Genomic DNA, 179,495 nt, shown 5'->3' on the forward strand with positions numbered 1-179,495 from the left:
GGCCTCCGTACGTGGCCGAGTCCCGCCGTGACGCCAAGCGGGCCAGCAAGGCGCTCTCCGAGGCTGTGGGGCTGCCCGTTCCGGTGACGCCGGTGCTGACCTTCGTCGGTTCGGGCGTGATCAGCGTCTACGGCCTTCCGAAGGACTGTCTGATGGCCACCCACCGGGAACTGGACCGGCTGCTCGTGGCCGGCGGCAGCCGGATCAGCCCCGCCACCGCCGAGAAGCTTTCCCGGGTCGCACAGCACCCGGGCACCTGGCTGAACGGCACATACCGTCCAACCGCCGACTACCGGTGGTACGACGAGGGCCGAACGGCCGCTGACAAGCCGGCCCACCGCCGGTAACGTCACCGGCGACGCCACGCGGCTCCGGTCCCCCCGTTCACCTCACCGGTCTCCGCGCCGTCACCGGTCGCCTCGGTTCACGCTGCGCGCCCGGTGACCCGGTGCGCTCGGTGATTCCGTCGGCGACCCGCTAGCGTGGACAGTCGATCGGTGCACATAGGAGGCGCGGTGGCCCACGTCGAACTTTCGCTCTCGGAAGCGTTCGTGCCGGCGGCGCGGGCCTCGACAGAGCCGGAGTCCGACAACGTCGGCCAATGGTCGTCGACAGTCTCCCGGGCCGACGAGCCGTGCCTGCTGATCGACGCCGACACCCGGGTGGTGGCGATCTCCACGGCCGGTTGCGAGCTGCTCTGTCTCGGTGAGCCGGCCGGGCTGATCGGGCGACCGTTGCTCGATGGCGGGCTGCGCCTGCTCGACTTCACCGCCAACCGGGGCGAGCTGACCGAAGCCGAGATCGACAAGATTCCGCCCCTGCTTGCGCTCTCCTCCGGCCGACTCGCCCGTGGGCTACTCAGGGTGCAGGCCGCCTCGGCGAACAGCTCCGACGCGACAGTTGACGCGATCTCCACCCCGGTGCTCACCGACGGCACCGTCGCCGGCTCACTCACCTTCTTCTCCGAGGTCTGACCAGCGGCGCAGTGTGTCCTTCGCCGCACGCGGCGTTGCCCGGGTGGGTCCACACGAAGGCCGTAGGGTGCCCTCATGCTCGATATCGCTCTACTGCCGGGGGAATACGCTGTGTGCCGGCTGGCCGCCGGCACCACAGTGCCGTACGCGCTGTCGAGCGGGTTGCGCGGCGCGGACGTGGTGACGGTGAGCTGGACCTCCGACGGGATCTCCGTGATCTGCCCGACCGAGCGTGCGCCGGCGCAGGCCGTGGTGGAGACGACCTGGCGCTGCCTACGGGTCACCGCCCCGGCGGCGCTGGCCGGCACCGGCAGCCTGGCCGCGCTGGTCGACCCGCTCGCCGAGGCACGGGTCAGTGCCGTCACGTTCTCCACGTTCGACACCGACTATCTGCTGGTGCCGACCGTCCGGCTGACCGAGGGCACGGCCGCGCTCCAACGCGCCGGGCATCGCGTCACCGGCTGACCTTCACCCGACCGGCCGCTCACCCTACGATGGGCTCGGCCACCCCGGCCGCGACGAATTCTCCGATGTCCCGAGGATCGGCCCGTGCCGTTCACCCCACCCCCGCCCGCGTCCCCCTCACCGCGGTCGACGATCCACCCTCCACTGGCGGCGCCTGGCCGGGCAGCCGATCGCGCTCCAGCGCGGGGCCTCGCCCGAGTCCTGCCGATGGCGCTCGCCGTCGCGGCGCTGGCCGGCTGTGGCGCCCCACCCGGGCTGGGGGAGCCGACCAGCGTTCCCACCCACACCGCGGCCCCGACACCGTCCGGCCCGAGCACCGCACCGGCCACCCCGCCCACCACCGCGCCGTCTCCCGGTACGGTCACGCCCACCCCGGACGCCGGGTTGGTCGCGACGGCCTGCCGCAACGGGCCGACCGGCCAGCGGGTGCTGCAACTGTTGCGCGGCAGGGCCGGAGTGCTGCCGGCGAATGTTCGGGTCCAGGTCCGCACCGGGCCGCTCTGCGCCGGTGACTGGCAGTTCACAGTGCTGACGGTGACCGGGCACGAGGAACTCCAGGTGGTCACCCGGGGCGAGCCCGGTGCCCCGGCGCTGGTCACCGCCGGCACGGACGTCTGCACCATCGAGGTACGCGCCACCAGCCCGGCCGGGATTCGCGCCCTCGCCTGCGACGCCGGCCCGGCCAACGGGCCGGGTGCGTAGGCTGATCGGCATGCCGGGAACACCGCCGACGCGTTTCGTCTTCCTCGGGCCGGAGGGCACCTTCGCCGAGCAGGCCCTGCGCTCCATACCCGCTGCCGAGCGCGGCACCCGAACGCCCGCCCGCAGCGTCGGAGAAGCGCTGGACGGCGTCCGCGCCGGCGACGCCGACGCCGCGCTGGTGCCACTGGAGAACTCGATCGGCGGCGCGGTGGGCGTCACGCTGGACGAGATGGCCGAGGGCGAGCCGCTGGTGATCACCCGGGAGGTGATCCTGTCGGTGCAGTTCGTGCTCGCCGCACGGCCCGACACCCCGCTGACCTCGATCCGCACCGTGGCGGCCCATCCACAGGCGTCCACCCAGTGCCGGGGCTGGTTGCGCAACCACCTACCCGACGCCGTGGTGGTCGACGTGCTCTCCAACGGCGCGGCCGCCGCCGGTGCCGGCACGGGCGAGTACGACGCGGCGATCTGCGCACCGATCGGAGCCTCCCGGCACCGACTCACCATCCTCGCCGACAAGATCGCCGACCATCCCGACGCGGTGACCCGGTTCGCGCTGGTGTCTCGCCCCGGGCCGCCACCGCCGCCGACCGGTGACGACCTCACCTCGCTCGCGGTCTACATCGCCCACGACCGGGTCGGCGCGCTGTTGTCCGTGCTGATGGAGTTGGCCGTCCGTGGGGTCAACCTGACCCGGATCGAATCCCGGCCGACCGGCGAGGCGTTGGGCCGCTACGTCTTCTTCCTGGACTGCACGGGCCACGTGGCCGACGTACGCCTGGGTGAGGCGTTGCAGGGGCTCCGCAGGGTCTGTGCCGACGTCCGCTTCCTGGGCTCCTACCCCCGGCACCGGTGGGCCGAGGCGGGCGAACGCCCGGTGTCCGCGCCAGCGGGCCTCTCCGACGTCGACTACGCGGACGCGGCGGCCTGGCTGACCCGCCTGCGTACCGGTGAGTTGACCTGACCGGCGCGGAGCGCCCCCACGTGAGAGAGGGCGCCCGCGCGGCCGGCTCGACAGATCAGGTGCGCCCAGCGCCGCTTCCGGTCAGCTCAGCAGGCCGCCGAGCAGACCGCCCTCCTGCTGCTGCTGGCCACTGCCCATGATCGGCGGCTCCTCGGACGGCTGCACCACCACGAAGCCCTGACCGGCGAAGCTCATGGTGAACGACTCACCGGTGCGGCGGCCGAGCAGAGTGCCGAGGCCCATCTGCTCGGCCCGGTGGTAGCCGGTCTGGAGGTTGGCCGACCAGCAGACCGCGGCCTGGGGGTCGACGTACGTCGGGGCGTCCACGTTCAGCACTACCGGGGTGCCCTTGGTGGTGATGGCGATCCGCCCGTGGCCGCTGAACACACAGTTGAAGAGGCCGGACGAGGACGCCATCCCGGCGCCGCCGACCATCCTGATGTCGTACTGGAGGGTGGAGTCGAAGGCGAGCACGCTGCTGCCGTTGATGGAGAGGGCGTCGCCCGGCTCCAGGTCGATGATGTGCACGTCCTTGGCCAGCTCGGCGAGGAAGACGTCACCCTGCCCGGTGACCTTCATCAGCGGGACGCCCTCGCCGGTGAGCTTCTGCTTGAGGAACTTGCCGAGCCCGCCTGAACCCAACGCCTGGAACTGCACATTCCCCTGGTAGGCGACCATCGACCCGACCCGGGCCATCGCCTCGCCGTTGAGCTCGATCTTCAACATCTTGGAGTTCTGCAACCGCATGCCGGGCTGCGCGGACTCCTTCTCCAGATTCTCCGCGGAGAACAGCTCGCTGCGCATGAAAGGGCCTCCTGAATAGGGTCGCGTTCGCTGTACCGACCGTAGGCGACCTCGGCAAGCACCGACCATCGGACGGGCGGCGCGGCGCGGGTGGGTGAGCGCGGGGCTCAGCCCCAGCCCAGCGCGTGCAGGCGCGCGTCGTCGATGCCGAAGTGGTGGGCGATCTCGTGCACCACTGTCACCGCCACCTCGTCGATGACGTCCTCGTCGTTGTCGCAGATCCGCAGGATCGGATGGCGGTAGATGAAGATCCGGTCGGGCAGCACGCCGGCATAGTCCCAACCGCGCTCGGTGAGCGCATACCCCTCGTAGAGGCCGAGCAGGTCGACCTCGCCCGGTGGCGGGTCGTCCTCGACCAGGATCACCACGTTGTTCATCAGGCCGAGTAGTTCTTCGGGCACCTCGTCGAGGGCTTCGCCGACCAACTCCTCGAAGCGCTCACGGCTCATCTCCACCGGCACCTCGCCCATTGTGCCCGACGCGGGGGCACGCGGCCCGGTCCTGCTGGACGCCGGTGACCGTCATCCGCACATGCACGGAAGAAGCGACCACCCGGGACCGGGCGGAGGCTCCTTCCGTGGACGTACGGTGTGGGCCGGCTGGCTCAGGCAGCCAGGCGAGCGTTGAGGGTGATCTCGGCGCCCGGCGAGAGCAGGCGGGAGATCGGGCAGTTGGCCTTGGCGGCCTCGGCGAGCTTCTGGAACTCCGCGTCGTCGATCCCCGGGACCTGGCCGACCGTCTCGAGGTCGATCCGGGTCACGGTCATGCCGGCGTCGGTCTTGTCCAGGTGCACCTTGGCGGTGGTCTCGACCGAGGTGGCCGTCGAGCCCGCGTCGGCAAGCGCCTTGGAGAACGCCATCGAGAAGCAGCCGGCGTGCGCGGCGGCGATCAGCTCCTCGGGGTTGGTGCCCTCACCCTCCTCGAAGCGCGACTTGAAGGAGTAGTTGCCGGACAGGCCGCCCTTACCGGTGCGGATGGTGCCCGCGCCCTCGGTGAGATTGCCCTGCCATTGTGCTGAAGCGGTACGGATAGGCATGGGGCAAACGCTAGCGGAAAGGCGACCGCGGAGCGACAGACCGGCGCGCTCGCCAGCCCTGCGATCCCTGTCACCACCAGCTTGCTGTGCCATGATGCGACCCAGGTCCGTGACCGGCGGAAGGGTGGCCGATGTCCGAGGAGCTTCCAATCCCGCGGCAGGGCGACCGATCCGAGGCCCCGGCGGTGATCGAGTGGGGTGGCGACGAGCCGGCCCCGCGACGCCGCTTCGCGTGGTCCCTGGCCGACTTCGCGCAGGATCCTCGGCTGCCCGTCCTGCTCGCCGGTCTGGGCGCGGTGGCCGCGATCGCCTCGCTGGTCGGTGAGTGGCTGGTGATGAACCTGCCGAACGGCGGGCCCGACGGAAACGCGACGATCAAGGTGCCCGCCGGGCTGTCCGAGGTCGGTGGGTTCGGGGTCGGCTACCTGGTCGGGCTCCTCGCCCTCGTCTGCACCGTGGCGCTGACGTTGCGCGGCACGGCGGCCGTGCGGCCGAACGCCCGGCTGGCCGGTCTCACACTGGCCGGTGCCCTGCTGGCGCTGCTGGCTGCTGCCACGGCCAGCCTCGACAACCCCGGCCAGCGAAACTTCTTCTACTCGCCCCAGGACGGCTTCGAGGTCGAGTACGGCCGTGGGCTGGTGATGGCGTTCGTGGCCTGTGTGCTGTTCGCGGCCGCCCTGCGGCTGACCCCCGCCGCACCTCCCGGCGCGTTCGCCGGGCCGCCGGACGACGACCAACCCGCCGACGCGCCAGCACCACGACCCCGGCGCCGCCGCCGAGACCCCGACCCGATCGAGGACGGCCTCCCCGCCCCAGCCGACCTGACCGTTACCCCCGCCGCCCCCTTCGCCCGCCCCGACCCCCAGCCCTAACCCCACCCCACCCCACCCCACCCCACCCCACCCCCGCGCCGATCTTGCATTTTCTGTCCCGGCATAGGGCCCATAAGTACGCGAAACGGCAACCGAAAGTGCAAGATCGCGCGGTGAGGTGTGGGCGGCGCGCGCGGGACACCTCACCGGCGCTGAGGGTTGGCGTCCGATTCGCCTGGAAGCCATGGATGCGACCCGTTCCGCGAGGTACGGTTGCTGCCCGCCGTCACTCCGGGACTCGGTTTCCCTGACCCTGGCGGTGCGACGGCGGTGGGCGAAGGAGGAACGATGACCCGCCCAGGACTGCCCAAGTTGATCGCGACCGACCTCGACGGAACGCTGGTACGCAGCGACAACACCGTCTCCGCGTACACCCACGGGGTGCTCGACCGGGTGCGCGCCGCCGGAATTCCGGTGGTCGGCGCGACCGGACGCGGCCCTCGGTTGACCGAGTTGACCCGCAACGACATCCGGGCCGCCGACTTCCTGGTGATGGCCGGCGGCGGACGGGTGGTCGACCAGAGCGACCCGAGCGGCCCGGTGGTGCTCCGCGACGAGCGGCTGCCCGCCGAGGTGCTGGCCCGGCTCCTCGCCGACCTGGAGGCGGAGGTCGGCCCGCTGACCGTGATGGTCGAGGCGTCCGACGAGCACGACGCCCCGCTGTGGGGCGACTACCACGAGAGCTGGCCCTTCCAGGACCGCTTCGAGGCGCGCACCCGCGACGAGTGCCTCGCCTGCGACGTGATCAAGGCGTTCGCCCGGACCGCCGACCATCACGTGGACGAACTGCTGGCGGTGGCCCGCCGGATCGTCTCGCCGCAGGTCGCCACGCTCACCCAGGCCGGGCTCGGCTTCATCGAGATCTGCCCGCCGGGCGTGGACAAGGCGACCGGGTTGACCGTCGTGGCGCAGACCCTCGGGGTCGACCCGGCGGACGTGCTGGTCTTCGGTGACATGCCCAACGACCTGCCGATGTTCGAATGGGCCGGTTGGTCGCGGGTGGCAGTGGCCAACGCGCACCCCGCGCTGCGCGCCGCCGCCGACGAGGTGACATTGCGCAACGACGACGACGGGGTGGCGGTGTATCTGGACCGGCTACTGTCCCGGTAATGGGAGACACACCCCGCCTCATCGCCACCGACATCGACGGCACGCTGATCCGCGACGACCACACCGTCAGCCCACGCACCGCCGACCTGCTCGCGCGGATCGCCGCGCGTGGCACGCCGGTCGTCCTGGTCACCGGCCGTCCGGTCCGCTGGCTCAAGATGGTGTACGACCAGCTCGCCCGACCGCTGCCGGCGGTCTGCGCCAACGGCGCCGTCGTCTACGACCCGTTCGAGGACGCTGTGGTGCGGGCTGACCCGCTCGCCCCGCACCACCTGGCCGAGGTGGCCCGGAGGCTACGGGCCGAGGTGCCCGGGATCAGCTTCGCCGTGGAGATCCTGGACAGCCGGGAGATGCGGCACGAGGCGCACTACCCGCTGCGCTGGGACGCCGACGCCAACGGCATCCGGCCGATCGAGACGCCGGAGGAGTTGCTCTCGGTCCCGGCGGTGAAGCTCCTCGCCCGAGCCGGCGAGCAGGACCCGGACGCCTTCGCCGAGCTGATCGGCACGGCGGTGGCGGGGTTGGCCGAGGCCACGCACTCGTCGTCCTCAGGGCTGGTGGAGATCTCGGCGGCCGGGGTGACCAAGGCGGCGGGACTGGCCTGGTACTGCGACCAGCTCGGAGTGGCCGCGGCGGACGTGCTGGCCTTCGGCGACATGCCCAACGACGTGCCGATGTTGACCTGGGCCGGGCGTGGTGTGGCGGTGGCCAACGCGCACCGCGCCGTCCTGGCGGTCGCCGACGACGTGACGACGGCGAACACCGAGGACGGCGTGGCGGCGTACCTGGAGAAGATCTTCGGGGTGGACTGAGGTCAGAGGTACTGACCGGTGTTGTGGCCCTCGCCGCCGCCCGGCTGGCCGATGCCCGGCATCCCGGGGACCACCCCACCGGGGCCGCTGGGCAGCGCCTGCCGGCCGCCGCGCATCTGCTCCAGCTGCACCCGGGCGGCCATCTGCTGGGCCACCAGGGCCGCCTGGATGCCGTGGAACAGGCCCTCCAGCCAGCCGACGAGCTGGGCGTGCGCGATCCGCAGCTCGCCCTCGCTGGGGGCCTTGTCCTCGGCGAAGGGCAGCGAGATGCGCTCGAGCTCGTCGCGCAGCTCGGGGGCGAGGCCCTCCTTGAGCTCTACGATCGACCGCTCGTGGATCTCCCGCATCCGGTTGCGGCTGGCGTCGTCGAGAGGTGCGGCCTTCACCTCCTCCAGCAACTGCTTGATCATGCTGCCGATCCGCATCACCTTGGCCGGCTGTTCGACCAGGCGGGTCGGGTCCTCGCCCTGGCCCTCGTCGGTCTGCATCGTGCCGATCGGCCGGCCGTCCGGGCCAACCACCACCACGGTGCCGGAGTGGCCGGAGTCGTCGGGGCCGGGCTCGTCGTTCTGTCCAGCGGAGCGCGCTTCGGTCATGGGGTCCATCTTTACCCAGCGGGCGCGAACCATGCCGGCCGGGACCGACTACCGGGGCCGAACCACCCGGGCGGGGCGCGCTACCGTCGCGCCATGCCTGTCGACCCGCGCGCCGTGTTGACCCGGCCCGCACCGGAGCCCGACCGGACAGTGGCGTACGGAGACCACCCGGATCAGGTGGCCGATCTGCGCCTCCCGGCGGGAACCGGGCCGGCCCGGCCGCTGGTCGTCGTCCTGCACGGCGGCTTCTGGCGGGCCGAGTACGACCGACGGCACACCGGCCCGCTGGCCGCGGCCCTCGCCGCTGACGGCTACCCGGTGGCGCAGCTGGAATACCGCCGTTCCGGGCAGCCCGGAGGTGGCTGGCCGGGCACCCTGACCGACGTACTGACCGGGGTGGCCGAGCTGCCGGTGCTGGCGGCCGAGGCGCTGCCCGGCCGGGTGAGCCTGGCCCCGCCGGTCCTGGTCGGGCATTCCGCCGGCGGCCACCTGGCGCTGTACGTGGCGGCCACCGCCCCGGCAACGGTCGGCGGGGTGCTCGCCCTGGCCCCGGTGGCCGATCTGGGCGAGGCGTACCGGCGGGATCTGGACTCGGGCGCTGTCGCCGCGCTGCTCGGCGGCGGCCCGGCGCAGTTCCCGGACCGGTACGCGAGAGCGGATCCACGGATGTTGGTACCGATACGAACACGCACGGTAGTTGTTCATGGCTCTGACGATCGCCAGGTTCCGGTGGAGATGAGCCGGGATTTCGTGGCGGAGGCGCGTGTCACAGGTTCCGATATTTCCCTTGTTGAACTGCCCGGATGCGAGCATTTCGGGCTGATCGACCCGGAGGCTGTCGTCTGGCCTCAGGTCCTCGCCGTGTTGCGGTCCCTGCACGATGATCACTAGCCATTGACGCAGCGTCGCGGAGCAGGTAGAACGCCGGTGGGGCGGTGTTCGGCCCTGTACGCATCCTTGGAAGGAACTCGGTGTCGCAGATGAATCGCAGGCGGGCGCTCCAACTGTTGGCCGCGCTCGGTACCACCGGGTTCGTCGCCGCGTGTGGCTCAGACGGTGATGCCGATCCGACCGCCGACCGGGGCCCGATCAAGATCGGTTTGATCACGCCGCAGGCCGGTGGTTTCAAGAGCATCGGCGACGACATCACCAATGGCTTCCAGCTCTTCCTCGACCTGCACGACCAGCGGCTGGGCGGCCACCCGGTGGAGCTGCTGACCGCCGACGAGGGCGACACCGCGAAGACCGGCAAGGCTGCCGTCGAGGGCCTGCTCAAGCAGGGCGTGCTGGCACTCACCGGCGTGGTCAACTCGGCGGTGATGGTCGGCATCCGGGACACCGTGGAGCAGGCCCGGGTCCCGCTGATCGGCTCCAACGCCTCACCGAGCAGCCTGCAGAGCGTCTTCTACATCTGGCGGACCTCGTACGTCCTCGACGAGGCCGGCCGGGCGCTGGGCCGCTACCTGCGCGACCAGCTGCCGGCGAACGGCCGCGTCGCGATCATCATGCCGGAGAACGTCGGCAGCCCGGACGTGGTCCGCGGCTTCCGGCAGGAGTTCGGCGCGAACGACCGGCGGATCGGCGACCCGGTGACCTACACCAACGCCACCTCCAACCCCAGCAAGACGACGTACGCCTCGGACATCACCAGGGCGCTGGCCAAGAAGCCCACGGCGGTCTTCTGCTTCTTCGCCGGGGCGGCAGCCGTGGAGTTCATCAAGCAGCTGCGCGAGAAGTTCGCCGGGCCGATCTACGCACCGGGCTTCCTCACCGAGGGCACAGTGCTGGAGAACCTGAAGGACAACGCGCTGGGCATCCAGACCGCGTTGAACTACTCGGCCGACCTGAACAACACGTCGAACCGGGTCTTCGCCTCGGCGTACCGCAAGAAGTACCAGGTCACCCCCACCACGTACGCGATGGCGTCGTACGACGCGGCGCAGGTGCTCGACCAGGCCATCCAGCTGACCGGTGGGAAGCCCACGCCGCAGCAGGTCAACCTGGCCCTGGGCAAGATCGGCCAGATCGACAGCCCGCGCGGCATCTGGCAGTTCAACCAGCCGCGTACCCCGCAGCAGAAGTGGTACCTGCGCGAGGTGCAGCGCGACGGTCAGGTCATGTCGAACGTGCTGATCAACGAGCTGGCCACGCTGGGCTGAACGCCCACCCGGAACACGATTCGGGGCCGGTCTCCCAGTGGGAGGCCGGCCCCGAGACGTTCGCGGGTCAGTGCCGCAGCTCGGCGATGCAGCACTTCACGCTGCCGCCGCCCTTCTTCAGCTCGGCCAGCTCGACCGGGACCGGGGTGTACCCGGCCGCCTTGAGCTTGCCGGCCAGGCGGGTGGCCTCGCTGTTGAGCACCACGTTCGCGCCGTCGCTGACCAGGTTGAGCCCGAAGGCCATCGCGTCCTCGTCGTCGGCGATGACCGCGTCCGGGAAGAGCTGGGTGAGCACCCGCTGGCTGGCCGCGGAGAACGCGCCCGGGAAGTAGACGATGTTCGCGTCGTCGATGGCCGCGAGCGCCACGTCCAGGTGGTAGAAGCGGGGGTCGATCAGGCGCAGCGACACCACCGGACGACCCAGCGCCTCCTGCGCCTCCGCGTGCGCGGGGATCTCGGTACGGAAGCCGTGCCCGGCCAGGATGAGCCCGCCATGCGCCTCCGGCACGTACGCGAAGTCGCCCTCACCCTCGTTGGTCTCGCCGGGTGCGATGAACCGCCAGCCCTGCGCCTCGTAGAAGGCGTGGTGGGCGGCGGCCTCGGCGGCCCGCTGTTCGTGCTTGAACCGTGCGCCGTAGACGCTGCCGTCCACCACGAAGCCGCCGTTGGCGGCGTAGACCATGTCGGGCAGGCCCTGCTCGGCGGTGAGCAGGTGCACGTCGTGGCCGAGGCCGACAAGCGTCTCGCGCAGCCGGTCCCACTGCTTGACGGCCAGGTCCCGGTCGACCGGGGTGGTCACGTCCATCCACGGGTTGATCGCGTACTCGACCGCGAAGTACTCCGGCGAGCACATGAGATATGTCCGCTTTCGCGGGAAACGCTGCTGGTTCACGGTCACCAAGAGTAGGTACCGTGGAACTTTGAAAACAGCCACAAGCGTTGCTTCTCAGAGGCGGAACGTTGCAGATAGACGCGGTAGACCAGCGGATCATTGCGTTACTCGTCGCGGACGCCCGTGCGTCGTACGCCGACATCGGCGCCCGGGTGTCACTCTCCGCCCCAGCGGTCAAACGTCGCGTCGACCGACTGCGCGCCACCGGTGTGATCAGGGGATTCACGGCCGTCGTTGATCCGGCGGCCGTCGGCTGGACCACGGAGGCCTTCGTCGAGTTGTTCTGCGCCGGCCGGACCACCCCCGCGCAGATCGGCGTGGCCGCCCGCCGACACCCCGAGGTGGTCGGCGCGTACACCGTCTCCGGGGAGGCGGACGCGCTCGTGCACCTGCGCGCCGCCGACATCGGCCACCTGGAGGCGGCACTGGAGCGGCTGCGTGCCGAGTCCTTCGTGACCTCCACCCGCAGCACCATCGTGCTCTCCCGGCTGGTCGAATCGCCCGGCGTCGGCCCGTCCGCCGGTACCTCTTGACCTCAACCCAGGTTGAGGAGATGGACTGGCTCCGAGTGGGCGAGGCAGCCCATCGAGGCCGAGGGGGCTGTCATGCGGGCGATCTGGTTACGTGAGTTCGGTGGGCCCGAGGTGCTGGTGCCCGGTCCCGCGCCCGACCCGGTCCCCGGTCCCGACCAGGTGCTGATCGACGTCGCCCACGCGAACATCACCTTCATCGAGACGCAGCTGCGCGCCGGTCACCCCGGCCCGTTCCGCCTCACCCCACCGCTGATCCCCGGCAACGGCGTCGGCGGGGTGATCACGGCGGTCGGGCCGGACGTCGACCCGGCGCTGACCGGGCAGTGGGTGGTCAGCGCCACCGGAGGTTCCGGCGGTTACGCCGAACGCGCGGCAGTTGACGCGTCGGCGACGATCGCGGTGCCGGCCGGGTTGGCTTTGGACGAGGCGGTGGCACTGCTGGCCGACGGGCGGACCGCCACCATGCTGATCGAGGCGGTCGGCGTCCGCCCGGGTGACCGGGTGCTGGTGGAGGCCGCGGCCGGCGGCGTCGGCAGCCTGCTGGTGCAGCTCGCGGTCCGGGCCGGTGCCCGGGTGATCGGCGCGGCCGGTGGGCGACGCAAGGTGGACCTGCTACCCGGCCTGGGCGCCGAGCTGGCCGTCGACTACCTGCTGCCCGAGTGGCCCGAGCAGGTCCGCGCTGCGGTGGGCGCTGTCGACGTGGTGCTCGACGGGGTCGGTGGTTCGGTGGCCCGGGCCGCCTTCGACCTGCTCGCTCCCGGCGGCCGGATGGTCAGCTTCGGGCTGGCGAGCGGGGAGTGGTCACCGGTGTCGGCGGAGGCCGCCACGGCACGGCAGGTCACACTGGTCCGCCCGGACGTACCACCGGCCCGGCTGCGGGCGTACACCGAACAGGCCCTGGCGGACGCGGCGGCCGGCCGCCTGCGACCGCTCATCGGCCAGCGTTTCCCACTGGAACGTGCCGCCGACGCGCACGCCGCCATCGAGGCGCGCGCGACGGTCGGCAAGACCCTGCTGGACGTGGCCTGATCGGGCTCAGAGATACATGCCGGTGCGGTGCTCCGACTCGTCGCGCCGGACCGGCTTGTCACCCTCACCGAAGAACCGCTTGCCGCCGAACTCGCCGTGCAGACGGTCGTCCAACTCGTCGGCGAGACCGGTCATCACCTGCACGGCCAGCATCAGATGGGTCGCCTGGAAGTTGCGGCCGAACACCGGGATGGACGCCCACACCGTGTCGTCGGCGCAGTAGAGGCGACCGATCGGCATCCGGTTGGTCAGTTCGGAGAGCTTGACGTAGAGCCGCTCGGTCGGCTCCACCTCGGTGAGCACCGGGGAGAAGACATCCACCAGGGGCGGATTGTCCCGCACCCGCACGAAGACCATCGCCGAGCCGGCGCGGATGGTGATGTCGCCGTCCGAATCGATCTGCAACCGGTCGGTGTCCGACTTCAACATGGTGGAGACCACTGTGCGGACCCGATCGGCCAGGTCGAGCACGTCGTCTCGCTCGACCTGCGAGGCGGCCGCCTCGGCCAACGCCTCCTCCAGGTCCGCCTCGACGTCGGCGTCCGGACCGAACTCACTGCGGGCGGTGCCCAGCGGGTCCACTGCCAACGGCTCGCCCTCGGCATCGTGCACCAAATAGACCAGGAAGGCCGGGTGCGGAGCACCGTAGACGTCCCGCAGCGTGCGGGAGAGCAGCGTGGCGACCTGCGTCGACTCGGCCGTCGTGGCATTCAGCCCGAAGGAACCGCCGGAGCCGGCGACCACCCCGGGCGGGGACCAACCGAGCGCGACCATGTCCGCCACCGCGCCGCGGTCCAGTCGGTAGCCCGCCGGCAGAGCGGCGTTGCCGACCGCGCGGGCGGACAACACCAGGTCCGCGTCCACGTCGACGCTTATCGAATAGACGGCGTCCCCGGTGCCGGAGGCGGTGGGATCCAGTGTCACGTCGAGGTGCGCGCCGACGGGAAGTTCCCGCAGCCGTACGGCGAGCGCACGGGCGAACTCCCGCCACGCCTCGGTCACCTTCGCCCGCAGGTCGGTGGTGCTGGGCTCGTCGAGCAGGATCGATTCCGCCGGCTCACTCGAAGCGCCGGGCAGCTCACCGTGCGGCGCCGAGGGGTGGTCAGCCGTCATGATCGCCTCCGTCCGTCACGATCACCCTACCCACGCCGCCTGTTGGTCCAATCAGCCCGGACCGGGATCGGACAGCGGCGGTCAGGGGGCCGTCGGGTGCGTGGGGTCGGCGCCCAGCTCGACCGGCCAGGCGCCCGCCAGCGCGCTGAGCCGGGCCGCGGCGTCCGCCGGGTCCGCGCCCCGGCCAACCGCCAACCCGAAGAGGTACGCGGTGACCGGCGCACCCGGACGCAGCACCTGGTGGGCGACGTCCCGGGCCAGATCCAGCACCGCCGGCACCGGCACCGCAGCCGGAGGCAGATCCAACTCGGCGCAGACCGCCGTGACCCAGTCGTCCATCACCGTCATCGCGCCCACTCCTCCGCCCGGCGTACGTCCTCGTCAGTGTCGCAGTCGAACCACGGTGGCGGGCCCTCGCCGGACCAGGCCACCTCCCGCACGACGAGACCGGCCAGCAACGCCCGGACCGGAGCTCCGGACAGACTGCCGCCCCGCTCGACCGTCAGCCGGTCCACGGCCGCCCGCAGCGCGCCGACCCGCCAGACACCACAGAGCGACTGCCGCCGCCCGTCCCCGTCCACGAAGCACGCCCCGTCCGGCCCTCGCTCGCCGTCGAGGCCACCGCGGGCCGGCGTCGGAGCGAGGCCACTGCCGGCCGGCGTCGGAGCGAGGGCAGTGCCGGCCGGTGGCGTCGGAGCGAGGCCGCCGCGGACCGGCGGCGGCGGCGGAGCGAAGCCGCTGTGGGCCGTCGGTGCGGAAGCAGAGCCACTGCGGGCCGGCGTCACCGGAGCTGAGCCCCTGTGGGCAGGCAGCGGCGGAGCAGAGGGGCCGCCCGCCGGTTCTGGGTCGGGGGTCTCCCGGTCGAGGTGCTTCAGCAGTTCACCGATCGCGGCCCGGGTGAGCAGCGGCAGGTCGGCGGCGAGCAGCGCGACCACTGTGACGTCGGGATCCAGCAGCGCCAGGCCGGCCGCCGCCGCCGCGACCGGACCCCCGCCGGGCGGGTCCTCCCGAACGACCAGCACACCCGCCGGTACGGCGTCGGCCGCACCGACCAGCACCTGCGGCGTCGCGTCGCTGACGGCGGCCAGCACCCGGTCGCGCATCGGCCGGCCACCGACCGGAAGCGCGGGCTTGTCGAGCCCGCCCATCCGTCGGGCGGCCCCACCCGCGAGCACCACTGCGGCGTACGTCCCCACCCGGCCACCGTAGCCGTGCCGACGCCCGCTCAGGCCGACGCCCGCTCAGGCCCGATCGCAAGGCCCCCACCCGACTCCTCCGACGTGCTGGCCCGACCCCTCGCCCCGGTGATCATGAAGTTATCGCTCGACACGCCGACGACACGCGCGGACAACTTCATGATCAACGCGCCGGGCTCGGTGGGGCCTGCGGTCGGTGACGGGCGGTGGTCGTGCGGGTGGGCCGGCGGGGGGTGGAGGATGGCGGGATGGGACGGGCAACTGATCGACGCGGCATACTCCGGATCGACCTGGACGCGGCCACCGCCGGGCGCGGATCGGTTCGCCGGCCGGACACGCTCGCCGTGGAGGAGCCGCTGGAGATCCGGGTTGGCGCGGCCGGTCCCGGCAAACGTCGGCCGCTCGCCGTCACCATGCGTACTCCCGGCGACGATCTGGACCTGGCCATCGGATTCCTGCTGACGGAGGGGCTGATCCGGTCGACCGATGACGTGTTGACAGCGCAACTCTGCGCCGGCGCGGAGACGCCGAACACGTACAACGTGGTGGACGTGGTGCTCGCCCCCGGCGTACCGGAGCCGACCACCGACCCGTCCCGGAACTTCTACACGACCAGCTCCTGCGGTGTCTGCGGCAAGGCCAGCATCGACGCGGTACGCACCCGGTCGCTCTTCCCGGTCGCGGCGGACCCGCTGAGCGTGCCGGCCACGCTGCTCGCCGAGCTGCCCGACCGGTTGCGCGCCGCCCAGCGCGGCTTCGATCGGACCGGCGGGCTGCACGCGGCGGGCCTGTTCACCCCCGACGGTGAGCTGGTGGTGCTCCGGGAGGACGTGGGCCGACACAACGCCGTGGACAAGGTGATCGGCTGGGCCGTGCGGGAACGCCGGCTGCCGCTCACCGGGCACCTGCTGCTCGTCTCCGGACGGGCCAGCTTCGAGCTGACCCAGAAGGCGTGGATGGCGGGGTTGCCGCTGCTGGCCGCGGTGTCCGCCCCGAGCACCCTCGCCGCGGACCTGGCCGACGAGGCGGGGATGACACTCGTCGGCTTCCTCCGCGGACGGACCATGAACGTCTACACCGGGCCACACCGGATCAGTGTGGAGCAACCAGCCTGACCCGAGCGGCCCGTCATTTGCCGATCCGGTCGATCAGGTCGAACAGGGCCAGCCGGGCGGCGGCGTCACGGGCGATCAGGAAACCGGCGATGCCGAGGATCCAGCCCAGCGCGCTGCCCGCCTTGGTGACGATCCAGGTGTTCAGGCGGGCCAGCACCGGCTCGACCAGTCGCGGGCGGGCCACCCTGGCACCCAGCAACAACACCGCCGGCAGCACCATGACCAGGCAGTACCCGGTGAGCAGCGCCACCACGCTCGCCGCTCCCACCCCCGAGGTGGCCAACAGACCCACCGCACCGAGGTACGGAAGCATTGTCGCCACCTCGGCAAGCGCCGCGAGCAGCGCGAGCCCGACCAACCAGCGGGCCGAGGAGTCTCCGGCGGTGGCCCGGTCCCGCCAGCGCAGGACACCCCCGGTACGGGGACGCCGCTTGCCGTCGTAGCGGAAGCTGAGTGCCAGCATTCCCACGCCCAGGACGAGTTGTGCCCAGAGGACACCCCGGTTGTCCAGGGCGCCGCCCAGCGCGTCGCCCAGCCTGCTGCCTCCCCAGACCAGCAGCAGCCCAACCGCGAGGTAGAACACCGCGATGGTGGCGAGGTAGCCCAGGATCCGCCGGACGTTGACCGGTCCGGGGGCGAGCAGCAACCAGACCGGGATGAAGAGGGTGCCGATGCTGGTGCTGTCGATCAACGCCAGCCCGGCCAGCGACAGCAGCAACTCGGGGGTCATGTCGTACCAACGCGGAGAAGGGCCACGAGATCATTCTCCGGCGGCGGTGAGCCTGCCGCGTCGGCCGTGGACAGGAGCAACGCGTACATCCTTCGACGGAGGGCGTCGCCGGAGGACCAGTCACGCCAGGTCGAGGATGCTCCAGTTGGTGGGGAGCACCTTCGCCGCCACAGTGGGTCGCACTGTCGCGTAGTGCGCCTCGTGGGTGAGTGCCGCACGGGCGGCCTGACCGAACGAGATGTCTCCGGCCGTGGCGCGGGCCAGCGTGCCGGTGTGGCGCACGTCCTCGGCGTCGAGTGGCAGCAGTCGGATCATCGGGGCAGTCATCATCAGGGCCAGTAGGGCGGCATCGATCTCGTCGGCCACGCTCGTGAAGGCGACAGCCAGGCAGGTCGCGGGGATGGCCACCTGCCGACCCTCGTCGGCGACCTCCAGCATCAACTCCCCCACCGAGACGTTGCCCTCGATGTAGGCCGTCAACGCCGACGCGTCGAACACGACAGCGATCTGATCGCTCATCCGGCGCCTCCCAACATCCGGCGCCCCTCGGCCAGAGCGTCCGCCGGGATGGGCGTCGCCAGGCGCTCCCGCCATCGCGCCCTGCCCGCCTCGGTCACCTCGATGCCGGCGCGCCGGAGCACCTCGTCGAGGTGCGTGCCCTCCATCTGGGCCCGCACCGCCGCGGTGATGGCGGCCGAGACGTTGGGCTGCTGGTCGAGCCACTCGGCGACGTCGTCGGGGAGGCTCACGGAGCGCTTCACTGTCACGTCCGTCAGCCTACAATTCCGGTAGCACCCACGGTATTACCACGCAGGCGCGGGGCCGGTCAGTGGCGGCCACGTCGGCTCCGCTTGCGGGGCCGGATGACGCCGGGCATCCCGACCGACGGCCAGCCGTCCAACTCGGCCGGGGGCACGCCCCGCCGGAGCAGGTCGTCCAGCACCAGGGCGAGCGAGTAGTCGGGGTGCAGGCTCAGCGTGCGTTCGAGCGCGACCGCCGCCAACGCGCCCTGTCCGGCGCGCCACGCGGCGAACGCCAGCAGCGCACCCGGCGCGGCGGCCACCTCCGGCTCGGCGCGGCGCAGCACGTCGGTCCAGAGGGCGATGTCCCGGTCCCGGCCGTCGGTGCGTTCCCACGCGTGATCGCGGACCGGCAGGTGGGTCATCAGCAGGCTCAACCAGGCCGCCTCGTCGTCGTCGAGCCGCTCACCACGCCGCTGCCGGCGCTGGGCCTCGCGAACCGCCGCCACCCCGGCGGCGCGCAGCGCCCGCGCCCCGAGCAGGTCGCTCTCGGGTGCCTGCTCGATCAGCTCGGCCAGTCTCAGCTCGGCGCGGGCGGTGGCCGCTCGGGCCGCCTCCCGGGCCGGGCCGTCCACCGGTGCCACCTGCGCCACCAGGGCGGCCCGGTCGGGGAGTGCGACCTGACCGGCGAAGACCGCCGAGGCGGTCAGACGGTTGACGGTCGGGTCGTAGCGGCGACCCTCGGGCGGGCAGCAGTCGGGCTCGGTGCAGAGGTAGGACCACCAACGGCCATCGGTCACCCGCAGCGCGTCGAGCACGTGCAGCCCGAAGTCGTTCAGCGCGTCGCGCACCGCGTCCACGGCCGGGGTGACCAGCTCCGGTCGCCCGTAACCCACGACGGTGGCGGCTTCGGCGCCCTGCCGGCGGATCACACCAGCCAGGTGCACGGCCAGCCCGCCGGGCTCGGTCGGGTCGGGCAGATCCGCGCGGGCGGCGAAGACGATCTGCCGACCGACCAGCGCCACGGCGACCACGCTGTCGGTGGGATGAAAGCCGAGCAGGTACGGCACAGCGGCGATCAGGTCCGCAGGTGAGCGGACGGCGAGCTGAGGGCGTTCGGTCGAGGTCATGTCGGAAGCCTGCGGCGGGCGTGCCGGGCCCGGCCACCCCTGTGGACGACACGCGACTTATCCACAGTTACTGACTGTGTTTTCCCTGCTCACGCCACACCTACAGGTGCGGAAAGAGCGCCGATGTCGTCGGGCGACACCTGGCTGTCGTAAGGAGCGGTTACCGTGCGCTGATGGACCTGGCGTACCTGCGCGCGCATCCGGCACACCTCCCGACCTTCCGGACCCATCAGCGGCTCCGGGAGACGCCGGTCGCCGGTGGAAACATCTGCGCGGCCGCCCGGCTCACTCTCGACGACGGCCACTCCGTCTTCGCCAAGTCCTGGCCCGACGACGCCGACCGACCGCCGCCGGAGGGCTTCTTCGCCGCCGAAGCCGCCGGTCTGCGCTGGCTGCGGGAGGCGGGCGCGGTCGGCGTACCCGAGGTGATCGTGGTGTTGCCGGAGCTGCTGGCGCTCGACTGGGTGGAGCCCGGCGAACCGACGCCGGAGGCCGCGGAGCGCTTCGGCCGGGAGTTGGCCGGGCTGCACCGGGCTGGCGCAACCACCTTCGGTGCCACCTGGCCCGGGTTCATCGGCTCGCTCCCACAGGACAACACCCCCACGGCCGGGCGCTGGTCGACCTGGTTCGCCGAGCGACGCCTCGCCCCCTACCTGCGACGCTCGGTCGACGGTGGCGCGCTGACCAGCGCCGATGCCGCTCTGGTCGAGCAGGTGATCAGTCGCCTCGACGGGCTCGGCGGCGACGAGCCGCCCGCGCGCATCCACGGCGACCTGTGGCCGGGCAACGTGCTGTGGGGGGCCGACGACCGGGCCTGGCTCGTCGACCCGGCAGCCCACGGTGGGCACCGGGAGACGGATCTCGCCCAGCTCGCCCTCTTCGGCGGCATCCCCCACCTGGATCGGGTGCTGACCGCCTACCAGGAGAGTTGGCCACTACCGGATGGTTGGCGTGACCGCGTACCAGTGCATCAACTGCATCTCCTGCTGGTGCACACAGCACTCTTCGGCGTCAGCTTCCGAGATGTGGTCGTCCAGACCGCCCGTGGCGTCCTGAGCCGCGCCGAGCGCGCTACGGTCGACAGGTGAGCGCCGCCCCGGGGACCGACGGCGTCCTCGTCGACCGGTACGGCCGTGTCGCCCGGGACCTGCGCGTGTCCCTCACCGACAAGTGCAACCTGCGCTGCACCTACTGCATGCCGGCGGAAGGTCTCCCCTGGCTGGCCGGCCCCGAGTTGCTGAGCGACGAGGAGATCGTCCGGTTGGTCCGGGTGGCTGTCGAGCTGCTCGGTGTGACCGAGGTGCGGTTCACCGGCGGTGAGCCGCTGATCCGACCCGGGCTGGTCGACATCGTGACGGCGGTCGCCGCTCTCGAGCCCCGCCCCCGGGTCTCGCTGACCACCAACGGCATCGGCCTGGACCGACTGGCCCCGGCGTTGCGGGCCGCCGGCCTGGACCGGGTGAACGTCTCACTGGACACCCTGGACCCGGACCGGTTCACCACGCTCACCCGCCGCCCCCGTCTCGACGCGGTGCTGGCCGGGCTCGCGGGAGCGGCGGCTGCCGGCCTCAGCCCGGTGAAGATCAACTCGGTGTTGATGCGTGGTGTCAACGAGGACGAGGCACCGGCGCTGCTCCGCTTCGCCCTCGACCACGACTACCAGCTACGGATCATCGAGCAGATGCCGTTGGACGCCCAGCACGGTTGGGCCCGCGACACCATGGTGACCGCCGAGGAGATCCTGGCGTCGCTGCGTACCGTCTTCGATCTGAGCCCCGACCCGGCCGAGCGCGGCGCGGCACCGGCGGAGACCTGGCTGGTCGACGGAGGCCCCGCCCGGGTCGGTGTGATCGCCAGCGTCACCCGCCCCTTCTGCGGGGACTGCGACCGCACCCGGTTGACCGCCGACGGCCAGGTCCGCGCCTGCCTCTTCGCCACCGAGGAGTCGGATCTGCGCGCCGCGCTGCGCACCGGCGCGGACGACGACGAGTTGGCCCGACGCTGGCGTACCGCGATGTGGGGCAAGCGCGCCGGGCACGGCATCGACGACCCCACCTTCCTCCAGCCGACCCGCCCGATGTCCGCGATCGGAGGCTGAGCGTGGAGGGGACCCCGCTGACCATCCGCTACTTCGCGGGCGCCCGCGCCGCCGCCGGCCGCGCCGAGGAGGCCATCCCCGCCGGGCGGTCACTCGACGACCTCACGGCCGAGCTGACCCAGCGCCACGGCGACCGGCTCGCCGGGGTGCTGCGGGTGGCGAGTTTCCTCGTGAACGGCGTCACCTGTCATGATCGTCGGGCACCCCTGCCGGCCGGGGCCACGATCGATGTCCTGCCCCCGTTCGCGGGCGGCTGAGGGAGGCGCTCGCAATGATTGCGGTTCTGGGGTTCGTGGCTGTCCTGGCGCTGGTCACCGGTCTCATCCACCTCTACCTGTGGAAGCGGCTCGTTCGGGACACCACCACGCCGGGCCGTTGGCGACGGGTCGGCGGGATCGCCGCCCTGGTGCTGGCCCTGCTCGTGCCGGTCACCCTCGCCGGAACGCAGGCCGGGCTCTACTGGCTCGCCTGGCCGGGCTACCTGTGGCTTGCGCTGATGTTCTATTTGCTGGTCGTCCTGGTCGTGCTGGAAGTCCCGATGCTGGTCGCCCGGCTGGTGCTGCGTCGCCGGGTGGTCGCCGCGGAGCCCACCACCGCCGCGCCCGAGCCGGTGCTGGTCGGTGCCGCCGGCCCGACCGAGCCGCCGGCCGCCGGTGCCGTAGCGGCACCGGACCACGACCCCTCCCGTCGGTTGCTGCTGGCCCGTGGGGCGGCCATCTTCGCCGGCCTCACCGCCACCGGCGTCACCGGGTACGGCATCCGCACGGCGCTGGGCCCGCCCCACCTCGACCGGGTGCGGATCCCGCTGGCCAAACTCCCCCGCAGCATGGACGGCCTGCGCATCGCCACCGTCTCCGACATCCACCTCGGCCCGCTGCGCGGGCGGGCTCACACCGAGCGGATCGTCGCCGCGATCAACCGGCTCGACGCGGACATCGTCGCGGTCGTCGGTGACCTGGTCGACGGCTCCGTGGCCGAACTCGGCTCGGCCGCCGCGCCACTGCGTGACCTGCGCTCCCGCTACGGCAGCTTCTTCGTCACCGGCAACCACGAGTACTACTCCGGCGTGGAGGAGTGGGTTCAGGAGGTCGACCGGCTCGGTCTGCGGGTGCTGCAGAACCGGCGGCAGGAGATCCAGGCCCGGGGCGGTGTGCTCGACCTGGCTGGCGTGAACGACCTCACCGGGGCAGGCACCGGTCTCGCCGCCGGGCCGGACTTCGCCGCCGCCCTCGGTGACCGCGACCCGAGCCGTCCCGTGGTCCTGCTCGCGCACCAGCCGTTGGCTGCCAAGGAGGCGGCCCGCTACGGCGTCGACCTGCAACTGTCCGGGCACACCCACGGTGGGCAGATGGTGCCGTTCAACCTGGCCGTCAAGCTGGAGCAGCCGGTGGTCAGCGGGCTCGGCGAGGTCGACGGCACCAAGGTCTACGTGACAAATGGCGCCGGTTTCTGGGGGCCGCCGGTCCGGGTCGGCGCGGAGCCGCAGATCAGCCTGGTGGAGCTGCGCTCGGCATAGCGGAGGTCACGTACGCGCGTGGCGGCGGGTGGCCGGCGCGGCGGGCGTGACAGGATGCGGCGTGCCCCCGTTCAGCGCCGTACCCCCCGGTGGCCTACCGCCATTCGTCGCGGACCTGCACATCCACTCGAAGTACTCGCGCGCGTGCAGCCGTGACCTCACCCTGCCGAACCTCGCGTGGTGGGCCCGGCGTAAGGGCATCGGCTTGCTCGGCACCGGCGACTTCACCCACCCCGCCTGGTACGACCACCTGCGGGAGACGCTGCGCCCGGCCGAACCGGGGCTCTACCGGCTCGACCCGGAGGCGGAACGCGACATCGCCCGTCGGCTGCCACCCCGGCTCGCGCACACGACGGAGGCGGACCCGGTCCGTTTCATGCTGAGCGTGGAGATCTCCACCATCTACAAGCGGGACGACCGGACCCGCAAGGTGCACCACCTGGTCTACCTGCCGGATCTGGACGCGGTGGCCCGGTTCAACACCGCGCTGGGCCGGATCGGCAACCTCGGCTCCGACGGCCGACCGATCCTCGGACTGGACTCCCGCGACCTGCTGGAGATCACGCTGGAGGCCAGCCCGGACGGCTACCTGGTGCCGGCACACATCTGGACTCCCTGGTTCTCCGCGCTGGGCTCGAAGTCCGGCTTCGACGCGATAGCGGACTGCTACGCCGACCTGGCCGAGCACATCTTCGCCGTGGAGACCGGGCTCTCCTCCGACCCCGCCATGAACTGGCGGGTCGGCAGCCTGGACGGCTACCAACTGGTGTCCAACTCGGACGCGCACTCGCCACCGGCGCTCGGCCGGGAGGCGACAGTGCTGACCGCCGAACGGGACTACTTCGCCGTTCGGGAAGCGCTGCGTACCGGTGACGGCCTGGCCGGCACCATCGAGTTCTTCCCGGAGGAGGGCAAGTACCACGCGGACGGGCACCGGCTGTGTGGGGTCAACTGGTCTCCGGAGCGCACCCGGGCGGCCGGCGGGCGCTGCCCCGAGTGCGGCAAACCCCTCACCGTGGGTGTCCTCAGCCGGATCGAGGAGTTGGCCGACCGCCCGGACGGTCACCGGCCGGCGCACGCCCGGGACGTCACCCACCTGGTACCGCTGGCCGAGATCCTCGGCGAGATCAACAAGGTGGGTGCCCGGTCGAAGAAGGTCGAGGGGCGGCTCAACGAGCTGCTGGCCGCACTCGGCCCCGAGCTGGAGATCCTGACCACGACCCCGCTGACCGACATCGCGCAGGCCGGTGGTGAGCTGCTCGCCGAGGGCATCGGACGGCTTCGGCGCGGCGACGTCCGCCGGGTGCCCGGTTACGACGGCGAGTACGGCGTGATCACGCTCTTCGACAGGGCCGAGCTGGGCGCGCAGGAGACGCTGTTCGACGTACCGGTGCCGGCGCAGCGACGACCCGCGGAGCCGGCTCCCCGGGTCCCGGCCAAGCGCCCGGCGGCGGCCAAGGCGGAGCCGAAGCGGAAGCCGGTCCCGGCGCCCGCGCCGCCGATCGCGTCGCCGCCGTCTCCGCACGAGCCGTTCGAGCCGATGCTCTCCGGCATGGAGGAGGTCGGCACCGGCCTGCTGGACCGACTGGACGCCATGCAGCGGGTGGCGGCCTCCGCGCCAGGCGGTCCGTTGCTCATCGTGGCCGGTCCGGGCACCGGCAAGACCAGGACGCTCACCCACCGGATCGCGTACCTCTGCGCGGAGCTGAACGTCTTTCCCGAGCACTGCCTCGCGATCACGTTCACCCGTCGGGCAGCCGAGGAGCTGCGGCACCGCCTCGACGGCCTGCTCGGTCCGGTCGCCGAGGACGTCACGGTGGGCACGTTTCACGCCTTGGGGTTGACCATCCTGCGGGAGAACGCCGGCGCGGCGGGTCTGCCGGCCGACTTCCGGATCGCCGACGACGCCGAACGGGCGGCGGCACGCACCGAGGCCGGCGACGACAGCGCCGCGTACGTGTCGCTGCTGCGCAAGCAGGACCTGGTCGACCTGGACGAACTGGTGACCCTGCCGGTGGAGCTACTGCGGGCCGACCGGAAGCTTGCCGATCGGTACCGGGACCGCTGGCGGTGGATCTTCGTCGACGAGTACCAGGACGTCGACGAAGTGCAGTACGAGCTGCTGCGGCTGCTCAGCCCCGCCGACGGCAACCTCTGCGCTATCGGCGACCCGGACCAGGCCATCTACTCGTTCCGGGGTGCCGACGTCGGCTACTTCCTGCGCTTCTCCGAGGACTTCACCGACGCCCGACTGGTCCGGCTCAACCGCAACTACCGCTCGTCGGCCCCGATCCTGGCCGCCGCCGTGCAGGCCATCGCCCCGTCCTCGCTGGTCCGGGGCCGGCGACTGGACCCGGCCCGGCTCGACCCGGAGGCTCCGCTGGTCGGGCGCTACCCGGCGGCGTCCGTGGCGGAGGAGGCCGACTTCGTGGTGCGTACCGTCGACGATCTGGTCGGTGGCTTGTCGCACCGTTCGTTGGACTCGGGCCGCATCGACGGCCGGTCCACGTCGCTGTCGTTCTCCGACATCGCCGTGCTGTACCGCACCGACGCGCAGGCCGCCCCGATCGTGGACGCCCTGACCCGGGCGAACATCCCCGTGCAGAAGCGTTCCCACGATCGGCTGCGGGATCGGCCCGGGGTGGCCGCCATCGCCCGCGAGCTACGGCACGCCGACGGTCTGGCCGGCTCACTTGCCGCCCGGGTGCGGCTGGCCGGTCAGGTGGTGGCCGAGCGGTTCGCCGTGCCCACCCTGGACGGCGCCAGCAACGCGGTCCGTCCCGAGGACGTCCGCTCGGCCGTGGACCTGCTGACCCCGCTGGCCCGACGCTGCGGTGACGACCTGGAGGCCTTCCTGTCGCAGTTGGCCACCGGAGCTGAAGTGGACGCGCTCGACCCGCGCGCCGAGGCGGTCACGCTGCTCACCCTGCACGCCGCGAAGGGCCTGGAGTTCCCGGTGGTCTTCCTGGTCGGTGTCGAGGACGGGCTGTTGCCGTTGCGCTGGCCGGGCTCGACGCCGGACGAGGACGCCGTGGCCGAGGAGCGCCGACTCTTCTTCGTCGGCCTGACCCGGGCTCAGGACCGGCTGTACGTCAGTCACGCCGCCCGCCGCACCCGGCACGGCACCGAGCGCGACTGCACACCTTCGCCGTTCCTCAACACCATCGACCCCGGCCTCTTCGAACGCTTCGGCGAAGCCGAGCCTCGCCGCCCCAAGGACCGCCAGCTCCGCCTGATCTAACCCGGTCCCCACGCCCCACGCCCCGCGCCCCGCGCCCCTCCACCCCGTCGATCTTGCACTTTCGGTCGTCGTTGTGCGTGGAATGCACCTTATGTCGGCGCAGAAACTGCAAGATCGACGAAGCCGGGGGCGGGGGCCGGGGGGCGGGGCCGGGGGCGGGGCAGGGCGGGGCGGGGCGCTTTAGGTGAGGAGGGGGGCTAGCCAGGTGCCTACCAGCAGGGCCGGGCCGAGGGGTAGCAGGGTGTTCCGGTGCACCTTTCGGGCGGCGAGCAGGCCGAGCACCAGACCGCCGTGCAGCACGTGCGGCAGGAGCAGCCCGGTCAGGAGGACCTCCCACCCCAACCAGCCGAGCGGCAGGCCGAGGACGGCGGCGAGTTTCACGTCCCCGAAACCCAGTCGTGAGCCGGGCAGCAAGGCCAGCAGCACGTGCGCCGCGCCACCGATTGTCGCACCTCCCATCGCGCCGAGCAGCCGGCCGGGAGTGCCGGACAGCAGCGCCACTGTGGTCAGCCCTCCGAGGGCCAGCAACCCGGCGACGAGCACCAACGGGTCGGGCAGCCGCAGACAGGCCAGGTCGACCCGCGCGAGCACCAGACCGACCGCCGCGACCGCGAGGAAGACTGGCAGCGCCGGGTCGTCACCCACGGCGACGGCAAGGCCGACGAAGACGATGGTCGCCACCATCGGGTCGGCCCACGGCCGTCGGACCGGCTGCGGCAGTGGAAACGTCAGTGGCCGGGCGTCCGCTGTGGCGAAGCGCCGCGACACCACTGGTACGACGAGGCCGACGAGCGCGCCGAGCAGCGCGATCGACACCAGCACGGCGGCCGACATGGGCCGGACGTTACTGGCGGTCGCGCACCGGCGCGTCCCCCGATCGTGATCCTGTGCCCGCCCGACGCGGCCGTTCGGTGGTCACCACCAGGGCGACCCCGGCGACGATGACAGCGCCGCCGAGCAGCACCTGCGGGGTGATCGGCTCGGCCACCAGCAGCGCGCCGAGCGCCACCGCGACCGCCGGATTCACGTAGGCGTACGTCGACACCAGCGAGATCGGCGCGTTGTGCAGCAGCCAGACGTACGCGGTGAAGGCCACCAGCGAGCCGGCCACCATGAGGTAGCCCAGCGCCAACCAGGACCGGGTGCTCACCTCCGCCGGGTGGAAGTCGGCCAGTTCGCCCCGGCCGGCGGCGACGGCCACCAGCACCAGCGCGCCGGCCATCATCTCGTACACCGTGGCCACGAACGGGTCCGCGGGCATCCGGATCCGTCCGGACAGGAACGACCCGACCGACCAGGAGGTGGCTGCCGCCACCACTGTCAACGCCCCGAGCAGCGGCACCGCTGCCGAACTTCCGCCCGGCAGCACCAGCAGGATGAGGCCGACGAAGCCCAGTGTGACCCCGGCGAACGTCCAGATCGGCGGCCGGTCCCCGGTGGCCGAGCGCAACAGCACCACCAGCAGCGGCACCGTGGCCACCAGCAGCGCGGCGATCCCGGACGGCACCGCCACTCCCGGCGGCCCCGATTCGGCGAGCACCACCAGGCCGTTGCCGGCGGTGAGCAGGAGCACTCCGACCAACGCGGCCGAGCCGAGTTGCCGTCGGTCCACCCGCAGCGCGCCAGGGCCTCTACGCAGTCGCAGCACCACCGCCAGGACCAGGCCGGCCACGGCGAACCGGAGGGCGGCCGACAGCAGCGGAGGCATCGTCTCCACGGTGATCCGGATGGCCAGATAGGTCGACCCCCAGAGCACGTAGACCACGATCAACGCGGTCCAGATCACTGTCGGCGTGCTGCTGGCACGACGGTCGGCGAGGGCCGTGGTGCTCGGTGGAGGTGAGCTCATCAGTGGACCACGCTACGGTGACCCCGGAGCCCGCGTCGCGCTTTGGTGGCCGGCCTCTCACCACTCGTGCAGGAGGGCGGCATGACGAACTACGGACAACCGGGGGGCGGCCACCCAGGGCCGTGGCGTGGGCAGAGACCCGACGAGACGCCCGGTCGACCGGCGCAGCAGCCCTACCCGCCCGCGTCGGAGCCCTACCCGCCGGCGGTCCCGTCGTACCCGCCCGCACCGCAGGGACGTCCCGGGCCGTACGGCGGCCCACCCACCCCGCCCTACGGAGCGGCGCCCGGCGAGCCCTACGGGGCAACGCCCGGCGCTCCCTACGGTGGCGGGACCGACACGCCCTACGGCCACGAGCCCCGCACGCCCTACGGCGGCTCGTACCAGCCGACCCCGCCGTACGACGGGCAGCCGTACCGGCCCGACGACCCGTACGGCGAGGATCCGGCACCGAGCCGGCGCGGTCGGGGGCCGTTGATCGCGGTACTGGCCGTCGTCCTGCTGGTGGTGGCCGTCGCTGGCGCGTTCTGGTTGCGCCGTGGGCAGAGCGACCCGGCGCCGGCAGCCGCGCCGAGCAACTCGGCCGTTGCCGGTGAGCCCAGCGCGGACGTGGTCGAGCCCGTGCCGAGCGCGGCCGCGCCGGAGTCGTCGGCCGATCCCCGGTTCGCGAAGGTCGGCCAGTGCGTCCGCAACGACGGCACCGCCGGCGGCAAGCCGAAGCTGCTGATCAGCGGCTGTACCGCGAAGTCGTACGAGGTGCTGAGCCGGATCGACGGCCCGACCAGCGGCGAGCGGGACGCCGAGGCCAAGTGCGGCAAGGTCGAGGGTTACACCAACTGGTATTTCTTCGACAGTGAGCTGGACACTCTCGACTTCGTCCTCTGCCTCAAGCAACGCTGAGACCACCCACCCCGGGGATGACATGACGACCTACGGACCTGCGGGTTCCGATCAGCCGGACGATCCGTACCAGCGCCCGCCCAACGAGCCGGACAGCTCACCACCGGTCGACCCGACGGTGCCCCAGTTGAGCACCCCGCCGGCCGGGGACGACCCGACCCGGCAGCAGTGGGGTCCTCCCCCGACCGACGCGGAGCCACCGACGGCACCCATGTGGGCGCCGCCGCCCTCCAACCCGGAGCCGCCGACCACGCCGATGTGGGCACCGCCGCCCACCTCGGGCCCGGGTTACCCACCGCCCGGGCCGTTCCCGCCGGCCGGGCCGTATCCACCGGCGGGCCCGATGCCCGGTCAGCCAGCCGGGCCGTATCTACCGGCGGGCCCGATGCCCGGTCAGCCGGCCGGGCCGATGCCGGGCCAGCCATCCGCGCCGTGGGATCAGCAGCCTCCCGGCGGCTACGGGATGCCGCCCGTCGCGCCGGCGAAGAAGACCGGACGTAACGTCGCTCTCATCATCACTGTGGTGGTGCTGCTCGTGCTCTGTCCGTGCCTCGGCCTGGCCGGGTGGGCGGTGTGGAAGGTGGCCGACGCTGGCAGCGACGCGGCGCGTGCCCCATCGACGAGTGCCCCGGTCGTTCCACCCGCGCTGCCCAGCGACGCCCCGACGTCGGCCGCCCCTACTCCGGGTGAGGAGTTCGCCAGGGGTGACTGCGTGGTGAACGACGGCAGTGAGAACGACGCGGACCTCCGCAAGGTGCCCTGCGGCCCGAACACCTACCAGGTCCTGCTGCGAATTCCGGCGACCACCGACGGCGACCGGTGCGAGACGCTCGCGCCACAGGCCACCGCCAACTACGTGCACGACAACTCGGTCGACCTGTTCGACTACGTGCTCTGTCTGAAGAAGCGCTAGCCCGATCTGGCCGATCGCCGGTCCGATTGCCAAAACTAGGGCTGTCTAGCGTGGACGCTAGACAGCCCTAGTTTATGGTCGACGGTCTCGACACGCCGGTAGCCCCATCTATCCATGTCTAGCCTCGCAGCTAGATGGCCCGATAATCTGCGATGCGTGGATCCGGTCCGCAACCCGTACGCGCCGGGCGCCGGTCAGCGTCCGCCCGAACTTGCCGGGCGGGGGCGGGAACTGGACGTCTTCGACATCGTGCTCGAACGCATCGCCCGGGGTCGACCCGAACGCAGCCTGATGCTCACCGGGCTGCGCGGCGTCGGCAAGACGGTTCTCCTCAACACGCTCCGGTCGCAGGCGATCAACCGGCTCTGGGGCAGCGGCAAGATCGAGGCTCGACCCGACCAGTCGTTGCGCAGACCGGTAGCCGCCGCGCTGCACATGGCGGTCCGGGAGCTCGCCCCCCGCCACCGCGCACCGGACCGGATCGACGCGTTCCTCGGCGTCCTCAAGGCGTTCGCCCAGCGATCCAACCCGACCGGCCGGGCCGGTGCCGCCACCAAGCTGCGCGACCGGTGGCAGCCCGGCATCGACGTGCCGGCCGCCAGCGGCCGGGCCGACTCCGGCGACATCGAGATCGACCTGGTCGAGCTGTTCAGTGACGCCGCCGCCGTGGCCAGTGACGTCGGCACCGGCATCGCCATCTTCATCGACGAGATGCAGGATCTCGGCCCGGAGGACGTGTCGGCGCTCTGCGCCGCCTGCCACGAGCTGTCCCAGCTCGGCGCGCCGCTGATCGTCGTCGGCGCCGGCCTTCCGCACCTGCCGGCCGTGCTCAGCGCCGCCAAGTCGTACTCCGAACGGTTGTTCCGCTATCAACGCATCGACCGGCTCGACCGGATCGCCGCCGACCGAGCGCTCTGCGCGCCCGCCGAGCGCGAGGAGGTCGAGTACGAGCAGAAGGCACTCGACCTGCTCTACGAGAAGTCCGGCGGCTATCCCTACTTCGTCCAGGCGTACGGCAAGGCCACCTGGGACCACGCCCCACGCTCGCCGATCACCGCCGCCGATGTGCGGGTCGCCGCACCGGAGGCGGAGGCGGAGCTGGCGGTCGGGTTCTTCGGTTCCCGCTTCGAACGGGCCACTCCCGCCGAACGCGAGTACATGCGGGCGATGGCCATGATGTCCGCGGTCGAGGGTGAGCCCGGCGCTGTGGTCCGCGACGACATGGACGCCGCGGTGCCCACCGCGGAGATCGCCCGTGCCCTCGGCCGCAAGCCGGCCAGTCTGTCCCCGGCCCGGGACGCGCTGATCAAGAAGGGGCTGATCTACTCCGGTGAGCGGGGCACTGTCGCCTTCACCGTCCCGCACTTCGGCCGGTACCTGCGGACGCAGCCGGCCTGACCCCGGCAATCGCGTGGACTCGGTCAGACCTTCGACCAGGGCGCCGGAAAGAGCACCTCACCGCGCGGCGGGGGGCCCTCCTCGCTCGTGGACGGCGGCAGCACCAGCGCCTGCCAGGGTTCACCGAGGCCGGCCCACGGGCCGGTCAGGCCCAGTTCACTCGCCGGGCCGAACCCGAACCGGCGGTAGAAGACCGGAGCGCCGAGGACGACGACGAGCCGCTCGCCCAACTCGGTGGAGGCGTCCAGGGCGGCCTGCACCACCGCCGTGCCGTGCCCGACACGCTGTCGGTGCGGCGCGACCGCCACCGGGCCGAGGGCCAGGACCGGCACGTCCGAGCCTCGCTCCGGCCGCAGCCGTACCCGGGTGAGCAGCGCGTAGCCGACCACCTCACCGCCGTACTCGGCGACCATGGCCAACTCCGGCAACCAGGCGGTGGTGTCGCGTAGCTCGTCGACCAGGCTGACCTCCGGCGGCGTCGCCACGTCCGGGCGGGCGAAGGCGGCGGCCAGTACGCGGCGGACCGGGCCGGCGTCGGCCGGGTCCTCGGGGCGTAGCCGCAGCGTGGTCACCCGCGCGACGTTACCCGTCGGCGCCCGTCCATCTGTGACTGTCGCTCGATTCGGCGTGGCGTACGTGTACGAACACCAATCCGATCCTGCGGTTGACGGGGTAGCAAACGTCGCGACGGGGTATGACTGATCCATGACGCCCGTACGCTCCCTCGCCCGCGCCATGCTGAGCGGCATCTTCGTGGTCAGCGGGTATCGCAACTTACGCGACCCCGGCCGGCTCACGGTGGCCGCCAAACCGGTGACCGACAAGGTCGCACCGGTGCTGAAGAAGGCACACCCGAGCTTCCCCACCGACACCGAGACGTTGATCCGGCTCAACGCGGCCGTGCAGGTCAGCGCCGGTCTGATGCTGGCCACCGGCCGGCTCAGTCGACCCGCGGCGCTGGTTCTGGCCGGCACACTGGTGCCGGTGACCATCGCCGGGCATCCCTTCTGGAACAACGACGACCCGATCGCCAAGAACAACAACCAGATTCACGTCCTGAAGAACCTCGGGCTCCTCGGCGGTCTGCTGCTCGCCGCGGCGGACACCGAAGGCAAGCCGGGTCTGCGGTGGCGGACGGGCCATCGCATCGGCCACTCTCGACGTTCCATGCAACGCGCCGTCCGGACCGCCCGCCGCGAGGCCCGAATCGCCGTCCGCTCCGCGGCCACCGCACGTCGACTCCCCGGCTGACCTGCGTCGATCCGTCTGCGTCCCACCCCCACCCCTCGCTAAGGCCACGAATCACCTGAACCACCCGGTAGGCGTTAACGCGGTGGAAATGTAAAAAACATGTGTGGGATCGGACACGGTCGCATAACGCGGGAGGCACTGACGTGAGGCGCCGTTCTAGGCTCCGTGCAGGACCTGGACGGGTAGGACGACCTTGGTACGGGGGTGGCCACGCCATGCCGACGGATGTCGGTAGACGGGCGGACCGCCTCGCCCCAATCCAACGTGTGTCACGCGGGATCGACCGTGTGACGCGCGGGATCGATCGCAGGAACGTCGTACGGGGCGCCATCGTGGCCGCCGTCGCCTATGCCGCATGGCTTGCCATCGGCACCTTCGGGCGGCCGTACAACTTCTTCGACATGAAGATCTACCACGGTGCCGTGGTGTGGTGGGCGAGCGGTCACGAGCTCTACGAGTTCATCGCGCCCGAAACCACACTCGGGTTCACCTACCCGCCCTTCGCCGGGCTGGTCATGCTGCCGATGGCGCAGCTGCCGATCGGCGCGGCCGGCCTGGTCAACGCCGCCGCCAGCATCGCCGCCTTGGCGTTGGTGCTGGCCGGGCTGCTCCGACCCATCGTGGATCGACTGGGGTGGCCACTGTGGTTCACGGTCGCCCTGGCGGTGCCGCTCGCGGTCGCCATCGAGCCAGCTCGGGAGACCCTCGGCTACGGCCAGGTCAACATCCTGCTGTTCGCCCTGATCATGGCTGACCTGATCGGCCTTCGCTGGCGGTCCCGCCGGGGCACCCACTACGCCGCCACCGACGGGCCGCTGCTGCGCTTCATCTACGGCGGAGCCTGGGCCGGGGCCGGTATCGGCCTCGCCACAGCGGTCAAGCTCACCCCGGCACTGTTCATCGCCTACCTGCTGATCACCCGTCAGTGGCGGGTGGCGGCCACCGCCATCGGCACCACGATCGGCGTGACGGTGGGGACCTTCGCGATCGTCGGTGACGAGTCGCGGACCTACTTCGGCAGCGTGCTGTGGCAGACCGAACGGGTCGGCGCGGCGGACATGACGCCCAACCAGTCCCTCGCCGGCCTGCTCGCCCGGCTGTACGACTCGATCGAGACCCCCGGGCTGCTGTGGCTCGCCTTCTCGGTGCTGGTCCTGGCGCTGGGCCTGTCCCGGGCTGCCAGTTCCCGCGCCGACGGTGACGAGCTGACCGCCTTCACGTTGGTCGGTCTCACCGCGAACGTGATCAGCCCGATCTCCTGGACGCACCACCTGGTCTGGGTGATCCCGGCGATCATCGTGCTGGCCGACGCCGCCGTGCGTCGCCGCGAGGCGAGCCGGGGGATGCCGCAGCGCACCGGCCAGGGGCCGGCCTTCGGCGGTCTACCCGGGGTCAACGGGCTCCGCCCGCCGATCTGGTACCCGGCGCTGACCGGGCTCCGCCACGGCTTCGCCGCGATCGGGCTCTACCTGCTCTTCCTGATCTCTCCGATCTGGCCGTACGAACACCAACTGCCGGAGATGTCGCACTACCAGGACGGCCTGTTCGGGGCACTGATGGAGAACTCACTCGCGCTCGCGCTGATCATCCTGGTCGCCGCGCTGCCCTGGCGCCCAGGCGCGGAGCCGGCGTTCTACGGCGACCGGCTCGCCCGAGCCGTGGTGGTCAACGGCCGCCGCTGAGCGGTCAGGGGCAGTTGACCCATTCCTCGGTGCCGTCGGTGAAGACCTGCCGCTTCCAGATCGGCAGTCGCGCCTTGACCTCGTCGACCAGCCGGGCGCAGGCCGCGAAGGCCGCCGCCCGGTGTGCGGTGCTGACCGCGGCGACCAGCGCCACGTCACCGATGACCAGGGGGCCGACCCGGTGCGAGACCGCCACCGCGTAGACGTCGGGCTCCGCGGCGATCTCGGCGGCCACCTCGCGCAGCACCTGCTCGGCGCTCGGGTGCCCCTCGTACTCCAGGCTGCTGACCTGGCGACCGTGGTCGTGGTCGCGGACCACGCCCTGGAAGGACACCACGGCGCCGGCCCGACGGTCGGCGACCGCCGCCTCGTGCGTGGCGAGGTCGAGCGGCTGGTCGGTGACCTCGCCGAAGGTGATCGCTGGTGCCGTCACGACGCACGCTCCCCGGGAAACAACGGCAGTGGCACAATCGGCACCCGGTCGCCCGGCTCACCGCTGGTGCCGGGTCGGATGACAGCGAACCCGTCGGCGCCGGCCAGACCCCGCAGCATCGCCGAGCCGACGTGACGGACCGGGAACGCGACGCCGGCGGACCGGTCCAGTCGGACCAACGCCAGGTGGGTGTGGTCACCGCGACCGGGCACCGCCTCGGCCAACGTGACCTGCGGCAACACCGGCATCGACCGACCCTGGAGGCCGGCGAGCAGCGGGGCGACGAGCGACACCAGCGCGACGATGGCGGACTGCGGGTTGCCCGGCAGCCCGGCCACGAACCGGGCCCGCCCGTCGGAGCCGGTCAGCCGGGCCAGCAGCATCGGGAAGCCCGGGCGGACCGCCACCGTGTTGACCACGTAGTCGGCGCCGAGCGCCTCCAGGGTCGGGTGCAGGTGGTCGACCGGGCCGTTCATCGTGCCGCCGGTGGTGCAGACCAGATCGGCGTGGCCCAGCGCCGAGCGTAGGGCCGCCACGTGCGCGGGCAGCGTGTCGGCCACCGGGCCGACCACGTCGGATGGGCGGACCTGGCAGCCGTATCGCCGCAGCCAGGCCGGCACCGCCGGGCCCAGCGCGTCGCGGATGCGACCGGCCGCGGGCGGGCCCGCCGTCAGCAGCTCGTCGCCGAAGACCAGCAACGCGGCGCGCGGCACCCGCCGGACCCGCAGCGTGTCGTGCCCGCAGGCGGCTGCCAGGCCGATCACCGCCGGGTCGACCGGCGTGCCGGCCGGCAACAACTCCTCATCGGCGTACGCCTCCTCGCCGGGGTTCCGCCACTCGGGCGACTCCCGGGGAACGCCGGTGACCAGGCCGTCAGCGCTCGTCGACTCTTCCACCCGCAGCACGGCGGTGGCGCCCTCGGGCACCATCGCACCGGTCGCGATCTCGACGGTGGTGTCGTCCTCGGTGAGCGGCGCGGGGGTGCTGCCGGCCAGGACCCGGCCGACGACGCGCCACGGCCCACTGCCGCGCACCGCCCAGCCATCCACGCTGGAGGTCGGGAACGCCGGCAGGTCGGTGCGGGTGGTCAACGGCTCGGCCAGGGTCGACCCGTCGGTGTCGACAAGCGGTCGGGCGGTGGCGGGCAGAGCGGCGGCCAGACCGACCGCGTAGACCCGCGAACGGGCTTCCTCCCACCCGGCTGGCGGGGGTGCGGTGACCCGATCCGCTGTGGGTGCGGTTTCCGTGCTCACCGACCGAGCCTATCGGCACGGACCGACACCCGCCCGGGCCTGGCGCGCACCGGTCAGTGGCCGCCACCGCGGAGCGGTCAGTGGCCGCCGCCGCGAAGCGGTCAGTGGTCCCCGCCGCGGAGCTGGTCGACGGTGTGGCCGAGGATCGGCCCGAGAACGGCCAGGCCATCGCGGGCGCCGCCGGTCGAGCCGGGCAGATTGACCACCAACATCCGACCGGCGACCCCGGCCAGGCCCCGGGACAGCACCGACGTCGGCACGCGGTCACGACTGTGCGCGCGGATGGCCTCGGCGATGCCGGGGATCTCGTAATCCAGCAGGCCCCGTGTCACGTCCGGGGTCCGATCCGTCGGGGTCACTCCGGTGCCACCGCTGGTCAGCACCACCTCGACACCGTCGGCGCGGGCGGCCCGCAAAGCGTCGCCGACCGGCTCACCGTCGGGCACCACCACCGGGTCGTCGACCTGGCAACCCAGCTCACGCAGGCCGGCGACGAGCAACGGCCCGCTGGTGTCGGCGTAGACACCGGCCGCGGCCCGATTGGACGCGACGATCACCCGAGCCCGGATCACTGCCGGTCCTCCGGCCGAACCCACTCGCCGGTCTTGCCGCCCTCCTTGCGCAGCACCCGGACCGCCTCCACCGAAGCCGCCGGGTCGACCGCCTTGACCATGTCGACCAGGGCGAGACCCGCGACAGCGACCGCCGTCAGCGCCTCCATCTCCACCCCCGTCCGGTCCGCCGTGCGGGCAGTGGCCGTGATCTCCACGGTGTCGGCGGTCAACCGCAGGTCGACCGTGACGCCGTGCAGGGCGATCGGGTGACAGAGCGGGATCAGATCAGGGGTGCGCTTGGCCCCCATGATCCCGGCGAGCCGCCCGACGGCCAACGCGTCGCCCTTGGGCAGCCCGTCGCGGTGGAGCAGGTCGATGACCTCGGGCGTGGTCCGCAAACGGCCGGCCGCGACGGCCAACCGACCCGTCACCGCCTTGGCGGAGACGTCGACCATGCGGGCCGCGCCGGCGCGATCGACGTGGCTGAGCTGCGCGGGTTCGGTCACGGTCGTGAGCCTATCGGTGCGGTACGACGGCGGTCGGAAGGAGCGGCGTCACGCTGGCTACCGCACCGGGTGCTGACGGCGCAACGGCCCCGACGCCGCTCCTCCCTCACCAGCCCGCCGCCGAGGTCGCTGGGGGGACCCGGCAGCGGGGCGTGTCGACGACCCGGTTCTGCCCACTGGCAGAACCTCCCCCGTTCGCCGATACGGCCGGTAAGTTACCGGGCCTGCCGATAAGAAATCGATAAGCGCCGTTCAGGCTGGTCAGCGCCCTGCGACCACTGTCGCGCCGGTCAACTCGGCGAGGCGACGTTCGGCCTCGAAGCGCTCCGGCACACCCATCCGTCGGAAGATCGCCAACGCCCGCTCCCAGTGCCGTCGGGCCTCCGCCGGGTCGACATGGGTGAAGTGTTCGGCGAGACCAGCCAAGGCACGTCCCTGCTCGTACGGGTGTGAGATCCGAGTGGCCAACCGCAGAGCGACCTGGTGCATCTCGGCCGCCTCGCCGCACCGCCCTTGCGCCAGCAGAGTGCGACCAAGCTCGTTCAGCGCGGCCGCCTCGACGTGTCGTTCCCCCGAGCTGATCGACAACTGCCTGGCCACCTCGTGTTGCTGTTGGGCCTCGACCAGGCGGCCAAGACCGCGATAGGCGATCCCGAGGTCGTTGCGGACCTCAGCCTCGGCAAACCGGTGGCCGGTGCGATCGCGCAAGGCCAACGAGGCCTTGAGGATCCGGATTGCCTGCGGAAAATGGCCCATTCTCACGCGCACCGCCCCAACATGACCGAAGGCGTTGAGCACATGGAAGTCCTCGGACTTCGTCCGGGCCCATGCCAGGTGCCGGCGGTGCAGTCGCAACGCCTCCTCGTAGCGCCCGAGCATCATCAGTGCCGTGCCAAGATTCGGCAGCACGACTGGCACCCCGACATTTCCGTATCCCTTGTAGTCGCGCAGGCTCTCCATACCGACCGTCACCGCCTCGGCAAGGTGCCCGCTCCACGCGTAGACAGCCGCAAGGTTGGCCCGGTACCGCGCGGTGTTCCGGACGTCCCGGGAGTTGCGAGAGAGGTCCACCGCCCGGGTCAGGTGGTCAAGTGCCCACTGGTTGTCACCGGTGCGTACGTAGGCGGAAGCCAGGTAGTTGTTCACCACCGCCATCGCGTCGACATCTCCCGTTGCCTCCGCCGCCGTCAGTGCGTGGCGGAAGGTCAGAATGATGTCCTCGTAGTATCCGCGGATGTAGAAAAATCGCCAGAGGGCGCGGGCCAGTTGCCAGGAGTGCTGGTAGAGCTTCGACTCGAGTGCTGACAACACTATTGCCACCAGTTCCGTGCGCTCCGCCTCCAACCAGTCGGTGCATGGTTCACCGATAGCCTCGAACAGCTCAGGACGTCCGGACGAGCGGTGAGTGACCTGGGATCTGATGACGCCGGGCTCCAGCAGATCGGCGACCCTCAGCGCCGCCTCCAGCGTGAAGTCGAACAGCTGAGCCAACCCGAGCTTTCGGTCGCTCGCGGATTCAGTACGCGTGCACAACTCCACGGCGTACTGGCGCATGAGGTCGTGTAGTCGATATCGCGTCGAGTCCAGGTCTTCCACCAGGTTCCGGTCGACGAGGTCGTCGAGCGCCTCGTGAGCTTCCGCCACTGTCAGGCCGGTCAGTGCGGCGACTGCCGCCGGGCTGAAGCGGTTACCGGGATACAGACCCAGGAACCGGAACACACGCTTGGTCGAACCCGGGAGCGGCTCGTAGGAGGCGGCGAAGGCGCCTGTAACGGTGCTCTGTTCTTGACCCAGGTGATGCAGCACCAGAGGATCGTCAGCCATCTGTCCGGCCAGGTCCGCCAACCGCCAGCCGCGCCGATGGGCGAGTCTGGCGCCGACCAGCCGAATTGCCAGGGGGAGATGCCCGCACAGCCGGACCACCTCGGCCGCGGCGTCCGGCTCCGCTTCGACCCGGGCCTTACCGACACTGAATGCGAGGAGGTCGAGACTCTCTTCAGGAGTCATCACCGGCAACGTCTGTGAAGGCGCCACGTCCGGATGAGAGAGCCTCCGCCTTGATGTCACCAGCACGACGGCGGTCGGCTCAGTCGGCAGGAGAGGCAGGATCTGTTCGCTGCTCGCGGCGTTGTCGAGGACGAGCACCGACCTTCGACGGCCCAGTTCCCGTCGCCACAACTCCGCTCTGGCGTCGAACTCGACCGGAACACGGTCGGCCGGCACCTCAAGCTGACGCAGCAGTGTGACCAGGGCGCCCCCTGGCTCGACCTGGTTCTTGTCGCCATGGCCACACAGGTCGATGAACAGGGTGGCGTCCGAATAACGATCGGACAGTCGGCGGGCCAGGTGCACGGCGAGGGTCGTCTTGCCGCTGCCCGCCATGCCGTCGATCATGTGCACTGCCGGAACTCGTTCCTCGACTCGCTGAGTCTCCGCCAGCAGCCGTGACAGGACGTCTTCCCGCCCGACGAAATCCGCGACGGCCCGCGGAAGATGATCCACCGGTTTGACCTGACCCGTTTGTTCAGCTGCCGCCTCTCCCGCCGCGTCGTGCACGAGCGCCACGGAAGATCCTGGTCGGGAGAGCACAGCGGGTACTGGGCTCGAAGTGGCAATCTTGCGGTGCGACTCTTCGATGGCTGCCCCGGGGACCACCCCCAGCTCGGTGATCAGTCGCGTCCGGATCTCGTCGTACGCGATGAGCGCGCCCGCGTGATCGCCGCCCTCGTACAGAGCCCGCATCAGCAGGACATACGTCGGCTCCCGGAGTGGATGACGGGCGATGACTTCCCGCAACAACGGGATCGCCAGATCACCCCGCCCGGATCTCAGCTGTACGTCGGCAAGAAGTTCCACGGCGAGCAGACGCTCTTCCTCGGCGGCGAGCACGCGAGCGCTGAGCACGGGTCCCAGCGGGATGCCGGCGAGCATCGGGCCCTGCCACCGAGCGACGGCTCGGCTCAGCAACTCCCGAGCTTGCTCCAGGTGGCCGACCTCCAAGGCTTCCCGGCCCGCGCTCCGCTCCATCTGAAAGCATGAGACATCGATCAGCTCGGGTGGCACGTCGAGACGAAAGCCCTTCCGCTGCCGCACGACGACCCCTCGACCGGACGGGAAAGCCTCGAAAGTTCGGCGCAGATTGGCGGCATAGCTCAGCACATTCGCTACGGCCGATCGCGGTGGGCGATCGACCCATAACTCATCGATGCAGTCGGCCACGGTAACCAGTCGACCTGGCTGAACTGCGAGCATCGCGAAGATAGCCTGCTGTTTGGGTGTTCCGAGGCGCAACGTACGAGAAAGTAGTTGCACCGAAAGGCCGCCTAGAACCTGAATCTCCACTCGCCCTGCTCCAGCCGTCGCGGGCATTCAGCCGATCACACAACGAAGCCTACGGTTCACCCCCGGCACTCACCGCCCGTGCGGCGATGCGAAGGTCGCGCATCGGCCTGAGAACGTTGCGGGGAGCTGTCCCGACCGCTCTTACGACCTAGTCATACCAATCTGCGCAATACGCCACTACACCGAGCCAAAATCTGGGAGAGGCCGCAGACCGAGGACTGCCGAACAGGGGAGTAACACGTTCATAACCCGAGCAGACACGGTCCGCAGTTTCGAGCCGTCTGCGAAACCAACACCGCTGCGACCTGACCGCACTCCGTTTAGCCGTGATGGACAGAACGTAATAAATCCACTCCAGCTTGGCTAATGTTGCGCATACCGACATATAATTCTTCTAAGCTGCCCTTCCATCTCTTAAGCTGCCTTTCGTTAGGAAGACCTCCCCTGGGGGCAGGTCATCGAATGACACGGCAGCCGAGAGGAGCATTGCGATGCGCGGCAGCGAATGGGACTAAAAATTTCGCACGGTACGTGTGCGACTCCCGCACGTTAGGCTACGAACAAGGCGGAGGCAGTCCTTTCGGGGGTGATGTGACCCATCCTCAGCGACGAGAGACTGAGACCGATCAGCGGCTACGGCTGCTCGTCGGTCTCGTCGTCGTTGTAGCGGCTGTCATCACGGCCACCTCACTGCCGGTCGCAGTGCGGTTCGCGATGACCGCCACGCCGAACGATGCCGCGGTCGTCGTCGTGCTCACCGTGACCATCGCCCTGGGAACGCTGGTCAAAGCGAGGGTGCGGATCCGATCCACCACCCACTCGATCAGCTGGACCGAAACGGCGATCATCATCGGTCTCGCCGTCGTTCCGGCCCCGATAGTGGTGCTCTCCACGGCGGTGGGCATCGCGTTCACCTGGCACCGCCAGCCGGCGATCAAGCTGGCCTTCAGCGTGGGAAAGAACGTCATCGTGGCCTGGGGTGCCGGCATCACGCTGGCAATGACGACCTGGACCTGGCCGCCCGAGGGCACCGTGGCCCTGCTCGTGCCGTTGGCGCTGGCTTACCTGGCTGCGGCCCTCCTGGACGACATCCTGGCCATACCGGTCATCGCGCTGGCGTCCAGGACCAAGATCTCAAAGCAGTTCCGAAGTAATCTCGACCTCCGGCTCGCCGGTTTCGCCCTCCGGTTCGTCGTGGCGGCCTGCACGCTGCTGATCCTTGAGGCCAACCTCAAACTCCTGTTGGCCATACCGCCGCTCGTGCTCAGCCTGCACCTGGCCTACTCCACCAGAATCCGTTCCCGCACCGAGCAGCAGGCGTGGCAGCGGCTCGCCCGCACCACCGACGCGCTCAACGTGGTCGACCTGGACAACGTCCTCACCACAGCCGTCACCCAGGCCGCCGAGTTGTTCTCCGCCGACGAGGTCGAGATCGAGCTACGCGACGGCGACCGCACCGTACGCGGCGGCACCGGCGGCATCACCTTCGACGGTCCGACCGGCACGCCCACCGACGTGGACGGCACCATCGTCCCCGCGCCGCTGGAAGGCCACGACCGGACTGTCGATATCGGCATGCTTCGACTGCGCTTCCGCGGCCCGGTCCAGCTCTCCGAGCGGGAGCAGTACACCCTGCGGACCTTCGCCTCCGCGCTGTGCACCGCAGTCCGCAACGCCCAGGCGTACGCCGAACTGGCCCGGGTCGCCGACGAGCACGCGTACGCGGCTTCGCACGACGCGCTGACCGGCCTGGCCAACCGCCGGCACCTCCTCGACGAGGGCACCGAACAGTTGAGCACCCGCCATGCCGACGGGGTGACCGCGCTGGTGCTGATCGACCTCAACCACTTCAAGGAGGTCAACGACACGCTCGGGCACGCCGCCGGCGACCAGGTGCTGGTGCAGGTGGCCGACCGGTTACGGGGCGCCGCCCAGCCGAGCGACCTGGTGGCCCGCCTCGGCGGCGACGAGTTCGCCGTACTCATGCGCGGTCTGCCGGCCCCGGCGGTCGCCGCGCACCGCGCCGAGACGCTGCTCGCCGCCCTGCACGAGCCGTTCGAGTTGGATGGCATGCGCATCAGCGTCGAGGCCAGCGGCGGGATCTCCGGCGCCCCGTCCAACGGCGGCATGGCCGAGTTGCTGCGCCGCGCCGACGTGGCCATGTACCAGGCGAAGCGGGCCGGGCAGCGGATCGCCACGTACGCCCCGACCCGCGACACCGCCGACCTCGGTCGCCTCACCCTCGGCGGCGACCTACCGCGCGCGGTCGCCGACCACGAGTTCGTCGTCAACTTCCAACCGATCGTCGACCTGGGCTCTGGTGAGGTGACCAGCGCTGAGGCCCTGGCCCGCTGGCACCACCCCACCCACGGTCTGATCGACCCGCTGCGGTTCCTGGAGGCGGTGGAACGGTCCGGACTGCTACCGGCCTTCGCCGAAGCGATCCTCGACCAGGCGCTGATCGCGGCGGTGAGTTGGCGCGACGCCGGCTTCGACGTACCGGTCGCGGTCAACGTGTCCCCGCGCAGCCTGCTCGACGCGCGGTTCCCGGGCTCGGTGCTGGCCCGCCTCCGCGCCCACGACCTACCACCGGACCGGCTGGTCCTGGAATTGACCGAGACGCTGACCCTCAGCCAACTCGACGTGGTCGACCGGGTGCTCAGCCGACTCCGCGACGAGGGAGTCCGGTTGGCGTTGGACGACTTCGGCACGGGCTACTCGTCCCTCTCGCTGCTCTCCCGAATCCCGGTTCACGAGCTGAAGATCGACCGGAGCTTCGTGACGACGATGGAGAGTTCGGCGGAGGCCGCCGCCGTCATCCGCTCCACCCTCGACCTGGGTCGCAGCCTCGACCTGGACGTGGTGGCCGAGGGGGTGGAGAGTGAGCCGCAGCGGCGTGCCCTCTGGGAGTTGGGCTGCGCCGCCGGCCAGGGGCATCTGTTCGCCCGACCGATGCCGTCCGGCACCCTCCTCGCGGCGATGCAGCGCGGCTCGGGCGGCCGGCCGGGCACCCTCGCCGCGCCGCTGCACGACACCGGGGCGGTGATCCGGTTGAGCCAGAACCGCCGCCAGGGCGGCCGCTCCAGGCCCGACCGCCTGCCACACCTGCCCGCCTGAACAGACATCGCCCCGCTGCCCGGCCAGCCCGGTCTGCCAGACTGTCGCGCGTGATCGTCGACGACCCGACCGCCCACCGCAGTCGCTGGCATTGGCGCACACTCGACGACGCCGCCGGCGGACTCGCCCTCGACCTGGGCCTCTACGCCGTATCGGCCACCTTCGCCGCGATCACCGCAGTGACGTCGACCCTGCTGCCGCACCGCGCCTGGGGCGCTGTCGCCGCCGTCGGCTATCTGCTCGCGACGCTGACGGTGATCGCCCAACTTCTGCTGCGTCGACGTTCTCCGTCCTCCCGGCTGACCGGTCTGCCGGCCCGCTGGGCGGTCACCGGTTTCGCCTGGGCCACCACCGCACTGCTGCCCCTGGCCTGGCAGAGCATCGACCGCGCCGGTGGACGCACCGACCGGGCCCAGGAGGAGGTGCTGGTCGTCGAGCAGGCCGGCAGTCGCCTCCTGGAACACGGGACGCCGTACCTCGGACCCGACGCCATCGCCGCCCTGCCACCTGGCGAGCAACTGATGGGCTACACCCCGTACCAGCCCGGCATGGCGGTTTTCGGCCTACCCAGAGCACTGCTCGACAGTTGGTGGACCGACTCCCGGGTCTGGTTCGCGGTGGGCACCGCGCTGGCCCTCGCCCTGGCCGTGGTCGCCCTGCGCAGAACACCCGCCACCACCGGCCAGGCCACCAGCTCCGCGACCCACCGGCGGGACGCCGCCCTGCTGCGCGGCATGCAGGCCGCCACCGTACTGCCGATCTGTGCCCTCACCCTCGCCACCGGCGGCGACGACCTACCCGTACTCGCGCTCTGCCTGCTGGCCCTCGCGTTCGCCGCCGCCGACCGACCCGGCCGGGCCGGCCTCGCGGTCGGACTCGCTGGCGCGCTGAAGCTGTTCGCCTGGCCGGTCGCCCTGGTCCTGATCGTCTGGGGCCTGACCCGACGCGCCGGCACCCGAGTCGCCATCGGCGCGATCGGACTGCCCATCGCCGCACTACTACCGGCGCTGCTGGTGGACCGCGATGCCCTCACCGAGAACGTGCTGCGCTTCCCCCTCGGCCACGGGCTGGTCACCAGCCCAGCGCAGTCCCCGTTCCCCGGCTACCTGATCGCCAACGCGCTACCCGCCGGCCGGCTGATCGCCGCCGGGCTGCTGGTCGCTGCCGGAGTGGCCATCGCCGTCCGGCTCGCCCGCCGCCCGCCCCGCACCGCCGTCGCCACCGCGCTCATCTGCGGGTACGGGCTGCTCGCCGCCATCGCCCTGATGCCCTCGACCCGCTTCGGCTACCTGCTGTACCCACTGGCCCTGCTGACCTGGGCTCCCGCCCTGCACCGCGCTGGCGACACACCGACCGCCGCGGTTGCCGATGAGCGGTCCGGTCGGACCACTTCGGCGTAACTTCCGAGCGGAACGGCGCGTCAGGGCGTAGACCTGAAGGCATGACCACGTACCGCGACCGGGCCGACGCCGGCCGGGTGCTCTCCGAACGGCTCACCGCGCTCATCGGCGAACCGGACATCGTCGTCCTGGGCCTCGTCCGTGGTGGCGTGCCGGTCGCCCGGGTCGTCGCCGAACGCCTCGGCGCACCACTGGACGTGCTCGTCGTCCGCAAGCTCGGCATGCCGTGGGCTCGGGAGGTCGCCTTCGGCGCACTCGGGCCCGGCGGTGTCCAGGTGCTCAACGACGCGGTGGCCAGCCGACTCAGCAGCGACGACATCGCTGAGGTCCGCCATCGGGAGCAGGCCGAACTGGAGCGCCGGGAACGGCTCTACCGGGGCGACCGCCCACAGGTGGACCTCACCGGCCGGACGGCCGTGATCGTCGACGACGGCCTCGCCACCGGCGCAACCGCCCGCGTCGCCGTCGAGGTCGTCCGCCAACTCGGGGCACACCGCGTCGTAGTCGCGGTCCCGGTCGGCGCGCAGGAGGCGTACGAACTGCTCGCCGCCGAGGCCGACCAGGTCATCTGCGCGCAACGCCCGGCGGACTTCGGCGCGGTCAGCGTCTACTACGACGATTTCCACGAGGTGTCCGACGAAGAAGTCACCGAGGCGCTCACAGCAACTGCATAGGAACAACGGGTACCGTCGGGCGATGAGTAGCCTCACCTGTCCCAAGTGTCACGGAGAAATGCGCCAGTACGAGCGCAGCGGCGTCGTCATCGACCAGTGCGGGGAGTGCCGAGGCATCTTCCTGGACCGCGGCGAGCTGGAGAAGCTGTTCGAGGCGGAGGCCAACTGGAGCCGCCAACAGGCTGGCGGCGCGCCAGGGCAGCCCGCGCAGCAGCCGGCCGGCTACCCGCCCCCGCCGCCCCCGGCGCACCAGCCCGGTTACGGCGCCGTCCCGCCGCCGCCCCCGCCCGCCCACGGCTACCCGCCGCAGCCGGCGTACGGCCACCAGCAGCAACAGCACCACGGCTACCACGGCCACTACCGGCAGAAGAAGCGCAAGGGCTTCCTCGACGACATGTTCGGCTGAGCCGGAGCCGACGTTCCGCCCGGGTCGATCCACGCGTCGGCCCGGGCACACCACCCGGGCCATTGATCGTTGGCGGGGGCGATCCTTCATGCGAGGCTGATTCGCATGACCGCGATCCGACCGGACGAGGCGCTGGCCCAGGCTTACGACGGGATCACCGCGGTGGTCGGCCGCCTGGACGACGCCGGCCTGCAACGAGCAACCCGCTGCCGTGGCTGGCTCATCGCCGATCTGCTCCTGCACGTGCTCGGCGACGCCCAGCGGGCACTCGTCACCCTGGCCAGCCCCGTCGACGGTCCCGCCGACGTCGACGACGTGAGCTACTGGCGTGACTTTCCCGCCAGCGACGACGAGGCCGCCCGGCACGCCTGGTGGGTCCGCCGATCGGCTGCCGCCTTCGACCGTCCGACCGGGATCGTCGAACTCTGGCGGGACACCGCGCCGGCGGCGGTCCGCGCCGCCACGTCAGCCGACCCCGAGGGGTACGTGACCACCCAGGGACACGTGCTGCGCGTACCGGATTTCCTCGCCACCCTGACCACCGAGGCCGCCGTCCACCACCTGGACCTGACGCTGGAACTGCCCGACGCGCCGCCGCCCGGCCCAGTGGCGGTACGCGTCGCGGTAGCGACCATGGACGGCCTGCTCAGCGACGACACCGTTCGACCCAGCGCATGGGACGACCACGACTTCCTGCTGAAGGCCACCGGGCGCGTACCGCTGACCGACCGGGACCGGCTGGAACTGGGTGAGTCGGCGGGCTGGTTCCCGCTGCTCGGCTGACCGACGACGGGTTGCCGCGTCGGTCAGCCGATGGCCATGTCGACGAAGCGGGACAGGTGCAGCTGCGCCGCGACGGTCACGGTGTCGGTGGGTCCATTTCGATGCTTGGCAACAATAAAATCCGCCTCCCCGGCCCGCGGCGACTCCTTGTCGTAGTAGTCGTCGCGGTGCAGAAGGATAACAACATCGGCATCTTGCTCGATCGAGTTGTGGGTAGCGATGCCATTGGCGATGAAGTTGTGCTTCCCGAGCACAGTCGCGTCGAACACTTCTTGTTCACCGAGCGACTCGATGGACACTATCGAGTCCCAGAAGATGTCGTTGGTCGCGTGCAAGTCGAGGTCGGCCGCATTGAGGACGGTGGCGATCGCCGCCAGCCGGGAACGACTGGGCGCGCGCTTCCAGAGGGCGCTGCCACAGAACTGGGTGCCGATGGCAGCCGCGAACTCACGGTGGGTCATCCCTTGCTCGACCAAGATTTCCTTTACCCTGGTCCACACCTCGCGCGGCACGGTGTCAACGTTGGTGTTGCTCTCCGTCGACTCCAGAGCAGCAAGCAGAGCAGCGCAGCCCTCCGAGCGCTGCCCGTAGACGCCAATCTCGCGCAGGAACCTCAACTGGTCGTCCCGACCGGAGATGTCGAGCGTGTACTGAGGGCGATGTCCCACGACTGGTACGGCCCGCAGCCGGGCTGTAATGCCGTACCTGAGGAGCAGTCGAGAGATGTCCTCGAGCATTCGTCGGCTCGTGGACGCGAAATAGACGCGCCCTCCGCGGCCCGTGCCGTTGACGGTCACCGAACCGTCCGTGGCCCAGAGGTGCCGCAAGAAGCTGGTGATCTGTTCCTTGGGCAGGCTGAAGACGGCAGAAGGGAGGAACTTCTCGTGTGACCTCAGACCGAAGAGGCCCAACTCGTCCAACCAAGACGCGATCGGGTTACGCCGACCGCGAGCCAGAGGATAGGGCGCTGGCAGGCGGAGGGTTGTCACCCTCGCAGCCGCATAGTCGTCGCGGACGGCGGAAATCCCGAAGTGCTTCGCTGCTTCGGTCACGGCCTGCAGGTTCAGCTCATCACAACTCGCGTACCGGATGGGTTGGTGCCGCACGAAGGACCCGTCGCCCAACAGGTGCGCCAACATGACCACCTCGGCGTCGACCCACGGGCGGGTGACCATTGGAGGCGGTAGGTGTCGCGGCGTAGCGATGCGGTCTCCGGGCGACAACTCACCGAGTGGCAACCAGCCGGTGAACGCAAGGAAGGGATGATTCCCTGTTGCGTCGATCTGCTTGCCCGACGCGAGGGTCAGCCGGAACACCTCGCGGGTGCCGCTCGGGAAAACGTGAGTCATGGTGCGAGGCGTATAGCGAAGGCTCTCGTCCAACGCCCAGACCGGGATGTCCTTTGCACCGCTGGACAACAGCTCACCCAGCGTGATCTCGGTGTTGTCATCCGCGCGTACCACTCGGGTCTCCGCAGTAAGGCAGCCCGACTCACGAAGATCGGACAGCTGGGGTCGCTTGTCGGTGCGCTGCTCGGGGCCACGGTTCAGCTGACTGACCGCGATCACCGGGCACTCGACCTCCTTGGCCAACAGCTTCAGGCCACGGGACAGGTCGGCGACTTCCTGCTGACGACTCTCGGTGCGCTTCGGCGAGGTCATCAGCTGGAGATAGTCGACCACGATCATCTTGAGATCGTGCCGCTGCTTGAGCCGCCGAGCCTTGGCCCGGATCTCCATCAGGTTCATGCTCGGCGTGTCGTCGACGAAGAGCGGCGCCTCGCTGATCTCACCCATGCACCGGGCCAGCTTGGTCCAGTCGTCGTCGGAGAGCTGACCGCTGCGCAGCACGTGCAGCGGCACCCGCGCCTCGGCGGACAGCAGTCGCATGACGATCTCGACCTTGCTCATTTCCAGCGAGAAGATCGCAGCCGCCTGGTTGGCGCGAATAGCAGCATTTCGGGCAAAGTCCATGCTGGCCGTGCTGTTGTGGGTAGGGATCATCGCCCGGCTGGCCAGGTACAGGTGTTCGTCGTTATCGACTGTCACGCACCGCACCGGAACGCTGGGGACCGGCCGGACGTCGACGATGAACCGCGAGGTCGTTCGAACGTCGGAGGTGGTGCGGCGGCGTTCGGTGTGTGCATCCTGCTTCCGCCTGAGCCGGAAGACGACGTCCGGGGTGGAGAAGTTCAGCGTGTACGCGATCGACGGCTCGGAGGTGCGGCCGCGCACCGGCTTCGCGTTGACCGTGCAGCGGTAGCCGAGGCTGACGACGAGTTCGCGTACGTCATCAGCCAGCCGCTTCGAGGTCGACGTGTACTGCAAGTTGCCGGAGGGGGCGACGGTCCCATCGGTGTCCATCAGCCCAGCGAGCAACGCCCTGCGTTGAGCCTCCGAGGCGCGCAGGTAGACGCCCGGGATGTGCTTGTTTCCCGCTACCCCGACCTGACGCAACAGCCCGAGGAATGAACCGTTCCGGTGACGGCAGTCGGCACACTTCCTCGTCGCCGGATTTTCACGCAATGCCCTGGTGGAAACGCCGCAGTCCCCGCAGACACCGTTTCCCGGAGCAGCGGACGCGGGCGGCAGCAGAATCGTGTAGACCATCGGCCCGCTGGGCCGCACGACGAAGCCGTCCGCCTCGACGTGCGCGACCATCTCCGGATCTGCCGTGGTGAAGCGGCTGGCGTCGCTGTGCCCGTCACCGAGCCATGTTCCCAAGGTGTAGGGCGGGACCAGCAGCTCACGGTCCGGGAGTTGGATGGGAGCGCAGTTGCGTACGGCATGGTTGAGCCGTCGCTGGGCGGTGTCAGTACGCAGTGTGGCCGCGATCTGGGCGGTGGTGACAACGCCGTCGCGGTCGGCCCGGCTGCCGGCATTGACCTCCCGCTCGGCTCGTCGAAGAAGCCTGCCCAGAAGCGGACCGGCCGAATAGCCCGGTGCAGTCCAGTTCTGTGGCTTGCCGTTGCGGACTATGGGACGGCTGATCCGACCAACCGACCCGACTTCGCGGGCGACGGTGTGCAGGACATGCCGGAACTCCGGCCCAACCTGCTCGATCGTGTCGAAGAGCGTGATCGGCTGGTTCCCCAGAGAGCTCAGCCGCTCGTGTGCCGCACGCACGTTGGCCAGCGACGATTCGGGCCAGTGCCGCCTCTGCCGCGCCGATTCCTGCCGCCGGATCGCCCGCGTGGTCGTCTTCCACAGGTGCTCAGCGTCCGCCACTATGACGGTGCCGTCCGAGAACTCGACCTCGTAGCAGGGACGGTCGTGCATCACGTCGAAGGCGTGTGTGACAGTGGTCGGAGAGCCGTCCGCAGCCAGCAGCTGATCACCCGCCTTGACCTCGCCCATGGTGGTCCAGCCATCCGGGGTCGGCAGTGGGGTGTCGAGCGCGAGCGCCTTGCCCAAACCCGGCCTTCCGGCCACGATGATCAACTGTCCGGCGTGCAGGCCGTTGAGCAGTCGGTCCAGGTCGCTGAAGCCGGTCGGGACGCCGGTCATCATGCCGCCGGTCGCCCCCACCGCCTCGATCTCGTCCAGCGTCGGCTGCAGCATGTCGGCCAGGATCGCGAAGTCCTCGCTGACCCGCCGTTCGGTGACGTCGTACACGGCCTGCTGGGCGAGGTCGACGACGTCGTCCACGTCACGGCTGCCGCCGCTGGCGGTGCCGTAGCCCAGCTGCACGATCTTCGTGCCGGCCTCGACCAGTCGGCGCAGCACCGCCCGCTCGCTGACGATGCGGGCGTAGTACGCGGCGTTGGCGGCGGTGGGCACGCTGGCGATGAGCGTGTGCAGGTACGGCGCGCCACCGATGCGTACCAGATCCCCGGAGTCGGCGAGCGCCGCCGCGACGGTGATCGAGTCGGCCGGCTCACCCCGACCGTAGATGTCGAGGATGACGTCGAAGATGGTGGCGTGCACCGGCCGGTAGAAGTCGTTGGTCTTGAGGATCTCGACGACGTCGGCGATGGCGTCCTTGGAGAGCAGCATGCCGCCGATGACGCACTGCTCGGCCGCGACGTCCTGTGGCGGGGTCTTGTCGAACTGGCCATCCCGCTGTGCGGGTGACTGGCCTGCGCCGGAGCGCGGCTCTGCCCGCATGTCGTCGGTGACCGACACGGGTCCCCCCTCCACTGCGCCGGATCCAACCCCAGCTCTACCGCTGGGGTACGACACTTCCGTCCGACCGGGCCGGTCGATCGGGGGCCATCGCCGGCGGTCGAGGGCCAACCATACGGACCCCGAGGTCAGAGACTCAACAACGCCGGTGGACGAGCCTCGGGACAACCTGTGGATCCCGGTGGACAGCATGTGCGCAGCGTGTGCACAGCCTGTGGATAACCATTGGGGAATTCTCGGCTAGAAGCCGTTGACCTGCGAAGACATGCTCCCCAGCCTGTGGAGGAGAATATTTCGGTCGGGCCTGTGACACGATCGTCCCGTACTATCTCCAGCGAACGGCTACACCTGGACAGCGGATTCCGCTTTCGGTTCAGAAGGGTCACACTCCGGCCGTGAATTACCGGGACTGGGGACGCGGCGATGGCAGCCCGCGCGAGCGCCAGCCAACCGCCTCGTGGGGTGAGCGCGCGGCGTCCGTTCCGGTTGATCCGTACGACGAGGACGGGCGCTACCGCACCTCCAGCCGGCGGCGTGCGTTGGACCGCGGCCAGGACGAGCCTGTCGACGCCTACCTGCCCCGGTGGGCGCTGGAGTCAGGGGTCCGGCACGCGGACGGCGGTGGTCGCCACGCGGCACCGGACGACGACGAGGACGAGCCCGAGCGGCCGATCTCCGGGGCAGGCCGACGGTCCGCCGAGTCGTCGAGTGGTCGGCGGCGGGGCAGCGAGCCGCGTCGGCGGGAGCAGGCAGCGATCGGCCCGGCGCCAGACTCGGACCACACCCGGGAGTGGACGCTCGACCGTCCACAGGACCAGGGGTACTCCGGCCGCCGGCGGGCCGACGCCGGGGAGGACGAGCCGGTCTCCGGCGCTGTCTCGGACCGGCGTCCCCGCCGCGCGCCCGTTGGCCGCCCGCAGGTGATCTGGTCGGGCGGGGAGCCGGAGTCCGCCCCGAGCGAGCAGGTACCGGATCAGGAGCCGAGCCGTCCCAGCCGGCGTAGCCGCCGTGCGGCGGAGGAGTCCTGGTCCCGTCCGGCGGCCGACCCGTGGGCCCGCGGATCGGACCGGGCGGCGGAGCCCGAACCGTCGTACCCGCCTGCGGTGGACCCGTGGGACGCCTCTGGCGTGCACGCGTGGCCGCCGACGGCCGGCGCGGACGGCGGGGACCTGAGCGGGCAGTGGTCGGCGGTGGAGAGCGTCGGTGGCTGGGAACGGTCGGACCGCACTGGCCAGTGGGAGCGGTCCGCGATCGAGGACGACCAGTGGGACCGTACGGTGGCGCCACGCTCCGATCGTCCGGTGGCGGCCGAGGGGTGGCCGAGCCGGGAAGACGGGTTCTGGTCCGGCACCCGGTTGGCCGATGACGACCCGCGTTGGATGGATCCGACGACGTCGGCGCCCCGGTCGCCGGTGGTGGGATACACCGCCCCACGGCCGCGCAGCGCGCCCGCGCCGCGTTCGGGCGCACCGCGTGCGGGTACGCCCCGGCGTCGGGCGGACCGGCCGGCGGTGGGAACGGCGTCGGTACGTCGGCGGGTCGAGTCGGCGGCCACTGGTGCCTGGGCGCGGCGTCTGGAGGACGACCTGCTGGACCCGGATCCGGGTGGGTCCGTCCGGCCTCTGCTGTACACGGCGGCCTGTTACCTGGTGCCGGCGATGCTGATCTTCGTTTGGCTGTTGACGCTGGACAGCCAGGCGCCGGCTGGTTGTGTGACCGACATCAGCGGGGGCGGGTGTGAGTCCGCCCGGTCCCGGGCACTGGAGTCACTACTGGCTGGTTCGCCGCGCTTCGGTTTGGCGCTGGTGAGCAGTCTGGTGGTGGCGGCGCTGCTGCGGAGGGTGGGTACGACGTGGCGCTCGGCCACCATCGCGGTTGCCGCCGCGGTCGTGGGCGGTGGCCTCTCCACTGTGCTGATCAGCGCGGTGACGGGCCAGCCCATCGGGTGACCCGGCTGCGAGCCGCCGGACCATCGTGCCGGGCTGTGCCGGGTCGGACGATGTACGCACGAGGGCCCGCACCGATTGCTCGGTGCGGGCCCTCGTGGTGGTGTTGCGGACGTCAGCCCTGAACGACGTTCAGGTTGAACGACGCGGTCACCTCAGGGTGCAGCTTGATCTTCACCGGGTAGGCGCCGATCGACTTGATGTGACCGGGCACCTCCAGCCGGCGACGATCGAGGACCGGGCCGCTGGCGGCCTTGACGGCGTCGACGATCTCGGCCGGAGTGACCGAGCCGAAGAGCCGTCCGCCGTCGCCGGCGCGGACCTTCAGGTTGACCTTGAGACCCTCGAGCTGAGCCTTGACCTCGTTGGCGTGGTCGAGGTCGCGGATCTCGCGGGCCCCACGGGCCCGCTTGATGACCGTGACCTGCTTTTCCGCGCCCTTGGTCCAGACGATCGCGAAGCCCTGCGGCAGCAGGTAGTTACGGCCGTAGCCGTTCTTGACCTCGACGATGTCGCCCGGGGCACCGAGGCCGGACACTTCCTGAGTCAGGATGATCTTCATATCGGTGCCTCCTCTCAGCGGGTGGTGGCCGTGTATGGCAGGAGCGCCATCTCACGGGCGTTCTTGACCGCACGGGCGATCTGCCGCTGCTGCTGCGAGGTCACGCCGGTCACCCGACGAGCGCGGATCTTGCCGCGATCGGAGATGAACTTGCGCAGCAGCGCGGTGTCCTTGTAATCGATGTAGGCGATCCCGTCCTTGTCGAGCGGGTTCACCTTCTTCTTGGGCTTGCGCAGTGCCGCAGCCTTGGCCGTTGCACGTGCTCCTGGTTTGCGATCGCGAGCGCTAGGCGCCATTAGAACGGTGGCTCCTCGTCAAAATTGGCGCCCGAACCGGCACGCGCGGGAGAAGGAGCAGCCGAAGCCCAGGGGTCGTCGAAGTTGCCTCCGCCGCCGCCCTGGTTGCCACCGCCACCGCCGCCACCGAAGCCGCCGCCGCCACCGCCGGAGCGGGACATCTTCTGCACCTTCGCCGTGGCGTAGCGCAGCGACGGGCCGATCTCGTCGACCTCAAGCTCGATGACAGTGCGCTTCTCACCCTCGCGGGTCTCGTACGACCGCTGACGCAGCCGGCCCGACACGATCACCCGAGCGCCACGCTGCAGCGACTCGGCGACGTGCTCGGCGGCCTGCCGCCACACGGTGCATGCGAGGAACAGCGGCTCGCCGTCCTTCCATTCGTTCGACGCCTTGTCCATGAAACGGGGCGTCGAAGCGACTCGGAACTTGGCGACCGCAGCCCCGGAGGGGGTGAACCGCAACTCGGGGTCATCGGTCAGATTGCCGATGACCGTGATGGTGGTGTCTCCTGCCATGACCATCTCCTCGCGCACTCAGCGTCTCGTCGTACAGGCTCGCAGAGCCGTACGACAGAGTCGCGGAGGCTGATCCGGACGAACCGGGGTTGGATGCTCTAGCGCATTTCCGGTCGGATGACCTTGGTGCGCAGCACGGACTCGTTGAGCCGGAGCTGACGGTCCAGCTCGGCCACCGCAGCAGGCGTGGCCTGCAGGTCGATGACGGCGTAGATGCCTTCGGCCTTTTTGTTGATCTCGTACGCGAGGCGCCGACGGCCCCACACGTCGGTCTTCTCAACCGAGCCACCCGCGGTCCGAATCACGTTCAGGTACGTGTCGAGCGACGGTGCGACGGTGCGCTCCTCGAGGCTGGAGTCGAGGATGACCATTAGTTCGTAGTGACGCAAGACGTGCTCACCTCCTGTGGGCTAAGCGGCCACGGTCCTTCCGTGGCAGGAGGTCTTGTGTCGTCGTCCGCACGCGCCGAGGGAACCCGGCCGGACGCGGACAACCTGACCAGGATACCCGGTCCCAACGATCATGCCCGGGGTGGTCGGGTCCGGACCCGGACGAGCCGACGGGGGCCCACCGTCCGACCGTCAATTGGCCGGTGGTGGACCCCCGTCTACGAGGCCGCGGGGCGTCCGGTCCGCATTCCTTGGGTGGGACCTGGGGAGGAACGACCACACCGATGAGGTTGGACCGAAGACGCCCCGCGGAGCTTTATCGTGTTGTTATCTGACGATACAACAGCACTCGTACCTTGTCGGGGGGAAAAGCACAATTTTCGGAGATTCGTCGTCGCTCGGTATCCGCTGTGCGATGGGGGTCGCCCCCGCTGCGCCGGGCCGCGCCGCGGGGGTGACCTCGCTGTCGGCCGTCGACCGTCGGTCGCCGTGCGACGCTCGCGCCGCTGGCGACACCGGGAGTGGACGCCGGTTCAAACCCATCAACGATCGTCGGTCCCTCCGGTGACGCGACACCGCCCCGACCGTCGCTCCGCCGGTCGGGGGCGCGACGTAGGCTCGCTCGCATGCGTATCGGAGCCCACGTCGACTCGACCGACCCGCTGGCGGAGGCGGCCGCCCGGTCCGCCGAGACCGTGCAGTTCTTCCTCGCCGACCCACAGGGTTGGAAGGCGCCCAAGCCTCGCGAAGATGCCGAGCGGCTACGCGCCGCCGAGGTCGACCTCTACGTGCACGCGCCGTACGTCATCAACGTGGCCACGCTCAACAACCGCATCCGGATCCCGAGCCGCAAGCTGCTGCTCGGGCACGCCAACGCGGCCACCGCCATCGGCGCCAAGGGCCTGATCGTCCACGGTGGGCACGTCAACGCCGGCGACGACCTGGCCGTCGGCTTCGACAACTGGCGCAAGACGTTCGCGTACGCGGCGGACTCCGGCGGCTTCGGCGTACCGGTCCTGATCGAGAACACCGCCGGCGGCGACAACTCCTGCGCCCGGCGGCTGGACGCGCTCGCCCGACTCTGGGACGCCATCGGTGAGTACGAGGTCGGCTTCTGCCTGGACACCTGCCACGCGTACGCGGGCGGCGAGGAGCTGCTCGGCCTGGTCGACCGGGTCAAGGCGATCACCGGGCGGATCGACCTGGTGCACGCCAACAACTCCAAGGGCGCGTTCAACTCGGGCCAGGACCGTCACGACAACCTGGACGGCGGGACGATCGACCCGGAGCTTGTGGTGGCGGTGATCCGGGCAGCCGGCGCGCCGGTGGTCGTCGAGACACCGGGCGGTGTGACCGGCCAGGCGGCCGACATCGACTTCCTGCGTGAGCAGCTCGGAGCGAAGAGCCCGACGGCATGACGAGCGGACAGCCCGGGACCGGCAACGCCCGGCCCAACCCCACCGGCGCGACCGCCGAGAGCCAAGCCGCCACCACAGCCGCGGCCGGCACCCCCACCCAGCAGAACGCCGCGAACAAGCAGGATGCCGCCGAGGGCGCCACCGCGGCCAGCGACAGCACTGCCAAGGGGACCGACGCGGTCAAGGGCAGCGACCCGGCCAAGGACAGCGGCGCGATCAAGGCCGACAAACCAGCCAAGGACAGCGAGCCGGCCAAGAACGGCGACCCGGCCAAGGGCGCGAAGGCGGACAAAACCGACGGTACGGATAAGGCCGACAGCGAGGTGAAGCCGGTCGGCCCGGAGCGTTGGGAGGCATTCGCCTCCGCCCCTGAGCCGAAGCCCTCCATCTTCAGTCGGGTGGGCCGGGCGGTCGGTCGGTTCCTGATCCACGAATGGACCCTGGCCGCCCTCGGCTCGTTGGCACTGGCCGTGTTGATGACCTGGCCGACGCTGCGCTATCCGCGCTACACCCTTCCTCAGGACTACTGGGACCCGAGCCTGCAAGCCTGGCAGATGGCCTGGTCGGGGCACATCCTGCTGGCCGAGCCGGCACGGCTGTGGCAGTCCAACACGTTCTTCCCCGAGCTGTGGAGCTTCGCGTTCTCCGACACTCTGCTCGGGTACGCCCCGGCCGGAATGCTCGGCAGCGGTCCCGAGGACGCCGTGCTGCGCTACAACATCATGTTCGTGCTGGCGCACGCGCTCGCCACTCTCGGGGCGTACGCGCTGGCCCGACAGCTCGGGGCCGGCCGGATCGGTGCGGCCGTCGCGGGGGTGAGCTACACCTACGCGCCGTGGCTGCTGGCCCAGGCCGGTCACCTGCACGTGCTCTCCAACGGTGGCATTCCGCTGGCGCTGGCGATGTTGGCGCGCGGGCACGGGTGGTCCCTCCGACACGGCTACCGGCCGGAGCGCCGGCATGACGGTTGGGTCTACGCCGGTTGGCTGGTGGCAGCCTGGCAACTCAGCCTCGGCTTCGGTATCGGGCTGCCCTTCGCGTACTTCCTGGCCGGCGCGGTGCTGGTTGCCGCCGTCCTGTTCATCGCGCGGCGGTTGCGCACCGGGCAGGCCGTTCCGTTCGGTCGCCGGTTGTTCGTCGCCGACGTGCTCGGCGGGGTGTTGTTCGCCGGTGTCGGTCTGCTGATGGCGTTCCCGTTCTTCAAGGTGACCGAGCTGCACCCGTACGCCGAGCGCACCGTCGGCGACATCAGCCTCTTCTCGCCACCGGCGTCGGGCTTCGTGACGGCGCCCGGGGAGTCGCGGATCTGGGGTGGGCTGCACGAGGGCGCCCGGGCAGCGCTGCCGTGGCACCCGGAGATGACCCTGCTGCCGGGCTTCGTGCTCTACGCGCTCGCCGCGGGTGGGTTGCTCTTCTCGGTGTGGCGGCTGCGGCACCGGCTGCTGCTGCTCGCCGGGGTGCTGGTGACGATGGCCTTCGCCATGGGCACCCGTTTCTTCGACGGCACCTTCACCTACGTGCCCCTCTTCGAGCATCTGCCGGGTTGGAGCGGGCTGCGTACCCCCGGGCGGTTGATGCTCTGGACCACGTTGTTGCTCGGCCTGCTCGCGGCGGGCGCGGTCACCGCGCTCACCGACCGGGTCCGCGAGTTGACCGCGCAACGGATCCCGTCGTGGCCGGGGCCGTGGCTGCGGATGGCCACCCTGCTGCCGTTGCTGCTGGTCACCGTCGAGGGCCTGAACACCACCCCACACCCGGTGGTGCCGACCCAGCCGGCGGCGATGCGTTCGGCGGAGGGTCCGCTGTTGGTGCTGCCCAGCAATCAAAGCCTGGACCAGCACGTGATGCTCTGGTCGACGAGCGGGTTCCCCGACGTGGTCAACGGCGGTAGCGGCTTCACGCCGCGCCAGCTCGACGACGTCCGTCGGGTGAGCCAGTCGTTCCCGGACCAGACGAGCGTCGACTACCTGCGCACGCTCGGCGTTCGCACAGTGGTGTTGCTGCGCGGTCAGGTGGCCGGCACACCATGGGAGATCAACATCGACGCGCCCGTCGAGTCGCTCGGCATCAGCCGGCAGGAGGTCGGCGACGCCGTCGTCTATCGCCTGTGAAGCTTTAGGGCGGGTTTTCGGGGGAGCCCACCCGGCTCCGGGCGGTCAGGCTTGATCCCTGCGCCGGGTGGGGCTCCCCCGAAAACCCTGACGTGGTGCCGGCCGCGGTGGCCTTAGGGTCAGGTCGTGGGCACCGGTACGGGTGCTTGTTCGCTGGTCGTCGTGGTGCGGCGCCAGCGGTCTATCCAGGGGGCGTCCGGGGCGCCGTCGAGAACGCCACCGTCCGGGTCGTCCGGGTAGGTGGCCCGCACCGCGTCCTGCTCGGGGTGCAGGATCTCCTTGACGACGAAGACGCAGAGCACCACCACGGTGGCCAGTCGCAGCGTCGAGGCCAGCACGAACACCCCTTCCGGGAAGACCGGACGGCTGGTTGCCGCGCCGAGCAGTTCCCCGTAGAAGGCGACGAAGTAGCAGACCTCGGCGATCTGCCAGGCCAGGAACGCGCCCCACTTCGGTCGGGCCAGCACCACCAGCGGGAGCAGCCAGAGCACGAACTGCTGCGACCAGACCTTGCTGAAGATGAGGAACGCGGCGACCACCAGGAAGGCGAGCTGACCCAGCCGCGGTCGGCGCGGCGCCCGCAGCGCCAGCACCGCGACACCGAGGCAGGCAAGCCCGAACAGCGCGTACGAGATGGTGTTGAGGGTGGGGATGTTGGCGTTGAGCCACTCGAACGGGCCGAGCTTGGCGGGGTCGTTGCCGACTTTGCCGTCCAGGTAGCGACCGATGTACCAGAGCGTGCCCCAGTCGATCGGTCGGGTGGTGTTCAGCTCGAAGAACCGGTCCCAGTTCTCCGGGTACGCCCTTGCGGCCGGCAGGTTCACCAGCACCACGGCCGCGATCGCCGTCCCGATGGCAATGAGCGCGGCACGTATCCGGTCGGCTCGCAGCGCGAGGATGAGGATCGGCCCGAGCAGGAACAACGGCCAGAGCTTCGCCGCGCCGGCGAGCCCGAGCAGCACGCCGGCCGCCGCCGGTCGTTTTCGGGCCCAGGCCAGGAGGCCGAAGGCGGCCAGCCCGATGGCGAGCAGGTCCCAGTTGACTGTGGCGGTGAGCACCAACGCCGGGGCGAGTGCGAACAGCGCCGCGTCCCAGGGTCGTCGGCGGCGCAACGCCAGGATCACCCCCACCGTGGCCACCGCGAGCGCACCCAGCACCAGCGCGTTGAGGTTGTAGAACCACTGGACCTGGTTGATGCTCGGGTCGCCCTCACCGATGGCGTGCACCGGCAGGCCCAGCGCGCCCATGAAATAGCCGGTCAGCACCGGGTACTCGACCGGGTGGTCGCGGTAGGGCACCTTGCCCTCATTGAGCCCTTCGGCGTAGTAGAGGGCAAGGACGTCGGTGTAGCAGAACCGGGTGTACTGGACGTTGTTCTGCCAGGCGCCGTTCTGGCAGGGCGATTTCTGCACCCAGTGCAGCGCGAGTGTGAGGCACACCAGCGCCAGCACGATCCGCACGGGGGTCCAGAAGCGACGCTCCCCACCGGCCGGCCGGTCCAGCGCTGTCGCGTGGTCGCCGAGCGGTCCGCCGATGACGCTGGAGACGCCGCGGACGAACCCGTCGGAGCGGGACGGGTGATCGGTGGTTCCGGCGTCGTCGATGCCGGGCGTCGACTGGGTGCTCATGAAGAGGCATCCTGCCGTACGACAGGGGTGCCCGTCCCGGCGCGGCGCGGAGTTCGGGGTACGAAAACGCCGCCGCCGGCCCGGGACAGGTCGTCCGGCCGGCGGCGGTGTCGTCGTGTGCTGGTGCGGGTCAGTCTCGGTTGGGTGGCAGCCCGGGTAACAGGCCTCCGCCGCCACCACCGGTTCCGCCGCCGCCGGGATTGCCTCCTGGATTGCCGCCGGGGTTACCGCCGGGGTTGCCCCCAGGGTTACCGCCAGGGTTGTTGCCCCCAGGGTTGCAGAAGATGTCGATCAGCGGGTTACAGGGGGTGCCCTGGCCGGGCTGACCCCCCGGGTTGGGTGGCGGCGGCGGGGGCGGCGGGGCTTCACCGTTTCCGGAATCCGGATCGCCGACGTTCTGGGCCGGCGGGAAGTCGACCTTGGGCTTGCCCTTCAGCGCCTCGTCCATGAACCGCTCCCAGATGTCGCCTGGGAGGTTTCCACCACTGACCTTCCGCTTGTCCTTGAGGATGAGCGGCTTCCGGTCTCGCACGTTGCCCACCCACACTGCGGTGGCCAACTGCGGCGTGTAACCGACCATCCAGGCGTCGCCGTTGTCCCTGCTGTCGCCCTTGAGCTCCCAGGTACCGGTCTTGGAGGCCGCCTTGCGACCGTCGTCGAGCCGGTGGTTGACGGCGGCCGGGTAGTCCTTCAGCACGGACGTCACGTCGTCCACGACGCCCTTGTCGATTCGCCGCTTCGAGTCGAGCTTCTCGCTGTAGATCTTGTCCCACTTACCGGTGTTCGGGTTCTGCTTCTCCACCGAGTAGAGGAAGTGGGCCTTGTTGTAGACGCCCCCGTTGGCGAAGGTGGCGACGCCGTTGGCGTGGTCCAGCACGGTGATCGGGTACTGGCCGTAACCGACGACGTTGAAGAACGGCTCCGGCGTGATGTCCTTCGGGTCGGTCTTGGTCAGGTCGTAGGCCTTGGCCGGGTTGGTGTCCGTGCGCCACATGGTGGTGACGCCGGCCTGCTTGGCCATGTCGACGACCTTGTCCGCGCCGATCTCCTCGGTGACGTAGTAGAACGGCACGTTCAGGGACTTGAGGGTGGACACCTTGAGGGTGCAGGAGTTACCGCAGTCGGGGTTGTCGTCGCCCGCGTTGCTGACCTTGAACTCGGTGCCTTCCGGCTTGAAGGCCCTGCCCTTCCACCGGGACTCGAGCGCCTTCTTCTCCTTGAGCGCCGCCGCCAGGGTGTAGATCTTGAAGCTTGAACCTGGCGAGTGACCGCCGCTGATCGTGCCACTGGAGTCGGTGTTCTTGCCGGCGTAGTCGGTGCCGGTGCCGTTGTCACCGCCGTAGTACGCGACGACCCGACCGTTTGTGGGGTCGATCGCCACCACCGCGGCCATGAGGTTGGACGGCTGATCAGCCAACTCGGAGCCCTTGGACTTGCGCTGGGCCGTCTCGACCGCCGCCGCCTGCATCTTGGTGTCCACAGTGGTGCGGATCCGATAACCGCCGGCCATCAGCGCCTGGGAACACAGCGGCTTGGTATCTGTCACCTCCGTGTCCTTCTCGACGCAGATGCCCCTGTCCCGCATCTCCTGCCGGACGTAGTTGATGACATTGCCGTACGGGGTGTCGACGCCGAAGTCGACGCCGATGCCGCCCTTCTTCGGGGCCTTGATGGCCTTTATCGGGTACTCAGCAGGACGCGGTTCCTTGCCGGGCACACCGAGCCAGCCCTCCTTGACCATGCCCTCGATCACGTAGGTCCAGCGATCCTGGGCCGCTGTCGGATTGATCGCCGGGTCGTACCCCTGGTGGGTGGAGCTGGGTTCTGGCTGCTTGATCAGAGCCGCGAGGACGGCACCCTCGGCCGGATTGAGCTTGCCCACCGACTTGCCGAAGTAGGTCTGCGCCGCAGCCTCGATGCCGTAGGCGCCCCGGCCGAAGTAGATCACGTTGAGGTAGTGCTGCATGATCTGCGGCTTCGTGTACTCGTCGTTGAGCTTGGAGGCGAAGATCGCCTCCTTCACCTTCCGGGCGTACGTGTCGTCCTTCAGGTTGTCGTAGGCGTTACGCGCGTACTGCTGGGTGATGGTCGAGGCGCCCTGCTTGTCGCCGCCGGAGAGGTTGTTCCAGCCGGCGCGGGCAATGCCCTTGTAGTCCACACCGGAGTGGCGGTAGAAGTTCCGGTCCTCGGCTGCGGCAACCGCGTTCTGCACGTACTCCGGAATCTGGTCGATGGTGACCAGGGTTCGGTTCTGATCGCCCACCTTGGCGATGATCGTCTTGTTGTCGAAGGCGTACAGGGTGGTCGCCTGCGGCGGGGTGATCTCGTCCGGGAGCACGACGCTCGTCGAGTAGTAGGTGAACCCGACCACGCCGATTCCGGCGAGCATGATGAAGACGGCGAACCCGGCGATCAGCAGGTTCATTCGCTTGCGCTTCTTCGCCCGCGCCGCGCCCGAGTCACCCGGACCACGGCCGCCCCGACCGGGACCACCCGGACCACCGGGTCCCCCAGGGCCGCCCGGTCCACCGGAGACCGGTGAGACGCTCGCTCGGGCGACCGCCGCACGACCACCGACCGACGCGGAGCCGACGCTGGCCCGGCCTGCTGAGGCGCTGCCGACCGAGGCCGCACCGACGGCGGCGGCACCGACCGAGGCCCGACCTGCTGGCGCACCCGGCGCGGGAGAGACGGGCACGGAGGCCCGACCGGCGCCAGCACGGCCAGCGGCCACACCCGGTGCCGGCGACACCGGCACCGAGGCCCGACCGGCCCTGCCGTTGGCTGCCGAACCCACCGAGGCGGACCCGGCCGCCGCGCTGCCACGCGGCGGCACCGAGGCCGAACCGCCGACCGTGGCGCGACCGCCGGTCGCCCGGGGCGTCACCGAGGCACGGCCCGGGGTTGCCGCGCCGCCCTCCGAGGCTGACCAGCCGCTCCCGCCGGAGTCACCGCCGGGCCGGCGGTACGCGTCGTCCGCGCCCGGTCCGGGGTCACCGTCCGGACCCGAGTACTGGGCCCGCCCGCGCGCAGAACTGGGATCACCGTACGAGTTCATTCCTCACACCCTGCCGGTCGCGGTGGGGCGCGACTGCGCCGCCACCGGGTTGCCGTGAGTTGCTTCACCCCGGCTGCCGGCACGGGGGTGCCGAGCGAGCGGGGTCATTGTCGTATCAATCGGGCCAATCGGGCCAACAAGCGGTTGACCGTCCCGGGTTTCGTCTACGGCCCCGGGGCCGGTCCAACCAGCTGAGATCACCGTTGCGCCTCTCGCCTCCGCCGACCGGCGCCTTCGGCGCCCGCCGCGTCCTGCTCGCTCGTGCCGTCGCTGTCGCCGGTGAGACCGTCCCGGCCGAGCAGGTACTGCTCGACGAGATGGTTCCAGTCACAACCGAGGCACACCTCCACCACGAAGACCTGAAACTCACGCAGCGTCATCGCCAGCACTGGCAACTCGGTCAGTGTCCGAGCCTGGCCGGCGGACTGCTTGAGTTCGTCACCGTAAATGTAGTGGACCAGGGTCAGGTTTTCGCTGCGGCAGATCGGGCAGCGCCGGTCCGTCGGCTCTCCGTGGAACCGAGCGGCGTTCTTCAGGTACGGCGACGCGTCGCAGACGTCGTATGTGCCGACCCGGCCGGCCAGGAGCTCACGCAGCACTGCTCGCTTCTGAAGCGAGTAGTCGACGACCTGGCGCTGCGTACGCATGCGGAGAAGGGTACGCGGTCCGACCGGAGCAGGCGACCACGCTCACAATCCGTGACGACAGCATCTCGGTGCGGGGGTTTGCCCTGGCCCACGCGAACCGCTAACGTGCGATGTATCGGTCCGATACATCGCGGCGGTTACCGCTCCACGCCGGAGGGTAAAGAGAGGGTGGCCAGTGCTCGAGTTCGCCATCCTCGGCCTCCTGCAGGAGTCTCCGATGCACGGCTATGAGCTGCGCAAGGAGCTGACCGCCAAACTCGGCGCGATCCGGGCGGCGATCAGCTACGGCTCGCTCTATCCCACGCTACGCAGGCTGCAGGCGGCGGGATGGATCACCGAAGCTGCTGAGACACCCGCCACTGCCGAGGAGGTTCCCGCGCTGACCAGCCGACGAGGTCGGGTGGTCTACAAAATCACCGCGGAAGGCAAGGAACGCTTCGCCCAGCTGATCGCACAAGCCGGACCCGAGACGTACGACGACACGGGCTTCGGGGTGCACTTCGCGTTCTTCGCCCGAACCGACCAGGCGACCCGACTGCGCATTCTGGAGGGTCGCCGCCGCAAGATCGAGGAGCGTCGCGAAGGGCTTCGCGACGTGCTGGGCCGGGCGGCCGAGCGCCTCGACGCTTACACGCTGGAACTGCAGCGCCACGGCCTTGATGCCTGTGAGCGCGAGGTCCGCTGGCTGGAGGAGCTCATCGCCAACGAGCGCTCCGGCCGAGCCCCGACGGTCCCGAACATCGGGACAGCCGGCGGCCGACGAGAAGACAACAGCCCGCCTCCGCCTGGAGAGACCAGGAATGAGCGGCCGTGACAGAAAAGAAGGAGGCAGACGCTATGGGCTCCGTCCGCGTCGCCATCGTCGGTGTGGGTAACTGCGCCTCGTCCCTGGTTCAGGGCGTCGAGTACTACCGGAACGCCAACCCGAACGACCGCGTCCCGGGTCTCATGCACGTCGCCTTCGGCGACTACCACGTCAACGCCGTGGAGTTCGTCGCGGCATTCGACGTGGACGCCAAGAAGGTGGGCATGGACCTCGCGGAGGCGATCGTCGCCAGCGAGAACAACACCATCAAGCTCTGCGACGTGCCGCCGACCGGCGTCAGCGTGCAGCGCGGTCCGACCTTCGACGGTCTGGGCCAGTACTACCGCGAGATCGTCGAGGAGTCCGACGCCACCCCGGTCGACGTGACGCAGGCGCTGCGCGACGCGCGGGTCGACGTCGTCGTCTGCTACCTCCCGGTCGGCTCCGAGCAGGCCGCCAAGTTCTACGCCCAGGCCGCGATCGACGCCGGCTGCGCGTTCGTCAACGCCCTGCCGGTCTTCATCGCCTCCGACCCCGAGTGGGCCAAGAAGTTCGAGGACGCGGGCCTGCCGATCGTCGGTGACGACATCAAGAGCCAGGTCGGCGCCACCATCGTGCACCGCGCCCTCGCGAAGCTCTTCGAGGACCGCGGCGTCGAGCTGCTGCGCACGTACCAGCTCAACTTCGGCGGCAACATGGACTTCATGAACATGCTGGAGCGCAAGCGGCTGGTCTCGAAGAAGATCTCGAAGACCCAGTCGGTCACCTCGCAGATCCCGCACGAGATGAGCAAGAGCGACGTGCACATCGGCCCGTCGGACCACGTGCCGTGGCTGGACGACCGCAAGTGGGCGTACATCCGCCTGGAGGGCCGCTCGTTCGGTGACACCCCCCTCAACGCCGAGCTCAAGCTCGAGGTGTGGGACTCGCCGAACTCGGCCGGCGTCATCATCGACGCGGTCCGGGCCGCGAAGATCGCCCTGGACCGGAAGATCGGCGGCCCGATCCTGTCGGCCTCGTCGTACTTCATGAAGTCCCCGCCGGTGCAGTACGCCGACCACGACGCCCACCAGGCCGTCGAGGAGTTCATCGCCGGTGAGGTCACGCGCTGACGCGCTGAATCATCACGCACGTGGAAGGGCCGGGTCCGTGCGGACCCGGCCCTTCGCCGCGTTCAGCTCGACATCTCCAGGTACGGCGACAGCCGCAGCGCCAGCTCGTCGATCGAGTCGACCTCGCCACTGACCAGCGCGTCGGTCACTGCCATCCGCTCCTTCGCGGGCATGTTGAGGATCAGCCCAGCCTGTTCGAAACGGACGTCCGCAGCCCTCCAGGCGAGCCCGGCGTTCCACAAGTCAAGCGGACGCCAGAGCATGATCCCGTGGAGCAACGCGGCAGCCTGATCCAGGGTTGTCGGATAGACGGGACCATTGAGTAGATGGGCGTGTGGCCGGGCGGCAGCCGCGAAAAGGATGCCACCGTCGCGCACGACCGTGTGTGGGCCGGTGCTTTGTGCCATCAGGAGCAGTAGATCCTCCGCGTCCGGCCAGCGGTGCCTCACCGGTCGCCGAGCATTTCGTAGAACTCCGCGTTGCGCTCCTCCACCCGCTTGACCGCCCCACGGGTCCACTCGTCGCGCTCGCGGCGGTCCAGATATGCCTGGATCGCCACCTCGACGGTCTTGTGCATGGACCGCTGCTCGGCCTCGGCAAGCTCCTTGAGGCGCTGTTCGACTTCAGGCTTGAGCGTCAGGGTAAAGGCCATACCACTTTTGTATAGCTCCTCCGGTGGCACGTCAACCACGCTTGGCACTGCCTCTACCTCCTCATTCGTTGATCTCGGTTGCCGCTGGCAAGCCGCGCACCGATCAACGGCAGAGCGTGAAAGTCAGACACGGAGGACGGGGTATCGAAATGTGCAACAGCCATCACATGTCCATCCGCCGCGAAGCATCCGACGGGGTCAGGACCAGGCGTGTCGCAGGGCGACCCCGGCCTCCAACTCCAGCAGCTTGACCTTGCGGGGCAGGCCCCCACCGAAGCCGACCAGCTTGCCGCCCGCGCCGACGATCCGGTGACAGGGCACGATCACCGGGACCGGGTTGCGGTTGCAGGCCACTCCCACCGCCCGTGCCGCTCCGGGATCGCCGACCAGGCGCGCCACCTCGCCGTACGTCAGCGTCTCCCCGTAGGGGATCCGCGTCATCTCCCGCCACACAGCGCGCTCGAAGTCGGAGCCGCGCGGCACCGAAACCGGGACGGTGAACGCGGTCAGCTCGCCGGCGAAGTACGCCCGCAGCTCGTCGAAGGCCTGCCGGGACAGCGCGTCGCCGGGCTCGTTGGTGGCACCCTCGAGCCGGCCGAAATGGGCACCGCGGACGCTCGTGCCGTCGGTGGCGACGGAGAACTCACCGATCGGTGAGTCGAGCACGGCCCAGCGCATCCACCTATTCTCCCCCACGCGGACTCTCTCGCCGGCCCGGCCACCAGCCTCGGGCCGAGCGTCACTCCCGACCCGCATCGGTAGATCATCTTCACGCCCTGCCAGGGCGTTCGGCGTTGCGCGGCGTCGATACCGTCAAGGTCGTGGCAACGGGAACGCTCATCTTTCTGATCATCGGCGGGGCGGGCATCGGTGTGCTCGCGCTCGCCCTGCTCGGCACCGAGCTGTTCCAGTTCGGGCACGCCGACGTGGACGGGCCGATCTCGATCGAGACGGTCGCCGGCTTCGCCGGGGCGTTCGGGTTCGGCGCGGCCATCGTCAACGAACTACTCGGTGCTCGTACACCCGGCATGGTCGTCGGGGCGGTGGCCGGCGGCGTGCTCGCAGCCGTTCCCACCGGCTGGTTGGCGTCCCGGCTGGGTCGGGCGGCGCGGAACATGCGCACCGACCCCACCCCCACCCGCGACGACCTGGTCGGCGCGCTCGGCCTGGTCGTCACCCCGGTGCCGGCCAATGGGTACGGCGAGGTCCGCATTCGCCTCGCCGGCCAACCGGTCAAGCTCAGCGCCCGCGCGGACCAGCCGATCCCGCTCGGCGCCCAGGTCTTCGTCGTGCAGGCGCTCAGCGACACCAGCGTGCACGTAGAGACCTACTGATCTCCCCCTCATAGACGGGACTCCTCATATGGCCCTACTCATCGCCATCGGTGGCGCGGTCCTCCTCGTGCTCATCCTGGTGTTCTTCGTGCTCTCCCGGATCAAGGTGGCCGGCCCGAACGAGGCGTTCATCGTCACCGGTCGCAAGGGCCGCACCACCCAGACTGCCGACGGTGGGCGGTCCACCGACAACTCCGGGCAGAAGGTCGTGCTGGGCGCCTCGGTCTTCGTGCTGCCGGTGGTGCAGAAGCTGCAGTCGCTCGACCTGTCCAGCCGGCGGATCGACGTCGGCATCCGGGGCGCTGTCAGCAAGCAGGGCATCCGCGCCGACCTGCACGGTGTGGCGATCGTCAAGGTCGGCGGCACCGAGGACGCGATCCGGGCCGCCGCACAACGGTTCCTGCACCAGCAGGACGAGATCGACAACTTCACCAGGGAGGTGCTGGCCGGCGCGCTGCGCTCGATCGTCGGCCGGCTCACCGTCGAGGAGGTCATCCGGGACCGGGCGGCGTTCGCCAGCGCGGTCGCCGAGGAGGCCGAACACTCGATGACCAACCAGGGTCTGGTGTTGGACACCTTCCAGCTCCAGGACATCCTCGCCGAAGGCTCCTACCTTCAGGACCTGGGCCGCCCCGAGGCCGCCCGGGTGCTCAAGGACGCGGCGATCGCCGAGGCCCGGGCCCGGCAGCAGGCCGAGCAGGAGCGGCTGCTCGCCGAGGAGGCCATCGCCGAGGCCAACCGCAACCTGGCCCTCAAGCAGGCCGGCATCCAGGCCGAGATCGACGCGGCGAAAGCGAAGTCCGCGGCGGCCGGACCGCTCGCCCAGGCCGAGCGGGACCAGGCGATCCTCTCCGAACAGCAGAAGGTGGCCGAGCGCAACGCCGAACTCAAGCAGCGCCAGCTCGACACCGAGGTTCGCAAGCCGGCCGACGCGGCCCGGTACAAGGTGGAGCAGGAGGCCGAGGCGTCCCGAGCAGCGGCGGTGCTGCACGCCGACGCGCAGCGTCAGTCCGTCATCGCCGCCGCGCAGGCCTCCGCCGAGCAGGCCCGCCTCACCGGTGAGGGTGAGCGGGCCCGACGGGCCGCGCTCGCCGAGGCCAACGCCATCGAGGGGGCCAAGGAGGGTGAGGCCGAGCAGCGGCGACGCTCCGCCATCGCCGAGGCCGTGGAGCGGGAAGGCCAGGCCGAGGCCGCGGCCATCCTCGCCAAGGGTGAGGCCGAGGCCGACGCGATGGCGCGCAAGGCCGAGGCGTTCGCCGCGTACGGAGAGGCGGCCGTGCTGGACCTGCTGGTCAAGGTGCTGCCGCAGGTCGTCGAGGCGGCCAGCGCGCCGATCGGAGCGATCGACAAGATGACGGTCATCTCCACCGACGGCGCGTCGTCGCTCACGAAGTCGGTGGCCGGCAACGTAGCCCAGGGCCTCCAGCTCGGCAGCGATCTCACCGGGATCGACCTGCCCGGCCTGCTGGCACGGCTGGGTGCCGGACGGACCGACGCCACCGCTCCGGCCACCGGGGTCGACACGGTGGACGGCAGCACCGTCTCGCGCTGAGCCCGAGGGACCGGCCGAGCGTCAGGGCTCTGGTCGGCACCGGATGACCCACGAACCACCGGCGCCCGCCGGCACCGCCTCCCGAGGGAGGGGTGCCGGCGGGCGCCGGTGGTAATTCCGTGGCTGGTTCAGGCGAGGTTCATGGAGAAGCGCTCGCCCGCCGAGAGGCCGAGGTCCGGAGCCGAGTAGTTGGGGTCCTTGTTCGGGATCAGCTGGCTGGTGCCGGCGCTGCCGGCACTGACCGCCTGCTCGTCGACGTACGCGAAGATCCAGCCCGACCCGTCAGTGGTCCCGACACCCCGGTGCCAGAAGTTGAAGACCTCCCAGTCATCGATTGCGGGGGCCGAAGCAAGGATCGGCTTCGATCCGGCACCGGTCGCCGAGACCCACTTGCCGTTGGCCAACGAACGCAGGCCGAAGTAGCCGTAGTAGTCCAGATCGAACAGCTCGAACTTCTCCCAGGTACTCACCGACGCGACCAACGGGATCAACGGCTTGCTCCCGGCACCGTCGGCGGAGACGTACTTGCCGCTGACGGCCGATTTGAAGCTGACGATCAGGTTCGTTTCGAGGTCGAACTTCTCCCAGGTGCTGGCGTTCACCGCGCTGGCAACCAGCGGGCCACCGTTGTTGGGCGCACTGACGTACTTGTTGTTGACGGTGGCCTTCAGGCTCACCGTGCCGTCGATCTGGTGAACCAGCTGGAACCTCTCCCAGGTGCTCACCGACGTGGCTGTGGCGATCAGTGGCTTGCTGCCGGCACCGGTGGCGCTGACGTACTTGCCGTTGACGTTCGCCCGCAGTGCGACCAAGCCGTTGCCGGCGTCGACGATGTCGAGCTTCTCCCAGCCGCCCAGCACTGGGCCGACGGCGGCCAGAGGCTTGCTGCCCGCGCCGTCAGCGGAGACGAAATAGCCGTTGGAACGTGCCAGCAGGCCGTGCGAGGTGCGCGCCGGAGAGAGGGCCGACGCGACGTTGAGCAGACGGTCCACCCCGCCCTGCGGGTTCAGCACCGCGCCAGCGAGCCCTCGGGTCACGATCGTGTTGCGCACCTGCGACGGGGACCACGTCGGGTTCGACTGAAGCAGCAGCGCAGCGGCTCCGGCCACGTGCGGCGCCGCCATCGAGGTCCCGCTGGAGGCCACCGACCCGTCGGTGGTCCCGTTTGCCGCCGAGACGATGTCCACGCCCGGAGCCCAGACGTCGACACACGGACCGTAGTTCGAATCGAATACCTCGGTCACGGCCCGACGGTCGAACCTGTCGGTGGCTCCGACGGTGATCGCCGCCGACACCCTGGCCGGGCTGTACGCGCAGGCATCGTCTGCATCGTTGCCGGCGGCCACCGCGTAGGTGAGACCGGTGGCGATGGAGTTGCTGACCGCGTTGGGGATCGCCGGGTAGTCCGGGTTATACGGCGCGCCGAGGCTCATGTTGACCACGGCAGGCTTCTGCGCATTGGCGGTCACCCAGTCGATCCCGGCCAGGACCTGCTCGGTGGTGCCAATACCACCGCAGTCGAGGACCCGGACGGCGACCAGGTTGACGTTCTTGGCCACGCCGTATTTGGTGCCGCCGACGGTGCCCGCCACGTGCGTGCCGTGACCGTCGCAGTCCTGCGCCACATTGTCCTGGTCGACCGCGTCGTAGCCGTACGAGGCACGGCCACCGAAGTCGCTGTGACTGATGTCGATGCCGCTGTCCATGATGTACGCGTTCACCCCGGCACCGGTGTTGGGGTAGGTGTAGCTGCCACTCAGCTTGGGCGAAACCTGATCGATCCGGTCCAGGCCCCAGGAGGGGGGCGCGCTCTGCGTCCCGCTCCCTTGGAAGCGGACCACCGGCTCCACGGATGCGACATCCGGGTCGGCGGCCAGCCGGCCGGCCTGCTTCGCGGTCATCGCGGCGGAGTAGCCGTTGACGGCGTTGCTGTACAGCCGACGGACGCTGCCGCCGTTCTTCGTGGCCAGGGCCGAAGCCGCTGCCTTGATTTTGGCCGGGGTGGTCTTCTTGTTCTTGAAGACCACGATGTAGCGATCCGCTACGACCTCGACGGGCTTGGCTTTGGACAACCGGCTGTCCGGCTTGGGGGCGGTCAACTTGCTCGCGGGCTTCGGCGCCAGCGGAGCGGACGGTTCGGCCATGGCGGCCCCACCGGTCGCGGCGCTGACGATGATGGTTGCGGAGGCGAGAACAAGGCTCGCCACCGCCGAGCGGCGTAGCACGCCACGGCGTTTCACTAGATGATCTCCCCGTTTGGTCGTCGCCCGTCCAATCCGAAGGGCCGGACGGGCGGTGGGGTCGGCGGCGGTGTCGATGGACCGGTAGCCGACGGACGCCCAGCAATCATGGACGACGATGAAAGCGCTACACCTCAGCCATTCGGTCGATCCGCTCGCGTTTCGTCGTCGACCGGACAGCTGTGCATCGCCGTCAGCCACGTCCTGCGAGTGACGGCTCCCGCCACCCCACGACGGATCGCGCTACACGACAAGCATCGAGGTCGAGCGCGTCAGTTGAGGATGCCCTCGGCGCGGGCCCAGCGCAGCAGCTCCGCCTCGGCGGCGTCGCGGTCCAGCGGGCCGTGCTCGAGGCGTTGCTCCTTGAGGTGCTTCCAGGCCCGCCCGACCACCGGCCCCGGCGGTACGCCGAGCAGCTCCATGATCGCGTTGCCGTCCAGGTCGGGTCGAACCCGCGCCAGGTCTTCCTCGGCCTCGATCCGGGCGATCCGATCCTCCAGCGCGTCGTAGTCGGCCGCGAGCTGGGCGGCCTTGCGCCGGTTGCGGGTCGTGCAGTCGGAGCGGGTCAGCTTGTGCAGGCGGGGCAGCAGGTCACCGGCGTCGGCGACGTAGCGGCGCACCGCCGAGTCGGTCCACTCGCCCCGCCCGTACCCGTAGAAGCGCAGGTGCAGCGCGACCAGCGCGGTCACCTGCGCGGTGACGTCCTTCGGGTAGCGCATCGCCTTCATCCGGGCCTTGGTCAGCCGGGCGCCGACCACCTCGTGGTGGTGGAAGCTGACCCGGCCGTCGGACCCGACCGCCTTCGTCGCCGGCTTGCCCACGTCGTGCAGGAGGGCGGCCATCCGCAGGATGAAGTCGCAGCCCCCCTCCTCGTAGGAGACCGCGTTCTCGACGACCGTCAACGTGTGCTCGTAGACGTCCTTGTGCTGGGCGTGCTCGTCGATCTCCAGCTTCAGCCCGGTCAGCTCCGGCAGGAACCGCTCGGCCAGCCCGGTGTCGACCAGCAGCCGCAGCCCGGTGATCGGGTCCGCGCCGCAGAGCAACTTGGTGAACTCGTCGCGGATCCGCTCGGCGGTGATCCGGTCCAGGTCGGCGGCCATCTCGGTCATCGCCAGGTGCACGTCGGGGTGCACGGCGAAGCGGAGCTGCGCGGCGAACCGGGCGGCCCGCAGCATCCGCAGCGGGTCGTCGCCGAACGACTCACCAGGCGTGCTCGGGGTACGGATCACCTTGGCCGAGAGATCGTCCAGCCCACCGTGCGGGTCGGTGAACCGGTGGGCCGGCAGGCTGACCGCCATCGCGTTGATCGTGAAGTCGCGCCGCTTCAGGTCCTCGTCGAGGCTGGTGCCGTACACCACCACCGGGTTGCGGCTGACCTGGTCGTACGATTCAGCACGGAACGTCGTGATCTCCAGTCGGAGGCCGTCGCGCTGAGCGCCGATGGTGCCGAACTCCCGACCGGTCTCCCAGATCGACTCGGCCCAGCCCTTGATGATCCGCAGGGTCTCGTCGGGGTGCGCGTCGGTGCAGAAGTCGAGGTCATCCCCGAGTCGGCCGAGCAGGGCATCCCGCACCGAACCGCCCACCAGGTGCAACTCGTGACCGGCGCGGACGAAGCGGCGGCCCAACTCGTCGGCGACCGGGGACACCCGGAGCAGTTCGGCGACGGCGTTGCGCTGCGCGGCGGTGAGTTCGCGGCGGTCGGCGGCGTGAGGAGCGGAGGCTTCGGACATGGGATCACCAGCTTATCGGGCAGGGGTGTGATCCGATCCGCCGGGCGCGGGTAACGGGTGGGGGTTGACTATGGTCTGTGGCGTGCGGGTCGGTGTCCGGCTCGACGTACCCCTGGGAGGCTGGAGATGAGCGGCGGGCTCTACCGCAGCGCCAACGCCACGCCGGACGGTAACGTGCCGCCGGCTGACGGGGCGATCTTCATCTCCGCGGAGCCGCTGAACCAGCCTGCGGTGGAGGCGACGGCACCCCCGCCCGAGGTCGTCGGCGAGACCAGCGCGGCCGCCAACAGCGCGGTCATGGCCGTCGGCAGTCTGGTGAGCCGGGGCACCGGCTTCATCCGGAACCTGATGATCGGCGCCGCCCTCGGCAACCTGATCGGCAACGCCTACACGACAGCCATCTTCCTCCCCAACCAGGTGTACGAGTTCCTGCTCGGCGGGGTGCTCACCAGCGTGCTGATCCCGGTGCTGGTCCGTCGGCGCAAGAGCGACCCGGACCGGGGCGAGGCGTACGCCCAACGGTTGCTCAGCCTCGCGGTGCTGGCGTTGGCGGTGGCGGCCCTGATCGCGGTGGCGTCGGCGTCCTGGCTGACTGCCATCTACGCCAGCGGCAAGGACGAGGCCTACACCACACTGATCACACGCCTGTCGTGGCTGATCCTGCCGATGCTGTTCTTCACCGGTGTCAGCGCGTTGATCGCAGCGGTGCTGAACACCAGGGGTCACTTCGCCGCGCCGATGTGGGCTCCCATCCTCAACAACCTGGTGGTCATCGGCGTCTTCGGTCTCTACATCCTGGTCTACGGGGCGAAGGGACTACAGCCGTCGGAGATGGACGCCGGCCGGATCCTGCTGGTCGGTGGTGGCACCCTGCTCGGCGTGGCGGTGCAGACCGCCGGGCTGTTGCCGGCGCTGCGCAAGGTCGGCTTCCGCTGGAAGTGGCGGTTCGACTTCCGCGAGCTGGGGCTGCGCGAGCTGGCCCAGCTCGGGGCCTGGATGTTCTGCTACGTGGCGGTCAACCAGCTCGGCCTCTTCGTGGTGGTCAATCTCCTCACCCGGGCCGCGGGCACGGACCAGGCCGGCATCCTGATCTACAACAACGTCTTCCTGCTGCTGATGATGGCCCACGGCATCATCGCCGTCTCGATCATCACCGCGCTGATGCCCCGGATGGCAGCCGCCGCAGCCGACGGGCGGTTCCACGACGTCACCGCAGACCTCTCCCGAGGTGTCCGGATGGTGTCGGCGGTGCTCGCGCCGATCGCGGTCTGCTACGCGGTGCTGTCCACCCCGATCTCGGTGGTCGTCTTCCGGTACGGCGCGTTCAGCGCCGAGAACGCGTCAGCCACGTCCACCGTGCTGCTGTTTGCCGCGATCGCCCTGGTGCCGTTCGCGATCAGCCAGCTCTTCACCTTTGCCTTCTACGCCCTGCCGGACACCCGTACGCCCGCCCTGATCAACATTCCGGTGGTGGCGCTGCGGGTCGGCGTGCAGATCGTGCTGTTCGCCGCGTTCGCGGCGCACTTCGCGGCGGCCGGAATGATGATCGGCAACGCGGTCTCCTACGTGGCGGCGGCTGTCGCGTCCGCCTGGTTGCTCCGGCCTCGGGTCGGCCGGATCGGCCTGGGCGCCATCATGCGTACCCTCGGCCGGGTCGTGGTCGCCGCACTCGGAGCGGCGCTGGTCGGATGGTTGGTGATCACCCTGCTGCCCGGCGGCGACGTGCCGAGCTGGTTCGAGGCGGCGACCCAGCTCGTGATCGGCGGCGTGGTGATCGGCGCTACCTATCTGGGCCTCGCCATGCTGCTGAAGATCGGCGAGATCACCGAGGTGGTCGGGATGGTTCGCCGACGTCTCGGTCGCTGAACGTCCGCATTCGATTACAACAAGTTGGCACTCATACCGAATGTGACTACGGATCACCAGGCTGGGGATGCGCCTGTGGATAACTCCGCGATTCGCCGGTCAACCGCCGCTTCGGCCTGTGGATAACCAACCGTACGGCTGAGGGTGGCGACCCGATCGGTGGGAACGTACGAGGCAGCGCGAGCGCCACGCCAGCCCAGCCCCGGCGTCGGTCACTTGCGGTGAAGCCGTAGATTAGCTAGTACATGTGCCAGCAACGTGGCTGACAACGGTCGTAACCGGACGAGCTCTTCGACTGCCGGAAACCCCGCCAGGTACGGCGGGAAGATGACATGTCGGAGTGACGGGCAACCCGGGTAAGGTCGCTCTCGACGGGTACGGCAGGGGCCGACGCTGGGCGTCGACACCGGTCGGCCGGTTCCTTCAACGGCAGAGCGGGAAGCCACATGCCCAGCAGTTCGGGTTCATCGATCGACACGATCACCGAGGGAGGACGGGTGACCCAGGTCGGCGAGGGTCAGGAGGCGGACGAAAGCGCTCCTCCGGTCATGACCTTCGGTGCTCCCACGGCCGGTGAAGTCCTCGCCGAGCGGTACGAACTGGTTGAGCACATCAACAACGACAGTGCGGGTCGGCTGGTCTGGCGCGGGGTCGATGTCATCCTGCGCCGTCCCGTTGCCGTGGTGCTGCGTTACCCGGGTGGCGACTCCGCCACCGAGATGCTTCAGGCCGCCGTCGCGGCCAGCCGGGTCATCCACCCCAACCTGGTCGGCGTCTACGACGCGATCGACGAGGCCGACCGGGCGTACGTGGTGCGCGAGTGGGTCGACGGGCAGTCCCTGCGCGACCTGGCGACCGACGGCCCCCTGGACCCGGCTCGGGCCACAGCGATCGGCAACGCCGTCGCGAGCGCGCTCGCCGCGGTGCACGCCACCGGCATGGTGCACGGCAACGTCCACCCCGGCACCGTCATGATCAGTGATGAGGGCCGGGTGGTCCTGGCCGACGCCCGCACCGACGGCGCCGACAGCCAGGAGAACGACATCCGGGCGGTCGGCGGTGTCCTCTACTTTGCGCTGACCGGCTCCTGGCCGCACGCCGAGGCACCACTGCACGGCGCCACCGCCGGCCACGGCCGCGCCGCCATCCCGGACGCTGTTCGGGACGCCGGGGGTGCCATCGCGGCACCGCGCCAGGTCCGGGCGGGCGTTCCGGCGTACCTGGACGACCTGACCATGGACCTGCTCGACGCCGAGATCGCGCCGCCGTCCTCCGACGTGCTCGCCGCGGAATTGGCGCGACTGGACGTGCCGGCCGAGGACGAGCACTACCTCGACAACAGCGGGCCGCTGCGGTTCGCCGCCGAAACCGGGGAAGAGCCGTCACCGCTGGCCGCGGCCGGGGGCCGCAAGGTCGCCGTCGGGATCGCTGGTCTGCTGGCCGTCGCCCTGGTCGGTCTCCTGATCGGGATCATCGCCTTGGGCGGCGACGACAAGGACCCGCAGTCCAATCCGGTCGCCGCGCCGACCTCCAGTGCCCCCGCCGGCGACGCCACCCCGGCCGCCGCGACGGCCCGCAAGCTGACGGTGAAGAACGTCCGGATCATCGACCCGGACAGCAAGGACCGCAGCGAGATCGACGGCGCCGACAAGGTCATCGACGGCGACGAGGACAAGGGCTGGGAGACCGAGACCTACCGGGACCGGCCCAACTTCGGCAACCTGAAGAAGGGCATGGGCGTCTGGATCGACCTCGGCCAGCCGCACACCGTCAAGTCGGTGCAGGCAGTGCTGTCGGCCACCAACGCGTCCGCCCAGCTGCTCGCCGGCACTACCAACCCGCCGTCCAGCTCCAACGGTGACAAGCAGTTGGTCGCGAGCTACAAGACCGCCATCGGCCAGCCGTTCGAGGACCACGACGGCACCACCATGACGTTCAACGGCTTCGACGCCGACCAGAAATACCAGTACCTGCTGTTCTGGATCACCGAGTTGGCTCCGGCCGAGGGTGGGTTCAAGCTGGGGGTGCAGGAGATTACGGTCCAGGGGTCGTGAGCCGGGCACCACGATCCGGGCATCGCACGCACTGGACGCGGTGATGGACGAGCGCGCCGCCGCAAGAGACCTGGAGCTGCTGCGCGCGCACGTCGCCGGAGATCGGGACGCCTTCACCGAACTGTTCCACCGGCACCGGGACCGGCTGTGGGCGGTGGCCCTGCGGACGCTCGGCGACCGCGAGGAGGCAGCCGACGCACTCCAGGACGCCCTGCTGTCGGCGCATCGGGCTGCGGCCCGCTTCCGCGGCGACTCCGCCGTCACCACCTGGCTGCACCGGATCGTGGTCAACGCCTGCCTGGACCGGATCCGACGCCGGCAGGCGCACCCCACCGTGCCGCTGCCGGACGGCAACCGGGCCGACGACGGCACCGGTGGGCTCGAGCCGGCGGCACCGGCAACGGACCACGACACGGTGCTGGTGGTCCGCGAGGCGCTCGCCGCGCTGCCCCTTGAGCAACGCGCGGCGCTGGTGCTGGTCGACGTACAGGGCTATCCGGTCGCCGAGGTCGCCCGCATCCTCGGTGTCGCCGAGGGCACTGTGAAGAGCCGGTGCGCTCGGGGCCGGGCGCGGCTGGCCGTGCTGCTCGGGCATCTCCGCCCGGCCACCGTCGCGACGCCTTCGGCCCGACCGGACCCCACCGCCCCGATCACCGGCGTGCCCGGCGTCACGCCGGGGAACCCCGGCCCGGTGGAGGGCGTCGGATCGGGGTCAGGTCGATACCGGCGGGACGCCAACCAGGAGGACACGTGACGACCGAGGGGTTCCGGGAGGTCGACATCGACCTCCTCGCTGACTACCTCGGCGGGGCGTTGGAGGGCACCCCGCAGCAGGACGAGGTCGCTCGACTGGTCTCCGCGGACCCGTCCTGGGCCGAGGCGTACGCGCTGCTGGCCCCCGCCGTGACCGAGGTCCGTACGGACGTGACCCGCTGGGCCGAGCCGTCCCCCGAGATGCCGTCGACGATCACCAACCGCCTCCTGGCCGCGTTGGCCAGCGCGGGGCCGACGACCGACACCTCGACCGAGGAGGCACCCGCCGGCGCGCTCAGCGTCGATCGGGACGGCGACGCGGCGACGCCGTTTGTCGTACCGGCGCAGGGCGGGGCCGGTCGCCGACCTCCCGTCCCCACGCCCGGCGGGTCGGGGCGCGGGGCGTCCACCGGCCCGGGCCGCCGGCAGCGCGGCTGGGCCCGCCGTGGCGCACCCGTGGCCGCCGCCGCGATCGCCGTCATCGCCGTCGCGCTGGGCCTCAACCAGCTTTCGATGCGGGCGTCGGACGACTCGGGTGGCACCAACGCCATGAACCAGCCGGCCAGCGCGCCGGAGGGCGTCGCGGGGGCCGGGACGGCCCGCACCACCGGGCCGGCACTGCGCAGTGGTACGAACTACAGCCCGCAGACCCTCGGCAACGCCTACGGCACGGACGCGCCAAGCACATCGGCTGCCACCCGGGCGACCGACAACACTCCGGGTAAGCAGCCGGAGGTGGATGCCGAGGACGAGCGCCGTCCCTCTCCCGACGGTTCGGACCAGCTGGCCCGGCTGACCGACGAGGCCGCGCTGACCAGCTGTCTGGCCAGCGTCGCGACGGAGCACGGATCGACCCCACTGGTGGTCGAGGTGATCGACTACGCGCGGTTCCAGGGCGATCAGGCGTTGGTCATCCACTTCACCGACGCGAGCGGCGCCCGGTGGGCCTGGGTGAGTGGCCCGGAGTGCGGGGTGCCCGGGTCCGGCTCGGACAGCCGGTATTCGGCGCGGGTAGGGTGAATCCACGGTCAATGGCACGATGCCCCTCCACGTGACCTGACCCACCGGATGCCCGGCTAGGGAATCCCCGGTTCGTACGATGACGTTCTGGAAGTCAGCTGCCGGCTCCACCCAGGCGTCGGCGACTCGGATCGGCATCGGTGCTCACGCCGACGCCGAACACACACAACTCGGGAGACGGCAGTGGACGAGGTCCGCAACCTGATCATCATCGGCTCCGGGCCGGCCGGCTACACAGCGGCGGTCTACGCCGCACGTGCCAACCTGAAGCCGCTGATCATTGAGGGCGTGCAGTCCGGTGGCGCGCTGATGACCACGACCGAGGTGGAAAACTTCCCCGGCTTCGCGGACGGCATCCTCGGCCCCGAGCTGATGGACAACATGCGCAAGCAGGCCGAGCGGTTCGGCGCCGAATTCCTCACCGACGACGTGACCCGGGTGGAGCTGGTGGACACCGGCGACGCCGGCTCCAACGCGGTGAGCACCGTCTGGGTCGGCGAGACCGCCTACCGGGCCCGATCGATCATTCTCTCCACCGGTTCGGCCTGGCGTCCGCTGGGCGTGCCCGGCGAGCAGGAGTTCCTCGGCCACGGCGTCTCCTCCTGCGCCACCTGCGACGGCTTCTTCTTCCGCAATCAGCACATCGTGGTCGTCGGCGGCGGCGACTCGGCGATGGAGGAGGCCAGCTTCCTCACCCGCTTCGCCGAATCGGTCACCATCATCCACCGCCGCGACTCGTTCCGGGCCAGCAAGATCATGGCTGAGCGGGCGTTGAGCAACGAGAAGATCAAGGTCGAGTGGAACAGCGCCGTCGAGGAGATCCTGGGCGACGACGGCAAGGTCACCGGCGTACGGGTCCGCAACGTGCACACCGGTGACACCAAGGTGATGGACGTGACCGGCGTCTTCGTCGCCATCGGTCACGACCCCCGCAGCGAGCTCTTCCGTGGTCAGGTCGAGATGGACGACGAGGGCTACGTCAAGGTCCAGGCCCCCAGCACCCGCACCAACATCCCCGGCGTCTTCGCCGCCGGTGACCTGGTCGACCACACCTACCGTCAGGCGATCACCGCGGCCGGCACCGGTTGTGCCGCAGCGCTCGACGCCGAGCGGTTCATCGCGACGCTCAGCTGAAACAAGGAACACATCCCGGAGGAGGGGCATAGTGGGAACAACCAAGGCCGTCACCGACAAGAGCTTCGTCGCTGACGTGCTGCAGGCCGACAAGCCGGTGCTGGTGGACTTCTGGGCGGAGTGGTGCGGGCCGTGCCGCAAGGTGTCGCCGCTGCTGGAGGAGATCGCCCGGGAGATGGGTGACCAGGTCACCATCGTCAAGCTCAACATCGACGAGAACCCGGAGACCGCTCGGGCCTACCGGGTGATGTCGGTGCCGACGCTCACCGTCTTCAAGAACGGCCAGCCGGTGCAGTCGATCGCCGGTGCCAAGCCGAAGGGCGAGCTGGTCCGGCTCATCGAATCGGCCCTCTGACCAGCAGAAACATCAACCGAACCCCGCACCCGTTCGCCGGGTGCGGGGTTCGGTGTCTTCCCGGCCGTACCGCCGACGGATTTCTCGGCCCCAGCCACCTCGCCGCCCCGGAACGCATAGCCTCAAGCCTGGGCCGCCCGGCCAGCCAGTGTCGTGCAGAGGGGGTCGTGCGTGCGTCCGATCCGACCCGGTGACCGGGGACCCGCGGTCACGGAGATCCGTACCATCCTGACCGGCCTCGAACTGCTCGCCACCGCCGGCCCGCAAACCGACGAGTTCGACCTCGACACCGAGCGGGCGGTCCGCGCGTTCCAGCAGTCGCGGGGGCTCAGTGTGGACGGCCGGGTCGGCGCGGAAACCTGGCGCGCCCTGGATGCCGCCCGTTGGCGGCTCGGCGCCCGCACCCTCTACCACGCGGTCCCCGAGCCGCTCACCGGCGAGGATGTCCGGTCGCTACAGGAGCGGCTGCTGGAGATGGGGTACGACGTGGGCCGCGCGGACGCGATCTACGGTGTCCGGACGTCGCGGGCGGTGGCCCAGTTCCAGCGTGAGGTAGGGCTCACCCCGGACGGATCCTGCGGCCCACACACCATGAACGCGCTCCGCCGCATCGGCCGCAAGGTGGTCGGTGGCCGCCCGCAGTGGCTCCGCGAATCCGACGCGATCCGGCAGTCCGGGCCGGCGTTGGTCGGCAAGACGGTCGTCATCGACCCGGGGCACGGCGGCACCGACCCCGGGATGGTGGTGCCCGACGGCTCGCTGCGCTGGACCGAGGCGGACCTGGTGCACGACCTGGCCAGCCGACTGGAGGGGCGACTCGCCGCCTCCGGAGTGCGGGTGCAGCTCACCCGGGGCCCGTCGCCCGACAGTTGCCTGCCGGACACCGACCGGGCCCTGCTCGCCAACTCGCTCGGCGCCGACGTGTTCATCTCGCTGCACCTGGACGGCCACGCCAACCCGGATGCGGAGGGCGTCGCGACCTACCACTACGGCACCGACAACGGGGTGACCTCGGCGACCGGTGAACGCCTGGCCGGGCTGGTACAGCGGGAGATCGTCGCTCGCACCGGGCTGCGGGACTGCCGTACCCACGCCAAGACGTGGGAGTTGCTGCGACTGACGCGGATGCCCGCCGTCCGGGTCGAGGTCGGCTACCTCACCTCGCCGACGGACCGCGCCCACCTTGTCGACCCTCGGTTCCGGGACCGGGTGGTGGAGGCGATCGTGGCCGCGGTGCAGCGGATGTACTACCCGATCGAGCGAGACGTCCCGACCGGATCGCTCGACGTCAGCGAACTGCGAGCCGTGGTGGCCGCCGGCACCGTGGTGGACTGATCCGCCGCCGGGCGTCAGCCGTTTGTGGAGCGGGTGGCCGGGGCCGGGCGGACCGGCCGGAGCAGGGTCTCCGGGCTCATCGACCCGAGCAGTTTCTCCAGTGCGTACTCGACGTCAGACTTCCAGCTCAGCGCCGTACGCAGCTCGAGACGCAGCCGAGGGAAGCGCGGATGCGGACGTACGGTCTTGAAGCCCACGGAGAGGAAGAAGTCGACCGGGGCCACGCAACCGCCGGCCGGGTCATCCGCATCGCCGAACTTGGCGTCGCCGAACGCCTCGATCGCCTTGATCCCACGCTTGGTCAGATCCCGGGCGACACCCTGCACAAGCATCCGGCCCAACCCGCCGCCGGAGAACGCGGCGACCACGTTGGCCGTCATCAACAGTGCCGCGTCCGCGGAGACCGGTGAGGTAGGGAACGCCATCGAACGGGGCACGTAGGCGGGCGGGGCGTACATCACGAAGCCGGCCGGCATGCCGTCGACGTACGCGAGCTTGCCGCAGGAGCCCCACTCCAGCAGCGTCTGGGAGACCCAGGCCTCCTTCTCCAGGCCCGGATCGCCAGCGGCGCAGGCCCGGTCCGCGGAAACCGGATCGAGCTCCCAGTAGACGCACTGCCGGCACGGGCGCGGGAGGTCTTCCAACGTGTCGAGGGTCAGGCTGACCAGACGTCGCGACATATGGCGCATCCCCACAATAGGCTCGGTGGTGAGACCGGCATGGAACGACAGCGCCGCCTTCCTGCCCCCGACGAGCGATCGTACGCCGCCGATCGGCGATACGGGAGAGGACGCGCGAATGCCCACCGCAACGGGGGCACCGAGGACGGTCCGCCATGTGGTCGATCTGCTGCGGCACCGCGGCGGCACGACTCTTGCGGACTAGGATCGACAATCGGTGTGTCCGCCGCCATGGTCAGCGGTGTGCGGGGTACCCGGGGCGGAGCCACTCGAGCAGCGATCGAGGTGAGGTCATGACCGGCACGACACTCGACGACTACACCGACCGGTACGCCCGGCGGGTACGCGGGATGACCGCCTCCGAGATCCGAGCATTGTTCGCGGTGGCCAGCCGCCCGGAGGTCGTCTCGCTCGCCGGTGGCGCACCGTACATCGCCGCCCTTCCGCTGGACGCGGTCGGCGAGATGCTCGGCCGGCTCGGCTCCGAGCACGGCGTGACCACCCTTCAGTACGGCATTGGTCAGGGCACCCTCGAGCTGCGCGAGCGGATCTGCGAGGTGATGTCGCTCTCCGGGATCGACGCCGCTTGCGGTGCCTCGCCGGAGGACGTCGTGGTCACAGTGGGCGGGCAGCAGGCACTGGACCTGGTGGCCCGGCTCTTCCTCGACCCCGGTGACGTGGTGCTCGCCGAGGGGCCGACGTACGTCGGTGCGCTCGGCGTGTTTCAGGCCGCCCAGGCGCAGGTCGTCCACGTACCGATGGATGCGGACGGGCTGATCCCGGAGGCGCTGGAGACGGCCATCGCCGACCTGGCCCGCGCGGGCCAGCGGGTCAAGTTCCTCTACACGATCCCCACCTACCAGAACCCGACCGGCGTGACGCTCAGCGACGAGCGCCGGGAACGGGTGCTCGACATCTGCGAGCGTGCCGGCCTGCTCGTCGTCGAGGACGACCCGTACGGCCAGCTGGGGTTCGAGGGTGAGGCCCCGGCCCCCCTGCGGGCCCGCCGCCGCGACGGCGTCTTCTACCTCAGCACCTTCTCCAAGACCTTCGCCCCCGGCCTGCGGGTCGGCTGGATCCTGGCGCCGCACGCGGTCCGCGACAAACTGGTCATCGCCAGCGAGGCGCAGATCCTCTGCCCCAGCGGTTTCGCCCAGGCCGCGGTGGCCACCTACCTGAGCACGATGCCCTGGCGGCAGCAGCTCAAGGTCTACCGCGAGGTCTACCGGGAACGCCGCGACGCCCTGCTCGACGCGATGGCCGACCTGATGCCCGAGGGCACCAGCTGGACGACCCCGGCCGGCGGTCTCTTCGTGTGGGCCAGCCTGCCCGACGGGCTCGACTCGAAGGCCATGATGCCGCGAGCGGTCGCCGCCCGCGTCGCCTACGTTCCCGGCACCGGCTTCTACGCCGACGGCACCGGCACCGACGCCATGCGACTCAACTTCAGTTTCCCGCCGCCGGAGCGGATCCGCGAGGGCGTCCGCCGGCTCGCCGGGGTGATGGAGCAGGAGATCGCGATGCGCCGGGTCTTCGGTGCCGTGGGTGGCGCCGCCGGCCGACGCGGCCGGGCCGGCTCCGACGTGCCCGGGCCCGACTTGGCATGATGCCGGCATGGCTACGACCGCCGAGCGCCTCCTCGTGACCGATTCCGCCATCTCGGCCGACCTGCGCGTCGTGGTGCTCGCGGGTGGGCTCTCCTACGAACGGGACGTGTCGCTGCGCTCCGGTCGTCGGGTGCTCGACGCGCTGCGCGCCGTCGGGGTGGAGGCCGAGTTGCGGGACGCGGACGTGGCGCTTCTGCCGTCGCTCGCGGCCGACCCGCCGGACGCGGTGGTGATCGCACTGCACGGCGCGACCGGCGAGGACGGCTCACTGCGCGGGGTGCTGGATCTGTGTGACGTCCCGTACGTCGGCTGCGACGCTCGGGCCTCCCGGGTCGCCTGGGACAAGCCCTCGGCCAAGGCGGTGCTCCGCGAGGCCGGCATCCCCACCCCCGACTGGGTCGCGCTCCCGCACGATCGTTTCTCCGAACTCGGCGCGGTCGCCGTCCTGGACCGGATCGTCGACCGTCTGGGCGTACCCCTGATGGTGAAGCCGGCGCAGGGCGGGTCCGGGCTGGGCGGGGCGGTGGTCCGGGACGCCTCCGCGCTGCCCGCCGCGATGGTCGGCTGCTTCGCGTACTACTCCACGGCGCTCGTGGAGCGGTACGTGCCGGGGATGGATGTGGCGGTCTCCGTCGTCGACCTCGGCGACGGCCCACAGGCGCTGCCGCCGGTGGAGATCGTGCCGCGCAACGGCGTGTACGACTACGCCGCCCGCTACACCGCAGGGCGGACCACCTGGCACGCCCCCGCCCGGCTGGACCCGGAGGTGGCTGCCACTGTCGCTGACGTGGCCCTCGCCGCGCACACCGCGCTCGGTCTACGGGATCTCTCCCGCGTCGACGTGATCGTGGACGCGGCCGGCCAGCCGCACGTGCTGGAGGTCAACGTCTCGCCGGGCATGACGGAGACGTCACTGCTACCGCTCGCCGTGCAGGCCGCCGGGCTGGACTTCGGCCGACTCCTCGGCACCCTGGTCGCCCGAGCAGCCGCCCGCCTCACCAAGCACTGACCTACCCGCCAACCCGCTCGCCGAGCGAACCATCCGCCGGACGACCGTGAGGTTGGCCTGTCGCGGTCAACCGCACGGTCGATTCCAGTTCAGTGGGTCGCGCGTACATCGGGTGTGCCGCTGCCGTTGGTGCGCGCGGCAGCGCCCGGAGTGCCGGTGCCCCTCTCGGAGGCGGTCTTGCTGACGGCCTCTCCGGATGCGCCCCCGGTGGCCGGGGCGGACTCGGCCGGGTCGGCGAAACCAACTTCGTCGGCGCTTCCGCTCGCCGGGCCGACGTGGGGCCCGCCGGTGGGCGTCTCCGCCGAGCCGACGACGTGCGGCCCGCCGGTGGGTTTTTCCGCTTGGCGGGTGTGGAGTCCATCGGTGGCCGTCGTGGCGGCGCCGCCCGATGCCGCGCTGCCGGATGCCGTGTCGGTGGAGTCCCGGGTGCCGGAGGCCGGGATGCCGGGCAGATTGGTGGCGGATGCCCTCCGAGAGGGCTCAGCCGCCGGACCGCTACCCGTGACCGACCGGGTGGGTTCAGCCGCGTGGTCGGTAACGGTGGCCGTCGTCGAGCCGGCGCCGGCGTCCGGGTCGACGACCGGGTCGGCCCGGGGTCCGCTGTCGGCGTCGGTCGGATCAGGGGTGGAGTCGAGAGCTGGCTCCGGGATCTCCTCCGCCGCCTCGATGACCGAGACCGCCTCCGTCCCGGCTGCTGCCGCCGAGGCGGCCTCCGCTGCGGCAGCGGCATCCGCGGCAGCGGACTGAGCCAGCAGACTGGACGGCGCCTGCCACTGGATGCGGGGCGGCTCGGCGAGCGGGCGGCCGCCGAACTCGGCGAGCCAGGCCGCGACGAGCGCAAGATTTTCCCGCCACTGCGCCTCGGAGATCGGCGGCAGGATCGAGTCCCACAGGGACAGGAACGTGCCCCGCAGTTGAAGCCGGCCGTACGGACGGGCGAGGAACCACATGTGCAGATGAGCCGAGCCGTCGCCCCAGCGATTGACGTGCACCCGTGCCACGCCGTCGAGCGACCGGATGGCCCGCTCCAGACGTACGGTCATTACCCCCAGCTCGGCGGCCAGGAGGTTCGGCAGGTCGCCGAGGTCGAGGTGGGTGCGCGATTCCAGGATGAGCACCATGGGCAGGCCGGTGGGCCGGTCCATGGCGCGGACCCGCCACCGCTCGCCCACCCAGATGTAGGCGTCGTCGGGTGCGTTGCAGGCGGTGCATTCCCGGAGACCCTCGCCCTTCCGGGGCGGCTCGACCGGGACCGGATCATCGAGTTGCTTCACGTGGAGGTCACCCTCGAAGGGAAATGACGGCCACTGGGTGAAGTCCGGGACTGAGGGAGGGTTGTCGTGCACGACGCTGACCCTAACCGAGTCTGGCACCGCTGTCCCTACCTGTTCGAGCGGTCGCGGGCCACCGGATCGGTGCCCATCGTCGACCGGGTGCGCGTGGTCGCGCGGGTACCGAGAGGCGATATCCACAGGCTGCCGAGATCCTGAACACAGGCCGTCATCCACAGGCTCACACCCGCTCCCACGCGCTGTTTCACGTGAAACGGGGGGTGCCTGTGGACAACCGGTGTGGATAACTTTTCGGCCAGTCGGTCGTTGTCCGCGAACCGCCAGATCGGCGAAGTCGGTGGCCACCGGAGAAGGAATCGGTCCGGTGTGCGCTGATCCGCTTCGCGTGCCACCGCCAGCGCGGTATCCAGCCACCGACGACCACCCGCTGGCTCATTTGGCACACGTCGACGGCGACGACATGGCTCGTTTGCGGGCCCCCACCCATACAGACCTCGGCCCGTGCACCCCTGCGGTCCGGACGCCCGATCGCTCCGGATGGGCCGGGGACGGGAGACCGAATCGCGGCACCGACGTTGAGCGCCTGGGGCAAGGAGTCGACTCCGCTTGGCCAACCACTCCGACATCCAGGGTTTCGATCGGTGCCAGCGAGCCACCAACTCGGTTTCACGTGAAACCGCGCGCCGGGTGGGCAGGCGATCCGGCGGTCCGGGGTCGGGCTCCCGCTGGACTACCGCTCGTACATCCAGTTCTGCGGCCCGGCGGCCCGACGGCCCGACGGCCCGGCGGCCCGACGGCCCGGCGGCCCGGCGGGCCGGTGGCCCGGCGGGCCGGTGGGCCGGTGGGCCGGTGGCCCCACGCCTTCGGTGGAACTCCGGTGATCCCTCCGGTGGTCAGGTCGGTCTGGCGGTCCGGCGATCGGCGGTCCCGCCAAGGTCTGCGAGGCTTCTCCCGGAGACTGACAGCGACCGAGAGCCCTGGGGCCACCTGCGGACAACCATGGAGACGTCGTTTGGCACCACTCAGCGGCTCGCTGGCGCTTTGGCCGGCGCTGAGGGTGGTTGTGGTCGAGTGGACCATTCCGGGGCCTCCTGCGACGCGTGTAGAGGATCTCCTCAACGCCAGTACTCGACTTTGCCGCCGCCAGCCACCCGCCACCGCGCCTGCCCCACCGTTGCGTCCGCTCCGCCATCAGCCGCCCAGGCCGCCAGGCCCGTCGCCCATCGCCTCGCCCGTCGCCGTCGCATCCACCGGTCGCCATCGCATCGCGGCGCCCACCGCGCGAGGCCCACCGCGCGAGGCGCCCGCCGCCAACCGCGCGAGGCGCACCGCGCGAGGTGCGAGACGCGAGGCCCACCGCGAGGCGCGAGGCGCGAGGCCCACCGCGAGGCGCACTACGCGAGGCGCGAGGCGCTTGTGCCTTCGAACGTGCCGGCCGCTGCGACCGGCCGTCCACATTCGCCCACCACCCCCGCCGACTTCTCCTGCGGCCAGAGCGAGACCCCGGGCTGGCTGGGCGAGCCGAGGATGACGACGGTCCATGGATCATCCCGACCTCGGCATCAGGTCCGTCCTGTGTTTCACGTGAAACGGCGACGACCCTGGGATGCAGAACGGCCGCGCCCCCGGTGGGGTAGCGCGGCCGTAGGCGAACGGGCGGGGTCAGTCCTCCCCGCCCTCCTCCTGTTGCACTCCGATGATCCCGACGATCCGCTCAAGGTCGTCCACCGTCGCGAACTCGATGGTGATCTTGCCCTTACTCCGGCCGATGTCCACCTTCACGCGGGTGTCGAACCGGTCGGACAGCCGATCGGCGAGATCGGTCAGGGCCGGCGCGTGTGCCTTGGGTCGCCGCTTCGCGGCCTGACCCTTCGCCGGGCCGTCGTTGAGTGCCAAGGCGACGATCTCCTCGGTCGCCCGAACCGACAGTCCCTCGGCCACGATCCGCAGGGCCAACTGTTCCTGCGCCTCCGCCTCGTCGAGGCTCAGGAGGGCGCGGGCGTGCCCGGCCGACAGGATGCCGGCGGCAACCCGGCGCTGCACCTGTGCGGGCAGGTTCAGCAGTCGGATCGTGTTGGAGATCTGCGGGCGACTCCGGCCGATCCTGCGGGCCAACTCCTCGTGGGTGGCCCCGAACTCCTCCAGCAGTTGCTGGTAGGCGGCGGCCTCTTCCAGCGGGTTCAGGTTCGCCCGGTGGATGTTCTCGAGTAGGGCGTCGCGGAGCATCGCATCGTCGCGGGTGTCCCGGACGATCGCCGGAATGCTCTCCCGCCCCACCGCCTGGGCGGCCCGCCAGCGCCGCTCGCCCATCACCAGTTCGTACTTCTCGTCGTCGAGCTGCCGCACGACGATGGGCTGGAGGAAGCCGACCTCCTGGATCGAGGTCTTCAGCTCCTCAAGCGCCTCCTCATCGAAGACCTGGCGGGGCTGCTTCGGGTTGGGCATGATCGCGTCGACCGGGATCTCGGCGAATCGAGCACCGGGCACCGGGCTCAGCACGGGCTCCGGCTCGTGGGCAGGCGCTCCGGTCGGCACCGTGTCGACGACGACGGTGCCCGCGTCGTCCAGGTGCTCGTTCTCCGGTTCGGCCGTCGCGGTGCCAGCGGCAGCCGGCGCCGGCCCGGTCGGGATCAGCGCCCCCAGGCCCCTACCCAGACCGCCCCGAGGACGGTTCTTCATGCCACGCCTCCCAGCAACTCGTCCGCACTACACATTCCGGCCCACCGGCTCCTTGACGCCCCGCTCGGCGATCTCCTGGGCGGCCTCGAAGTAACTCGTGGCACCCCGCGAACCGGGATCGTAGGTCATCACCGACTGGCCGTAGCTCGGCGCCTCGGAGACCCGGACGTTGCGGGGGATGACCGCCTGGAGAACCTTGTCGCCGAAGTGGTTTCGGACGTCCTGCTCGACGGCGTCGGCCAACCGGGTGCGACGGTCGTACATGGTCAGCAGGATGGTGGAGACGTCGAGCTTCGGGTTGAGGTGCTGGCGTACCAGGTTGATGTTGTTGATCAGCTGGTTGAGCCCTTCCAGCGCGTAGTACTCGCACTGGATCGGGATCAGCACCTCCTGCGCGGCAACCAGAGCGTTGACCGTGAGCAGGCCGAGCGAGGGCGGGCAGTCGATGAAGACGTAGTCGAACTCGCCCGGGTAGGCGGCGATCGCCCGGTCCAGGCGCGACTCCCGGGCCACCACCGACACCAGCTCGATCTCCGCACCGGCCAGGTCGATGGTCGCGGGTACGCACCAGAGGTTGGGGATGCCCTCGACCGCCTGCGCCACCTCGGCCAGCGGCACGCTGTTGATCAGGCAGTCGTACACGTCGGGGATTCCGGTGTGGTGTGGCACGTTGAGCCCGGTCGACGCGTTGCCCTGCGGGTCGAGGTCGACCACGAGCACCCGGTTGCCGTGCAGGGCGAGCGCCACCGCAAGGTTGACGGTGGTGGTGGTCTTACCCACGCCACCCTTCTGGTTGGCGACGCACATGACCCGGGTCCGGTCCGGCCGAGGCATGGTCACCTCGCCACTGGGATTCAGGATCTGCACGGCGCGCATCGCCTCCATAGCCAACGGTGGGTCATCCTCTTCGCGCGTCGGGGTTTCACGTGAAACGTACGTGGGATCGGTCGCCACGGCGGCCAACGACTCTGTCGAAGCGACCGGAGCGTCGGCGACCACCGGCGCGGCGTCCCGAACGGCCGCCGCAGTGGGTTGGTGCGGGACTGCTGGCTCGAAGCGAACCGCCGCCGCGGTGTTGCGGCGACCCGAGGTCGACCGCACCTCGGCGGCGTTGAGCGGTCGACTCGACGCCTCCGGAGTCCGACGACCACTCGCCGGTTCTGAAACGGCCGAGCCCTCCGGCTGCCCGGCACCCGACGACGGGTCGAGCGGTGCCGGTGGGTCACTGTCGGTAGGTCGGGTCGATGGCCCGGTCGCGCCGGGCGACCAGCTCGGGTAGTCGGTTTCACGTGAAACGGGATCGCTGGTCGACCCGGTCACGCGTGGATCGTCGTACCTGCCGTCGTCATGCACCTGTCATCCCTGCCCGCTTCGGATGGTCGGTCCGCGCCCCGGTCAACTTGGCCGCATCCACGCCCCGCAACCCGGAGCGTACGGCCCGCGGGAGCGGTCGGAGACCCGCGACGTCCGTCACCCGCTCCACACTATCGACGCGCGGTCAGCCTACGGCGGACGGGCGCGGCCGGTCCACGTCGGGTTCTCATCCCCTCGTCCATCCGTACCGGTACAACGAGGCAACCCACCGGCCGGAAGCCCGATGGCGCGAAGTCTCAACCTCGGCGGGAGCGTCCACCCCGGGCGCGCTTCTTGGCCGACGGCCGGGCCGGGCCGACCATCCGCTCGCGCACGATCTCCACGACAGTGGTGGGCGGATCGATCACCCCGACCCCGCAGAGCTGCACGGCCGGCTCCCCACCGCCGAGTCGCGCCACCACCTCGGCGTGCTCCTCGATCTCGGCGGCGGCGGACGAGCCCTTGAGCGCCAGCAGCCGACCACCGCGAACCGCCAGTGGCAGGCTCCAGCCCGCGAGCCGATCCAGGGGTGCGACCGCGCGCGCGGTCACCACGTCTCCGCTGATCGGCTCCCGGCCGCTCGACCCGCTGGCCGCCTCGTCGGCGCGGCCGCGGAACACCCGTACCGACTTGGCCAGGCCGAGTCGCTCGACGACCTCGATCAGGAACGACGTCCGCCGGGCCAGCGGCTCGATCAGGGTGACAGTGAGGTCGGGGCGGGCGATGGCCAGGACGAGACCCGGCAGACCGGCACCAGAGCCGACGTCGAGCACCGTCGCGCCGGACGGAATCCGCTCCGCGACCGCAGCGCAGTTGAGCAGGTGCCGATCCCAGATGCGGGGTGCCTCCCGGGGACCGATCAGGCCGCGGACCACCCCGTCGGTGGCCAGCAGTTCGGCGTACGCGGCGGCCAGGTCGAGACGGTCACCGAAGAGGGCCAGCGCGGCCGGAGCCAGCTCGGGCGGCAACGCCGCGTCGGCCGGTGACGGGGCGGTGTCCGGCCCGGCCGATTCGGCGTCGCCGTCGACGGTGGCGGGGCGGACAGCGGACGGCCCGGGCGGCGTGCCGCCCGGGCCGGACACGGCGTCGGCCGTGATGTCGTCGTGGGTCACCCGGTCAGTCCGCCGGCCGTACGACGATGCGCCGGTTCGGCTCCACACCCTCGGACTCGCTCGCCACGCCGGACATGGCGTTGACGACGTCGTGGACGCACTTGCGCTCGAACGCGGACATCGCCTCGAGGCGGACCGGCTCGCCGTACTCCTTGACCTTCTCGACGGCGTTCTTGGCGACCGCGGCGAGTTCCTTACGGCGGTTCGCCCGGTAGCCACCGACGTCGAGCAGCAGACGGCTCGGCGTACCGGTCTGCCGGAAGACGGCAAGGCGGGTCAGTTCCTGGAGCGCCTCCAGGGTGGCCCCCCGCTGACCGACCAGGTTCTGCAGCCGCTCGCCGACCACCTCGACCATCGGACGGCCGGCGGCGACCAGCTCGTCGATGTCGCCGTCGTAGTCGAGGATGTCGAGCAGTCCCTCGACGTAGTCGGCGGCGATCTCGCTCTGCCGGAACAGGTCGCCCTCGCCCACAGCCTTCTTCACCCGGGTGCCAGCGGCGGTGTCGGTGTCGTCGTCCGCCTCGGTGTCATCGGCTTCGGTGTCGTCGCCGTCCACCGCGAGCGTGGCGGTCTCCTCCTCGTCCAGGGACTGCTCGGCGCGGGGGATGCTGGTCTCGGTCACGGTCTCATCTCCGTACTCGCTCGGCCGGACCGTCGGGTCCGACTGGTTTCCCGGGGCCGGCTGGAGGTCGCCGGTGCCCACGGGCACGTCTGTACGGGCAGTGTCGCCCGTGGCCGCGCGGTGCGCGGTCGGTTCCGCCCGGCGCCGGCCGTACGGCGGCTGCGCGGTGCGGAGCGGGCCGCCGCCGGATCACCGGCGGCGGCCCGCGCAGGTCAGCCCTGCCGCTTGGCGGGGCGGCTCTTCTTCGGGTTGTTCGCCGGCTTGGCGCCCGGCTTCGGCCCGGCAACCTTGGGCGCGGTCGCCTTGACCGGCGCCGGCGGGGCGGCCTTGCCGCGACCGAACAGACCACCGGACTTGGCGGGCTGCACCGGGTTGCGACTGGCGGCGGGCGCGACGGCCTTCTTGGCGGTCACCGGCGGCGGGAACTTCCGCAGCACCCACTGCTGCTGGCCGAGGGTGAAGAGGTTGTTGGTGACCCAGTAGATGATGACGCCGATCGGGAAGATCGCGCCGGAGATCAGCAGCGACGCGGGGATGCCGTAGAGCATCAGTCGCTGGATCATCCGCTGCTGCGGGTCCTCGGCCCAGCCGGTCTTGAGGATCATCTGACGGCTGGTCAGGTAGGTGGTGGCGATCATGACCAGGACCAGGACACCAGCGATGATCTTCACGGTGGTGCCGTTGGCGCCGAGGCTGGCCAGCTCGTCGGCAGTGGAGCCGAACTTACCGGCGATCGGGGCGGTGAAGAGCTTCGCCTGCGAGGCGCTCTCGAACTGGTCGGCGGTCCAGCCGTACAGGGTCTTGGCATTCTTGTCCGGGTCGAGCCGGCGCAACACGTGGAAGAGGCCCAGGAAGACCGGGATCTGAAGGAACATCGGAAGGCAACCCATAAGCGGGTTGGCCTTCTCCTTCTTGTACAGCTCCATCATTTCTTTCTGGAGCGTCTCCCGGTCACCCTTGTGCTTCTCCTGAAGCTCCTTGACCTTGGGCTGGAGCGCCTGCATCGCCCGCTGCGACTTGATCTGCTTGACGAAGACCGGGAACAGGATCACCCGGACGGTGACCACCAGGAAGATGATGGAGAGGATCCAGGCGAAGTTGGTGCCGATCACCGCACCGACGGGCACCCCGATGGCGTCCCAGGCAGAGTGCCAGGTCAGCAGGATCCACGAAATCGCGTAGTAGATCCAGTCGAGACTCAGACTCAATTCGGGGCTCCAGTCACATCAGCACGACGGCGGCCGCCCGGCTCCGGCACCGGGTCATATCCACCAGGGTGAAAGGGGTGGCAGCGCAACAACCGCCGGGCCGCCAGCATGGCTCCCCGGAGCGCGCCATGCCGAACGACCGCCTCCTGGGCGTACGCACTGCACGACGGGTAGAACCGACAGCGAGCCGGCAGTGCCGGACTTATCCACCGACGGTACGCGATGATGGGCGCGATCAGCACCTTGGCACCTGTTGTCGACGGCCGGGGGCTACTCTGCTCGGTGCCGCTCATCGGGACCGCCGTTCGCGCGGCGACCGGGCGACCGCGATGGCGGCGTCCAGGTCGGCGGCGAGCCGAGGGTACGACGCCTGCGCCGCGGCGGGGAGCGCCCGGACGACCAGGGTGCTGCCGGCGGGCAGGTCGGTCAGCCGTTCCCGGACCAGCGCCCGCAGTCGGCGTCGGACCCGGTTACGGATCACCGCGTTGCCGACAGCCTTGGACACGACGAAGCCGGCACGGGACGGCACGGACGACTGCTCCGCACTGTTGTCCCGTACCGGCTCCGGCAAGGTCGGTGTGCTGGGGTCGACGGTCACCGGCACGGTCAGGTGGACCACGACGGCGCCACGTCCGGCGCGTCGGCCACCGCGAACCGCTGCGGCGAAGTCAGTGCTGCGCCGCAGTCGCTGTGCGGCGGCCAGCACGACTGCCCACGTCCCCTGGACCGGCCCGGTCGGCTCAGGCCGACAGGGTGGTGCGACCCTTGGCGCGACGGCTCGACAGGATGGCACGGCCGGCACGGGTGCGCATGCGCAGCCGGAAGCCGTGGGTCTTCGCGCGCCGGCGGTTGTTCGGCTGGTAGGTGCGCTTGCTCACGTCAGGCTCTCCGTTTTCGTACGCGCCCCGCGCGACGGGATCGCCGGGGTCGTGTGGTGGTCCAGGCCACCTCGACGGTGGCCCACGATCGGTGCTGCCCGGCGGAGCGGGACCTCGGCGATGCGGGGATGCGACCGCGGACAGCAAGCACCCATCACCCTAGCAGAGGGCGAGAAAGCAGCCGTTCCAGCCTACGCAGGGGGGCAATGACCGTCAAACACCCCGAGCAGGGGAGAACGGGACGCGCCCGAGGCCGAAGGGCGGTTTTCACTGATGCCGACAAGGGCGCTGCCGCGTCGCCGGTTGATGGCGCAGGGACAACGCTGTTACCGTGCCCGATTGCGGTGAGCGTCGGAAGCTCCGGTCGTCGCGCAGGCAAGACCGGACATGGCAGTGAATCGTTCGGCACGGTGAACCCGCTTCAGCGCCCGATCAGGCAGGGGCAGGTCCCACCCGCGACCGGCGGCGGCCACAATCGGTCGGTACACAGGCTGTGGATAACTTGTGGATGACCACCGGTCGACCGTCCGGGTGGGTGTTGTTCCACCCGCGAACGCGGCGGGCCCGGGACGGCCGGCTGGCAGACAGCGGCGGCCGGGAGCAGAAGCGAGGGGGTGGCACGACGGTGGCCGGTACGACCGACCTTGCCGCAGTGTGGTTAGCGGCGACCGACGAGCTCGCCGACGAGATCATCTCCGCCCAGCAGCGTGCCTATCTCCGACTGACCCGGCTGCGAGCGATCGTCGAGGACACCGCACTGCTCTCCGTTCCGGACGCGTTCACACGCGACGTGATCGAGTCACGGCTGCGCCCGGCGATCACCGAGGCGCTCACCCGCCGGCTGGGCCGACCGATCCAGGTCGCGGTCACCGTTCGGGTGGCCGAGGACGCCACCGGCCGCCCGGCCGGCACCGTCTATCGCAGCGCCCCGGAGACCGGGCAACTCGACATCGACGGTCCCGGCATCGCACCGTTCCACGACGACCAGGGCGCTCGGCCGTCGGCCGACGCGATGATCCCTGAGCAGTCGGCCGCGCCGCGTACCCCTGATCCGGGTCCGCCGCCCGCGCCGGCGGGTCCGCCGCTCGCGCCACCCGTGGAGGGGCATCGCGCGGGGTTGATTCCCGCCAGCAGGGACGGGCAGGAGGCGTTGTTCAGCGCTGCCTTCGCGGAGCCCCTGCGGCCCTCCCGGCCGGGCCCGGACCGGCGCGGCTACGACGAGCAGGCCGCCCGCCTGGATCCGTCCGGCCCCGACACCCGGCCGTACGAGCCCCGCTACCGGGACGACTCGGCATCACCGCGCGACCAGCACGTGATCCGCTCGCTGCCCCGGGACAGCGGAACGGACAGCGGTCCGGGTCGCAGCGCGGTGGACCATCGGACCGGTGGCCGCGACGACCGTCGGTTGCCAGGTGCCGACACCGGCGGCAACCGGCTCAACCCGAAGTACATGTTTGAGACGTTCGTCATCGGCTCGTCCAACCGCTTCGCCCACGCGGCGAGCGTGGCGGTGGCGGAGTCGCCGGCCAAGGCGTACAACCCGCTGTTCATCTACGGGCACTCCGGGTTGGGCAAGACGCACCTGTTGCACGCCATCGGGCACTACGCCACGACGCTCGGCAACGCCCGCTCGGTCCGGTACGTGTCCACCGAGGAATTCACGAACGACTTCATCAACTCGCTCCGGGACGACAAGACCAGCGCGTTCCAGCGGCGCTACCGCGACGTCGACATCCTGTTGATCGACGACATCCAGTTCCTGGAGAACCGCGAGCGCACCCAGGAGGAGTTCTTCCACACCTTCAACACGCTGCACAACGCCAACAAGCAGATCGTGATCACCTCTGACCGGTCGCCGCGCCAGCTCGCGACCCTCGAGGACCGGATGCGAACCCGGTTCGAGTGGGGGCTGCTGGCCGACATCCAGCCGCCGGATCTGGAGACCCGGATCGCGATCCTGCAGAAGAAGGCGGCGCAGGAGCGGATGTACGCCCCGCCGGACGTGTTGGAGTTCATCGCCTCCCGGGTGTCGAACTCGATCCGGGAGTTGGAGGGCGCGCTGATCCGGGTGACAGCGTTCGCCAGCCTGACCCGGTCGACCGTCGAGCTGTCGCTGGCCGAGGAGGTGCTTCGGGACTTCATGCCCGACGGCGCCGGTCCGGAGATCAACGCTGACCAGATCATGGCCTCGACCGCTGACTACTTCGGTGTGAGCCTGGAGGACCTGCGTGGTCAGTCCAGGTCCCGTGTACTGGTCAACGCCCGCCAGGTGGCCATGTACCTGTGTCGGGAGTTGACCGAGCTGTCGCTGCCCCGGATCGGGCAGGCGTTCGGCGGTCGGGACCACACCACAGTGATGCACGCCGACCGCAAGATTCGTCAGCAGATGGCGGAGCGCCGCTCGCTGTACAACCAGATCGCCGAGCTGACCAACCGCATCAAACAGAACAGCTGAGGCGTACGACCGCCCTCGCGGCGGCGCACAGCCGCAGGACACGCCCGACCGGGTCTCCGGTCGGGCGTTCTTTTTGGGTCGGTCAGCTGGACTCTCGACATGGTGTAGACCACAGCATTGAGGCCGTGACCGCCTCGATCCCCACTCGTTGTCCACAGCTCGTTGTCCACCGTCGGTGGATAACTACGGTCCGTCCTCCGCCAGTTACCCACAGGCTGTGGAGAAACCCTGTGTATGAGGCTGTGGACGCCTGGGGACGCCGGTCAGGTTATCCACCGATCATCATCAACCTGTGTACGAGCTGTTGAAGGTTCTGGGGATGACGGCAATGGTGATCTTCCCCGCGATCCACAGGCTTGGGGAGAAAGTCGGTGGATTACCGGTGGACAACCGGTGGACAACGGTGGACAACCGGCCGTCGTCGGTGGGCTGTGGACACGCGAGCGGGTTGTACCCCCGGTTCTCCACAGCTAAATCACCGGTGGATAACCTGTCTGACCTGCGCAGACCCCGGTTTTCCACAGTTTGCACAGGTGCGATGAAGACGATGAGTTATCTCTTCTAAGAGAACAAAAACCAATCATCACCGTTGGGCTTTCTGTGGATCGGGCCGAACGCTGTCGGATCAGCCGGTCAGCATCGACACGATCCATGGGGTCGGGCGCACAGCCGATGTCCCCGCGCCCTAAGGTGCGATGGGTACCCGCACGGTCGGGCGGGACGGTAGGCAGCGGTCGGCATGAGAGAGTTGTCGCTGACGTCGACGCGGAGGCATTGATGAAGTTCCGAGTGGAGCGCGACGCGCTCGCCGAGGCTGTGGCGTGGACCGCGAAGAGCCTGCCCAACCGGCCATCCGTACCGGTGCTCGCCGGGGTGATGCTCCGCGTCACCGACGGCAACCTGCGGGTCTCCGGGTTCGACTACGAGGTCTCCAGCCAGGTGACAGTCGAGGTGCAGGGCGACGCCGACGGCGCCGCGCTCGTCTCCGGCCGCCTGCTCGCCGAGATCACCAAGGCGCTGCCGGCCAAGCCCGTCGACATCGCCGCGGTCGGCGCGCACCTCGAGCTGGTCTGCGGCAGCGCCCGGTTCACCCTGCCCACCATGCCGGTGGAGGACTACCCCGCGCTGCCCGAGATGCCGCAGAGCGCCGGCACCGTCGACGCCGCGGCGTTCGCCACAGCTGTGGCCCAGGTGGCCATCGCCGCCGGTCGCGACGAGACGTTGCCGATGATGACCGGTGTCCGCGTGGAGCTGTCGGGCGACACCCTGTCGATGCTCGCCACCGACCGTTACCGGTTGGCGCTGCGCGAGATCCAGTGGCGGCCGGACGACCCCGAGGTGAGCATCAACGCCCTGGTGCCCGCCCGCACCCTGAACGACACCGCCAAGGCTCTCGGCCCGCTGGGCGGCGAGGTCACCCTCGCCCTCGCCCAGGGCGCTGCGGGCGAGGGCATGGTCGGCCTCGCCGGCGGCACCCGGCGTACCACCAGCCGGCTGCTCGACGGCGCCAACTACCCGCCGGTGCGGTCGCTCTTCCCCGCCACGCACAACGCCGCGGCCCGGGTGCCGGTCAGCACGCTGATCGAGGTGGTCAAGCGGGTCGCGCTGGTCGCCGAACGGACCACCCCGGTGCTGCTCAGCTTCAGCGCCGACGGTCTCGTGGTCGAGGCCGGCGGTTCCGAGGAGGCACGGGCCAGCGAGGCGATGGAGGCCACCTTCACCGGTGAAGCACTGACCATCGGCTTCAACCCGCAGTACCTCATCGACGGTCTGGCAAACCTGGGCGCTCAGACGGCCGTGCTCTCGTTCGTCGACGCCTTCAAGCCCGCGGTGATCTCTCCCGCTGGTGAGGATGGCGAGGTCATTCCGGGGTACCGGTACCTCATCATGCCGATCCGCGTCTCGCGCTGATCGCGCCCAGCAACACCCAGATCCACGGAGGTAGAAACACATGCAGCTCGGCCTGGTAGGACTCGGCCGTATGGGCGGCAACATGCGGGAGCGGTTGCGTTCGGCCGGGCACGAGGTGGTCGGCTTCGACCACAACGCGCAGATCAGCGACGTCACGACCATCGCGGGCCTGGCAGAGAAGCTTGAGTCGCCGCGCGCGGTCTGGGTCATGGTGCCCGCCGGTGTCACCGACGCCACGATCGACGAGCTCGCCGAGGTGCTCGGCGAGGGCGACATCATCATCGACGGCGGCAACTCGCGCTTCAGCGACGACGCGCCCCGCGCGGAGCGGCTCAACCAGCGGGGCATCGGCTACATGGACGTCGGGGTCTCCGGCGGCGTCTGGGGCCGGCAGAACGGCTACGGGCTGATGGTCGGCGGCGCCCAGGAGCACGTGGACCGCCTGATGCCGATCTTCAACGCGCTCAAGCCGGAGGGTGAGTTCGGCTTCGTGCACGCCGGCCCCGTCGGTGCAGGGCACTACTCGAAGATGGTGCACAACGGCATCGAGTACGGCCTGATGCACGCCTACGCCGAGGGCTACGAGCTGATGGCAGCCTCGGAGCTGGTGACCAACGTGCCGGGCGTCATCAAGTCCTGGCGGGAGGGCACCGTCGTCCGTTCCTGGCTGCTCGACCTGCTCGACCGGGCGCTCGACGAGGACCCGGAGCTGGCCGATCTGAGCGGCTACACGGAGGACACCGGCGAGGGACGGTGGACCGTCGACGAGGCGGTCCGGCTGGCGGTGCCGCTGAACGTCATCACCGCTTCGTTGTTCGCCCGGTTCGCCTCGCGGCAGGACGACTCGCCCGCCATGAAGGCCGTCTCCGCGCTGCGTCAGCAGTTCGGTGGCCACGCCGTCCACAAGCGCTGAGCGGTATCCACAACCTGTGTACGTTCACCGGCTGGAACTGGTCGACTTCCGCTCGTACGAGCGGGTCGCCGTCGACCTCCAGCCGGGAGCGAACGTCCTGATCGGCGCCAACGGCGTCGGCAAGACAAACCTCGTCGAGGCGCTGGGCTACGTGGCGACCCTGGACTCGCACCGGGTCGCCACCGACGCGCCTCTGGTCCGGATGGGCGCCACGTCCGCTGTCATCCGCTGCGCGGTGGTGCACGACGGCCGCGAACTCCTTGTCGAGCTGGAGATCGTGCCCGGCAAGGCCAACCGGGCCCGACTGGGCCGCTCACCGGCACGGCGGGCCCGAGACGTGCTCGGGGCGCTCCGGCTGGTGCTCTTCGCTCCGGAAGATCTTGAGCTGGTCCGGGGCGATCCGGCCGAGCGCCGCCGCTACCTGGACGACCTGCTGGTCAACCGGCAGCCCCGGTTCGCGGGCGTGCGGGCCGACTACGAGCGGGTCGTCAAACAGCGCAACGCCCTGCTGCGCACCGCGTACCTGGCCCGCAAGACCGGTGGCTCCAGGGGTGGCGACCTCGGCACCCTCGCGGTGTGGGACACCCACCTGGCCCAGCACGGTGCGGAGCTGCTCGCCGGCCGTCTGGAGCTGGTGGCCGCGCTCACCCCGCACGTTGCCAAGGCGTACGACGCGGTGGCCGCCGGTCGGGGTGCGGCGGGCATCACCTACCGGCCCTCGATCGAGCTGGCCGAGCCGACCACCGATCGGGCCGCGCTGGCCGAGGCGTTGACGGCGGCCCTGGCCGCGTCCCGCTCCGCCGAGATCGAGCGGGGCACCACACTGGTCGGCCCACACCGCGACGAGTTGGCGCTGAGCCTTGGTCCACTGCCCGCCAAGGGGTACGCCAGCCACGGCGAGTCGTGGTCGTTCGCCCTCGCGTTGCGGCTGGCCGGGTACGACCTGTTGCGCGCCGACGGCATCGAGCCGGTGCTGGTGCTCGACGACGTCTTCGCGGAGTTGGACACCGGCCGCCGGGAGCGGTTGGCGGAGTTGGTCGGCGGGGCGAGTCAGCTGCTGGTCACCTGCGCGGTGGACGACGACGTGCCGGCAGCCCTGCGCGGCACCCGCTACCAGGTCGGCGAAGGGACGGTACGCCGTGTCGGATAAGCCAGGCACCGATCGGCCAGCGGCGGGCGATGCCCCGGCTGCGCGCACTCCCAAGGCGGAGTCGGCGGGCGGTGAGCCGGCGGCGGCCGCCAGCGGGCCGGAGCTGGCCCGGGCGGTGCTCGACGCCGCGCTGTCCCGACGGCAGGCGGCGGCCCGCGCCCGGCGTGCTCCCGGCAGCGGCGACGCTGCCGGCGGCTCGGGGCGGCGGTTGCGCGGTTACTCCGGCCCCGGCCCCGATCCGCGCGATCCGCAGCCGCTCAGCGCCGTGCTGAACCGGCTGGTGAAGGCGCGCGGCTGGCAGCAGCCGGCGGCCGAGGCCACCGTGTTCGGCGCCTGGGAGCGGGTCGTCGGCGCGGAGGTCGCGCAGAACAGCCGCCCGGTGAAGTTGGAGAACGGCGAGCTGACGGTGGAGGCGCGCTCGACCGCCTGGGCCACCCAGTTGCGGCTGCTCGCCGGCTCGCTGCTCAAGCAGATCGCCAGCGAGGTCGGGCACAACGTGGTCCGCAAGCTGCACATCCACGGCCCGGCCGCGCCCTCCTGGGGGAAGGGCCCGCGCCGGGTGCGCGGCCGGGGTCCGCGCGACACGTACGGCTGAGCCGGCCGTTCAGCCGCGCCGGTCGGCCTCGCGGGCTGCCCGCTTGCGCTCCCGCTGCTCCCTGGTGAAGCGCTTGCGCTCGGCCAGGTCACGTTTCCACGCCTCGCGGGCCTCGGCCGAGCCGCCCTGCACCGCGCCCTGCACGCCCTCGGCTGGGCCGGCGAGGTGCCGGAAGGCCCAGCGCATCAGTCGGCCGCCCTCGCCCGGGGCCCTGGTGATCGCGCCGTCCTCGCTCATCTGCCGCCCTCTTCCCCGCGTCGCCTCGCCGGTTCTCGCCCGTCGCCCGAGCAGACCTTTGGGGCACCAATGGTTGGTGTACCAATGATCGGTACGATAGTCACCGTGCGGAGAGAGGGCAACCGATGAGCGAACGACCGGACGGCGTCGACCCGCTGGCCCTGGAACAGCAGGTCTGCTTCGCCCTCTCGGTCGCCGCGCGCAGCGTGGTGGCCGTCTACCGGCCACTGCTGGAGCCGATGGGGCTCACCCACCCGCAGTACCTGGTGATGTTGGCGCTCTGGCAGCACGCGCCGTTGTCCGGTCGCGATCTCAGTCGCCTGCTCCAGCTCGACCCGGGCACGCTGTCACCCCTGCTCAAGCGGCTGGAGGCGGCCGGCTACCTGCGCCGGGAACGCGATCCGAGCGACGAGCGCAGCCTCGCCGTCACCCTCACCGCCAGCGGTGCCGCGCTGCGGAGTCAGGCCGAGCTGATCCCGGCCGCGATCGTGCAGCGACTCGGGCTGCCCGTCGAGGACCTGCAACACCTGCACGCGGTGCTCACGCAGCTGATCTCGGCCGCCAACCGACCGGCCCCCTCGGAGACTGACGCGGCGCCTCAGGCGTCGGCGTAGACGGCGAACCCGCGCTCGGCGCAGCGCCTGTAGAACGCGGCCAGCACGCCCAGCTCGGCGCAGGTGAAGTTCCACTGCGGCGGGTCACCGCGCTCGTCGCGCAGCGCGTCGAGCCGGCTCTCCAGCCAGCGCAGTTGCTGCTCGGCCAACCGACCGTCGCCGAGTAGGGAGCGCAGCACGATGCTCACCGACTCGAAGGTGACCGCCTCGCCGGTCGCGCGGTGCGCGGCCACGAACCGTTCGATGCCGCTCGCGATCCAGGAGCAGCCGTCCGGGTCGATCACCGGGTCCTCGTCCTCGGCTGCGGCGTCTGTGGCGTACAACACACCTTCGAGGCCGAGAAGCAGATCCACCAGCTCGGTGTACGCGGTCGCCCGGATGGTGCCGGTCTTCGCGATCAACTCGGCCAGCGCCGCGGTCGGCGCGGAGATGCGCGGCAGGTCGACGATCTCGCCGAAGTCGACGAACTCGGCCGGCGCGACCGGGTCGTAGAAGCGGCCGGTCCGCGGCCAGTGCACCGCGACGTTGTCCAGCCCCATCTGTCACCTCTTAAAAGAGCACGTGTCGGGTCGATCGGGTCGATCGTCCCGGTTCCAACCGGTAAAGATCAAGGCTGGTTCCGGGGCGCCGCAAACGTACGGCACTGACGCTTCGGCCGCGACCCCCGACCCGCCCGACAGCGGGTCAACCCGTTCCGGGGCGGCGCGTGCGATGAGGGCCTGGCGTGTGGGGGGAGTCGTGGGCGGCGTGGTTCTGCCGGCTATGGACTTCTCAGCCGCCTCGCTGAGGGTGCCGAGTGGTGGTTCTGTCCCCCACGCACAGTAGGATTGACAGCGAGACGAAGACCCGGTGCGGGAGTGAGACGGGGCCGGTGGCCCCAGATTCATTCTCCACGTCGGGTCGAGCCGATCGCGATCCGCGGGCAACCGCGGCGACCGGCGCGTTCGACCCGCTGTCCGGAGTTCTCCGGTGCCGGTCCGCGCGCCGACGTCGCGTCCTGTCCGCCGAACCCGCGCCCGACGCGCCCTACCGGCGCGGCTGACGCGAGAAAGTGGCCGAGGGTGGCAGCGCAGGACAAGCAGGAGTACGGCGCAGAGTCGATCACCGTTCTCGAGGGGCTGGAGGCGGTTCGCAAGCGGCCCGGTATGTACATCGGGTCCACCGGCGAGCGCGGTCTGCACCACCTCGTCTGGGAGGTCGTCGACAACGCGGTCGACGAGGCGCTGGCCGGATACTGCGACACCATCGACGTGGTGCTGCTCGCCGACGGCGGCGTCCGGGTCACCGACAACGGCCGTGGTTTCCCCGTCGACCTCCACCCGAAGCTCAAGAAGCCCGGTGTCGAGGTCGCGTTGACCATCCTGCACGCGGGTGGCAAGTTCGACGGCAAGGCGTACGCGGTCTCCGGCGGTCTGCACGGCGTCGGTGTCTCAGTGGTGAACGCGCTCTCCACCAAGATGTTCGTCGAGATCCACAAGTCCGGCAACGTGTGGCGGCAGCACTACACCAACTCCAAGCCGAGCCCGCTGGAGAAGGGCGAGGCCACCGACCGCACCGGCTCGGCGGTTTCCTTCTGGCCCGACCCCGACGTCTTCGAGACCGTCGACTTCGACTTCCAGACCATCTACCGGCGTCTGCAGGAGATGGCCTTCCTCAACCGCGCCCTGCGCATCCACCTGCTCGACGAGCGGGTGGCCGAGGAGGAGGACGGCCGGCAGCGCGAGGTCACCTTCTACTACGAGGGCGGCATCGCCGACTTCGTCCGGCACCTCAACGCCTCGAAGAGCCCGATCCACAAGACAGTGGTCGAGTTCGAGGCCGAAGAGGAGGGCATGTCCCTCGAGATCGCCATGCAGTGGAACGAGTCGTACGGCGAGTCGGTCTACACCTTCGCCAACACGATCAACACCCACGAGGGCGGCACCCACGAGGAGGGCTTCCGGTCCGCGCTGACCAGCGTTGTGAACCGGTACGGCACCGACAAGAAGCTCCTCAAGGGCGACGAGAAGCTCTCCGGCGAGGACATCCGCGAAGGGCTCGCGGCGATCATCTCGGTCAAGCTGGCCAATCCGCAGTTCGAGGGCCAGACCAAGACCAAGCTGGGCAACACCCCGGTGAAGAGCTTCGTGCAGCGGGTCTGCAACGACCGGCTGGTCGACTGGTTCGACCGCAACCCGGCCGAGGCCAAGATGATCATCACGAAGGCGTCCCAGGCGGCCCGCGCCCGGATTGCCGCGCAGCAGGCGCGCAAGCTGGCCCGGCGCAAGTCGCTGCTGGAGTCTGGCTCGATGCCGGGCAAGCTGGCCGACTGCCAGTCGACCGACCCCCGCGAGTCCGAGGTGTTCATCGTCGAGGGTGACTCGGCCGGCGGCTCGGCCAAGCAGGGTCGCGACCCGCGGACCCAGGCGATCCTGCCGATCCGCGGCAAGATCCTCAACGTGGAGAAGGCCCGGATCGACCGGGTGCTGAAGAACAACGAGGTCCAGGCGCTGATCACCGCGCTGGGCACCGGCATCCACGACGACTTCGACATGGAGAAGCTGCGGTACCACAAGGTGGTGCTGATGGCCGACGCGGACGTCGACGGCCAGCACATCCAGACGCTGCTGCTCACCCTGCTGTTCCGCTTCATGCGTCCGCTTGTCGAGATGGGCAACGTCTACCTGGCCGCCCCGCCGCTCTACAAGATCAAGTGGAACAAGAAGGGCGACGACGCCCAGTACGCGTACTCCGACCGCGAGCGGGACGGTCTGATCGCGCTGCGGCAGCAGAAGAAGCCGAACGCCAAGCCGGACGACATTCAGCGCTTCAAGGGCCTCGGCGAGATGAACTATCCCGAGCTGTGGGAAACCACAATGAACCCGGCGACGCGTACCCTGCGTCAGGTCACTCTCGACGACGCGGCGACCGCCGACGAGTTGTTCAGTGTGCTGATGGGTGAGGACGTCGAGGCGCGCCGGTCGTTCATTCAGCGCAACGCCAAGGACGTGCGGTTCCTGGACATCTGACGGACTGCTGCGGATCGGCCGGGCGGTGCCCGGCCGATCCGGCGGTCCACAGAGTTATCCACAGCTTGGCCGGTATCCACAGCCGTTATCCACAGCACGAAAACGACTCTGAGTCTGATAAGGGTATACAGTGACCGATTCTCCCGAGTCCACACCGAACGAGCCCGAGGTTCCCGCCGAGGCCATCGCCGCGGTGGTCGCGCACGACCGGATCGAACCGGTCGGGCTCGAGGTGGAGATGCAGCGCTCCTACCTCGACTACGCGATGAGCGTCATCGTCGGTCGCGCGCTGCCGGACGTCCGGGACGGCCTCAAGCCGGTCCACCGCAAGATCCTCTACGCGATGTTCGACTCCGGCTACCGTCCGGACCGCGGCTACGTGAAGTGCTCCCGCGTCGTCGGTGACGTGATGGGTCAGTTCCACCCGCACGGCGACTCGGCGATCTACGACGCGCTGGTCCGGATGGCGCAGTCCTGGTCGCTGCGCTACCCGCTGGTCGACGGCAACGGCAACTTCGGCTCGCCGGGTAACGACCCGGCCGCCGCCATGCGATACACCGAGTGCAAGCTCGACCCCCTCGCCATGGAGATGCTGCGGGACATCGACGAGGACACCGTCGACCTGCAGGACAACTACGACGGCCGGGCCAAGGAGCCCACCATCCTGCCGTCGCGAATCCCCAACCTCCTGGTGAACGGCTCCGAGGGCATCGCGGTCGGCATGGCCACCAAGATTCCGCCGCACAACCTGCGGGAGATCGGCGCGGCGGTGCAGTGGTGCCTGGAGCACCCGGAGGAGGACGAGGAAACCACCCTCGAAGCCCTGCTCGGCATCGTCAAGGGCCCTGACTTCCCGACCCACGGCCTGATCGTCGGCACCACAGCGATCCAGGACGCGTACCGCACCGGTCGCGGCTCGATCCGGATGCGCGCCGTGGTGGAGGTCGAGGAGGACAAGCGGGGCCGCCCCTGCCTGGTCGTCAGCGAGCTGCCCTACCAGGTCAACCCGGACAACCTCGCCGAGCGGATCGCCGAGCTGATCAAGGAGGGCAAGCTCGCCGGGATCGCCGACATCCGCGACGAGTCCTCCGGTCGTACCGGCATGCGGATCGTCCTGGTGCTCAAGCGCGACGCGGTCGCGAAGGTCGTGCTGAACAACCTCTACAAGCACACCCAGCTCCAGGAGACCTTCGGCGCCAACATGCTGGCCCTGGTCGACGGGGTGCCGCGCACGCTCAACCTGGCCCAGTTCCTGCGCTACTACGTCGAGCACCAGATCGACGTGATCCGCCGGCGGACCGCGTACCGGCTGCGCAAGGCCGAGGAGCGGGCACACATCCTGCGCGGCCTGGGCAAGGCGCTGGACGCGCTGGACGAGGTGATCGCCCTGATCCGGCGCTCTCCGACGGTGGACGATGCCCGGCAGGGCCTGATCCGGCTGCTGGAGATCGACGAGATCCAGGCGACCGCGATCCTGGACATGCAGCTGCGCCGGCTCGCCGCCCTGGAGCGGCAGCGGATCATCGACGACCTGGCGAAGCTCGAGATCGAGATCGCCGACCTCAAGGACATCCTCGCCAAGCCCGAGCGGCAGCGGAAGATCGTCTCGGAGGAGCTGGGCGAGATCGTCACCAAGTGGGGCGACGACCGGCGGACGCAGATCATCCCGTTCGACGGCGAGGTCTCGATGGAGGACCTCATCGCCCGCGAGGACGTGGTCGTCACGATCACCCGCACCGGGTACGCCAAGCGGACCAAGGTCGATCTGTACCGCTCCCAGCGGCGCGGCGGTAAGGGCGTCAGCGGCGCCACGCTGCGGCAGGACGACATCGTCAGCCACTTCTTCGTCTGCTCAACCCACGACTGGATCTTGTTCTTGACGAACAAGGGCCGCGTCTACCGGGCCAAGGCGTACGAGTTGCCGGAGGCCAGTAGGGTAGCCAAGGGCCAACACGTGGCCAATCTGCTCGCCTTCCTACCCGACGAGCAGATCGCGCAGATCATTGAGATCCCGAACTACCAGGTAGCCCCCTATCTGGTACTGGCCACGAAGAACGGCCTGGTGAAGAAGACGCGGCTCGAGGAGTTCGACTCCAACCGTTCCGGCGGCATCATCGCGATCAACCTGCGCGATGAGGACGAGCTGGTCGGTGCTGCGCTGGTTGCGCCGGAGAACGACCTGCTGCTGGTCTCGAAGAAGGCGCAGGCGATCCGGTTCAACGCCTCGGACGAGGCGTTGCGGCCGATGGGCCGGGCCACGTCGGGCGTGATCGGCATGCGCTTCACGGACGACGACGTCCTGCTCGCCATGGAAGTCGTGCGGGATGGTTTGGACGTTCTGGTGGCCACGAACGGGGGATACGCGAAGCGAACCCCGATCGAGGAATACCCGGTGCAGGGCCGGGGAGGTAAGGGCGTGTTGACTGCAAAGATCACCGAACGGCGCGGTGGTCTGGTTGGCGCGGTGGTGATCGATCCGGACGACGAGCTGTTCGCGATCACCAGCAACGGTGGTGTCATTCGGACTCCGGTGAAGCCTGTACGGCGTACGCGTGACCGGAACACAATGGGGGTCAAGCTGATGGACCTCCCGGACGGCGTGACTATCGTGGCGATTGCTCGCAATGCCGACGAGCCTGACGAACAGGACTAGTTGAATGACGGAGACACAGGCGAAGTCGGGGAACTCGGGGACCTCGGCCAAACCGGTCGACGAGGAGGCCGCCAAGGGCGGCACACCAGCGACCGGCCGCGCGGCCGTGGGCCGGGCGACGGTCCCCGCCGACGCGCCTGCCCCGAAGTTCACCAGGGCTCCAGGTATGACACCCCCGCCGGAGCAGCCGGGCGAAGATGGCGAGTCCAGCGACAAGACCGAGACGCCCAGCGCCGAGGCGCCGACGTCGGCCGCCACCAGTCCTCCTGGTCCGGCGGCGGCACCCTCGGCACGTCCGGCGACCACCCAGCCAATCGGTCTCCGGCCCGGTCAGGCGGCGTCAACCGGGTCCACCGGCACCCAGCCGCGGATCACACCCGGGATGACCCAGCCGCAGCCGGACGCGACGCGTACGGCCGCCGCTGCCGGCCGCCCGGCCAGCGGTGGTGGCCTGCCACCGGGAATCGGCAACGCGTCCGCCGTCGGCGCAGCCCGCGTCGGTGACGCGGTGCGTGCCGCGCGTACGTCGGTCAGCTCGGCCGCCTCCCGCGGACCGCGTCGGGCCCGGCTGAACCTCAAGCGGATCGACCCCTGGTCCGTGATGAAGTTCGCATTCGCGGTGTCGGTGGTGCTCTTCATCGTCGTGGTGGTCGCCACCTCGGTGCTCTACCTGGCGCTGGACGCGATGGGTGTGTTCCAGAGCGTCAACGACAGCCTGAGTGATCTGGTCAACGCCGGCGGTGGGCAGAGCACCAGCGGCTTCCAGATCACCGCCAAGGGCGTGATCCTCAGCTCGGCGCTGATCGGCCTGGTCAACGTGGTGCTGTTCACCGCGCTGGCCACCCTTGGCGCGTTCGTCTACAACGTTTGCGCTGACCTGGTCGGCGGGATCGAGCTGACCCTCGCCGAGCGGGACTGAGTGACCGGGACGCCGGGGCACCGCGGAAAGCGGTCGCTCCGGCGTCCCGTACTCGGGTAGGTTTTGCAGGCGGCGACGGGCCTGGCTCGCAAGCTGGACCCCGATTTGGGGCCGGCGCAGCGGATGGGTTAATCTTGCTCGTCGCAACGCGGGGCTATAGCTCAGTCGGTTAGAGCGCAGAGCTGATAACTCTGAGGTCGATGGTTCGATTCCATCTAGCCCCACCGCATGTCGTCCGACGGTAGTCGAGCGCGAGGGGTCGCCCCATGTTCAAGAAGCTGCTGATTCTGGCTGGCGTCGTCGGTGTGGCCGCCGTCGTGTTCAACAAGATCAAGGCGTCGAACGACGAGCGTGCCCTGTGGCACGAGGCGACCACCGCGCCCGACCTGCGCTGACGCTCGGCCCGGCGACGAGCGATCGTCGCCAAGGCCACCCGCGGGGCCCTAGCTCAACTGGCAGAGCACTGCCTTTGCAAGGCAGGGGTTAGGGGTTCGAGTCCCCTGGGCTCCACGAGCACTTTCCTCGGTTGATCTCGTTCCCGAACACAGCTACGTCGTCCATCCTCGCCCATCAGTCGATCAATGGCTGAGGCAGCCTGACGATCGCGCGATCGGTTCGGTGCAGCGCCTTGGCCGACAAAGCACTCAAGGCTGCCGCAGCGGGGCAGCGGCGGCTACGGCGATCGCCTCAGCGACGCACTCGTAGTCCTTTGCCAGCGGGCCGACCAAGCCCGGCTCGGGTTCGATCGCCTCGATCAACCCGCGCCCCACTGCTCCCACAGTTCGGTCAACGCCGCCAGGGCGACCGCACGGGTTGGTTCGGGCATCCTCGCCTCCACATTGCTTCGATGCGGATCAGTGACGCTACCGGGCCCCTCTCCGCTCGGACGAGTGGTGACGACACAGCGGGCGGCATGGCAGGCGCCGACCGGGGCAGGAGAAACGGCACCAACCCCCGGAAGTGAGGTGTCATACCAATGCCTACGGCACGCGAGATCATGACGAACGATGTGACCTGTGTTCGCGAGCAGGACGACCTGAAGGCGGCCGCGAAGCGGATGGCCGAATTGGGGGTCGGCTCTCTGCCGATCTGCGGCGACGACAACCGGCTCAAGGGCATGCTGACCGACCGCGACATCGTGGTGAAGGTGCTGGCCGAGGGTCGCGACCCGGCCAACGTGACGGCCGGTGAGCTGGCACAGGGCGAGGCGGTGACCATCGGCGCGGACGACGACGCGGCCGAGATCCTTCGCACAATGGGCCAGCACAAGGTACGCCGGCTGCCGGTGATCGATGGCCACGAACTGGTGGGCATCGTGGCGGTGGCCGATGTGGCCCGTTCCCTCCCCGAGCGCCCGGTCGGCGACCTCATCGAGGCCATTTCCGAGCGCGGCTGACCTTCGCGCCTGTCAATGATCGCCGCCGCCGGTCCGCCGGCCGGCGGCGATTCGCGTACTCCGGCGATCCGTGCCGGCAGGTCGGGGTGGGGCGAGGTATTCGGTGCGAGCGTTATGACTCTGGGGTATGAATATGACTCTGAGGTATATCGCTCTTTGTCATCTGGCCGCCGGGGCCGGGGCCGGAGCCCCCGGAGCCGACAGCGCCGTCAGGCGGGCGGAGTGAGCGGGACGGTCTCGCCGCGGGCGATGGTGCGTACCTGCTTCGCCCAGCCACGGCGGCGGGCCTCGTCGACGAAGTGCGCCAGCGGTGAGCGGAACACCGGGTAGTCGTCGTAGTGGATGGGCACGGTCAGCTGTGGACGGACCAGCTCCACCAGGTCCGCGCCCTGGCGGGCGTCCATGGTGAGCAGGATCCCGGCGACCGTCGTGCCGCCGAGGTGGATCAGCATCGCGTCGATGTCCGGGTAGCGTTCGGGGATGGCGGTGAGTAGCGGCCGGTTGAGAGTGTCGCCGGTGACGTAGAGCCGGAACTCCCGCCGCCCGGACCGTTCCACGTCGATCATCGTGCCCATCACGTCGGGCATCAGCAGATCCAGTGCGCCCGGGCCGTGCTGGCCGGGCATCGAGGTCAGCCGCACTGTCGTACCGTCGCGGTGCAGCTCCCGGGACGACCAGGTCGGTAGGCCCTGGGCGGCCCGGAAGCCCCAGCGGCGCAGCTTTCGTTCCGCAGCGGGGGTGGTGACGATGGGCAGCTCGCGGTCCAGTTCCCGACGGGCCACCCGGTCGAAGTGGTCGCCGTGCAGGTGGGAGAGGACCACCGCGTCCAGTTCTGGGAGCTGGGCGATCCGCAGCGCCGGGTCCGTGCGTCGGCGCGACCACAACCCCTTGCCCAGGTACGCGCGCTGACCCCGGTGCAGGAAGTTCGGGTCGGTCAGCAGGGTGAAGCCGCCGATCCGCAGCACAGTCGTCGCGGTGCCGATGAACGTGACCTGGGGTTGCTCCGCCATCGTGCCCACCTCCTGCCGCTCCGGTACCCCGATGAGCCGTCGGCATGCGGCTCACCTCCTGGCGGCTGGTGGACCGCCAGCACTGAGGAATCGGCTTTTCACCCGGCACCGCGCTCGCCATGATTCGTGGGTGGACGAACAGCCGGAGCCCGTCATCCTGCACCTGTACTGCCGTGTCGACGTGGTTGTCACCGATTCGGCTGCCGTGACCGGTCACGCGGTGGCCGATCTGCGATCCGCCGGGATCGACTGGCCCGCTGAGGAGGACGACCTCGACACGGCCGGTGAGGAGTTGCGGGGCAGTCCGACCGCCTCGTTGGCCAGCGTCGCGGACATCAGCCGACTCGTCGAGAACATCCCGGGCGTCGAGTTCCGGGGCGGCCACTGCTGGGCCGAGTCGGGCCCGGTACGGGAGGCCTTCCCGACGCGCTAGTTCCGCCGCCGGTCAGTTGGCGGAACCACCGTCCGCCGCAGGCTCGGCACCGGATTCGGTCCGGTTGGGTCGGGCCTCCGGGAGACGTTCCACAAGCTTGGTGAGCGCGCCGTTGGCGAAGGTCGCGCCGAGCGCCGACCCGGCCCCGATGGTCCAGCCCACCGGCCCGAGCGGGGTGCAGCCGAAGAACTGGCTCACGCCCGGCGTCTGCACGACCACGACGAGCACGCCCAGTGACGCCGCCGTGGAGGCCAGCACGGCCGGGCTGGTGCCGCCCGCCAGGATGGTCTGTCCGAGTTGGGTGCCGACCAGGGAGACCAGGGCGACGGTGCCGGCCCGCTGACGGCGTCCGGTGTAGCGGGCCAACGTCCAGCCCGCGGTAGCGCCCAGCGTGGTGGCTGCCGCCCGCAGCCCGATCTCTCTGGTGAGGCTCTCGCCGAGCGCCGTGTCCGGGCCCTCCCGGAGCAGCGCGTCGGTGCGGTCCGACGCGGGTGGCCGGACCGCGATGGCGAGCGCCGGCGCCAGGTCGGTGAGTAGGTTGACCAGTAGGAGTTGTCGTCCGGTGAGCGCGGATCGGCCGGTCGCCGCAGCAGTCAGCACACTGAACGCGATCTCGCCGAGGTTGCCTCCGACCAGGATGCTGAGCGCGTGCCGCACCGACGACCACATCGCCCGCCCTTCGATCAGGGTGGCGATGATGGTTTCCAGCCGGTCGTCGGTGACCACCAGGTCGGCTGCCGCGCGGGCGGCCGGGGTGCCCCGTTGACCGAGGGCGATGCCGACGTCGGCCAGCCGGATCGCCGGGGCGTCGTTGGCGCCGTCGCCGGTCATCGCCACGGTCCGCCCGCACTTCTGCAACGCCTGGATGATCCGCACCTTGTGCGCAGGGGTGCAGCGGGCCACCACGTCGGTGTTGGCCAACCGCTCGGCGAGCGCGTCGTCGTCCAGCTTGTCGAGTTCGGCGGCGGTGACCACCCGCTGTTCGTCGTGTTCACTGATGGTGGCGGCGATCGCCTCCGCGGTGGCCGGGTGATCCCCAGTGATCATGATGGTGTGCACGCCGGCCTGCCGGATCCGGCGTACCGCCGGGGCCGCGCTCTCCCGGACACCGTCAGCGAGGGCCAGGAAACCCACGAAGGTCAGCCCTCGAACGTCGGAGTCCGTCACCTTCGGGTCGTTCACCGGGCACTCCGCGACTGCCAGGATCCGGTTTCCCGCACCGGCCCGGTCGGCGAGCATCCGCTCCAGCTCCGCGCGACCGGCGTCGTCCAGCGGCTCCTGACGACCGTCCAAGCGCCGGGACGAACAGCGCGGCAGCACCGTCTCCGGAGCACCCTTGACGCTCAACAACAGGTGACCGTCGGTCTGTCCGATGCTGGCGTGGTAGCCGCGGGACGGCTCGAACGGCAGCCCCCCGGCGGCCCGCCACCCGGCGGCACCGGTCTGCTCCACCACCCCGGCCTCGCCGGCGCCCCGCCGGACCGCCCGGTCGGTCTGCAACGCCAACTCCTCCGGATTCTTCGCGGCGGGGGTGGCCCGCAGCGCCGCGGCCAGCGTCATCCGGAGTCGGTCGTCCAACCGGTCCAGCGGGGCGTACCGGTCGCCGACGCTGTCGCCGACCCCGGCCAGCAGCAGTTTGCCCTCGGTGAGGGTGCCGGTCTTGTCGAAGCAGAGCACGTCCACCCGGCCCAGCGCCTCGATGGTGCGCGGGTTGCGGACCAACGCGCCGTGCTCGGCCAGCCGCCGGGCCGCGGCCAGCTGCGCCGCGCTGACCAGGAACGGCAGCCCCTCCGGCACGGACGCCACGGCGAGGTTCGCGGCGGTCGCCGCCGTTTCGGCAAGGGGTACGCCTCGAAGCAGGCCCGCGCCGGCCACCGCCACAGCGGAACCGGCCGCCAACGGGATGGCGGCGCTGGTCAACGCGCCGAGCCGAGCCTCCACCCCACTGGTGGGGGGTGCCTGCCGCACCAACGCCAGGCTGCGTCCGGACTCGGTGTCGTTGCCGGTCGCCACCACCACTGCGGTGCCGTGCCCGGCGGCGACTGTGGTGCCCTCGTAGAGCATCGAGTGTCGGTCGGCGATGGCGGCGGCTACCACCGGTCGGTTGGACTTGGCGACCGGCAGCGACTCACCGGTCAGCGACGACTCGTCGGCCTCCAGGCCCACCGACTCGAGCACCCGGCAGTCTGCGGGCACCGAGTCGCCCGGTTCGAGGGCGATGACGTCCCCGAGGACCAGGTCCTCGGCGGCGAGAACCTGCTCGGCGCCGTCCCGGCGGACCCGGGCGGTCACCGCCGAGCGCGACAGCAGCTCCGCCAGCGACCTTTCCGTGTTGCGTTCGTGCACCGCCCCGATCAGGGCGGACCCACCGACCACGCTGCCCACCAGCGCGGCGTCGACAAGTGAGCCGAACGACGCGGAGAGCACCGCCCCGGCGGCCAGCACCGGAGTGAGTGGGTTGGACAACTCGTCCACGAAGGCACGCAGCAGCCCGCCACTTCCGGGTGCGGCGCCGCCGTTGTCACCGGAACCGTGGCGTCGGCGCTGCGCCTCGGCGCCGGCCAGGCCGTCCGGGGTGGAGCGCAGGTGGTCGAGCACGGTGCCGACGGGCATCAGGTGCCAGGCCGTTGCCACGGGCGCCGGGGTGTCCGACTGGTCGTGCAACCGGCGGGCCTGCCAGACCCCGTTGGCGAAGGCCAGCCCGGCCGCGCCGTTGACCGCGACGAGCGCCCGGTGCGGCAACTGGGTCGGTGGGGCGGTGAACGCGCCCAACGCCCCGAGACCGGTGCCGGCCATGGCCAGCCGGATGTTCTGTTGAGCCGTACGCCGGGCCACCCCGGTCGCCTCGATCACCAGCGCCACCACCCGCAGGTCGGCACCGACCAGCAGGTGCGCGCCCCAGGGCGGCAGCTCTTCCGGAGCGGCGAACCCGAGACCGCAGTCGGACGCGCCGAGTGCCTTCCGGTCCGCGGAGACCAGCATCACCACTGCGCCGTCGCGCTGCAACGCGCGTACCGACTCGGCCAACTGGTCGCCGCCGGGGAGCATCGCGTCGGCGAAGCCGTACCGCTGCTCGTCGCCGCCGGCGACGACCAGCCGCAGGCCGGCATGTCGGGCGGCGGCGGGCAGGCCGTCGACGCCCGGCGCGGGTTCCGGCTCGACCCGCAACAGGGCGGCGAGCCGGTCGCCGTGGGCGAGGCCGAGGAGTTGGCCGCCAGCGGACCGCAACCGGGCCGCGTCCGGGATGTCCGAGTCGTTCGCGGGCATCTTTTCCAGCGGCCCGAGCCGCCAGCCGTCCGCCGTCCGGGAAGCGGACGGCTCGTCGGGGTCGAACAACGCGAACGCCCGCTCGGCCACCTGGTCGACGTCCGCGTCGGCCGCCGGCGCCAGATCGGCCAGGACGCCCCGGTCCGAGCCGAGCACAGCGGCGTCGAGCACGAGCGTGTCGATCCGGTCCAGTTCGCGCAGCACACTCCGGTCCATCGCGATCACACCACGCCGCGCCAGCATCCGGCCGAGCTGAGCCGCGTACCCCTCGCGGCCGCTGCCTGGCGCCTTCGGCAGCGCGGACAGGCCCAGCGCGGTGGCCCGCTTCGGGCCGGCGAACGGCACCGCCGCCGCACCGGCGGCCGCGCCGGCGGCAAGCATGCGGTTGATGTACCGCTCGACCGGGCCGTCCGGCTTCGGCCGCGGACGTTCGATCACCGGCCAGCGGGCGGTGGCCCGTTCGGCGTCGCCGGTCAGCCGTGGCTCGGCCTTCTCCCAGGCGGAGAGTTGGGCCCGATCCTCACCCCACTGCACGACCCGTTGGGCGCCGTCCAGGACGATGCCCGTCCAGCGGCCGGTCAAGCCCTGCACCACCGCCTCGGCCAGCGGAAAGAGGATGTCGGCGCGCGGGTCGGAGCGCAGCCGTCTGCCGATGAACTCGTGCAGCTTCGGCTGAAGATCCACTGCGGAGAGCAGGCCCGCCACCTCACCGGGCAGCGGCGCGAACGGCAGGATCCGGGTGGCCGCCGAGATGGTCAGGCCCAACGCGTCCGAGGCGAGCGCGCCGAGGGTGCGTGGCGTGCGCGGCCCCTCCTCCGGTGGGTGCGGCGGTGGGATCTCCGGGTCGGGTTCGTGGTCGCAGGTCCGCTCGACGCGGTCGATGGTGGCGATCAGGTCGCGCAACGTCGGCTCGGGGGCTTGGACGGCGACCACCACCCGGCCGGAGGGTGCGTTGACCCGGGCCCAGGCCACCCCGGGCATCTGCTCCAGTGCGCCCTCCACCTGACGGGCCAGCCGGTTGCCACCGTCCTGGCAGACACCGTGCACCTCGATGTGGTGCCGGCCCGGTCGGGACCAGACCCGACGCCGCGTCAGCCCGGCCGACCGGGCCAGCCGGACCGCGGCCGAGCTGACCGACCGGGACGCCTCGCCGACCAGGTGCGGCACGCCGAAGGACGGCAGGATCCGGCCGGCAGCGCGACCCGCCGCCGTCATCGAGGCGTACGGCTGGACGGGCGCCGGCCCGGCTCCCTGTTGCCGATCGTCCTGACCTTGGCCATGTCGTCCTCCCACCGCACTCACGTCCGGCGGCCTGGCTTCCCGACCTGCCATCCGTTATGCCCCCTGAGTGGCGGAATTTTCCGCAGTCGCTGGCGCATGGACGGGATGGGCCGTGGAACCCGACGACCATCACCGGACATGGGGAGGCCGGCATGAGCACGCTGACGCGACATCTCAACGGTTCACGGGAGAACGTCACGATGTACAACCGGCGGGTGCAACTGCCGATGCTGGGTGAGGTGGCGGTGCCACCACCGGACAAGGTCGCCTACTACGCCGGGCTCGGGGTGCTCGCCGCGCTACAGGTCATCGAGTGGCCGATCGCTGTGGTGATCACCGCCGGTCACCTGCTGGCAGACCAGCATTTTTCCGGCCTGGTGCGCGGTGTCGGGGAGGCGCTGCAGGACGCCTGACGAGAGCCAGGTCACCGGACGGTTGACATGAATCAGGGTTGAGGTCGCATGCTCGGTCGATGCCGAGCACAGCCGTCACCGCCACACCCGCCGCACCGGGCCTCTTCGCACCGCGGCTGCGCGCGATGACGGTGGGCAGTGTCGCGCTGATCTCACTCCTCGCGTTCGAGGCGTTGGCGGTCGGTACGGCGATGCCGACCGTCGCGCGCAGCCTGGACGGGCTGGCGCTCTACGGGATCGCGTTCGGTGGCCCGTTCGCCACCGGTGTGCTGGCCATGGTGGTCTCCGGCATCTGGTGCGACGCGCGGGGTCCCAAGGGGCCGATGTGGCATGGCGTCGCCTGGTTCGTGGTCGGGTTGCTGATCGCCGGGACCGCCCCCGTGATGAGCGCGCTGGTCGTCGGGCGGGTCGTGCAGGGTTTCGGCTCCGGGCTGCTCTCGGTGGCGCTCTACGTGATCGTCGGGCAGGCGTACCCGCAGGAGCTGCACCGGCGGATCTTCGCTGCGTTCGCGGCGGCGTGGGTCGTACCGTCGCTTGTCGGGCCGGCTGTCGCCGGCCTGATCGTGCAGTACCTGGGCTGGCGGTGGGTCTTCCTGGCCGTGCCGGCCGTGGCCGTTCCGGCGGTGCTGCTGATCCATCCCGGCCTGCGGTCGCTGGGCCGAAGTGTTACAACGCGCCCGCCGACGGGTGCGGCCGCGCGGATCGGTTGGGCGTGCGGGGCCGCGGTGAGTGCCGCACTGCTGCACATCGGGGGACAGCAGCGCGGTGTCACAGCTCTGGTGCTTGTCGCGCTCGCCGTCGTCGGCCTGCTGGTCTGCGCCCCGCGCCTTCTGCCGGCCGGGTTCCTCCGGGCCGCGCGCGGGTTGCCCACAGTGGTGGGGCTGCGGGGGCTGGCGTCGGCGGCCTTCGTCGGCGCCGAAGTGGTCATCCCGCTGATGCTCTCCCGGGAACGGGGCCTCTCCCCGACGGCGGCCGGGCTGGTCCTCACTGTCGGCGCGCTGGCGTGGTCGGCGGGCTCCTGGTTGCAGGGCCGGATCCCGGTGCCAGCGTCGCGGGCCAGTCTGCCGCGTGCCGGGTTGACCTGCATCACGGTCGGCACCGCCACTGTCGCGCTGGCCGTCCGGCCCGAGCTGCCGGTGGCCGTCGCCGTGCTCGGTTGGGCGATCGCCGGTCTGGGCATGGGGCTGCTCTATCCGTCGTTGTCGGTGCTCACCCTGGAGTTGTCCGCACCAGGTGAGCAGGGCCGCAACAGCTCCTCACTGCAGCTGAGCGACTCTCTGTTCGCGGCGACCGTGCTCGCGTTGACCGGGGCCGTGTTGGCGGCGGGAAGTGCGCCGGGCCCGGCCAGCTACACGACGACGCTCGTGGTGACCGCTGGGCTGGCGCTGCTCGGGGCGTTGTTGGCCGGCCGGGTCGTGGTGGGCGGGAGTGCGCGACAGGCCGGGTGATCCGGGGATTCGGCCGTGTCCCGCCCGTTCGTGCCGGAAGGATGGCGGGCGATGAACCTCCTGACCATTCTGCCGCTCGCCGTGGTCATGGTCGCCGGGACGCAGTTGGTGGTGGCCGTTTTCCTGGCCTCGTCGGACCGGCCCCGGGCGGCGTCGCTGGGCTTCCTCGCCGGCGCGGGGCTGGTGGTCGCCGCCGGGGTGACGGTGGCCTGGTTGTTCACCCGCCTGGTGGGCGGAGTGGCCGCCGACGCCAGCGCCGTCGCCGGGAAGGTCGATCGAGGTCCCGTCATCGACCTGGTGGTGCTGGCCCTGCTGGTGTGCCTGGCCGTGCTGATCTGGGTCCGCCGGGACCGCTCCGGGCCGCCGCGCTGGCTGGGCAGCATCGAGCACGCCGGTACGGCGCGGGCGCTGCGACTGGGTGCGCTGCTCTTCGTGGCGACGCCCACCGACGACCTGACCATGGCCACCGTCGGGGCGAGTGTGGCCCGTCATGATCTGCCGTGGTGGCACCTGGTGCCGTTCGTGCTGCTCACAGTGCTTCTGCTCGCGCTGCCTCTGCTGGCGTTGCTGCTGCTGGGGAGCAGGGCCTCGCGGGTGCTGACCCGGATGCGGGAATGGGCCGAGGGGCATGCCTGGATCGTCAACGAGATCGTGATCGCGTTCTTCGCGCTGCTCACCGTGTTGGACCTGATCCGATCGGGGTGAGTGGCGTCGGCCGTCACGGGTTGCGGCGCCGTCTCGTCGACGCCAGGTACGGATCGGATCGGTTGGCAGGAGGACGAGATGAGGGCTCTGGTCACCGGGGCGTCCGGCAGTCTGGGCCGTGCGGTGCTGGGCCGGTTGCGCGACGACGAGATCAGCGTCCGGGCCGCCCGCCGCCAGCCGCCGACCACCTGGCCGACACGTACGGGGGAACCGGCCGGAAATGAGAGCAACAACGGTTCACGTTCGTCTTACCGTGACGTCATGTTCGCTGTCGTCACCACTGTGATCCTCTACGTCTTCGGCTTCGTCTTCCTCTACGGCGTGATCCGGCTGGGTGTCCGGCACGCGTTCGAGGATCTGGAGCTGCAACGGGCCAAGGCTCAGCGCGAGGAGGAGTTGGCGGCTGCCCGCGACCGCTCCTTCATGCGCGACAACGCGTTCCTCGCGGGCAGTTGAGCGCCGGATCGATCCGGCCCGGTCCGGTGGCGTCGCCGGGGGGCCGGGGAGCCGCTGGGCGGTTCAGCGTCGCGGATGCGAGGATCGCACCCGTGATGGGAACGCTGAAGACCGAACCGGCCCGCGCCCGCCTGGATCTGCTCGCCCCGCCGGTAGCGGAGGCCATCGCGCAGTGGCCGGCCGACGCGCCGGTGGACGTCAACGACGTGCTGGTCGCGCCGATCGACGCGGACCTCGCCGACACCGCGGCGTTCTGCGCGGCGTACGAGGTGGGGTTGGACGTGTCGGCCAACTGTGTCGTGGTGGCGGGCAAGCGTGAGGGTGTGGTCCGCTACGCGGCCTGCATCATCCTGGCCACCACCCGGGCCGACGTGAACGGGGTGGCCCGCCGGGCGTTGGACGTCCGCAAGGCGAGCTTCGCCCCGATGGACGACGCTGTCGAGTTGACCGGCATGGAGTACGGCGGCATCACCCCGATCGGGCTGCCGGCGCAGTGGCCGATCCTGGTGGACGCGCGGGTCATCGCCACACCGCACGTGATCGTCGGGTCCGGCGTACGGCACAGCAAGATAGCGCTGCCGGGGCCGGCATTGGGTGCGCTACCGGGAGCCCAGGTGGTGGAAGGGCTGGCCAGGCCGGTCTGACCAGGCATCGGCATCAATGTTGTTGCACGTGAAACATCGTGATCATCGATGCCGGACGCCCGGCCGTTGGTAACTCAGTGTGAGTGGGTGGCCGACTCGCGCTGCTCGACCTCGGCGAGCGCGGCAAGCAACGTCTGCACCTCCTGCGCGCCGGAAACCGCGTACTTCCCGGCCAGCACGAAGGTCGGCACGCTGGTGATGCCCAGATCCCGGGCGGCGGCCAGGTCGGCGGCGACGTCGGAGACGCGCTCGTCGGAGTCGAGGAACCGGCGCGCGTCGGCCGCGTCGAGACCGATCTCACCGGCCAGGGTGGCCAGCGCCTCCCGCGAGCCGACGTCGACCCCGTTGTTGAAGTGCGCCTGGTAGAGCGCCTCCACCATCTCCGCCGCCCTGCCCTGGTCGGTCGCCCAGGAGACCAGCCGGTGCGCGTCGAAGGTGTTGGCGATCACCGCGCGGTCGTAGTCGAGCCGCAGCCCGTCGGCCGCCGCCACCTGGGTCACGTGGTCGACCATCTGCCGGGCGCGCTCCGGACCACCGAACTTTCCGGCGAGCGCCTGCACCAGGGGCAAGGGCTGCGTCACCGGCGACGGGTCGAGCTGGAACGGTCGGTAGCGGACCGTCACCTCGCCCTCGTAGCTGGCCAGGGCCTCATCCAGGCGGCGCTTGCCGATGTAGCACCACGGGCAGATGACGTCCGCGTAGATCTCGATCTCCATGATCGGTGGCAACCTCGCGGTCAGCCGAGTTGTTCCCGGATCTGCCGCTTGAGACGGCCCAGGATCGCCGTGCCGCCACGGATCCGCAGCGGGCTGATCGCCTGCGCCAGCCCCATCCGCTGATACAGGTCGTCCGGCACGGCCAGCACCTGCTCGGCGCTCGCCCCCGCCAACCCCTCGGCGAGGATCCCGGCGAACGCTCGGGTGGTGGGCGCCTCCGGCGGGCAGTCGAAGAGCGTCTCCACTGTGCGTTCCGGGGTCACCCGGGCGCGCAGGAAGAACGCCGTCTGACACTCGGGCACCTGTTCCATGCCCTCGCGCTCCGCGGTGCCCTCCGGCAGCGCCGGGAGCACGTCCGAGTACTCCAGGAGCAGCTCCAGAACCAGGTCGCGCGGCGCGGCGGCGAACTCGTCGACGATCTCGGCCAGTCGGGCCGGCATGTCAGCCATGCGTCGAGGCTACCGCCGTCCTGCCGGGGCCCCGGTCACACGGTGGGTGACTGCTCGCTGATCTCGCTGAGCGCGCTGGTGGGGTCGAGCTGCATGGCCAGGTCGCCGAGCGAGACGATCCCCACCAGCTTGCGGTCACTGTCACAGACCAGCACCCGCCGGATGCCCCGATCCCGCATGAGCGCCGCCGCCTCACCCGCAGTGCAGTGCTGCTCGATCATGACGACCTCGCGGGTGACGATCGAGCCGATGGTGGTGGCCGCGGGGGAGCTGTTCTCCGCCACGGCCCGCACCACGATGTCCCGGTCGGTGAGCATGCCGGCGAGGCTGGCGCCGTCGGTGACCACCACATCACCGATGTCGGCCTCCTTCATCACCCTGGCCGCCTCGTCCAGGGTGGTCTCGGCCGGCAGGTACACGACCTGCTTGGTCATCACGTCACTGACCCGGTAACCGGTCATGAGAGCCTCCGAAGACGTTTCCACCCGATCCGACAGCACTACCCCGTGACGCGGCAGCTACACCAGGCTCGCACGAACCTGGCGTACCTCGTGGACGAGTCGATCCACCAGACCGTCCAGCGGCAGCTCGGTGTGCCCGTCGCCGGCCCGCTCGCGCAGCTCGACGTACCCCTCGGCGAGCCGGCGGCCGACCACGACGGCCCGGGGGATGCCGATCAGCTCGGCGTCGGTGAACTTGACCCCGGCCGAGACGTGCGTGCGGTCGTCGACAAGCACCCGCAGGCCGGCGGCGGCGAGACGCCCGCCGAGCTCCAGCGCCGCGTCGAGCTGCGGGCCCTTGCCCGCAACCACCAGGTGTACGTCACACGGCGCGACCGCCGCCGGCCAGACCAGTCCCCGGTCGTCGTGGTGCTGCTCGGCCACGGCCGCCACCGCCCGGGAAACCCCGATGCCGTAGCAGCCCATCGTCGGCCGGACCGGCTTGCCGGCCGGCCCGAGCACGTCGACAGCGAAGGCGTCGGTGAAGCGGCGGCCGAGCTGGAAGATGTGCCCGATCTCGATGCCCCGCCGAATGGTCAGCTCGCCCGCCTCGCACTCCGGGCAGGGGTCGCCGGCGCGGACGTCGGCCGCCTCGATGGTGCCGTCGGGTGTGAAGTCCCGTCCGCACACCACGTCGGTCGCGTGTCGGCCCGACTCGTTCGCTCCGGTCAGCCAGGCAGACCCGGTCACCACCCGAGGGTCGACCAGATAGCGGATGCCCAGTTTGTCGAGCAGTTGCGGGCCGATGTAGCCGCGAACCAGCTCCGGATGCTCGGCCCACTCGTCGAAGACGGTCACCTGTGCCGGGTGCAGCGCGGCACCGACCCGCTTCAGGTCGACCTCCCGGTCACCGGGCAGCCCGACGACCAGCAGTTCGGCCCGGTCGGCACCCGGCTGACGAACTGACAACACGACGTTCTTCAGGGTGTCGGCGGCGGTCCAGCCGGCCCGACCGCCCAATTGGCGCGCGTTCGCCAACTCCACCAGGCTGGCGATCGTCGGAGTCTCCGGAGTGTCGTGCACCTCGACGGCCGGCTGCGCGCTCGGGTCACCGGCGCTCGGCACCCGGGTGGCCACCGCCTCGGTGTTCGCCGCGAAATCGCAGGAGGTGCAGCCCACGAAGGTGTCCTCGCCGACCGGCGTCGCCGCCAGGAACTCCTCCGACGCGGAGCCGCCCATCGCGCCGGACATCGCCTGCACCACCGTGTAGTCCAGCCCCAACCGGTCGAAGATCCGCCGGTACGCGGCGCGATGCCGCCCGTACGCCTCCCGCAGCCCCGCCTCGTCCAGGTCGAAGGAGTACGCGTCCTTCATCAGGAACTCCCGGCCGCGCAGCAACCCGGCCCGAGGCCGCGCCTCGTCGCGGAACTTCGTCTGCACCTGGAACAGCGTCACCGGGAAGTCCCGGTACGAGGTGAACAGGTCCTTGACCAGCAGCGCCGCCATCTCCTCGTGGGTGGGCGCCAACAGGTGCTCGGCACCGCGCCGGTCGGCGAGGGTGAAGATGTCGTCGCCGTACTCCGTCCACCGGCCACTCGTGCGGTACGGCTCGGCGGGCAGCAGCGCCGGAAAGTGCACCTCCTGGTCGCCGATCGCCACCAGTTCGGCGCGTACGACCTCGGTGATCCGATCAAGCACCAGCTTGCCCAGCGGCAGCCAGGTGTAGCCGCCCGGTGCGGCACGACGGATGTAGCCGGCGCGCAGCAGCAGCCGATGGCTCGGCACCTCCGCGTCGGCCGGATCCTCGCGCAGGGTCCGCAGCAACAGGGTCGACATGCGTAGCAGCATCCGCGCAGCCTACGGCCGGTGCGACAGGATGAGCGATCCATTTCGATCCGAGCGGACCCGATGCCGGCAACCATCGGCGCCGTTGCTGGCGTCTGCAAGGACACCAAGTCCTCGTACCCCGACCTGAAGGATTGGCCCGTGTGGACCCTCTGCTGAGTGAGTTCGACTCGTTCGTCCGTACCCGCACGCCAGCGTTGCTGCGCTCGGCCTACCTGCTCACCGGCGACCAGCACCTGGCCGAGGACCTCGTCCAGTCGGCCCTGGCCCGGACCCACCGCTCCTGGAACAGCCTGCACCACAGCGGCAACGCCGAGGCGTACACCCGCAAGACCATGTACCACCTACAGGTGTCCTGGTGGCGTCGGCGCCGGGTACCCGAGTCGATGCCGGGCGACCTGCCCGAGCCACGCGGAGGCGACTCGGCCCCGGACCACGCCCACCAGACCAGTCTGCGGCTCACCCTGCGGGCGGCACTGGCGAAGCTCTCCCCGAAGCAACGTGCCGTGCTGGTGCTGCGGTTCTTCGAGGACCGCACCGAGGCGGAGGCGGCGGACCTGCTCGGCGTCACGATCGGCACCGTGAAGAGCCAGACGGCCAAGTCACTGGCCAGGCTGCGCACCGTCGCACCCGAACTCGCCGAGCTGTACGTCCTGGAAGGGAGTACCCGATGAACGACCAGCGCCTCCGGCTCGATTTGACCGCCCTGGCCGACGAGGTCACCTCGGTCGACCTGCGGGACCGGACCCTGCGTACGTCCCGCCGGCTCGGCATCCAACGGGCGGTGGCCACGTCGGCAGCCGCGCTGGTGCTGATCGCCGCGGCGGCCGGTACCGCCTTCGCCATCCGACCGGACCAGTCCCCGACCCCGCTGCCCGCCGACACCCCGTCGGTCACCGCGACTCCGACGCCGTCGGCGTCCCCCACCCCGACGCCCTCCACCAGCGCCGGCGACACCCCCGGCGCCCCACCCAGCGGCGGAACGGGCACGAACACCCCGTCCGTGCAGTTCGGCAAGCTCTTCTACGGCCCCGCCAGGAACCCCGTCGGCGAGAACGGGAATCTGCGGTCATGGCGTCCGGGTGAGAGCCCGGTGCGACTCATGGAGCTGCCGCACACAGCAGCGATCCTCAACGTGAACGTGTCGCCGGATGGCCGCCGGGTGGCCTGGTCGGGCGAGGATGCCGAGGACAGCGGCGACCTCTACATCGCCAACGTCGACGGGTCGAACAAACAGAAGATGCGCTCGGAGGTCGACCCGTACTGCGTCACTCCGGCCTGGTCCCCAGACGGGCGGCAGTTGCTGTTCCGCGTGGATTTGCCAGGCGGTGGCCATGGCCGGTTCGGGTTATTGGATACGCGCTCCGAGAAGAGGACGGTGCGCTGGTGGCGCACCGAACCTTCGGCCTGCCATGCCGTCTGGTCGGCGGACGGTAAGACCATCGCCATGACCACCGATGTCGGGGTCACGGTCGATGCCGGGGTCGTGCTCTACGGCACGGACGGCACGAAGAAGCGAGCCATCCCCGGCTTCTCCCTCGACGGTTGGCACAGCAACGACATCGCTAGTCTCTCCCCGGACGGTTCCCGGATCGCCCTGCTGCGAATGAAACTCGGTGAGGACGACGGCAACCTCGCGCGTGATCTGCGGGCCAATGTGGTGTTGGACACCCGTACGGGCAAGCAGGTCTCGTTGCCGTTGGGTGGGCGCACCTTGGAACAGGTCTACTTCCAGTCGGACGGCTCGATGGTCGTGCGGGTCAAGGCCGGCAGCGGGTACGCGCTGCTGCTGGTGGACGAGGACGGCAGGAAGATCTCCGAGACCGCTGAGCCGGCGAGTCTGAAGAACGAGCAGATCCTGGCCGTCGTCGACTGACCGATCGGCGCGAGACGGGCGGGTCACCCTCGGGTGGCTCGCCCTTTCCGCGTCTGCGCACCGCCGGCCAGGCGGTGTTGATCACGGTCGGTGAACTGCGGAAAAGGTTGCCGGTGCGAGCGGATCCGACTGTCAGGTAGTAGCGCGCCGCGGCGGCAACTCGGCAGGGCCAGGGGCTCGTCTTGGGTGGTGCCAGGCACTGTGAGCCTCCACAAAGGATGGAAACGATGAACCTCGGCCCGTTCACCCACACCACCCGTCCCGCCTCGGCCCGTCGTTCCGGTGCGCTCGCCGGTACCGCTGCCCTGCTGCTTCTGGCGTTCGGTGTGGCTGCCTGCGGCACCGCCGACCCGAAGGCCGCGCCCGCTCCGGCCGAATCGGCCACCGCCACCGCCGCCGCTCCCTCGGCCGGCGACACCTCGGCCGCCGGCACCGGCGGCTCCGTGCCGGATGCGGCCCCGGCTGTCGCGCCGGCCCGCCCGGCGGTCGGCTCGACGCAGTGGCCGCAGCTCACCTGGTACACCGCCGAGGAGCACGGCCAGAAGCAGAACGACCCGGCCCGGATCTGGCGGCGTACCCCTGCTGGGACGTGGCAGGTGGAGCGTTCGGGCCGTCCCCAGAACGGCAAAGCCCTCAACGGCCCGCTCGCCGTCTCGCCGGACGGCCGACGGGCGGCCTGGGTGGAAGGGTCCGCCCGCCGGCTGGTGATCAGCGCGTTCGACGGCACGAAGCGGCACGTCATCCCGACCCAGGGCCAGCAGACCTGCGCGCCGAGCTGGCTCGACTCCGGGCGGGTGCTGTACGGCCTGGGGCGGGAGAAGGAGCTGACGCTCATCGCGGTCAACGCCGACGGGACTGGGCAGAAGGTGCTCGCCACCCACTACCCGAAGTGCCCGACGGTGTCCGGCGGATGGATCGCCCAGGTCGGCGCGCAGACCGTGGCGATCGGGGACGAGCGAGGCGTCCGACATGCGATCAGCCCGCGCCTCCCCGCCGGCCTCGTCATTGGTGGGGTGGCGGCGGTCTCCGGCAACGGCCGGACGCTGGTGATCAGCGCCCACACGACCAGCCCCGGGGGATGTGGGTGCAGCGAGCGGTTCCGCAACTACCGGCTCGACGCGGTCAGCGGGGCCGTCACCGAGCTGGCGCCGTTGGACCCGGCGTGGAAGCAGGCGACCGGGCATGGCGAAGCCGTCGACGGGGTCGTCCTGGCCGACGGCGGCCTGGTGGTGCAGATCAACGCGGCGACGCCGGCCGACGGCGCGCCGGCGTACCGGTTGGTCCGGTACGCCGCCAGTGGCCGGGTGCTGGCCACCGCGTCGGTGCCTGCCGGCCAGCCGTGGGGTGGTCTGCTGGGCTGAGCTCCCGGTGCCGCGTCACCGGGTACGAGGGACCGGCCACTCACGGGGGTGGCCGGTTCCGCCCGTCGTCTGTGCAATGACCTCCGACACGTAGTGGATTCGGGGCGGTGCCGGGCGTTCCTGCGGTGACAGACTGGTCGCCGCAGGCAACGAGTGGCGTGAGGGAGGCGCGGGTGCGCTGGCGCAGTTTTGTCGCGGTCGGGGACAGCTTCACCGAGGGTATGGACGACGCGTACCCGGACGGGACCTTCCGGGGCTGGGCGGACCTGGTGGCGACCCGGCTCGCCGCCGACGCGGGGCCCGACTTCCGGTACGCGAACCTGGCCATCCGGGGCCGGCTCTTTCCCAGCGTGGTCGCCGAGCAGGTGCCCTCCGCCGTCGCGATGAAGCCCGACCTGATCAGCTTCGCGGCCGGTGGCAACGATGTGCTGCGGCGCACCTTCGACCCGGACACGCTTGTCGCGCGCTTCGACGAGGTGGTCCGGCAACTGCGCTCGGGTGGCGCGGACGTGCTCCTCTTCCGGTTCGCGGACGTGATGGCCCGACTCCCCGGCCAACGCCTCGTCGCCCCCCGGGTGCAGCTGCTCAACCAGGCGGTCGGTGAGACCGCCGAGCGGCACGGCGCCATCATGGTCGACCTGTACGCCGACGACACGTTCCTCAACCCCATGCTCTGGAGCACCGACCGGCTGCACCTCTCCCCGGCCGGGCATCGCCGGGTCGCCGGGCAGGTGTTGAACGCCCTCGGGGTTGGTTGCGACGAGGAGTGGCTGATGGTCCCGCCACACCCGTCGCCGTCGCCGTGGCTGGCCGCCCGCGCTTCCGACCTGCGGTGGGCCGGTCAGTACCTCGCCCCCTGGGTGAAGCGGCGGTTGACCGGTCGGTCGTCCGGCGACACTGTGACGGCGAAGCGCCCGCAACTCGGCCCGCTCGTCGACTGAGCATGATCACCCTGCACACGGCGGCCCTGCTGCGCCGCGACCGGGACGGCGAGTCGTTGCCCGACCACGCCGTGCTGGTCAGTGGCGACCGGATCGAGGCCGTCGGCCCGCTGGCCGAGCTGAGTTCGGCGTACGCCAACGCCCGAGTTCGCCGCTGGCCCGGCACGCTGGGGCCGGGTCTGCTGCACGTCGGCCCGCTTCCGCCCGCGCCGACCCCGCGTGAGCGGGTGCACGCGCTGCTGCGTACCGGGGTGACGGCGGTGCTGGCGGAACACCTTGCCGACCCCGCCCTGCGGGCCGCAGCCGAGCGCGGTGACCTGCTGGTGCTGGCCACCGCCGTGGCGCCGACGCTGCGGTCGGCCGGGCGGGCCGACCTCGCGGTGCACGGCGTCGACGGGGCCTGTCTGGTGACAGTCGTCGCTGGTCGGATCGCCCACCGTCGCGCCTGAACAGGTCGGAAGATCTCCACTGTGGAGTCGATCGATCGAATCGGGGTAGCCCGATGTCCGTCGTCCTCGATAGCATCCGCTGCCCCCGCTGATCGGAAGGCGGGGACATCGGGGAAAGGTGGATGAGGGATGACCCTCATACCTGGCACGACGACATCCGCAGGACCGGTCCGGGCACTGCTGGCCATGGGGCTTTCCGTTGCGGTCGCCGCCGGGGCGCTCACGCTCACGGCCACACCGGCCGCAGCGAACGAGGCGCTGAACCAGCCGCCGGGTGTGCCGACCGAGCTGCACACCTCCGGCGAGCCGTGCACGACGGCCGAGCCGTACCAGTTGTGGCAGAACGACGACCTGGCGCTCTCCGCCGTCCTGCACGACCCGGACGTCGACGAGAACGGTGGCACCGACCGGTTGACCGCGACCTTCGCGCTCTGGCCGGTTGAAGAGCCGACGGCTCGGATCGAGCGATTCGGGTACAACGGTCGGGAAGGCGATCGGGAGAGCGGCCTCTTCGAACGGGAAACGCTCACCCACGACCGGTTGTACGCGTGGCAGGTCCGGGCGGCGGACAGCCAGGCGACCGGCGAGTGGAGTGGCCTCTGCTATCTCCGGACCGACTTCCAGGGCCCGGAGGTCGCGCCGGTCGTCACCTCCACCGACTTCCCGGTCGAGGGCTGGCACCCGGCGCTGTCGGGTCAGTTCACCTTCGACGCGGCGGCGACACCGGACGCGGTCGGCTTCCGGTATGAGCTGCTCGGCGGCGACGGCGTCCACGCGGTGCCGGCGGACCAGCCCGGCGGCTCGGCCACTGTCACGCTCCGCCCGGATGCGGGGCCCAACACTCTCGTGGTGTGGAGCCTGGACGCGGCAGGGAACAGGTCACCGGAGGCGCGGTACGAATTCCGGGCCAGCGACGTCGCGCCGATCGTCACCGGCAGACTCACCGAGATCGGCGTGCCGACCACGTTCACCGTGCAGCCGCAGATGGCGGGTGTGATCCGCTACCGGTTCCACCTGGACGGCGACCCCGAGCAGACGGTGGAGGCGGCGGCCGACGGCACTGCCACGCTGACCGTCACCGCGACCCGGGGCGGCAACCGGACGCTCTCCGTGACCAGCGTGACCGCCGATGGCGTGACCGCCACCACGGCGAGCACCTTCGCGCTGTCCACCGCCCCGAAGATAACCGCGACTGTCTATCGGCAGGGCGGCACCAGTGGCGGGCCGGGTGTGCCCGGTGTCTTCACCTTCACCCCGCGCCAGCCTGACGTGGTCAGCTACCGCTACAGCTTCAACACGGTGACCAGCACCGTGGCCGCGGCGGCCGACGGCACCGCGTCGGTGACCTGGACGCCGACCAAGGCCGGGCTGACCATGCTCACCGTCTGGAGCATCGACCGGAACGGCACCCAGTCGGGTTCGACGTCCTTCATCTTCTTCGTCGGCAATCTGCCGCCGAGCAACCCGGCGCAGGCCGGCGACCAGTAACCCGCCGATCGGCCGGCCCACCATCCCGTGCGGGTGGTGGGCCGGTCCTGTTACAGCGGTCGCGGCGGGCGATCCGGCGTACCTTGGGGATCATGTCTGTGCCGAACGATCCCGATCCCCGCCTCCAGTCGTACGCGGACCCCCAGCGGCTGGTCACCACCGAGTGGCTGGCCGAGCATCTGGGCGATGAAGGCCTCGTCGTCGTCGAGTCCGACGAGGATGTGCTGCTCTACGAATCCGGTCACATTCCCGGTGCGGTCAAGGTCGACTGGCACCTGGATCTGAACGATCAGGTGACCCGGGACTACCTGGACGCCAAGAGCTTCGCCGAGATGTGTGCCGCGAAGGGCATCGGCCGGGGCGACACTGTCGTCTTCTACGGCGACAACTTCAACTGGTGGGCCGCGTACGCCCTCTGGGTCTTCACGCTCTTCGGTCACGCCGACGTGCGACTGCTCGACGGCGGCCGGCAGAAGTGGATCGCCGAGGGACGCGAGGTGACCCGCGACAAGCCGGCTCGCCCGCGCGCCGACTATCCGGTGCCGCTGCGCGACGACGCGCCGCTGCGGGCCTTCCGTGAGCAGGTCATGGCGCACGTCGCCTCCGGGCGGCCACTTGTCGACGTCCGGTCGCCGGGTGAGTACACCGGCGAGATGCTGCACATGCCGGACTACCCGCAGGAGGGCGCGCTGCGCGGTGGACACATCCCGGGCGCGCTCAGCAAGCCGTGGAAGTCCGCCGCCAACGAGGACGGCACGTTCAAGTCCGCCGACGAGCTGAAGGCCATCTACGCCGACCAGCTCGGGCTGAGCCCGGACGACGACGTGATCGCGTACTGCCGGATCGGCGAGCGGTCCAGCCACACCTGGTTCGTGCTGCGGCACCTGTTGGGCTACCCGCAGGTGCGCAACTACGACGGCTCGTGGACCGAGTGGGGCAACCTGGTCCGGGCGCCAGTCGTCAAGGGCGACCAGCCCGGCGGCCTGACCGTCTGACCAGATCGTCGTGTGATCGACTCGGGTTCCCTGACGTCGGGCTGTCCCACTCGCCGGGACACCGCGACATCTATGAGCCCGAGTCGATTACGTCGAGACCCGTGTCAGCTGGCGAGTGCGAACACGCCGCGCAGGTCGCGGACGATGCCGGTGATCTCGCCGGTCTCCGGGTGCCAGCGCGCCAGGGCGGCCGGTTCCAGTCGGAGTAGCACCGCGCCCTTGTTGTCCCAGCCCAGCACGTCGCAGCAGCCCTTGCCGCGCTCCCGGCCCAGGTCGAGCAGGTGGAGCACGGCGCCGGTCCGCGCGTCCAGCACTGCCGTCCCCTCTGCGCCGTCGATCTCGCTGTTGGTGATCCAGGCCGCCCGCGCCAGCCGCTCGCCGTGCAGCCAGCCCCGGCCGTAGAACTCGTTGACCTGGTAGGGCGAGGGCAGCCCCGAGGTGTCGACCGGTTGTTCGGAGCGGAGTTCGCCCTCCCGGGCGGTCCGGCTGCGCAGCTTCAGGCTGGCCCCCTCGCCGTACATGTCGATCAACGGGGCCTCGCGCCCGGCGGCCGGGTCGGGCGCGATCAACTCCCAGGTCGACACGTCGATAGTGCTGGCCGCCCCGGTGACCCGGTCCACCGCGTACGTCCGGTCGTCGCCTCCGACCAGCACCCGGTCGTGCGCCCACACCACCAGCTCCAGGTAGCCGTCGAGGGGTATCCGGCGGACGGCCGCCGTGGTGAGATCGATCATGATCAGCTCTTTGGTCTGCGCGAACGCCGCCGACCGGCCGTCCGGCGACAGCACCCCCGGCTTCAGCGCGGGCGCCTCGTTGCCGCCCGCGTCCCGAGTCGGTGCCAGCGTCACCACGTCGAGGCTGCGCACCACGCCGTCGTTGCCGAGCACCCGGACCGGGCCGTCGGCGCGATACTCCTCGTCGACGGGCTGGAACATTGCCAGTGCCTGCTGGACCGGTCGCTCGGAGAGCGGCACTGTCGCCGGGTCGCCGAGCTTGGCCAACGGATCGGGCGGGTAGGTCAGCTCGGCGGGCGGTTTCTGCACCGGACCCGCGTGGGAGGGGTCGACGGTCGGGGTGACCGTCGGGCCGACCGGAGGGGCTGGCGTCCGGTCGGCGGGCGGTCGCAACGCCGCCACCGTGCCGCCACCGACCAGCACCACGGCCAGGGCGACCACTGCGACGGCCCGCCGGGTACGCCGGGTACGCCGAGCCCGTTCCCATCCGGCGGCGGCCGGCTGGCTGGGGAGCACGTCCTCGACGCTGACGGTCAGCAGTCGACGCAATTCCTGCTCGTTCACGGGTTCACCTCCAGGCCGCTGGCCAGATCGGCCGAGCCTCGGCTCGATCGGGCATCGCGGGCGAGTTCCGGGGCCACCTCGCGGAGTCGGCGCAGCGCCGCATGGCACTGGCTCTTCACGGTGCCGACCGTCACCCCGAGCGCCTGGGCGGTGGCGACCTCGGTCAGGTCCTCGTAGTAGCGCAACACCAGCACGGCCCGCTGCCGCGGTGGCAGCAGGCCCAGCGCGTCGTGCATGGTCAGCCGTAACGCGCCGTCACGGTCGTGGGCCACCTGGTCCGGCGGTGCGGCGCTGAGCCATTCGCGCCGTCGGCGACGCCACCACGACACCGAGTCGCGGTAGAGAATGGCCCGCACGTACGCGGAGGGGTCGCCGTCGCGGACGGAGGACCAGCGCAGCGCCAGCTTGAGCAGCGCGTCCTGGAGGAGGTCTTCGGCCTGATGCCGGTTGCCGCAGATCAGGTAGGCCGCGCGGAGCAGCCGGTGCTGGTGGTTTTCCACGAAGGCGAGGTAGCCGTCGCGTCCGTCGTCCCTCGTCGGCGCCATCCGCCCTCCTCCCGGCCGTCGCGCTGTAGGCGTCACCTGGCAGACGCACGGGAGGCGGCAAAAGGTTGGGTCAGCTCGGTGGCGTTCCGGTCAGATAGCGCTGGAGCGTCGGCGCGATCCAGGCGACCAGCTCGTCCGGCGTGGTGTCCACCATGGGCGGCAGGCGGACGATGTATCGGGTGAAGGCGAGGCCGAGGATCTGACTGGCCACCAGGCCGGCCCGTCGGGCGGTCAGGGCCGGGTCGCTGCCGAACGTGGCCACTGCGGCGGTGAGCTGGTCGGCGAAGATGCCGCGCATGCGTTCGGCCGCGCCGGGGTTGGTGCTGGCGGCCCGCAGCAGCGCCACCAGGGTCTCGTCGCCCTCCCAGCGGGCGAGGAAGTGCCGGACCAGCACCTCACCGAGGCGGGCGGGCGGCACCGAGGTCAGGTCGGGCAGGCGGAGGTCGAACTCGGCCGCCGCCGCGAAGAGCCCCTCCTTGCTGCCGTAGTAGCGCATCACCATCGACGGGTCGATCTGGGCGTCGGCGGCGATGGCCCGGATCGTGGCGCGCTCGTAGCCGTCCGCCGCGAACCGTTCCCGGGCCGCTCGCAGGATCGCCGCCCGGGTGGCGTCGGAGCGGCGGGGCTGGGTCGACTGCGCGGACGGGGTCATGCCAACGACCGTAGGCCAACAGGTGTTGACACGCAATCAGGACGGCCCTAGCGTTGCCAACACATGTTTGCCAACAGGTGTTGGCAACGGTTTCTGGAGGTGGCCATGCTGCCCACGAGCACCGACGTCCTGGTGGTGGGCGCCGGCCCCACCGGTCTCGCCACCGCCTTGACGCTGGCCCGGCGCGGGGTCGAGGTGACAGTGCTGGACCGGATGGCCGCGCCGCCGACGACCTCCCGCGCGGCCGTCGTGCACGCGTACACCCTGGAGGTGCTGGACCAGATCGACGCCGCGGCGCCGCTGATCGCCCAGGCGGTGCGGACGCCGCGTTTCACAGTGCGCGACCGGGACCGGGTGCTGCTGTCGGTGCCGTTCCACGAGTTGCCGTCCCGCTTCCCCTACGCGCTGCTGGTCTCGCAGGCGGTCACCGAGACCGTGCTGACCGAGAAGTTGGCGGAACTGGGTGTCCAGGTACGACGGCCGTGCCAGCTCACCGGGCTCAGCCGCGCCGGTCACGGCATGCTCGCGCAGGTCGACGACGAGACACTGCGGGCCCGGTTCGTGGTCGGTGCGGACGGCCTGCACAGCACGGTCCGGCAGTTGGCCGGCATCGGCTTCACCGGCGACAGCGACGAGGAGTCCTTCGTGCTCGCCGACGTGCGGGTGCGCAGCGTGCTGCCTCGCGACGAGGCGGCGCTCTTCCTCGCCCGCCCCGGACCGCTGGTCTGGGCGCCACTGCCCGGTGGGGTGGTCCGGTTGGTTGCCGCCGTGGCGAGCGCCCCGGCCGAACCGGACGCGGCCTACCTCCAGGCGCTGCTCGACGAGCGCGGCCCGGCGCGACGACCCGACCGGGTGACCGAGGTGCTCTGGGGCTCCCGGTTCCGGGTGCACCACCGGATCGCCGACACCTTCCGAGCCGGGCCGGTGCTGCTGGCCGGCGACGCCGGACACGTGCACAGCCCGGCCGGCGGGCAGGGCATGAACCTCGGCATCTGCGACGCGGTAGCGCTCGGCACCGCAGTGGCGGACGTGCTCGACGGCGGCCCGGAGACGCTGCTCGACGACTACACCGCCAGGCAGCGGCCGATGGCCGAGGACGTGCTGAGCTTCGCCGCCGGGCTGACCAGGATGGCCGGTGTCTCGCCGGCTCGTCGGCCCGCCCGCGACGTGCTGCTCCGGCTGCTCGGTGCCGTTCCACCGGCCCGCCGACGCATCGCGCTGCGCCTGTCCGGGCTGTCGCACCGGGAGCGGACGCCGGGCTAGCCCGCGCGGCTCAACACGGCGGGCGCTGCCGGGCGCAGTGTCCGCCACGCGGCGACGGTGACCAGCGCGAAGGTCGCCGCCGCCGCGCCCGCCACCGGCGCCGTGCCGTACGCCGCGGCGGCCAACCCGGCGAGCGCCGCCCCGAGCGGCGCGGTGAGCAGACCAACCATCCGCTGGGCCGCACCGACCCGGCCCAGCAACCCGCTCGGCACCTGCCGCTGCCCGTACGACGCCCACAGGCTGTTCCACACCACGGTGCCGCCGGCGAAGACGGCCAGCGCGATCCCGCCCGACACCGGATGCCGAGCCAGCGCGAAGCCGGTCAGCGCCACTGTCTCCACGGCCAGCACCGCACGCAGCGCCGGCACCGTGCCGAGCCGGGCGGCGAGCCGCCCCGCCCCGAGCGCCCCCGCCACGCCCCCGACGATGGCGGCGGCGGCGAACAGCCCGTACCCGGCCGGCGGCACCCGGAGCACGTCCAGCGCGTAGAGCACCAGCACCGCCATGATTCCGCTGATCGCCAGGTTGCTCGCGGCGGTGAGCAGCGTGACCCGCCACAGGGTCCGGTGCGCCAGCAGCCAACGCAGCCCCTCGACGATCTCGCTCCACACCGAGCCGCGCCGTCGCGCCGTCGCTGTGGTGATGGCGGGACGCGGACTGAGGGCCAGCACGAGCACTGCGGCCGCCGCGAAGGTCACGGCGTCGAGGGCGAACGGGAGGGCCGGGGCGACGGCGAACAGGACACCGGCGGCGGGCGCCCCGAGGAAGCCACCGGCCACCGCCGACCCCGCCTGGAGCCGGCCGTTCGCCCGGGGCAGCGCGTCCGCCGGCACCAACGCGGGGAGCAGCGCGAACGACGCGGAGTCGAAGAGAGTGCCCAACGTGGCGAGCAGGAACGCCGCCACCAGCAGCACCAGCACACTGACCCGGTTGAGCGCGACCACCACCGCCAGCGCCGCCACCACTGCCGCGCGTACCCCGTCGACCAGCGCCATCGTCCGACGGCGGTCCCAGCGGTCCGCGTACACGCCGCCGAGCAGACCGAAGAGCAGCGGCGGCAACTGCCCGGCCACCGTGACCGCCGCGATGATCCGCGGATCGCGGGTCACTGTCGCGGCCAGCAGAGCCAGTGCCGGGGTACGCAGCGCGTCCCCGAACCGGGACGAGACGGCCGCGGACCACAGGAGCCGGAAATCCCGGCCCAGAGCGGAGGAAGTCATGCCGGCGACCGTGCCGGTTCGACCGGGTCGAGGGTCAAGCCGCCGGGGCGAAAGGGGACCGCGCCTGTCGGTGATCATCGGTACGGTGAGCGCCGGCATCGGGACCGGGGAGACAACAGACGTGGATCACACTTTCCAGGTCGACCTACGTGGCGTGGTTGACCTGCTCAGTCATCACCTCTACGGCAGCCCGCGGGTCTACGTCCGCGAGCTGCTCCAGAACGCGGTGGACGCGATCACCGCCCGACGCAGGACCGAGCCGGACGCGCCGGCGCTGGTACGCATCGAACCCCCGGACAGCACCGGCGACGGCACACTACGGGTCCACGACACCGGCATCGGCCTGACCGAGGCGCAGGTGCACGAGCTGCTTGCCACCATCGGCCGCAGCTCGAAGCGCGACGAGCTTGGTTTCTCCCGGCACGAGTTCCTCGGTCAGTTCGGCATCGGTCTGCTCTCCTGCTTCCTGGTGGCCGACGAGATCCAGGTGCTCACCCGGCACGGCGACAACCCCACGGTTCACTGGACCGGGTACGCCGACGGCCGCTACGCGGTGACGGTGGCCCCGCCGGAGGCCGCCCGAGCCGAGCCGGGCACCACAGTCACGCTGGTGCCCCGCCGGGACGCCGACCAGTGGTTCACCACCGCGACAGTCACCGACCTGGCCCGCCTCTTCGGCGCGCTGCTGCCGGTCACCGTCCGCGTCGGCGACGTCGTCACCACCACCGGGGAGCCGCCCTGGCCGACCACGCCGGGTGCGCCACTGGACCGCGCGGCGCTGATCCGGTACGCCCGGGAGACGCTCGGCGTGGACCCGTTCGACGTCCTGCCGCTGGCCGTGCCGGAGGCCGGGCTGACCGGTGTCGCCGTCATCCTGCCGACGCCGGTGAACCCGGCGGCCCGGGCCGGGCACCGCGTCTACCTCAAGCGGATGCTGCTCACCGAGAACGCCGACGGGCTGCTGCCGGAGTGGGCGTTCTTCGCGCACTGTGTGGTGGACGCGACCGAGCTGCGCCCGACCGCCAGCCGGGAGGCCCTCTACGAGGACACCCTGCTGACGGCGACCCGAGAGGCGCTCGGCGACCAGGTGCGCGGCTGGCTGGTCCGGTTGGCCCGGCACGACCCGCACCGGCTGGCCGAGTTCCTCCAGGTGCACCACCTCGGGGTGAAGGCCCTGGCGCTGCACGACGACGAGATGCTCCGGCTGGTCGACCAGTGGTGGCCGATGGATACCAACGTCGGCACGCTCACCCTCGCCGAGTTCCGCGAACGCCACGGCGTGGTCCGCTACGCGGCCAGCCTCGACGAGTTCCGCCAGCTCGCCGCGGTGGCCGCCGCGCAGGACCTGGCGGTGGTCAACGCCGGCTACACGTACGACACCGAACTGATCGAGCGGCTGCCGGTGGTGGACCGCTCGGTGCTCATCGAGCGGCTGGAGCCGAGCGACCTCACCACCCGGTTCGACGCGCTCGACCCGCAGGTGGAGTTGGCGCTGCGGCCGTTCCTCGCGGCGGCGCAGCGGGCCGTCGAGCGGTCCGGCTGCGAGGTGGTCATCCGGGCGTACGACCCGGTCTCGCTACCCGCGCTCTACCTGGTCAGCCGGTCGGCGGCGTTCAACGACCAGCTCGCCGCCAGCCGGGACCGGGCCGACGAGCTGTGGGGTGGAGTGCTCGACGCGCTCGCCGCCACCGCCCCGCCGGACCGCCCGCAGTTGGTGCTCAACCACCGCAACCCGCTGGTCCGACGGGTGACCATGCTGAGCGACCCGGAGCTGGTCGGTCTGGCCATCGAGGCGCTGTACGGGCAGGCGCTGCTGCTCGGCCACCATCCGATCCGCGCCGCCGACGCGGCGTTGCTGAACGATTCCTTCCTCGGCCTGCTCGGCCGGGCTGTCCCGGGACGGGAGTGAGCATGAGCGACGAGGATCTCTGGCGGGTGCTGCGCGGCATCTCCGACATGCCGTACGGAGCGGGGCAGATCGCCGCCCTGGAGCAGTTGCTGCGCCGGGTGGACGCCGCCGACGACCGGCACCTTGCATTCGTCACCCGGATGCAGGCCACCACCAGCTACATCTACGGCGGTGAGCCGGCCAAGTCCTTCGTGACCTTCTCCTGGTGCCTGTCCGAATTCGACAGTGACCCGCAGCCGTACCACCAGCGTCACCTGCACAATCTGCTCTGGCACTTCAAGTACATGATCAATGGGCTGCTGAACTTCCCGGAGGTGCCGCTCGACCGCACGTACGCCGTGCTGGACGACATGGAACGCCGCTACCGGGCCGGCGGGCACAGCCTGCAGGCAGTGCACAAGCACCGGTTCCGGGTCGCCGACCACGTGGGCGACGTCGAGGCCGCCGCGCACTGGTACCGGCTCTGGCAGACCACGCCGCGCGACGGCCTGTCCGACTGCGCCGGTTGTGACCCCACCAGCCAGGTGGGCCACCTCGCCGACACCGGGCGGGACGCGGAGGCGGTGGAGCTGGCCGAGCCGGTGCTCGCCGGCCGGCTCAACTGCAACGAGCAGCCGCAGTCGATCCTCACCGCGCTGCTCCTGCCGTACCTGCGGACCGGGCGGGCCGAGGAGGCGCGGGACGCGCACCGAGAGGCGTACCGCCGGCTGCGCGGCAACCTCGCCAACCTGTGGGACGTCGCGGACCACATCGAGTTCTGCACGATGACCGGCAACGAGGCGCGGGCGATCGAGCTGGTCGAGCGGCACCTGGACTGGCTGGACCGGCCGCCGTCGCCGGCCGCCGCCATGCACTTCGCGGCGGCGGCCACCGCGGCGCTGCGTCAGGCCGGCCCGTCGACCGTGTACCGCCGGGCCGCCGACGGCCGGCCGGCCGCCGAGGTGTCGGCGGCGTCGTTGGCGGACGAGCTGGCCGGGACCGCGACCGGTCTGGCCGCCCGCTTCGACGCTCGTAACGGCACGAGCCACCAGTCGCAGTGGGTCGCTCGTCGGCTGGCCGTGCAGGCGAGCGGGGAGCATGTGCCGCTGTCCGCGAGCGTCCGCCGCCGCCCGACCCGCCCGATCCGTCCGGTCGGGGATCAGCCCAGCGCACCAGCGTCGTCCACCGAGCGCGCCGAGCGAGTGCGAAGCGCGAAGGGTGAACGACCCGCCGTGACAGTGCCCGCCGACGCCGGCCCGGACGATCTGCTGGACCTCGCGGAGCAGAGCTGGGGCCGGCACGACCGGGCCACCTTCCGGACGGCACTTGTCGCGTTCGACGACCGGTTCGGCTCCGCTGAGCTGCCCGCCCGCACGTCCGCGCACCGGCTGGCGCTGCGGGCGTCCGAGCGTGGCGACGACGACATCGAGGGTGCGATCACGCTGAATCGGGCGGCGTTGGAGCTGTACCGGAAGGCGGACGAGGAGGTGGCCGCCCAGACGGTTGCCGGTCGGCTCGGCGTGCTGTTGACCCGGTCCGACGAGGACACCGAGGAGGGCCTGCTGCTGGTCCGGGAGGCGGCCGAGGTCCTGGACCGGCTCGGCGACGCCCAGCAGCGGGCGGCCGGACACGACCGGGTGGCGTTGGCGCTGCTGCACCGCGAGCGTTGGGCGGAAGCGCTCGCCGCGCTCGAACGGGTACCGGCCGACGCGGGCGGCGATCGGTACCTGGCGGCCCGGATCGCACTGCACCGTGGGCACCTGCTGGAGCAGGTGGACCGCGTCGACGAGGCCCGCGCCGCAGTCGAAGAGGCGCGCCGGATCGGCCGGGAGTTGGGCGTCGGCGAGGTGGTCACGGGTGCGTGCCTGGCGTACGCGCGGCTGGTCGACGATCCGGCGGACGCCGTCGCCGCCTGCGACGAGGCGTTGGAGGCGGCCACGGCGGACGCGGAGCTGCCGGTCCGGGTCACCCGCGCCCGGGCGTTGCTGGCGGCCGGCCGGGCCCCGGACGCGGTGGACGACTTCGTCGAGGCGGTGACGCTGTGCGTGGAGCGGGGCGCCGAGGGGGACGCGTTCCTGCGGTGGGAGCTGGCGAACGCGTACCGGATGGTGGGCCGGCTCGCCGAGGCCGCCGAGGTCGCCGAGGAGGCCGTGCTCGGTCTGGATCGGCTGGGCGCCCAGGCCGAGGCCGATCGTTGCCGGCACCTGCTGGCCGGCGTCTACGCCGGCCTTGGTGAGATCGACCCGGCGTTGGCCCTGTTGGAGCAGTTGGCCAGCAATCTGGACGGACCGGACAACCTTCCGCACCGGGCGCAGGTGCTGGAGGAGGCCGGCGGGATCCTCTACGACGCCGACCGGGACGCTGCGGCGGGCGAGCGGTTCGCCGTTGCGGCCGAGGCGTACCGGCTCGGTGACCTGCCGCTGGACGAGCTGCGCGCTCGCCGGCGGGAGACGTACGCCTGGTTCTGGGCCGACGACCGGGACGCGGCGTTGCGCGCCGTCGAGGTGGTGGACGGGTTGGCGGCGAAGCTGGCCGGGCAGGCCGAACCGCCGGTGCTGTACGAGCTGGCGATGGCGGCCGAGGCCGGAGCGCGGGTGCTCACCGGGCAGGACCGACTGGACGAGGCCCTGGCCCGGCTCACCGGGGTGCCGGACCGGTTGCGCTCGATCGAGGCGTTCGGCGAGGCCGCCCAGGTGGAAACCCTGATCGGTGAGCTGTTGCTGCGCCTGGACCGGCCGGCCGAGGCGGAGCCGCTGCTGCGCCGCGTGCTCGGTGGGTCACCGGCCGCCTCGCGGCAGGTCCGCCAGGCGGCCTGGCTGCTGGCTCGGGCGCTGGATCTGCTCGATCGACCCGCGGAAGCGGCAGCGCTGCGCGCGGAGCACGACCTGAACGAGGACGACTGATCTCGCCGGCCGCCCCTGGCCAGGTCAGGGGCGGCCCGGCCCGGGGCGGACGGAACTGACCGGCAACCATCGCGGGCTCCTCGCGGTCTAGGCTTGCCCGGTGACGGTGGAGCAGCAGGCACGGGGCGCGGCGGGTGCGGGCCGGCGCAGGTCCCGCAAGGACGAGATCCTGGAGATCGCGGTAGGTCTGTTCGCGGCGCGTGGCTATCACGGCGTGTCGATGGACGACATCGGCGCGGCCGCCGGGGTCACCGGTCCGGCGCTCTACCACCACTTCGCCGGCAAGGAAGCCATGCTGGCCGCCGCGCTGATTCCGGTCAGTGAGGGGTTGCTGGCCGGTGGGCGGGAACGTGCCGTCGGGCGCTCGGACGACCCGCGCGGCGTGCTGGAGTCGCTGATCGACTTCCACGTCGAGTTCGCGCTGGCCAATCCGGCGGTGATCGCGTTGCACCTGCACGAGCTGGACCGCCTGCCCGAGGAGCCACGGCGCCGGATTCGTCGCCTGCAACGGCTCTACGTCGAGGAGTGGGTGACAGTGCTCACCGCGCTGCACCCGGGGATGCCCGACGGTGAGGCGCGGGTTCTCGCGCACGCCGCGTTCGGCCTGATGAACTCGACGCCGTTCCTCGGTGGTGAGGTGGACCGGCGGCGCCGCGCCGAGCTGCTGCGCGGCGCGACCCTGGCCGCGCTGCTCGCCTGAGCCGACTCGTCAGAACCGTACCGGTCATGATTCCCTGACATCGTCCCACCATCCGGACGCCGGGAGGAAACATGATCGAGTCACTGCTGGTCGCCAATCGGGGCGAGATCGCCCGCCGGATCATCCGGACCGCCAAGCGGCTCGGCATCCGCGTGATCGCTGTGCACTCGGAGGCCGACGCCGACCTGCCGTTCGTCGCGGAGGCGGACGAGGCGGTCCTCATCGGCCCACCGAACCCGGCGCTGAGCTACCGCAACACCGAGGCGATCCTCGCCGCCGCGAAGTCGACGGGCGCGCAGGCCATCCACCCCGGGTACGGCTTCCTGTCGGAGAACGCCGAGTTCGCCCGTACCGTCGAGGCGAGCGGCCTGATCTGGGTCGGACCCGACGCGGACGCGATCACCGCGATGGGCGACAAGATCAACGCCCGGAACCTGATGGCGGCGGCCGGTGTTCCGGTCGCGCCCGGCACCACCGATCCGGCCGCCGACCTGGACGCCGCGGTGACGGCCGCGGCCGAGATCGGCTACCCGGTGATGGTCAAGGCCGCTGCCGGCGGTGGCGGCATGGGCATGGGCGTGGCCGCCGACGAGGCCACGCTGCGCACCGAGTACGACAAGGTGCGCGCGTTCGCCGAGCGGATGTTCGGCGACGGTTCGGTGTTGATCGAGCGGTACTTTCCCCGGGTACGGCACGTCGAGGTGCAGATCCTCGGCCTGGCCGATGGCCGGGTGGTGGCGCTCGGCGAGCGGGAGTGCTCGGTGCAGCGGCGCAACCAGAAGCTGGTCGAGGAGTCCCCGTCGCCGGCTGTCTCGCCGGAGCTGCGATCCCGGCTCCTGGCGGCTGCGGTGCGGGCCGGCGAGGCGGTCGGCTACCGCAACGCTGGCACCGTGGAGTGCCTGCTCGACCCAGCCACCGGCGAGTTCTTCTTCCTGGAGATGAACACGCGGTTGCAGGTGGAGCACCCGGTGACCGAGTACGTCTACGGCATCGACCTGGTCGAGGAGCAGTTGCGGGTGGCCTCCGGGTTGGCGCCGACGTTCGACCCGGCCGCGTTGACCCCGAGTGGGCACGCCATCGAGATGCGGATCAACGCGGAGGACCCGAAGCGTTTCCTGCCCGGCCCGGGTGTGATCAGGACGTGGGTGGAGCCGACGGGCGAGGGTGTCCGGGTGGACTCGGGCTACACCGAGGGCAACACTGTCACCCCGTTCTACGACAGCCTGCTGGCCAAGCTGATCGTCAGTGGCGCGACCCGCGACGAGGCGCTCGACCGCGCCAAGGCAGCCGTCGCGGCGTTCCAGATCGAGGGCCCGAAGAACAACGTCCCCTTCTTCGCCGAGCTGCTCACCAACGACGAGTTCCTCTCCGGCGCCTACGACACCAGCATCGTCTCCCGCATGCGCTGACCGCCCCGCTGACCGCCCCGGTGATCAAGAGATTTGCGTCAGGATTCGCGCCGCAGATGACGCGAACCTCTTGATCAACAGCGGGGTGGCATGCTGGGAGGACCCCCTAAGCACTGCTTTCGTCACAGTGAGGTGACCCCTTATGGCGGACCTGCCAGATTCCGTCTCGATCCGCGAGGTTGGGCCGCGGGACGGGTTGCAGAACGAGGACCCGATCCCGACCGACGCCAAGGTGCGGCTGCTCGACGCCCTCTCCGGCACCGGCGTACGCCGCATCGAGGCGGTGTCGTTCGTGCATCCCAAGGCGATTCCGCAGATGGCCGACGCCGACGAGGTGTGGCAGCGGGCGGTGAAGGCCGACGGGGTGCGGTACTCCGCGCTGGTGCCGAACACCCGGGGCGCCCAGCGGGCCCTCGCCGCCGGATTCACCGAGATCGAGGTGGTGGTCTCGGCCAGCGACACCCACAACCGGCGCAACGTCAACCGGTCCACTGACGAGTCGCTGGACGACATCGCCGAGCTGATCGACCTGCTGCACGGGGCGTCGGCGCGGGTCGAGGTGATCGTGGCGACCAGCTTCGGCTGCCCGTACGAGGGGGACATCGACCCGCAGCGGGTGGCCGGGATCGTGGACCGGGTCGTCCGCGACGGCGCGGACCGGGTCGCGTTCGGCGACACCACCGGCATGGGCACCCCACGTCGGGTTCGCGAGCTGCTGACAGCGGTACGCGACAGCAACGCGCACGTGCCGGTCCTGCTGCACTTCCACAACACCCGGGGTACGGCGCTGGCCAACCTGCTGACCGCGCTGGAGCTGGGGGTGACCGAGTTCGACGCCAGCGTCGGTGGGCTCGGTGGCTGCCCGTACGCACCGGGTGCGAGCGGCAACCTGGCCACCGAGGAGGCCGTGCACATGCTGCACGACATGGGCATCGACACCGGCATCGACCTGCCTGCGCTCATCGAGGCCGCGGAGCTGGCCGAGGAGTTGCTCGGCAAGAAGCTGCCGTCCGGTGTGCTGCGGGCCGGTCCGCGTACCCGGCTGACGCCGCTGCCGAGCTGAGGACGCGAGGGAAGGGGCCGGCGCACGCGCCGGCCCCTCCACGTGCCAGGTCGATCAGCTCACCGAGGTGAGCGTGCTCGGCCAACTGTCGCGGAAGATGTCCGCGCTGCGGTCGGTGGCGCTGAACGTGCCGGCGAAGAGGTTGCTCACCCGGCTCGCCTCGGCGGAGCTGGGGTAGGCGTTGGTGCAGCTGGTGCCGGCGCTGCCGCCGGACATCAGCAGCGCGCAGTTTCCGTTGTAGTTGTCCGGCAGGCCGAGGATGTGCCCGATCTCGTGGGTCATGATCCGCAGCACGCTGTACTGGGCGGCCTGCTGGGTGTCGATGTAGACCCGGCCGTTGCCGAGGCTGGTCCGCTGGGCGTACGAGCCGCCGCCGGTGATCCGGTAGATGCGCAGGTTGGAGCCGCAGTTGGCGGAGAGCGTCAGGTTGACTGTGGCGTTGTTCCAGATCGAGGCGGCCTGGTTGGCGACGCTGGCGTAGCTTCCCGCCTGGCTGGTGTTGTAGCAGATGGTCATGGCGGCGGACGCGGGCGAGGGGTTGGCGACCGTGATGCCGAGGGTGGCGAGCGTCGTCGTGAGCAACGCGACGGCGAGCCGATTGAGTCGTGAGGTCATCGCTGACTCCGATCTGGGAGGAGGGGTGCCAGGAGCCTAGCGATATGTATTCACGTTTTTCAATGTCTTGCTCTCGGCTTCGCTGTCTGGTTCGCTCGTGGGTCGCCGACAACCTCGCCGATGCGCTAGCCTAACGATCGTTCAGGTCAGTATGGCGGAGGAGTCGGCGTGACGCTCGACGGTGAGGCACTGGAGCAGCTGCGCAAGCGGGCCCGGTCCGGCGGCGCGGACAAGTACCACGCGGCCAACGCGGCCAAGGGCAAGCTCTTCGCCCGTGAACGGGTCGCGCTCCTGGTCGACGAGGGCTCGTTCGTCGAGGACGGCCTCTACGCCAACACGATGGCCGAAGGGCTGCCCGCCGACGGCGTGGTGACCGGCACCGCCACCATCGACGGCCGACAGGTCTGCCTGATGGCCAACGACTCCACGGTCAAGGCCGGCAGCTGGGGCGCCCGCACCGTCGAGAAGATCATCAGGATCATCGAGCGGGCGTACGGCGCCGGCGTGCCGATGGTCTACCTGGTCGACTCGGCCGGCGCCCGGATCACCGACCAGGTCGATCTCTTCCCCGGCCGGCGTGGCGCCGGCAAGATCTTCTGGAACCAGGTCCGCGCCTCGGGCTCGATCCCGCAGGTCTGCGCGCTGTTCGGCCCGAGCGCAGCCGGTGGTGCGTACATCCCGGCGTTCTGCGACGTGGTGGCGCTGGTCGACGGCAATGCCAGCATGTACCTCGGCTCCGACCGGATGGTCGAGATGGTCACTGGCGAGAAGACCACGCTGGAGGCGATGGGCGGGGCGAAGGTGCACACCGCCGAATCCGGCGTCGGGCACTTCCTCTGCAAGACCGAGGCCGACGCGCTCGACGTCGTGAAGACCTACCTGTCGTACCTGCCGGCGAACTGGACGCAGGCGCCACCGACCGCACCGGCGGTCGCCGCGCCCGCGAAGGCCGACCTGGCGGCCTTGGTGCCGGCCAGTGAGCGGCAGGCGTTCGACATGCGGCGGTACGTCAAGGGCCTGCTCGACGAGGGTTCGTTCTTCGAGATCCAGGCGCTCTGGGCCAAGGAGCTGACCATCGGCTTCGGCCGCCTCGACGGTCAGGTCGTCGGCGTCGTCGGCAACAACTCGATGTTCAAGGGCGGCGTGCTCTTCGTCGACTCGGCCGACAAGGCCACCCGGTTCGTGCAGCTCTGCGACGCGTTCAACGTGCCGCTGCTGTTCCTCAGCGACGTGCCCGGCTTCATGGTCGGCAGCGCCGTGGAGAAGCAGGGCATCATCCGGCACGGCGCCAAGATGATCACCGCGATCTCCGAGGCGACAGTTCCGAAGATCTGCGTGGTGGTCCGCAAGGCGTACGGCGCCGGTCTCTACGCGATGGCCGGCCCCGGGTTCGAGCCGGACGCGACCATCGCACTGCCGACCGCGAAGATCGCCGTGATGGGGGCCGAGGCCGCCGTGAACGCTGTCTACGCCAACAAGATCGCCGCCATTGCGGACGAGGACGAGCGGGCGGCCTTCGTCGCCGCCAAGCGGGCCGAGTACGAGCAGGACATCGACGTCGTCCGGCTGGCCAGCGAGTTGGTGGTGGACGCCATCGTCGAGCCGCACGACCTGCGCACCGAGCTGGTCCGTCGATTCGCGGCGGCCAGCACCAAGGATCGGCACTTCTCCCGCCGTCGGCACGGCGTCACCCCGGTCTGATCACCGACTCGGGCCCGCACAGCGACCCGCCCCCGGCGTCACGAGCGCCGAGGCGGACCGTCCTTACAGGAGGATGAGATGGACTTCCGGCTCACCGACGACCAAGAGGCGCTGCGCGAGAGCGTTCGGGAATTCGCCCGCGAGGTGGTCGCCCCGGTCATCGCCGAGCACTACGAGCAGCACACCTTCCCGTACGAGGTGATCCGGCAGATGGGCAAGATGGGCCTGTTCGGTCTGCCCTTCGCCGAGGAGCACGGCGGCATGGGCGGTGACTACTTCGCGCTCTGCCTCGCCCTGGAGGAGTTGGCCCGGGTCGACTCCAGCGTGGCCATCACGTTGGAGGCGGCGGTCTCGTTGGGCGCGATGCCGATCTACCGCTTCGGCACCGAGGAGCAGAAGGCGACCTGGCTGCCCCGGCTGCTCAGCGGCGAGGCGCTGGCCGGCTTCGGTCTCACCGAGCCGGGCACCGGCTCGGACGCCGCCGGCACGCAGACCAGGGCGGTGCTGGACGGCGACGAGTGGGTGATCAACGGGTCGAAGGCGTTCATCACCAACTCGGGGACCGACATCACGGCCATGGTCACTGTCACGGCGGTGACCGGCACGAACCCGGACGGCTCCAAGGAGTTGTCGACGATCATCGTGCCGACCGGCACGCCCGGGTTCACCGTCGCGCCCGGCTACTCCAAGGTGGGCTGGACCGCCTCGGACACCCACGAGCTGACCTTCGACGACTGCCGGGTGCCGGCCGCCAACCTGCTCGGGGCCAGGGGTCGCGGTTTCGCGCAGTTCCTGCGGATCCTCGACGAGGGCCGGATCGCCATCGCCGCGCTCGCCGTCGGCCTCGCGCAGGGCTGTGTCGACGAGTCGATCAAGTACGCGAAGGAGCGGCACGCCTTCGGTCAGCCGATCGCTGCCAACCAGGCCATCCAGTTCAAGATCGCCGACATGGAGCTGAAGGCGCACACCGCTCGCCTGGCGTACTACGACGCCGCCGCGCGGATGCTGGCCGGCGAGCCGTTCAAGCGGCAGGCCGCCATCGCCAAACTGCACGCCAGCACGATCGCTGTGGACAACGCCCGGGAGGCCACCCAGATCCACGGCGGGTACGGCTTCATGAACGAGTACCCGGTGGCCCGGTTCTGGCGGGACTCCAAGATCCTGGAGATCGGCGAGGGCACGAGTGAGGTGCAACGCATGATCATCGCTCGGGACCTGGGCCTCTGAGTGGCCCAGCCGAACTGATCGGCCGGTCGTCCCGGACGGACTGTCCGTACGGCTGTCGGGTTTCGGCGAGCGGGCGTCAGTAGCCCGACGTTCGACTGCCGACGGTCGGAGTCCATCCGTACTCTTCGTGCCCATGACTCCGGATCATGACTGGTCGCGGAGCCCGGTCGGACGTACCACTCTGCCGGAGCTGCTCCGCGGGCATCGACGCGCCGCCGGCCTGACCCAGGCCGAGCTGGCGTCCCGGGCCGGGGTGGGTGTGCGTACGGTGCGTGACCTGGAGCGTGGCCGGTCGATCCGTCCACAACGCACCACTGTCGAGCTGCTCGCCGGGGCGCTGGCGCTGACCGGCACCAGTCGGGCGGCGTTCCTGACCGCGGCCCGCGGCGCCGGTGCCGAACCGGCCTCGCCGGACGCTGCCTCGACGACGTTCGCGCTCGGCGGCAGCGCCACGTCGGCGGCCGCACCCGCCGACCCGTCGGTCGCGCTCCCGCCGCCGGTCGCGTTGATCGGTCGGGAGCGCGACCTCACCGAGTTGGCCGGAATGCTGACCGTGGAGCGAGGGCCCCGGTTGGTGAGCCTCGTCGGGTTGGCCGGCGTCGGCAAGACCGCCCTGGCGACGTCGGTGGCGCACCTGGTGGCCGCCGCCCACCCGGCCGGTGTTGCCGGGGTCCTGGTGGGCGAGGGCGCGGACGGTCCGGACGTGCTCGCCGCCTCGATGTCCGTGCTCGGCGTGGCGCGCCTGCCCGAACTCGTGGCGCTGCTCGCCGGGCGGCCGACGCTGCTGGTAATGGACGCGGTGGAGCGCGCCCCGGGCCCGGTGGCCGCGACAGTGCACCGGTTGCTCGGCGCACTGCCCTCGCTGCGGGTGCTGGTCACCGGGCGACACCCGGTCGGGTTGCCCGGCGAGCGGGTCTGGCCGGTCGCGCCGCTCGACGTGCCACCACCGGAGGCCGAGCACTCCGGACTCGAATCGTGGCCGGCGGTCGCGTTGTTCACCGCCCGCCTCGCCCAGGTCCGCCGCGAGCCACCCACCCCCGCTGAGCTGCCCGCGCTCGCCGCGTTGGTGCGCCGGTTGGGCGGGCTGCCGTTGGCCATCGAGCTGATGGCGGCCCGGGGCCGTCTCCTCGACCTCACCGAACTGCTCGAACGGTACGGCGACCGGGTGCTCGACCTGGCCACTCCGGCCGAGGCGTCCGCCCACCCGGCCTGGGACGCACCGGAGGCTCCCGGCAGTCGGACGAGCGGACCCGACACCCGTGCTGCGGTCTCGGTCGCCGTCACCCTGCGGGACGCGGTGGCGTTCAGCTACCGCCTGTTGGCGGCGGACGAGCAGGCCGCGCTGCGGCAGTTGGCCGTCTTCGGTAACCGGTGGTCGGTCGAGTTGGCCGAGGAGATGCTCGCCGACGAGGCCGATCGGGACGGCACCGTGGCGATCGATCCGGTTCCCCTGTTGGACCGCTTCGTCGAGTTGGGGCTGCTGAGCGTACGCGGAACCGGATCGTTCCGGTTCCGGCTGCTCGACGCGGTCCGTGACTACGCCGTCGAGCAGGCGGCCGGTGCGGGTGAGCTGACCTGTATCCGGCGTCGACACGCCGAGGTCATCGCGCGCCTGGTGGCCCGTACCGCCAGCGACCTGATCGGCCCACGGTTACCCGACGCGGTGCACCGGCTGGACGAGATGAGCAGCGACATCAGCTCGTCGTTGGCCCACGCGACTACCGACGACCCGTTGACCGCGCTGCGGCTGGCGGCCTGCCTGACCCGCTGGTGGCGTTTCCGCGGACGCGACGTCGTCGGGCGGCAGTGGTTGCGGCGGCTGCTGGCGGACCCGCGAACCGCCGACGCCGACCCTCTTCTGCGTGGCTGGGCCGCCCTCGGGGTCGCCCGGCTGGCGGCGGAGCACGGCGCGGGTGCCGAGGAGTTGTCGACGGCCCGTGCGGCGTTGGACACCTTTCAACAGGCCGGCGACGTCACCGGGGAGTTGGAGGCGCGAAACGTGCTCGGCACCCTGCTGATCTCCGTGGGATGGCAGGACGAGGCTCGCGAGCAGGCCGAGGCGCTACTGCGGTTGGCCGCCCGCAACGGGCGGACCCGGGACCTGGCGGTGGCCCAGAACAGCCTCGCCTGGCACGAGATCCGCGCGGGCGATCTGGCTGCGGCCCGCCGCCGGCTCGCCGCCGTGGACCGACTCGCCGCCGAGAGTGGGGAGCAGCGACTGCGGGTGTTGGGCTGGGCCAACCGAGCCGAGGTCGCCCGACTGGAAGGCTGGTACGCGGACGCCATCGATCGTGGTCGGCGGGCGATCGCCGCCCTGTCCGAGCTGGGTGATCCCGGGCGTCGCCGTCGGGTTCTCGGGACCGTCGGGCTGGCGCTCGCCCAGGGCGGGCGGGCCGCGGAGGCGACCGAGGTGCTGACCGAGTTGCGGGCCGGGGGCGTGGAGGCCGTCCCGGCGCGACCGGCCGTGCCGCGACCGCGCGGGGACGACGCGGCGCTGGCCCGGGGTGGGTCGGAGGTCGGGCTCTGTGCGCTGATCGAGGGGAACCTGGCGCTGCACCGGGGAGACCGGGAGTTGGCTGCCGAGTGGTTCGCGGCCGCCGCCGACCATGCGGGGCAGGAACGCCGCGATGCGGTGGAAGCGCTGGTTGGGCTGGCTGCGAGCACTGCGGACCCGGCGGTGCTCGATCGACTGGACCGGGTCTGTGTGGAGAGCGGTATCCGGCTGTTGCCGCAGGAGTCGGGCCTGCTCTACGCGCTGCTCGCCGGCCGAGGTGGACCGGCTCAGTAGCCTGCGCCTTCCCACGAGCGGGATCGCGACGGGAGAGTGGCGCGGGCGAAGAGCCCCCTTTGGTGCTACCCCTCGCTGATCGCCCGCGCCGTCACCCCCCGGTGATCCCCGGTGCGGAAAGCCTGCCACCGATGCGGTGGCAGAAAGTCGGCTTGGACCGAATCATCCAGCTTGGCTGGGTCATTTCTGCCGGTCTTTCTGCCGCTGCCGCCGCCCGACGGCGGTGCTGATCAGTGCCGTCGGGTGGCGTTGCCGGTGGCGGCGACCTGCTCCGGGCTGACGTCGTCACTGCCGGCGGTGGCGCACGGATGCGCGGCGTCGCGGACCCGCCGTAACCCGTCGAGGAGGGCCGCCAGCGCCTCGGGGTCGAGCTGCCCGGTGAACCACTGCTCGATCATCTGCAGATGCCCGGGCAGCGTCTCGTTCAGGCGTTGTATCCCGGCGGCGGTGACCACCGCGTACGAGCTGCGTCGGTCGTTCGGGCAGGCCCGGCGGGTGAGCAACCCGTCGCGCTCCATCCGGTCGACCACCCGGGTCACTCCGCTGGTGGACAGGGAGGTCTGTGCGGCGAGGTCGGTCATGCGTAGTTGGTTGCCCGGCGAGCGGGCCAGTCGGGTGATGACCTCGAACTCGACCGCGGAGAGGCCGTGCTCCTCGAGTTGGGCGTTGAACCGGGCTGACAGCCCGGCGTGTGCCTCGAAGAGCAGGCCGACGGCGGTGATCCGGGGATCGTCGAAGACGTTGGTCACCCGTTCATCATACCAGTGGTTGACACGGGGAATGTTGCAACGGTTATAGTTGCTCAAGCAGTCGTTGGGCTATTAAACAATCTCCTGGAGGACAGCACCATGACCAGCAGCATCGAAGCGGTTACCCGCGACTGGGACAGCCTCACCATCCCGGCGGCCGGCACCTACGCGCTCGACGTGGCGCACAAGCGGGTCGGCTTCGTTGCCCGGCACATGATGGTGAGCAAGGTTCGCGGTGAGTTCAACGAGGCCACCGCCACCATCACCGTCGCCGAGGACCCGCTGCAGTCGTCGGTCGTCGCCACCATTCAGGCCGCCAGCGTCGACACCACCCAGACCGACCGGGACGCCCACCTGCGCAGCCCCGAGTTCCTGGACGCCGAGAAGTTCCCGACGCTCGAGTTCCGCAGCACCGGGGTCAAGTCCCGTCGCGGCAGCGAGTTCGTGCTCACCGGTGAGCTGACCATCAAGGACGTCACCCGCCTGGTCGAGCTGGAGGTGGAGTTCGAGGGTGTCGGCCGCAGCCCGTTCGGCCAGGACATCTTCGGCTTCTCCGCGAGCACCGAGATCGACCGCGAGGAGTTCGGCCTGACCTGGAACGTCGCCCTGGAGACCGGGGGCGTGCTGGTCAGCCGCAAGATCAAGATCGAGATCGAGGGCGAGGCCGTCCGTCAGGCCTGATGTCCCCAGTGATCGCCGGAGGGCAGGGGAACCCTCACGGCGATCCGAAACGCAGGGCCCGCGCCGCACGTCGGCGCGGGCCCTGCGTCGTTCCCACTGGTGGTAATTGTCACGGGTTGTTCGCACCGCAATCGGGTCCAGCCAGTCGACGACGGGGTACAGATGGCGCCACGAGCGCGTCCGCTCCGGTCGCCGTCGGATCAACGCCGTCGGCCTCTGGCCCCGGTCAGGTGGGCGCTCTTACCGTGGATGCTTCACAAAGCGCTTCCGGGACGGCATGATCCCGACCGCGCCGGCCGTCGGGAGGACACATGGGCAGGGACGTCTCAGAGGGCGCCTTCACCCGGGATGATCGCGTCCGATATCGGCAGAAGGTGCGGCGGTGCCTGGACGTCTTCGCCCTGATGCTGGACGACTTCGGCTTCGACGCCGACCGGCCGATGACCGGCCTGGAGATCGAACTCAACCTGGTCGACTCGGCCGCCGAGCCGGCGATGCGCAACGAGGAGATCCTCGCCGACATCGCGGACCCTCTCTTCCAGACCGAGTTGGGGCAGTTCAACCTTGAACTCAACGCCGAGCCCCGACTGATCGAGGGCACCGGCTTCGCTGACTACGAGCACGACCTGCGCGGCAGCCTCTCCCGGGCCGACGAGCGTGCCGCCAGGTCCGACGCGAAGATCGTCCTGGTCGGCATCCTGCCCACCCTCACCGAGGGGCACCTGGTCGAGGACAACCTCTCCACCAACGAGCGTTACCGGGTGCTCAACGACCAGATCGTCGGCGCCCGGGGCGAGGACATCGAGCTGGACATTCGCGGCGTCGAGCAGTTACGCACGCACACCGACTCGATCGCCCCCGAGGCCGCCTGCACGAGCCTCCAGTTCCACCTCCAGGTCGCCCCGGACAGCTTCGCCGACTACTGGAACGCGTCCCAGGCCATCGCCGGGGTGCAGGTGGCAGTCGGGGCGAACAGCCCCTTCCTGTACGGCCGCCAACTGTGGGCCGAAACACGGATCGCCCTGTTCCAGCAGGCCACCGACACCCGTCCAGACGAGCTGAAGGCCCAGGGAGTACGGCCGCGGGTCTGGTTCGGCGAACGGTGGATCACCTCGATCTTCGACTTGTTCGAGGAGAACGTCAGGTACTTCCCGCCGCTGCTGCCGATCTGCGAGGACGAGGACCCGGTGGAGGTCCTGCACGCCGGAGGTGTGCCACAGCTCGGGGAGCTGCGGTTGCACAACGGCACCGTCTACCGGTGGAACCGTCCGGTCTACGACATCATGAACGGCCGCCCTCACCTGCGAGTGGAGAACCGGGTGCTGCCGGCCGGTCCGACGGTGGTGGACATGCTGGCCAACGCGGCCTTCTACTTCGGGCTGGTACGCGGTCTGGCCGAGGCCGACCGACCGATCTGGAGTCAACTCACCTTCAGCTCCGCCGAGGAGAACTTCCACGCCGCCGCCCGACGTGGCCTCGACGCCGTGCTGCACTGGCCCGGGCTCGGCGACGTGCCGGTCACCAAGCTGGTCCTCGACCAACTGCTGCCCACCGCCGCCACCGGTCTGGACGGGTTCGGTGTCGCCCCGGCGCAGCGGGACCGGCTGCTCGACATCATCGAGCAGCGCTGCCGTACCGGCCGCAACGGTGCCGTCTGGCAGACCGAGGCGGTCTGGGCGGCGGAACGGCACCACGGCATGGACCGGACGGACGCGTTGCACCACATGGTCCAGCGCTACGCCGAACTCCAGCGCACCAACGAACCCGTCCACACCTGGCCAACCACCTAGCCCACCCCACCCCACCCGACCCCACCCACCCCACCCACCCCGGGCCCCACCCCACCCCCGAACGCGTTGACCATGAAGTTATTGCCATGACACGCCGGGCGAGGTGGCAACAACTTCATGATCAACAGGTGGGTCAGGGGCCTAGATGGGCCGGGGGGCCAGGGTGGGTCGGGGTTAGTCGGTGGTGCGGCGTGCTGCGCGGGTGCGCCGGCTGGTCGGGGTCAGATCCTCTGCCGCTGTTGCTTCGGTGGGACGACCGGCCGGATCCGCGAGGTCCGGGTCCGTACGCGGAGCGGGAACCTGCGGTGCGGCGCTGGCGTCGGACGGCGGCGAGCCCGTCCGGGGCGTCTGCGGTGGGGCGTCGGCCCTTCTGCGCCGCGCTGAGGTCCCGGCCGTCGAGGCCGTGGAGCCGGCCGTCGAGGCTGAGGTTGTGGCGGTCGAGCCGGAGACCGGCGGCGCGGGCTCGGTCTCGGCGACCGGGGCCGGGTCGGCCACCGTGTCCCGGGGCGCCGCACTCACCTCGGCCGGGCGGCTCTGTTCGGCCGGGCGGCTCTGTTCGGCCGGGCGGCTCTGTTCGGCCGGGCGGTTTCGCTCGCTTCGCTCGCCGAGGCGGGCGGCCAGCACCGAGCCGCCGATACCGGCGATCACCGCGTACGGGGCGATCAGCTGGGTGGACAGCTGCGCGGGGCCCAGCGTCGACCAGTGCGGCAGGGTGGTCAGGTAGGCGAGCGCGACGAGCACCGGGCCCGCCGCGCCAGAGGCCGCCGCACCGACGCGGTGCCCGCCCGAGCGGGCGGACCGCCGGGTGGCCAGTACGCCGATCAGCAGCGCGGGCACCAGCGCCAGCAGCGCACCGGGCCAGTAGAGCTGGCCCCCGATCCAGTACCGGGCGTGGTCCGGGTCGAACTGCCAGGTGCCGAGTTGCGCGCCGGTCAGCCCTCGTCCGACGCGTACCCCGTCGATCACGGAGATCACCGCGAGCAGCCAGAGCCAGGCGGCCGTCGCTGTGACGTTGACCGCTGCTGCTCGGGAGCGAAGCGCCCAGATCGCGACGAGGACGCCGATCAGGATGCCCAGCGTCGCCTGTACGGCGGCCGTCCGTTGCGGAGCGCCGGTGTCCGCGCCGGTCGCGACCCGCGCGGGTACCGCGATCAACAGCACAGTGACCAGCCCGCCCAGCCCGGCGCCAAGCGCCAGGGTCACCCGGCGCAGCAGGCCACCTCGGTCGTGGACCGGCGGCTCGGCCACCGGTGGTGGCGTGCCCGCCACCTCCGGGCGGCCCGTGTCGACGGCGGGTGAAGGCCCGTCGACCGGGCTCTCGTGCCCCGGCCTCCGATCGTCGAGCTGCGGGCCCTCGTGGCGGGCAGCTCCGTCGGGCGGCGTTTCCGGAAAGATCACGGCCTTCGCCGGAGCGTTCCGTTGGTGCAGCCGCTGCGCGCAGACCGCGCCGAGGACCGTCGAGCTGGCGGCGAGCCAGGTGGCCCAGGCGAGGCCGTCCGCCCAGGCGGTGTCGGTCGCACCGGCATCGGTGGGCGTCCAGGTGATGACGCCGAGCCCGTAGCCGAAGCCCAGTTGTGCGGCACCCGCGCCGGCAGCGACCCCGATCGCCGTCGCGATCGACACTCCCCAGCCCTGTCTGGCCATGCCGGGCAGCGTAACGTCCCGTCGTCGGCGCGGCGAGTCGCAAGGACCCGCCGGTGTGGACCGCCGGTGCGGGCGGGTTGGGCGGCGGGCGGTACGGTCGCCGGTGATGAGGCGGTGGGCGTTATGACGGACACGAACACGGGCCAGCAGAATGCCGCCGGTGGCGGTGCGGGCCGGGCCAGCGTCGTGCTCGGTGGTGGGTTGGCGGCGGTGCTGCTCGCCGCCGTGGGTGCGACCGGCGGCTGGTTGCTGGCCGGCGAGGACGACGCACCCTCTGGTGACCCGCTGGCCGTTGCGACCACGGCTGGCGCGTCGACCACCAGGGCCACCGCACCCCGACCGAGCAGCGGCCGGCCGACACCGTCGGCGGTCCAGACCTCCGCCACCCCGACCAAGGCGGCCGGCCTGACCGTGCCGCCGGTGATCGGCACCGACTTCGAGCAGGCCAGGGATACGCTGCGCAAGCAGCGGCTGGGTTGGCGGCTGGTCTTCGGTGGCGGCGCCGGCCGTACGGTCGAGAGCACCACACCGGCCGTGGGCACCGCTGTCGCCCGGGGGACGACGGTGCAACTGCAGGTCGCCGGGCCGGCGCCGGCCGCCGAGGTGCCGGACGTGGTTGGCAAGAGTTGCGCCGACGCCGCCGACGAGTTGGTCGACGAGGGCCTCTACCCGCGCTACCTCAGCGGACGTACCGGGAAGGTCAGCCGGCAGGAGCCCGCCGAGGACGGCCCGGCCCGGTGGAACGACCAGGTCAGCATCTGGTGCGGCTCGGACAACCAGCCGACCGCGAAACCCACGCAGTGAGGTCAGGCCGGCGGGTTCGAGCCTGCCGGTGCCTACCCGCCGTCCTGTCCCGCCGACGGCCGGCGCGGCTCGGCACGCTGGTCCCCACCGATGGGGGTGTGGGCGACTAGGTTGGCGGTCGAGGGCCATGACGCCCGTCCGGGTTCGGGAAAGGACGTGCGATGAGCGACGACCGCCAGGAGCCTCCCGCCGGCGAGCACGACGACGACCGGACCCGCCCCCTGCCCTCCACCGCTGATCGGCCGGCCCCGACCGGGCCCGCCGCCGAGCGACCGGAGCCGACGCAACCGACGCCAGCGGCCACCGGCCCGGACGAGACGGCACCGATAGACCGGCCTGTCCCGGCTCGTCCCGACCTGTCGCCCGACCAGACCATGCCGATCGACCGGTCCGCCGGCACCCGGCCGGGTCCGCCGGCCGACCGGACGGCGCCGATACCGCCAGCCTGGTCCGGTCGGGCCGAGGTGCGCTCGCCTCGACCGGATGACGCCGGCGGTGAGTGGTACGTCGAGGAGCAGGGTGGTCGGCGGTGGTGGTCGCCGATCCTCTGGGGCGTGCTGGCGCTGTTGCTCGCCGGCCTGCTCGGGGGCGCGCTCTGGGTGGTGCTCGCCCAGCAGGACGACGACCGCAACGATCCGGGGCCCACCCCGTCCCCTCCGCCGACCAGTGCCCCTAGTACCCCGCCGACCAGCGCAGCCCCCACGTCGGCGGCGCCCACCAGCGAGTCGCCGAGCAGTTCGCCGACCACTGATGCGCCGGATGAGCTGCCCGTGCCACCGCTCGCCGGCCTGCCACAGGCCACCGCCGAGGGGCTGTTGGCTCGGCTCGGCCTGGCCTACCGGGTGGTGTACCGCCCGTCGGAGCTGCCACCGGGGACGGTGGTGGGCACCGAGCCGGAGGCGGGCACGTCGGTGTCGACCGACGACGAGGTGTTGTTGATCATCTCGCAGGCCGTGCCGCCGAGTGGGTCGAGCCCGACCACGCCGAGCCCCACGGTGACGAACACACCGTGACCGCTGGTCACCACATCCGGCGGCGGGTGCCGACGAGACCGATGCCGGCCAGCGAGATGGCGAGGCCGAAGATGCCGGACCAGAAGAGGGAGCGGCGGATGTCAGTTGCGCTGTGCCCGGCCGGAGCGGCTTCGGTGAGTTCCTGGGGGCCGTCGGACTGGCCGCCGGCGCCAAGGCCGGACACCGGCCCGGTCGGGTCGGCACCACCAGCGTGGTCGGCAGGGGTGCCGGTGTCGATCCAGCCAGGTTCCTCGTAGATCGACTGACCGTCGCCCGTCGGCGGGTCGGAGTCGAGCACGGTGATCTCCGGTGCGGGCACCGGTGCGGTCAGCCGGGTGGACGACATCGCCGGGTCGCGGACGAGGACCAGGAGTGTCGCCATCGCCCCGAGGAGGGCGAGGAGTCCGAAGGCATAGGCGATACGGGAGCGGTGGTGCCGCCGCAGGGCGGGCTGATTGACCATGACCATCCCAGGGTCAGGGTCCTGGACGAGCGGTGGAACGGTGCCGGGGTGGGCGTACCGATTCTATGGCGACGGCACGCCCACCGGCGGCGGTTCGGGTCGGTCAGCCCACCCGGAGCGGGGTACGCGCGACCGGGCGGCGGGCCCGCACTGTGTGCGGACGGGGTTCGGGGGCGGCCTGCAGTTGCTGCAGCCCTTCCCGCTGGACGAAGATCGACCGTCGGGTGACAGCGTCGCCCGCGGCGTTCAACTCGTAGCCGTCGAGCCAGAGCCAGCCGTCATAGGTCGGCCAGTCGAGCACCCGGATCACCCGGAACTTGATCGGCCTGAGGAACTGGACACTCGCCGCGCGTGTCACGTGCAGTACGTCACCGGTGCGGGGAAGCACATGGGCTCCTGGGGAGGATCGGCCGGCGGTTGCGCCGGCGGTGCCTGAACGGGGGACGTCTCGGCCGGTGACGGGGTCGTGCCTCGTGAACCGGTGGTGCGGATGGCGGTGGTCGGGCCGTACCCCGCTGGTGACGTGCCGCCACCCGACCACCACCCGGTTGCTTCCGGGAACCGCGCCCGCCGCCGCAGCTTGCCGGCTTGCAGCGGCGGGGTCCTTACCCCGGAGCAGGTCGCGTTGTCGTCGGCCGGGCCCGCGCCGTGCCCGGCTTCCCCGAAGCGGTGGGTTCACCACTCGGAGGGACCGGACGGAGACGCTGAGTGATCCGTGCCATACGGACAGAGTGCATCAGGGACGTGCTTCATGCAAGTTGCACGTCGACTTTTGCCGATACGTGAGCGTGTCGCGCGAAAGGCCTATTGAAGCCATCCGCGTCCGGGCGGCAGACTGGGGACCGGTTTCGCCCGTCGCGGCCGGCCGAGGACCGGCATCACCCCTTCGTCGCGAACGCTCGCCGGTCGACGGTCGCGCCCCCGGCGGGTGTCACCAGTGGCGCGTTACCGGAGGTAGCCCGAGTGGGGTCGAGCAGCCAGCGGCGGGGACCAGTGACTCACGGGTTGCGCGATGAGTGAGCGGCGCAGTCCCACCATCAGACGGCGGCGGCTCGGGGCCGAGCTGCGCCGCCAGCGGGAGTCCGCCGGGATCACCATCGAGGTGGTCGCCGAACAGTTGGAGTGCTCGGCGTCGAAGGTCTCCCGGATCGAGACCGGGCACACCACGGCCACCCCGCGCGACGTGCGGGACATGCTGCGGATCTACGGCGTCGTCGGCGCCGAGAGCGACGAGCTCGTGCAGATCGCCCGGGAGGCCCGCCAGAAGGGCTGGTGGCACCCCTACAGCACGGTGCTCGTCGGCGCATACGTCGGGCTGGAGGCGGCGGCCAGTTCGATCCGGGCGTACGAACAGCAGGTCGTTCCGGGTCTTCTGGAGACCGAGGAGTACGCCGGGGCCATGATCCGTGCGGCTCGGCCGGACTTCACCGCCGATCAGGTGCATCAAAGAGTGCGTGTCCGTTTGGGCCGTCAGTCGTTATTGACCCAGGACGATCCGGTCGATCTGTGGGTGGTGCTCGATGAGGCGGTGGTAAGTCGGCCGGTGGGCGGGGACGAGGTGATGCGCGGTCAACTCAAGCGGTTGGTCGAGGTGGCCGAGTTGCCGAACGTGACGCTGCAGATCCTGCCCTTCGAGGTGGGTGCGCATGCCGGCATGGACGGCACGTTCACGATCCTCAGCTTCCCTGAGCCCGGTGATCCGGATGTTGTGTACGCGGAGAACGCCACGGGTGGGCTTTTCCTCGAGAAGAGCGACGAACTACAGAAGTACAGCTTCATCTTCGATCACATCCGCGCTGCGGCCATACGTCCGGAGGAGTCCGTCGCACACATCGCAAAACTGGCAGAGGAGCCGTTGTGGAAATGGCGACCAAAGGGTTCCCCGTGGACCTGACGCAGGCAGCATGGTTCAAGAGCTCGAAGAGCGGGCCGAACTGTGACAACTGCGTGGAGGTGGCGTACGTGACGGGGGCGGTCGGAGTGCGGGACTCGAAGGACAAGGCGGGCCCCGCCCTGGTCTTCGCACCGGGTGACTGGCACTCCTTCGTTGCCGGCACCCGGGGTGGTGTGTTCGGCGCGGTCTGACCGACTGGTCAATGGAGTCCCCGTCCGGTTCGCCGGACGGGGACTTTGCCGTGTCCGCGGTGGGCGCGGCTGCCTGTCGCGTCGCGGCGGGGGTCGGAGAGGTTCCGTCGGGATTCCCGTCGCCAGAGCGTCCCCGTCTCGTTGAACCGATCGGTACGGCGCTGGTCGACGACCCGCCGCACCGACCCGCAACCGAGCGAGTAGGCGAGACGGATGACGACGATCGGTTCAGACAACCTCACCACCGGTCCGGCAAAGCCGGAGCGGTTCGGTGGCAAGTACCGCGGTGCTCGTCGGGACACGGTTCTGACCGAGGTGGTCTCGACCGACCAGGAGTTGAGCGGGCGGGAGGGTGCTTCCGAGACGACGGATCCTCCGCTCTCGCTGCCCTCACTGGACCCGAACCCGCTGATCGAGCCGTCGTTCCCGCCGGCGGGCTGGCCGATGGAGCCGCCCGAGTCCCTGGCGGACCACCCGTTGCTGCGTGGTCTGCTGATGGAGTTGCCGCCGAAGGGCACAGTGCCCTCGCAGGACTGGCTGGACCGCTGGTTCGAGGCCACCAGGTCGATCCTGGAACTGCTATACGTGCAGAGCGCCAGCCGCCCGCGTTGACCCTGCGACGGCGGGCTGGGCCCGCTCCGCGAGGCGGTTGTGGCGTAGCGCGTGCCGGACCCCGATGGCGATCACCGCTAGTGCCCCCACCGTGATCGCCGGCCCGGTGACGCCGGGGTCGGCGCCGAGGTCGGCACCGGCGGCGGCGATCAACGCCGGCAGCGTGGCCAGGGCGGTGACCTGTGGTGGCAGCCCGACGAGCGGGTGGGCCGCGGCGGCGCGCAGCCCGTGCGGCGCGGGGGTGGCGGGGGCACTGGCGAACGCGCCCGCACCTGCCCAGAGCCGGCGGATCCGTCGTACCGAGCAGACCGTCGCCACCAGCGCCGGGCCGGCGGCCACTGTGAGCCCGGCGGCGGCCCGGTCGACCGGCGCGGTGCCGGCGCTGAGCAGCCCGCCGCCGAGCACGGCCGCGGTGAGCGCCACGCCGGTGAGGGTCAGCGCCAGCAACCATCCGGTACGCCGACGCAGCATGCGGGTGTTGCGCAGCCCGGGGAGGCCGTCGGCAACGACGCCGGCGGCCAGCCAGACGGCGGCGACCGGAAGCAGGATGGTGAGCTGACTCTCCATGTTCGAGAGTCTTTCCCGAATTCCGGCGAGGCGAATCCGGGCGCGTCCCCCGTTCGCCCCGGACGCCGGGCCCGTAGGGGGTCATCACTCGAAGGTATGGCCGTTTCGACATGTTCAACTGCCCGACGACTGACTTACCCTCAGCTAGATCGGCGAGTGTCGATTGATGTTGGGACCGGTGGTCACGTTCCACTGCCGGTCAGAGGGAGGTAGGAAATGGGTCTTCCACGAAGGTCCGTACTGATCGGGGTGGCCGCGGCGACAGTGCTGGCCGTCGGTACCCCAGCCCTGGCCGCCGAACCCGTGGGTGTGGTTCGGGCCGCCGGCGGAGCCACCGCCGTGCCGGACAGCTACATCGTCGTACTCAAGGACAGCGCCGTGGCCCGGGACCGGGTCGGCGACACCGCGAAGCGGCTCTCCGGCCGCCACGGCGGCACTGTGGCCCGCACCTACGGAGCGGCGCTGCGCGGCTTCGAGGCCACCGTGAACGCGAGCGCGGCGGCGCGGATCGCGGCCGACCCGGCGGTGGCGTACGTCGAGCAGAACCACACCGTCTCGATTTCCGGCACGCAGGCCAACCCGCCCTCCTGGGGCCTCGACCGGATCGACCAGCGCAACCGGCCGTTGGACAGCTCCTACACCTACCCGAACACGGCGAGCAACGTGCACGCCTACATCATCGACACCGGCATCCGGTTCTCCCACAACGACTTCGGCGGCCGGGCCACGTCCGGCTACGACGCGGTGGACGGTGGGTCGGCCGACGACTGCAACGGGCACGGCACGCACGTGGCCGGCACCGTCGGCGGGTCCGCGTACGGGGTGGCCAAGGGCGTCCAGCTCGTCGGCGTACGGGTGCTGAACTGCTCCGGCAGTGGCACGAATGCCGGCGTGATCGGCGGCGTCGACTGGGTCACCGCGAACGCGATCAAGCCGGCGGTGGCGAACATGAGCCTCGGCGGCGGCGCGAACAGCTCGCTGGACAACGCCGTCCGCAACTCGATCGCCTCGGGCGTCACGTACGGCCTGGCGGCCGGCAACGACAACGGCGCGAACGCCTGCAACACCTCGCCGGCGCGTACCACGGAAGCCATCACGGTGGGCTCGACGACCAGCTCGGACGCCCGGTCGTCGTTCTCCAACATCGGCACCTGCCTGGACATCTTCGCGCCCGGCTCGTCGATCACCTCGGCCTGGTACAACAGCAACACCGCCACCAACACGATCAGTGGCACCTCGATGGCCACCCCGCACGTGGTCGGAGCGGCGGCCCTGGTGGCCAGCGCCAACCCGAGCTGGACCCCAGCTCAGGTCCGCAACCAACTGGTGGCCAACGCCACGCCCAACGTGGTGAGCAACCCCGGCTCGGGCTCACCGAACCTGCTGCTCTACGTGGGTACCGGCAGCACCCCGCCGCCGCCCACCGGCTGCACCGGCACCAACGGCACCGACGTGTCGATCCCGGACGCCGGCTCGGCGGTGACCAGCTCGATCACCATCTCCGGCTGCGGTCGCAACGCCTCCTCGACCTCCACGGTGGCGGTGAACATCGTGCACACCTACCGCGGTGACCTGGTCATCGACCTGCTCGCCCCGGACGGCAGCTCGTACCGGCTGAAGAACAGCAGCACCTCGGACAGCGCCGACAACGTGAACGCCACGTACTCGGTTAACGTGTCCGGTGAGGCCGCCGACGGCATCTGGCGACTCCAGGTGCGGGACACCTACTCGGCCGACACCGGCTACATCAACACCTGGACCCTGACGGTCTGACCGGTCTCTGACGACCGAGGCCCCACCCGGCACGCCGGGTGGGGCCTCGCGTCGTACGGATCGGGCTCAGACCGAGAAGGTGGCCGGCCGCTCGGTGGCCGGGGCCGGCGGGCGGGCCTTCCACAGGCCGATCTTCTGCGCGGCGAGCCGGCTCAGGTAGACCGGGTTGAGGATGACGTAGCGGCGCCAGAGCCGCTTCGGCTCCAGACCGAGGCGCCAGAACCACTCAAGACCGGCCCGCTGCATCCACGGCGGGGGCTGGCGCAGCAGCCCGGCGTGGTAGTCGAAGGCCGCGCCGACCGCCATCAGCGGCATGTCGAGCAGCGGCCGCATGGCGTACGCGAAGACCTCCTGGCGCGGGCAGCCGAGCCCGACCAGCACCAACCGGGCCCCACTGGACCGGATCCGGTCGGCGATCTCGGCGTCCTCACCGGGCTGGACGGCACGGAACTTGGACGGCTCCACCCCGGCGATCTTCAACGCCGGGAACATCCGCTCCAGGGCCGGGATCAACCGGGCGAGAGTCTCCTCGGTCGAGCCGTACAGGTATACCGGTAGCCCCTCGTCGGCGAAGCGCGACAGCACGTGCAGGGTCAGGGTCGGCCCGTACACCCGGTCGCTGAGGCCGGCGTGGTGCAGCAGGTTGAGCGCCCAGCGCACCGGCTGCCCGTCCGGCGTGACCACGTCGAAGGAGTTGAGCCGCGCGTTGTGGGCCGGGTCGAGCACCCCGGTCATCACACCGTGCACTGCCAACGCGGTCAGCGCGAGGGGACGCCGCTCGTGTGCCGCGGTCACCACCGCGTCGGTCGCCGTGGCGTAGTCGGTGGCGTCGACCAGGACGCCGAGCACGTTGCGCTTCGTCCGGACACTCACGGCTGGGCCACCCACTTGTCCACGTTGGCCTCGTAGATTTCCCGCAGGATCATCGGCACGTCGTACGTGATCTTCCAGTCCGGATACTGCGCCTCGAACCGGGCCATGCTGCTGACGTACCACTGGTGGTCGCCGGTGCGGTTCTGCTCGACGTAGTTGATCTGCGCCTCGCGGCCGGTGATCTCCTCAGCGATCCGGAATGCCTCGATGTGCGAGGTGTTGGAGTGCCGGCCGCCACCGAGGTTGTAGACCTCAGCGGATCGCGGGGCCCGGAAGAACGCCTCGAACGCGGTCAGCACGTCGTGCGAGTGGATCGCGTCCCGCACCATCTTGCCCTTGTAGCCGAAGAGGTTGTAGGTCCGGCCCTCCATGACGCAGCGCATCAGATAGGCCAGGAACCCGTGCAGCTCGGCCGCCGAGTGCGCCGGGCCGGTCAGCGTGCCGCCCCGGAAGCAGGCGGTCTTCATGTCGAAGTAGCGCCCGTACTCCTGGACCATCACGTCCGCGGCGACCTTGGAGGCGCCGAAGACCGAATGCAGCGAGTGGTCGATCGACATCTCTTCGGTGATGCCCTGGTACCAGCGGTGGTCCTCGGGCAGCTCGTACCGGGTCTCCAGCTCGATGAGCGGCAGGCTGTTGGGCCGGTCGCCGTACACCTTGTTCGTCGAGCAGTGGATGAACGGTGCGTCGATCGCGTGCCGGCGCGTGTTCTCCAGGATGTTGAGCGTGCCGCCGGCGTTCACGTCGAAGTCCGTGTACGGCTCCTTGGCTGCCCAGTCATGGCTCGGCTGGGCAGCGCTGTGGATCACCACGGCGATGTCCGAGCCGTACTTCTTGAACACCTGCTCCAGGCCGTCCCGGTCCCGGATGTCCACCGCGAAGTGGGTGTACGCGTTGCCCAGGTCACGGCCGAGCCGTTCAAGGCTCCACGAGGTGGAGCCGTCCTCGCCGAAGAAGTACCGGCGCATGTCGTTGTCGATGCCGACAACATCCAGACCGAGGCCGGCGAAATGCCGGACCGCCTCGGAGCCGATCAGACCACCCGACCCTGTCACCAACGCGACACTCACACGCCACTCCTGGTCCATCGGAGGCAGAATCCATCGGAGCATAGCGTGACGTCCAGCACGCCCCGATATGACGGAAGGGCCCCGCATGAAGCGGAGCCCTCGTCGTTGGTGGGGATGGGGGGAGTTGAACCCCCACGCCCTTTCGGGCACACGGACCTGAACCGTGCGCGTCTGCCATTCCGCCACATCCCCGTGGCACAACCCGGAACACTCTAGCCGCCCGGCCCCGCTGTCTCCAACGGGCCTCGGGAATACTACGCTGTCCCCGGCGCTCGCCACGAACGATTACCGTTCGTGGCGGACGAAAGATTAGCACGACAATCCCGGCCCTTCCGAACGGGTCGAGAGCAGCCGGCCGAGCGGCGTGTGAGCTGCGCGCGCGCCGGCCGGATACCATCATGTCCTCGGGACCCGAGGAGGAGCCGGTGAGCGTGCTGCAACGCTTCGAGAAGCGTCTGGAAGGCCTGGTCGAAGGGGCCTTCGCCAAGGTCTTCAAAGGGGTGGTCCACCCCGTGGAGATCCTCAACGCCATGCAGCGGGAGGCCGAGGCGCACAAGGCGATCCTGGCCGGTGGGCGCACGTTGGTGCCCAACCGCTACGTGATCGATCTCTCGCCGTTCGACCACAGTCGGCTGGCGCCGTACGCCGCCGCGCTGGCCCAGGAGTTGGCCCAGTCGCAGGCGGAGTTCATCGGCGAGCAGGCGTGGACGGTCTACGGCGACGTGATCGTCGAGATCGAGCGAGGCGAGGGTCTGGACACGGGCATGTTCCGTGTCACGGCCGAGGTCTACACCGGCGGTGAGGTCGCCCCGGTGTCGGCGCCCGGCTACGACGCCGGCCCGCCCGCCTACCCCGCGTACGACCAGGGCGGTGGCTACGGTCCGCCGCCCGGGCACGGTGGCGGTCGCAACGTGCGGCTGGTCTCCGGCGACGGTCGCACCTACCCCCTCCAGATGGGGTCGACGGTGATCGGTCGCGGCGACCAGGCAAACCTGCGTCTGCCCGACGTCGGCATCTCCCGGCGACACGCCCGGCTGGATTTCGACGGGGGCCAGGTCGTGTTGACCGACCTGGGTTCGACCAACGGCACCATGGTGAACGGGCAGCGGGTCTCCGCCGTCGCGCTCAACCCCGGTGACATGGTCCAGCTCGGGACGACGACGCTGACCTTCCGCGTGGACGGCTGACCCGCCTTGCCGGAACTGGTCATCACCGTTGCCCGGTTCGGGTTCCTGATCCTGCTGTGGATCTTCGTGTTCACGGTGGTCGGCGTGATCCGCCGGGACCTCTTCGCGGGCGCCCGGTCCGGTCGTCTGGTGGCCGCGCCACGCGCGGTAGGCGCCTCGACGGGGCAGGCGGCGAAGCCGGCGAAGGTGAAACGGGGCAGAGCGGCGCACCAGTTGGTGGTGACGGCCGGTCAGCTGGCCGGCACCAAAATCACTCTCGGTGAAGCACAGATCACCATTGGTCGCGCTGAGGACTCCACCCTGGTCATCACCGACGACTACGCCTCAGCGCGACACGCCCGGCTCATGCCGCGTGAGGGGCAGTGGTACGTCGAGGACCTCGGCTCGACTAACGGCACGTACCTCGATCGCGCTAAGGTCTCCGGACCAACCCCCGTCCCCCTCGGCGTGCCGATCCGGATCGGCCGCACTTCCCTCGAATTACGGCCATGACTCTGACCCTGCGCTATGCGGCCCACAGCGACCGCGGTCTGATCCGAGACGGCAATCAAGACTCCGTCTACGCCGGGCCGCGGTTACTCGCCGTTGCCGACGGCATGGGCGGTATGGCCGCCGGTGACGTCGCCAGCAACATCGTCATCGGTGCCATGGCGCCGCTCGACGAGGACGTCCCGGGGGACGCTCTCGTCGATGCGTTGCGTTCGGCCGTGGGCACCGCCAACCAACAACTCCGCGACACGGTGGACGCCAACCCACAGCTGGAGGGGATGGGCACCACGCTGACGGCGACCCTCTTCACCGGCAGTAAGCTGGGGATGGTCCACATTGGCGACTCGCGGGCCTACCTGCTGCGCAATGGCGAGTTCGCGCAGATCACCAAGGACGACACCTACGTCCAGATGCTGGTCGACGAAGGCCGCATCAGCGCCGAGGAGGCGAGCAGTCACCCGCAGCGGTCGCTGCTCACCCGCGCCCTCGACGGTCGGGACATCGACCCGGAATACTCGGTCCGCCAGGTCATGCCCGGCGACCGGTACCTGATCTGCAGCGACGGCCTCTCAGGTGTGGTCAGCGCCGAAACCATCGGCGAGACCCTGCGCGAGTACACCGACCCGCAGCAGTGCGTCGAGCGGCTGGTGCAGCTCGCGCTGCGCGGCGGTGGGCCGGACAACATCACGGTGATCATCGCCGACGCCACGGACCAGGACATCGTCGAGGCGACCCCGATCGTGGGCGGCGCCGCCGCCCGGGACCGCGGCATGGCGACCTCCGCCGACGACTCGACTCCGGCCGCCCGAGCCTCGGCGCTCTCCGCGCCGCGCCCGGCCGCGCCCGAGGAGCCGGCGGCCTCCGACGACGACGCCGACCGGCCGAAGCGACGCCCGGTCCGGACCGCCGCCATGGCGCTGGCCCTGCTGGTGATCGTCGGTGGTGCGGCGTTCGGTGGTTGGACCTACACCCAGCGGCAGTACTACGTGGGAGCCACCGAAGAGGGCCAGGTTGCCGTCTTCCGCGGTGTCCAGGGTCAGATCGCCGGGATGGACCTGTCCAGCGTGCACCGTCGCAGCGGCACCCGCCTGGACGACCTCACCGTCGCCGCACAGGACACCGTCAAGGTCGGTATCCGGGCCAAGAGTGAGCCGGACGCCGAGCGTCAACTCGCCGAGTTGACCAGCGACACGCCGAGCAACCCCAACCTGAAGCCGCTCTGCCCGCTCGACCCGACCGCCGCCGGGGTCACCACGCCGACTCCGACGCCGACCCCGGTCGGTTCGACGCCGACCCCGAACGGCAGCCCGAGCGCCAACGCGTCGCCGACCCCCAACGGGGTTGTCAGCGCAAGCCCGACCGTCGGTGCCACCACCGCTCTCGGTGGGGCCGGCGCGACCACCACACCCGACGTCACGCCCTCCGACTCGGCCACACCGGCGCTCGACACGGCCGGCTGCCGGTCTCCTGAGTGAGCGTCGGCTGAGATCCTGAGGACTCCACCCGTGACCGTAGCGGCCACACCGGCACCCTCGCCCGCCACCGCGGGCGAGCAATCCGGCGTACGCCTGGCGCGGTCGCGCCGCAACGCCGAGCTGTACCTGCTGTTGCTCGCGATGGTGCTGGTGGCCGCGTACGGGGCGACCGTCGAGGCGAACCTGCTGGACACTGTCACCTCGGACTTCTGGATGCCGGCCGCCGCGCTCGGCGCGGTCTTCCTCGGCCTGCACCTGGTCATCCGGTTCCTGGCCCCGTTCGCCGACCCGGCGCTGCTGCCGGCGGTGGCCCTGCTCAACGGGCTCGGGGTGGGCTTCCTGCGCCGGATCGACCTGGGCGACGCCCCGGTGGCCGAGCGGGAGAGCCTGGCCGTCTTCGCGGGGCAGGGCGGGCGGCAGCTGGCCTGGACGCTCAGTGCGGTGATCCTCGCCGCCGGCCTGCTCGCGATCATGCGCGACCACCGGTCGATCTCGCGGTACGCGTACACCCTGGGGTTGGCCGGCATCGTGCTGGTGATGATCCCGGCGGTGCTGCCGCCGAGCATCTCCGAGATCAACGGCGCGAAGCTGTGGGTTCGGGTCGGCAGCTTCTCGATCCAGCCGGGTGAGTTCGCCAAGCTGGCGCTGCTGGTCTTCTTCGCCTACTACCTGGTGCGCAAGCGTGAGGTGCTGTCGCTGGCCAGCCGGCGCTTCCTCGGCATCGACTTTCCGCGTGGCCGTGACCTCGGGCCGGTGGTCGGCGTCTGGCTGATCAGCGTCCTGGTGCTGGTCTTCGAGAAGGACCTGGGCACCTCGCTGCTCTACTTCGGCATGTTCGTGGTGACGCTCTACATCGCCACCGAACGGGTCAGTTGGCTGCTGATCGGCCTGGTCCTCTTCTTCGGCGGCGCGTACCTCGCCTATGTCCTCGGCTCGACTGTCGGCGGGCCGTTCGCCAACTTCTACGTGCGGGCGGAGATCTGGCTCGACCCGTTCGCCGACCCGACCGACAAGGGCTACCAACTCGTGCAGGGCCTGCTCGCCCTGGGCACTGGCGGGCTCTTCGGCGCGGGGCCGGGCGGCGGTCAGCCGGACATCCTGCCCGAGGTGCAGAACGACTTCATCTTCGCCGGCATCGGTGAGGAGATCGGTCTCTTCGGCCTGTCCGCGCTGTTGGTCGTCTACCTGCTGATCGTGGAGCGCGGGCTGCGTGCCGCGCTCGCGGTACGGGACTCGTTCGGCAAGCTGCTCGCCGGCGGTCTGGCGTTCACCCTCGGCCTCCAGGTCTTCGTGATCGTCGGCGGGATCAGCAAGCTCATCCCGCTGACCGGTCAGACCACCCCGTTCCTGTCCGCCGGCGGGTCGTCGTTGATGGCCAACTGGCTGCTCATCGCGGTGCTGCTGCGAGTCTCCGACGGCGCCCGCCGACCGGTGACCGGGGGCAGCGGGGGCAAGGCGGTCCGACCCGGCGGTGGCTCACCCGAGCAGCTGCACGGTGCTCCCACGGAGGTGATCAAGCCGTGAACGCACCGCTCCGCCGTGTCGGCGTCGTCGTCATGGTCCTGTTCGGCCTGCTCTTCGCGAACCTCAACTGGATTCAGTTCCAGAAGGCCGACGAATACCGCACCAGCGACTACAACGGTCGGGTCCAGGTCGCCGACTACAAGCGCAAGCGCGGCAACATCGAGGCCGGCGGCACCGCCCTGGCCACCAGCAAGGAGACCACCGGCAAGCTGAAGTTCCAGCGTTCCTACCCGGGTGGCCCCAAGTACGCCCACGTGCTCGGCTACAAGCCGGTCAACCTGGCCGACCAGGGCATCGAGCAGGTGGAGAACGACTTCCTGGCCGGCACCAGCGACCAGCTGATCGGCGACCGGTTGAAGGACATGTTCACCGGCGACGACACCGGCGGCGGCAACGTGCTCCTCACGCTCTCCAAGCGGGCCCAGGACGTGGCGTACGACCAGCTGCGCAACAACGAGGTGGGTGCGAAACGGGGCGCGGCGATCGCCATCGACCCGCGTACCGGTGCCATCCAGGCGCTGGTCTCCATGCCGAGCTTCGACCCGAACCCGCTGGCCAGCCACGACACCAACGAGGCAACCGCGGCGTACAACAAGCTGGAGAAGGACCCGGCCGAACCGCTGAAGAACCGCGCGCTGGCTGAGACGCTGCCGCCGGGCTCCACCTTCAAGATCGTGGTGGCAGCGGCGGCGCTGGAGAACGGCGTCACCAAGTCCACCCAGATCCCGGCCGGTTCCAGCTGGACCCCGCCCACTTCGGGCACCCCGATCCGCAACGCCGCCGCCTCGATCTGCCCGGAGCCGAAGGTCAGCCTGCTGGAGGCGGTAACCGAGTCGTGCAACACCGGCTTCGCCCAGCTCGGCGTGCGACTCGGCGCCGAGACCCTCAAGGAGAAGGCCCGGCAGTTCGGCTTCGAGCAGGAAGACCTGACCGTCGGCCACTTGGGCGAGGGCGGTCTACCCACGGCGGCAAGCCGGACCGGGGACATCCAGAACCCGGACGGCAGCACCGATCAGGCCGCACTGGCCCAGTCCTCGATCGGCCAGAACAACGTCCGGATGACGCCGCTGGAAGGCGCCATGATCGCTGGCGCGATCGCCCACAACGGCAGCCAGATGCGACCGTACCTGGTCCGGCAATGGCTCGCTCCGGACCGGACCACCAACTACTACACGGCGAAGGCACGGGAGCTGCGCCAGCCGGTCAACCCTCAGGTCGCGACCGACCTGCGCGAGATGATGGTCAGCGTGGTCCGGAACGGCACCGGCAAGAATGCCGCGATCAGCGGCTACACGGTCGGCGGCAAGACCGGCACCGCCCAGTCCGCCCCGGACCGGCCCGACCACGGCTGGTTCATCGGCTTCGCCCTGGACAAGAACGGTAACCCGGTCTCCGCGGTCTGCGTGATGCTGGAGCAGGCCGGCCCCGGTGGCAGCGCCGAGGCGGCTCGGATCGCCGGTCAGATCATGCGGGCCGCCATCGCCGACCCAGGGGGTCGCTGACATGCTCAGCCCCGGCGTGCAGCTCGGCAACCGCTACCGTCTCGACGAGCGGATCGCCAGCGGTGGCATGGGCGACGTCTGGCGCGGCACCGACCAGGTGCTCGGCCGGACGGTCGCGGTGAAGAGCCTGCTGCCCGCCCTGCTCGACGACCCGGACTTCGGTGAGCGGTTCCGCGGCGAGGCCCGCACCATGGCCACCATCAATCATCCCGGCGTGGTGGACGTCTACGACTTCGGCAACGACCAGCAGATCGCCTTCCTGGTCATGGAGTACGTCGAGGGTGACGCCCTGTCGTCCACGTTGAGCCGGGTCGGCCGGCTCACCCCGGCCCGGACGATGGCCCTCGTCGCGCAGGCCGCCGACGCGCTGCACGCCGCGCACGAGAAGGGCATCGTGCACCGCGATGTGAAGCCGGGCAACCTGCTGGTCCGACCGAACGGCACGCTGGTCCTGACCGACTTCGGCATCGCCCGCTCCGACCTGGTCGGCCAGCTCACCGCCGCCGGTTCGGTGCTCGGCACCGCCTCGTACATCTCGCCGGAGCAGGCCACCGGCGGCGTCGCCACCCCGGCGTCCGACGTGTACGCCCTTGGCGTGGTCGCCTACCAGTGCCTGGCCGGTCGGCGGCCGTTCGAGGGCGACAACCCCCTCGACATCGCGATGCGACACGTCCGGGAGACGCCCCGGCCCCTGCCGGCCGACATCCCTCCGCAGGTGCGAGCACTTGTCGAACGGGCGTTGGCAAAGGACCCGGCCGCCCGCTGGCCGAGCGCCGCCGCACTCGCCGGAGTCGCCCGTCAGCTCAAGGCCACGCTCTCCCAGCAGGCTCGGGCCGGCGCCAACTCCGGGCCGGTGTCCGCGGCGCCCGCCTCACCCGCGGCGCCCGGCCGGGCCCAGGTGCCGCAGGCGCACCAGATGCGTCCACCGGCTGCCCGTCCACCGGTGGCCGGAGCCAGGCCGACCGCTGTCGCACCCGCCCAACAGCCACGCCCCACCGCCGTCGCGCCGGCCGTCCGGCCGCAGGGCGCACCGAACGGCTACCCGCGCGGTGCGGCAGCGGTGCCGTCCGGGCCGCCCCGGCAGGAACACCCGCCGGCGTACGTCCGGCAGGCCGGCCCGGCGACGCCGTCGCCCCAGCCCCAGCGGTCCCGGCCGGGAATGGTGCTTCTCGCCATCCTGCTGGCCGTGCTGGTCCTGCTCTGCTCCGGCGTGATTTCCTACAACCTACGGAAGCAGTCGCAGGCCGGTGTATCGGCCGGGCTGGCGCCGCGCACCGTGGCGTCCGGCGCGCTACGACTCGACCGGCGCGACGATCCGACCCGGACGTCGTACCGTCGAGAGGTACGACTCCAGCCGGGCAACGGCGGGACGACGACGAGCGAAGGACGACAGACGCGATGACAGCGCAGGCCCGCCTGCTCGGTGGCAGGTACCAGGTCGGCGAACTGCTCGGCTATGGCGGCATGGCCGAGGTGCACCGTGGTCGCGACCTCCGGCTCGGTCGGGACGTCGCGATCAAGATGCTCCGCACCGACCTCGCCCGGGACGCGACGTTCCAGATGCGGTTCCGTCGGGAGGCGCAGAACGCCGCCTCGCTCAACCATCCGGCCATTGTGGCGGTCTACGACACCGGCGAGGAGACCGCGCCGACCGGTGAGACGCTGCCGTTCATCGTCATGGAGTTCGTCAACGGACGGACCTTGAAGGAGGTCCTCGGCGCCGAGGGGCGGCTCCAGCCGCGCCGTGCGCTGGAGATCTGCGCCGACATGTGCGCCGCCCTGGAGTTCAGCCACCGGCACGGCATCATCCACCGGGACATCAAGCCCGGCAACGTGATGCTCACCCAGACCGGCCAGGTCAAGGTGATGGACTTCGGCATCGCTCGGGCGTTGGCCAGCGGTGCGACCACCATGACCCAGACCAGCGCGGTCATCGGCACTGCCCAGTATCTTTCACCGGAGCAGGCACGCGGTGAGGCCGTCGACGCGCGCTCCGACGTGTACGCGGCCGGCTGCGTGCTCTTCGAACTGGTCTGCGGGCACCCGCCGTTCGTCGGGGACAGCCCGGTCAGCGTCGCCTACCAGCACGTACGGGAGACGCCGCCGACGCCGAGCGACATCAACCCGGACGTCACCCCGGCCGTCGACGCGATCGTGCTCAAGGCGCTGTCGAAGAACCCGCTGAACCGCTACCAGAGCGCTGGCGAGATGCGGGCCGACCTGCTCCGCGCCGCCGCCGGCCGGCCCGTGCTGGCCACCCCGGTGCTGCGCGAGGCGGAGACGGTGGCGATGGCCCCGGCCGGCGGTGGGGGCGGCTATCCGGCTTCCGGCCGTGGGCCGCAGACCGGGCAGATCCCGGCCCGGGTGGGTGACCCCCGTCAGCGCAAGGCGTCCTCCTGGCTGATCGCGACGTTCAGCGCGGTCGGCGTGCTGGCGGTGATCGCCCTGGTCGCCGCCCTGCTCTGGAACATGCAGAAGGACAACGACCTGAAGTCGGTGCCCACCCTCACCGGCAAGGCCCGGGACGTGGCGATCGCCGAGATCCAGAAAGCCGGTCTGTCCGCACAGGTGGGTGACCCGGTGCTGGCAAGTGACTGCACCGAGGGCACTGTCGTCAAGCAGAACCCGCTGCCGACCACCTCGGTGAAGCAGAACGGCACTGTCACCATTCAGATCTGTGGCGGTAAGCCCGAGGTGCGTGTTCCCGCCGGGCTCAAGGGCAGCAAGCGGGAGAGCGCCATCGCCCGGCTCACCGAGGCGAAGCTCAAGTTCGACGTCAAGACGGTCAACGACGAGGCGAGCCAGGACGAGGTCCTCAGCGTCGACCCGCCCGAGGGTGAGAGCGTTCCCGAAGGTACGCAGGTGAAGCTCACGGTCTCGAAGGGCAACATCCGCGAGGTGCCGGACGTCGTCGGGTTGGGCCAGGAGGAGGCCACCCGCGTCCTCCGGAACGACGGCTTCACTGTCGACGTGCAGAAGGGGCCGGAGGTGCCCGCCGACCAGGCGGGGACGGTCACCGACCAGAGCCCGAACGGCAAGGAGAAGAAGCCCACCGGCACGAGGGTGATCATCAAGGTGAGTCAGCCCGAGCCGGAGACCGACCCGACGCCCTCCGTGACGCCGACGGGCACGCCGACGGGCACGCCGACCACTCCCGGTAACGGGGGAGGCATCGGTCTGCCGTTCCCACCCCCGCCGAGCCGGCCCCAGGACTAGGCCACCTGCGGGCATCGACGTGACCGAGGCTGAGTCTTCCCCGGTCAGGCCGGTGCGGCGGTCGCCTCGACGCCTCCGCCGGCTGGCCGTCGCGGGCCTCGTCGTGCTGGTGTTCGCCAGCTCCCCGTGGCTGTGGACGACGCTCGCCGCACGCGGCCACCTGTACGCCGCCGCCGACGCGCCGGCCGCCGACGTGGTGATCGTGCTCGGCACCGAGGTGGCGGCCGATCGGCAGCGGCCGGGCGACCGTCTCGCCGGCCGCCTGGACACCGCCGCCGAGTTGGTGACCAGCGGGCGAGCCACAGTGGTCTTGGTGTCGGGCGACGGCGGTGGGGAGTCCGGCGACGAGCCGGCGGTGATGACGACGTACCTCGCCGAGCGCGGTGTCGACAGGCGTCGGGTGGTGGCCGACCCGTTCGGCCTGGACACCTACGACAGCTGCGCGAGAGCCCGCGAGGTGTACGGCGTCGAGCGGGCCCTGATCGTCACCCAGTCGTACCACCTGTCCCGGGCGGTGACGCTGTGCCGGCAGCTCGGCCTCGACGTCGACGGGGTGACCGCCCGCTGCGACGGCTGCGGTGCTGCCCTGCTCGCCGAGAAGTCGGTTCGGGACTACTTCGCCAGTGGCAAGGCGGCGTGGGACGCGGTGCGCGACCGACAGCCTGCGGTGCGTTCGCCCGCCAGTTCCGCGGTTCAGGACGCGCTGCGGGGCTGACCCGGCCGGTGCGGGGTCCCGATGATCCGGTGACTGTGCCCTGACGTCCGGCCCCTCAGGCGGTGGCGAAGGCCGCCCGACGACGTGCGTCCACCTCGGCGGCGAGCGCGGGTGCGCGCTCCAGCGCCTCGGGGTGACCGCAACTGGCCAGCCAGTTGGCCAGCATCAGGTGACCGCCCTCGGTGAGCACCGACTCCGGGTGGAACTGGACGCCCTCGATGGGCAGTGTCCGGTGCCGCATCGCCATCACCACGCCGGAGCCGGTCCAGCCGGTGACCTCCAGCTCGTCGGGGAGCGTCTCGGGCAGCACGGCGAGCGAGTGGTACCGGGTGGCGGTGAACGGGTCGGGCAATCCGGCGAGTACGCCGACCGAGTGGTGTCGTACCTCGGAGGTCTTGCCGTGCAGCAGCTCGGGGGCGCGTGTCACTGTCGCCCCGAAGGCTTCGCCGATCGCCTGATGGCCGAGGCAGACACCGAAGATCGGTAGCTGACCCGCGTACTCCCGGATGACGTCCAGGCAGATGCCGGCCCGGTCCGGGCTGCCCGGCCCCGGCGACAGCAGGATGCCGTCAGCGCCAACAGTGCCCACCTCGGCGATGTCGATCTCGTCGTTGCGGCGGACCTCGCAGTCCACGCCGAGCTGGCCCAGGTACTGCACGAGGTTGAAGACGAACGAGTCGTAGTTGTCGATCACCAGTACGCGCATGGTCACCTGCTCGGGGAGGGGGGCGCGGGGTTGTTCTGGTCGGTGTCGTACGGCAGATCGTGCTCGTCGCCGGCCGGCGTCTCCCCGGTCACCGGGTCGCCGCCGCCACCTGTCTCGGCGGGTACGCCGGACTCGACCTGCACGTCGTCGAAGGGCAGCAGCGGCTCGGCCCACGGGAAGGCGACGTACCACAGCAGGGCCACTGTGGCAGCCACCAGGAGGACCGAGCCGGTCAACTTCCCGACCACCCCGAACGGCAGCTTGCGCCAGATGAACGCGTACACCGGGTCAGCCTCCCAGCTCCGCCGGGCGGCCCGCGGACTTGGGTTGGGTGCGGTCCAGTTCGGCGTGGATGATCAGGCGCTGGTAGTTGTCGAACTTCGGGTTGCACGTGGTGAGGGTGAGCATCCGCTTGGTCGCCTTCTTGTCCGGTTCGCCGGGCACCGGTGCCACCACCTCGACCTGGGTCGGCCGGACGATCCGGGACTGCGACACCCGGTAGACGTACCAGTCGGTCTTGCTCTCGACCACTATCGGGTCGCCCTCGTTCAGCTCGTCCAGCCGCCAGAAGGTAGCCCGGTTGCGGTGGCCTGCGACGGAGAAGTTGCCCACCTGGCCGGGGAGCGCACTGGTCGGGTAGTGGCCGGGGGCGAAGCGGATGTCCTGCTGAGTGACCCCCTCGACGACGACCCAGTTCTTGTCGAGCTTGGGGATGTAGAGGCCCGCGAGCGGTTTTCCGCGTACCGGCGGGGACGGTTTGACGCTCGGGCCGACCGACGGGGCCACAGTCGGGTCGTCGGTCGGGCCCCACGCCTGGGCCAACTGGTTGTTGAGGTCGTTCTGGTGGGCGTCGACGATGGCCGACTTGCCCCAGACCTCGTAGCCGGCGAAGAGCAGGACCACCAGACCGAAGGTGATCAGGATTTCGCCGGTGATGCGGACGCCGGTGCGCAGTCGCGAGCCGAACGACGGGCGGGTCAGCTCGGAGTAGACGCTCTTGTAGCCCTCGCCGGTCTGGTGCGGCCGGAGTTGCACCACCCGCTCGCCACGTCGGGGTTGGGGAGGGTCGGCGGGGTTGGCGCCGGTCGGCTCGTCCGGGACGGCGGTGCGGGGGACGGCACCCATCAACGCTGTCGAGTCCATTGTCGGCGGCCTGGTGGCAGGAGTGGCGGGCACTGCCGGAATCAACGCGGTGGCGGCCGGGTCCGCGCCGTGATCCCCGCCAGCGTTCGGCGGGACCCGGCCCGGCCCGGTCGGCGGGACCCAGCCGGGCCCGGTCGGTGGGAAGCCTTCCGGCCCGGCCGCTGCGACGCGCTCGGGGGCGGCCGGGGAGACCGGGGTGGCCGGGGAGCCGGTGGGTCGGCCGGGACGGGCGGTGACCTGCGGAATGTACGCGGTCGGCGCGTCGGCAAGCGGCGGCGTCGAGGGCCCGGAGGAGACAGGCCGGCTCGGCGCGCTGGGAGCCGACGGCCGGGTCGGCATCGGCACCCCGCCGGGCGTGGCCGGGCGGGTCGGCGCCGCACCGGGTGGGTTGCCGGCCGGCGGGCGGGTTGGTGCGGCGCCGGGTGGGTTGCCCGCGCCCGGCGGGTTGCCGGTGGTCGGCGGGCGGGTTGGTGCGGTGCCGGGCGGGTTGCCGGCCGGCGGGCGGGTCGGTGCGGTGCCGGGCGCGGGGGGTCGGGTCGGGGCGTTGCCGGGGGCAGCCGGCCGAACCGGGCCCTGGTTGCTGGCGGTCGGTCGGCCGGGGGTGGTCGCGGGGGGAACCCCCGCGCCGCCGTGTGAGCCCGGCCCGGCCGCCGCGCTGCCCGGCCATGGCGGTGGCGCTTCGGCACCCGGGCGGCCCGGGTTCGCGGTCGGCTCGGGTCGAGCCCCGCTCGGCGGCGGCTGCTCGGTGCGCGGCTGCTCTGCGCGTGGCTGCTCTGCGCGTGGCTGCTCGGTGCGCGGCGGCTGCGGGGCTCGCGGCGGCTGTTCAGGGCGCGGCGGTTGCAGCACCGGCTCGGGCCAGTTGCTGGCCGGGGTCGGTCGGCCCGGTGTCGACTCGGGCCGGTCGAACTTGGGCAGAAAGGCGGTCGGCTCGTCGGTCTGGTCCCGGTGTCGCCCGTCGCGTCGTTCGTCCGGCCCGCTCACTTGGGCACCGTAGCCGAGCGCAGGGCGGTGGAATCCTCGAATGCGGGAACTCGCACCGTGGAGGCCGTCTCGCTGTAGCCAAGCTGGTAGTCGTCGACCGCGTCCTTGAACAACCGGACTCCCTGAGAGCTGGCGAGGGCCTGCTGGAGGGCAGCGGGATCGCCGATCGCTACGATCTTGAACGGTGGGGAGTACACCCGGCCGTGCAGTAGCAGGGTGTTACCGACGCAGCGTACCGCGCTGGTGGTGAGCACGCGGACATTCATGATTGACATGGCCTCGGCTCCGCCGGCCCAGAGCGCGTTGACCACCGCCTGTACGTCCCCCTGATGCACCACCAGGTCGTCGTTGCTGGCGTCCGACTGGGTCTGGTCGAGCTGGGGCGCGTCGTTCAGCTCGACTGTCACCCCGGGTCCGCTGAGGGCGGTGAACCCGGCGTCCTGGAGGCTGCCCTGGGCGCGATTCTGTTGAGCCTTGATCGGGGCGTCCGACCCGGCCAGGGTGTTGGTCCGTTGCTCGACCTCGCCGCGCAGCGTGGCGGCGCGGCGCTCGCTGGCGGCGACCTGTTCGCGGCGGTCCTCGATGAGCTGGTTGAGCTGGGGGCGCCGGTCCTCTCGGAGAGCGGTGCCGCCCGCGGTGGTCGCGGTGGTGGTGAAGAGCAGCCCGGCCGCCGCGGCGATCAGGGGCACCCCGATCGACCAGCCCGGACGGCGTTGGCGCGGTCGCCGGGGCAGCAGCCCGGCGGCGGCCCGTCGGAGGACCTTCTGCCAGGAGGTTGCGCCGGATGTGTACTCCACCGAGCGTTCCTTCCGCGTGTCGGGGATCGGTCCGTACCGGCTGGGCCGGTGATGCGAACAGTCCCGCCTCTTTCGGTCACTCCGTGCACCGGCCTGACCCCATTCGTGGTCCAGGCGGCCAATCGGGACTACGCTAGCTCTCGAACATTATTGGCCATGGACCGTCGCCCCCGCGCCCGGTTGTCAGGCCGGACGAGGTCGTCACCCCTCTGGAGAGCGCCGTGCCCAAGTCTCAGGTCCGTAAGAAGAAGGTGTACACCCCGCCGACGGACGTACGTCCGACGACGACGACGTCTTCGTCGCGCAAGCCTAGCCCGGTGTGGTTGCCGATCACCGCGGTCGCCTTGATCGTCGTCGGGATCGGCTGGCTGGTGCTCTACTACCTGTCCGAGCAGGAGTACCCGGTCATGGCGTGGGGTTACTGGAACCTCGCCGTCGGCTTCGGTGCGATGGTCGCCTCGCTGGGGTTGCTCTCTCGCTGGCGCTGATCCGAGCGGACCGTCGCGTCGGCGGTCCCACGTCACCCCGTCGAGCCCCTGCCCAGCAGGATCGGGTGGGGCCCCCTATGGTGTGCGCAGGCAGCGCGGCCTACTGCGAGATGACTCACGTTACCGCTGGGTAACCTTCGCGTAGGCTGCACTGCATGACCGAGCAGAGCGAGGTCATCAGGCAGCAGACCGGGGAGGCCAACTCGATGGGCAGCGTCCAGATCGTCACCACGATCCTCGCGGCCGCCATCACCGCTGTGGCGGTGTGGCTTGCGGTGCGTGCGGTCCTGAAGATGGTGGCAGTCATCCGGCTCGGGCAACCCGCGCCGGAGCGGTTCTCCGACAAGGTCGCCCGCGCCAGGACGATGCTGGTGGAGACGGCCGGCCACACCCGGATGCTCAAGTGGGGCGTGGTGGGCGCCGCGCACTGGTTCGTGATGGTCGGCTTCGTCGTGCTGTCGCTGCTGGTGCTCGAGGCGTACTTCGAGGTGGGCACCACCGACGGCGGTCTGCCGATCATCGGGCACTGGACGATCTTCGGTCTGGTCACCGAGATCATCGGGGTGCTGAGTCTGGTCGGCATCCTGGTGCTGATGGCGATCCGGCTGCGCAACCGGCCGACCCGCCCGGGCGGGCGGTCCCGGTTCACCGGCTCGACAATGTGGCAGGGCTACTTCGTCGAGTGGATCGTGCTGCTGGTCCTGATCTTCGGCTTCGTGATCCGGGGCTTCAAGGTCGCCACCGACCACTTCGAGTTCCCGTTCTGGGCCACCCCGGTCAGCCACGCTGTCGGTGCGGTGCTGCCCGACTGGGAGGACGGCGTCAGCGTCGCCGCGGCCATCAAGATCATCATTTCGATGACGTGGCTGATCGTCATCTCCCTGAACGTCACGATGGGCGTCGCCTGGCACCGCTTCCTGGCGTTCCCCAACATCTTCTTCAAGCGGGAGCCGGCCAAACCGGCCGGCTCCGGTCTCGGCGCGCTGCGCCCGATGACGAGCCAGGGCAAGCCGCTCGACTTCGAGGAGGCGGACCCGGAGAAGGACCAGTTCGGCGTCGCCCACGTCGAGCAGTTCAGCTGGAAGGGCCTCCTGGACTTCAGCACCTGCACCGAGTGCGGTCGCTGCCAGTCGCAGTGCCCGGCCTGGAACACCGGCAAGCCCCTGTCGCCCAAGCTGCTCATCCTGAGCCTGCGTGACCACGCGTACGCGAAGGCGCCCTATCTGCTGGCCGGCGGCGGCAAGGACCTGACCGGCGAGGAGAAGGCCACCCAGGCGCAGCTCGCCCACCTGGACGTGCTGGCCCTCGCCGAGGCCGACAAGCCGTTGATCGGCACCGCCGAGGAGGGCGGTGTCATCGACCCGGACGTGCTCTGGTCCTGCACCACCTGCGGCGCCTGCGTCGAGCAGTGCCCGGTGGACATCGAACACGTCGACCACATCGTCGACATGCGCCGCTACCAGGTGCTGATCGAGTCGAGCTTCCCTTCCGAGGCCGGCGTGATGCTGCGCAACCTGGAGAACAAGGGCAACCCGTGGGGTGCCCCGCAGAACACCCGCGAGGACTGGACCAAGGGCCTGGACTTCGAGGTGCCCCGGGTCGGCGAGGTGGACGACTTCGAGTACCTGTTCTGGGTCGGCTGCGCCGGCGCGTTCGAGGACCGGGCCAAGAAGACCACCCGCGCGGTGGCCACGCTGCTCAACGAGGCGGGCGTGACGTTCGCGATCCTGGGCGAGGGCGAGACCTGCTCCGGCGACCCGGCACGACGGATCGGCAACGAGTTCGTCTTCCAGATGCTCGCCCAGCAGAACGTGGAGACGCTGAACGAGGCGTTCGAGGGCCGGGACAAGGCCAAGCGCAAGATCGTCGCGACCTGCCCGCACTGCTTCAACACCCTGGGCAACGAGTACGGGCAGCTCGGTGGCGAGTTCGAGGTGGTCCACCACACCCAACTGCTCGCGCACCTGGTCGCCACCGGCAAGCTCACGCCGGTGCAGCCGGTCGACGGCGGCGTCACCTACCACGACCCCTGCTACCTGGGTCGGCACAACCGCGTCTTCGCGGCCCCCCGGGAGGTCCTCGGCGACGCCATCGATGGCGACCTGACAGAGATGCCGCGGAACAGCGAACGCTCCTTCTGCTGCGGTGCTGGCGGCGCCCGGATGTGGATGGAGGAGAAGATCGGCAAGCGGATCAACGTGGACCGCGTCGAGGAAGCCATGGCCACCGGGGCGAAGACGGTAGCGGTCGGCTGCCCGTTCTGCTCGACCATGCTCAGCGACGGGGTCAACGGCAAGGGTGCCGGCGAACAGGTCGAGGTGATCGACGTGGCCAGCGTGCTGCTCCGCTCGATCAAGCCCGAGCAGCCGCAGGGCGGCAAGGAGACCGCGCCGATCGGCGGCTGAGACGCGTACTCCTGGGATTTGTTCATCGACGGC

160 protein-coding genes, 3 tRNA genes and 3 pseudogenes (1 of these 166 cut by a window edge) are annotated in these 179,495 nt (G+C 70.7%); 98 read left to right on the top strand and 68 right to left on the bottom strand.

The annotated features are described in order from the left end of the window. The 5 genes from NIE111_RS29815 to pheA all read left to right on the top strand — a co-directional run. Positions 1-347 carry the end of a hypothetical protein gene (locus tag NIE111_RS29815; RefSeq protein WP_112583868.1) on the top strand. The gene continues 391 nt to the left of window position 1, outside the view, so 347 of the gene's 738 nt are visible here — the last part of the coding sequence; the start codon falls outside the window, past its left edge; its stop codon occupies positions 345-347. A 168-nt stretch (positions 348-515) separates the two neighbouring features. Next, positions 516-974 (top strand): hypothetical protein, encoded by a 459-nt coding sequence (locus tag NIE111_RS29820; protein WP_112583869.1) that lies wholly within the window; start codon positions 516-518, stop codon positions 972-974. Between the two features lie 75 nt (positions 975-1,049). Then, a complete protein-coding gene (locus NIE111_RS29825; protein WP_238687574.1) occupies positions 1,050-1,439 on the top strand; it encodes an ACT domain-containing protein in 390 nt (129 codons plus the stop codon). 207 nt (positions 1,440-1,646) lie between these two features. Then, a complete protein-coding gene (locus NIE111_RS29830; RefSeq protein ID WP_238687575.1) occupies positions 1,647-2,141 on the top strand; it encodes a hypothetical protein in 495 nt (164 codons plus the stop codon). A gap of 10 nt (positions 2,142-2,151) precedes the next feature. Beyond that, positions 2,152-3,105: a prephenate dehydratase gene (gene pheA, locus NIE111_RS29835; RefSeq protein ID WP_238687576.1), complete on the top strand. Its 954-nt coding sequence runs from the start codon at positions 2,152-2,154 to the stop codon at positions 3,103-3,105. Between the two features lie 81 nt (positions 3,106-3,186). Here the strand turns inward: pheA and NIE111_RS29840 are convergent, their stop codons facing one another. The 3 genes from NIE111_RS29840 to NIE111_RS29850 all read right to left on the bottom strand — a co-directional run bounded on the left by NIE111_RS29840 (position 3,187) and on the right by NIE111_RS29850 (position 4,945). Continuing rightward, positions 3,187-3,909, bottom strand: coding sequence for an AIM24 family protein (locus NIE111_RS29840; RefSeq protein WP_238687577.1), 723 nt, complete (start codon positions 3,907-3,909; stop codon positions 3,187-3,189). Between the two features lie 107 nt (positions 3,910-4,016). Next, entirely contained in the window at positions 4,017-4,364 is a 348-nt protein-coding gene (locus NIE111_RS29845) for a metallopeptidase family protein (protein ID WP_238687698.1), read from the bottom strand. Positions 4,365-4,513: 149 nt separating this feature from the next. Continuing rightward, on the bottom strand, positions 4,514-4,945 hold the full coding sequence (locus NIE111_RS29850) for an OsmC family protein (RefSeq protein ID WP_091396762.1): 432 nt from the start codon (positions 4,943-4,945) through the stop codon (positions 4,514-4,516). A gap of 131 nt (positions 4,946-5,076) precedes the next feature. Between NIE111_RS29850 and NIE111_RS29855 the strand changes: the two genes are divergently transcribed. The 3 genes from NIE111_RS29855 (at position 5,077) to NIE111_RS29865 (ending at position 7,739) form a co-directional block, all read left to right on the top strand. Then, positions 5,077-5,817: a hypothetical protein gene (locus NIE111_RS29855; RefSeq protein WP_238687578.1), complete on the top strand. Its 741-nt coding sequence runs from the start codon at positions 5,077-5,079 to the stop codon at positions 5,815-5,817. Positions 5,818-6,105: 288 nt separating this feature from the next. Continuing rightward, complete coding sequence (locus tag NIE111_RS29860; RefSeq protein ID WP_238687579.1) at positions 6,106-6,927, top strand: HAD family hydrolase; 822 nt, start codon at positions 6,106-6,108, stop codon at positions 6,925-6,927. Continuing rightward, positions 6,927-7,739, top strand: a complete 813-nt coding sequence (locus tag NIE111_RS29865) for an HAD family hydrolase (RefSeq protein WP_238687580.1) — start codon at positions 6,927-6,929, stop codon at positions 7,737-7,739. The genes NIE111_RS29860 and NIE111_RS29865 overlap by 1 nt, the downstream gene beginning before the upstream one ends. A 2-nt stretch (positions 7,740-7,741) precedes the next feature. Here the strand turns inward: NIE111_RS29865 and NIE111_RS29870 are convergent, their stop codons facing one another. Next, entirely contained in the window at positions 7,742-8,344 is a 603-nt protein-coding gene (locus tag NIE111_RS29870; RefSeq protein ID WP_091396749.1) for a bacterial proteasome activator family protein, read from the bottom strand. A gap of 84 nt (positions 8,345-8,428) precedes the next feature. Here NIE111_RS29870 and NIE111_RS29875 point away from each other — a divergent pair, with 84 nt between their 5' ends. Both NIE111_RS29875 and NIE111_RS29880 read left to right on the top strand, forming a co-directional pair. Further along, on the top strand, positions 8,429-9,226 hold the full coding sequence (locus NIE111_RS29875; RefSeq protein WP_238687581.1) for an alpha/beta hydrolase family protein: 798 nt from the start codon (positions 8,429-8,431) through the stop codon (positions 9,224-9,226). A gap of 80 nt (positions 9,227-9,306) precedes the next feature. Then, complete coding sequence (locus NIE111_RS29880; protein ID WP_238687582.1) at positions 9,307-10,494, top strand: ABC transporter substrate-binding protein; 1,188 nt, start codon at positions 9,307-9,309, stop codon at positions 10,492-10,494. A gap of 67 nt (positions 10,495-10,561) precedes the next feature. Here NIE111_RS29880 and ddaH read toward each other — a convergent pair whose 3' ends face one another. Continuing rightward, a complete protein-coding gene (ddaH, locus tag NIE111_RS29885; protein WP_353962155.1) occupies positions 10,562-11,395 on the bottom strand; it encodes a dimethylargininase in 834 nt (277 codons plus the stop codon). Between the two features lie 59 nt (positions 11,396-11,454). Here ddaH and NIE111_RS29890 point away from each other — a divergent pair, with 59 nt between their 5' ends. Both NIE111_RS29890 and NIE111_RS29895 read left to right on the top strand, forming a co-directional pair. Further along, positions 11,455-11,919 (top strand): Lrp/AsnC family transcriptional regulator, encoded by a 465-nt coding sequence (locus NIE111_RS29890; protein WP_124770828.1) that lies wholly within the window; start codon positions 11,455-11,457, stop codon positions 11,917-11,919. 72 nt (positions 11,920-11,991) lie between these two features. Beyond that, positions 11,992-12,948, top strand: a complete 957-nt coding sequence (locus tag NIE111_RS29895) for a zinc-binding dehydrogenase (RefSeq protein WP_238687584.1) — start codon at positions 11,992-11,994, stop codon at positions 12,946-12,948. Positions 12,949-12,954: 6 nt separating this feature from the next. Here NIE111_RS29895 and NIE111_RS29900 read toward each other — a convergent pair whose 3' ends face one another. The 3 genes from NIE111_RS29900 to NIE111_RS29910 form a co-directional block, all read right to left on the bottom strand. Beyond that, the gene (locus tag NIE111_RS29900) at positions 12,955-14,061 is read right to left on the bottom strand and encodes a T3SS (YopN, CesT) and YbjN peptide-binding chaperone 1 (RefSeq protein ID WP_238687585.1); all 1,107 of its coding nucleotides are present in this window, start codon (positions 14,059-14,061) and stop codon (positions 12,955-12,957) included. Between the two features lie 81 nt (positions 14,062-14,142). After that, entirely contained in the window at positions 14,143-14,409 is a 267-nt protein-coding gene (locus NIE111_RS29905) for a DUF6457 domain-containing protein (RefSeq protein WP_238687586.1), read from the bottom strand. Then, the gene (locus NIE111_RS29910) at positions 14,406-15,257 is read right to left on the bottom strand and encodes an NTP transferase domain-containing protein (RefSeq protein ID WP_238687587.1); all 852 of its coding nucleotides are present in this window, start codon (positions 15,255-15,257) and stop codon (positions 14,406-14,408) included. Before NIE111_RS29910 ends, NIE111_RS29905 begins: the two co-directional genes overlap by 4 nt. A gap of 248 nt (positions 15,258-15,505) precedes the next feature. Here NIE111_RS29910 and fdhD point away from each other — a divergent pair, with 248 nt between their 5' ends. Continuing rightward, positions 15,506-16,372 (top strand): formate dehydrogenase accessory sulfurtransferase FdhD, encoded by an 867-nt coding sequence (fdhD, locus tag NIE111_RS29915; protein WP_238687588.1) that lies wholly within the window; start codon positions 15,506-15,508, stop codon positions 16,370-16,372. Between the two features lie 13 nt (positions 16,373-16,385). Here the strand turns inward: fdhD and NIE111_RS29920 are convergent, their stop codons facing one another. From NIE111_RS29920 to NIE111_RS29935, 4 genes are all read right to left on the bottom strand, one after another. After that, a complete protein-coding gene (locus tag NIE111_RS29920; protein ID WP_238687589.1) occupies positions 16,386-17,102 on the bottom strand; it encodes a GAP family protein in 717 nt (238 codons plus the stop codon). A gap of 120 nt (positions 17,103-17,222) precedes the next feature. Beyond that, entirely contained in the window at positions 17,223-17,621 is a 399-nt protein-coding gene (locus NIE111_RS29925; RefSeq protein WP_238687590.1) for a hypothetical protein, read from the bottom strand. After that, a complete protein-coding gene (locus NIE111_RS29930) occupies positions 17,618-17,869 on the bottom strand; it encodes a hypothetical protein (protein WP_238687591.1) in 252 nt (83 codons plus the stop codon). Before NIE111_RS29930 ends, NIE111_RS29925 begins: the two co-directional genes overlap by 4 nt. Positions 17,870-17,928: 59 nt before the next feature. Next, positions 17,929-18,972 carry a DUF4192 domain-containing protein gene (locus tag NIE111_RS29935; protein ID WP_238687592.1) on the bottom strand — a complete coding sequence of 348 codons (1,044 nt, stop codon included), beginning with the start codon at positions 18,970-18,972 and terminating at the stop codon, positions 17,929-17,931. 173 nt (positions 18,973-19,145) lie between these two features. Between NIE111_RS29935 and NIE111_RS29940 the strand changes: the two genes are divergently transcribed. The 5 genes from NIE111_RS29940 (at position 19,146) to NIE111_RS29960 (ending at position 25,827) form a co-directional block, all read left to right on the top strand. Next, a complete protein-coding gene (locus NIE111_RS29940) occupies positions 19,146-20,060 on the top strand; it encodes a fructosamine kinase family protein (protein WP_238687593.1) in 915 nt (304 codons plus the stop codon). Then, complete coding sequence (moaA, locus tag NIE111_RS29945) at positions 20,057-21,070, top strand: GTP 3',8-cyclase MoaA (protein WP_238687594.1); 1,014 nt, start codon at positions 20,057-20,059, stop codon at positions 21,068-21,070. Before NIE111_RS29940 ends, moaA begins: the two co-directional genes overlap by 4 nt. A 2-nt stretch (positions 21,071-21,072) precedes the next feature. After that, on the top strand, positions 21,073-21,327 hold the full coding sequence (locus NIE111_RS29950; RefSeq protein WP_238687595.1) for a MoaD/ThiS family protein: 255 nt from the start codon (positions 21,073-21,075) through the stop codon (positions 21,325-21,327). A gap of 14 nt (positions 21,328-21,341) precedes the next feature. Continuing rightward, positions 21,342-22,586, top strand: coding sequence for a metallophosphoesterase (locus NIE111_RS29955; RefSeq protein ID WP_238687596.1), 1,245 nt, complete (start codon positions 21,342-21,344; stop codon positions 22,584-22,586). A 61-nt stretch (positions 22,587-22,647) separates the two neighbouring features. After that, complete coding sequence (locus NIE111_RS29960; RefSeq protein WP_238687597.1) at positions 22,648-25,827, top strand: UvrD-helicase domain-containing protein; 3,180 nt, start codon at positions 22,648-22,650, stop codon at positions 25,825-25,827. 180 nt (positions 25,828-26,007) lie between these two features. Here NIE111_RS29960 and NIE111_RS29965 read toward each other — a convergent pair whose 3' ends face one another. Both NIE111_RS29965 and NIE111_RS29970 read right to left on the bottom strand, forming a co-directional pair. Then, entirely contained in the window at positions 26,008-26,661 is a 654-nt protein-coding gene (locus NIE111_RS29965; protein WP_238687598.1) for a prepilin peptidase, read from the bottom strand. A 10-nt stretch (positions 26,662-26,671) separates the two neighbouring features. Further along, positions 26,672-27,676, bottom strand: a complete 1,005-nt coding sequence (locus NIE111_RS29970; RefSeq protein WP_238687599.1) for an EamA family transporter — start codon at positions 27,674-27,676, stop codon at positions 26,672-26,674. Positions 27,677-28,093: 417 nt separating this feature from the next. Here NIE111_RS29970 and NIE111_RS29975 point away from each other — a divergent pair. The 3 genes and pseudogenes from NIE111_RS29975 to NIE111_RS29985 all read left to right on the top strand — a co-directional run. After that, positions 28,094-28,576: pseudogene (locus NIE111_RS29975) on the top strand (LppU/SCO3897 family protein); the annotation flags it as partial. 463 nt (positions 28,577-29,039) lie between these two features. Further along, entirely contained in the window at positions 29,040-29,489 is a 450-nt protein-coding gene (locus tag NIE111_RS32360; RefSeq protein ID WP_308193777.1) for an LppU/SCO3897 family protein, read from the top strand. 156 nt (positions 29,490-29,645) lie between these two features. After that, positions 29,646-30,887, top strand: coding sequence for an ATP-binding protein (locus tag NIE111_RS29985; protein WP_091396677.1), 1,242 nt, complete (start codon positions 29,646-29,648; stop codon positions 30,885-30,887). 23 nt (positions 30,888-30,910) lie between these two features. Here NIE111_RS29985 and NIE111_RS29990 read toward each other — a convergent pair whose 3' ends face one another. Further along, positions 30,911-31,459, bottom strand: coding sequence for a GNAT family N-acetyltransferase (locus NIE111_RS29990; RefSeq protein WP_091396674.1), 549 nt, complete (start codon positions 31,457-31,459; stop codon positions 30,911-30,913). A 133-nt stretch (positions 31,460-31,592) separates the two neighbouring features. Between NIE111_RS29990 and NIE111_RS29995 the strand changes: the two genes are divergently transcribed. Continuing rightward, positions 31,593-32,138, top strand: a complete 546-nt coding sequence (locus tag NIE111_RS29995; protein ID WP_238687601.1) for a DoxX family protein — start codon at positions 31,593-31,595, stop codon at positions 32,136-32,138. A 215-nt stretch (positions 32,139-32,353) separates the two neighbouring features. After that, positions 32,354-33,820, top strand: coding sequence for a glycosyltransferase 87 family protein (locus NIE111_RS30000; protein WP_238687602.1), 1,467 nt, complete (start codon positions 32,354-32,356; stop codon positions 33,818-33,820). Positions 33,821-33,824: 4 nt separating this feature from the next. Here NIE111_RS30000 and NIE111_RS30005 read toward each other — a convergent pair whose 3' ends face one another. The 5 genes from NIE111_RS30005 to NIE111_RS30025 form a co-directional block, all read right to left on the bottom strand. Then, complete coding sequence (locus NIE111_RS30005; RefSeq protein WP_238687603.1) at positions 33,825-34,253, bottom strand: molybdenum cofactor biosynthesis protein MoaE; 429 nt, start codon at positions 34,251-34,253, stop codon at positions 33,825-33,827. Next, positions 34,250-35,506, bottom strand: a complete 1,257-nt coding sequence (locus NIE111_RS30010) for a molybdopterin molybdotransferase MoeA (RefSeq protein ID WP_238687604.1) — start codon at positions 35,504-35,506, stop codon at positions 34,250-34,252. The genes NIE111_RS30005 and NIE111_RS30010 overlap by 4 nt, the downstream gene beginning before the upstream one ends. A gap of 101 nt (positions 35,507-35,607) precedes the next feature. Then, complete coding sequence (locus NIE111_RS30015) at positions 35,608-36,078, bottom strand: MogA/MoaB family molybdenum cofactor biosynthesis protein (RefSeq protein ID WP_091397543.1); 471 nt, start codon at positions 36,076-36,078, stop codon at positions 35,608-35,610. Next, positions 36,075-36,566, bottom strand: coding sequence for a cyclic pyranopterin monophosphate synthase MoaC (gene moaC / locus NIE111_RS30020; RefSeq protein ID WP_210782042.1), 492 nt, complete (start codon positions 36,564-36,566; stop codon positions 36,075-36,077). Before moaC ends, NIE111_RS30015 begins: the two co-directional genes overlap by 4 nt. A gap of 261 nt (positions 36,567-36,827) precedes the next feature. Continuing rightward, entirely contained in the window at positions 36,828-39,908 is a 3,081-nt protein-coding gene (locus tag NIE111_RS30025; protein ID WP_238687605.1) for an AfsR/SARP family transcriptional regulator, read from the bottom strand. Positions 39,909-40,622: 714 nt separating this feature from the next. On the opposite strand from NIE111_RS30025, the gene NIE111_RS30030 reads away from it, so the two are divergent. From NIE111_RS30030 to NIE111_RS30050, 5 genes are all read left to right on the top strand, one after another. Then, positions 40,623-43,025 (top strand): putative bifunctional diguanylate cyclase/phosphodiesterase, encoded by a 2,403-nt coding sequence (locus NIE111_RS30030; RefSeq protein WP_238687606.1) that lies wholly within the window; start codon positions 40,623-40,625, stop codon positions 43,023-43,025. A 50-nt stretch (positions 43,026-43,075) separates the two neighbouring features. Further along, positions 43,076-44,425, top strand: coding sequence for a glycosyltransferase 87 family protein (locus tag NIE111_RS30035; protein WP_238687607.1), 1,350 nt, complete (start codon positions 43,076-43,078; stop codon positions 44,423-44,425). 41 nt (positions 44,426-44,466) lie between these two features. Further along, positions 44,467-45,099: a phosphoribosyltransferase gene (locus NIE111_RS30040; protein ID WP_238687608.1), complete on the top strand. Its 633-nt coding sequence runs from the start codon at positions 44,467-44,469 to the stop codon at positions 45,097-45,099. 22 nt (positions 45,100-45,121) lie between these two features. After that, a complete protein-coding gene (locus NIE111_RS30045) occupies positions 45,122-45,505 on the top strand; it encodes a TFIIB-type zinc ribbon-containing protein (protein ID WP_210782052.1) in 384 nt (127 codons plus the stop codon). 105 nt (positions 45,506-45,610) lie between these two features. Further along, the gene (locus NIE111_RS30050) at positions 45,611-46,288 is read left to right on the top strand and encodes a maleylpyruvate isomerase N-terminal domain-containing protein (RefSeq protein ID WP_238687609.1); all 678 of its coding nucleotides are present in this window, start codon (positions 45,611-45,613) and stop codon (positions 46,286-46,288) included. Positions 46,289-46,311: 23 nt separating this feature from the next. On the opposite strand, the gene NIE111_RS30055 is transcribed toward NIE111_RS30050, so the two are convergent. After that, positions 46,312-50,604: a replicative DNA helicase gene (locus NIE111_RS30055; RefSeq protein ID WP_308193775.1), complete on the bottom strand. Its 4,293-nt coding sequence runs from the start codon at positions 50,602-50,604 to the stop codon at positions 46,312-46,314. A 203-nt stretch (positions 50,605-50,807) separates the two neighbouring features. Here NIE111_RS30055 and NIE111_RS30060 point away from each other — a divergent pair, with 203 nt between their 5' ends. Further along, complete coding sequence (locus NIE111_RS30060) at positions 50,808-52,361, top strand: hypothetical protein (RefSeq protein ID WP_238687611.1); 1,554 nt, start codon at positions 50,808-50,810, stop codon at positions 52,359-52,361. Between the two features lie 112 nt (positions 52,362-52,473). Here NIE111_RS30060 and rplI read toward each other — a convergent pair whose 3' ends face one another. The 4 genes from rplI to rpsF all read right to left on the bottom strand — a co-directional run bounded on the left by rplI (position 52,474) and on the right by rpsF (position 54,123). Beyond that, positions 52,474-52,920, bottom strand: a complete 447-nt coding sequence (rplI, locus tag NIE111_RS30065; RefSeq protein ID WP_030487689.1) for a 50S ribosomal protein L9 — start codon at positions 52,918-52,920, stop codon at positions 52,474-52,476. Between the two features lie 14 nt (positions 52,921-52,934). Next, the gene (gene rpsR / locus NIE111_RS30070) at positions 52,935-53,216 is read right to left on the bottom strand and encodes a 30S ribosomal protein S18 (protein WP_051723758.1); all 282 of its coding nucleotides are present in this window, start codon (positions 53,214-53,216) and stop codon (positions 52,935-52,937) included. Continuing rightward, a complete protein-coding gene (locus tag NIE111_RS30075) occupies positions 53,216-53,752 on the bottom strand; it encodes a single-stranded DNA-binding protein (protein WP_181518404.1) in 537 nt (178 codons plus the stop codon). The genes rpsR and NIE111_RS30075 overlap by 1 nt, the downstream gene beginning before the upstream one ends. Positions 53,753-53,832: 80 nt before the next feature. Continuing rightward, complete coding sequence (gene rpsF / locus NIE111_RS30080) at positions 53,833-54,123, bottom strand: 30S ribosomal protein S6 (protein ID WP_036391391.1); 291 nt, start codon at positions 54,121-54,123, stop codon at positions 53,833-53,835. 626 nt (positions 54,124-54,749) lie between these two features. On the opposite strand from rpsF, the gene NIE111_RS30085 reads away from it, so the two are divergent. Beyond that, positions 54,750-55,541 (top strand): deoxyribonuclease IV, encoded by a 792-nt coding sequence (locus NIE111_RS30085; protein ID WP_238687612.1) that lies wholly within the window; start codon positions 54,750-54,752, stop codon positions 55,539-55,541. Next, positions 55,538-57,652 (top strand): putative glycosyltransferase family protein, encoded by a 2,115-nt coding sequence (locus NIE111_RS30090; RefSeq protein ID WP_238687613.1) that lies wholly within the window; start codon positions 55,538-55,540, stop codon positions 57,650-57,652. Before NIE111_RS30085 ends, NIE111_RS30090 begins: the two co-directional genes overlap by 4 nt. Positions 57,653-57,771: 119 nt before the next feature. On the opposite strand, the gene NIE111_RS30095 is transcribed toward NIE111_RS30090, so the two are convergent. The 3 genes from NIE111_RS30095 to NIE111_RS30110 form a co-directional block, all read right to left on the bottom strand. Next, positions 57,772-59,280 carry a glycosyltransferase family 87 protein gene (locus tag NIE111_RS30095; RefSeq protein ID WP_238687614.1) on the bottom strand — a complete coding sequence of 503 codons (1,509 nt, stop codon included), beginning with the start codon at positions 59,278-59,280 and terminating at the stop codon, positions 57,772-57,774. Between the two features lie 130 nt (positions 59,281-59,410). Continuing rightward, positions 59,411-62,338 (bottom strand): transglycosylase domain-containing protein, encoded by a 2,928-nt coding sequence (locus NIE111_RS30100; protein WP_442932646.1) that lies wholly within the window; start codon positions 62,336-62,338, stop codon positions 59,411-59,413. Between the two features lie 197 nt (positions 62,339-62,535). After that, the gene (locus tag NIE111_RS30110; RefSeq protein ID WP_030487681.1) at positions 62,536-62,985 is read right to left on the bottom strand and encodes a DUF5318 domain-containing protein; all 450 of its coding nucleotides are present in this window, start codon (positions 62,983-62,985) and stop codon (positions 62,536-62,538) included. Between the two features lie 175 nt (positions 62,986-63,160). Here NIE111_RS30110 and NIE111_RS30115 point away from each other — a divergent pair, with 175 nt between their 5' ends. Beyond that, positions 63,161-63,799: a PadR family transcriptional regulator gene (locus NIE111_RS30115; RefSeq protein ID WP_030331823.1), complete on the top strand. Its 639-nt coding sequence runs from the start codon at positions 63,161-63,163 to the stop codon at positions 63,797-63,799. Between the two features lie 23 nt (positions 63,800-63,822). Then, entirely contained in the window at positions 63,823-64,902 is a 1,080-nt protein-coding gene (locus NIE111_RS30120) for an inositol-3-phosphate synthase (protein ID WP_238687617.1), read from the top strand. A gap of 62 nt (positions 64,903-64,964) precedes the next feature. On the opposite strand, the gene NIE111_RS30125 is transcribed toward NIE111_RS30120, so the two are convergent. From NIE111_RS30125 to NIE111_RS30135, 3 genes are all read right to left on the bottom strand, one after another. After that, positions 64,965-65,309: a hypothetical protein gene (locus NIE111_RS30125; protein WP_238687618.1), complete on the bottom strand. Its 345-nt coding sequence runs from the start codon at positions 65,307-65,309 to the stop codon at positions 64,965-64,967. Positions 65,310-65,347: 38 nt separating this feature from the next. After that, entirely contained in the window at positions 65,348-65,554 is a 207-nt protein-coding gene (locus tag NIE111_RS30130) for a ribbon-helix-helix protein, CopG family (protein ID WP_238687619.1), read from the bottom strand. Positions 65,555-65,752: 198 nt separating this feature from the next. Beyond that, entirely contained in the window at positions 65,753-66,232 is a 480-nt protein-coding gene (locus NIE111_RS30135) for a methylated-DNA--[protein]-cysteine S-methyltransferase (protein WP_238687620.1), read from the bottom strand. Between the two features lie 98 nt (positions 66,233-66,330). Between NIE111_RS30135 and NIE111_RS30140 the strand changes: the two genes are divergently transcribed. Together NIE111_RS30140 and NIE111_RS30145 are read left to right on the top strand one after the other, a co-directional pair. After that, positions 66,331-66,888, top strand: a complete 558-nt coding sequence (locus tag NIE111_RS30140; RefSeq protein ID WP_372488438.1) for an NfeD C-terminal domain-containing protein — start codon at positions 66,331-66,333, stop codon at positions 66,886-66,888. A gap of 28 nt (positions 66,889-66,916) precedes the next feature. Then, the gene (locus NIE111_RS30145) at positions 66,917-68,440 is read left to right on the top strand and encodes a flotillin family protein (RefSeq protein ID WP_238687622.1); all 1,524 of its coding nucleotides are present in this window, start codon (positions 66,917-66,919) and stop codon (positions 68,438-68,440) included. A gap of 128 nt (positions 68,441-68,568) precedes the next feature. Here NIE111_RS30145 and NIE111_RS30150 read toward each other — a convergent pair whose 3' ends face one another. Continuing rightward, positions 68,569-70,680, bottom strand: a complete 2,112-nt coding sequence (locus NIE111_RS30150; RefSeq protein ID WP_238687623.1) for a S8 family serine peptidase — start codon at positions 70,678-70,680, stop codon at positions 68,569-68,571. Positions 70,681-70,952: 272 nt separating this feature from the next. Next, complete coding sequence (locus NIE111_RS30155; protein WP_238687624.1) at positions 70,953-72,413, bottom strand: CCA tRNA nucleotidyltransferase; 1,461 nt, start codon at positions 72,411-72,413, stop codon at positions 70,953-70,955. 126 nt (positions 72,414-72,539) lie between these two features. Here NIE111_RS30155 and murJ point away from each other — a divergent pair, with 126 nt between their 5' ends. The 7 genes from murJ (at position 72,540) to NIE111_RS30190 (ending at position 80,930) form a co-directional block, all read left to right on the top strand. Then, positions 72,540-74,279 (top strand): murein biosynthesis integral membrane protein MurJ, encoded by a 1,740-nt coding sequence (gene murJ / locus NIE111_RS30160; protein ID WP_238687625.1) that lies wholly within the window; start codon positions 72,540-72,542, stop codon positions 74,277-74,279. 446 nt (positions 74,280-74,725) lie between these two features. Next, a complete protein-coding gene (locus tag NIE111_RS30165) occupies positions 74,726-76,333 on the top strand; it encodes a protein kinase family protein (RefSeq protein WP_238687626.1) in 1,608 nt (535 codons plus the stop codon). A 43-nt stretch (positions 76,334-76,376) separates the two neighbouring features. Next, entirely contained in the window at positions 76,377-77,087 is a 711-nt protein-coding gene (gene sigM / locus NIE111_RS30170; protein WP_238687627.1) for an RNA polymerase sigma factor SigM, read from the top strand. Then, positions 77,084-78,106: an RsmA family anti-sigma factor gene (locus tag NIE111_RS30175; RefSeq protein ID WP_238687628.1), complete on the top strand. Its 1,023-nt coding sequence runs from the start codon at positions 77,084-77,086 to the stop codon at positions 78,104-78,106. Before sigM ends, NIE111_RS30175 begins: the two co-directional genes overlap by 4 nt. Before the next feature lie 183 nt (positions 78,107-78,289). Then, positions 78,290-79,240 (top strand): thioredoxin-disulfide reductase, encoded by a 951-nt coding sequence (gene trxB, locus NIE111_RS30180; protein WP_238687629.1) that lies wholly within the window; start codon positions 78,290-78,292, stop codon positions 79,238-79,240. Positions 79,241-79,271: 31 nt separating this feature from the next. Further along, positions 79,272-79,595 (top strand): thioredoxin, encoded by a 324-nt coding sequence (gene trxA / locus NIE111_RS30185; RefSeq protein ID WP_030331849.1) that lies wholly within the window; start codon positions 79,272-79,274, stop codon positions 79,593-79,595. A 171-nt stretch (positions 79,596-79,766) separates the two neighbouring features. After that, positions 79,767-80,930 (top strand): N-acetylmuramoyl-L-alanine amidase, encoded by a 1,164-nt coding sequence (locus NIE111_RS30190; RefSeq protein ID WP_238687630.1) that lies wholly within the window; start codon positions 79,767-79,769, stop codon positions 80,928-80,930. A gap of 14 nt (positions 80,931-80,944) precedes the next feature. On the opposite strand, the gene NIE111_RS30195 is transcribed toward NIE111_RS30190, so the two are convergent. Continuing rightward, positions 80,945-81,610 (bottom strand): GNAT family N-acetyltransferase, encoded by a 666-nt coding sequence (locus tag NIE111_RS30195; protein ID WP_091396576.1) that lies wholly within the window; start codon positions 81,608-81,610, stop codon positions 80,945-80,947. Between the two features lie 293 nt (positions 81,611-81,903). Here NIE111_RS30195 and NIE111_RS30200 point away from each other — a divergent pair, with 293 nt between their 5' ends. Both NIE111_RS30200 and NIE111_RS30205 read left to right on the top strand, forming a co-directional pair. Continuing rightward, a complete protein-coding gene (locus NIE111_RS30200; RefSeq protein ID WP_238687631.1) occupies positions 81,904-83,217 on the top strand; it encodes an aminotransferase-like domain-containing protein in 1,314 nt (437 codons plus the stop codon). Between the two features lie 7 nt (positions 83,218-83,224). Further along, positions 83,225-84,226 carry a D-alanine--D-alanine ligase family protein gene (locus NIE111_RS30205; protein ID WP_238687632.1) on the top strand — a complete coding sequence of 334 codons (1,002 nt, stop codon included), beginning with the start codon at positions 83,225-83,227 and terminating at the stop codon, positions 84,224-84,226. An 89-nt stretch (positions 84,227-84,315) separates the two neighbouring features. Here the strand turns inward: NIE111_RS30205 and NIE111_RS32530 are convergent, their stop codons facing one another. The 9 genes from NIE111_RS32530 to rpmH form a co-directional block, all read right to left on the bottom strand. Further along, positions 84,316-85,347, bottom strand: coding sequence for a hypothetical protein (locus tag NIE111_RS32530; protein ID WP_238687699.1), 1,032 nt, complete (start codon positions 85,345-85,347; stop codon positions 84,316-84,318). A gap of 1,833 nt (positions 85,348-87,180) precedes the next feature. After that, positions 87,181-88,197, bottom strand: a complete 1,017-nt coding sequence (locus NIE111_RS30215; RefSeq protein WP_238687633.1) for a ParB/RepB/Spo0J family partition protein — start codon at positions 88,195-88,197, stop codon at positions 87,181-87,183. A 27-nt stretch (positions 88,198-88,224) separates the two neighbouring features. Then, positions 88,225-89,196, bottom strand: a complete 972-nt coding sequence (locus tag NIE111_RS30220) for a ParA family protein (RefSeq protein WP_372488440.1) — start codon at positions 89,194-89,196, stop codon at positions 88,225-88,227. 611 nt (positions 89,197-89,807) lie between these two features. After that, complete coding sequence (rsmG, locus tag NIE111_RS30225; protein WP_238687701.1) at positions 89,808-90,518, bottom strand: 16S rRNA (guanine(527)-N(7))-methyltransferase RsmG; 711 nt, start codon at positions 90,516-90,518, stop codon at positions 89,808-89,810. Positions 90,519-90,666: 148 nt separating this feature from the next. Next, entirely contained in the window at positions 90,667-91,284 is a 618-nt protein-coding gene (locus NIE111_RS30230) for a Jag family protein (RefSeq protein WP_091397533.1), read from the bottom strand. Positions 91,285-91,496: 212 nt separating this feature from the next. After that, on the bottom strand, positions 91,497-92,486 hold the full coding sequence (gene yidC, locus NIE111_RS30235) for a membrane protein insertase YidC (RefSeq protein ID WP_238687702.1): 990 nt from the start codon (positions 92,484-92,486) through the stop codon (positions 91,497-91,499). Positions 92,487-92,488: 2 nt separating this feature from the next. Then, a complete protein-coding gene (gene yidD, locus NIE111_RS30240) occupies positions 92,489-92,785 on the bottom strand; it encodes a membrane protein insertion efficiency factor YidD (RefSeq protein ID WP_238687634.1) in 297 nt (98 codons plus the stop codon). Beyond that, positions 92,782-93,198, bottom strand: coding sequence for a ribonuclease P protein component (gene rnpA / locus NIE111_RS30245; protein ID WP_238687635.1), 417 nt, complete (start codon positions 93,196-93,198; stop codon positions 92,782-92,784). Before rnpA ends, yidD begins: the two co-directional genes overlap by 4 nt. 34 nt (positions 93,199-93,232) lie before the next feature. Next, positions 93,233-93,370, bottom strand: a complete 138-nt coding sequence (gene rpmH / locus NIE111_RS30250) for a 50S ribosomal protein L34 (protein ID WP_007453904.1) — start codon at positions 93,368-93,370, stop codon at positions 93,233-93,235. Between the two features lie 625 nt (positions 93,371-93,995). Between rpmH and NIE111_RS32540 the strand changes: the two are divergent. The 6 genes and pseudogenes from NIE111_RS32540 to NIE111_RS30275 all read left to right on the top strand — a co-directional run. Then, positions 93,996-94,320 (top strand): annotated as a pseudogene (locus tag NIE111_RS32540) (chromosomal replication initiator protein DnaA); the annotation flags it as partial. Positions 94,321-94,502: 182 nt separating this feature from the next. Then, positions 94,503-95,825 (top strand): annotated as a pseudogene (dnaA, locus tag NIE111_RS30255) (chromosomal replication initiator protein DnaA); the annotation flags it as partial. Between the two features lie 777 nt (positions 95,826-96,602). Then, a complete protein-coding gene (gene dnaN, locus NIE111_RS30260) occupies positions 96,603-97,736 on the top strand; it encodes a DNA polymerase III subunit beta (protein ID WP_238687636.1) in 1,134 nt (377 codons plus the stop codon). A gap of 40 nt (positions 97,737-97,776) precedes the next feature. Next, positions 97,777-98,649, top strand: coding sequence for a phosphogluconate dehydrogenase (NAD(+)-dependent, decarboxylating) (gene gnd, locus NIE111_RS30265; protein WP_091396544.1), 873 nt, complete (start codon positions 97,777-97,779; stop codon positions 98,647-98,649). 16 nt (positions 98,650-98,665) lie between these two features. After that, a complete protein-coding gene (recF, locus tag NIE111_RS30270) occupies positions 98,666-99,799 on the top strand; it encodes a DNA replication/repair protein RecF (RefSeq protein WP_238687637.1) in 1,134 nt (377 codons plus the stop codon). Beyond that, entirely contained in the window at positions 99,789-100,394 is a 606-nt protein-coding gene (locus NIE111_RS30275; RefSeq protein ID WP_238687638.1) for a DciA family protein, read from the top strand. The genes recF and NIE111_RS30275 overlap by 11 nt, the downstream gene beginning before the upstream one ends. A 9-nt stretch (positions 100,395-100,403) precedes the next feature. Here NIE111_RS30275 and NIE111_RS30280 read toward each other — a convergent pair whose 3' ends face one another. Continuing rightward, the gene (locus tag NIE111_RS30280) at positions 100,404-100,631 is read right to left on the bottom strand and encodes a hypothetical protein (protein ID WP_091396532.1); all 228 of its coding nucleotides are present in this window, start codon (positions 100,629-100,631) and stop codon (positions 100,404-100,406) included. A gap of 125 nt (positions 100,632-100,756) precedes the next feature. On the opposite strand from NIE111_RS30280, the gene NIE111_RS30285 reads away from it, so the two are divergent. After that, a complete protein-coding gene (locus tag NIE111_RS30285; RefSeq protein WP_238687639.1) occupies positions 100,757-101,245 on the top strand; it encodes a MarR family winged helix-turn-helix transcriptional regulator in 489 nt (162 codons plus the stop codon). Here the strand turns inward: NIE111_RS30285 and NIE111_RS30290 are convergent. After that, the gene (locus NIE111_RS30290; protein WP_210782112.1) at positions 101,230-101,784 is read right to left on the bottom strand and encodes a hypothetical protein; all 555 of its coding nucleotides are present in this window, start codon (positions 101,782-101,784) and stop codon (positions 101,230-101,232) included. The two genes, NIE111_RS30285 and NIE111_RS30290, sit on opposite strands and share 16 nt — an antisense overlap. A gap of 522 nt (positions 101,785-102,306) precedes the next feature. Between NIE111_RS30290 and gyrB the strand changes: the two genes are divergently transcribed. From gyrB to NIE111_RS30325, 7 genes are all read left to right on the top strand, one after another. Next, a complete protein-coding gene (gyrB, locus tag NIE111_RS30295; protein ID WP_238687640.1) occupies positions 102,307-104,253 on the top strand; it encodes a DNA topoisomerase (ATP-hydrolyzing) subunit B in 1,947 nt (648 codons plus the stop codon). Between the two features lie 130 nt (positions 104,254-104,383). Continuing rightward, on the top strand, positions 104,384-106,906 hold the full coding sequence (gene gyrA, locus NIE111_RS30300; RefSeq protein ID WP_238687641.1) for a DNA gyrase subunit A: 2,523 nt from the start codon (positions 104,384-104,386) through the stop codon (positions 106,904-106,906). A 4-nt stretch (positions 106,907-106,910) separates the two neighbouring features. Then, positions 106,911-107,825: a DUF3566 domain-containing protein gene (locus tag NIE111_RS30305; protein WP_238687642.1), complete on the top strand. Its 915-nt coding sequence runs from the start codon at positions 106,911-106,913 to the stop codon at positions 107,823-107,825. Between the two features lie 150 nt (positions 107,826-107,975). Next, positions 107,976-108,049, top strand: a tRNA-Ile gene (locus NIE111_RS30310). A gap of 42 nt (positions 108,050-108,091) precedes the next feature. Then, on the top strand, positions 108,092-108,220 hold the full coding sequence (locus NIE111_RS30315; protein WP_209444550.1) for a DLW-39 family protein: 129 nt from the start codon (positions 108,092-108,094) through the stop codon (positions 108,218-108,220). Positions 108,221-108,262: 42 nt separating this feature from the next. After that, positions 108,263-108,335 (top strand) — tRNA-Ala (locus NIE111_RS30320). 487 nt (positions 108,336-108,822) lie between these two features. Next, the gene (locus NIE111_RS30325) at positions 108,823-109,221 is read left to right on the top strand and encodes a CBS domain-containing protein (protein WP_372488434.1); all 399 of its coding nucleotides are present in this window, start codon (positions 108,823-108,825) and stop codon (positions 109,219-109,221) included. A 209-nt stretch (positions 109,222-109,430) separates the two neighbouring features. Here NIE111_RS30325 and NIE111_RS30330 read toward each other — a convergent pair whose 3' ends face one another. After that, positions 109,431-110,231 carry an MBL fold metallo-hydrolase gene (locus NIE111_RS30330; RefSeq protein WP_238687644.1) on the bottom strand — a complete coding sequence of 267 codons (801 nt, stop codon included), beginning with the start codon at positions 110,229-110,231 and terminating at the stop codon, positions 109,431-109,433. A gap of 130 nt (positions 110,232-110,361) precedes the next feature. On the opposite strand from NIE111_RS30330, the gene NIE111_RS30335 reads away from it, so the two are divergent. Then, positions 110,362-110,664 (top strand): hypothetical protein, encoded by a 303-nt coding sequence (locus NIE111_RS30335; RefSeq protein ID WP_238687645.1) that lies wholly within the window; start codon positions 110,362-110,364, stop codon positions 110,662-110,664. Between the two features lie 12 nt (positions 110,665-110,676). Here the strand turns inward: NIE111_RS30335 and NIE111_RS30340 are convergent, their stop codons facing one another. Further along, positions 110,677-115,146 (bottom strand): cation-translocating P-type ATPase, encoded by a 4,470-nt coding sequence (locus NIE111_RS30340; RefSeq protein ID WP_238687646.1) that lies wholly within the window; start codon positions 115,144-115,146, stop codon positions 110,677-110,679. Between the two features lie 218 nt (positions 115,147-115,364). On the opposite strand from NIE111_RS30340, the gene NIE111_RS30345 reads away from it, so the two are divergent. The 5 genes from NIE111_RS30345 (at position 115,365) to NIE111_RS30365 (ending at position 118,878) form a co-directional block, all read left to right on the top strand. Beyond that, positions 115,365-115,625 (top strand): hypothetical protein, encoded by a 261-nt coding sequence (locus NIE111_RS30345; RefSeq protein WP_196920384.1) that lies wholly within the window; start codon positions 115,365-115,367, stop codon positions 115,623-115,625. A gap of 59 nt (positions 115,626-115,684) precedes the next feature. Then, the gene (locus NIE111_RS30350) at positions 115,685-117,073 is read left to right on the top strand and encodes an MFS transporter (RefSeq protein ID WP_238687647.1); all 1,389 of its coding nucleotides are present in this window, start codon (positions 115,685-115,687) and stop codon (positions 117,071-117,073) included. 51 nt (positions 117,074-117,124) lie between these two features. Further along, complete coding sequence (locus tag NIE111_RS30355; RefSeq protein WP_238687648.1) at positions 117,125-117,778, top strand: GAP family protein; 654 nt, start codon at positions 117,125-117,127, stop codon at positions 117,776-117,778. Between the two features lie 261 nt (positions 117,779-118,039). Next, positions 118,040-118,234, top strand: a complete 195-nt coding sequence (locus tag NIE111_RS30360; protein ID WP_030331904.1) for a hypothetical protein — start codon at positions 118,040-118,042, stop codon at positions 118,232-118,234. Positions 118,235-118,329: 95 nt separating this feature from the next. Beyond that, on the top strand, positions 118,330-118,878 hold the full coding sequence (locus NIE111_RS30365; RefSeq protein WP_091396461.1) for a YbaK/EbsC family protein: 549 nt from the start codon (positions 118,330-118,332) through the stop codon (positions 118,876-118,878). A gap of 74 nt (positions 118,879-118,952) precedes the next feature. Here the strand turns inward: NIE111_RS30365 and NIE111_RS30370 are convergent, their stop codons facing one another. The 4 genes from NIE111_RS30370 to NIE111_RS30385 are packed head-to-tail and all read right to left on the bottom strand — an operon-like array spanning position 118,953 to position 122,331. Beyond that, positions 118,953-119,594, bottom strand: coding sequence for a DsbA family oxidoreductase (locus NIE111_RS30370; RefSeq protein ID WP_238687649.1), 642 nt, complete (start codon positions 119,592-119,594; stop codon positions 118,953-118,955). A 20-nt stretch (positions 119,595-119,614) separates the two neighbouring features. Beyond that, on the bottom strand, positions 119,615-120,043 hold the full coding sequence (locus tag NIE111_RS30375; RefSeq protein WP_238687650.1) for a SufE family protein: 429 nt from the start codon (positions 120,041-120,043) through the stop codon (positions 119,615-119,617). A gap of 35 nt (positions 120,044-120,078) precedes the next feature. Beyond that, on the bottom strand, positions 120,079-120,504 hold the full coding sequence (locus NIE111_RS30380; protein WP_030487636.1) for a CBS domain-containing protein: 426 nt from the start codon (positions 120,502-120,504) through the stop codon (positions 120,079-120,081). 57 nt (positions 120,505-120,561) lie between these two features. Next, entirely contained in the window at positions 120,562-122,331 is a 1,770-nt protein-coding gene (locus tag NIE111_RS30385; RefSeq protein WP_238687651.1) for a proline--tRNA ligase, read from the bottom strand. 140 nt (positions 122,332-122,471) lie between these two features. Here NIE111_RS30385 and NIE111_RS30390 point away from each other — a divergent pair, with 140 nt between their 5' ends. From NIE111_RS30390 to NIE111_RS30420, 7 genes are all read left to right on the top strand, one after another. After that, a complete protein-coding gene (locus NIE111_RS30390) occupies positions 122,472-123,002 on the top strand; it encodes a SigE family RNA polymerase sigma factor (protein WP_112726603.1) in 531 nt (176 codons plus the stop codon). Further along, on the top strand, positions 122,999-124,204 hold the full coding sequence (locus NIE111_RS32165) for a hypothetical protein (protein ID WP_266304093.1): 1,206 nt from the start codon (positions 122,999-123,001) through the stop codon (positions 124,202-124,204). Before NIE111_RS30390 ends, NIE111_RS32165 begins: the two co-directional genes overlap by 4 nt. 227 nt (positions 124,205-124,431) lie before the next feature. Next, the gene (locus NIE111_RS30400) at positions 124,432-125,565 is read left to right on the top strand and encodes a TolB-like translocation protein (RefSeq protein WP_238687652.1); all 1,134 of its coding nucleotides are present in this window, start codon (positions 124,432-124,434) and stop codon (positions 125,563-125,565) included. Positions 125,566-125,738: 173 nt separating this feature from the next. Beyond that, the gene (locus NIE111_RS30405) at positions 125,739-126,506 is read left to right on the top strand and encodes an SGNH/GDSL hydrolase family protein (RefSeq protein ID WP_238687704.1); all 768 of its coding nucleotides are present in this window, start codon (positions 125,739-125,741) and stop codon (positions 126,504-126,506) included. Between the two features lie 2 nt (positions 126,507-126,508). Further along, positions 126,509-126,955, top strand: a complete 447-nt coding sequence (locus NIE111_RS30410; protein WP_238687653.1) for an imidazolonepropionase-like domain-containing protein — start codon at positions 126,509-126,511, stop codon at positions 126,953-126,955. Between the two features lie 129 nt (positions 126,956-127,084). After that, positions 127,085-128,443, top strand: a complete 1,359-nt coding sequence (locus tag NIE111_RS30415; RefSeq protein WP_238687654.1) for a gluzincin family metallopeptidase — start codon at positions 127,085-127,087, stop codon at positions 128,441-128,443. A gap of 92 nt (positions 128,444-128,535) precedes the next feature. Beyond that, complete coding sequence (locus tag NIE111_RS30420) at positions 128,536-129,438, top strand: sulfurtransferase (RefSeq protein ID WP_238687655.1); 903 nt, start codon at positions 128,536-128,538, stop codon at positions 129,436-129,438. A 104-nt stretch (positions 129,439-129,542) separates the two neighbouring features. Here the strand turns inward: NIE111_RS30420 and NIE111_RS30425 are convergent, their stop codons facing one another. From NIE111_RS30425 to NIE111_RS30435, 3 genes are all read right to left on the bottom strand, one after another. Then, the gene (locus tag NIE111_RS30425; RefSeq protein ID WP_238687656.1) at positions 129,543-130,736 is read right to left on the bottom strand and encodes a hypothetical protein; all 1,194 of its coding nucleotides are present in this window, start codon (positions 130,734-130,736) and stop codon (positions 129,543-129,545) included. Beyond that, entirely contained in the window at positions 130,733-131,281 is a 549-nt protein-coding gene (locus NIE111_RS30430; protein ID WP_238687657.1) for a SigE family RNA polymerase sigma factor, read from the bottom strand. Before NIE111_RS30430 ends, NIE111_RS30425 begins: the two co-directional genes overlap by 4 nt. A 70-nt stretch (positions 131,282-131,351) precedes the next feature. After that, positions 131,352-131,933 carry a TetR/AcrR family transcriptional regulator gene (locus tag NIE111_RS30435; RefSeq protein WP_238687658.1) on the bottom strand — a complete coding sequence of 194 codons (582 nt, stop codon included), beginning with the start codon at positions 131,931-131,933 and terminating at the stop codon, positions 131,352-131,354. Between the two features lie 105 nt (positions 131,934-132,038). Here NIE111_RS30435 and NIE111_RS30440 point away from each other — a divergent pair, with 105 nt between their 5' ends. Beyond that, positions 132,039-133,196, top strand: coding sequence for an FAD-dependent oxidoreductase (locus tag NIE111_RS30440; RefSeq protein WP_238687659.1), 1,158 nt, complete (start codon positions 132,039-132,041; stop codon positions 133,194-133,196). Here the strand turns inward: NIE111_RS30440 and NIE111_RS30445 are convergent. Next, positions 133,193-134,416, bottom strand: a complete 1,224-nt coding sequence (locus NIE111_RS30445) for an MFS transporter (protein ID WP_238687660.1) — start codon at positions 134,414-134,416, stop codon at positions 133,193-133,195. The genes NIE111_RS30440 and NIE111_RS30445 overlap by 4 nt on opposite strands. A 121-nt stretch (positions 134,417-134,537) precedes the next feature. On the opposite strand from NIE111_RS30445, the gene NIE111_RS30450 reads away from it, so the two are divergent. The 5 genes from NIE111_RS30450 (at position 134,538) to NIE111_RS30470 (ending at position 142,379) form a co-directional block, all read left to right on the top strand. Beyond that, entirely contained in the window at positions 134,538-136,325 is a 1,788-nt protein-coding gene (locus tag NIE111_RS30450; protein WP_238687661.1) for an HSP90 family protein, read from the top strand. Positions 136,326-136,327: 2 nt separating this feature from the next. Then, on the top strand, positions 136,328-139,207 hold the full coding sequence (locus tag NIE111_RS30455) for a hypothetical protein (RefSeq protein WP_238687662.1): 2,880 nt from the start codon (positions 136,328-136,330) through the stop codon (positions 139,205-139,207). A 100-nt stretch (positions 139,208-139,307) separates the two neighbouring features. Then, complete coding sequence (locus tag NIE111_RS30460; RefSeq protein WP_238669677.1) at positions 139,308-139,907, top strand: TetR/AcrR family transcriptional regulator; 600 nt, start codon at positions 139,308-139,310, stop codon at positions 139,905-139,907. Positions 139,908-139,978: 71 nt separating this feature from the next. Beyond that, a complete protein-coding gene (locus NIE111_RS30465; RefSeq protein WP_238687663.1) occupies positions 139,979-141,316 on the top strand; it encodes an acetyl-CoA carboxylase biotin carboxylase subunit in 1,338 nt (445 codons plus the stop codon). A gap of 142 nt (positions 141,317-141,458) precedes the next feature. Next, positions 141,459-142,379 (top strand): hydroxymethylglutaryl-CoA lyase, encoded by a 921-nt coding sequence (locus NIE111_RS30470; RefSeq protein WP_112601220.1) that lies wholly within the window; start codon positions 141,459-141,461, stop codon positions 142,377-142,379. Positions 142,380-142,433: 54 nt separating this feature from the next. Here NIE111_RS30470 and NIE111_RS30475 read toward each other — a convergent pair whose 3' ends face one another. Then, a complete protein-coding gene (locus NIE111_RS30475; protein ID WP_238687664.1) occupies positions 142,434-142,994 on the bottom strand; it encodes a snapalysin family zinc-dependent metalloprotease in 561 nt (186 codons plus the stop codon). Between the two features lie 168 nt (positions 142,995-143,162). Between NIE111_RS30475 and NIE111_RS30480 the strand changes: the two genes are divergently transcribed. From NIE111_RS30480 to NIE111_RS30490, 3 genes are all read left to right on the top strand, one after another. Then, on the top strand, positions 143,163-144,695 hold the full coding sequence (locus NIE111_RS30480; protein WP_238687665.1) for an acyl-CoA carboxylase subunit beta: 1,533 nt from the start codon (positions 143,163-143,165) through the stop codon (positions 144,693-144,695). A gap of 78 nt (positions 144,696-144,773) precedes the next feature. Continuing rightward, positions 144,774-145,922 (top strand): acyl-CoA dehydrogenase family protein, encoded by a 1,149-nt coding sequence (locus NIE111_RS30485; protein WP_238687666.1) that lies wholly within the window; start codon positions 144,774-144,776, stop codon positions 145,920-145,922. A gap of 133 nt (positions 145,923-146,055) precedes the next feature. Next, complete coding sequence (locus NIE111_RS30490; RefSeq protein WP_238687667.1) at positions 146,056-148,710, top strand: ATP-binding protein; 2,655 nt, start codon at positions 146,056-146,058, stop codon at positions 148,708-148,710. A 230-nt stretch (positions 148,711-148,940) separates the two neighbouring features. Here the strand turns inward: NIE111_RS30490 and NIE111_RS30495 are convergent, their stop codons facing one another. Continuing rightward, positions 148,941-149,459 carry a MarR family winged helix-turn-helix transcriptional regulator gene (locus NIE111_RS30495; RefSeq protein WP_238687668.1) on the bottom strand — a complete coding sequence of 173 codons (519 nt, stop codon included), beginning with the start codon at positions 149,457-149,459 and terminating at the stop codon, positions 148,941-148,943. Between the two features lie 99 nt (positions 149,460-149,558). Between NIE111_RS30495 and NIE111_RS30500 the strand changes: the two genes are divergently transcribed. Both NIE111_RS30500 and NIE111_RS30505 read left to right on the top strand, forming a co-directional pair. Further along, positions 149,559-150,140 carry a YceI family protein gene (locus NIE111_RS30500; protein ID WP_238687669.1) on the top strand — a complete coding sequence of 194 codons (582 nt, stop codon included), beginning with the start codon at positions 149,559-149,561 and terminating at the stop codon, positions 150,138-150,140. Between the two features lie 311 nt (positions 150,141-150,451). Beyond that, positions 150,452-151,930 carry a glutamate-cysteine ligase family protein gene (locus NIE111_RS30505; protein WP_238687670.1) on the top strand — a complete coding sequence of 493 codons (1,479 nt, stop codon included), beginning with the start codon at positions 150,452-150,454 and terminating at the stop codon, positions 151,928-151,930. Positions 151,931-152,104: 174 nt separating this feature from the next. Here the strand turns inward: NIE111_RS30505 and NIE111_RS30510 are convergent, their stop codons facing one another. Beyond that, positions 152,105-153,574, bottom strand: a complete 1,470-nt coding sequence (locus NIE111_RS30510; protein ID WP_238687671.1) for a hypothetical protein — start codon at positions 153,572-153,574, stop codon at positions 152,105-152,107. A 123-nt stretch (positions 153,575-153,697) separates the two neighbouring features. Between NIE111_RS30510 and NIE111_RS30515 the strand changes: the two genes are divergently transcribed. Together NIE111_RS30515 and NIE111_RS30520 are read left to right on the top strand one after the other, a co-directional pair. Further along, a complete protein-coding gene (locus tag NIE111_RS30515) occupies positions 153,698-154,378 on the top strand; it encodes a PASTA domain-containing protein (RefSeq protein ID WP_238687672.1) in 681 nt (226 codons plus the stop codon). 161 nt (positions 154,379-154,539) lie between these two features. Next, a complete protein-coding gene (locus NIE111_RS30520) occupies positions 154,540-155,391 on the top strand; it encodes a PASTA domain-containing protein (RefSeq protein ID WP_238687673.1) in 852 nt (283 codons plus the stop codon). Between the two features lie 7 nt (positions 155,392-155,398). Here NIE111_RS30520 and NIE111_RS30525 read toward each other — a convergent pair whose 3' ends face one another. Next, positions 155,399-155,854: a hypothetical protein gene (locus tag NIE111_RS30525; protein WP_443677126.1), complete on the bottom strand. Its 456-nt coding sequence runs from the start codon at positions 155,852-155,854 to the stop codon at positions 155,399-155,401. A 103-nt stretch (positions 155,855-155,957) separates the two neighbouring features. Continuing rightward, positions 155,958-156,242, bottom strand: a complete 285-nt coding sequence (locus NIE111_RS30530) for a hypothetical protein (RefSeq protein WP_091396374.1) — start codon at positions 156,240-156,242, stop codon at positions 155,958-155,960. Positions 156,243-156,866: 624 nt separating this feature from the next. Between NIE111_RS30530 and NIE111_RS30535 the strand changes: the two genes are divergently transcribed. From NIE111_RS30535 to NIE111_RS30545, 3 genes are all read left to right on the top strand, one after another. Next, the gene (locus NIE111_RS30535; protein WP_091396372.1) at positions 156,867-157,748 is read left to right on the top strand and encodes a helix-turn-helix domain-containing protein; all 882 of its coding nucleotides are present in this window, start codon (positions 156,867-156,869) and stop codon (positions 157,746-157,748) included. Continuing rightward, positions 157,718-157,939, top strand: coding sequence for a DUF397 domain-containing protein (locus NIE111_RS30540; RefSeq protein ID WP_091396369.1), 222 nt, complete (start codon positions 157,718-157,720; stop codon positions 157,937-157,939). The genes NIE111_RS30535 and NIE111_RS30540 overlap by 31 nt, the downstream gene beginning before the upstream one ends. Before the next feature lie 213 nt (positions 157,940-158,152). Further along, positions 158,153-158,551 carry a hypothetical protein gene (locus NIE111_RS30545; RefSeq protein WP_238658498.1) on the top strand — a complete coding sequence of 133 codons (399 nt, stop codon included), beginning with the start codon at positions 158,153-158,155 and terminating at the stop codon, positions 158,549-158,551. Here NIE111_RS30545 and NIE111_RS30550 read toward each other — a convergent pair. Beyond that, complete coding sequence (locus NIE111_RS30550; protein WP_238687675.1) at positions 158,519-159,118, bottom strand: hypothetical protein; 600 nt, start codon at positions 159,116-159,118, stop codon at positions 158,519-158,521. The two genes, NIE111_RS30545 and NIE111_RS30550, sit on opposite strands and share 33 nt — an antisense overlap. Positions 159,119-159,334: 216 nt before the next feature. Here NIE111_RS30550 and NIE111_RS30555 point away from each other — a divergent pair, with 216 nt between their 5' ends. Next, positions 159,335-160,891, top strand: a complete 1,557-nt coding sequence (locus NIE111_RS30555; RefSeq protein ID WP_238687676.1) for a S8 family peptidase — start codon at positions 159,335-159,337, stop codon at positions 160,889-160,891. Positions 160,892-160,957: 66 nt separating this feature from the next. Here the strand turns inward: NIE111_RS30555 and NIE111_RS30560 are convergent, their stop codons facing one another. The 3 genes from NIE111_RS30560 to NIE111_RS30570 all read right to left on the bottom strand — a co-directional run bounded on the left by NIE111_RS30560 (position 160,958) and on the right by NIE111_RS30570 (position 163,026). Beyond that, on the bottom strand, positions 160,958-161,764 hold the full coding sequence (locus NIE111_RS30560) for a WecB/TagA/CpsF family glycosyltransferase (RefSeq protein WP_238687677.1): 807 nt from the start codon (positions 161,762-161,764) through the stop codon (positions 160,958-160,960). Further along, a complete protein-coding gene (locus NIE111_RS30565) occupies positions 161,761-162,876 on the bottom strand; it encodes an NAD-dependent epimerase/dehydratase family protein (RefSeq protein ID WP_238687678.1) in 1,116 nt (371 codons plus the stop codon). The genes NIE111_RS30560 and NIE111_RS30565 overlap by 4 nt, the downstream gene beginning before the upstream one ends. Before the next feature lie 64 nt (positions 162,877-162,940). Beyond that, positions 162,941-163,026 (bottom strand) — tRNA-Leu (locus tag NIE111_RS30570). Positions 163,027-163,232: 206 nt separating this feature from the next. Here NIE111_RS30570 and NIE111_RS30575 point away from each other — a divergent pair. Genes NIE111_RS30575 through NIE111_RS30610 form a run of 8 tightly spaced genes read left to right on the top strand, consistent with a single transcriptional unit; the run spans position 163,233 to position 172,942 of the window. Further along, a complete protein-coding gene (locus NIE111_RS30575) occupies positions 163,233-164,021 on the top strand; it encodes an FHA domain-containing protein (protein WP_007454122.1) in 789 nt (262 codons plus the stop codon). 6 nt (positions 164,022-164,027) lie between these two features. Then, positions 164,028-164,513: an FHA domain-containing protein FhaB/FipA gene (locus NIE111_RS30580; protein WP_238687679.1), complete on the top strand. Its 486-nt coding sequence runs from the start codon at positions 164,028-164,030 to the stop codon at positions 164,511-164,513. After that, entirely contained in the window at positions 164,510-165,985 is a 1,476-nt protein-coding gene (locus NIE111_RS30585; protein WP_238687680.1) for a PP2C family protein-serine/threonine phosphatase, read from the top strand. The genes NIE111_RS30580 and NIE111_RS30585 overlap by 4 nt, the downstream gene beginning before the upstream one ends. A gap of 30 nt (positions 165,986-166,015) precedes the next feature. Beyond that, positions 166,016-167,509 (top strand): FtsW/RodA/SpoVE family cell cycle protein, encoded by a 1,494-nt coding sequence (locus tag NIE111_RS30590; RefSeq protein WP_238687681.1) that lies wholly within the window; start codon positions 166,016-166,018, stop codon positions 167,507-167,509. Further along, positions 167,506-169,011, top strand: a complete 1,506-nt coding sequence (locus tag NIE111_RS30595) for a peptidoglycan D,D-transpeptidase FtsI family protein (RefSeq protein WP_238687682.1) — start codon at positions 167,506-167,508, stop codon at positions 169,009-169,011. The genes NIE111_RS30590 and NIE111_RS30595 overlap by 4 nt, the downstream gene beginning before the upstream one ends. 1 nt (position 169,012) lies before the next feature. After that, positions 169,013-170,413, top strand: a complete 1,401-nt coding sequence (locus NIE111_RS30600; RefSeq protein WP_238687683.1) for a serine/threonine-protein kinase — start codon at positions 169,013-169,015, stop codon at positions 170,411-170,413. After that, positions 170,410-172,227: a Stk1 family PASTA domain-containing Ser/Thr kinase gene (gene pknB, locus NIE111_RS30605; RefSeq protein ID WP_238687684.1), complete on the top strand. Its 1,818-nt coding sequence runs from the start codon at positions 170,410-170,412 to the stop codon at positions 172,225-172,227. Before NIE111_RS30600 ends, pknB begins: the two co-directional genes overlap by 4 nt. Before the next feature lie 52 nt (positions 172,228-172,279). After that, on the top strand, positions 172,280-172,942 hold the full coding sequence (locus NIE111_RS30610; protein WP_238687685.1) for a SanA/YdcF family protein: 663 nt from the start codon (positions 172,280-172,282) through the stop codon (positions 172,940-172,942). A gap of 55 nt (positions 172,943-172,997) precedes the next feature. On the opposite strand, the gene NIE111_RS30615 is transcribed toward NIE111_RS30610, so the two are convergent. From NIE111_RS30615 to NIE111_RS30630, 4 genes are read right to left on the bottom strand one after another with little or no spacing between them, the layout of a single operon-like run. Beyond that, the gene (locus NIE111_RS30615; protein WP_238687686.1) at positions 172,998-173,648 is read right to left on the bottom strand and encodes an aminodeoxychorismate/anthranilate synthase component II; all 651 of its coding nucleotides are present in this window, start codon (positions 173,646-173,648) and stop codon (positions 172,998-173,000) included. A gap of 2 nt (positions 173,649-173,650) precedes the next feature. Then, positions 173,651-173,932 (bottom strand): hypothetical protein, encoded by a 282-nt coding sequence (locus tag NIE111_RS30620; RefSeq protein WP_238687687.1) that lies wholly within the window; start codon positions 173,930-173,932, stop codon positions 173,651-173,653. A 4-nt stretch (positions 173,933-173,936) separates the two neighbouring features. Next, a complete protein-coding gene (locus NIE111_RS30625) occupies positions 173,937-175,772 on the bottom strand; it encodes a class E sortase (protein ID WP_238687688.1) in 1,836 nt (611 codons plus the stop codon). Beyond that, positions 175,769-176,569 (bottom strand): DUF881 domain-containing protein, encoded by an 801-nt coding sequence (locus tag NIE111_RS30630; RefSeq protein WP_238687689.1) that lies wholly within the window; start codon positions 176,567-176,569, stop codon positions 175,769-175,771. Before NIE111_RS30630 ends, NIE111_RS30625 begins: the two co-directional genes overlap by 4 nt. A 221-nt stretch (positions 176,570-176,790) precedes the next feature. Between NIE111_RS30630 and NIE111_RS30635 the strand changes: the two genes are divergently transcribed. Together NIE111_RS30635 and NIE111_RS30640 are read left to right on the top strand one after the other, a co-directional pair. Continuing rightward, a complete protein-coding gene (locus tag NIE111_RS30635) occupies positions 176,791-177,057 on the top strand; it encodes a cell division protein CrgA (protein ID WP_238687690.1) in 267 nt (88 codons plus the stop codon). Between the two features lie 206 nt (positions 177,058-177,263). Beyond that, complete coding sequence (locus NIE111_RS30640; RefSeq protein ID WP_238687705.1) at positions 177,264-179,462, top strand: (Fe-S)-binding protein; 2,199 nt, start codon at positions 177,264-177,266, stop codon at positions 179,460-179,462. Positions 179,463-179,495: the final 33 nt, after the last annotated feature.

Origin of the sequence: Micromonospora hortensis (assembly GCF_022230935.1) — a bacterium.
GTDB classification, from domain to species: Bacteria; Actinomycetota; Actinomycetes; order Mycobacteriales; family Micromonosporaceae; genus Micromonospora; species Micromonospora hortensis.

Coding starts and splice junctions, on each gene's coding strand:
- NIE111_RS30525 (WP_443677126.1), bottom strand. CDS start 155,854: ATGGTCAATCAGCCCGCCCTGCGGCGGCACCACCGCTCCCGTATCGCC.
- NIE111_RS30535 (WP_091396372.1), top strand. CDS start 156,867: ATGAGTGAGCGGCGCAGTCCCACCATCAGACGGCGGCGGCTCGGGGCC.
- NIE111_RS30440 (WP_238687659.1), top strand. CDS start 132,039: ATGCTGCCCACGAGCACCGACGTCCTGGTGGTGGGCGCCGGCCCCACC.
- NIE111_RS30215 (WP_238687633.1), bottom strand. CDS start 88,197: ATGAAGAACCGTCCTCGGGGCGGTCTGGGTAGGGGCCTGGGGGCGCTG.
- NIE111_RS30125 (WP_238687618.1), bottom strand. CDS start 65,309: ATGGCACAAAGCACCGGCCCACACACGGTCGTGCGCGACGGTGGCATC.
- NIE111_RS29925 (WP_238687590.1), bottom strand. CDS start 17,621: ATGAGCGATCAGATCGCTGTCGTGTTCGACGCGTCGGCGTTGACGGCC.
- NIE111_RS30515 (WP_238687672.1), top strand. CDS start 153,698: ATGACGGACACGAACACGGGCCAGCAGAATGCCGCCGGTGGCGGTGCG.
- NIE111_RS30200 (WP_238687631.1), top strand. CDS start 81,904: ATGACCGGCACGACACTCGACGACTACACCGACCGGTACGCCCGGCGG.
- NIE111_RS29965 (WP_238687598.1), bottom strand. CDS start 26,661: ATGTCGGCCGCCGTGCTGGTGTCGATCGCGCTGCTCGGCGCGCTCGTC.
- NIE111_RS30195 (WP_091396576.1), bottom strand. CDS start 81,610: ATGTCGCGACGTCTGGTCAGCCTGACCCTCGACACGTTGGAAGACCTC.
- NIE111_RS29860 (WP_238687579.1), top strand. CDS start 6,106: ATGACCCGCCCAGGACTGCCCAAGTTGATCGCGACCGACCTCGACGGA.
- NIE111_RS29865 (WP_238687580.1), top strand. CDS start 6,927: ATGGGAGACACACCCCGCCTCATCGCCACCGACATCGACGGCACGCTG.
- NIE111_RS30340 (WP_238687646.1), bottom strand. CDS start 115,146: ATGACGGCGGCGGGTCGCGCTGCCGGCCGGATCCTGCCGTCCTTCGGC.
- NIE111_RS30430 (WP_238687657.1), bottom strand. CDS start 131,281: ATGGCGCCGACGAGGGACGACGGACGCGACGGCTACCTCGCCTTCGTG.
- NIE111_RS30555 (WP_238687676.1), top strand. CDS start 159,335: ATGGGTCTTCCACGAAGGTCCGTACTGATCGGGGTGGCCGCGGCGACA.
- NIE111_RS30545 (WP_238658498.1), top strand. CDS start 158,153: ATGACGACGATCGGTTCAGACAACCTCACCACCGGTCCGGCAAAGCCG.
- NIE111_RS29995 (WP_238687601.1), top strand. CDS start 31,593: ATGACGCCCGTACGCTCCCTCGCCCGCGCCATGCTGAGCGGCATCTTC.
- NIE111_RS30360 (WP_030331904.1), top strand. CDS start 118,040: ATGTTCGCTGTCGTCACCACTGTGATCCTCTACGTCTTCGGCTTCGTC.
- NIE111_RS32360 (WP_308193777.1), top strand. CDS start 29,040: ATGCCGCCCGTCGCGCCGGCGAAGAAGACCGGACGTAACGTCGCTCTC.
- NIE111_RS30280 (WP_091396532.1), bottom strand. CDS start 100,631: ATGAGCGAGGACGGCGCGATCACCAGGGCCCCGGGCGAGGGCGGCCGA.
- NIE111_RS30585 (WP_238687680.1), top strand. CDS start 164,510: ATGACTCTGACCCTGCGCTATGCGGCCCACAGCGACCGCGGTCTGATC.
- NIE111_RS30565 (WP_238687678.1), bottom strand. CDS start 162,876: ATGCTCCGATGGATTCTGCCTCCGATGGACCAGGAGTGGCGTGTGAGT.
- NIE111_RS30135 (WP_238687620.1), bottom strand. CDS start 66,232: ATGCGCTGGGCCGTGCTCGACTCACCGATCGGTGAGTTCTCCGTCGCC.
- NIE111_RS30130 (WP_238687619.1), bottom strand. CDS start 65,554: ATGGCCTTTACCCTGACGCTCAAGCCTGAAGTCGAACAGCGCCTCAAG.
- NIE111_RS30100 (WP_442932646.1), bottom strand. CDS start 62,338: ATGAACTCGTACGGTGATCCCAGTTCTGCGCGCGGGCGGGCCCAGTAC.
- NIE111_RS30485 (WP_238687666.1), top strand. CDS start 144,774: ATGGACTTCCGGCTCACCGACGACCAAGAGGCGCTGCGCGAGAGCGTT.
- NIE111_RS32530 (WP_238687699.1), bottom strand. CDS start 85,347: ATGGTGCTCATCCTGGAATCGCGCACCCACCTCGACCTCGGCGACCTG.
- NIE111_RS30375 (WP_238687650.1), bottom strand. CDS start 120,043: ATGGCTGACATGCCGGCCCGACTGGCCGAGATCGTCGACGAGTTCGCC.
- NIE111_RS30165 (WP_238687626.1), top strand. CDS start 74,726: ATGCCCAGCAGTTCGGGTTCATCGATCGACACGATCACCGAGGGAGGA.
- NIE111_RS30045 (WP_210782052.1), top strand. CDS start 45,122: ATGAGTAGCCTCACCTGTCCCAAGTGTCACGGAGAAATGCGCCAGTAC.
- NIE111_RS30575 (WP_007454122.1), top strand. CDS start 163,233: ATGTCCTCGGGACCCGAGGAGGAGCCGGTGAGCGTGCTGCAACGCTTC.
- fdhD (WP_238687588.1), top strand. CDS start 15,506: ATGGGACGGGCAACTGATCGACGCGGCATACTCCGGATCGACCTGGAC.
- NIE111_RS30490 (WP_238687667.1), top strand. CDS start 146,056: ATGACTCCGGATCATGACTGGTCGCGGAGCCCGGTCGGACGTACCACT.
- NIE111_RS29935 (WP_238687592.1), bottom strand. CDS start 18,972: ATGACCTCGACCGAACGCCCTCAGCTCGCCGTCCGCTCACCTGCGGAC.
- NIE111_RS30085 (WP_238687612.1), top strand. CDS start 54,750: ATGCGTATCGGAGCCCACGTCGACTCGACCGACCCGCTGGCGGAGGCG.
- NIE111_RS30330 (WP_238687644.1), bottom strand. CDS start 110,231: ATGGCGGAGCAACCCCAGGTCACGTTCATCGGCACCGCGACGACTGTG.
- NIE111_RS30510 (WP_238687671.1), bottom strand. CDS start 153,574: ATGGCCAGACAGGGCTGGGGAGTGTCGATCGCGACGGCGATCGGGGTC.
- NIE111_RS30110 (WP_030487681.1), bottom strand. CDS start 62,985: ATGCGTACGCAGCGCCAGGTCGTCGACTACTCGCTTCAGAAGCGAGCA.
- NIE111_RS30410 (WP_238687653.1), top strand. CDS start 126,509: ATGATCACCCTGCACACGGCGGCCCTGCTGCGCCGCGACCGGGACGGC.
- NIE111_RS30470 (WP_112601220.1), top strand. CDS start 141,459: ATGGCGGACCTGCCAGATTCCGTCTCGATCCGCGAGGTTGGGCCGCGG.
- yidD (WP_238687634.1), bottom strand. CDS start 92,785: ATGAGCGGCACCGAGCAGAGTAGCCCCCGGCCGTCGACAACAGGTGCC.
- sigM (WP_238687627.1), top strand. CDS start 76,377: ATGGACGAGCGCGCCGCCGCAAGAGACCTGGAGCTGCTGCGCGCGCAC.
- NIE111_RS29840 (WP_238687577.1), bottom strand. CDS start 3,909: ATGCGCAGCGAGCTGTTCTCCGCGGAGAATCTGGAGAAGGAGTCCGCG.
- NIE111_RS29895 (WP_238687584.1), top strand. CDS start 11,992: ATGCGGGCGATCTGGTTACGTGAGTTCGGTGGGCCCGAGGTGCTGGTG.
- NIE111_RS30370 (WP_238687649.1), bottom strand. CDS start 119,594: ATGGAGATCGAGATCTACGCGGACGTCATCTGCCCGTGGTGCTACATC.
- NIE111_RS30120 (WP_238687617.1), top strand. CDS start 63,823: ATGGGCTCCGTCCGCGTCGCCATCGTCGGTGTGGGTAACTGCGCCTCG.
- NIE111_RS30615 (WP_238687686.1), bottom strand. CDS start 173,648: ATGCGCGTACTGGTGATCGACAACTACGACTCGTTCGTCTTCAACCTC.
- NIE111_RS30415 (WP_238687654.1), top strand. CDS start 127,085: ATGACCCTCATACCTGGCACGACGACATCCGCAGGACCGGTCCGGGCA.
- NIE111_RS29875 (WP_238687581.1), top strand. CDS start 8,429: ATGCCTGTCGACCCGCGCGCCGTGTTGACCCGGCCCGCACCGGAGCCC.
- NIE111_RS30030 (WP_238687606.1), top strand. CDS start 40,623: ATGACCGCCACGCCGAACGATGCCGCGGTCGTCGTCGTGCTCACCGTG.
- NIE111_RS30290 (WP_210782112.1), bottom strand. CDS start 101,784: ATGGGGCTGGACAACGTCGCGGTGCACTGGCCGCGGACCGGCCGCTTC.
- NIE111_RS30205 (WP_238687632.1), top strand. CDS start 83,225: ATGGCTACGACCGCCGAGCGCCTCCTCGTGACCGATTCCGCCATCTCG.
- NIE111_RS30465 (WP_238687663.1), top strand. CDS start 139,979: ATGATCGAGTCACTGCTGGTCGCCAATCGGGGCGAGATCGCCCGCCGG.
- NIE111_RS30350 (WP_238687647.1), top strand. CDS start 115,685: ATGCCGAGCACAGCCGTCACCGCCACACCCGCCGCACCGGGCCTCTTC.
- NIE111_RS29855 (WP_238687578.1), top strand. CDS start 5,077: ATGTCCGAGGAGCTTCCAATCCCGCGGCAGGGCGACCGATCCGAGGCC.
- NIE111_RS30315 (WP_209444550.1), top strand. CDS start 108,092: ATGTTCAAGAAGCTGCTGATTCTGGCTGGCGTCGTCGGTGTGGCCGCC.
- NIE111_RS30445 (WP_238687660.1), bottom strand. CDS start 134,416: ATGACTTCCTCCGCTCTGGGCCGGGATTTCCGGCTCCTGTGGTCCGCG.
- NIE111_RS30155 (WP_238687624.1), bottom strand. CDS start 72,413: ATGTCCGAAGCCTCCGCTCCTCACGCCGCCGACCGCCGCGAACTCACC.
- murJ (WP_238687625.1), top strand. CDS start 72,540: ATGAGCGGCGGGCTCTACCGCAGCGCCAACGCCACGCCGGACGGTAAC.
- NIE111_RS29830 (WP_238687575.1), top strand. CDS start 1,647: ATGGCGCTCGCCGTCGCGGCGCTGGCCGGCTGTGGCGCCCCACCCGGG.
- NIE111_RS30385 (WP_238687651.1), bottom strand. CDS start 122,331: ATGCTGCTACGCATGTCGACCCTGTTGCTGCGGACCCTGCGCGAGGAT.
- NIE111_RS29900 (WP_238687585.1), bottom strand. CDS start 14,061: ATGACGGCTGACCACCCCTCGGCGCCGCACGGTGAGCTGCCCGGCGCT.
- rpsR (WP_051723758.1), bottom strand. CDS start 53,216: ATGGCGCCTAGCGCTCGCGATCGCAAACCAGGAGCACGTGCAACGGCC.
- NIE111_RS32165 (WP_266304093.1), top strand. CDS start 122,999: ATGAACGACCAGCGCCTCCGGCTCGATTTGACCGCCCTGGCCGACGAG.
- NIE111_RS30455 (WP_238687662.1), top strand. CDS start 136,328: ATGAGCGACGAGGATCTCTGGCGGGTGCTGCGCGGCATCTCCGACATG.
- NIE111_RS30365 (WP_091396461.1), top strand. CDS start 118,330: ATGGGAACGCTGAAGACCGAACCGGCCCGCGCCCGCCTGGATCTGCTC.
- NIE111_RS30475 (WP_238687664.1), bottom strand. CDS start 142,994: ATGACCTCACGACTCAATCGGCTCGCCGTCGCGTTGCTCACGACGACG.
- NIE111_RS29955 (WP_238687596.1), top strand. CDS start 21,342: ATGATTGCGGTTCTGGGGTTCGTGGCTGTCCTGGCGCTGGTCACCGGT.
- dnaN (WP_238687636.1), top strand. CDS start 96,603: ATGAAGTTCCGAGTGGAGCGCGACGCGCTCGCCGAGGCTGTGGCGTGG.
- NIE111_RS30325 (WP_372488434.1), top strand. CDS start 108,823: ATGACGAACGATGTGACCTGTGTTCGCGAGCAGGACGACCTGAAGGCG.
- NIE111_RS29870 (WP_091396749.1), bottom strand. CDS start 8,344: ATGGACCCCATGACCGAAGCGCGCTCCGCTGGACAGAACGACGAGCCC.
- NIE111_RS30600 (WP_238687683.1), top strand. CDS start 169,013: ATGCTCAGCCCCGGCGTGCAGCTCGGCAACCGCTACCGTCTCGACGAG.
- rplI (WP_030487689.1), bottom strand. CDS start 52,920: ATGAAGATCATCCTGACTCAGGAAGTGTCCGGCCTCGGTGCCCCGGGC.
- NIE111_RS29940 (WP_238687593.1), top strand. CDS start 19,146: ATGGACCTGGCGTACCTGCGCGCGCATCCGGCACACCTCCCGACCTTC.
- NIE111_RS30090 (WP_238687613.1), top strand. CDS start 55,538: ATGACGAGCGGACAGCCCGGGACCGGCAACGCCCGGCCCAACCCCACC.
- NIE111_RS29825 (WP_238687574.1), top strand. CDS start 1,050: ATGCTCGATATCGCTCTACTGCCGGGGGAATACGCTGTGTGCCGGCTG.
- NIE111_RS30050 (WP_238687609.1), top strand. CDS start 45,611: ATGACCGCGATCCGACCGGACGAGGCGCTGGCCCAGGCTTACGACGGG.
- NIE111_RS30550 (WP_238687675.1), bottom strand. CDS start 159,118: ATGGAGAGTCAGCTCACCATCCTGCTTCCGGTCGCCGCCGTCTGGCTG.
- pknB (WP_238687684.1), top strand. CDS start 170,410: ATGACAGCGCAGGCCCGCCTGCTCGGTGGCAGGTACCAGGTCGGCGAA.
- NIE111_RS29850 (WP_091396762.1), bottom strand. CDS start 4,945: ATGCCTATCCGTACCGCTTCAGCACAATGGCAGGGCAATCTCACCGAG.
- NIE111_RS30145 (WP_238687622.1), top strand. CDS start 66,917: ATGGCCCTACTCATCGCCATCGGTGGCGCGGTCCTCCTCGTGCTCATC.
- NIE111_RS30640 (WP_238687705.1), top strand. CDS start 177,264: ATGGGCAGCGTCCAGATCGTCACCACGATCCTCGCGGCCGCCATCACC.
- NIE111_RS29905 (WP_238687586.1), bottom strand. CDS start 14,409: ATGACGGTGATGGACGACTGGGTCACGGCGGTCTGCGCCGAGTTGGAT.
- NIE111_RS30355 (WP_238687648.1), top strand. CDS start 117,125: ATGAACCTCCTGACCATTCTGCCGCTCGCCGTGGTCATGGTCGCCGGG.
- NIE111_RS30420 (WP_238687655.1), top strand. CDS start 128,536: ATGTCTGTGCCGAACGATCCCGATCCCCGCCTCCAGTCGTACGCGGAC.
- NIE111_RS30435 (WP_238687658.1), bottom strand. CDS start 131,933: ATGACCCCGTCCGCGCAGTCGACCCAGCCCCGCCGCTCCGACGCCACC.
- NIE111_RS30540 (WP_091396369.1), top strand. CDS start 157,718: ATGGCGACCAAAGGGTTCCCCGTGGACCTGACGCAGGCAGCATGGTTC.
- NIE111_RS30505 (WP_238687670.1), top strand. CDS start 150,452: ATGGGCAGGGACGTCTCAGAGGGCGCCTTCACCCGGGATGATCGCGTC.
- NIE111_RS30000 (WP_238687602.1), top strand. CDS start 32,354: ATGCCGACGGATGTCGGTAGACGGGCGGACCGCCTCGCCCCAATCCAA.
- NIE111_RS30400 (WP_238687652.1), top strand. CDS start 124,432: ATGAACCTCGGCCCGTTCACCCACACCACCCGTCCCGCCTCGGCCCGT.
- NIE111_RS30095 (WP_238687614.1), bottom strand. CDS start 59,280: ATGAGCACCCAGTCGACGCCCGGCATCGACGACGCCGGAACCACCGAT.
- pheA (WP_238687576.1), top strand. CDS start 2,152: ATGCCGGGAACACCGCCGACGCGTTTCGTCTTCCTCGGGCCGGAGGGC.
- NIE111_RS30500 (WP_238687669.1), top strand. CDS start 149,559: ATGACCAGCAGCATCGAAGCGGTTACCCGCGACTGGGACAGCCTCACC.
- NIE111_RS30345 (WP_196920384.1), top strand. CDS start 115,365: ATGAGCACGCTGACGCGACATCTCAACGGTTCACGGGAGAACGTCACG.
- NIE111_RS30055 (WP_308193775.1), bottom strand. CDS start 50,604: ATGCTGTCCACCGGGATCCACAGGTTGTCCCGAGGCTCGTCCACCGGC.
- NIE111_RS30305 (WP_238687642.1), top strand. CDS start 106,911: ATGACGGAGACACAGGCGAAGTCGGGGAACTCGGGGACCTCGGCCAAA.
- gnd (WP_091396544.1), top strand. CDS start 97,777: ATGCAGCTCGGCCTGGTAGGACTCGGCCGTATGGGCGGCAACATGCGG.
- NIE111_RS30040 (WP_238687608.1), top strand. CDS start 44,467: ATGACCACGTACCGCGACCGGGCCGACGCCGGCCGGGTGCTCTCCGAA.
- NIE111_RS30380 (WP_030487636.1), bottom strand. CDS start 120,504: ATGACCGGTTACCGGGTCAGTGACGTGATGACCAAGCAGGTCGTGTAC.
- NIE111_RS30285 (WP_238687639.1), top strand. CDS start 100,757: ATGAGCGAACGACCGGACGGCGTCGACCCGCTGGCCCTGGAACAGCAG.
- NIE111_RS29970 (WP_238687599.1), bottom strand. CDS start 27,676: ATGAGCTCACCTCCACCGAGCACCACGGCCCTCGCCGACCGTCGTGCC.
- NIE111_RS29920 (WP_238687589.1), bottom strand. CDS start 17,102: ATGACCCCCGAGTTGCTGCTGTCGCTGGCCGGGCTGGCGTTGATCGAC.
- NIE111_RS30520 (WP_238687673.1), top strand. CDS start 154,540: ATGAGCGACGACCGCCAGGAGCCTCCCGCCGGCGAGCACGACGACGAC.